Origin of the sequence: Rhodococcus sp. NPDC057297, assembly GCF_042667435.1 — a bacterium.
Taxonomy (GTDB): Bacteria; Actinomycetota; Actinomycetes; order Mycobacteriales; family Mycobacteriaceae; genus Rhodococcoides.
In genome coordinates this window covers 398,862-629,547 of sequence record NZ_JBHUZE010000002.1, presented here as the reverse complement: position 1 = coordinate 629,547, position 230,686 = coordinate 398,862, and the positions used below count along the sequence as shown (strand labels likewise).

220 protein-coding genes and 3 pseudogenes (2 of these 223 only partly in view) are annotated in these 230,686 nt (G+C 63.2%); 115 read left to right on the top strand and 108 right to left on the bottom strand.

Annotated features, from left to right (window positions below; all coding sequences use genetic code 11):
- Positions 1–1,290 carry the 3' portion of a glycosyltransferase gene (locus ACFULT_RS08925; protein ID WP_378481261.1) on the top strand. The gene continues 6 nt to the left of window position 1, outside the view, so the window shows 1,290 of its 1,296 coding nt (coding positions 7–1,296); the start codon falls outside the window, past its left edge; the stop codon is at positions 1,288–1,290.
- Between the two features lie 43 nt (positions 1,291–1,333).
- On the opposite strand, the gene ACFULT_RS08920 is transcribed toward ACFULT_RS08925, so the two are convergent.
- Entirely contained in the window at positions 1,334–1,897 is a 564-nt protein-coding gene (locus ACFULT_RS08920; protein WP_094719216.1) for a TetR family transcriptional regulator, read from the bottom strand.
- Positions 1,898–2,006: 109 nt separating this feature from the next.
- Between ACFULT_RS08920 and ACFULT_RS08915 the strand changes: the two genes are divergently transcribed.
- Both ACFULT_RS08915 and ACFULT_RS08910 read left to right on the top strand, forming a co-directional pair.
- Positions 2,007–2,480 carry a DUF4334 domain-containing protein gene (locus ACFULT_RS08915; protein ID WP_037113595.1) on the top strand — a complete coding sequence of 158 codons (474 nt, stop codon included), beginning with the start codon at positions 2,007–2,009 and terminating at the stop codon, positions 2,478–2,480.
- Positions 2,477–3,571, top strand: coding sequence for an NAD(P)-dependent alcohol dehydrogenase (locus tag ACFULT_RS08910; RefSeq protein ID WP_378481260.1), 1,095 nt, complete (start codon positions 2,477–2,479; stop codon positions 3,569–3,571). Before ACFULT_RS08915 ends, ACFULT_RS08910 begins: the two co-directional genes overlap by 4 nt.
- Here the strand turns inward: ACFULT_RS08910 and ACFULT_RS08905 are convergent.
- The gene (locus ACFULT_RS08905; protein WP_378481259.1) at positions 3,529–4,884 is read right to left on the bottom strand and encodes an MFS transporter; all 1,356 of its coding nucleotides are present in this window, start codon (positions 4,882–4,884) and stop codon (positions 3,529–3,531) included. The genes ACFULT_RS08910 and ACFULT_RS08905 overlap by 43 nt on opposite strands.
- 222 nt (positions 4,885–5,106) lie before the next feature.
- On the opposite strand from ACFULT_RS08905, the gene ACFULT_RS08900 reads away from it, so the two are divergent.
- Genes ACFULT_RS08900 through ACFULT_RS08890 form a run of 3 tightly spaced genes read left to right on the top strand, consistent with a single transcriptional unit; the run spans position 5,107 to position 9,155 of the window.
- Positions 5,107–6,786, top strand: coding sequence for an AMP-binding protein (locus tag ACFULT_RS08900; protein WP_378481258.1), 1,680 nt, complete (start codon positions 5,107–5,109; stop codon positions 6,784–6,786).
- Positions 6,787–6,820: 34 nt separating this feature from the next.
- Entirely contained in the window at positions 6,821–7,870 is a 1,050-nt protein-coding gene (locus ACFULT_RS08895; protein ID WP_094719218.1) for a phosphotransferase family protein, read from the top strand.
- Positions 7,871–7,889: 19 nt separating this feature from the next.
- Positions 7,890–9,155, top strand: a complete 1,266-nt coding sequence (locus tag ACFULT_RS08890; RefSeq protein ID WP_378481257.1) for an acyl-CoA dehydrogenase family protein — start codon at positions 7,890–7,892, stop codon at positions 9,153–9,155.
- On the opposite strand, the gene ACFULT_RS08885 is transcribed toward ACFULT_RS08890, so the two are convergent.
- Together ACFULT_RS08885 and ACFULT_RS08880 are read right to left on the bottom strand one after the other, a co-directional pair.
- Positions 9,146–9,736, bottom strand: a complete 591-nt coding sequence (locus tag ACFULT_RS08885) for a 3,4-dihydroxy-2-butanone-4-phosphate synthase (RefSeq protein WP_378481256.1) — start codon at positions 9,734–9,736, stop codon at positions 9,146–9,148. The two genes, ACFULT_RS08890 and ACFULT_RS08885, sit on opposite strands and share 10 nt — an antisense overlap.
- A gap of 1 nt (position 9,737) precedes the next feature.
- On the bottom strand, positions 9,738–10,133 hold the full coding sequence (locus ACFULT_RS08880) for a nuclear transport factor 2 family protein (protein WP_037113624.1): 396 nt from the start codon (positions 10,131–10,133) through the stop codon (positions 9,738–9,740).
- A 277-nt stretch (positions 10,134–10,410) separates the two neighbouring features.
- On the opposite strand from ACFULT_RS08880, the gene ACFULT_RS08875 reads away from it, so the two are divergent.
- The gene (locus ACFULT_RS08875) at positions 10,411–13,029 is read left to right on the top strand and encodes a LuxR C-terminal-related transcriptional regulator (RefSeq protein WP_094719229.1); all 2,619 of its coding nucleotides are present in this window, start codon (positions 10,411–10,413) and stop codon (positions 13,027–13,029) included.
- Between the two features lie 37 nt (positions 13,030–13,066).
- On the opposite strand, the gene ACFULT_RS08870 is transcribed toward ACFULT_RS08875, so the two are convergent.
- Both ACFULT_RS08870 and ACFULT_RS08865 read right to left on the bottom strand, forming a co-directional pair.
- Positions 13,067–13,903: a mycofactocin-coupled SDR family oxidoreductase gene (locus ACFULT_RS08870; protein WP_037113626.1), complete on the bottom strand. Its 837-nt coding sequence runs from the start codon at positions 13,901–13,903 to the stop codon at positions 13,067–13,069.
- A 27-nt stretch (positions 13,904–13,930) separates the two neighbouring features.
- Positions 13,931–15,124, bottom strand: coding sequence for an acyl-CoA dehydrogenase family protein (locus ACFULT_RS08865; protein WP_378481255.1), 1,194 nt, complete (start codon positions 15,122–15,124; stop codon positions 13,931–13,933).
- A gap of 153 nt (positions 15,125–15,277) precedes the next feature.
- Here ACFULT_RS08865 and ACFULT_RS08860 point away from each other — a divergent pair, with 153 nt between their 5' ends.
- The 5 genes from ACFULT_RS08860 to ACFULT_RS08840 all read left to right on the top strand — a co-directional run bounded on the left by ACFULT_RS08860 (position 15,278) and on the right by ACFULT_RS08840 (position 18,562).
- On the top strand, positions 15,278–16,057 hold the full coding sequence (locus ACFULT_RS08860) for a response regulator transcription factor (protein ID WP_378481254.1): 780 nt from the start codon (positions 15,278–15,280) through the stop codon (positions 16,055–16,057).
- An 86-nt stretch (positions 16,058–16,143) separates the two neighbouring features.
- Positions 16,144–17,310: an LLM class flavin-dependent oxidoreductase gene (locus tag ACFULT_RS08855; protein ID WP_037113869.1), complete on the top strand. Its 1,167-nt coding sequence runs from the start codon at positions 16,144–16,146 to the stop codon at positions 17,308–17,310.
- A 6-nt stretch (positions 17,311–17,316) separates the two neighbouring features.
- On the top strand, positions 17,317–17,733 hold the full coding sequence (locus ACFULT_RS08850; protein WP_037113632.1) for an SRPBCC family protein: 417 nt from the start codon (positions 17,317–17,319) through the stop codon (positions 17,731–17,733).
- Positions 17,730–18,065 (top strand): hypothetical protein, encoded by a 336-nt coding sequence (locus ACFULT_RS08845; protein WP_378481253.1) that lies wholly within the window; start codon positions 17,730–17,732, stop codon positions 18,063–18,065. Before ACFULT_RS08850 ends, ACFULT_RS08845 begins: the two co-directional genes overlap by 4 nt.
- A gap of 8 nt (positions 18,066–18,073) precedes the next feature.
- Positions 18,074–18,562, top strand: coding sequence for a flavin reductase family protein (locus ACFULT_RS08840; RefSeq protein ID WP_378481252.1), 489 nt, complete (start codon positions 18,074–18,076; stop codon positions 18,560–18,562).
- A 57-nt stretch (positions 18,563–18,619) separates the two neighbouring features.
- Here the strand turns inward: ACFULT_RS08840 and ACFULT_RS08835 are convergent, their stop codons facing one another.
- From ACFULT_RS08835 to ACFULT_RS08820, 4 genes are read right to left on the bottom strand one after another with little or no spacing between them, the layout of a single operon-like run.
- A complete protein-coding gene (locus ACFULT_RS08835) occupies positions 18,620–18,943 on the bottom strand; it encodes a putative quinol monooxygenase (RefSeq protein ID WP_037113637.1) in 324 nt (107 codons plus the stop codon).
- Between the two features lie 24 nt (positions 18,944–18,967).
- Positions 18,968–19,993 carry an NAD(P)-dependent alcohol dehydrogenase gene (locus tag ACFULT_RS08830; protein WP_378481362.1) on the bottom strand — a complete coding sequence of 342 codons (1,026 nt, stop codon included), beginning with the start codon at positions 19,991–19,993 and terminating at the stop codon, positions 18,968–18,970.
- A gap of 30 nt (positions 19,994–20,023) precedes the next feature.
- On the bottom strand, positions 20,024–20,731 hold the full coding sequence (locus ACFULT_RS08825; RefSeq protein ID WP_378481251.1) for an iron-sulfur cluster assembly protein: 708 nt from the start codon (positions 20,729–20,731) through the stop codon (positions 20,024–20,026).
- A gap of 2 nt (positions 20,732–20,733) precedes the next feature.
- On the bottom strand, positions 20,734–21,786 hold the full coding sequence (locus tag ACFULT_RS08820; RefSeq protein WP_378481250.1) for an amidohydrolase family protein: 1,053 nt from the start codon (positions 21,784–21,786) through the stop codon (positions 20,734–20,736).
- Between the two features lie 177 nt (positions 21,787–21,963).
- On the opposite strand from ACFULT_RS08820, the gene ACFULT_RS08815 reads away from it, so the two are divergent.
- The gene (locus tag ACFULT_RS08815; RefSeq protein WP_094719234.1) at positions 21,964–23,418 is read left to right on the top strand and encodes a GAF domain-containing protein; all 1,455 of its coding nucleotides are present in this window, start codon (positions 21,964–21,966) and stop codon (positions 23,416–23,418) included.
- A 19-nt stretch (positions 23,419–23,437) separates the two neighbouring features.
- On the opposite strand, the gene ACFULT_RS08810 is transcribed toward ACFULT_RS08815, so the two are convergent.
- The 4 genes from ACFULT_RS08810 to ACFULT_RS08795 all read right to left on the bottom strand — a co-directional run bounded on the left by ACFULT_RS08810 (position 23,438) and on the right by ACFULT_RS08795 (position 27,367).
- A complete protein-coding gene (locus ACFULT_RS08810) occupies positions 23,438–24,613 on the bottom strand; it encodes a 4-hydroxybenzoate 3-monooxygenase (RefSeq protein ID WP_378481249.1) in 1,176 nt (391 codons plus the stop codon).
- A gap of 59 nt (positions 24,614–24,672) precedes the next feature.
- Positions 24,673–25,425 (bottom strand): IclR family transcriptional regulator, encoded by a 753-nt coding sequence (locus ACFULT_RS08805; RefSeq protein WP_378481248.1) that lies wholly within the window; start codon positions 25,423–25,425, stop codon positions 24,673–24,675.
- 128 nt (positions 25,426–25,553) lie between these two features.
- Positions 25,554–26,612 carry an FUSC family protein gene (locus ACFULT_RS08800; protein WP_378481247.1) on the bottom strand — a complete coding sequence of 353 codons (1,059 nt, stop codon included), beginning with the start codon at positions 26,610–26,612 and terminating at the stop codon, positions 25,554–25,556.
- A gap of 17 nt (positions 26,613–26,629) precedes the next feature.
- Complete coding sequence (locus ACFULT_RS08795) at positions 26,630–27,367, bottom strand: GntR family transcriptional regulator (RefSeq protein WP_378481246.1); 738 nt, start codon at positions 27,365–27,367, stop codon at positions 26,630–26,632.
- A 95-nt stretch (positions 27,368–27,462) separates the two neighbouring features.
- Here ACFULT_RS08795 and ACFULT_RS08790 point away from each other — a divergent pair, with 95 nt between their 5' ends.
- Entirely contained in the window at positions 27,463–28,254 is a 792-nt protein-coding gene (locus tag ACFULT_RS08790) for a sugar phosphate isomerase/epimerase family protein (protein ID WP_378481245.1), read from the top strand.
- Between the two features lie 166 nt (positions 28,255–28,420).
- On the top strand, positions 28,421–29,593 hold the full coding sequence (locus ACFULT_RS08785; protein ID WP_037113684.1) for a diguanylate cyclase: 1,173 nt from the start codon (positions 28,421–28,423) through the stop codon (positions 29,591–29,593).
- Positions 29,594–29,607: 14 nt separating this feature from the next.
- Here ACFULT_RS08785 and ACFULT_RS08780 read toward each other — a convergent pair whose 3' ends face one another.
- Positions 29,608–30,414 carry a hypothetical protein gene (locus ACFULT_RS08780; RefSeq protein ID WP_378481244.1) on the bottom strand — a complete coding sequence of 269 codons (807 nt, stop codon included), beginning with the start codon at positions 30,412–30,414 and terminating at the stop codon, positions 29,608–29,610.
- Positions 30,415–30,674: 260 nt separating this feature from the next.
- Here ACFULT_RS08780 and ACFULT_RS08775 point away from each other — a divergent pair, with 260 nt between their 5' ends.
- A complete protein-coding gene (locus ACFULT_RS08775; protein ID WP_378481243.1) occupies positions 30,675–31,757 on the top strand; it encodes an Rv1355c family protein in 1,083 nt (360 codons plus the stop codon).
- A gap of 11 nt (positions 31,758–31,768) precedes the next feature.
- Here the strand turns inward: ACFULT_RS08775 and thiD are convergent, their stop codons facing one another.
- Positions 31,769–32,560 (bottom strand): bifunctional hydroxymethylpyrimidine kinase/phosphomethylpyrimidine kinase, encoded by a 792-nt coding sequence (gene thiD, locus ACFULT_RS08770; RefSeq protein WP_037113686.1) that lies wholly within the window; start codon positions 32,558–32,560, stop codon positions 31,769–31,771.
- A gap of 97 nt (positions 32,561–32,657) precedes the next feature.
- Here thiD and ACFULT_RS08765 point away from each other — a divergent pair, with 97 nt between their 5' ends.
- A complete protein-coding gene (locus ACFULT_RS08765) occupies positions 32,658–33,341 on the top strand; it encodes a DedA family protein (RefSeq protein WP_094719258.1) in 684 nt (227 codons plus the stop codon).
- Between the two features lie 4 nt (positions 33,342–33,345).
- On the opposite strand, the gene dapA is transcribed toward ACFULT_RS08765, so the two are convergent.
- Positions 33,346–34,224 (bottom strand): 4-hydroxy-tetrahydrodipicolinate synthase, encoded by an 879-nt coding sequence (gene dapA, locus ACFULT_RS08760; protein ID WP_206539380.1) that lies wholly within the window; start codon positions 34,222–34,224, stop codon positions 33,346–33,348.
- 103 nt (positions 34,225–34,327) lie between these two features.
- Here dapA and glsA point away from each other — a divergent pair, with 103 nt between their 5' ends.
- Positions 34,328–35,518: a glutaminase A gene (glsA, locus tag ACFULT_RS08755; protein ID WP_378481242.1), complete on the top strand. Its 1,191-nt coding sequence runs from the start codon at positions 34,328–34,330 to the stop codon at positions 35,516–35,518.
- Between the two features lies 1 nt (position 35,519).
- Here glsA and ACFULT_RS08750 read toward each other — a convergent pair whose 3' ends face one another.
- From ACFULT_RS08750 to ACFULT_RS08735, 4 genes are all read right to left on the bottom strand, one after another.
- Positions 35,520–36,455, bottom strand: a complete 936-nt coding sequence (locus ACFULT_RS08750) for a sensor domain-containing diguanylate cyclase (RefSeq protein ID WP_037113692.1) — start codon at positions 36,453–36,455, stop codon at positions 35,520–35,522.
- Positions 36,456–36,550: 95 nt separating this feature from the next.
- Entirely contained in the window at positions 36,551–37,162 is a 612-nt protein-coding gene (locus tag ACFULT_RS08745; protein WP_037113694.1) for a CoA pyrophosphatase, read from the bottom strand.
- Between the two features lie 9 nt (positions 37,163–37,171).
- A complete protein-coding gene (locus ACFULT_RS08740; protein WP_037113696.1) occupies positions 37,172–38,143 on the bottom strand; it encodes an arabinofuranosidase in 972 nt (323 codons plus the stop codon).
- Positions 38,144–38,279: 136 nt separating this feature from the next.
- Positions 38,280–38,417 carry a hypothetical protein gene (locus ACFULT_RS08735; protein WP_170945137.1) on the bottom strand — a complete coding sequence of 46 codons (138 nt, stop codon included), beginning with the start codon at positions 38,415–38,417 and terminating at the stop codon, positions 38,280–38,282.
- A 128-nt stretch (positions 38,418–38,545) separates the two neighbouring features.
- Here ACFULT_RS08735 and ACFULT_RS08730 point away from each other — a divergent pair, with 128 nt between their 5' ends.
- Positions 38,546–39,322 (top strand): SDR family NAD(P)-dependent oxidoreductase, encoded by a 777-nt coding sequence (locus tag ACFULT_RS08730; protein ID WP_378481241.1) that lies wholly within the window; start codon positions 38,546–38,548, stop codon positions 39,320–39,322.
- Between the two features lie 17 nt (positions 39,323–39,339).
- Here ACFULT_RS08730 and ACFULT_RS08725 read toward each other — a convergent pair whose 3' ends face one another.
- Entirely contained in the window at positions 39,340–39,915 is a 576-nt protein-coding gene (locus ACFULT_RS08725) for a dihydrofolate reductase family protein (protein ID WP_378481240.1), read from the bottom strand.
- Positions 39,916–40,159: 244 nt separating this feature from the next.
- Between ACFULT_RS08725 and ACFULT_RS08720 the strand changes: the two genes are divergently transcribed.
- From ACFULT_RS08720 to ACFULT_RS08700, 5 genes are all read left to right on the top strand, one after another.
- The gene (locus ACFULT_RS08720; RefSeq protein WP_378481239.1) at positions 40,160–40,795 is read left to right on the top strand and encodes a hypothetical protein; all 636 of its coding nucleotides are present in this window, start codon (positions 40,160–40,162) and stop codon (positions 40,793–40,795) included.
- A gap of 149 nt (positions 40,796–40,944) precedes the next feature.
- On the top strand, positions 40,945–41,955 hold the full coding sequence (locus tag ACFULT_RS08715) for an intradiol ring-cleavage dioxygenase (RefSeq protein WP_378481238.1): 1,011 nt from the start codon (positions 40,945–40,947) through the stop codon (positions 41,953–41,955).
- Between the two features lie 31 nt (positions 41,956–41,986).
- Positions 41,987–42,205, top strand: coding sequence for a twin-arginine translocase TatA/TatE family subunit (locus ACFULT_RS08710; protein WP_094719263.1), 219 nt, complete (start codon positions 41,987–41,989; stop codon positions 42,203–42,205).
- Positions 42,202–42,984, top strand: coding sequence for a twin-arginine translocase subunit TatC (gene tatC, locus ACFULT_RS08705; protein ID WP_094719264.1), 783 nt, complete (start codon positions 42,202–42,204; stop codon positions 42,982–42,984). Before ACFULT_RS08710 ends, tatC begins: the two co-directional genes overlap by 4 nt.
- A gap of 16 nt (positions 42,985–43,000) precedes the next feature.
- Entirely contained in the window at positions 43,001–43,462 is a 462-nt protein-coding gene (locus tag ACFULT_RS08700) for a preprotein translocase (protein WP_037113706.1), read from the top strand.
- 3 nt (positions 43,463–43,465) lie between these two features.
- Here the strand turns inward: ACFULT_RS08700 and ACFULT_RS08695 are convergent, their stop codons facing one another.
- Positions 43,466–43,615, bottom strand: a complete 150-nt coding sequence (locus ACFULT_RS08695; protein ID WP_170945138.1) for a hypothetical protein — start codon at positions 43,613–43,615, stop codon at positions 43,466–43,468.
- 93 nt (positions 43,616–43,708) lie between these two features.
- Positions 43,709–44,125, bottom strand: coding sequence for a hypothetical protein (locus ACFULT_RS08690; protein ID WP_037113707.1), 417 nt, complete (start codon positions 44,123–44,125; stop codon positions 43,709–43,711).
- 113 nt (positions 44,126–44,238) lie between these two features.
- Between ACFULT_RS08690 and ACFULT_RS08685 the strand changes: the two genes are divergently transcribed.
- The 7 genes from ACFULT_RS08685 to ACFULT_RS08655 all read left to right on the top strand — a co-directional run bounded on the left by ACFULT_RS08685 (position 44,239) and on the right by ACFULT_RS08655 (position 50,106).
- On the top strand, positions 44,239–45,525 hold the full coding sequence (locus ACFULT_RS08685) for a competence/damage-inducible protein A (RefSeq protein ID WP_037113709.1): 1,287 nt from the start codon (positions 44,239–44,241) through the stop codon (positions 45,523–45,525).
- A gap of 67 nt (positions 45,526–45,592) precedes the next feature.
- Complete coding sequence (locus ACFULT_RS08680) at positions 45,593–45,982, top strand: ArsR/SmtB family transcription factor (protein ID WP_378481237.1); 390 nt, start codon at positions 45,593–45,595, stop codon at positions 45,980–45,982.
- 2 nt (positions 45,983–45,984) lie between these two features.
- Positions 45,985–46,146 (top strand): hypothetical protein, encoded by a 162-nt coding sequence (locus tag ACFULT_RS08675; RefSeq protein ID WP_378481236.1) that lies wholly within the window; start codon positions 45,985–45,987, stop codon positions 46,144–46,146.
- A gap of 9 nt (positions 46,147–46,155) precedes the next feature.
- Positions 46,156–46,629, top strand: coding sequence for an SRPBCC domain-containing protein (locus ACFULT_RS08670; RefSeq protein WP_378481235.1), 474 nt, complete (start codon positions 46,156–46,158; stop codon positions 46,627–46,629).
- An 83-nt stretch (positions 46,630–46,712) separates the two neighbouring features.
- Entirely contained in the window at positions 46,713–47,867 is a 1,155-nt protein-coding gene (locus ACFULT_RS08665) for a TIGR03364 family FAD-dependent oxidoreductase (RefSeq protein ID WP_378481234.1), read from the top strand.
- On the top strand, positions 47,864–48,562 hold the full coding sequence (locus ACFULT_RS08660) for a phosphonatase-like hydrolase (RefSeq protein ID WP_037113714.1): 699 nt from the start codon (positions 47,864–47,866) through the stop codon (positions 48,560–48,562). The genes ACFULT_RS08665 and ACFULT_RS08660 overlap by 4 nt, the downstream gene beginning before the upstream one ends.
- Before the next feature lie 230 nt (positions 48,563–48,792).
- Positions 48,793–50,106, top strand: coding sequence for an MFS transporter (locus ACFULT_RS08655; RefSeq protein ID WP_094719270.1), 1,314 nt, complete (start codon positions 48,793–48,795; stop codon positions 50,104–50,106).
- 1 nt (position 50,107) lies between these two features.
- Here ACFULT_RS08655 and ACFULT_RS08650 read toward each other — a convergent pair whose 3' ends face one another.
- Entirely contained in the window at positions 50,108–50,857 is a 750-nt protein-coding gene (locus ACFULT_RS08650) for a GntR family transcriptional regulator (RefSeq protein ID WP_037113717.1), read from the bottom strand.
- Between the two features lie 179 nt (positions 50,858–51,036).
- Here ACFULT_RS08650 and ACFULT_RS08645 point away from each other — a divergent pair, with 179 nt between their 5' ends.
- Positions 51,037–52,287 carry a diguanylate cyclase gene (locus ACFULT_RS08645; protein ID WP_094719271.1) on the top strand — a complete coding sequence of 417 codons (1,251 nt, stop codon included), beginning with the start codon at positions 51,037–51,039 and terminating at the stop codon, positions 52,285–52,287.
- Positions 52,288–52,407: 120 nt separating this feature from the next.
- Positions 52,408–52,686, top strand: coding sequence for a hypothetical protein (locus ACFULT_RS08640; RefSeq protein ID WP_241483943.1), 279 nt, complete (start codon positions 52,408–52,410; stop codon positions 52,684–52,686).
- A gap of 41 nt (positions 52,687–52,727) precedes the next feature.
- Here ACFULT_RS08640 and ACFULT_RS08635 read toward each other — a convergent pair whose 3' ends face one another.
- Positions 52,728–54,020, bottom strand: coding sequence for an NtaA/DmoA family FMN-dependent monooxygenase (locus tag ACFULT_RS08635; RefSeq protein ID WP_378481233.1), 1,293 nt, complete (start codon positions 54,018–54,020; stop codon positions 52,728–52,730).
- 385 nt (positions 54,021–54,405) lie between these two features.
- On the opposite strand from ACFULT_RS08635, the gene ACFULT_RS08630 reads away from it, so the two are divergent.
- The 12 genes from ACFULT_RS08630 to ACFULT_RS08575 all read left to right on the top strand — a co-directional run bounded on the left by ACFULT_RS08630 (position 54,406) and on the right by ACFULT_RS08575 (position 69,933).
- Positions 54,406–55,233 (top strand): ABC transporter ATP-binding protein, encoded by an 828-nt coding sequence (locus tag ACFULT_RS08630; RefSeq protein WP_378481232.1) that lies wholly within the window; start codon positions 54,406–54,408, stop codon positions 55,231–55,233.
- Positions 55,230–56,282: an ABC transporter permease gene (locus ACFULT_RS08625; protein WP_378481231.1), complete on the top strand. Its 1,053-nt coding sequence runs from the start codon at positions 55,230–55,232 to the stop codon at positions 56,280–56,282. Before ACFULT_RS08630 ends, ACFULT_RS08625 begins: the two co-directional genes overlap by 4 nt.
- Positions 56,283–57,146: an ABC transporter permease gene (locus ACFULT_RS08620; protein WP_037113733.1), complete on the top strand. Its 864-nt coding sequence runs from the start codon at positions 56,283–56,285 to the stop codon at positions 57,144–57,146.
- A 223-nt stretch (positions 57,147–57,369) separates the two neighbouring features.
- A complete protein-coding gene (locus ACFULT_RS08615) occupies positions 57,370–59,028 on the top strand; it encodes an ABC transporter substrate-binding protein (RefSeq protein ID WP_378481230.1) in 1,659 nt (552 codons plus the stop codon).
- Positions 59,029–59,187: 159 nt separating this feature from the next.
- Positions 59,188–60,495 (top strand): NtaA/DmoA family FMN-dependent monooxygenase, encoded by a 1,308-nt coding sequence (locus ACFULT_RS08610; protein ID WP_037113735.1) that lies wholly within the window; start codon positions 59,188–59,190, stop codon positions 60,493–60,495.
- A gap of 30 nt (positions 60,496–60,525) precedes the next feature.
- Positions 60,526–61,839: an NtaA/DmoA family FMN-dependent monooxygenase gene (locus ACFULT_RS08605; RefSeq protein ID WP_037113738.1), complete on the top strand. Its 1,314-nt coding sequence runs from the start codon at positions 60,526–60,528 to the stop codon at positions 61,837–61,839.
- A 32-nt stretch (positions 61,840–61,871) separates the two neighbouring features.
- A complete protein-coding gene (locus ACFULT_RS08600; RefSeq protein WP_378481229.1) occupies positions 61,872–63,161 on the top strand; it encodes an NtaA/DmoA family FMN-dependent monooxygenase in 1,290 nt (429 codons plus the stop codon).
- 26 nt (positions 63,162–63,187) lie between these two features.
- Positions 63,188–64,699 (top strand): MFS transporter, encoded by a 1,512-nt coding sequence (locus ACFULT_RS08595; protein WP_378481228.1) that lies wholly within the window; start codon positions 63,188–63,190, stop codon positions 64,697–64,699.
- On the top strand, positions 64,696–65,985 hold the full coding sequence (locus ACFULT_RS08590; RefSeq protein WP_378481227.1) for an NtaA/DmoA family FMN-dependent monooxygenase: 1,290 nt from the start codon (positions 64,696–64,698) through the stop codon (positions 65,983–65,985). The genes ACFULT_RS08595 and ACFULT_RS08590 overlap by 4 nt, the downstream gene beginning before the upstream one ends.
- Complete coding sequence (locus tag ACFULT_RS08585) at positions 65,985–67,448, top strand: MFS transporter (RefSeq protein WP_378481226.1); 1,464 nt, start codon at positions 65,985–65,987, stop codon at positions 67,446–67,448. Before ACFULT_RS08590 ends, ACFULT_RS08585 begins: the two co-directional genes overlap by 1 nt.
- Positions 67,412–68,608, top strand: a complete 1,197-nt coding sequence (locus ACFULT_RS08580; RefSeq protein WP_378481361.1) for an NtaA/DmoA family FMN-dependent monooxygenase — start codon at positions 67,412–67,414, stop codon at positions 68,606–68,608. Before ACFULT_RS08585 ends, ACFULT_RS08580 begins: the two co-directional genes overlap by 37 nt.
- Positions 68,605–69,933, top strand: a complete 1,329-nt coding sequence (locus ACFULT_RS08575) for an NtaA/DmoA family FMN-dependent monooxygenase (protein ID WP_378481225.1) — start codon at positions 68,605–68,607, stop codon at positions 69,931–69,933. Before ACFULT_RS08580 ends, ACFULT_RS08575 begins: the two co-directional genes overlap by 4 nt.
- 73 nt (positions 69,934–70,006) lie before the next feature.
- Here ACFULT_RS08575 and ACFULT_RS08570 read toward each other — a convergent pair whose 3' ends face one another.
- Complete coding sequence (locus ACFULT_RS08570; protein WP_052059579.1) at positions 70,007–70,858, bottom strand: GntR family transcriptional regulator; 852 nt, start codon at positions 70,856–70,858, stop codon at positions 70,007–70,009.
- A gap of 415 nt (positions 70,859–71,273) precedes the next feature.
- On the opposite strand from ACFULT_RS08570, the gene ACFULT_RS08565 reads away from it, so the two are divergent.
- A complete protein-coding gene (locus tag ACFULT_RS08565; RefSeq protein ID WP_241483944.1) occupies positions 71,274–72,080 on the top strand; it encodes an ABC transporter ATP-binding protein in 807 nt (268 codons plus the stop codon).
- Between the two features lie 45 nt (positions 72,081–72,125).
- Here ACFULT_RS08565 and ACFULT_RS08560 read toward each other — a convergent pair whose 3' ends face one another.
- The 9 genes from ACFULT_RS08560 to ACFULT_RS08520 form a co-directional block, all read right to left on the bottom strand.
- Positions 72,126–72,788, bottom strand: coding sequence for a DNA alkylation repair protein (locus ACFULT_RS08560; protein ID WP_378481224.1), 663 nt, complete (start codon positions 72,786–72,788; stop codon positions 72,126–72,128).
- A gap of 95 nt (positions 72,789–72,883) precedes the next feature.
- Positions 72,884–73,657 (bottom strand): TauD/TfdA dioxygenase family protein, encoded by a 774-nt coding sequence (locus ACFULT_RS08555; RefSeq protein ID WP_378481223.1) that lies wholly within the window; start codon positions 73,655–73,657, stop codon positions 72,884–72,886.
- A complete protein-coding gene (locus ACFULT_RS08550; protein ID WP_378481222.1) occupies positions 73,654–74,679 on the bottom strand; it encodes a D-alanine--D-alanine ligase in 1,026 nt (341 codons plus the stop codon). Before ACFULT_RS08550 ends, ACFULT_RS08555 begins: the two co-directional genes overlap by 4 nt.
- A complete protein-coding gene (locus ACFULT_RS08545; protein ID WP_378481221.1) occupies positions 74,679–75,971 on the bottom strand; it encodes an ATP-grasp enzyme in 1,293 nt (430 codons plus the stop codon). The genes ACFULT_RS08550 and ACFULT_RS08545 overlap by 1 nt, the downstream gene beginning before the upstream one ends.
- Positions 75,972–75,977: 6 nt before the next feature.
- Complete coding sequence (locus ACFULT_RS08540; protein ID WP_378481220.1) at positions 75,978–76,808, bottom strand: O-methyltransferase; 831 nt, start codon at positions 76,806–76,808, stop codon at positions 75,978–75,980.
- Positions 76,801–78,015, bottom strand: a complete 1,215-nt coding sequence (locus ACFULT_RS08535; RefSeq protein WP_378481219.1) for a sedoheptulose 7-phosphate cyclase — start codon at positions 78,013–78,015, stop codon at positions 76,801–76,803. The genes ACFULT_RS08540 and ACFULT_RS08535 overlap by 8 nt, the downstream gene beginning before the upstream one ends.
- A gap of 31 nt (positions 78,016–78,046) precedes the next feature.
- Positions 78,047–78,715, bottom strand: a complete 669-nt coding sequence (locus ACFULT_RS08530) for an HAD family phosphatase (protein ID WP_037113766.1) — start codon at positions 78,713–78,715, stop codon at positions 78,047–78,049.
- 324 nt (positions 78,716–79,039) lie between these two features.
- Positions 79,040–79,405 carry an STAS domain-containing protein gene (locus ACFULT_RS08525; protein ID WP_037113768.1) on the bottom strand — a complete coding sequence of 122 codons (366 nt, stop codon included), beginning with the start codon at positions 79,403–79,405 and terminating at the stop codon, positions 79,040–79,042.
- A gap of 95 nt (positions 79,406–79,500) precedes the next feature.
- A complete protein-coding gene (locus ACFULT_RS08520; protein ID WP_094719285.1) occupies positions 79,501–79,872 on the bottom strand; it encodes an STAS domain-containing protein in 372 nt (123 codons plus the stop codon).
- A 130-nt stretch (positions 79,873–80,002) separates the two neighbouring features.
- On the opposite strand from ACFULT_RS08520, the gene ACFULT_RS08515 reads away from it, so the two are divergent.
- Positions 80,003–80,416 carry an ATP-binding protein gene (locus ACFULT_RS08515; protein ID WP_378481218.1) on the top strand — a complete coding sequence of 138 codons (414 nt, stop codon included), beginning with the start codon at positions 80,003–80,005 and terminating at the stop codon, positions 80,414–80,416.
- A gap of 128 nt (positions 80,417–80,544) precedes the next feature.
- Positions 80,545–81,783: a PP2C family protein-serine/threonine phosphatase gene (locus ACFULT_RS08510; protein WP_378481217.1), complete on the top strand. Its 1,239-nt coding sequence runs from the start codon at positions 80,545–80,547 to the stop codon at positions 81,781–81,783.
- 10 nt (positions 81,784–81,793) lie between these two features.
- Here the strand turns inward: ACFULT_RS08510 and ACFULT_RS08505 are convergent, their stop codons facing one another.
- Entirely contained in the window at positions 81,794–82,228 is a 435-nt protein-coding gene (locus tag ACFULT_RS08505; protein WP_080733114.1) for a Rid family hydrolase, read from the bottom strand.
- A gap of 108 nt (positions 82,229–82,336) precedes the next feature.
- On the opposite strand from ACFULT_RS08505, the gene ACFULT_RS08500 reads away from it, so the two are divergent.
- Positions 82,337–82,834, top strand: a complete 498-nt coding sequence (locus tag ACFULT_RS08500) for a MarR family winged helix-turn-helix transcriptional regulator (protein WP_037113778.1) — start codon at positions 82,337–82,339, stop codon at positions 82,832–82,834.
- Here the strand turns inward: ACFULT_RS08500 and ACFULT_RS08495 are convergent.
- Positions 82,812–83,912, bottom strand: a complete 1,101-nt coding sequence (locus ACFULT_RS08495; protein ID WP_378481216.1) for an aldo/keto reductase — start codon at positions 83,910–83,912, stop codon at positions 82,812–82,814. The two genes, ACFULT_RS08500 and ACFULT_RS08495, sit on opposite strands and share 23 nt — an antisense overlap.
- A 108-nt stretch (positions 83,913–84,020) precedes the next feature.
- Here ACFULT_RS08495 and ACFULT_RS08490 point away from each other — a divergent pair, with 108 nt between their 5' ends.
- Positions 84,021–84,647: a TetR/AcrR family transcriptional regulator C-terminal ligand-binding domain-containing protein gene (locus tag ACFULT_RS08490; RefSeq protein ID WP_378481215.1), complete on the top strand. Its 627-nt coding sequence runs from the start codon at positions 84,021–84,023 to the stop codon at positions 84,645–84,647.
- 8 nt (positions 84,648–84,655) lie between these two features.
- On the top strand, positions 84,656–85,498 hold the full coding sequence (locus tag ACFULT_RS08485; RefSeq protein ID WP_037113783.1) for an alpha/beta fold hydrolase: 843 nt from the start codon (positions 84,656–84,658) through the stop codon (positions 85,496–85,498).
- 12 nt (positions 85,499–85,510) lie between these two features.
- On the opposite strand, the gene ACFULT_RS08480 is transcribed toward ACFULT_RS08485, so the two are convergent.
- The 3 genes from ACFULT_RS08480 to ACFULT_RS08470 all read right to left on the bottom strand — a co-directional run bounded on the left by ACFULT_RS08480 (position 85,511) and on the right by ACFULT_RS08470 (position 88,229).
- Positions 85,511–86,086 (bottom strand): hypothetical protein, encoded by a 576-nt coding sequence (locus ACFULT_RS08480; protein WP_378481214.1) that lies wholly within the window; start codon positions 86,084–86,086, stop codon positions 85,511–85,513.
- Positions 86,087–86,191: 105 nt separating this feature from the next.
- Positions 86,192–87,490 carry a GGDEF domain-containing protein gene (locus ACFULT_RS08475; RefSeq protein WP_052059582.1) on the bottom strand — a complete coding sequence of 433 codons (1,299 nt, stop codon included), beginning with the start codon at positions 87,488–87,490 and terminating at the stop codon, positions 86,192–86,194.
- 136 nt (positions 87,491–87,626) lie between these two features.
- The gene (locus tag ACFULT_RS08470; protein ID WP_378481213.1) at positions 87,627–88,229 is read right to left on the bottom strand and encodes a hypothetical protein; all 603 of its coding nucleotides are present in this window, start codon (positions 88,227–88,229) and stop codon (positions 87,627–87,629) included.
- A 157-nt stretch (positions 88,230–88,386) separates the two neighbouring features.
- Between ACFULT_RS08470 and ACFULT_RS08465 the strand changes: the two genes are divergently transcribed.
- The 3 genes from ACFULT_RS08465 (at position 88,387) to ACFULT_RS08455 (ending at position 90,754) form a co-directional block, all read left to right on the top strand.
- Positions 88,387–89,052 (top strand): BON domain-containing protein, encoded by a 666-nt coding sequence (locus ACFULT_RS08465; RefSeq protein WP_170945234.1) that lies wholly within the window; start codon positions 88,387–88,389, stop codon positions 89,050–89,052.
- 71 nt (positions 89,053–89,123) lie between these two features.
- On the top strand, positions 89,124–89,642 hold the full coding sequence (locus ACFULT_RS08460; RefSeq protein WP_378481212.1) for a flavodoxin domain-containing protein: 519 nt from the start codon (positions 89,124–89,126) through the stop codon (positions 89,640–89,642).
- 206 nt (positions 89,643–89,848) lie between these two features.
- Complete coding sequence (locus tag ACFULT_RS08455; RefSeq protein WP_378481211.1) at positions 89,849–90,754, top strand: universal stress protein; 906 nt, start codon at positions 89,849–89,851, stop codon at positions 90,752–90,754.
- A 68-nt stretch (positions 90,755–90,822) separates the two neighbouring features.
- Here the strand turns inward: ACFULT_RS08455 and ACFULT_RS08450 are convergent, their stop codons facing one another.
- Both ACFULT_RS08450 and ACFULT_RS08445 read right to left on the bottom strand, forming a co-directional pair.
- Positions 90,823–91,713, bottom strand: a complete 891-nt coding sequence (locus ACFULT_RS08450; RefSeq protein WP_378481210.1) for a universal stress protein — start codon at positions 91,711–91,713, stop codon at positions 90,823–90,825.
- 169 nt (positions 91,714–91,882) lie between these two features.
- Positions 91,883–92,902: an Acg family FMN-binding oxidoreductase gene (locus ACFULT_RS08445; RefSeq protein WP_052059584.1), complete on the bottom strand. Its 1,020-nt coding sequence runs from the start codon at positions 92,900–92,902 to the stop codon at positions 91,883–91,885.
- 184 nt (positions 92,903–93,086) lie between these two features.
- On the opposite strand from ACFULT_RS08445, the gene ACFULT_RS08440 reads away from it, so the two are divergent.
- Both ACFULT_RS08440 and ACFULT_RS08435 read left to right on the top strand, forming a co-directional pair.
- Positions 93,087–93,722: a response regulator transcription factor gene (locus tag ACFULT_RS08440; RefSeq protein ID WP_037113915.1), complete on the top strand. Its 636-nt coding sequence runs from the start codon at positions 93,087–93,089 to the stop codon at positions 93,720–93,722.
- A gap of 45 nt (positions 93,723–93,767) precedes the next feature.
- Entirely contained in the window at positions 93,768–95,507 is a 1,740-nt protein-coding gene (locus tag ACFULT_RS08435) for a GAF domain-containing protein (RefSeq protein WP_378481209.1), read from the top strand.
- 95 nt (positions 95,508–95,602) lie between these two features.
- Here the strand turns inward: ACFULT_RS08435 and ACFULT_RS08430 are convergent, their stop codons facing one another.
- The 8 genes from ACFULT_RS08430 to ACFULT_RS08395 form a co-directional block, all read right to left on the bottom strand.
- A complete protein-coding gene (locus ACFULT_RS08430; RefSeq protein WP_378481208.1) occupies positions 95,603–96,532 on the bottom strand; it encodes a LysR substrate-binding domain-containing protein in 930 nt (309 codons plus the stop codon).
- 83 nt (positions 96,533–96,615) lie between these two features.
- Complete coding sequence (locus ACFULT_RS08425) at positions 96,616–98,322, bottom strand: CocE/NonD family hydrolase (protein WP_378481207.1); 1,707 nt, start codon at positions 98,320–98,322, stop codon at positions 96,616–96,618.
- Between the two features lie 50 nt (positions 98,323–98,372).
- Complete coding sequence (locus ACFULT_RS08420; protein ID WP_378481206.1) at positions 98,373–99,239, bottom strand: EthD domain-containing protein; 867 nt, start codon at positions 99,237–99,239, stop codon at positions 98,373–98,375.
- Positions 99,240–99,654: 415 nt separating this feature from the next.
- A complete protein-coding gene (locus tag ACFULT_RS08415; RefSeq protein WP_052059587.1) occupies positions 99,655–100,524 on the bottom strand; it encodes an NAD(P)-dependent oxidoreductase in 870 nt (289 codons plus the stop codon).
- Positions 100,521–102,233 (bottom strand): dihydroxy-acid dehydratase, encoded by a 1,713-nt coding sequence (locus tag ACFULT_RS08410; protein WP_378481205.1) that lies wholly within the window; start codon positions 102,231–102,233, stop codon positions 100,521–100,523. Before ACFULT_RS08410 ends, ACFULT_RS08415 begins: the two co-directional genes overlap by 4 nt.
- 103 nt (positions 102,234–102,336) lie before the next feature.
- Positions 102,337–103,740 (bottom strand): MFS transporter, encoded by a 1,404-nt coding sequence (locus tag ACFULT_RS08405; protein ID WP_378481204.1) that lies wholly within the window; start codon positions 103,738–103,740, stop codon positions 102,337–102,339.
- A gap of 31 nt (positions 103,741–103,771) precedes the next feature.
- Positions 103,772–104,542 carry a hydroxypyruvate isomerase family protein gene (locus tag ACFULT_RS08400; RefSeq protein ID WP_378481203.1) on the bottom strand — a complete coding sequence of 257 codons (771 nt, stop codon included), beginning with the start codon at positions 104,540–104,542 and terminating at the stop codon, positions 103,772–103,774.
- A gap of 74 nt (positions 104,543–104,616) precedes the next feature.
- Positions 104,617–105,330 (bottom strand): SDR family NAD(P)-dependent oxidoreductase, encoded by a 714-nt coding sequence (locus ACFULT_RS08395; protein ID WP_378481202.1) that lies wholly within the window; start codon positions 105,328–105,330, stop codon positions 104,617–104,619.
- Between the two features lie 295 nt (positions 105,331–105,625).
- Here ACFULT_RS08395 and ACFULT_RS08390 point away from each other — a divergent pair, with 295 nt between their 5' ends.
- Positions 105,626–106,312: a GntR family transcriptional regulator gene (locus tag ACFULT_RS08390; protein ID WP_080733119.1), complete on the top strand. Its 687-nt coding sequence runs from the start codon at positions 105,626–105,628 to the stop codon at positions 106,310–106,312.
- Between the two features lie 146 nt (positions 106,313–106,458).
- Here ACFULT_RS08390 and ACFULT_RS08385 read toward each other — a convergent pair whose 3' ends face one another.
- Complete coding sequence (locus ACFULT_RS08385) at positions 106,459–107,508, bottom strand: aldo/keto reductase (protein ID WP_378481201.1); 1,050 nt, start codon at positions 107,506–107,508, stop codon at positions 106,459–106,461.
- Positions 107,509–107,605: 97 nt separating this feature from the next.
- Here ACFULT_RS08385 and ACFULT_RS08380 point away from each other — a divergent pair, with 97 nt between their 5' ends.
- From ACFULT_RS08380 to ACFULT_RS08360, 5 genes are all read left to right on the top strand, one after another.
- Complete coding sequence (locus ACFULT_RS08380; protein WP_378481200.1) at positions 107,606–108,199, top strand: TetR/AcrR family transcriptional regulator; 594 nt, start codon at positions 107,606–107,608, stop codon at positions 108,197–108,199.
- 65 nt (positions 108,200–108,264) lie between these two features.
- Complete coding sequence (locus ACFULT_RS08375) at positions 108,265–108,669, top strand: VOC family protein (RefSeq protein ID WP_037113806.1); 405 nt, start codon at positions 108,265–108,267, stop codon at positions 108,667–108,669.
- The gene (locus ACFULT_RS08370) at positions 108,666–108,944 is read left to right on the top strand and encodes a helix-turn-helix domain-containing protein (RefSeq protein WP_037113808.1); all 279 of its coding nucleotides are present in this window, start codon (positions 108,666–108,668) and stop codon (positions 108,942–108,944) included. Before ACFULT_RS08375 ends, ACFULT_RS08370 begins: the two co-directional genes overlap by 4 nt.
- 161 nt (positions 108,945–109,105) lie before the next feature.
- The gene (locus ACFULT_RS08365; RefSeq protein ID WP_037113809.1) at positions 109,106–110,011 is read left to right on the top strand and encodes an alpha/beta hydrolase; all 906 of its coding nucleotides are present in this window, start codon (positions 109,106–109,108) and stop codon (positions 110,009–110,011) included.
- Between the two features lie 93 nt (positions 110,012–110,104).
- The gene (locus ACFULT_RS08360) at positions 110,105–110,920 is read left to right on the top strand and encodes an SDR family NAD(P)-dependent oxidoreductase (protein WP_378481199.1); all 816 of its coding nucleotides are present in this window, start codon (positions 110,105–110,107) and stop codon (positions 110,918–110,920) included.
- A 101-nt stretch (positions 110,921–111,021) separates the two neighbouring features.
- On the opposite strand, the gene ACFULT_RS08355 is transcribed toward ACFULT_RS08360, so the two are convergent.
- The 9 genes from ACFULT_RS08355 to ACFULT_RS08315 all read right to left on the bottom strand — a co-directional run bounded on the left by ACFULT_RS08355 (position 111,022) and on the right by ACFULT_RS08315 (position 121,271).
- Positions 111,022–111,996 carry a helix-turn-helix domain-containing protein gene (locus ACFULT_RS08355; RefSeq protein WP_037113815.1) on the bottom strand — a complete coding sequence of 325 codons (975 nt, stop codon included), beginning with the start codon at positions 111,994–111,996 and terminating at the stop codon, positions 111,022–111,024.
- A 249-nt stretch (positions 111,997–112,245) separates the two neighbouring features.
- Entirely contained in the window at positions 112,246–113,058 is an 813-nt protein-coding gene (locus ACFULT_RS08350; RefSeq protein WP_094721600.1) for an ATP-binding cassette domain-containing protein, read from the bottom strand.
- A 6-nt stretch (positions 113,059–113,064) separates the two neighbouring features.
- Complete coding sequence (locus tag ACFULT_RS08345) at positions 113,065–114,123, bottom strand: ABC transporter permease (RefSeq protein ID WP_378481198.1); 1,059 nt, start codon at positions 114,121–114,123, stop codon at positions 113,065–113,067.
- Positions 114,120–114,425 carry a GntR family transcriptional regulator gene (locus ACFULT_RS08340; protein ID WP_378481197.1) on the bottom strand — a complete coding sequence of 102 codons (306 nt, stop codon included), beginning with the start codon at positions 114,423–114,425 and terminating at the stop codon, positions 114,120–114,122. The genes ACFULT_RS08345 and ACFULT_RS08340 overlap by 4 nt, the downstream gene beginning before the upstream one ends.
- Positions 114,426–114,468: 43 nt before the next feature.
- Positions 114,469–115,407, bottom strand: a complete 939-nt coding sequence (locus ACFULT_RS08335; protein WP_052059301.1) for a sugar ABC transporter substrate-binding protein — start codon at positions 115,405–115,407, stop codon at positions 114,469–114,471.
- Between the two features lie 665 nt (positions 115,408–116,072).
- Positions 116,073–117,146: an alkene reductase gene (locus ACFULT_RS08330; protein WP_378481196.1), complete on the bottom strand. Its 1,074-nt coding sequence runs from the start codon at positions 117,144–117,146 to the stop codon at positions 116,073–116,075.
- A gap of 122 nt (positions 117,147–117,268) precedes the next feature.
- Positions 117,269–118,489: a low temperature requirement protein A gene (locus ACFULT_RS08325; protein ID WP_378481195.1), complete on the bottom strand. Its 1,221-nt coding sequence runs from the start codon at positions 118,487–118,489 to the stop codon at positions 117,269–117,271.
- A gap of 110 nt (positions 118,490–118,599) precedes the next feature.
- On the bottom strand, positions 118,600–119,601 hold the full coding sequence (locus ACFULT_RS08320) for an NAD(P)/FAD-dependent oxidoreductase (RefSeq protein WP_378481194.1): 1,002 nt from the start codon (positions 119,599–119,601) through the stop codon (positions 118,600–118,602).
- Positions 119,602–119,636: 35 nt separating this feature from the next.
- The gene (locus tag ACFULT_RS08315) at positions 119,637–121,271 is read right to left on the bottom strand and encodes an MFS transporter (RefSeq protein ID WP_378481193.1); all 1,635 of its coding nucleotides are present in this window, start codon (positions 121,269–121,271) and stop codon (positions 119,637–119,639) included.
- Positions 121,272–121,509: 238 nt separating this feature from the next.
- Here ACFULT_RS08315 and ACFULT_RS08310 point away from each other — a divergent pair, with 238 nt between their 5' ends.
- The gene (locus ACFULT_RS08310) at positions 121,510–122,133 is read left to right on the top strand and encodes a TetR/AcrR family transcriptional regulator (RefSeq protein WP_378481192.1); all 624 of its coding nucleotides are present in this window, start codon (positions 121,510–121,512) and stop codon (positions 122,131–122,133) included.
- 50 nt (positions 122,134–122,183) lie between these two features.
- Here the strand turns inward: ACFULT_RS08310 and ACFULT_RS08305 are convergent, their stop codons facing one another.
- Positions 122,184–122,810, bottom strand: coding sequence for a TetR/AcrR family transcriptional regulator (locus tag ACFULT_RS08305; RefSeq protein WP_378481360.1), 627 nt, complete (start codon positions 122,808–122,810; stop codon positions 122,184–122,186).
- A gap of 73 nt (positions 122,811–122,883) precedes the next feature.
- Between ACFULT_RS08305 and ACFULT_RS08300 the strand changes: the two genes are divergently transcribed.
- The gene (locus tag ACFULT_RS08300; RefSeq protein WP_378481191.1) at positions 122,884–123,822 is read left to right on the top strand and encodes an alpha/beta hydrolase; all 939 of its coding nucleotides are present in this window, start codon (positions 122,884–122,886) and stop codon (positions 123,820–123,822) included.
- Complete coding sequence (locus ACFULT_RS08295) at positions 123,819–124,661, top strand: SDR family NAD(P)-dependent oxidoreductase (protein ID WP_378481190.1); 843 nt, start codon at positions 123,819–123,821, stop codon at positions 124,659–124,661. The genes ACFULT_RS08300 and ACFULT_RS08295 overlap by 4 nt, the downstream gene beginning before the upstream one ends.
- Positions 124,662–124,809: 148 nt before the next feature.
- On the opposite strand, the gene ACFULT_RS08290 is transcribed toward ACFULT_RS08295, so the two are convergent.
- Positions 124,810–125,463, bottom strand: coding sequence for a winged helix-turn-helix transcriptional regulator (locus ACFULT_RS08290; protein ID WP_378481189.1), 654 nt, complete (start codon positions 125,461–125,463; stop codon positions 124,810–124,812).
- A gap of 52 nt (positions 125,464–125,515) precedes the next feature.
- On the opposite strand from ACFULT_RS08290, the gene ACFULT_RS08285 reads away from it, so the two are divergent.
- From ACFULT_RS08285 to ACFULT_RS08245, 9 genes are all read left to right on the top strand, one after another.
- A complete protein-coding gene (locus ACFULT_RS08285; RefSeq protein WP_378481188.1) occupies positions 125,516–127,045 on the top strand; it encodes an MFS transporter in 1,530 nt (509 codons plus the stop codon).
- A 1,187-nt stretch (positions 127,046–128,232) separates the two neighbouring features.
- Positions 128,233–129,600, top strand: coding sequence for an MFS transporter (locus ACFULT_RS08280; RefSeq protein ID WP_378481187.1), 1,368 nt, complete (start codon positions 128,233–128,235; stop codon positions 129,598–129,600).
- 52 nt (positions 129,601–129,652) lie between these two features.
- Entirely contained in the window at positions 129,653–130,576 is a 924-nt protein-coding gene (locus ACFULT_RS08275) for an SMP-30/gluconolactonase/LRE family protein (protein ID WP_378481186.1), read from the top strand.
- Between the two features lie 57 nt (positions 130,577–130,633).
- On the top strand, positions 130,634–132,580 hold the full coding sequence (locus ACFULT_RS08270; protein ID WP_378481185.1) for a helix-turn-helix domain-containing protein: 1,947 nt from the start codon (positions 130,634–130,636) through the stop codon (positions 132,578–132,580).
- Positions 132,581–132,759: 179 nt separating this feature from the next.
- Positions 132,760–134,040 (top strand): hydroxymethylglutaryl-CoA reductase, degradative, encoded by a 1,281-nt coding sequence (locus ACFULT_RS08265; RefSeq protein ID WP_378481184.1) that lies wholly within the window; start codon positions 132,760–132,762, stop codon positions 134,038–134,040.
- Positions 134,037–134,999, top strand: a complete 963-nt coding sequence (locus ACFULT_RS08260; protein WP_378481183.1) for a hydroxymethylglutaryl-CoA lyase — start codon at positions 134,037–134,039, stop codon at positions 134,997–134,999. Before ACFULT_RS08265 ends, ACFULT_RS08260 begins: the two co-directional genes overlap by 4 nt.
- 47 nt (positions 135,000–135,046) lie before the next feature.
- Complete coding sequence (locus ACFULT_RS08255) at positions 135,047–135,556, top strand: hypothetical protein (protein ID WP_378481182.1); 510 nt, start codon at positions 135,047–135,049, stop codon at positions 135,554–135,556.
- Positions 135,553–136,932: a tripartite tricarboxylate transporter permease gene (locus ACFULT_RS08250; protein ID WP_378481181.1), complete on the top strand. Its 1,380-nt coding sequence runs from the start codon at positions 135,553–135,555 to the stop codon at positions 136,930–136,932. Before ACFULT_RS08255 ends, ACFULT_RS08250 begins: the two co-directional genes overlap by 4 nt.
- Before the next feature lie 33 nt (positions 136,933–136,965).
- On the top strand, positions 136,966–137,388 hold the full coding sequence (locus tag ACFULT_RS08245; RefSeq protein WP_378481180.1) for a carboxymuconolactone decarboxylase family protein: 423 nt from the start codon (positions 136,966–136,968) through the stop codon (positions 137,386–137,388).
- 283 nt (positions 137,389–137,671) lie between these two features.
- On the opposite strand, the gene ACFULT_RS08240 is transcribed toward ACFULT_RS08245, so the two are convergent.
- The 3 genes from ACFULT_RS08240 to ACFULT_RS08230 form a co-directional block, all read right to left on the bottom strand.
- A complete protein-coding gene (locus ACFULT_RS08240) occupies positions 137,672–138,772 on the bottom strand; it encodes an NAD(P)-dependent alcohol dehydrogenase (RefSeq protein ID WP_378481179.1) in 1,101 nt (366 codons plus the stop codon).
- Positions 138,773–138,950: 178 nt separating this feature from the next.
- Complete coding sequence (locus tag ACFULT_RS08235) at positions 138,951–139,595, bottom strand: CoA transferase subunit B (protein ID WP_378481178.1); 645 nt, start codon at positions 139,593–139,595, stop codon at positions 138,951–138,953.
- Positions 139,592–140,338: a CoA transferase subunit A gene (locus ACFULT_RS08230; protein ID WP_378481359.1), complete on the bottom strand. Its 747-nt coding sequence runs from the start codon at positions 140,336–140,338 to the stop codon at positions 139,592–139,594. Before ACFULT_RS08230 ends, ACFULT_RS08235 begins: the two co-directional genes overlap by 4 nt.
- A 78-nt stretch (positions 140,339–140,416) precedes the next feature.
- Between ACFULT_RS08230 and pcaD the strand changes: the two genes are divergently transcribed.
- The 3 genes from pcaD to ACFULT_RS08215 are packed head-to-tail and all read left to right on the top strand — an operon-like array spanning position 140,417 to position 143,212.
- A complete protein-coding gene (gene pcaD / locus ACFULT_RS08225; protein ID WP_378481177.1) occupies positions 140,417–141,190 on the top strand; it encodes a 3-oxoadipate enol-lactonase in 774 nt (257 codons plus the stop codon).
- Positions 141,187–142,008, top strand: coding sequence for an IclR family transcriptional regulator C-terminal domain-containing protein (locus tag ACFULT_RS08220; protein WP_378481176.1), 822 nt, complete (start codon positions 141,187–141,189; stop codon positions 142,006–142,008). Before pcaD ends, ACFULT_RS08220 begins: the two co-directional genes overlap by 4 nt.
- On the top strand, positions 142,001–143,212 hold the full coding sequence (locus ACFULT_RS08215; RefSeq protein ID WP_378481175.1) for an acetyl-CoA C-acetyltransferase: 1,212 nt from the start codon (positions 142,001–142,003) through the stop codon (positions 143,210–143,212). Before ACFULT_RS08220 ends, ACFULT_RS08215 begins: the two co-directional genes overlap by 8 nt.
- Positions 143,213–143,589: 377 nt before the next feature.
- Here ACFULT_RS08215 and ACFULT_RS08210 read toward each other — a convergent pair whose 3' ends face one another.
- The gene (locus tag ACFULT_RS08210) at positions 143,590–143,715 is read right to left on the bottom strand and encodes a hypothetical protein (protein WP_378481174.1); all 126 of its coding nucleotides are present in this window, start codon (positions 143,713–143,715) and stop codon (positions 143,590–143,592) included.
- A gap of 798 nt (positions 143,716–144,513) precedes the next feature.
- Here ACFULT_RS08210 and ACFULT_RS08205 point away from each other — a divergent pair.
- The 7 genes from ACFULT_RS08205 (at position 144,514) to ACFULT_RS08175 (ending at position 153,390) form a co-directional block, all read left to right on the top strand.
- The gene (locus ACFULT_RS08205) at positions 144,514–145,272 is read left to right on the top strand and encodes an IclR family transcriptional regulator (protein ID WP_378481173.1); all 759 of its coding nucleotides are present in this window, start codon (positions 144,514–144,516) and stop codon (positions 145,270–145,272) included.
- Between the two features lie 38 nt (positions 145,273–145,310).
- Positions 145,311–147,344 carry a hydantoinase/oxoprolinase family protein gene (locus ACFULT_RS08200; protein WP_378481172.1) on the top strand — a complete coding sequence of 678 codons (2,034 nt, stop codon included), beginning with the start codon at positions 145,311–145,313 and terminating at the stop codon, positions 147,342–147,344.
- Positions 147,341–148,996, top strand: a complete 1,656-nt coding sequence (locus ACFULT_RS08195; protein ID WP_378481171.1) for a hydantoinase B/oxoprolinase family protein — start codon at positions 147,341–147,343, stop codon at positions 148,994–148,996. The genes ACFULT_RS08200 and ACFULT_RS08195 overlap by 4 nt, the downstream gene beginning before the upstream one ends.
- A gap of 33 nt (positions 148,997–149,029) precedes the next feature.
- Entirely contained in the window at positions 149,030–150,373 is a 1,344-nt protein-coding gene (locus ACFULT_RS08190) for an MFS transporter (RefSeq protein ID WP_378481170.1), read from the top strand.
- A gap of 217 nt (positions 150,374–150,590) precedes the next feature.
- Positions 150,591–151,775: an aspartate aminotransferase family protein gene (locus ACFULT_RS08185; RefSeq protein ID WP_378481169.1), complete on the top strand. Its 1,185-nt coding sequence runs from the start codon at positions 150,591–150,593 to the stop codon at positions 151,773–151,775.
- Positions 151,772–152,200, top strand: a complete 429-nt coding sequence (locus tag ACFULT_RS08180) for a RidA family protein (protein WP_378481168.1) — start codon at positions 151,772–151,774, stop codon at positions 152,198–152,200. The genes ACFULT_RS08185 and ACFULT_RS08180 overlap by 4 nt, the downstream gene beginning before the upstream one ends.
- The gene (locus ACFULT_RS08175) at positions 152,197–153,390 is read left to right on the top strand and encodes an aspartate aminotransferase family protein (RefSeq protein WP_378481167.1); all 1,194 of its coding nucleotides are present in this window, start codon (positions 152,197–152,199) and stop codon (positions 153,388–153,390) included. Before ACFULT_RS08180 ends, ACFULT_RS08175 begins: the two co-directional genes overlap by 4 nt.
- A 116-nt stretch (positions 153,391–153,506) precedes the next feature.
- On the opposite strand, the gene hisD is transcribed toward ACFULT_RS08175, so the two are convergent.
- From hisD to ACFULT_RS08135, 8 genes are all read right to left on the bottom strand, one after another.
- The gene (hisD, locus tag ACFULT_RS08170) at positions 153,507–154,868 is read right to left on the bottom strand and encodes a histidinol dehydrogenase (protein ID WP_378481166.1); all 1,362 of its coding nucleotides are present in this window, start codon (positions 154,866–154,868) and stop codon (positions 153,507–153,509) included.
- Between the two features lie 64 nt (positions 154,869–154,932).
- The gene (locus ACFULT_RS08165; protein ID WP_378481165.1) at positions 154,933–156,159 is read right to left on the bottom strand and encodes an ROK family protein; all 1,227 of its coding nucleotides are present in this window, start codon (positions 156,157–156,159) and stop codon (positions 154,933–154,935) included.
- Positions 156,159–157,367: an MFS transporter gene (locus ACFULT_RS08160; protein WP_378481164.1), complete on the bottom strand. Its 1,209-nt coding sequence runs from the start codon at positions 157,365–157,367 to the stop codon at positions 156,159–156,161. The genes ACFULT_RS08165 and ACFULT_RS08160 overlap by 1 nt, the downstream gene beginning before the upstream one ends.
- A gap of 112 nt (positions 157,368–157,479) precedes the next feature.
- Positions 157,480–158,004 carry a VOC family protein gene (locus ACFULT_RS08155; RefSeq protein WP_378481163.1) on the bottom strand — a complete coding sequence of 175 codons (525 nt, stop codon included), beginning with the start codon at positions 158,002–158,004 and terminating at the stop codon, positions 157,480–157,482.
- A 125-nt stretch (positions 158,005–158,129) separates the two neighbouring features.
- Positions 158,130–158,831, bottom strand: a complete 702-nt coding sequence (locus ACFULT_RS08150; RefSeq protein WP_378481162.1) for a TetR/AcrR family transcriptional regulator — start codon at positions 158,829–158,831, stop codon at positions 158,130–158,132.
- 109 nt (positions 158,832–158,940) lie between these two features.
- Positions 158,941–160,470, bottom strand: a complete 1,530-nt coding sequence (locus tag ACFULT_RS08145) for an NAD-dependent succinate-semialdehyde dehydrogenase (RefSeq protein ID WP_378481161.1) — start codon at positions 160,468–160,470, stop codon at positions 158,941–158,943.
- Positions 160,471–160,605: 135 nt separating this feature from the next.
- Positions 160,606–162,264 (bottom strand): cytochrome P450, encoded by a 1,659-nt coding sequence (locus tag ACFULT_RS08140; protein WP_378481160.1) that lies wholly within the window; start codon positions 162,262–162,264, stop codon positions 160,606–160,608.
- A 64-nt stretch (positions 162,265–162,328) separates the two neighbouring features.
- Positions 162,329–163,636: an FAD-dependent oxidoreductase gene (locus ACFULT_RS08135; protein ID WP_378481159.1), complete on the bottom strand. Its 1,308-nt coding sequence runs from the start codon at positions 163,634–163,636 to the stop codon at positions 162,329–162,331.
- 212 nt (positions 163,637–163,848) lie between these two features.
- Between ACFULT_RS08135 and ACFULT_RS08130 the strand changes: the two genes are divergently transcribed.
- From ACFULT_RS08130 to ACFULT_RS08070, 13 genes are all read left to right on the top strand, one after another.
- Positions 163,849–165,360, top strand: coding sequence for an APC family permease (locus ACFULT_RS08130; RefSeq protein ID WP_378481158.1), 1,512 nt, complete (start codon positions 163,849–163,851; stop codon positions 165,358–165,360).
- 82 nt (positions 165,361–165,442) lie between these two features.
- Positions 165,443–166,318 carry a Gfo/Idh/MocA family protein gene (locus tag ACFULT_RS08125; protein WP_378481157.1) on the top strand — a complete coding sequence of 292 codons (876 nt, stop codon included), beginning with the start codon at positions 165,443–165,445 and terminating at the stop codon, positions 166,316–166,318.
- Between the two features lie 104 nt (positions 166,319–166,422).
- On the top strand, positions 166,423–167,406 hold the full coding sequence (locus ACFULT_RS08120; RefSeq protein ID WP_378481156.1) for a cyclase family protein: 984 nt from the start codon (positions 166,423–166,425) through the stop codon (positions 167,404–167,406).
- The gene (locus ACFULT_RS08115; RefSeq protein WP_378481155.1) at positions 167,403–168,296 is read left to right on the top strand and encodes a hypothetical protein; all 894 of its coding nucleotides are present in this window, start codon (positions 167,403–167,405) and stop codon (positions 168,294–168,296) included. Before ACFULT_RS08120 ends, ACFULT_RS08115 begins: the two co-directional genes overlap by 4 nt.
- Positions 168,293–169,300, top strand: a complete 1,008-nt coding sequence (gene iolC, locus ACFULT_RS08110; RefSeq protein WP_378481154.1) for a 5-dehydro-2-deoxygluconokinase — start codon at positions 168,293–168,295, stop codon at positions 169,298–169,300. The genes ACFULT_RS08115 and iolC overlap by 4 nt, the downstream gene beginning before the upstream one ends.
- A 69-nt stretch (positions 169,301–169,369) precedes the next feature.
- Entirely contained in the window at positions 169,370–170,509 is a 1,140-nt protein-coding gene (locus ACFULT_RS08105; RefSeq protein ID WP_378481153.1) for a Gfo/Idh/MocA family protein, read from the top strand.
- Positions 170,506–171,510, top strand: a complete 1,005-nt coding sequence (locus ACFULT_RS08100) for a sugar phosphate isomerase/epimerase family protein (RefSeq protein WP_378481152.1) — start codon at positions 170,506–170,508, stop codon at positions 171,508–171,510. The genes ACFULT_RS08105 and ACFULT_RS08100 overlap by 4 nt, the downstream gene beginning before the upstream one ends.
- A 78-nt stretch (positions 171,511–171,588) precedes the next feature.
- Positions 171,589–171,801 carry a hypothetical protein gene (locus tag ACFULT_RS08095; protein WP_378481151.1) on the top strand — a complete coding sequence of 71 codons (213 nt, stop codon included), beginning with the start codon at positions 171,589–171,591 and terminating at the stop codon, positions 171,799–171,801.
- A 157-nt stretch (positions 171,802–171,958) separates the two neighbouring features.
- Positions 171,959–173,050 (top strand): Re/Si-specific NAD(P)(+) transhydrogenase subunit alpha, encoded by a 1,092-nt coding sequence (locus tag ACFULT_RS08090; RefSeq protein WP_378481358.1) that lies wholly within the window; start codon positions 171,959–171,961, stop codon positions 173,048–173,050.
- Entirely contained in the window at positions 173,050–173,379 is a 330-nt protein-coding gene (locus ACFULT_RS08085) for an NAD(P) transhydrogenase subunit alpha (protein WP_378481150.1), read from the top strand. Before ACFULT_RS08090 ends, ACFULT_RS08085 begins: the two co-directional genes overlap by 1 nt.
- A complete protein-coding gene (locus ACFULT_RS08080) occupies positions 173,379–174,821 on the top strand; it encodes an NAD(P)(+) transhydrogenase (Re/Si-specific) subunit beta (RefSeq protein ID WP_378481149.1) in 1,443 nt (480 codons plus the stop codon). The genes ACFULT_RS08085 and ACFULT_RS08080 overlap by 1 nt, the downstream gene beginning before the upstream one ends.
- A gap of 24 nt (positions 174,822–174,845) precedes the next feature.
- Positions 174,846–176,024, top strand: a complete 1,179-nt coding sequence (locus ACFULT_RS08075; protein WP_378481148.1) for an NADP-dependent malic enzyme — start codon at positions 174,846–174,848, stop codon at positions 176,022–176,024.
- A gap of 376 nt (positions 176,025–176,400) precedes the next feature.
- Positions 176,401–177,690, top strand: a complete 1,290-nt coding sequence (locus tag ACFULT_RS08070) for an MFS transporter (protein WP_378481147.1) — start codon at positions 176,401–176,403, stop codon at positions 177,688–177,690.
- Between the two features lie 255 nt (positions 177,691–177,945).
- On the opposite strand, the gene ACFULT_RS08065 is transcribed toward ACFULT_RS08070, so the two are convergent.
- The 6 genes from ACFULT_RS08065 to ACFULT_RS08040 all read right to left on the bottom strand — a co-directional run bounded on the left by ACFULT_RS08065 (position 177,946) and on the right by ACFULT_RS08040 (position 187,890).
- The gene (locus tag ACFULT_RS08065; RefSeq protein ID WP_378481357.1) at positions 177,946–179,445 is read right to left on the bottom strand and encodes a N,N-dimethylformamidase beta subunit family domain-containing protein; all 1,500 of its coding nucleotides are present in this window, start codon (positions 179,443–179,445) and stop codon (positions 177,946–177,948) included.
- Between the two features lie 187 nt (positions 179,446–179,632).
- On the bottom strand, positions 179,633–181,459 hold the full coding sequence (locus ACFULT_RS08060) for an ATP-binding cassette domain-containing protein (protein ID WP_378481146.1): 1,827 nt from the start codon (positions 181,457–181,459) through the stop codon (positions 179,633–179,635).
- 17 nt (positions 181,460–181,476) lie between these two features.
- Complete coding sequence (locus tag ACFULT_RS08055; protein ID WP_378481145.1) at positions 181,477–182,667, bottom strand: sugar ABC transporter substrate-binding protein; 1,191 nt, start codon at positions 182,665–182,667, stop codon at positions 181,477–181,479.
- 114 nt (positions 182,668–182,781) lie between these two features.
- Complete coding sequence (locus ACFULT_RS08050) at positions 182,782–183,561, bottom strand: SDR family NAD(P)-dependent oxidoreductase (RefSeq protein WP_378481144.1); 780 nt, start codon at positions 183,559–183,561, stop codon at positions 182,782–182,784.
- Positions 183,562–184,200: 639 nt separating this feature from the next.
- Positions 184,201–185,418, bottom strand: coding sequence for a type IV toxin-antitoxin system AbiEi family antitoxin domain-containing protein (locus ACFULT_RS08045; RefSeq protein WP_378481143.1), 1,218 nt, complete (start codon positions 185,416–185,418; stop codon positions 184,201–184,203).
- Between the two features lie 1,086 nt (positions 185,419–186,504).
- Positions 186,505–187,890 carry a DUF4041 domain-containing protein gene (locus ACFULT_RS08040; protein ID WP_378481142.1) on the bottom strand — a complete coding sequence of 462 codons (1,386 nt, stop codon included), beginning with the start codon at positions 187,888–187,890 and terminating at the stop codon, positions 186,505–186,507.
- A gap of 283 nt (positions 187,891–188,173) precedes the next feature.
- Here ACFULT_RS08040 and ACFULT_RS08035 point away from each other — a divergent pair, with 283 nt between their 5' ends.
- The 4 genes from ACFULT_RS08035 (at position 188,174) to ACFULT_RS08020 (ending at position 191,387) form a co-directional block, all read left to right on the top strand.
- A complete protein-coding gene (locus ACFULT_RS08035; protein ID WP_378481141.1) occupies positions 188,174–188,470 on the top strand; it encodes a hypothetical protein in 297 nt (98 codons plus the stop codon).
- A 646-nt stretch (positions 188,471–189,116) separates the two neighbouring features.
- Positions 189,117–189,296 carry a hypothetical protein gene (locus ACFULT_RS08030; RefSeq protein ID WP_378481140.1) on the top strand — a complete coding sequence of 60 codons (180 nt, stop codon included), beginning with the start codon at positions 189,117–189,119 and terminating at the stop codon, positions 189,294–189,296.
- 19 nt (positions 189,297–189,315) lie between these two features.
- Entirely contained in the window at positions 189,316–190,578 is a 1,263-nt protein-coding gene (locus ACFULT_RS08025) for a GGDEF domain-containing protein (protein ID WP_378481139.1), read from the top strand.
- Positions 190,575–191,387, top strand: coding sequence for a TetR/AcrR family transcriptional regulator (locus ACFULT_RS08020; protein ID WP_378481138.1), 813 nt, complete (start codon positions 190,575–190,577; stop codon positions 191,385–191,387). The genes ACFULT_RS08025 and ACFULT_RS08020 overlap by 4 nt, the downstream gene beginning before the upstream one ends.
- Before the next feature lie 59 nt (positions 191,388–191,446).
- Here ACFULT_RS08020 and ACFULT_RS08015 read toward each other — a convergent pair whose 3' ends face one another.
- Positions 191,447–192,112 (bottom strand): TetR family transcriptional regulator, encoded by a 666-nt coding sequence (locus ACFULT_RS08015; protein ID WP_378481137.1) that lies wholly within the window; start codon positions 192,110–192,112, stop codon positions 191,447–191,449.
- A 507-nt stretch (positions 192,113–192,619) separates the two neighbouring features.
- Here ACFULT_RS08015 and ACFULT_RS08010 point away from each other — a divergent pair.
- Positions 192,620–193,711 carry a glutamate--cysteine ligase gene (locus ACFULT_RS08010; protein WP_378481136.1) on the top strand — a complete coding sequence of 364 codons (1,092 nt, stop codon included), beginning with the start codon at positions 192,620–192,622 and terminating at the stop codon, positions 193,709–193,711.
- 207 nt (positions 193,712–193,918) lie between these two features.
- On the opposite strand, the pseudogene ACFULT_RS08005 reads toward ACFULT_RS08010, so the two are convergent.
- From ACFULT_RS08005 to ACFULT_RS07990, 4 genes and pseudogenes are all read right to left on the bottom strand, one after another.
- A pseudogene (locus ACFULT_RS08005) lies at positions 193,919–194,020 on the bottom strand (2-keto-myo-inositol dehydratase); the annotation flags it as partial.
- Between the two features lie 294 nt (positions 194,021–194,314).
- On the bottom strand, positions 194,315–195,070 hold the full coding sequence (gene istB / locus ACFULT_RS08000) for an IS21-like element helper ATPase IstB (RefSeq protein WP_378481135.1): 756 nt from the start codon (positions 195,068–195,070) through the stop codon (positions 194,315–194,317).
- Between the two features lie 58 nt (positions 195,071–195,128).
- On the bottom strand, positions 195,129–196,673 hold the full coding sequence (gene istA, locus ACFULT_RS07995; RefSeq protein WP_378481134.1) for an IS21 family transposase: 1,545 nt from the start codon (positions 196,671–196,673) through the stop codon (positions 195,129–195,131).
- A gap of 193 nt (positions 196,674–196,866) precedes the next feature.
- Positions 196,867–197,784: pseudogene (locus ACFULT_RS07990) on the bottom strand (DUF3500 domain-containing protein).
- A gap of 402 nt (positions 197,785–198,186) precedes the next feature.
- On the opposite strand from ACFULT_RS07990, the pseudogene ACFULT_RS07985 reads away from it, so the two are divergent.
- The 5 genes and pseudogenes from ACFULT_RS07985 to ACFULT_RS07965 all read left to right on the top strand — a co-directional run.
- Positions 198,187–198,543: pseudogene (locus tag ACFULT_RS07985) on the top strand (acetyl-CoA carboxylase biotin carboxyl carrier protein subunit); the annotation flags it as partial.
- Positions 198,544–198,656: 113 nt separating this feature from the next.
- Positions 198,657–199,106 carry a MarR family winged helix-turn-helix transcriptional regulator gene (locus ACFULT_RS07980; RefSeq protein ID WP_378481133.1) on the top strand — a complete coding sequence of 150 codons (450 nt, stop codon included), beginning with the start codon at positions 198,657–198,659 and terminating at the stop codon, positions 199,104–199,106.
- A gap of 44 nt (positions 199,107–199,150) precedes the next feature.
- Positions 199,151–200,329: an acetyl-CoA C-acyltransferase gene (locus ACFULT_RS07975; protein ID WP_378481132.1), complete on the top strand. Its 1,179-nt coding sequence runs from the start codon at positions 199,151–199,153 to the stop codon at positions 200,327–200,329.
- The gene (locus ACFULT_RS07970; protein ID WP_378481131.1) at positions 200,326–200,643 is read left to right on the top strand and encodes a WhiB family transcriptional regulator; all 318 of its coding nucleotides are present in this window, start codon (positions 200,326–200,328) and stop codon (positions 200,641–200,643) included. Before ACFULT_RS07975 ends, ACFULT_RS07970 begins: the two co-directional genes overlap by 4 nt.
- A 258-nt stretch (positions 200,644–200,901) precedes the next feature.
- Positions 200,902–201,042 carry a hypothetical protein gene (locus ACFULT_RS07965; RefSeq protein WP_378481130.1) on the top strand — a complete coding sequence of 47 codons (141 nt, stop codon included), beginning with the start codon at positions 200,902–200,904 and terminating at the stop codon, positions 201,040–201,042.
- 67 nt (positions 201,043–201,109) lie between these two features.
- On the opposite strand, the gene ACFULT_RS07960 is transcribed toward ACFULT_RS07965, so the two are convergent.
- From ACFULT_RS07960 to dctP, 3 genes are read right to left on the bottom strand one after another with little or no spacing between them, the layout of a single operon-like run.
- Positions 201,110–202,387, bottom strand: coding sequence for a TRAP transporter large permease (locus tag ACFULT_RS07960; RefSeq protein WP_378481129.1), 1,278 nt, complete (start codon positions 202,385–202,387; stop codon positions 201,110–201,112).
- On the bottom strand, positions 202,384–203,025 hold the full coding sequence (locus tag ACFULT_RS07955) for a TRAP transporter small permease (protein ID WP_378481128.1): 642 nt from the start codon (positions 203,023–203,025) through the stop codon (positions 202,384–202,386). The genes ACFULT_RS07960 and ACFULT_RS07955 overlap by 4 nt, the downstream gene beginning before the upstream one ends.
- Positions 203,018–204,097 (bottom strand): TRAP transporter substrate-binding protein DctP, encoded by a 1,080-nt coding sequence (gene dctP, locus ACFULT_RS07950; RefSeq protein ID WP_378481127.1) that lies wholly within the window; start codon positions 204,095–204,097, stop codon positions 203,018–203,020. Before dctP ends, ACFULT_RS07955 begins: the two co-directional genes overlap by 8 nt.
- Before the next feature lie 225 nt (positions 204,098–204,322).
- On the opposite strand from dctP, the gene ACFULT_RS07945 reads away from it, so the two are divergent.
- Both ACFULT_RS07945 and ACFULT_RS07940 read left to right on the top strand, forming a co-directional pair.
- A complete protein-coding gene (locus ACFULT_RS07945; RefSeq protein ID WP_378481126.1) occupies positions 204,323–205,597 on the top strand; it encodes a CaiB/BaiF CoA transferase family protein in 1,275 nt (424 codons plus the stop codon).
- A 50-nt stretch (positions 205,598–205,647) separates the two neighbouring features.
- Entirely contained in the window at positions 205,648–206,373 is a 726-nt protein-coding gene (locus tag ACFULT_RS07940) for an IclR family transcriptional regulator (protein ID WP_378481125.1), read from the top strand.
- Between the two features lie 32 nt (positions 206,374–206,405).
- Here the strand turns inward: ACFULT_RS07940 and ACFULT_RS07935 are convergent, their stop codons facing one another.
- Complete coding sequence (locus tag ACFULT_RS07935) at positions 206,406–207,692, bottom strand: MFS transporter (RefSeq protein WP_378481124.1); 1,287 nt, start codon at positions 207,690–207,692, stop codon at positions 206,406–206,408.
- Positions 207,693–207,933: 241 nt separating this feature from the next.
- On the opposite strand from ACFULT_RS07935, the gene ACFULT_RS07930 reads away from it, so the two are divergent.
- Genes ACFULT_RS07930 through ACFULT_RS07920 form a run of 3 tightly spaced genes read left to right on the top strand, consistent with a single transcriptional unit; the run spans position 207,934 to position 210,804 of the window.
- Entirely contained in the window at positions 207,934–208,728 is a 795-nt protein-coding gene (locus ACFULT_RS07930; protein ID WP_378481123.1) for an enoyl-CoA hydratase-related protein, read from the top strand.
- Positions 208,729–209,865 (top strand): acyl-CoA dehydrogenase family protein, encoded by a 1,137-nt coding sequence (locus ACFULT_RS07925; protein WP_378481122.1) that lies wholly within the window; start codon positions 208,729–208,731, stop codon positions 209,863–209,865. It begins immediately after the preceding gene.
- A gap of 39 nt (positions 209,866–209,904) precedes the next feature.
- On the top strand, positions 209,905–210,804 hold the full coding sequence (locus ACFULT_RS07920) for an SDR family oxidoreductase (protein ID WP_378481121.1): 900 nt from the start codon (positions 209,905–209,907) through the stop codon (positions 210,802–210,804).
- A gap of 76 nt (positions 210,805–210,880) precedes the next feature.
- Here the strand turns inward: ACFULT_RS07920 and ACFULT_RS07915 are convergent, their stop codons facing one another.
- The 5 genes from ACFULT_RS07915 to ACFULT_RS07895 all read right to left on the bottom strand — a co-directional run bounded on the left by ACFULT_RS07915 (position 210,881) and on the right by ACFULT_RS07895 (position 215,431).
- Positions 210,881–211,909: a hypothetical protein gene (locus ACFULT_RS07915; RefSeq protein WP_378481120.1), complete on the bottom strand. Its 1,029-nt coding sequence runs from the start codon at positions 211,907–211,909 to the stop codon at positions 210,881–210,883.
- A gap of 14 nt (positions 211,910–211,923) precedes the next feature.
- Positions 211,924–212,955: a phosphotransferase family protein gene (locus ACFULT_RS07910; protein ID WP_378481119.1), complete on the bottom strand. Its 1,032-nt coding sequence runs from the start codon at positions 212,953–212,955 to the stop codon at positions 211,924–211,926.
- Positions 212,956–212,960: 5 nt separating this feature from the next.
- Positions 212,961–213,773 carry an enoyl-CoA hydratase/isomerase family protein gene (locus ACFULT_RS07905; RefSeq protein ID WP_378481118.1) on the bottom strand — a complete coding sequence of 271 codons (813 nt, stop codon included), beginning with the start codon at positions 213,771–213,773 and terminating at the stop codon, positions 212,961–212,963.
- 2 nt (positions 213,774–213,775) lie between these two features.
- A complete protein-coding gene (locus tag ACFULT_RS07900) occupies positions 213,776–214,582 on the bottom strand; it encodes an enoyl-CoA hydratase/isomerase family protein (protein WP_378481117.1) in 807 nt (268 codons plus the stop codon).
- Between the two features lie 66 nt (positions 214,583–214,648).
- A complete protein-coding gene (locus ACFULT_RS07895) occupies positions 214,649–215,431 on the bottom strand; it encodes an enoyl-CoA hydratase/isomerase family protein (RefSeq protein WP_378481116.1) in 783 nt (260 codons plus the stop codon).
- A gap of 194 nt (positions 215,432–215,625) precedes the next feature.
- On the opposite strand from ACFULT_RS07895, the gene ACFULT_RS07890 reads away from it, so the two are divergent.
- Entirely contained in the window at positions 215,626–216,399 is a 774-nt protein-coding gene (locus ACFULT_RS07890) for a FadR/GntR family transcriptional regulator (protein WP_378481115.1), read from the top strand.
- Positions 216,400–216,427: 28 nt separating this feature from the next.
- Here the strand turns inward: ACFULT_RS07890 and ACFULT_RS07885 are convergent, their stop codons facing one another.
- From ACFULT_RS07885 to ACFULT_RS07845, 9 genes are all read right to left on the bottom strand, one after another.
- Positions 216,428–217,474, bottom strand: coding sequence for an LLM class flavin-dependent oxidoreductase (locus ACFULT_RS07885; protein ID WP_378481114.1), 1,047 nt, complete (start codon positions 217,472–217,474; stop codon positions 216,428–216,430).
- 18 nt (positions 217,475–217,492) lie between these two features.
- Positions 217,493–218,335: a 1,4-dihydroxy-2-naphthoyl-CoA synthase gene (gene menB / locus ACFULT_RS07880; protein WP_378481113.1), complete on the bottom strand. Its 843-nt coding sequence runs from the start codon at positions 218,333–218,335 to the stop codon at positions 217,493–217,495.
- Positions 218,336–218,343: 8 nt separating this feature from the next.
- Positions 218,344–219,102: an SDR family NAD(P)-dependent oxidoreductase gene (locus tag ACFULT_RS07875; protein WP_378481112.1), complete on the bottom strand. Its 759-nt coding sequence runs from the start codon at positions 219,100–219,102 to the stop codon at positions 218,344–218,346.
- Between the two features lie 33 nt (positions 219,103–219,135).
- Positions 219,136–220,365, bottom strand: coding sequence for an acetyl-CoA hydrolase/transferase family protein (locus tag ACFULT_RS07870; RefSeq protein ID WP_378481111.1), 1,230 nt, complete (start codon positions 220,363–220,365; stop codon positions 219,136–219,138).
- Positions 220,365–221,561 carry a thiolase family protein gene (locus ACFULT_RS07865; protein ID WP_378481110.1) on the bottom strand — a complete coding sequence of 399 codons (1,197 nt, stop codon included), beginning with the start codon at positions 221,559–221,561 and terminating at the stop codon, positions 220,365–220,367. Before ACFULT_RS07865 ends, ACFULT_RS07870 begins: the two co-directional genes overlap by 1 nt.
- Before the next feature lies 1 nt (position 221,562).
- A complete protein-coding gene (locus tag ACFULT_RS07860; protein ID WP_378481109.1) occupies positions 221,563–222,339 on the bottom strand; it encodes an SDR family NAD(P)-dependent oxidoreductase in 777 nt (258 codons plus the stop codon).
- Complete coding sequence (locus ACFULT_RS07855) at positions 222,339–223,505, bottom strand: acyl-CoA dehydrogenase family protein (RefSeq protein ID WP_378481108.1); 1,167 nt, start codon at positions 223,503–223,505, stop codon at positions 222,339–222,341. Before ACFULT_RS07855 ends, ACFULT_RS07860 begins: the two co-directional genes overlap by 1 nt.
- A 64-nt stretch (positions 223,506–223,569) precedes the next feature.
- Positions 223,570–224,625 carry an acyl-CoA dehydrogenase family protein gene (locus ACFULT_RS07850; RefSeq protein WP_378481107.1) on the bottom strand — a complete coding sequence of 352 codons (1,056 nt, stop codon included), beginning with the start codon at positions 224,623–224,625 and terminating at the stop codon, positions 223,570–223,572.
- A gap of 16 nt (positions 224,626–224,641) precedes the next feature.
- Positions 224,642–225,820, bottom strand: a complete 1,179-nt coding sequence (locus tag ACFULT_RS07845; protein WP_378481106.1) for an acyl-CoA dehydrogenase family protein — start codon at positions 225,818–225,820, stop codon at positions 224,642–224,644.
- A 63-nt stretch (positions 225,821–225,883) separates the two neighbouring features.
- Here ACFULT_RS07845 and ACFULT_RS07840 point away from each other — a divergent pair, with 63 nt between their 5' ends.
- Together ACFULT_RS07840 and ACFULT_RS07835 are read left to right on the top strand one after the other, a co-directional pair.
- A complete protein-coding gene (locus ACFULT_RS07840; RefSeq protein WP_378481105.1) occupies positions 225,884–226,351 on the top strand; it encodes a MaoC family dehydratase N-terminal domain-containing protein in 468 nt (155 codons plus the stop codon).
- Complete coding sequence (locus ACFULT_RS07835) at positions 226,348–226,746, top strand: MaoC family dehydratase (RefSeq protein WP_378481104.1); 399 nt, start codon at positions 226,348–226,350, stop codon at positions 226,744–226,746. The genes ACFULT_RS07840 and ACFULT_RS07835 overlap by 4 nt, the downstream gene beginning before the upstream one ends.
- A 29-nt stretch (positions 226,747–226,775) precedes the next feature.
- On the opposite strand, the gene ACFULT_RS07830 is transcribed toward ACFULT_RS07835, so the two are convergent.
- From ACFULT_RS07830 to ACFULT_RS07815, 4 genes are all read right to left on the bottom strand, one after another.
- Entirely contained in the window at positions 226,776–227,762 is a 987-nt protein-coding gene (locus tag ACFULT_RS07830) for a zinc-binding alcohol dehydrogenase family protein (protein ID WP_378481103.1), read from the bottom strand.
- A gap of 8 nt (positions 227,763–227,770) precedes the next feature.
- On the bottom strand, positions 227,771–228,571 hold the full coding sequence (locus ACFULT_RS07825; RefSeq protein WP_378481102.1) for a hotdog domain-containing protein: 801 nt from the start codon (positions 228,569–228,571) through the stop codon (positions 227,771–227,773).
- A 2-nt stretch (positions 228,572–228,573) separates the two neighbouring features.
- Positions 228,574–230,268 (bottom strand): AMP-binding protein, encoded by a 1,695-nt coding sequence (locus ACFULT_RS07820; RefSeq protein ID WP_378481101.1) that lies wholly within the window; start codon positions 230,266–230,268, stop codon positions 228,574–228,576.
- Between the two features lie 151 nt (positions 230,269–230,419).
- On the bottom strand, positions 230,420–230,686 hold the 3' portion of the coding sequence (locus ACFULT_RS07815; RefSeq protein WP_378481100.1) for an HpcH/HpaI aldolase/citrate lyase family protein. It continues 636 nt past the right edge of the window; 267 of the gene's 903 nt are visible here — the last part of the coding sequence; the start codon falls outside the window, past its right edge; it ends in the stop codon at positions 230,420–230,422.

The following is a 230,686-nucleotide window of genomic DNA, read 5'->3' as shown; positions in this document are numbered from 1 at the left end:
TCCACCGCACCCACGCTGATCTTCATGGCCGGCGCGTCGATGGAGTCGGCGACCGACGACGCGGCACTTGCGGAGGCACTCGCCGAGTTCGCGCACGTCGTCTGGGTCGAGCCGGTCGAGTTGGACAGGTCAGGTTCGACCTCGGAGTCCAAGCACGTGCCGCGTCGTCGACGCAGAACCGCGAGGTCGGAACTCGTCCGCGTGTCACCACGCTTCTCCCGGGTCAGGACGTTCGTACGTCGACAGCCCCGGTCCGTCCTGACGCGCACTCTGGCTCGGCGTGCGACGGATCGGGCGATCGGGTCGGCACTGACCGAGCTCGGGACCACGTCGGATGCCGTCGTTCTGACCGATCCCGTCGGCAGATTTCCCGTCGGCGTGGGTGGACACCGCTTGCTGTACGTCACCGACGACTGGGTGAGCTCGGCGCCGAGCCGCGGCCTGTCACGGCGCGCTGTCCTGGGGTCCATCGAGGTCAACTGCAGCCGCGCCGACACCGTCGCCGCGGTCTCTCAGACACTGGCGCTGAGGCTGCACCTGTACTCCAAGACCTTCGACGCGGTGCGCGTCGTGCACGCAGGGTGCACGCTCCCGGAGACGGGCTTCGAGACGGGGACGGACACACCGAGCAGTGGTTCCGACGCATCGCGTCGTACCTGTCCGGCAGTGTTCGTCGGCGACCTCGACGACAGGATCGATTACGACATGCTCGACGCGGTAGCCGCCACATCGGTGAACATCGCAGTGATCGGTGACCGCTCACCTCGGCTGTCCTCGGCGGGATCCGCGCGTGTCGACGCGTTGTTGTCCAGGCCGAACGTCCAGTGGCTCGGCTCCCGCACCGATGCATCGACGGACGGCTACCCGGTTGCGAAGCACGAAGCGGCGACGTACATAGCGGCAGCCGCAGTCGGGCTCGCTCCGCACACCCTCGACGCGGGCACGCGGGCGCGGTTCCCGACGCACACCCTCGACTACTTGGCTGCCGGTCTACCGGTCGTCACCACCGAACTACCGTCGACGCGGTGGTTGGACTCCGAGCACGTCACCGTTGCGCACACTCCGGAAGAGTTCGCTGCTGCGGTCTCGGCACTGGCATGCGCCACCGCCGACCCTGAGGCTGTGGCCTCCCGCCGCGAACTCGCGTCGCTCCACACCTGGTCCGCGCGAGCGACCCTCATCCTCCGACTCATGTCTTTGTATCGCGAACGCCTCACCGGTGCAACCACTTTCGACGCCGAACGACAGCCGGACCGAGCCTGGGCGCCGCACGTCCGCCGCCGTCGGTGATGTCAACCCGTTCGGTTCGCCGCTCTCGGTAACCGTCGCACGTTCAACTGTGCGGGGCTGCGAGTCTGCGCACGGCCTCCACCGCAGCCGCGCGGCGTGCCGTGTCCGGTCTGCGACGGTCCCCCGCGCCGTAGTGCCCGACGGCGAACGACATCACCACATCCGTCACGACCATGAGCAGTTCGACGCTGTCCCAGGAGTCGTCGATGTGTCCGTCCCGCTGACCGGCACGGATGTGACCGATCTTCGCGGAGATCGCCGCGGCGCGAGAATCACCCCTCGGCCGGTGCGACTCCTCGAGGTCGGCCCATCTCTGAAGACGCACATGCTCAGGAAACGCCACGAACTCGTCGAACAGTCGACCCGCATAGCCCGGCAGGTCGTCGCCGCGAAGGGCCGTGTGAGCGGTCGTCGCCGCGACCCATCTCTCCGACACCGCGGCGAAGAGTTCTTCCTTGCCGGCGAAGTACGCGTACAACCGCTCCTTGCTGGCCTTCGCCTCGGCAGCGATGCGATTGATCCGCGCACCGGCGATGCCGTGACGGGCGAACTCCGCCTGTGCCGCATCGAGAATGCGTTCGCGAGTGGCTTCGCCTGCTGACCTCACACCGTGATCCTAATTCCTGCTGCACCCTTGTCAGGTCGGACAACCTTGCCGAACCAATCGGTTCGGCGTAAGTTCCGAACCAAATGGTTCGGCAACTGGAAGGAGACCCGTGGATATCGCCGAGGCACGCTCGAGGTTCACCGAGCTCACGCAGAAGACGGACGGTGTGCTTCCCGCCGACCTCGACGCAGTGTGGTCTGCACTCGAGCCCGTCCGCGCGGAGGATGTACTCGGCGCATGGAAGGGATCGCAGTTCCTCACCGGACATCGCCTGTGCCGCAAGCTCACCGCAAGCAACTGGCATGGCAAGAACTTCGAATCTCTCGAGCGGGCTCAACCTCTGATATGCAGAAACGACAACGGTGAGCTGTATTCGGACGTCGAGACCGGAGGGGGCGAGGCGAGCCTGTGGAACATCGAGTTCCGCGGCGAGGTGACGGCCACCATGGTCTACGACGGCGCGCCCATCTTCGATCATTTCAAGCGCGTCGACTCGAACACGTTGATGGGCATCATGAACGGTAAACCCGCGCTCGTACTCGACGGCGGCCACCACTACTACTTCGCCCTCGAACGCGAATGACCACGAGCATGTCAGCTGCCGTGTCGCGAGGACCGAACACTTCGTTCGCGCTCGAGCAGGTGGACATCGACGATCCCCGCCCGGACGAGATACTGGTACGTATCGCCGCAACCGGACTGTGCCACACGGACCTGTTCACCAAAGCAGCAACGCCCGCGAAGTCCGGGCCCGCGATCCTCGGCCACGAAGGCGCGGGAGTGGTCGTGGAGGTCGGGCGCGAGATCGAGGGTGTTGCACCGGGCGACCACGTCGTACTGACCTACCGGCATTGTGGTCGGTGCGACCGATGTCTACGGGGCAACCCCGCCTACTGTCTGCGTTCGTACTCCCTCAACCGGCTCGGGCCGAGGCCGGACGGCACCCATGTGGTGGCGTCCGACGGAACTGGAGTGAACACCCGGTTCTTCGGTCAGTCGAGTTTCGCCGAGTACGCGATCGCGTACGCAGACAACGTGGTGGTGGTCGACCACACCCTGGACTTGAATGTAATTGCCCCGCTGGGGTGTGGATTTCAAACCGGCGCCGGTGCGATTCTCAATGTCCTTCGACCCGAATCGGATTCGTCGGTCGTGGTGTTCGGTGCAGGCAGCGTCGGATTCTCAGCGATGCTCGCGGCGAGATCGGCCGGTGTCCAGGCGATCGTCGCAGTGGATCCACACGACACCCGTCGTGATCTTGCGCGGTCGTTCGGGTTCGAGGCAGTCGATTCCGCTGCCGGAAACGTCGTGGAACAGGTCCGCGACTTCACCGGAGGCGGCGCGACGCACGGGCTCGACACCACCGGCATTCCCGCCGTCGTACTCACCGCTCTGTCGACCCTACGAGCTCGCGGGGACCTCGTCGTTCTCGGACTCGGCGACCGCGAGCTGACCATCGACGTTCAGGATCTGATGCTGAGCGGCAAGAGCATCAGAGGGTGCATCGAAGGTGACTCGGTCGCGAGGGAGTTCATTCCACAGCTGGCGAACCTGTACGCCCGTGGCGACTTCCCGGTGGACCGCCTGACGACCGAGTACCCCTTCTCGGACCTGGAACGCGCCATTGCCGATCAGCGTGCGGGCGCCGTGGTCAAACCCGTACTCGTATGGTGACGAGCCCTGACCGTCGCCAGCGCAACGAGCCCGGCCACAGCGAGCACCATCACGAAGAACGCAGGTGACAGATTGTTTCCGGTCTGCTCGACCAACCACACCGCGACGAACGGGGCTGTGCCACCGGCGATGATTACTCCCAAGTTCCATCCCATCGCGACTCCGGTGTAGCGCGAGCGCTTGTCGAAGAACTGCGGAATGATCGTGTAGACACCCACCTGCGTGGCCGTGCTGTTGAGCATGATGACGACGAACGCGAGTGTCGCGACGACGATGCCGTGGTGCATCAGACCCATCATCGGATAGGTCAGCGCCACGAATCCGACGAAACCGATGGTCATCAGCCTGACGGTGCCGATCCGGTCTCCCAGCACACCAGCGAGAGGCATTGCCAGAGCGGCGATTCCGATCGCGAGTGTTGCAACCCAGAACACCGAGGTGGAATCGTAACCGAGTTGCTTCGTGAGGTGGATGGCCATGTAGGTCAGTCCGATGTACGCGGTTCCGTTCACTGCAGCACTCAAGGCCGTCGCCTGAGCAAGTGCGCGAGGCTGTTTCAGGAACACTGCGCTGAGCGGGGCGCTCGACTCGTGAGTGTCGGAGGCTCCGGCCGTCGACGTGCCCGGCCCTCCGTCTGCGTCGTGCGTCTCCTCGACGCGGGTGCGAATCCACAGGCAGAAGACCGTCAACGGAAGGGCCAGCAAGAATGGGACTCTCCACCCCCAACTGTCCATCGATGCGTCCGTCGTCAGCGCCGACACGGCGCCCGCGACGGCAGCAGCCAGTGCGAACCCGCCGGTCGATCCCATCGGGGTGAACGCGCCGTACGTGGCTTTCAGATGCGAGGGCGCCGATTCCGAGATGAACGTGGCCGATCCCCCGACCTCACCACCTGCTGAGAATCCCTGCAGCAACCGTACGAGGACGAGCAGGACCGTCGCCCACACCCCGATCTGCGCGGGCGTGGGAAGAAGACCCATCGCTGTGCTGCCGACACCCATGCACACGAGAGTGGCCATCAATGCTTTCTTACGTCCCAACCGGTCACCGACATGGCCGAACACGATGCCGCCCAGCGGGCGGACCAAGTACGCGGTCCCGAAGACCGCCAAGGCGGACAGCAGCGACACGACAGGCTCGTCGCTCGGGAAATAGATCGGCGCGATCACCACCGCCAGGTAGCCGTACAGGCTGAAGTCGTAGTACTCGATCAGGGTGCCCACGCCACCTGCCAACGCAGCCCGGCGCGCTGTTTTCCGCTTGGCCGGTGTCCACGAGCCCGCGGTCGTCGAACTGAGATTCTGTGCGGTCATATATATCGACTTTCTCGTCATGAATGTGACCTGCGTCATTCGAAATGATGGTTCCCGAACGATCGATTGTCAACCACTGAACAGTCGAAATCTCCGTTCAAGTGCGTCGATACCCATTTTCGAACGTGGAGCAAGAAACTTGACAAGCGATCGCTCGGCCCGAACGATGGTGAGAAATCGATCACTGCACGGCGATCGCAGGACCTAGGACGAGGCGGAACAGTGAAGCAACTCGACGACACCCTCCGAACCGACGATCGCCCGTGGGCCGGCATGTACCCGAGCACCGCGACGCCTGACGCGGCGTCGGCTTTTCCGACCCTGCTGGATGCGTGGGACGCACACGTGTCGGCGACGCCCGACGGTCCTTCGGTGCACTATTTCGGTGCCACCCTCACGTTCGCGGAGGTCGACGCCGCTGCCGACGCGCTCGCGCAGACGGTGCACGATGCGGGTATCGCGCCGAAAGATCGCATCGCGGTGTACCTGCAGAACGATCCGCAATGGCTCGTCGCCGTCCTCGCCGCCTGGAAGATCGGCGCGATTCCGGTGGCCGTCAACCCGATGCTGCGGGCAGGGGAGCTCGAACATCACCTCGTCGACTGCGGCGCTACGGCGCTGATCTGCCTGGACAGCCTGTACACCGAGTCCGTCGCCCCGATTCGGGTGAAGACGGCACTCGACATCGTCGTCACCACGCATCCGCTGGACATGACCCCCGACGCGTCGGTGCCGGCGTCGGTGCGTGCGCACATCCCTGCGCCACAGTCGTTCTCGGACACCACGGCTTGGACGACAGCGGTCGCCGGACGCGGTGTGCCGTCGACCCACCCGGCGGGTGCCGACGACATCGGCATTCTCACCTACACGTCGGGTACGACAGGCCGTTCCAAAGGAGCGATGAACCTGCACGGTTCGCTCGTGCACAATTCCACCGTCTACACCCATTGGTGGGACCTGCGCGCAGATCGTGACGTGATCATCGGCGTCGCACCCGTCTTCCACATCACCGGCATCGTCGCGTGCCTCGGAATACACATCTTCAGCGGTGCGCCACTGGTTCTGATGCACCGCTTCGACGCCGAAGAGACACTCCGAGCGATCAGTCGATGGCGCGGCACGTTCATGATCGGGGCGAGCACGTTGTTCATTGCCCTGAGCAACCATCCAGCCAAGGACGAACTGAATCTCGGTTCGCTCACCAAGACCCCGTCCGGCGGGGCGCCCGTGTCGCCCGCGCTCGTGGATCGCGTCCGAGACGCGACGGGATGGGTGTTACGCGGCGCGTACGGAATGACCGAAACGACGTCGCCGACACACCTCGGGCCACCCGAGATCGATCCGCCGGTCGATCCCGACAGCGGCGCGCTGTCCGTGGGAATCCCGGTGCCGAAGGCGAATGTTCGCATCGTCGACTTGAGCGACGGACATGACCTCGGGCCCGGCGAGGTCGGGGAAATCGTCGTGTCGGGCCCGATGGTGGTGCCCGGGTACTGGCAGATGCCGGAGGAATCCGCTCACGCGATTCGCGATGGTTGGCTGCACACCGGCGATGTCGGCAAGGTCACCGACAACGGCTGGCTCTTCGTCGTGGACCGACTGAAGGACATGATCAACGCAGGCGGCTACAAGGTGTTTCCCCGCGATGTCGAAGACGTGCTGTATCAGCATCCAGCGGTGCGCGAAGCCTCCGTCGTCGGAGTCCCCGACGAATATCGAGGCGAGACCGTCAAAGCGTTCGTCTCGCTGACGGCCGGCTCGTCGGTCACCCCCGAGGAGCTCATCGAATTCTGCAAAACCCGAATGGCGGCCTACAAGTACCCCCGGGAACTGGTTGTGATGGAGGAACTTCCGAAGACCACGAGCGGCAAATTGCTTCGCCGTGAACTTCGCAATTCCTGACGACGCTGTTCGAAACCTTCGAAAGGGACCGATAATGGACACCACGACGGTGGACGAGCTGGACGTGGTTGCCGTGCGCGAGTGGTTGGCACACGTGGAGTCCTCGCCCGTGAACGATCTGACCGCTCGCCTCATCGCGGGAGGGCGTTCCAATCCGACCTACGAACTGGGCGATGGCAGCAAGAACTGGATTCTGCGTCGCCCTCCCCGCGGACACGTCCTTCCGACAGCCCACGACATGGGCCGAGAGTACCGAGCTCTGACGGCACTGAGAGACAGCGCAGTACCCGTGCCGAGAACGGTCGGGATCTGCGAGGACACGACGGTGATCGGTACGACCTTCTACGTGATGGACAGGCTCGACGGCGTCACCCTCCGCACCCAGGAGGACACCGCGACGCTCAGCGAGTCGCAACGCCGCGGGCTCGCGGATTCGATGTCCACCGTCCTCGCTGATCTGCACTCCATCGACCCCGCCGAGGTGGGCCTGGCGAACTGGGGCAAGCCCGACGGGTTCCTGGAGCGGCAACTCGGCCGGTGGCTTCGGCAGTGGGACGCATCCGCCACCGCCGAACGGCCCGAGGTCGCCGAACTGCACCGCCGACTACGCTCTGCCCTTCCGCCGCGGAGCTATCCGGGAATCGTGCACGGCGACTTCAAGATCGACAACATGATGGTCGACCGTTCCGACCCGACGACAATTCTGGGTGTGCTCGACTGGGAGATGTCCACGCTCGGAGACACCCTCACGGACCTCGGAATACTGTGCTCGTTCTGGGACAACGCCGGTGAGTTCTACAACCCGATCACTGCAGGTGCCACCGCGCTGCCCGGGTTCCCGACCCGCGACGAGATGGTGCAGCGTTACCTCGCGACGCGCGGCATCGACGTGCCCGACATCGACTGGTACCTCGTGTTCGCCGATTTCAAGATAGCGGTCATCCTCGAAGGTATTCACGCGCGGTACGCCCAGGGGCACACCGACGGTGAGGACTTCTCACGCGTCGGCGACATGGTCGGGCCGCTGCTCGGGCGCGCGCTCGACCGCGCATCTGCTTCTTCCGTCACCGGCCTCGCCGGCTGAACAGTCAAAGGACCTCCTCATGACGCACGCCGTGAACACTCCCGCCATGCCCGCTACCGTCGACGTCGCATCTCTGGATCTTCGTCCGTCCGAGACAGCGCTTCGTTTGCGCGAGAGCCTGGTCGAGTTCATGCACACGCACGTCTTTCCCGCCGAGGCCGAGTACGAGCGCTACCGAGCCTCGGTAGGTCCGGAGGACAGCTCGCTCCCTCCTGTCGTCGAGACGTTGAAGAAGGAAGCGCGCGCACGCGGTCTCTGGAATTTGTTTCTCCCTGCCTATTCCGGGATCAGCCAACTCGACTATGCAGGGCTCGCCGAGATCACCGGGTGGAGTTTGCATCTGGCGCCCGAGGCCACCAACGGCCAGGCTCCGGACACCGGCAACATGGAACTGCTGCATCTGTTCGGCACGGAGGAACAGCAGCAGCAGTGGCTGGAGCCGTTGAAGGAAGGTGAAATTCGGTCCGCGTTCTCCATGACCGAGGTCGAGGTTGCAAGTTCCGACGCCACCAACATCCAGACCCGAATCGTCCGAGACGGCGACCACTACGTGATCAACGGTCGAAAGTGGTGGACCAGCGGCGCATCCGACCCGCGGTGCCGGTTGCTCATCGTCATGGGCAAGACCGACCCCGACGCTCCGACGCATCGTCAACAGTCGATGGTGCTCGTACCGATCGACACTCCAGGTGTGACCGTCGTACGCGATGTTCCGGTGTTCGGCCGGCTGGATCAACACGGGCACTGCGAGGTGGTCTACGACGACGTCCGAGTACCCGTCACCAACATTCTCGGCGAGGAGGGCGCCGGCTTCGCGATCGCGCAGGCACGCCTCGGCCCCGGTCGTATCCACCACTGCATGCGCGCACTCGGCGCATCCGAACGAGCGCTGTCGCTGATGGTGTCGCGGGCACAGTCCCGCGTCGCGTTCGGCAAGCCGCTCGCCGAACAGGGTGTGGTGCAGGCCCAGATCGCCGAGTCGCGGATCGCGATCGATCAAGCACGCCTGCTGTGCCAGTACGCATCGAAGATCACGGACGTACATGGCAACAAAGCTGCGGCACCGTACGTCTCGGCTGCCAAGGTCTCCGTCCCCCGGGTGGCGCTCGACGTCATCGATCGCGCCATCCAGGTTCACGGCGGCGCAGGCGTCAGCGACGACGTGCCACTCGCCGCGATGTACGGCTGGCATCGAGCCATGCGCATCTTCGACGGCCCGGACGAAGTCCACGTACGTACCATCGCGAAATCCGAGCTGCGCCGTGGGTCCTGCAGTCAGAAGTAGGCGTACTCGGACATTCGGATGACCGGCATTACCCGGCTGCCCTGCCGAAACGCTGTCGTGTCGTCACGAATGGACGTTTCCAACGCGGTGAAGACCGCCGATCCTTCGACCAGTTCTGCGATCAGGTCGGGTCTGGTGGGACGCTCACCCGACGCAAGCACGGGAACGAGGTGCCCTGGTCGGGTGAAGTCCGACGCCACCGCCTCCCGGCGCGAAAGGGCGCGTGCGGTGGCGGCGCGGTCGGCACCGGAGATTCCCGTGGTGGTGCCTGCCACGACATCCACGGACACCCGAGGTGAGCCAAGGTAGAACGAGCTTCGCTGAGACCAGGCGACCGGTGGTAGATCGAGCCGTCGGCATGTCTCGTCGTCGACGGTGATGCAGACGAATCCCGACCCGAAGCGAATCAGATGGGCTGTCACGGAAACGTCGACGTTCTTTGCTGCGACAACAAGATCACTCCCAGTTCCCCGAAGATCGTCGACGACGACGATGGGTGCACCCTGCGACAGGGCCATTCGGGCACGTCGGCGTGCGGACCAGGACCGGGCGGGTACGTAATGCCGCGTGGCTGAGGTCATCTCACACCGTGATCCCGACACGCGACCAGAAGGCCTCGAAGCTGGACGGCACCATGTCGGTGCCGCGGACGACCTTTCCGTCTACGAAGCGATGCGTCATCACCATCGTGATGTCGAGTTCGTCGTCGCCGAGCTTGCGGAACGCGCGAATGTTGGCTGTCACCAACTCGTCTCCGATCACCTCGACGCCGAGAACTTCGTTGGCCGAGGCGTCGAGTTTCGCAAGCACACCGAACGCTTCGAGAAACTCTCCTTTGGTGTAGAGCCGGAGGTCTCCCTCGAGTGTGAATCCAGCCCACGTCAGGTCATCGGAGTACAGCGCGACGAGGGGTCCGGGGTCGCCCGCGTCCGCCGCCGCGAATGCCGACTTCAGTGCTTCTGCATTCTGCTGACTCATGGGTATCGAACCTCCGTGTCGTGATGGTGGAGCCCGCGCGGGCTCTGTGTCCTGGATCGCGGACTCTGTGTCCTGGATCACTCTGCCCGGGCGGGAACACCGGGAGAACCGTCCTACTACGTGGTTCGCTACGGGCGACAATTCGCGCTGGTCACCGAGCCACGGCTCGAACCCGATCGGTACGTGTGACCGAACTTGACCCCCGCGCGTTGACAACCACCTGTTCGGTCAACAAGAGTGATTCCGATCTCACCCGCTGACGTGCCGAGGAGGCCGAATGAATGCCGACGAATGGCGCGAGATCCATACGCTGCGTTCGTCGGGAGTCCCCATCAAGGGCATAGCACAGAGATTGTCCATGTCTCGCAACACCGTTCGACGCGCCCTCTCTCTCGACGCGCCGCCGGACGATCGTCGCAGCATTCGCCGATCCGCCGACGACAGCGTCGACGCCTCTATTCGTGATGTCATCGCCGCCGCACCGGGGATCGGTGTCGGCGAGATCGGTCGACGCGTCGGGTGGGACGGGGCGCGAACGACGCTGGTGCGTCGAGTCGACACCGCGCGCAGACAATTGTCCGAGCTCGCCGAATCTCCTCCCGACTGCGAGTCCACACCGTCGCTGCCCAACTACGCGACACCGTTCGTCGGCCGGGATTCAGAGTTGCGCACACTGCAGTTGCTCGTCGGCACCGAACGTCTCATCACGATCAACGGTCCCGGCGGAATGGGTAAGACGCGATTGGCCGTCCACGCCGCCAGCCGATTCCGTCGTGCGTTCGCCGACGGCGTCCGCGTCGTCGAACTTGCGTCGCTCCACATGCCCGAACTGTTGCCGCAGGCCGTCGCCGATGCCCTCGGACTGTCGAATCGCGGCCTGCAGAGCACGGCGACTCAGAACACGCTGATCGAATACCTCGGCAACCGGCGAATGTTGTTGGTACTGGACAACTGCGAGCATCTACTCGATGCCAGCGCGGGGCTCATCTCCGCTCTCCTGCGCGGTACCACCCAGGTACACATCATCGCGACGTCACGCGAGGTTCTGGGCATTCCGGAGGAGCACCGGCTGGCCTTGCAGCCCATGCACACCACATCGGGAGTGGAGCGTGCCGCTCCCGGTGCGGTGGAACTGTTCGCATCCAGGGCGTCGGCGATCCTTCCTGCATTCTCGATCACGCCGTCCAACCGTGACGCGGTCGAGCGGGTCTGCGCACGTCTGGACGGCATGCCACTCGCCATCGAACTGGCGTGCTCGAGATTGAGTGTGCTGTCGATCGATCAGCTCGCGGCACGGCTCGACCATCGCCTCGACCTTCTCACCGAAGGTAACCGCACCGGGCCGACGAGGCATCGAAGCCTCCAGGCCACCGTGGACTGGAGCTACGAGCTGTGCACCAGGGAACAGCAATTGCTGTGGGCGCGCACGTCGGTGTTCGTCGGCGGATTCGACCTCGACATGGCCGAGCAGGTGTGTTCGGGCCGCGGTATCTCCAGCCACGGCATCCTCGACGGCGTGTTCGCCCTGGTGGCCAAGTCGATCCTGCAGCGCATCGAGGAGAACGGTCAGGTCCGATTCCGAATGCTCGAGACCCTGCGCGAGTACGGGTTCGCGCAGTTGACACCGGAGGAGGCAGAGGCGCTGCGGAACCGTCACTTCACCTGGTGTGCCGATGTGCTGCACCGCGCCTCCGACAGCTGGTTCGGTCCGGACCAGGCGATCACCAGTTCGTGTGTGCACGACAACCGCGCGGACATCAGGTACGCGCTCGAACGTGCACTACGCTCCCCTGATTCCGAGCAGGCACGTCGCGGTGCGAACCTCATCGCCGATGTCTGGTTCCTGTGGGCGTGCGGGATCTCGGTCCCCGAGCATCGACTGTGGCTGGACCGGGTGCTCGGACAGCCGGAGTTCGCCGACATCAGAGACAGGGCTTCGGCGACGGCCGGTCTGGTGATGACGCTCCAGGGAGACCGTGTGGCTGCAGACGAGGTACTGCGACGGGCGATCGAATCGAGTGGCGACGACCCACTCGTACGTGCGTTCTCGACGCACGTTCTGGGTCTGAACGAGTTCTTCGACGGCCGATTCGACTCGGCGATCGGCTTCTTGACCACCTCACGCGAGCTCTACAACTCCATCCCCGACCGTGTGGACCTACTGTGCACCATGAAAATCCACCTGGGAATGGTGTACAGCTTCACCGGTAACCTCGACGAGGCACTCGAGGCGTTCGATTCGGTCCGGGTTCTCGCCGAGAAGACCGGTGAAATCTGGCTTCGTTCGTATGCCGTCTACGGCCTCGGTCTGGTCGCACTCGTAGCCGAACGATTCTCCGAAGCAGCCGACTTCGCGGTGACTGCGCTCGATCTGCATCGGGCGTTCGACGACGTCGTGGGAACCACGTTGATGACCGATCTCCTCGCCTGGGCCGAGGCGGAATCCGGATCCGCCGACCGCGCAGCGGTATTGCTCGGTGCGGCGTCGGCGATGTGGGGTTCGTTCGGCGAACAGCTGTACGGTTCGGAGCACTGGATCGACAAGCGCGAGACGTTCGAGCAACGTGCGCGTGCTGCGCTGGGCGCGAAGGAGTTCGAGGAACACCGCGCGTCGGGTTCGACGATGTCGGTATCCGAACTCACTCGCTATGCGCTCGGTGAGACTGCTCTGACGAGTCCGACCAAGACCACGTCCGCCGCAGCCTCACCCGCGGTCGCACTTTCGCCCCGAGAACGCGAGGTCGCCGAGATGCTCGCGGACGGGATGTCCAACAAGGACATCGCCGCCAAACTCGTGCTCTCACCGCGCACCATCGAGGGTCACGTCGAACGTGTCCTGCAGAAGTTGGGGATGAGCCGCAGACAGGAAGTCGCCGGGTACTTCGCAGCGGTCTGATCGGCGCGGCCCGATGAACCGGACCGCGCCGAGGGGACTAGACCTTGCTGAGCGCGCCTGCGTCGATCGGCAACGCGATGCCGGTGACGTATCGTGCCGCGTCCGACGCCAACCAGACGACGCCGTTGCTGATGTCCACCGCGTCGACCCACGGAACTGGCAACGTGTTCATCGCCCCCTGGCATGCCTCCCGGAAATCGTCCTGGGTCGGATGTTCCAGATCGGGACGGAACAACTTGTACATCGGCTCGTTGTCGATCATGTCGGTCAACACCGATGTGGGGTGGATCGAGTTGCATCGAATGCGGTACTGGCCCAGTTCGTTCGATGCAGTTCTCGCAAGTCCGGTTACTCCGTGTTTCGCGGCGACGTAATGCGCGAAGTTCGGGAATCCCTGAATTCCACCGGTCGACGAGATCAAGATGATCGAACCTCCCTCGCCCTGCGCGATGAGGTGGGGCACGGTCGCTCGCATCGTCTTCCACACGCCCGAGAGATTGATGTCGATCATCTCGTCCCACTGCTCTTCGCTCAGCTCGTGCAGCGGCGCCGACGAGAAGATTCCGGCATTGGCGACGACGGTGTCGAGGCGACCGAGTTCTGCGATGCCCTCGGACACCGCTGCTTCCAATTGCCCGAGCTCACGCACGTCGGCAACGACAGCGTGCGCCCGCCGGTCGTACTTCTCGATTTCCCGCACCGTGAGATCGAGATCCTCGCGAGAGGATCCTTTGTACTTCGTCGTCTCCGGCTTGCTGCAGAGGTCAACGACGATGACGTCGGCTCCTTCCTCGGCGAGCCTGACCGCGTGCGAACGCCCCTGTCCGCGAGCGGCTCCGGTGACCAGTGCTACTTTTCCTTCGAGCTGTCCCACTGTGTTCTTCCTTTCTGTCGACGGAGGTCAGGACCGGTGGTCGTAACCGGGCACGATCGCCTTGGCGGCCTCGACCAGACTGATCTGATCGACCAGCATGTGCTGTGTGGCAACCGCGATATCGCGGCTGCAGCGACCGAGCGCACTGGGGTTACGGATCGCCTGGCTTCCTGCCCATCGGTGCGCGAACTGCACGATCTCACCGGCCACTTCCTGCACCCAGGTGGTCACCTGACGCAATCGCGCGCGCTGCTCGTCGGTGATGTCCTCACCGCGGCGTGCGCTGTCCTCGGCATCGCCGTGCGCCTGGTAGACGTACGCGCGAGCGGCCTGAAGCAGAGCCTCGTTCTTCGCGAAGTCGCGAAGGAAAAGCTGCGATTCCCCGACGGCACCGTCATAGCCGGGGCGATTCTTCTTGGATGCGATTCGGACGACTTCCTCGAGTGCACGGGTGGCAATACCGAGCGCCACCGGTGCGTGACCGCCGACACCGATGCCGAGAAGACCCAGTTTGTAGACAGGTTCCGGTCGGACGGGCACTGTGGAGAAGGTTTCCATCGTGAACCTGTCCGGGACGAAGACGTCGTCGACGAGATAGTCGTAGCTTCCGGTTCCGACCATGCCCATCACGTCCCAGTTTCCGAGAAACTCCACGTCGGTACGGGGAAGGAAGCCGATTCGGCAGTCCGGACCACCGTTGGCGTCGAGCACGGGGTTGCCTGCATCGTCGTGCACGACGAATCCTGCACCGATCCACGATGCGTGCGCCGATCCGCTGCCGAACTGGAACTTGCCGGTGACCCGATATCCACCGTCGACACGCACTGCCTTACCGGTGGGCATGATCATGCCTGCGGTGATGCCGCGGGCCGGGCCGTCGAACATTTCGCGGGCTCCGACATCGTTCATGAACCCGACTGCGACTCCGGTGGAGAACGCATTGGCCATCAGCGCCCAGCCGGTGGACCCGTCGGCGCGTGAGATCTCCTCGATCACCTTCAGCGCTTCGACAATTCCCTTTCCGCCGCCGCCGAATTCGGTAGGGACCAGCAGCCAGAAGAGCTCCTGCTCGACGAGAGCGTCGTAGACGGCCGACGTGATGGTGGCGTCGGATTCGATGGTGTTCGCTTCGCGTTCGACGACACGGGCAACCGTTCGAGCCCGTTCGGTGTAGTCGGGCGACAAGCTGGTGGCGACGGGAGCGTCGATGGTGCTGGTCATGTGCTGTACGACCTTTCGTTCGAGCACGGCTTCGGTATGACTCACATCACAATGCTCTGCGCAGCCCCCGGCCGGACGCGCAGAACTACGTGATCCACTACGTGCTTGGGAGAACTCGACCGGGAGCAGGGGAAATATAGATAGCATTCGGTCATGCAGTCGCAGGTGGAGCACACGCGGTCGTGGCAGGACGTGTTGTCCGCCGAGCACATGCGTCGAATCCTGGAAGTCCTGGAAGTTGCGCGCTCGTCGGCAGGTGGGACTCGATACAAGGAAGCTTTGGTGGATGCCATCGCGACGGTGTTCGACGTCCGCGACGTGACGTTCTTCTTCGGCACGACTTACCCGACGTTGTTCGCCGATCCCGCGCCCCTGCTCACCGGTGCAGCCGAGCCGTTGCTAGGCGAGTACCAGGAGAGGTGGCGAGACAAGGACGTGTTCGCGCTCCCCCAGGCACGACGCGTACTCACCGACGACGGCTTCGCAACACTCGACGATCTGGCGAGACTTCCCGTGCCCCAGCGTTCCTACGTCGAGGATTATCTTGCGCCGCATGGAATGGGCACGGCATCGGCGATCCATCTGCGGTTCGCCGACGGTGAGGCGCTGGTGGGCATGTTCGACCGCGAACGGTACTGGGATCGGAGCGACATCACCGCGATGAAGTTCCTGGCCGGTCATCTGCGTGCGAGCGCGAGATCCGTCGCCATCTGCGAAGCGCCACCCGAGACGGACCCGCTCGTCGGGCTCAGCCCACGGCAGTGGGATGTCGCGGAGCTGATCGGAGACGGTCTGACCAACGCGGAGATCGCGGTCGAGCTGAACTTGACGGAGATGACAGTCAAGAAATACGTCAGCCGCATCTTCGACACGACCGGTTTCCGCAATCGCTCTGCCCTCGCGGCGTCCGTGTCTCGGCGGGGCACACCGTAACTGTCCTCTTTCGAGGACTGTTTCGTGGTGTGTCGTGGGTCATACGGTGATTGGGACAATGTCGCCCGTCACACAGGGAGAATCACATGACGCGCCTGAAGTTCGGAACGTTCCTCGCCCCGATCCACACACCCGGGCAGAATCCGACGCTGCTTCTGCAGCGCGACCTCGAGCTCGTGGAGTACCTGGAGAAACTGGGGTACGACGAGGCGTGGTTCGGCGAGCACCACTCGGCGGGCGCCGAGATCTATGCCTCTCCCGAGATCATGATCGCAGCGGCGGGTGAGCGTACGAGCCGCATCAAGCTGGGCACCGGCGTTACGTCCGTGAGCTACCACAACCCACTGTGGGCGGCCGAGCGGATGGTGATGCTCGATCACCTCACGCACGGCCGTGTCCTGTTCGGGCTCGGACCGGGCTCGCTTCCCACCGACGCCGCGATGCTGGGTCTGTCCCAGATCGACACAAGAGAACTGCTCGCCGAGAACGCCGACATCATCATGCGTCTGCTGCGCGGGGAGACCGTCACCGCCAAGACTCGGACCCATGAACTGTTCGACGCCAAGATTCAGATGGCGCCGTACTCCGACCCGCTGTTCGACGTCGTCGTCGCGGCCATCGCGTCGCCCACCGGTGCTCGCCTGGCCGGGAAGCACGGCATCGGATTGCTGTCCATCGCAGCAACTCTCACGCCCGACGGGTTCAGCGCGCTGCAGCATCACTGGGGGATGCTCGAAGAATTCGCCGAGCAGGCAGGCCGCGCCGACGAGGTGGACCGTTCGACGTGGCGTCTCGTCGGACCGTTCCACATTGCCGAGACCGTCGAGCAGGCCTACGAGGACGTCGAACACGGAATCGAGTACTGGTTCAACTACCTTCAACATGTTGCCGCGTTCCCGCAGATGGATGTTCGCGGTACCAACAAGAAGGAAATGATCGACTTCATCAACACCTCCGGCATCGGCGTCATCGGTACCGCCGAGCAGGCCCGCGCTCAAGTACAGCGCCTTGTCGATCAGTCGGGCGGGTTCGGGACTTTGCTGGTACAGGGCCACGACTGGGCGAATCCGCAGGCTACCAAGCGTTCCTACGAACTGTTCGCCCAGGACGTCATGCCGTACTTCCAGGGCCAGGCGCAGCCGATGCTCGACGCCGCCGAGCGTGCGCAAGCCGTCCGAGAAGGGCAGGCCGACGAGCACCGCAAGGCCGTCGACCACATGACCAAGAAGTACAACGCAGAACTCGGGCGGTGATCGGACATGGCATCGGTGTCTGTGCGCCAGGAGTACTCGCAGTCCGCGGAATCGGTGTGGGCTGTGGTCGGTGACCCGGCCGGCGCCGCGAACTGGATACCGTCGCTCGAGACCTCGCGTCTGGAGGACGACGTACGCCACGTCGTCTTCACCGACGGTAATCCCGCCCGGGAGCGGATCGTGTCCCACGACGACGAGAACCGCACGTACACCTACGAATACATCGACGGGCCACTTCCGCTCGCGAAGTACACCTCCACCATCCGCGTCGACGCCACCGCGACGGGATCCGTCATCTCGTGGGACGCCGAGTTCACCGCTGCCGGTGACGATCCGGCTGCCCTCGAATCGCAGCTCGAGACCGGAATCGGCGAGATCTACCAGGGCGCACTGGACGAAGTCGCTCGCGTGGCCGCACCGTGAGCGAATCGTTGACGAATCTGTTCGAGAAGGTCACGGTGATGCACTCGGCCGATCACTGGGCAGACGCTCACCGCGACCTGACCGACATCTTCGGCGCGGCCTCGTTCTCCGACGGCGCTGCGTGGGCGGTGTTTCCTGGACTCAGTCTGTCCGACGAGCAGGGGCCTCCGTGGTCCCTGCTCGCCAAGACCGCCGATCTCGACGCCGTTGCACGGGAGGCGGCACGTCTGGGGTGGACGGTCGGCGAACCCGCGGTCGGCGGGCACGAGACACGCCTTCCGTTGACCACGCCCGCGGGCCTCACCGTCGTCGCATATTCCCCTACCAGGTAAGGACTTCTATGAACGACACCGCTGTCGACCCGGCCCACTTCCGCACGGTGCTCGGCGAATTCACCACGGGGGTAGTGGTCGTGACTTCACTCGATTCCGAGGGCACTCCCATCGGGCTGGCCGTCGGATCGTTCGCGTCGGTGTCGTTGGAACCACCACTGGTGGCATTCTTCGTCGCGCACACCTCGACGACTTTCCCGAGAATCGCTGCTGCCGGACGATTCTGCGCGAACATTCTCTCGCACGATCAAGTCGATGTGTGCCGGGGGTTCTCGCGTTCCGGAGGCAACAAGTTCGACGGCGTCGCGTGGGAACCGTCGCCGAGTGGAAGTCCCGTTCTCGACGGGGTACACGGATGGATCGACTGCACGATCACCTCGGTGCAGCGGCTGGGCGATCATGATCTGGTGGTCGGAGAGGTTCACCAGCTCGACGCAGCGGCCGGTGATCGCTCGCCGTTGGTGTTCTATCGCTCCGGGTTTCACGCGCTGCGCTGATCCGGTACCACCGGGACCCTCGGTGGTGCGCGTCCGTGCGCACCACCGAGGGTTCGGTCAGCCGACCTTCATTTCCCCCATCTCGCCCCAGCCGGTGGCGTCGATGGTCTCGCTGATGATCTTCGGAGTGGAGGCGAGTCCCTTCGGCAGTTCTTCGACGGCCTTCTTGAAGTGATCGCTATTCACGTGCGCTCCACCTGCGTCACCGTCGCGGAATGCCTCGACGAGGACGTAGACGTTCGGCTCTTCCAGGCTGCGTGACCATTCGAACCACAGATTGCCTTCCTCGGCGCGTGTTGCTGCGGTGAACTCGGCCACGTGCTCCGGCCAGCGCTCGGTCCAGTCGGGCTTGGTCTCGAACTTGACGACGATGAAGATCATGAAAGCTCCTATACGGTGACGAGATCAGGGTGTGAGGATCGCACGGCCGCGGATGGCCCCGGCATCGAGATCGTCGATGGCACTTTGGAAGTCGTCGAGCGCGTACTTCGCGGTGTGCAACACCACCGATCCCCGAGCAGCCAAGGCCATCAGGTCGCACAGGTCGTTGTAGGACCCCACCAGGTTACCGATGATGTTGATCTCGGAGGACACGATGTCGATGGTGGGGACGTCGATGTTCTCGCCGTATCCGACGACGTAGTAGTTGCCGGCGCCGCGCAGCATCTCCACGCCTTCCTTCGTCGCGCCGCCTTCGCCGACGAAATCGATGACGGCTTCTCCGCCGTTGCCGTTCGTGAGTTCCAGTACCTGGTCGATGTGGGTGCCGTCGGCGACGATGCCGTGATCGGCCCCGATGGACGTGGCCAGTTCGACTGCCGCCTTGTTGCGGTCGACGACGACAATTTCCGCGGCCGTCAGCGATTTCAGTACCTGAATACCGATGTGTCCCAGGCCTCCCGCACCGATGACGACCACCTTGTCACGTGGTGTCAGGTGCTTCGACGCCTTGGCTGCCGCGTGATACGCCGTCAGGCCTGCGTCGGCGAGGGCCGCGACGTCGGCGGGTTCGAGCGCGTCGTCGATCTTGACGACGCTTCGCGCGGACGTCTTCAGGTACTCGGCGTATCCACCGTTGGTGTCGATGCCGGGGAACTGATTGAACTCGCAGTGCACGTCGTCCCCGGATCGGCAGGCGCGGCACAGTCCGCACGTGATCAGCGGGTGGACGATCACCTTGTCGCCTTCGGCGACGTTGGTGACGGCGGACCCGACCGCGTGCACCCATCCCGCGTTCTCGTGACCGATCGTGTACGGCAGCTGTACGTTCGATTTCTCTGCCCACTGCCCTTCCAGGATGTGCAGGTCGGTTCGGCACACCCCGGCGCCGCCGATCTTCACGATGACGTCGAAAGGTCCTGTGGGCGTTGGAATCGGGAGCTCGGTCATCCTCAGTTTGTCGTGGTATCCCACAACCTGTACAGCTCTCATCGTGCTCATGTTCTCGTCCTTAACGGGGTTTCAAGCGTTGACAGTGGTGCGATCGGGGTCGTCGTAGCGGGTCCGAAGCAACCCTCGGCAGAAGTGCGCGTTGCCGTCGATCGAGATGCGCGTCGACCGTGCACGTCGCAATGCAAGCGGTACGTCGATCTGGGCATAGTCGTTTCCCTCGTGATCGACCATCACAATGCTGTCCGGAGTCGTCGGCAGTCCGATGGTGCTTCGTCGCCGCAGCAGTGCGTGTGTCGTCTCGTCGTCGGGCAGCTCACCCAGCAGCACAGTGCCCATCTCACGCATGTCTCGTGACGGATCCCTCCGCAGAAGCGCCGTCAAGCACCGCTCCATCGCCGCGACGTGGGCCTTCCGCTGGAAGGTCGTCCGGAGCTCGTCCAGATCGTCTTCTGCTTCATGCGCGAACGTACCGCGGTAGCCCGCATCGGCGGCGAGCCCGGCGTTGATGATCGCCGAATCGTGGTGATCGTCGAGTTCGACGGTCACCTGCGCGGTCCACTCGAGCGTCGTCAGAACATCTTTCGCATCCGATGCCATCAGATACGCGAAGTTGGGCGCGCAGAACGACGTCGGAAGCCGCAAGTGCACCACTACGTCACCCTCGCCCGACACGGTGACCGACTGTACGAAATCGAGATCGGTGATGGGCTGGTCGAGCTCGGGATCGACGACCGCCCCAAGCGCCTCCAGCGCCGCGGCTTCTCTGATGTCCGGCACGGTTACGCACCAACCAGGTGCTCGTCGGCGGCCTGTTCTGCGCCGCGAGGTCCGGTCTCCGTCTCGTCGGCATCGGCAAGACGGAGATCCTCCGGGACCGGAATGTCGTACATCTTCGCGGCGTTCAGGCCGAGGATCTTCTTCTTCTGGTCCAGGGTGATCTGTGGATACTCGCTCAACTCGTCGGGGATCTGGAAGTCGACGAATGTCTCGATCAGCCACCTCGGAGTCCACAGGGCGTAGTCGGAGGAGAACTGGATGCGATCTTCGCCGAGCCAGTACAGAAGTTCTCCGATGATCTGAGCGAAGTACTTCGGCCTGGTGTGCATGAAGGGCATGGCGACGGCGAGTCCGGCATGCACGTTCGGTTCCTGGGTGGCGATCCAGCAGAAGTCTTCGAGGCGAGGCAGTCCGCAGTGTTCGACGACGAAGTTCAGATCGGTGAAGTCGGTCGCGATGTGGTCGACATCGGCGACGTCGAAGGCGTCGCGGTCGAGCGGCCTGATCGTCGGGCCCTTGTGGACGTGGATATTGGTGATCCCGAGTTCACGGCATACCTCGAGGTAGCGGCGAGTCCAGTCGTCGTCGAGCTTGTATCCGCGGGAATCACCGTTCCACTCGGCGGTGTAGAGCTTCACGCCTTTCAAGCCGAATCGCTCGGCATCGGCCCGCAGCTGATCGAGGCCCGCCTCGCCGTTGCGAGGGTCGAAATTGTGGTTGTACGTCAAGATGTCGGAATGCTTCTGGGTCAGCGCCCACGCTTCTTCGGTCTGACCGAATCCGTTCACGTAGAACTCGCCGAGATGAGCCGGCTGAAAAATCGCGTGGTCGACGTAACCGTCGATGAACAGGTCTTTGATCAGGCGTTCGCCGCCCTGGTAGAGGTACTCGTCGTACGTCCAGAGCTCGGATTCCGGTGACAGGTTGCGGTGGTAGTCGTAGAAGCAGTCGATGAACTGCTTGCCGTGGATGTTGCGCTGGTTCTCCCTGCGCGCATCCCACAACGCCACGTGCGCGTCGACGATGAAGAAGCTGTCGTCACCCTTTTTGTACATGTCGAATTCCTTCCGTCGTGTGACTGGCGCCACAGTTCGTAGTTCGACGGTAGGTCCGATCGCCCCGGCTGCCGAGGCCCTGGCTGTCTCAATCTGAGACGTCGCATCGCCGTTCTCTTATGTAATCTGGATCACACGCATCGGAGACGGTGCGCACTCCCGACCACGAGGACTTCGGTGATCGACGACCACCCCGCCCTGAACCGCCGCGACGACGTACCGGACACCCTGGTGCCCGTTCGTCTACGTGCGTCGTGGTTGCGTAGTGAGCGGTACGGCATCTCGATCGACGCCGTGGAGCCGGTGTTCGCGGGCACCGAAACGCCGGAATCCCTGTTCCACGAGTGCGGCAACGAGGTACTCGTCGATCTGCACCGAACGTTGTCCAGCGAACCCGTCGGCATGATGCTGACGGACGCCGACGGTGTTGTCCTGAGCAGGGTCAGCGGCGATCATGCTCTGCTGCGTGCACTCGACGCGGTGCATCTTGCTCCCGGCTTCGGTTACTCCGAGCGGGAGGTGGGCACCAACGGTCTCGGTCTGGCGCTCGCCGACATCGCACCCACCCTCGTCAGAGCCGAGCAGCACTACTCGCACAGTCTGACCGGTTTCACCTGTGCCGCTGCACCGGTCGTCGACCCTGCCACGGGCAGGCTGGAAGGCGCAGTGAACCTGACGACATGGGCGCGAACGTCGAGTGATCTGCTGCTGACGCTCGCCAGGTCGGCGGCCAGCACCATCCGCACGTCGATGCTGGCACGCGGTACGGGGAACACGCCGCGTCCGACGACGCGGCGCGGCCTCTTCAGGGTCGTGCACGCCGCGGGCCGCGCCGTCGCAGACCTCGGTTCCGAGTGGACGACGGCACTGGCCGAGGCACGATCCGCGATGGACGACGGCATGGCCGTCGCCGCGATCGGCAGGGCGAGCAGCGGACGTTCGACGCTGCTCGAACAATCCGCTCGAGCAGCGTTTCCTCGGCACCGCATCCTCGTCGCATCCGCACCGGAACCGGACGATCTGCAGACCTGGCTCGACCTGTGGTCGTTCGAAGCCGGTCGACCGGACACCGCAATCGTCGTCCGGGACGTCGACGCCCTGCCCGCATACGCCGCCGAGCATCTCGACGGCCTGCTGTTCGCATCCGACGTACTGCGCATGCCTGTTTCGATGACGGCCGAACGGCTCGAGTCGGTGCCGACGGCTCTCCGCAGGCGCGTCCGATCGGTCGTCTCCGTCGCGGCCCTTCAGGACCGTCCCGACGACGTCCTCCCCCTCGCCCGGCACTTCGCCCGCGAGATGCGCGGCCGCGACGTTCAGTTCACGGACGCAGCGGAACGCGCTTTACGTAACTACGACTGGCCGCACGACGTCGCCGAACTGAAGTCGACGATCACTCGGGCGGTCGGGCGTTCCGATGTTGTCGACACACACGTACTACCCACCGAAATCCTGGCCGGCCCCATACGTCGACTGTCCAGCATCGAGGCCTTCGAGCGCGGCGAAATCGTGCGCCTTCTCTCCACCGGCCCGATGACGATGCAGCAGGCCGCCGAACGCCTCGGAATGAGCAGGGCAACTCTGTATCGCAAAATCGCCTACTACAAAATCGACGTGAAAAGTTCTCGCTGATCGGCATTCGTTGTCGTCGTCAGAACCCTATGGGCAGTCCGGCGTAGTTCTCCGCCAGGCCGGTGGCGCCTGCTTCGCTCGACGCCACCCAGCGCAGCTGGGACAGTTGCAGTTGGGCGTCGAACGGGTCCTCGCTGGTGTGCAGCATCGTCGTCATCCACCAGGAGAAGTGGGTGCAGCGCCAGACTCTGCGTAAGGCATTGTCGCTGTATGCCGCTGCTGCCTCTTCGTTGTTCTTGCGCAACAGGGCCACGAGCGCCGGTGCGAGCAGTGCGACGTCGGCGACGGCAAGGTTGAGACCTTTGGCACCGGTCGGTGGGACGATGTGCGCCGCATCGCCGGCGAGGAAGAGATTTCCGTGCCGCATCGGAGTCTGAACGTAACTGCGCATCGGCAGGACGCTCTTCTCGGTGATGGGCCCTGGCTTCAGCTCCCATCCGTTCTGGCCGTGACCGAGCCTGGTGGCCAACGAATCCCATATCCGCTCGTCGGACCAGGTGTTCACGTCGGTTCCATTGGGAACCTGCAGGTACAACCGGCTGACGGTGTCCGAGCGCATCGAGTGCATCGCGAATCCGTCCCGGTGCCAGGCGTAGATCAGTTCGTCGGTCGACGGGGCCACGTCGGCCAGGACGCCGAGCCATGAATAGGGGTACGTCCGTTCCCAGGTCTGCCGAACCAGGTCTGGCATCGCCGCCCGACTCGGGCCGAACGACCCGTCGCATCCGGCGATCACCGCCGCGTCGACGCGCACCTCCGTCCCGGAAGCATCGGTGAATGTGACGTACGGAGAGTCGGATTCGACGTCGTGCAGCGCGGTGTCGGATACTTCGTAGTAGATCTGCTGACCCGCTGCTTCGCGGGCAGCGACCAGATCCTTCGTCACCTCGGTCTGGCCGTACACCCAGACGCTGCGGCCCACGAGGTCGGTGAAGTCCATGTGGTGACGCTCCTCCGGCCACTGGAGGTAGATGCCCCGGTGTTCCTGCCCTTCGGCATGCAACCGGGCGCCGAGGCCGATGTCGTCGAGCAGTCGAACCGTCGAGTGCTCGAGAATTCCGGCGCGGATACGCGAGAGTACGTATTTCTGACTCCGCGTCTCCACGATGACCGACTCGACGCCCTGCTCGGCGAGCAGGTGGGACAAGAGCAGACCGGCCGGGCCTGCACCGATGATGGCTACCTCTGTACGCATGCCGATCAGTAGACATCGTGATCGATACCACAACAAGCATTGTTTTCCGCTGAGTGAAATCAGTCCGGGAAGCTTCGTCGAATACCCTGCGCAGCCACCTGAAGAGCCGCAACCAATTTCGTCCGGTCTCGGCCCAGATCGGGAACCACGATGCCCAGCGCGGCGATCACGTCGCCGTCGACGCGCTGGACCGGGACTGCTACCGAGCACGCGCCGAGCGTCATTTCCTCCACGGTGCGGGCGAACCCGTCGCGGCGCACTCGCCGCAACTCCCCTCGAAGCGTGCCGGGCTGCGTCACCGTGTATGGCGTTGCCCTGGTCAATGACGCCAGGACGCGATCCTGCACCTCCTCGGGCGCGTAGGCGAGCAGCACTTTTCCGACGCCGGTGGTGTGCAACGGAAGCCGAGCACCGATCCGACTCACAGCAGGCACCGACGCGTGCCCGGCGAGCCGATCGAGGTACAGCACCTGATCACCGTCGCGGACGGCGAGGTGGACCGTCGCCAGGGTTGCTCCGTAGATGTCGTGCAGAAACGGCGACGCGATCTCACGAAGATCGGCTTGCACGGGGGCGCGCATGCCCAACTTCCACAAGCGTTGCCCAACGACGTACCGACCCTTTTCGGTACGCACCAGTGCACCCCAGTCGACCAGCTCGCCGACGAGGCGGTGCGCAGTCGCAGGTGCCAACCCCGTTGCGGCGGCGATGTCGGTGAGCGTGAGGGCTGCTCGATCTCCTTCGAAGGCTGCGAGAACCGCGAGAAGGCGGGCAGACACGGATTGCCCAGGATTTCTCGTGTTGCCCGCCACCCCGCACCTCCGTCGACGACTCTGTCGCGGTGTAGGAACCGCTGCCGATCTCGTCGAGAAGTGTAGCTTTTTCAGGCTTCCACCCCAGGACCGATCGAGCGCCCGAGTCCCCCGGTGGCGGGAGACCCTCACTGCTCACCGAGTCGATACAGCGTGGCGTCGATGGCATCGACGGCGACGACGATGGTCGATATCGCGGCTGTGTCGGCGCCTGCATCGGAAAGACCCTGGTGCACAACCTCACTCAACCGCATGGCCTCAGGCAGATGTTTTCCGAGCATGCGCGAGTACGGACTGTGGTGACGCGCCGGGTCGTTGCCCAGTTCGTCCAACGCGTCGGCGACGATGTCGAGTAGGTCCGCGACATCATCTCGCAGCCCGTCGCTGGAGTCCTCGAACCTGCTGGACAGTCCTTCCACTCCGACGACGACCGCCGCCAGCGAGATCAGCGTTCGGTCGAGTGTGCTCGCCGCGGGCCGATAGATGCGATCGCCGCCGACCCGGCTCCACGCGCGGCGGCGCACGTTGCCACGCAAACTGTCCCTGCCTCGATCGAGCGCTGCCGTGACTCCCGAGGCTTTGAACAATTCCCACAGCTCGGTCCGGAGTTCGCGGTGTACTCGAGCCCCGTCCCGCACCGCGAGTGCCAGGTTCCGCAGCAGCTCGGCCTGGCCTCTGGATCGTACGACGATGAGGTCACGTGCCTCGGAAAGGAATTCGGGGGGCACGACGACGGCGTTGACCGCGAGACCGACGATGGCACCGAGCGCGACGTCACCGATGCGGTACAGCACCATCACTTCGTCTGTCGCCGTTCCGTACAGGAGAACCAGGAGAGCGGTGATGGCGACCCACATGCCATCCGGCGCAAACACTCTCATCCTGCCGACGACCGTTCCGACGGCCACCGCTGCAGCCAGAGCGGCCACCGTCGGGAGTACGCTCCCGGCCGCCGCCGCGATCGCGACGCCGACGGTGACGACCGCTACTTGGCGGACGGCCGCAGTCCCACTTGCCCGCACGGTCACACCGATCATGAACAGCGCGGTGTACGGCGCGAGGAAGCTTTGCGGACTCCCGATGACGCGATCGGCCAACCACCACGCTGCGATCGCTGCGATCGTCGACTTCGTGGCCGCGACGATCCACGGCCGCCCTACGGAACGGAAAATTGCTGTACCCGACACAGTCGGGTGCTACCCCGCTACGCGGGGCCCCGAAACTCCGCTGCCCACGCCTGCGCAGACGGCGAGCCGTCGGCGAGTTCAGTCTCGATCGTTCGAACGAAACTGCGCGAGTTCTCGTCGTGCATCACGCGCAGGACAGCTTCTGGATCACCGGCGACGACGAGATCGAACAGTCGTCGGTGCCGTTCCGCTCGTTCGACGAGCGTCTCGTCGGCCGCCCGCGCCGAGCGGTTCATGCTCATGCACAGTTGCAACTGGATGGACAAAGACCGATAGGACTCGTCCAGGCGACGATGACCTGCGAGTGCCACCAGCGCAGCGTGAAACCGGTAGGAATCCTCGACGGCCACATCTTCTCGGCCCGAGGCCGCGTGCGTCGTCATGATTTCGAGCGTCTCGCGCAACGCAGCGAGTGCGGATTCCGAATTCACGGGAACGCCCAGACGTACGGCCATCGCCTCCAAATTCTCTCGCAGAGTGACGATTTCGTAGACGTCCTGCATAGTGAGGGGAGTCACCACTGCACCCACGCGCGGAGTCTGGACCAGCAGCCCCTCCTGCTCCAGGATGCGCATCGCTTCCCGAAGCGGTGGCCGACTGACTCCGAGTTCGCCCGTCAATCTGTTCTCGACGACGCGATCGCCCGGACGGAGCTCGCCGCGGAGAATCTTCGACCGAAGTGCGTCGGCAGCCAGTGCGGTGAGGCTGGGCGGGTCCGAGACGAGCCGGCCTGCGCGCGGAAGTGGTTTGCTCATATGAGGCGTTACGGTACCGCGCTCGCGACACGACCCGGTTCCACACACTTGATTAGGTTAACCTCTCATTGTCTACAGAAATCGGAGGTCGATCGATGATCGCGCTGTCCACCGGACGCGGACCACTCGAACCTGGTTTCGAGTTCGCGGCCGCCGCAGGTGTCTTCGCCTTGGAACTCGCGTGCCAGGAGCCCGAGAACAAGCCGCGCACTTTCGACGACACGCGCATCGCGACCGTCCGCGGACTCGTCGAGTCCTTCGGCATGAGATGTGTCGTGCACTCCGCGTCGGCGGTCAACTCCGCAGAAACCGATCCAACCGTCCGGCCCGCCGTCGTCGCCCACTTGCTCGAGTACATCGATCTCACCGACCGCCTCGGGCTCGACACCTTGATCGTGCACGCCGGCTATCACTTCGGACTCGGTCTCGACGAGCCGCTCGACGCCCTGGCGCTAACTCTCGGCGAGGTCGCCGGCCGGGCGCACGACCGCGGAATCACGATGGTCCTCGAGAACATGAACGTTCTTCCGTTCGAGGCCGAGATTCGCTACCTGGGATGCACGGCCGAGGAAGTTCTGGCAATTCTCGACTCCGTCGATTCGCCTGCACTGAAGGCATGCCTCGATGTGGGTCACGCCCATCTGCTCCCGGGCGGTGTCTCCCAGTTCGTCGACGTACTCGGGCCGCGCGTCGCCTACGTTCAGCTCACCGACAACGACGGCGTCGTCGACGATCACCTGGCGCTCGGACGGGGCACCCTGGACGTTGTCGGCACGTTCGACCTCCTCGACCGCGCCGGCTACGACGGGCTGATCGGCATCGAACTGCACGATCCCACCGAGCGGATGGACAGCCTCCACCACCTCAGGTCGCTCGGCCTGATGTAGCTCCTGCAAACGACGGGCAAACGGACTCACGCTCACGAAAGATCGTTCGACCACAAGATTTCCGACCAGAAGGTCGGTTCTGGCGTACTTCGGGATCGTCTACATCCGTGATCATGGGCGCTATGCTGGCCGGGACCTGTCCCTTTCCGACCCGAGGCACTGACCTATGAGCGTGTTGACGCGCCGAGCCGGTGTAGAGCCGCAGCGCTTGACCGCGCGGTTCGACACGCGCACGGCGATGGTGATCGCCAGCGCTACCGGCGCGCTGCCTCTCCTCGCCATCGCAATGATCTCGCCCACGTTCCTGAAGCCAGGGGCATTCCCGCTCCTGTGCGCGATCGTGGGCTTCACGGCGCTCACCGTTGTCGTTGCGCTGAAGATCGGTCGCCTGACCGATGTTCAGTTCGCGATACTCGGCAGTGGTGGCATGGTCGGAGTCGCGATCTCCGCGTACCTCATCGCCGATCCGTCGGGCACTCGGGCAGTGACGTCGATGTTGGCGGTCGTCCCCGCCATCGCCGCTGCCGGGTCACCGCCGAAGATCACCGCCGCGGTCACCGCCGGATCAGTTGTTCTCGCGACGTGGCTGTCGTCGATCACACTGTCCGATTCCGGAGTGGCCGTCACCGTCGTCGCCGTCGGAGCTGCCGCGACGACCGTTCTTGTCCCTGTCGTACTGATCGCCGCTCTACGGCGCTCGCTCCTGGCAGTCAACGGTCGCCTGAGCGTGCTGGCGAACACCGACCCGCTGACCCGCCTGTTGAACCGCCGGGGAATGCTGTCGCAGGTCGAGGCCCTCCTGGACAAGGCATGCACCAGCCGCGGTCGGATATGGGCCTACGTCGTGGACATCGACCACTTCAAATCCGTCAACGACACACTCGGCCACGCCGCCGGAGATCGGGTTCTCGTCACCATCGCCGAAGCGCTTCGCCACGCGACCGCTCGAACCGGCTCGCAGGAGGCCATCGTCTCGCGCATCGGTGGTGAGGAATTTCTGATCCTCACCGAACTGCAACCACGTACGCCGCTCGAAAGCGCGATCCTCGACAGCGTTCGCGCGGAATGCGAGGTCACAGTCAGCGTGGGCTCGGTGACGGTGGACGTGCGTGCCGCCCTCGATCCCCGGCTCAATTTCGGTGCCACGAGCGAGAGCTCGCACGTCGAACACGTCGTGGACACCATCATGCACGCCGCGGACAACGCGCTGTACGACGCGAAGTCCAGCGGGCGTGACCAATCCGCACATGCAGGTGCTGTCCTGGTCACCTGGGAAGCGCACACTCCCGAACAACGAAGTGACCTGGCAGCCGAGGTCGCACGACGCGCGATGCCGTGACAAGAAGCGAGTATTCAGGCCACAGCCGACGACTCGAGCGGGCCGCACAGAGCGTGCGCGTCCCGGACCATGTCCTCCCACACCGCCGGCTGAGCTTCACGCGAGAACGTCTCGCGGTCCCACCACATCAGGCGGGTCCGGTACTGCTCGCTCGGGTACGCCGCCGCAGGCACGTCGACGTCGATGCGGCCACCCGACGACTCCCACTGACGAAGAACATGGTCGGCCGCGCTGGCGAACAAGTAGCGACTTCCGGTCAACTCGATGGTCGGCAGTGCCGTGCGCGCGAGCAAGGCAGAGACCTCTCGCCCCGGACTGCCCTTGCCCACCCAGGCGCTTTTCATCTCGACGATTCCGTAGGGCAGCCGAGTCCGGAGTTGCCCGGCGACAACGTCGAGTCCGGGCGAGTTCTCCCATTCGACGAGCACGTGCGACTGTTCGATGAGGGTGTACGGTCCTTGCGCGCGCACTCCGCCGAGCATGTCACCGGACGAGTCGAGGACGACGTAGAAGAGTGTGGTCGTCGCGCCGGACGCGACCTCATCGATGTCCAGCGCCCGGGTCACCCCGTGCCGCGAGTACGACGACCAGGCGCCGTCGACGTATCGGTCCCACAGTTCGGGCGCGGCCGCAGGAGTTGCGACCACCAGTTCCATCGTGCCGTCGCTCGTCACGCTCGATCGCGGTCCGAAGGACGACCCGAGCATGGTGTTTGCCGTTGTCAGGCGGGGCCTGATGCCGCGGATGTCTCGGCCCTTGTACTGAACGGCCGAGTGGTGGACGGCGGATGTGCGTGCAGATCCTGTCGTGTGTGCAACCACGTCTTAACTCCTTGAGAACGGTCCAGATCCCCGAATGGAACCGGACGAGGGCACTGCCGGACGGCAGTCCACTCATTCTTCCTGGTAGTTGGGGTCGTTTGCCCAGCTAGTAACTCCGATGACCTGCAGAAAGCCCGCAGGTGATGAGATCGCACACACGCGAGCAGGCCGCTTTCCAGATTTGCGGTTGAATCTTTGTGTCAGGTCACGACCACGATCGATGCCGCTCGCCACAGCGTCCGGGGCGGTGTTCCGCTACCTTGACGGCAGCGGCAGGACTTCCGGCCGCATCGGACGAAACATCGAAGAACGAGGGTGACGTGGCAGAGCACGTTGTGTTGAATGTGGCCGAAACGAGCGGCCGCGAAGCGTACGAAGAGATTGCCACGCAGAGCGGAATCCATGTCTTCGACACCAGTGTCACACAACGTAAATCGCTCGGCGAGCTTCGTCCGACACCGGGGGCGGACGTGCTCGAGGAACCTCTGTGGTGGGTGCACTACCCGTGGCGTCACGCGCTGGTTCGGGTCCTCGGTCCCGCTGCATTCCGGTTGCTCCGGTTGGATCGGAACCGAAACAAGATCACAGCGTCGGAGCAGAACGCTCTGTCCGAACTGCGGGTGGGTGTGGTCGGACTGAGCGTCGGTCACGCCGTCGCGCACACCCTTGCCATCGAAGGCCTGTGCGGTGAACTACGTCTCGCGGACTTCGACGAACTCGACCTGTCCAACCTCAACCGAGTCCCGGCGTCGCTCTTCGATTTGGACGTCAACAAGAGTGTCGTCGCATCCCGTCGAATCGCAGAGCTCGACCCGTACCTGTCGGTGGTCGAGTTCCAGGACGGATTGACGCCCGAGACGATCGACTCGTTCCTGGACGGCCTCGACATCGTCATCGACGAATGCGATTCTCTCGACGCGAAATTGACGCTTCGCGAGAACGCGCGTCGCCGAGGCATACCGGTGATCATGGAGACCAGCGACGGCGGGATACTCGATGTCGAGAGGTTCGACGTCGAGCCGGATCGTCCCCTGCTCCACGGCTTGCTGGGCGACCTCGACGCTTCTGCTCTCCGCGACATCACACCGGAGCAGAAGGCACCGCTGGCAGCACGAATCCTCGATCCCGCCAAGCTCACTCCGCGGATGCTCGCGTCGGTGCCTGAGATCGGCAAGACGTTGTCGACGTGGCCTCAGCTCGGGAGCGACGTCGCGCTCGGTGGAGCGTCCGTTGCGGCCGTCGTCCGATCCTTCGGCCTCGGAAACCCACCGAGCTCGGGCCGAGTCCGCATCAACCTCGATGCGCACATCGCGGCGATCGAGGACCTACGCACCGAGGCGTGAGAGGGCGCCCCTCAGCTGTGCCAGTCCACGGCGGTGAACGGCGCCTCGGTGGTGATTCGGCCTGCGATGCCCGCATGAGCGAACTCCTTGGCCGCGGACACTGCGTCGGCGACGTCGGTGCCCTTGGCGAGTTCCGCGGTGATGGCGGCGGCGAACACGCATCCAGCGCCGGACACCCGCTCGTTACCGATCTTCGGCGCTCGTAGCACCGTGATGTCGGTTCCGTCGAAGAACACGTCGACGGCCTCGTCACCGGGCAGACCGGCGCCGCCCTTGACCGCGACGTAGCGCGGGCCGAGATCGGCAATACGTCGAGCTGCCTCCGCGAGGTCGTCGACCGTCTCCAGCGACTCCATTCCGGACAGCGTCTGCGCTTCGAAGAGGTTGGGGGTGACGACGGTGGCGAGCGGGAGAATTTCGCTGCGCAGCGCGTTGTCGGTGTCCAAAGCAGCGCCCGGCTCCTGGCCCTTGCAGATCAGCACCGGGTCGACGACGACGTGCCGCCACGGCTGCTGCTTCAGCGATGACGCGACGGTCGCCACGGTTTCCGGAGTCCCGAGCATTCCGATCTTCACGACATCGAGAGCATGTGCGGACGTGGCCGCCTCGATCTGGTCGGCGATGACCTGGCCGGCGATCGGGACGAATCGGTGGCCCCACCCTGCCTTGGGATCGAAGGACACGATGCATGTGATCGTCCCGACACCGTAGACACCCAGTTTTTCGAACGTCTTGAGGTCGGCTTGCAGTCCGGCACCTCCGGTCGCTTCCGAGCCTGCGATGACGTACGCGATCTTCGACATGCGGCCATTATTGCGGAGGACCCGATGCCCACTCGAATCGGACGTGGGCCGTCGCCGTCGCCGCCGGCCTTTTGTCCGATTCGATACAGTCGATGCAATGAACGACGCGTACCTTGCCGCAACCAGCACCGATCTCGGCGGAATCGCCGGGTGGGCAGTCGGCTTGATGGAGACCATCGGCGGACCGGGGGCAGGCATCGCCGTCGCCGCGGAGAACTTCTTCCCACCGTTGCCCAGCGAGATCATCCTTCCGCTGGCCGGCTTCACCGCGTCACGCGGCGGAATGTCCCTTGTCGAAGCTCTGTTCTGGACCACCGCGGGATCCGTCGTGGGCGCACTGGTTCTGTACTGGCTGGGTATGAAGCTGGGCCGGGATCGGATGTACTCGATCGTCGATCGGATTCCGTTCGTCGACACCGGTGACCTCGCCAAGGCCGAGGACTGGTTCACACGACACGGCCGCTCGGCGGTGTTCTTCGGCCGGATGATTCCCGTCGTTCGATCCGGCATCTCCATACCCGCGGGCGTGTCCCGAATGCCGTTGGCCCAGTTCACCCTCTACACGACGCTCGGAAGCCTGCTCTGGAACTCGATCTTCGTCCTCGCCGGATTCTTCCTCGGCGAGAACTGGCACTACGTCGAGACCTACGCGTCGATTTTCCAGTACGTCGCCATCGGCGCCGCAGTCCTCCTCGTCGGATGGTTCGTGACGAAGAAGATCCGGGCACGAAGGTCCACCGAGCAATCGACCGGTACGGTCACCGATCGACCCGAAGGGTGAGCGCTCAGTCCAGCAGTTCGGCGGTGCGCAGCGCCGCGCGCACGTCCTCGTGATGCCACTCGTCGAGCTCGACGAGCGGCAGGCGGATACCTCCGGCCATCAGACCCATTTCTGCCAGCGCCCACTTGACTGGAATCGGGTTGGGCTCGGCGAAGAGGGCGCTGTGCAGCCCCGCGAGCGTCGCGTCGATCTCCGACGCCAACTCCGCGTCCCCGGCCAACGCGGCGGCACACATGCGGGCCATCGCAGCAGGGGCGACGTTGGCAGTGACGGAGATGTTGCCGTGGAAGCCTGCGAGCATGCTGGCGCGGGCAGTGCCGTCGTCGCCGGAGTAGAGCGCAAAGTCGTCCAGCTCGAGCGCGACGAGGTCACGAACACGATCGAGATCTCCGGCAGCTTCCTTCAATCCCACGATGTTCGGAACCTCGGCGAGCCGGGCAACCGTCGACGGCAGCATGTCGCAACCGGTCCGGGACGGGACGTTGTAGAGGTACTGCGGGATGTCGACGGCCTCGGCGATCGCGCGGAAGTGCCGGTACAGGCCCTCCTGCGGCGGCTTGACGTAGTAGGGCGTCACCAGCAGTGCACCGTCGGCACCCGCTGCGAGCGCGGACTTGGTCAGGTGGATGGCCTCGGACGTCGAGTTGGCCCCGGTACCCGCGATGACGGGCACACGACCGGCCACGACGCCGATGGTCCGCCGAATCACCTCGGTGTGCTCGGACACCGACAACGTCGATGCCTCGCCACTGGTTCCGACCGACACGATCGCGGACGTGCCCTCCGCCACCTGCCGTTCCACCAGGGCGTCGAGCGCGGAGAAGTCGACTTCGCCCGAGGTCTTCATCGGGGTGACAATTGCTACGACGCTGCCGGTGATCACGCTTCTGACGCCTTCCGTCATGTGTTCGAATTCCGCTCGGAATCGTAGACGAACATGGTGAATGGCCGAGAACAGGCACGCTGATGGTCGTCTACGGTGAGGTGTGGAATCTCCGATCTCGAACTATCTCCGCACCGTTCTCGACGAGTGTCGCGGATCCGACGGTGGATCGATCCCGCAGGGCAACGCGGAACTCGCGCGGGCGGACACCGAATTGTTCGGCATCGCACTCGCCACCGTCGGCGGCTCGGTCTACACCGCCGGTGACGCGGAGTACGAGTTCTCGGTCCAGTCGATCGCGAAGACGCTCGCTTATGCTCTTGCCCTCGACGACCGTGGTCGTGACGCGATGGCCGAGATCGTGGACACCGAACCGTCCGGTGACTCGTTCAACGAGATCTCGCTGGAACCCGAGACGGGCAGGCCACGCAATGCGTTGATCAACGCTGGCGCACTTGCGGTTCATTCGATGATCGAGGGGACGTCCTCGGAGGATCGAGCCGAACGAGTCCGGTTGCTGCACAGCCGACTTGCCGGCCGAGAGCTCACAATCGACGCCGCGGTGCACGAAGCAGAGTTGGCGGCCGACGATCGCAACACCGGAATCGCGCACCTGTTGAAAGCAGTAGGAGTCCTCGGGGCCGACCCTGCCGAGGTGGTCGACGGATATGCCCGCCAGTGCGCGATCTCCGTCAATTGCCGTGACCTGGCTACGATCGCGGCGGTCATGGCAAACGGCGGAATCAGCCCCGAGACCGGAGAACGACTGCTCGACACCCGGCACAACCGGCACGTGCTGTCGGTGATGGCGACGTGCGGAATGTACGACGGCACCGGAAGTTGGATATCGACGGTCGGGATCCCGGCGAAGAGCGGGGTGGCAGGCGCGATCATCGGAGTCCTCCCCGGGCAGGTCGGTATCGCTGTCGTGTCACCGAACCTGAACGAGCACGGCAACAGCGTGCGCGGAGTGGCGGTGTTCGAACGACTGTCGCGGGATCTCGAACTGCACATGATGCACGTCTCTCCGACCGGCGACTCGGCTGTCCGGACCACTGCCGACGGTGACGACGAGGCGACCGTCGAGTTGCAGGGCGACCTCCGCTTCGCCGGAGCCGAGTCGATTCTGGTCGCACTCTCTCGGACGACAGCGCGTGCACTGGTACTCGACTTCGAACACGTCCGGGCAATCGACGATGCAGCCCGGTCACTTCTGCAGCATGCCGTGGACCGACTGCGCGAGGAGAACCGTGACGTGACGGTCAGAGATCCGCAGAGTCTGATGTCGGCCTGATCTATTTGGGACGGCTTTTGGTCTTGGCCGCGTACATCTGCTGATCCGCCCTCGCCACGAGGGCCGCGCAGTCCTCGTCGGCAAGACGTTCGACGGCGCCGACGCTGACCGCCAGGGTCAACAACCTGCCGTTCCACGCGACGGGCTCACCCGTCAGCGTGCGGTCGAGCACAACGCAGAGGGCAGCGAGCGACGGTTCGGGTGAGGACTGCGGAAGCGCGACGACGAACTCGTCCCCTGCGAATCGGCCCGCGACAGCCCCGCTGGGCAACCACTCTCGCAATCGAAGCGCGACGGCTTCCAGGAGGCTGTCACCGGCACTGTGACCGTGCGTGTCGTTGACGATCTTGAGGTTGTCGACGTCGATGAACGCCAAGGTCACCGCTCGATCGTCAGCAATCCAACTGCTGAGGTGATCGAGAAACACTGCGCGCCTGGACAGTCCGGTCAAGTCGTCTCTCTCGGCTCGACTCCGCCACACGTGGGCGTCGTGCACCACCGGGTTGACCAGATCCATGCACACGATGAAGACCTTGTGCCCTGCCAGCACGCCGACTCCCACATGCATCCAGCAGGAGACGATCACGCCGTCTTTACGACGCAGTTGCCGCAGGGCCCTTCTCGGTTCGGTGCGTCCGTTGACGTCCACCGCCGACGACACGATGTCCAGCGCCATTCGGCGGGCCGACACCCGCTCGGAATCCGGAATGAAGTCGGTGACGGGCGCGCCGGTGAGGTCGCCGGCGTCGTACCCGAGCAGCTCACGACATTCACCGTTCGCGGCGACGATCACCGAATCCAGACTGTGCACCACGACGGCGATAGGGAGCTGAGCGACCACTGCTTCTATCGCGACGACCTCGTCCTCGGTAAAGCCTCGGACGTCCGACCGACGGGTCGGTGCACCACCGAGTCCCGCCCCGCTCGTACCGCCCATCGAAACCCGCCCCGCCGCCGTGTCCAGTGAACAGCCGTCAACACTACAGAGCGAACCGGTCCACGGCAGACGAACAGCACGCTTGGATGACGCCGTCACCGCCAAGCGAACACGGGTTGCTCGAAGTCCACGACCCGGGTGTGCCGGCGGTGCAGGACGACTTCTCTGAACTGATGCACGATGGCACCCGTCGGCGCATGGACCAGCGAAGTGCGGAACGGCCACTGGACCACGGGCCTGTCGGATTCCTCGATGGACACGAATCGTGGGTCCACATCGATCTCGGCGGCATCGACCTCGTAGACGGTGGCAACTTCACCCGGGTCGGCCGTCATCGTCGACAACGTGTCTCCGACCCACACCACGAACGGAGTGATGACGTATCCGGACCGGGTGCCGTAATCGTCGAGGCGTCCGAGGATGTCCGACGGTTCGGCCGACAATCCGACTTCCTCGGCCAACTCCCGCAGACACGCCTGCGGCGCGGTCTCATCCGGGTCGAGGCTGCCGCCGGGCAGCGCGAACTGCCCTGGGTGCGCACGGAGCTTCGAGGGCCTCTTCGTCAGAATCATCCGGCGGTCGCCTGCCTGGCCGCCGATCGCGACAGCCACGGCCGCTCGCCTACCGTCGACGCGCAGTTCCCGAGGTTCGAAGTCTGCGAGTGCGGCCTCCATGGCGTCGCGTTCGAGTCTCGATTCTTCGGCCATCGATGAAGCCTAGCCAGGTTCGGTCAGCACACCGACGTGACGTACCGTGCCGGACAGCCCTGGTACTTCCTGCCTGGGACTCCACGTCAGAAGTCCGTCCGCGCTGTCGGAGTAGTAGTACTTCCCCTCGGTATAGGCGTCGAAGTAGATTCGCCAGTGTCCGTTCGGCAGCTGGACGACGGCGGGGCCTTCGACCAGTGCACCCCAGTCCCCCGGCGGAACGAACGTATACGGCCCGGCGAGAGTAGGCGCTACCGCGTGTTCGAGCACCTTGTCGGTCTCGTTCTTCGTGAACGCGTGATAGACCCCTCCTAGTTCGACCACGGTCGTATCGATGCGATCGGCACCCAGGCCTGCGATGGGAAGCGGAAAGCTCCACTGCGTCAACGACTGATCGAGCGCGGTCATCAGGTACGGGACGAATCCGCCTCCTGTCGACAGGGAGACGATGAGGTTGACCCGGTCCCCGTCGACGAACCACTCCGGTGCCCACGCCTTCGTGGTGAACGGCGAGAGGGAAGGTCCGTCCGAAGACCCGGCAGACCCCGTCAGTCCGGGAGGACCTGCCGAGCCCGTGCCGTCTCCGGTGCCCGGCAGGAACGCGCAACACAACGGGACGGGATAGTTGCCCATGGGCGTCCAGTCGACGCGATTGCCACTGCGCGCGAAGCCGATGTTCGCTCCGCCTCCCGTCGTGTATGCGACGTAGTACTGGCCGTCGGAATGCCGGAAGATGCTGGGGTCACGGATCAGCCCGGACGGCGGCCGAAACGCGCCTTCACGAACTGTCCTGAAGGTGCTGCCGTCCGTGGACTCGTACACATCCATGTCGCGGTCGCTGGATGCACTGAAGCCGACGACGGTGTATCGAAGACCGCCTGGCTGCGCACCACCGATGCCCGCCCCGGCCACCGTCAGACCCAGGACCAGACAGAGGACTGTCCACAGAGCGGCAGGACGTACACGCGCAGTCGGCTTCACCGTCAGGAGTATCCACGTAGTCGTGCGTCGGGGAGCCAGTTCTGCACGGACCTTGTCGATCGTTACAACAAAAAAGTGCGTTTACAACGACTGTTGCCGTTGTAAACGCACCGAAAGCGTTGTGAGGAGCGGGCGGTTACACCGTCACCGGGACGTCGTCGAACGCGTCCAGAAGATCTGCCCGTACCAGGAACGAATACGCACCCGCGCCCGACGGTTCGTTCTGAACCAGCACCAATCCGTCGTCTCGAACGTCGCCGATGGTCACGACCACCGTGCTCTCCCCCGCTGTGAACTTAGCTCTGTCTCCAATTTGCACGAGGACCTAGGTACCCGCTCGCAGTACGTCCAAACCCCACCGTGAACTCGAAAGTCGAGGCCGACGCTCGATACAGTGCACCCATGCGCACACCTGCCTATACGAACGTCCTGGTCACCGGCGCGTCCGGAGGAATCGGCAGGGCCACGGCGCGAGCTTTCGCGGCAGCTGGACATCGGGTGGCCGTGCACTGTTCGACGGCAGTCGACGCTGCGGCGCACACCGTCGAACTCCTCGACGGCACCGGACACGTCACCGTCACGGGTGATCTCTCCTCGCCGACGGGTGGGCCGGGGATCGTCGACGAGGCAATCGACCGTCTCGGAAGTGTGGACGTGCTGATCAACAACGCCGCCGTCGGGCCGACCGAAACGAACCGGCACCCCATCACCGAGGGGTCGTTCGAGGAGTGGGAGTCGGCCTGGCGAGCGATAATGCAGGTCAACCTCATCGGTGCAGCCCATACGACATGGGCCTTTGCCCGCCACCTCATCGACAGGGGCACACCAGGTGCACTCGTCTCGGTCGGTTCCCGGGGCGCGCTCAAAGGCGAGCCGGACTACCCGGCGTACGGTGCAAGCAAGGCCGGACTGCATGCGTTCAGCCAATCGATGGCGGTAGCGCTTGCACCGCACGCTATCTCGGTCACCGCCGTCGCGCCCGGGTTCGTGTCCAGCGAACGCCAGGCGGCCAAACTGGCCGGAGAACTCGGCGACGACATCCGTCGCCAGAGCCCGTTCGGTCGAGTGGGCACACCGGAGGAGATAGCGTCGACGATCGTCTTCCTCGCGTCACCCGAAGCCGCCTGGTGCAGTGGCACGGTGGTCGACGTCAACGGCGCGTCGTACCTACATCCGTGAGTGCACGGATGGAATGGTCATCGCACCACGTCGTAGACGACCTTGACGACGCCGTTGGAGTACGCCGCGGATTCGCGGAGAACGAGACGCTGCTCCGGGCGTGAGTCGTGGCCGAAAAGATTTTTGCCGGACCCGAGGACGACGGGGAACACCAGCAGGTTGTAGCGGTCGATGAGTCCGGCGTCCGCCAGGCTGCGGGCGAGTTCGCCGCTGCCGTGGATGAAGATGGCTCCCCCGTCGGATTCCTTGAGAGCCGCGACGTCCTCGGCCGATCGCAGGATGGTCGTCTCGCCCCAGCCGTCGACCAGAGCTGTGTCGTCGAGGGTCGTCGACACGACGTACTTGGGTAGGTCCTTGTAGCTCGCGTGGTCCTCGGACCCGACCCAGACCGGCGCGAAGACCTCGTAGCTGCGGCGGCCGAACATCAGCGCCGTCGTCTCCTGCAGTTCCTCGCCCTTCAGCGAGAACGCCTCGGGGACGAATTCGGTGCGCATCACCCAACCGCCGCTGTGGTGTCCTTCCGCTTCGCCGCCAGGCGAATCCAGCACGCCGTCGACCGACATGAAACCCGTCCACACCAATTCACGTGCCATCCGATTTCCCCAGTTCTCGTTCGTCGTGTGTTCTTCCGCGAGGCACCCTGTCACTCCCCGCCGGATCACTGTACAAACCGGACACCCATTCCAGAAGTGCCGAGTGGAACGTGAACGGCAGAAAAATCTACGCGTCGTGACCGATGTTCCGCAGCGTGTCCCTCGCGCATGATCGTGTTCGAACACCCTGCACACCCTGCCGAAAACCGCAACGGCACCCTCACACCGGAGAGCGAGAATCCACATGTCCGAGCCGAAGAACCTCAATCCGCTCTCCATTTTCACCGGCTTCATTCCCTGGATCGCGTTCACCCTGGTCGCGCAGAGAATGGCGGCAAACGGCGTCGCCTGGAGCGCACTGCTGGCCGCGGCCATCGGTCTGGTGTTCGTCGTCCGAGGCCGGCGCACGGGCAACCCCACGATGATGGACATGTACTCGCTGGTCCTCTTCTCGCTGATCGCCGTCGTCGGCTTCGTCGGCGGCGAGAACGTCGACAACTGGCTCTTCGAGTGGGGCCGGCCGCTCGTCGGCGTCGTACTCGGCCTCATCCTGCTGGCCACGGCGTCCACGCGCCCATTCACCGCCGAGTACGCGAAACGGTCTACTCCGCAGGAGTACTGGACCTCGCCGCTGTTCCGGCGCATCAACTTCGTCCTGTCCGCCACCTGGGGCGTAGCGATCACCGTGATGGGCGCCGCGTCCGTACTCGTCACCGCTCTCGACGCGCACGCCACCGGAACCGACAGCCCGTATCTGATCGACTTCTTCCTCAACTGGGCAGTACCGATCGTCTTGATCGTCATCATGGTGCACGTGACCAACACATACCCGGACAAAGCAAGCGCCCAGGCCGCCGCCAGCCTCGGCGACGCCGCCTGAGCGACGGGAACGTGAAGACCCGATGCCGTGACGGCACCGGGTCTTCCTCGTTCACAGGAACCTTCCAGCCGAGAGCCAGGGTCCTCACCGGATCGACGCCCACTATTGAACCTACTGAGCCACCGAGTGCCACAGAGGAGCAATAGGAAATGACCCGAGTACCCGAACCCACCGATACACCCGACGGCCCGGCTTACGAAGGGCGCCTTCTCGATCGGCCCACCGAGGAGGTAGTCGATCAGGGTGCCCGCTTCGACATGACCACGCTGGTGACTCGTCGTCGAATTCTCAGTGTCGTCGGTGCCGGGGCAGGCGCGCTGGCGTTGGCAGCGTGTTCCAGCTCGTCCGACGCAGGCAGTACAGCCTCGTCGACGACGACATCCACCGGTTCGACGACGGCCGCCACCGATGAAATACCCGAGGAGACAAACGGCCCTTATCCGGCCGACGGCACCAACGGTGTCAACGTCCTCGAGGAGTCCGGGATCGTGCGCAGTGATGTGACGTCCAGCCTCGACGGCGGCACCAGCGTGTCGGGAGTGCCCCTGTCCCTGACCTTCTCGGTCACGAACCTGGCGAACGGCAACGATCCGTACGACGGTGTAGCCGTCTACATGTGGCAGTGCGATGCCGATGGCCTGTATTCGATGTACTCCGAGGGCGTCGAGGACGAGACGTATCTTCGCGGAATCCAGGTCACCGACGCCGATGGCAACGCCACCTTCCAGACCATCGTTCCTGGTTGCTACAGCGGACGCTGGACGCACATCCACTTCGAGGTCTATCCGGACGCGGCCTCCGCAACGACTGCCGAGAATGCAATCGCCACATCGCAAATCGCCTTCCCTCAGGACATGCTCGACACGATCTACACGCTCGACACCTACCCCGGTTCCGCCGAGAATCTCGCCCAGCTCGGCAGCCTGGACAACGACAACGTGTTCGGCGACGGCTACGAGCTGCAGATGGGCACGTTCTCCGGTGACGCAGGCTCCGGTTACGTCGGATCGTTGTCAGTTGCAGTCGATGCCACCACCGAAGCCACGATGAGTACCCCTCCCGGGGGCGGCGGTCCGGGTGGTGGTGGCCAGCCCCCGATGGGCGACGGCGCGCCGCCCGCAGGCGGACCGCCGAACGCCGGCCCCACAAGCTCCAACTGACCCACTCCACTTCGAAAATTAGGGAAACACCATGTTGCACAATCTGACCGGCTGGCACGCACTGATCGTCCTCGCGATCCTCCTGCTCGTGTTCGGCTCCACCAAACTCCCGTCGCTCGCCAAGGGCGTCGGACAATCCCTGCGAATCCTCAAAGACGAGGTGCGTGAGGAGACAGCCGGCTCGTCGACTCGCGACCGCATCGGTGCCGAGAACGACACCACGACGGTTCCGTACCGACACGCATCATGACCGCAGCGACCACCACCGTGCGCGGCACGATGCCGCTGGCCGGTCACCTTCGCGAGGCTCGACGCCGAGCGACGCGCGCGGCGGTGTCGCTGCTGATCGGCATCGTGATCGGATTTCTCCTGTCCGATCCGATTCTCGATGTTCTGCGCACCCCCGTCGAAGAGTTGGCCGCGACCCGGGCCGCCAGTTTGAACTACGACACGGTGACCGGTGCGTTCGATCTCCAACTGAGAATTGCGTTGTTCGCGGGAATCATCGTGTCGAGCCCGATTTGGCTGCGCGAGCTGTTCGCCTATCTCGCACCGGGCTTGAACGAACGCGAGAAGAAATACGTCGTCGGATTCTCGGTAGCGGCCGCGCCGCTCTTCGCCGCTGGTTGCGCCTTCGGGTTCCTGCTCTTTCCCCGCATGGTCAGCGTTCTGGCCGGCTTCTCGTCCGACCAGGACAGCACCATCCTGAACGCGTCCTACTACGTGGACTTCGTCATGAAAATCGTCCTCGCGACCGGAATTGCTTTCGTACTTCCCGCGTTTCTGGTCATGCTGAATTGCCTGGGGATCGTATCGGCACACGCCCTGCGGCGCAGCTGGCGCGTAATGGTCGTCGTCATAGCACTTTTCAGCGCGCTGGTCACACCGGCGGCCGACGTTCTGTCCATGTTCCTCGTCGCGCTCCCGATGTCGGTGCTGTTCGGCGCAGCCCTCGTAATCACGGCGGTGCACGACAAGAGAGCCGCCCGACGTGCCCTCCACGACACATCACTGTCCATGAATCCCTGAAACCCGGAGCCCCTCCATGTTCGGATTGACCTTCGAAAAACTCTTCCTGGTCGCTGTCATCGCCGGATTCCTCCTCGGCCCCTCGCGCCTACCCGGCTATGCCCGCAAGCTGGCTCACGGGGTCCGCTCGATTCGTGACTTCGTCGACACCACGCGCGCCGAGGCAGAGCAAGAAATGGGAGTCACGTTGCGACGCAGCGAATGGGAATCGATCGATCTCCGGCAGTACGACCCCCGGCGAATCGTCCGGGATGCGTTGAACGAGACGATCACGCCGAACTCGGCGGCACCACCAGCGGACGCACTGCTCACCGAAGCGAGCGCGGTGCGCCCGGGGCAGAAGTACCTCGTGACGGGAACGTCCTCGCACCCGAGGCGAATCCTCATCGCGTCACTCCCCGAGGACGACCCACGGCGTATCGCTGCCGAGGTGGACAGCGTGCCGCGCGAACCCGTCGGAACGGTCGAGATCGCGTAAGACCTACCCCTCCGCTTGCTCGTCTTCCTCGGGTTCGAAGGACGACTGGTCGGTATGACCGACGGCAACTCCGTCGTCGGTGTCCGGGATGGACCCGTCCTTGCCCAATCCGTCGTCTGTGTTCTTGTCGGCGGGTGTGTCGGTGGTACTCATCGTCGAACTCCTTGTTGTCGGTGGTGCTGTTGTCGGTGGTGCTGTTATCGATAGTGCTGCTTACCTCCCCCGCACCGCATCAAACCTCGACAGTCAGGCCTGATCGCCCGCCTGCGCGGGCACGAGCAACAGCATCGAGCACAGCAGGACGACAACGAGAGACACTGCGTTGAGGATCGCGTCGCGAGTGCCGTACATGTGCAACATGGTTGCGTGGTAGGTGAAGTGCAGCAGGTTGAACGCGGAGTACGACAACGCTGCAACGAGAACCAGTGTCCTGTTACCGATTCGGACGAATGCGCATGCGCTGAGTATCGCCAGAGCCAGATACAGCGCTCCAACGTCCTTGGCGAAATGCTCGTTGTAGGGACCGAGCACCGGCAACCACTGCATGCCGAAGCCCGGAAAATTGTCGTACCAATGGAGTGGCGCCGCGTACGCCCACACGCCGACGAAGGCACCGGCGAGCACGAGGACCAGAAGACACACGCGGTGCACAAAAGGGTTCATGCCGATATCGACGATGCAGTGGGAACGATAGTGAGGTGCGCGGGACCGCGTCCTCGCAGCCAGGCGGAAAGGCACACCCTCGGTTGATGCAACCTGGGCAGTATGGTCGACGAATGACTGTGCGAGCGGGTGTGGTGGTCACCGGAACCGAAGTCCTGTCCGGTCGGGTGACCGACAGGAACGGGCCGTGGGTAGCGCAACAGCTGCTGGAGATGGGCGTGGACGTCGCGCACATCACGATCTGCGGTGACCGGCCTGCCGATCTGACCGCCCAAGTGCAGTTCCTGGCCGACCAACGTGTCGATTTGATCATCACGACCGGCGGCTTGGGTCCAACGGCGGACGATCTGACCGTGGCGACGGTCGCCGCACTGTACGGCCGCGAATTGCGTCTCGATCCGGAACTCGAGCAGCACATCCACGCGATCATCGAGAGATGGCGGAGCCGGATGAGTTCCGCGATCGACTCCGAGCCGTTGCAGGCAGGTATCCGGAAGCAAGCACTGGTTCCGGTTGGCGCACTGTCCATTCCGCCGACCGGAACCGCACCGGGTGTCGTCGTGCCGGCAGACGACGCCGGGCGCTTACCCACTGTGCTGATCCTGCCAGGGCCTCCTCGTGAACTCCAGGAAATGTGGCCCGCTGCGCTCGCGAGCGAACCGGTCGCCGCGGTTCTGGCCCGTCGCACGCAGGTCCGTCAGAGCACCATCCGGGCATACACCTTGTCCGAGGCGGATCTCGCTGCCACGCTACGAACCGCAGAACTCCGGATCGCGGGATTCGGTGATCTCGAGATCACCACCTGCTTGCGACTGGGCGAACTCGAGATCGTGACCCGGTATGCGGAGAGTGCGAGCTCGTCGTACGCGGAGCTCGTGACGCTGATCGACGAACACCACGGTGCACAGGTCTTTTCCATCGACGGGTCCACGATCGACGACATGGTGGCCGACCGGTTGGCCGGCCGCCGTATCGGCACCGCAGAATCGTGCACAGGTGGAATGATCGCCGCCCGCCTCACCGATCGAGCGGGCTCGTCGGCCTACGTCGTCGGCGCGGTCGTGTCTTACGCGAACGAGACCAAGATCGGTCTTCTCGACGTCCCTGCCGAGATGATCGACGAGCACGGCGCCGTCAGCGAACCGGTGGCGGCCGCGATGGCGGAAGGCGCTTTGAGACGAGTCGGCGTCGACATCGCGGTCTCCACCAGCGGGATCGCGGGACCCGGCGGTGGCACCGACCTCAAGCCGGTAGGCACCGTCTGCTTCGCCATCGCGGAAACCGGTCGACCGACCCGCACCCGCACTCTTCGACTCCCGGGCGACCGGGCGACCGTTCGTGCACTGTCGACGACCGCGGCCATGCACATGATCGCCGACGCACTGGCGCCCGCCCGGTGAGTCAGCGCGAAAGAACCTGCAAAATTAACCCTTTACTTATATAAGCAGCAATTGATACTCTGCGTCGGTGCACGCTTTCGACATTCTGGGCGACCCGGTGCGCCGAAGGGTTCTGGAGTTGCTCGCGGACGGCGAGCAGACCTCCGGAGCCCTCGCAAAAGTGATTCGAGCCGAATTCGCAATCTCCCAGCCTGCCGTCTCTCAACACCTACGCGTGTTGCGCGACAACGGGTTCACTTCCGTGCGGGCCGAGGGCGTGCGCCGGTACTACGCAGTGGAACCAGGACCGCTGAGCGAGGTCGACCTGTGGCTGAATCGTTTTCGCCGATTCTGGAATCAACGCCTCGATGCACTGGGGACCGAGTTGGCACGCGGCAGACGAGCAGCCAACTCGACAGTTCTACCGAAGTTCGACACCGACGACGATCATGCCGATCGAACAGCGAAGGAGATTTGAACGTGAGGGACGTACTGAACGAGTTGGCCGCCGCGCGCAGGGCAGTGGGAACGAGCAGTCTCCCCGCAGGCGATGCGTACACCATCGAGATCCGCCGTCGGTACGACGCGGGGATCGACGACGTGTGGGGTGCCCTTACCGACCCCGACCGCGTCGCGCGTTGACTCGCGGCAGTGTCGGGCGACCTACGCCTCGGAGGAAAGTTCACGCTGGGCAGTGGTGAGCACGGCGAGATCCTGGCATGCGATGCACCGCATCTGTTGAAAGTCACCTGGATGTTCGGGCCGGAAGCCGATGCGTGGCCAGGCACCAGCGAGGTGCAGATCCAATTGACCCCAGGGCAGAACGGCGATACCGAATTCGAACTGGTCCACACAGCGGTGCTGGCAGAGCCCCTTTTTCCGACCTACGGCCCCGGTGCGGGCGGCGTCGGCTGGGATCTGCATGTTCTCGCCCTCTCCGCCTTCCTCGACGGCGGTGACACCGTCGATCACGATGCGCTGCGGGCTTCCTCGGAAGGCCGCGAGTTCATCCGTCGGAGCGCCGCGGGATGGGGAGCGGCGCATCTGGCTTCGGGCGGCGACGCTGATCACGTCGCATCCGCGGTCGAGGCCACTACCAAGTTCTATGCGCCCGATCCGGCCTGACCCTGATCAACCGTTATATATACAAGAAGTAAATTTTCGTAACCTGTATTGACAAGTGACCCGGCAGGGTCGACAGTCGATGCATGCACACTCAACGGAACTACGACGTCGTGATCGTCGGCTCGGGCATCGTCGGCCTCGCTCACGCCTATCACGCGCATCGGCGAGGGTTGACGGTCGCCGTCGTCGATCATGCAGACGCCATTGTCGGGGCCTCGGTCCAGAACTTCGGACATGCCTGCATCACAGCCCAATCGGGCGAGGCGCTCGAGTATGCCCGAGCAGGACGCACACACTGGCTCGACCTGGCCACGAGCTCCGGCTTCTGGGCTCGCGAATCGGGAACGCACTGCGTCGCCCGGCACGACGACGAGCTCGAGGTGCTGGCCCAGTTCGCAGCCGTTCGCGGCCCCGAAGAGGCGCAGCTTCTCGACCGCGACCAGATCCTGGGGCGCCTACCCATTGCGGCCGACGGTGTGACCGGTGGCCTGTACATGCCTCTGGACCTTCAGGTCGATCCTCGTCGAGCCGCACCGGCGATCGCCGCATGGCTCGAGTCGTCCGGCGTTGACTTCCACTGGCGAACCGCTGCAACGTCGTTCGATCCCGGCGTAGTCCACACTTCGCGGGGAGATCTTCATGCCGACACCATCTTCGTGACGGTGAACTACGACATCGATCGGCTGTTCCCCGAGTACGCAGAGCGCGGCGGCCTTCTGCGGTGCCGCCTCCACATGATGCGCGCTCGCGTCGAACTGCCCACGCCGCTACCCACTCCCCTGTTCACCGGATGGTCACTGCTTCGTTACTCCGGTTTCGAGGGATTACCCGCGGTTGTCGACGTTGCCGGCCGACTCGGCGCAGAGTTCCCGGAGTACCTCGCACTCGACCTCCATCAGATGTACACCCCACAACCGGACGGCTCGATCCTCATCGGCGACACGCACATTCGCGAGATCTCGTCGTCGCCCTTCCAGAGCGAAGCCGGGTTCGACGCCTTGATCACCGAAACGAAGGCGATGTTCGGCATCGACCGTGTCGAGGTGACCGAACGCTGGCAGGGGGTCTACAGCTCGGCCCCGGAATCCGAATTCCTTCTCGTAGAACCGATTCCGGGAGTACACGTCGTCACGGTGACGACCGGAATCGGCATGACCACCAGCATGGGCCTCGCCCAATCCAGTCTGGCCCGCGCACTCGAACCACTCGCTACTACCCCGATAGGAATCGACGCATGACCACCGTGGACAATCACCCGATCAGCCTCGTCGTGTTCGACATGGCCGGAACGACAGTCGAAGACAGCGGATTGGTCCAGCAATCGTTCGCCGCGGCGGACGAGCATGCTGGACTGTCCCGCGACTCCGAGGACAAGGCTCGCATGCTGACCTATGTCACCGACACGATGGGTCAATCGAAGATCGACGTCTTCCGACATCTCAGTGGCGGAAACGAAGAACAAGCCCAGTCCGCCAACAAGGCGTTCGAACGTTGCTACGGTCAACTCGTCCGCGACGGACACTGCAGTGCCATCCCTGGTGCAGAGGAGCTTCTGAAGTCGCTGCGATCGGCCGGTGTCACCACGGCGCTGACGACGGGCTTCGCATCCGAAACCCAGCAGGCAATCCTCTCGGCTCTCGGCTGGCAGGACATAGCCGACGTCGTTCTGTGCCCGGGTGACGGTGTACGCGGACGGCCGTTCCCGGACATGCCGCTCACTGCGCTCCTGCGTACCGGCACTCCGTCGGTGCAGTCGATGCTCGTGGTCGGTGATACAACCTCCGATGTCACCAGCGGACTTCGATCGGGCGCACGAGCAGTGGTCGGCGTTCTGACCGGTGCGCACGACGCCGACCGACTTCGAGCCGCAGGCGCTACACATGTACTCGACAGCGTGGCAGATCTACCGTCGTTGTTGGGCGCACTGCGCTGACGACACAGCGTCACCCTGATCGACCTCGGCATACGCGGCCCGGGCGTTCACCCGCCCGTCCCGCGGTGTCGATACGGCTCCACCCCTCCCACCGAACCACCGGCCCGTCGGCGTGCCGCAGGGTTCCTCCCCCGCTTGTCGCTTCTACGCGACCGGGGAACCACTTTCTTCTACGCTCTTATCGCACGACGTTGCGGGAGCTCTCGCACGTCCGAACCAAGGTGCACACGATGACGAAAGCCCTGAGCTCGACCCACGAGAAGATCGCCCGGTACGAACGTTGGCGGTTCCAGATCTTTGCGATCACCTGGATCGCCTACGCCGGTTTCTACTTCACCAGACAGGCGTTCTCGGTTGCCAAGCTGGGCATCCTCGAGGACCCGGTCCTGTCCGTTACCCTCACCAAGTCCACCCTCGCCAACCTCGACGCCGTGTACCTCGCTGCGTATGCGGCCGGCCAGTTCGTGTGGGGATCGGTCTCCGACCGGTACGGGCCGAGAATCGTCGTGCTCGGAGGTCTGGCCATCTCCGCTGTCGCCACGTTGTTCATGGGTCTGCTTCCCGCTCTGGTGTTCTTGCTGCCGCTCATGATCGTTCAAGGCCTGTCGCAATCCACGGGATGGTCAGGAACCTTGAAGAACATGTCGCAGTTCTTCTCCATCTCCGAACGTGGCCGCGTCCTGGGCTTGTGGAGCACCAACTATGCATTCGGCGGCCTCGTCGCCGCACCGGTCCTGGGATGGTTCGCCTACAGCCTCTTCGACAGCTGGCGAGTGGCGTTCACGACGGGTGCCGTCATAGTCGCCGCCGTCTTCGTGCTCGTGTTGGTGTTCCAACGAAACAGTCCGAGAGATGTGGGGCTGCCACCGATCGAGGACTATCACCCCAGTGCGGATATTGCCCCACTCGAGGCTGAATCCGCTGTTGCCGAACCCACGCGGTCCGTTCGTGAAACCTTCGCCGTGGTGATCAAGGACCGTATGGTGATGACGCTCGGCGCGGCCTACTTCCTGCTCAAACCCGCCCGCTACGCAATCCTGCTGTGGGGTCCGGTCATCGTCGCCGAACGCCTGCAGGGTGCGGACAACTTCGTCGCCATCACCGTACCGATCGCATTCGGCATCGCAGGCGTACTCGCACCCATTCTGATCGGCAGAATCTCCGACAAGGTCTTCAAAGCTCGCCGTATACCTGCGTGCGTTCTGAGTCTCGTTGCCCTGACCGTGGTCCTGGCCCTGTTCACACCACTGACCGCCACGGGCAACGTCTGGATCATGGTGGCTGTGCTCGCAGTCATCGGATTGACCATCTACGGTGCCGACGCCATGATCTCGTGCGTGTCCGCGGTGGACTTCGGGACCTCGAAACATGCTGGTGCAGCGGCAGGCATCATCAACGGGTGCGGATCCATCGGTGCGATCTTCGGTGGGCTCCTGCCCGGTTACCTGGATACGACAACACTGTTCTACGGCTTCGCCGGCGCAGCGTTCTTGGCGATGCTGCTCCTGCTGCCGCACTGGAATCGCATGCCTGCGGCCGACTGAGTCAGCTACCGGAACTGTCGGGAGCGATCATCCGCGGGTCCACAGTCCGCGAGTTGACGATGCTGAACACCACTTGATCCGACCGATACCGATCGTCCGCGTACTCGAAAGCGATCCCGTGCTGGTCACGCGAGGTCCGACGCTCTCGGAGCAACGGACTACCCTCGGCGATCCCGAGGCTGTCGGCATCGACCGAATCGGCCGAGACCGCGTCGAGCACATGTGACATCGACTCGAAACGCACTCCCCGACCGGTGAGGTAATCGGTGATCGAGCCCGAGTCGGTCTCGAATTCGAACAGCAGTGAGCCGACGGCGTCGACGAAGACGCTTCTCTCGATCATCGTCGGTTCGCCGTCCAGGTACCGGACACGGACCACCTCGACGACGAAATCGTCGGGCTCGATTCCCAGCGCCGTGACGGCCGATGGAGATGCCCGACGACGCGACACTTCCAGGGTTTTGCTTCCCGCCTCGCGCCCCGTTCTCCTGGCCCATTGGGAGAACGGGGTGAAGGTGTCCAGGGTCTGTGCCGCATCGCTGGACCGCACCACCGCGGGACGACCTTGCGACAGTTGCACGAGGCCTTCGGCCGACAACGACGCCAATGCCTGACGAACCGGTCCTCGGGAGACCTCGTACTGGGCGCACAGTGCACTCTCGCTCGGTAAGGAATCTCCGACCGCGTATTCGCCGCTGGTGATGGCCGAACGGAGTTGCCGAGCAACGAACTCGTGCCGTGCCTCGGCCACGTCCGATCACCTCCCACAATGCTCGACCCGGTCCTCATCGTAATCTGCGCCCGGGCCGCACCGGTACCCACACCGAAGCCGTCGATGTCGAACGCTGGGTGCTCTTGTTTCGCCGTGCAGGAGGGCAGGTGTGGTGCAGACTTCGTACCGGGTCGGTGAGGTGAAGGAGGGTACGCATCGTGGACGAGTCACGTCGGGAATTTTCTGGCCTGGGGCCGCGCGTATCCGATATCGACACCCACACCGCCTCGATCGGGATCACTCGTTTTCGGATCGCGGACGGACTCCTCGAGTGGGACGCCCGCGCCGGCGACATCTTCGCTGCGGGAGCCGATCCCCGGCCTCCGATCGACATCTGGCGCGATCGGGTACACCCCGACGATGCCCAACTACTGGTCGATCTGTACGGCGACGCCAGCAAGAACATCGGTGCCGAGTGCATCTACCGGATCGTTCTTCCCGACGGGAGTATCGGGCACGTCCTGACCCGCAGCGTGTCCATCGAGTACACGCCCGACGGCACTCCGGAGGTGCTGACCGGCGTGGTGTCGAGAGTGCACCCACACGAATCCACCCACCAGCTCAGCGCCGCCTTGGACAGCGTGTCGCTCGGTTTCGCGATCTTCGACACCGACCTGATCATCCGGTACGTGAACGCGCAGACAGAACACCACCTCGGTGCCCACCGGTCCGAGCTGCTGGGTCGACATCTACACGAGGCACTGCCCACGACGAGAGGCTCTTACTTCGACGACCTTCACCGCGACGCAGTCCGAACACGCGGAGAAGTCAAGGTCGAAGTGCCCTCACTGTTCATTCCCGGCACCATCATGGAGGTCACGGCCAATTACGTCGACGGAGTCGTCGCCGTCAGCTTTCGGGACATCACCGCCGCGACCGTCACGATGGACCACCTGCTCGGCGCCTACCGAGAGTTGCTGAGTGCGTCTCGACTGGACGACCTCACCGGCGTCCTCAACAGGGCCGCTCTGTTCGAGCGGATCGATCGCATCAGCACCGAGATCGGCGCCCCCGCAGCCGTGCTGTTCATCGACGTCGACGACTTCAAGACGATCAACGACACACACGGCCACCTCATCGGCGACCAGGTTCTGAGGATCACCGCAGCCCGACTCTCCGAGCACTGTGGCACCAACATCGTCCTGGGTCGAATAGGCGGCGACGAATTCGTCGTCGCGCTGTTCCCGGACACGGAACTCGGCAGCCACATCGACCCGGCCGACATCGCGGACTGCCTCCGCATCGCAGCGCGGGCACCGATTCAACTCATGAAGTGCACCATCACCATCGAACTGAGCATCGGCATCGCCCGCAACACCGGCCTCTCCACCCTCGAAGACCTGCTCACCCGAGCGGACATCGCGCTGTACGAAGCAAAAGCCGGAATACGCCACATCGACCGGCAGTGAATGCTCGCGATCATCGAACGGCCGGCTGTCCGAAAAGCGCGTATCTTCGAGATCGCCGAGGGTGCCGAAAGGACCCACTCGGCGGCAACGCACGACTCGGTGCAACCCGTTGGAGGAGCTGTGGGCAAGAAACCGGTTGCACGGTCCCTCTACCGTGACGGAGCCGGAAGCGTCGCGCTGATTGCAGGCATCGTTGCAGTTGTCTGCGCATTCGTCCCCTTCATCGGCGACTATCTCGCGATCCCCGCAGGCCTGGTAGCCGTCGTGTGCGGATGGGTCGGCCTCAGCCGCGCCGTCGACGGAACGGCCACCAACGGCCGCGAGGCAATGATCGGCGCCGCACTCGGCGGAACGGCGTTGTTCGTGGTGTTTCTGATGTTCGCAGCCTCGTACATGTAGCCGATCCACCAGCGCGGAGCCCTCCGAGCGGTCGGTGCCGGCTAGAACGCTGCGAGATTCTCTCGAAAGGTCGGCTTCGAATAACCGTCTCGGATCGCACCGCGGCGCCGGAGAGCGGGCGCGAGCCCGTCGCTGATCTCGGCGATCACCTTGCGAGTGACCGGAGACGCGATGAGGAATCCGTCGCCGCCCACGTAGTCCATCGCCTCGTCCATCTGTGCTGCAACGGATTCGGTGGTGCCCACGAGCTCGATCGACTCCACCGTCGGGTAGTTGGCGATGATCTCGCGTAGCGTCTTGCCTGATTTCGCCATGTCTTCGAGGGTGCTCTTGTGCCCGTTGTACTTCGTCAGATCCGGTACCGGCGCGTCGATGTCGAATTGCGAGAAGTCGGTGCTCGAGAGGTAGGACATCGCAGCGAGCACTCCGTCGATGTTGTTCTTCTGGACCTCGCGCATCCTGTCCCGTTTGACTGCCGCTTCCTCGTCGGTGTCGGCCATGATCGGGCTGACCAGAAACAGCACCTTGACGTCGTCCGGTTTGCGACCGTAGTCGACGAGCCGCTTGCTGATGTCCTCGCGGTATTCACGCATCGCGTCGAGCCCACGCACGTTGGCGATGATCGTGTCTGCATGCTTGGCACCGAACGCGCGACCCGCAGGCGAACCGCCCGCCTGGCAGATGACCGGCCGCCCCTGAGGCCCACGAGGAACGTTCAGGGGACCGCGCGAGGCATAGTACTTCCCTTCGAATCCCACCTTGTGAATCTTCTCGTGGTCGGCGAAGACCCCGGATTCGGCGTCGAGCACCAGGGCGTCCTCCTCCCACGAATCCCACAGCTGAGACACCACATCGATCCATTCGTCGGCCATCTCGTATCGAAGACCGTGTTCGATCTGCTTCGGCAAGCCGTAGTTCTGGGCAGCGCCGTCGGCACTTGCCGTCACCAGGTTGATGCCGATTCGGCCCTTGGTCACGTGATCCAGCGTCGCCATCAAGCGCGCAGCGAGAAAAGGCGGATAGAACGTCGTCGCGACGGTGGCAATGATTCCGATTCGCTCGGTTGCCTGAGCCATCAGAGGCACGAGCGGCATCGGATCGAATCGCACGGTGGTACCGCGCCGCACCGAACTCTCGAACGTTCCGCGATACACGTCGGACAGAACCGAGGAGTCCTCCAGCATGATGTAGTCGAAGCCCGCCCGTTCGAGACTGCGCGCCGCGTCGACGAACAGATCCGGTCGCCCGACGTCGGCAGCGACGTTGCCGGACCATGGTTGATTCCAGCCGTAGACACCGAATCCGGTTGTGAAGAACCACCCGAGATGCATCATGCGCCTGCTCCTCTTGTCGGTTCCTGTACGGGTTCGGTGTGATCGCGGGGCACAAGCACGTTCATCGAAGTCCTCTCGGGTTTCACGGACAGCGGTAACGCTGCGTGCGCACCAGCTTGATGGAATCGAATTAACGAACATGGCACAGGCGTAACTCACCGATTACGCCGTGCACTCGGCCTGCTCGGGGCCGTTGCGGACGCCGATAACGCCACAGAGAGGTAGATCACAATGGCGTTTAGAGGCTTCCGCAACGCTGTGACCAGGCGTTTCACCTGGCGTAATACTTCGGTTACGCCTCGGGTCGCTTTCAGTAACGAGTCTGAAGAAAGCTCTGCGGTCAAGGCAGTAGATCTGCTGACGACGAACGGGTTGGAGGATCGTGATGAGTGGCACTGTGCGCGGTGCATACGCCGAGATCGACGCCCGGCACCTCGGCAAGAGTTTCCGTCGCCGTGGGTCCGGCAAGGCTGCTGTGAACGACATCAGCATGAAAGTCACGTCTGCCTCGGCCATAGGAATCGTCGGTGAGTCCGGGTCGGGCAAGTCGACATTGGTCCGGATGATGTGCGGGCTGCTGGAACCTACCGATGGCAGTGTGGCGTACAACGGCGCAGCACTACCGGGCGTTCTGTCGACCCGAGGCGGGCGCCGCGAATTCCGTTCTCGCATACAGTACGTCGCTCAGGACACGACGTCGTCGTTCGATCCGAGACGAACGCTTCGCGACGCGGTGCGTTTACCTGCGCAGCGTTTGCTCGGTATGGACGCCACGGCGGCGAACGCGCGCGTCGACGAGACACTCGCGTCTCTCGAACTGGACCCGTCGATGGCAGATCGGTACCCCACCGAAGTCTCGGGAGGTCAGCGACAACGCTTCTCGATTGCCCGCGCCCTCGTGGTGAAACCGCGAATTCTGTTGTGCGACGAAGTGGTCTCCGCGCTCGACGTATCGGTCCAGGGAGCCATACTGAACATGCTCAAAAGTTATTGTGCAGCCGAGGACTGCGGACTCGTGTTCGTGTCGCATGGTTTGCCCGCCACAGCCTTCATCGCCGACGACATCGTCGTCATGCGCAGTGGCGTCATCGTCGAACAGGGCACTACCGACGACGTGGTCGAGCGGCCGCAGGATCCGTACACCGAGCAGTTGCTCGAGGCGTACCGAGGACTCGACGAAGTCGAGCAACTTGCCGTGGCAGCAGCCCGATGAACGCGCTGCAGAGTTTCGTCGGCCGCCAGCGTTGGTGGCTGGGGCGTGTGGCGGTGCTACCACTTCACCTGCTGGTGTTCGCAGTTGCAGCCTTCTTCCTGGTGCGAGCGATCCCCGGCGACCCTGCTCGTGAAGTTGTCGGACCTGAGGCCACCGAAGCGGACTATCTGGCAACCAAGGCCGAGTTGGGACTCGACGGAAGTCTGTGGAGCCAACTCATGTCCTATCTGGGTGACCTGCTGCACTTCGATCTCGGAAACGCCATCATGACGGGTAGACCGGTGACCACCGACATCGCTGATCGCTTACCCGGCACGCTCGAACTGGCCGGCATCGCGTTCACTTTTCTCGTCGCGGTCACTCTGCTCTTGTCAGCCATTGTCGTGGCGTGGCCCGGGTCTCTCGCATCGCGCGCTGTGCGCGGGTACGCCCAGGCAGCGGGCGCGGTGCCCGAGTTCGTCGTGGGCGTCGTCGGAATCTTCCTGTTCTATGCGACGCTTCAGGTCGTCCCGGCCCCCTCGGGGCGGGTGCGACCCGGGCTGACCGAACCCGAGCCGATCACTTCGCTTCCCCTGCTCGACGCCGTCCTACGCGGCGACACCGTGGTGGTGTCCTCGATGGCCTCACACCTGTTGTTACCCATCTCGGTTCTCGTGGTGTCGGTTACGCCGATTCTTCTCAAACAGCTTCTGACTGCCTTGGATTCGAGCCTGACTGCGGGCCCGACGTTGTTCAAGGTCGCCACTGGATCGGCGCGCAAGTACATCTACCTCAGTGCCTACCGACGGGCTCTCCCTCCGACGGTGTCGCTGTTCGGCATGGTCTTCGGTTCACTGCTGGGTGGTGCCGTGATTCTCGAGACGCTCTTCGGCCTCGGCGGAATGGGCACCTATGCCGTGGAGGCCGTTGCTGCAACGGATCTCATTGCTCTCCAGGGCTTCTTGTTGGTGGTAGCCGCGATCTCACTGATCGTGTTCCTGTGTGTAGACCTGATCAACATGCTGCTCGATCCTCGGCGCAAGCCGGGTCGACAAGGAGGTGGTTCCTAGATGGCAAGCGTCACGACTTCCGTACTCGAGACCCGAAAGACGAGGCGCGTCTCCCCCAAGACCCTCCTCCTGTTCGTGCCCGTCGCGCTCGTGCTTCTGGTAGCGCTGGTCGGACCGTGGATCGTTCCGTTCGATCCGACGAAAGTTGTCGGTGCACCGTCGCTTTCACCGAACTCGGAGTTTCTTCTCGGCACCGATTCCACGGGGCTCGACGTGTTCTCCCGCACCATCGCCGGAGCACGGATCGACGTCACCATTGCACTGTTCGTCACGATCGCATCGACGGTAGGTGGGATTCTCATCGGCCTCACGATCGGAATGAACGAGTCCGGCCATGGACTCGGCGGGTTCCTGGCGCGCGGGGCGGCCCGGTTCCTGGACCTCCTCGAAGCAGTACCCACCGTGATCGTCGCACTCGTCGTCGTCTCGTTCTTCGGCACTTCTTCGTTGACGATGATCTTCACCTTGTCGGTGATTCTCGCGCCGATTCAGGCAAGGCTGGTACGCACCGAGGTATTGCGCGTGCGAGGAGACGCGTACCTGGACGCAGCCAGGCAAGCCGGCTTGAGCGAGACCCAACTCGTCTTCCGGCACGTGCTTCCCAACTCGTCCGTCCCCGCGCTGCAGAACGCCTCCGTCGTCTTCGGTTTGACGATCATCCTCACCGCAGCTCTCGGCTTCCTCGGAGTCGGTCTCGCACCTCCCACACCGGAATGGGGATCGATGATCACTCGTGGCGCCGGCGATGCTGCCATCGGAAAGCTCTGGGCCGCGGGCGCACCCGCGTTCGCACTGTGCGCCACCGTCGCTTCCGTCGCCATCGTCGGCCGCCATCTCACGAAGGACGTCCGCCGCTCCCATTGACACGGCGGGAGCGCAGCCGGCGGAGTGACCAATTCACACGGCGGGAGCGCAGCCGGCGGAGTGACCCACCAACACACGGCGGGAGCGTAGCCGGCGGAGTGACCCACCAACACACGGACAGCGCTGTCCGAGCATGTGCACACCTCACCCTTTTTCACGGGCGTCGACGACTCGACACGGCACCCGTCGATCCCCCATGCATCGACCAAGGAGAACACCCGTAGTGAAACACTCCAATCGCCTCCCCATCGGGCTCAGGTGGTCCATCCCGCTTCTCGCCGGCGCACTCGCGCTGAGTGCATGTTCCGACGGTGGATCCGCGGGGTCCGACGCAGCGAGCACCGGCGAGATCATCGTCGTGACCCCTGACCAGGCGTCGAACGTCGTTCGTGACTACGCGTACACGGCGGGGACGGACAACCAGGACGTCACGAACAACATGCATGCGCAGCTCATCCGCAAACCGTACGTGGAAGAGGACGGCTCGGATGCTCTCGTGCAGGACTACTACAACTTCGAGCCGTACCTGGCCGAGAGTTACGACGTCAGCGAGGATCAACTCGTCTACACGTTCAAACTGAAGCGAGGTGTGTCGAGCCAGCAAGGCAACGAACTCGACGCCGACGACGTGCTGTGGTCCTTCGAGCGCAAGTTCGCTACCCCAGGCGGCGGTATGGCCGGTTACTTCAAGCCGATGCTGACCGACCCGGTCACTCAGATTCAGAAGGTCGACGACTACACGGTCAGTTTCACCGTGGAGAAAGCAGGCTACGGTCTGACGTTGCTGGCGAACCTCGCCGAGAACATCGGATCGATCTACGACAGCAACTACCTCATCGAGAACGCCACTCCCGACGATCCTTACGCCGTGCAGTGGGGTGCCGAGGACATGATGCGTGGCAATTTCGGCTACGGCGCTTACATGTTGGAGTCGGTGACGCCGGGCCAGGAAATCGTCATGAAGGCCAACCCGGACTTCGTACTCGGCGAGCCCGAGGTGAAACGGATGATTCGACGTGTGGTGGCCGATCCGGCGACCCGCGCCAACATGGTCACGCGCGGTGACGCGGACGTCGCACTCGCGCTGCGGTCCTCCGATCAGGCGTCCCTGGAGGAGAACGACGCAGTCACGGTGCCCACGACCACCTCGAACCAGTACCTGCTGTACGCGATGAACACCACTACCGCACCGTTCGACGACGTACGGGTGCGCCAGGCCATGGCCTACGCGATCCCGTACGACAAGATCATGTCCGACGTGTTCTTCGACCGCGCGTACAAGTACACCCACGTGCTCGACGACAAAGCACCCAACTGGGACGGATCCGGTCTACCGCAGTACGAGGGTGATCCGGAACGCGCGAAGCAGATGCTCGCCGACGCCGGCATGCCGGACGGTTTCGCGTTCACGCTCAGCGTCAACAACCAGCTGCCCGCGGCGCAGGACACTGCAATCCAGATCCAGTCGTACGCCGCCGAAGCAGGAATCGATGTCACCATCTCCGAAGTTCCTGCGGCGCAGCTGAACGCAGAACAGCTCGATGGGAAGATCCAGGCCAGCCTCTCCATCGGCGCGTCGGTGACCATGACCCCGCCGTACTCGCTGCAATTGCTCACTCAGCCGGGTGGTGGTTCGAACACCGCGCTGTGGAACGATCCCGAATTCCTCGGTCTCGTCGATCAGGGACTGAATGCAGGCGATGCCTTGAGTCCGGAAGCCGGGGAGTACTGGAACGCAGCAGAGCTCCGTATGACGGAACAGGCACCGTACATCTTCATCGCTCGCGTGCGTCCGTCCGTGGCGCTCGAGGCCGGTATCGACGGCTTCGTTCAACGTACCGATTTCCGTATCGACTACTCGAACCTGAAGTTCTCCCAGTAATTTCACGCGTTCGGTCGGTGGTCATATACCGCTCACCGACCGAACTGCGTGCGAGAACGCAGAAGACGAACGGCGAAATCAGGCGGCTATCAACCGCGCGGTCTCTCGAAACATCCCCGCGGTGAAGTCGACTCACACACCGGAAGAAACGAACGGACTATGACAGACAACAGATTTCATCTCGGCTGGTTCGGCAGCTTCGTCCCGGCCGCCTGGAACACCGCCTTCGAAGGCACCGACAGCGAAGACTGGTTGAATGGAGACTTCTACGTCGATTTCGCCCGGACGCTCGAGCGAGCGTGTTTCGATTTCCTTCTGCTCGAGGACTCGTCGATGGTGTCGGACACCTACGGCGGTAGTTCGGAGGCAACGCTCCGCACGGGCGGCTGGGCACCGAAGGGTGACCCCATGGCTCTCGCGCCGCTTCTGACGCGGGCAACAGAGCGATTGGGAATTTCGATCACGGCGTCCACCTCCTTCTATCCGCCCTACCTCCTGGCTCGGTCGATCGCATCGCTCGATCACCTGTCTTCGGGGCGAATTGCATGGAATGTCGTCACCTCCAGCGAGGATCGCGCCGCACAGAACTTCGGGATGGAGACGCTTCCCCCACACGACGAGCGGTACGCCCGGGCAGACGAATACGTCGGACTCGTCGAGAAACTCTGGGATTCCTGGGACGCCGACGCGGTGGTGATGGACCGCGCGACGTCCACCTACGTGGACCACACGAAGGTCCACACCGTCGACTTCAAGGGCAAGTACTACTCGTCCCGCGGCCCCCTCAACACGCTCCCGTCCCCTCAGGGCCGTCCGGTGATCACGCAGGCAGGCGGGTCCCCCGCCGGTCGCGATTTCGCGGCCAAGCACGCCGACATGATCATGGCCCTGCCGAAAGGGGTTCCGGCGATGAAGGAATATCGCGCCGACATCCGGAGGCGGATGGCCGAGTACGGACGCGACCCGGATTCGGCCAAAGTGATGTACGTCGTCTCGCCGATACTCGGCGAGACGCACCAGGACGCACTCGATCGCAAGGAACGCAAGGCCGAGGCGGTACGTGCCAATCCGATGGGTCCGCTCATCGGCTGGTCGGCGAGCATGGAGATCGACTTCTCCACATTCGATCTCGACAAGCCACTTCCGGACGACGTCCACACCAACGGACATCAGTCGACGCTGGAGAACTTCCGTAAGTGGGCAGATGGACGCACACTCCGTGAAGCGTGCGTCGCATACCGCACCGAATCCATGGAGCTGGTCGGCACTCCCGACGAGGTAGCCGAACAGATGGGCCAGGCCATGGACGAGATCGGCGGTGACGGATTCCTCATCTGGAGCCAGCCTCACAACCGGCGCTACATCGGCGAAATAGCCGACGGCCTGGTCCCTGCCCTGCAACGCAGAGGACTCATGCGTACCGAGTACGCAGGCGAGCACCTTCGCGATCATCTTCTCGAATTCTGACCCGACACGTCTCGATCACTGGAGAACAACATGACTGCCGACAAATTTCACCTGGGTTGGTTCCTCGGAGCCGGGTTCGGTGTCCAATCCTGGAACCAGCCGTGGTCCGGTACCGGTGCCACCGACTGGATGATGCCCGATCAGTACGTCGACCTTGCGCACTCGCTCGAACGCGCGTGTTTCGACTTCCTGATCATGGAAGATTCCGTACAGGTCTCCGACACCTACAAGGGGTCGATGGAGTACTACCTCGCGACGGCATCGGCTGCGCCCAAACATGATCCCGCTGCGCTTGCTGCGATCCTGTCGTACACCACCAAGCACCTCGGGATCGTACCGACGCTCACCACGACGTTCTACCACCCCTATACCGTCGCTCGATTGATGTCGACGCTCGATCACATCGCGGAAGGCCGAATCGGCTGGAACATCGTGACCGGCAGCAACACCCGTGCAGCCCAGAACTACGGCTTCGACATGCCCGAGCACGATCTTCGTTACGACATGGCCGACGAGTTCGTCGAACTGACTCGCAAGCTGTGGGACTCGTGGCAGGAGGGCGCCGTGGTGGCCGACACCGCGCCAGGTGGCATCTACGCCGACCACGAGAAAGTGAACCGGATCGACTTCGAGGGCAAGTTCTACAAGTCCCGAGGACCGCTCAACACCGTTCCCAGTCCGCAGCGACGCCCGGTGTTCCTGCAAGCCGGAGGCTCGGACAAGGGCAAGGAGTTCGCCGCCAAACACGCCGATGCCATCATCTCCAACCCTCACGGGACCGACAAGATGCGCCGCTACCGCGAGGACATTCGCCAAGGCGCCGCCGAAGCCGGGCGCAACCCCGACGACGTCAAGGTCATGTACCTGATCTCACCGATCCTGGGTGAGACGACTGCCGAGGCCAAGGCCAAGCAGCAGCGACGGCAGGACGCAGCATCGCGCAACATCGATGGCCTGCTGGCCGGCCGCTCGCATCTGTCCGGTATCGACCTCAGCCAGTTCGACCTCGATGCACCGTTACCTGCAGACCTCGAAAGCAACGGCCACCGAAGCAGTTTCGCCGAGTTCAAGGGAGACGGGACACAAACCCTGCGTGAGCGGATCACGAGCCACAGTGCAATCGACACGCTCGAATTCGTCGGCACCCCGGACGATGTCGCCGACATGATGGACGGCGTCATGCAGGAGGTCGGTGGCGACGGGTTCCTCATCGCCGGGGCGCCGATGAACCGCAGATACGTCGCCGAGATCACCGACGGGCTCGTCCCCGCACTCAAGCGTCGCGGGTTGACCCGTACCTCCTATGAGCACAAGCACTTCCGCGACAACCTTCGCGCATTCTGATCCGTCGATCCCGCAACGTAGAAAGAGGAAAAATGTTCCACTTGGGTTGGTTTCTGAGCTGGCAGGTGCAGTCGTGGAACCAGATGTGGTCGGGTGAAGGCGGTACCGAATGGAACCATCCCGAACTCTACATCGACATGACGCAGGCCCTCGAACGTGCAGGATTCGACTACATCATGTTCGAGGACGGCTCGTTCGTGCCGGACTCGTTCGGCGGGAACGCAAAGTGGTGGTTGGCCAACGCACGGTCGGTCCCGAAGCAAGATCCCCACTCCCTGCTCCCCATCCTGAGCCAGTTCACCGAGCACCTGGGACTCATCGGCACGATGACCACGTCGTTCCATCCGCCCTACATGGCAGCTCGCACGGCTGCGACGCTCGATCACCTCAGCCACGGCCGAGCAGGCATCAACCTCGTCACCTCGCACAACGTGCGCACCGCGCAGAATTTCGGGTTCGAGGAGATGTTCGAGCACGACCACCGGTACGAGATGGCGAACGAGTGGATCGATCTCGTCAAACAGCTGTGGGCGTCGTGGGAACCGGACTCGGTGCGCCTCGACCGCGAAGCCGGCGTGTTCGCAGATTTCGAGAAAGTCCACGCCATCGACTTCAAAGGCACGTATCACTCGTCTCGCGGACCACTGAACACCACACCGACGCCACAGGGCCGTCCGGTGATCTGCCAAGCCGGTGGCTCACCGGCGGGACGCGGATTCGCGGCCAAGCACGCCGAGACCATCTTGGCGCAGGTCGAGAGCGTCGAGGCGATGAAGACCTACCGTGACGACGTTCGCGCACGGATGGTCGCCGAGGGCAGAGATCCGGACTCGTGCAAGATCATGTTCATCGTCAGTCCGGTACTCGGTGAGACTCGACGTGAGGCCGAGGACAAGCACGAACGCATTCTCGCCGGATTCCGCAACGACATCGACGTCAACCTTGCCTCCATGTCCTATGCCAGCGGAATCGACTTCTCGAAGTTCGATCTGGACGCGCCGATCCCTTCGGTGGAGACCAACGCGGGTCGCGGCACGATGGCGTTGATCGGGGCCAACACCACCGGAATGACTCTGCGTGAGGCCGCCAGCTCGGACATCCGCAAATCGGTCGACCTGATCGGGACGGCCGACGCGGTGGCAGAGCAGATGGGTGAGATCGCAGCGGAAGTCGGCGGAGACGGATTCCTGATTGCCGGCAGTGTGCACCGCAGGTACATCAGCGAGATCACCGACGGTTTGGCGCCGGAGCTACGCAAACGAGGTTTGATCCGCGACGGGTACGCGCACGAATTGTTCCGCGACAACCTGATGGACTTCTGATCGACGCTGCAGGGGCGTACACGCCGGTGGATGCGCGGCCACCGTCGCGGCCCGACAACTATCCGTGGCGAGTACTGTCCGTCACCGGGCTGGGTATGAGCATCACCTTCGTCTCGGTGAGCATGCTTCCAGTGGCCCTGCCCGACATGAGTGCAGGCTTGAACGCCTCTGCAGCACAGACCGATTGGTTCATGCTCGCGTATCTCTTGACGACCGCCGTCTTCATTCTGGTTCTCGGCAAGGTAGCCGACATCCTCGGCCGAAGGCCGGTCTATCTGGCAGGCCTCGCGCTGCTGACGGTCAGCGGTGCGGTGATCTCGCTGTCGAGCGATCCAGCACTGGTGATCGGGCTACGGGTCGTGCAGGGTGTCGGCGCTGCCGCGGTGATCACCAACACCACCGCGCTGCTGGTCGAGGCCTTCGCACCTGCGCAGCTCGCGATCGGAATCGGCTGGAATATCACGATCATGTCGCTCGCTGTTTCGATCGGCCCGCTTCTCGGCGGTGTTCTGACCGAAACAACAGGGTGGCGCGGCGTCTTCGGAGTCGTTGTGCCCCTCGGTGTGCTCGGGACGGCCTGGGCCGCGATCACGTTGCGCCGGACCGATCGGCCTCCTCGCGCAGCGAGGTTCGACTACGTCGGTGCGATGGGGTCGATGATTGTGCTCGGATGCCTCGTCTACGGGGTGAACCGTGGTGGCAGCGTCGGTTTCGGTTCGGTCCACGCGTTGTTTCCCTTGGCCGTGGTCGTCCTGGGGCTTCCCCTGTTCTGGTGGTGGGAACGACGCACCGTCGACCCGATCGTCGACCCCTCGTTGCTGACCAGCCGCTTCCGCGGCTGCGCCTACAGCGCGTCGTTTCTCGTCACCATCGCCGAAGGTGCGGTGGCAGTGACGATGTCCCTGTACCTCCAGAGCGTCGAAGGACGCAGTCCGATCGAGGCCGGACTGCAGATCACGGCACTGGCCGTCGGCACCACGATGATGTCGCCGATCGCCGGTCGGCTGGCGACACGCGTACGGACGCGAGTGCTGACCACGGCCTCCACCCTCGGCACGGCCACCGTCCTCACGGTGCTGGCTCTGCACATCGGCGGACCGGCAGCGGATGTGCCCGTCGTCGTCATACTCTTCGCGCTCGGACTGACCGGCGCGATTTTCAAGACCGCGAATGCTGCTGCAATCAACGTCGGCGTACCGCCCGATCGATCCGGCATGGCGAACGGGCTCCGTGTATCGCTGGACAACACTGCGGTGACGGTCAGCACTGCGCTTGCGTTGGTCCTGGCCGTGTCGGCATTGCCTCCTGCGCTCCGCGAACTCGTCTACTCCGGGGACGCCCTCATGCTGCCGGCCTCGGAAACAAGCTCCCTGACAACAGGGTTCGTCGTGGCAATCGCCATGATGGCAGCCAGCGCCCTCGCCGCCAGTGTTCCGTCGACACTGCGCGGAGTCCGAGACGACGAACCGTCGGAAATCCGGAGAGTCCGTCGCCTTTCATCCGAACGACAATCGAGAACAAGGAGTACACGGCAATGACCAAATTTCATCTGGGGTGGTTCACCAACTTCTCCAATCCGCCGTGGAACACCACGTGGGCCGGCGACGAGGGCAAGACGTGGGCGAACGGTGAGCTGCACGTCGACTTCGCGCGAGCACTCGAGCGGGCCTGCTTCGACTACATCATGCTCGAGGATTCGTCGATGGTCTCGGATGCTTTCGAGAACTCGTCCCGCGTCGACCTGAAGTACGGCCTCTACGCCCCCAAACACGATCCGGTCACGCTGGTGCCGGTGCTGACGGCCGCGACCGAGCACATCGGAGTCATCGCAACCTGCTCCACATCCTTCTACCCACCGTGGCTGCTCGCCCGCCGCTTCTCGACGCTCGACCACGTCAGCAAGGGCCGTGTCGGCTGGAACGTCGTCACCTCCAGCGAAGATCGTGCTGCGCAGAACTACGGTATGGACAAGCTGGCCGAGCACGACCAACGATACGAACGCGCAGACGAATTCGTCGATCTGGTCAAGCAACTCTGGGCATCGTGGGAAGACGACGCGATGGTTCTCGACCGCGAGAGCGGCACCTACGTCGATCACACCAAGGTGCACGTCACCGATTTCCGTGGCAAGTTCCACGCCTCGCGCGGCCCCCTGAACCTTCCGAAGTCCCCGCAGGGTGAACCGGTGATCTGCCAAGCCGGCGGTTCACCCCGCGGCCGGGAGTTCGCCGCGCGCAACGCCGAGACCATTCTGAGCGCAGCCAAGGATCCCGTCGCGATGAAGGCGTTCCGCGACGACATCCGGATGCGAATGGAGAAGGCAGGACGCGATCCCGACAGCTGCAAGATCATGTTCATCACCCAACCCGTGCTCGCCGATACCGACGCCGACGCGAGGGCGAAGGTCGAACGAATGACTGCGGACGTCGACTCACGTATCGAATCCGCACTCGGTCACATCTCAGCCCTCACCGAAATCGACCTCTCGAGTTACGAACTGGACGAGGAATTCCCTGAACTGACCACCAACGGACATCGAACGACTCTGGGCGACTTCCTCTCCTACGGAAACACGCCGCGCAAGGCCGCTCTCGGCTGGTCGATGAAGAACGTGCACTACGTGGGAACGCCCGACTCGGTCGCCGAGCAGATGGGCGAGACGATGGACTTCGTCGGAGGCGACGGATTCCTCGTCACCGGCAGTATCGGTCGACGCTACGTCGGCGAGATCACCGAGGGGTTGGTGCCTGCACTGCAGCGACGCGGCCTCGTACGCACGAAGTACGAGCACGCGCACTTCCGTGACAATCTCCTGTCGTTCTGATGCGCTTCCCTCGACGCGATTCGGTCGTGCCAGGGCCGGTGTACGCGTTGGCGTTCGTCAACGTGTGCATCGGGCTCGGGTACGGCGTCGTCGCACCGGTCATCCCGGTGTTCGCACGGGATTTCGGTGTCAGCGACCTCGCAGCGTCGTCCGTGGTCAGCATCTACGCGTTCACTCGCGTGCTGGCCTCGTTCGGTGCGAGCCGCATACTGCTCCGCTTCGACGAGCGGACGGTCCTCACTGTCGGACTGCTCCTCGCCGCGGCGTCGTCACTGGCCGCAGCTTTCGCGCCGACGTTTCTGGCGTTGCTGGTGCTCCGAGCGGTCGGGGGAATCGGCACGGCGATGTTCACCGTATCGGGGCAACAACTCCTCTTCAGGTACAGCACAGCGGCGAGTGGAGGACGCACCGCGTCGGTGTTCCAGTCGGGTTTCCTGATCGGTGGGGTACTCGGCCCGGTGATCGGCGGCGCCGTCGCCCTGGTGTCGCTGCGAGCGCCCTTCCTGACGCACGCGATCACTCTGATCGTCGGCGTTGCGGTGGTGTGGCTGGCGTTCCGATCCAGCGACCGTAAGGACGCGGCAGCCGGCGTCGAGCACGACCTGTCGACGCGGCCCGAGCAGATGAGTCTGCTGGACGCGCTTCGTCATCCAGGCTTCCGCGCGGCGATCTCGTCCAACTTCGCCAACGGGTGGATAGGGAACGGCGTTCGCTTCACTCTCGTTCCACTGTTCGTCGCAACAGTCATCGGTGGGAGCCCGCTCGTCTCGGGGTTGGTCCTGGTCGTCGGCGCGATCGTACAGATCGTCGTCGTCAAACCCGCCGGCATCCTCGTCGACCGGTGGGGACGTCGGCCGATGCTGGCGGCAGGATCGGCCTTGATCTTGTTCGGGATCGTTCTCCTCGCTGTGTTCCCGACCCTGCTGGTGCTGGTCTTCACCATGATCCTGTGGGGTGTCGGCGGAACGTTCGCGATGGTCTCGAGTGCGGCCACGGTGGGAGACGTGCTGCATGGCAGGGGAGGAACGCCGATCGCCGTGTACCAGGTGACCTTCGACGTCGGAACCATGCTCGGCCCACTCGTCGCCGGTGCTGTGGCCGCACAGGCCTCCTACTCCCTGGCATTCACCGCAAGTGTTCCCGTGGCGGCACTGGCCGTCCTGCTCGCGCTCAGGCCGTGGCGAACCAACGGAACGGCGACCCCGGATTCCAAGGTGGTCGTCACCGACGAATCCGCGACCTCGGCGTCGTCCATCAGATCTTTACCGACCAAGGAACAACGCGAGCACCGCTCGAGAAATGAGGAGAGATGTCAACACCGTTCACCCTCGGCTGGTTCACCAACTATCTCGTCCCGGACTGGACGGGCCCGTGGGCAGGAACCGGCGGAACGGACTGGGCAGACGGATCTTTCGCTGTCGACATCGTGCGCAAGTTCGAGCGAGCGGGAATCGACTTCGTGATGCTCGAGGACTCGACCGCGCTCACCGACATCTACGGGGGCACGTTCGAATCCGAACTCAAGTGGACACCGAGGGCTCCCAAGCATGATCCGATGGCTCTGGCATCGAGACTCGCGTACGAGACCGAGAAGATCGGCATCGTCGTCACCGCATCGACCAGTTTCTATCCCCCGTTTCTGCTGACACGGTTGCTCTCCACCCTCGATCACCTCAGCCACGGCCGAATCGGATGGAACATCGTCACCTCGACCGGCGATCGAGCGGCTCAGAACTTCGGCCACGACACCCTCCCTGTCCACGACGAACGCTACGAGATCGCCGAGGAGTTCGTCGACGTGGCCAACGCCCTGTGGGCGTCCTGGGACGTCGACGCCGCGTCGCCGATTCACCCTGGCCTGGAGTCCTACGTCGATCACACCAAAGTTCGCACCATCGACCACGCCGGTAAGCACTTCAAGGTTCGCGGCCCGCTGAACACACTGCCGAGTCCTCAGGGCAAACCCGTCATCTGTCAGGCGGGAGCGTCCGCGTCGGGCATCGATCTGGCTGCCCGTGTAGCCGATCTCGTGGTGTCCGCGCCGAAGGGCCGCGCTGCGATGCGTACGTATCGAGACACGATTCGTTCGCGCGCAGCGGGTTTCGGCCGAAACCCGGACGATGTCAAGGTTCTGTACATGGTGACGCCCATCCTGGGTGAGACCGAGAAGGACGCACGCCGTCGCGCGGAGCGATACTACGAGCCCACCGACGCCGCCATCGCGCGGCGTCTGATCATGCTGTCCGGCGACATCGACTTCTCTCGGTTCGACGTCGACAAGCCGATTCCGGACGATCTGCACACCGAGGGGAGCACCAGCATCTTGGAGAATCTACGTACCTGGGCGGCAGGACGGACCATCCGCGAGACTGTCGCGGCGGAACGAACAGAGTCTCTCAGGCTCGTCGGTACGCCTGCTTCGGTAGCCGACGAAATGGAAAGCGTCATCGAAGAAGTCGGTGGTGACGGGTTCCTGTTCTTCGGCGGTGGTGGCGGTGTGCTGAACCGGCGATACGTCGACGACGTGTGCGACGGATTGATGCCAGAGCTTCGTCGCCGCGGCGTCGCGGGCACCGGGTTCCGAGGCCAGAGCCTCCGCGAGCACCTGGCAGGTGCGCGATGAGCACGCCGCGGATGCACCTCGGTTGGTTCACCAGTTTCCGTCCCCCGGTGTGGACATCGCACTGGACCGGGTCCGACGCCGATTCCTGGGCGGACGGACGGTTCCATGTGGAGATGGCGCGGGCTCTCGAACGCGCGGGCTTCGATTACCTGATGTTGGAGGACTCGTCGATGGTGTCCGACATCTACGGTGGGACAACCGAGTTCGACCTCGCCAAGGCTCAGTACGCGCCCAAACACGATCCGGTCGCCCTCGTTCCGATGCTCGCTGCCGCGACCTCCCGACTCGGGATCGTCGCGACGATGTCGACAAGTTTCTATCCCCCGTATCTGCTCGCGCGCACCGTCTCGACGCTGGATCACATGTCGCACGGACGAGTCGGGTGGAACGTGGTGACCTCCAGCGAGGATCGCGCTGCGCAGAACTTCGGAATGGACGCCCTGCCACCGCACGACGAACGATACGAGCGCGCGGAGGAGTTCGTCGAAGCAGTCGACGCGTTGTGGAAGTCGTGGGAACCGGACGCGGTGGTACTGGACCGCAAGTCGGGTACGTACGCGGACCACACCAAGGTCCACGATGCGAACTACGTCGGAAAGTTCCATCGCACGCGGGGGCCGCTGAACACGCTTCCGATGCCACAGGGGCGTCCGGTGATATGCCAGGCAGGCGGTTCACCCCGTGGACGCGCGTTCGCGGCACGCAACGCGGACACCATCATCTGTCAGGCTCAAGGCATCGAGGCGATGAAGGCCTACCGCGACGACGTACGGACGATGGCATCCGACGCCGGTCGCGATCCCGACTCGATCAAGATCATGTACATCGTTTCTCCGGTCTTGGGTGAAACCGATGCCGAGGCAGCCGAGCTCGATGCTCGGTCCAGGGAAGCGACCGACGGCCGAGTGCATGCGGCATTGGCGCACCTGTCGGCTGTGACGGGCAACGACCTGTCGACGTTGGACATCGACGCTCCCCCACCGCCGTTGTCCACCAACGGGCACCGCACCACGCTGGCGGACTTCCTCGCCGGATCCGGGGGCAGCAAGTTCAACGAGGACGGCTCCGAGAAGACGCTCCGACAACTCGCGGCGACCTGGTCGATCACGTCGGTCCCACTGGTCGGAACACCGGAAACGGTGGCCGATCGGATGGAAGAGGTCATCGACGCTGTCGGTGGCGACGGTTTCCTGATGACCGGAAGGCTCGGTCGGCGTTACTACACCGAAGTCACCGACGGTCTCGTGCCGGCGCTGCGGCGTCGAGGATTGGTGCGTGACGGCTACGCGCACAGCCAATTCCGCAACAACTTGTTGGACTTCTGACCCACGCCTCGAAAGCCGCTGTCCTGCTGGACAGCAACGGAGCCGGTACCAGTGCCGGCTCCGTTGCTGTCGATCACAGGTGCGGAGACATTCCGTGATGGTCTGCGGATCCGATGATCGCCACGCGATCGGCGCGGAAGTGTGTGAAGCTCAGCTCTGCCGGGCGACCCTCGGAGTCTCTGGTGATCAATTCCCGCAACAGCACCGGCGCACCGACCTGCATGTCCAGCAGATCCGCCGCACGTTCCTGGCACGAGATCGCTTCCACAACCGAACTGCTGCCGCCGTAGACGGTGCCGAAAATCCGATTGTGCGCCACAGCTATCGGCGGGTACTCGGAATGGTTGCTCTCGATACGGGTGACGAATTCGTCGATCTCGAAATCGGTGATGCAGTATCCGACGCGGAGATACAACGGCTTGCCCCCCATCCGCCCCACCTGCTCGAGCAACACGACGGTGTCCACCTCGGTGCCGATGAAGTTCTGCAGTACCGCAGGCGCGGCAATCCTGCGGCATTCGAGTGTATCCACGGTCAATCGGCCTTCATCCGGCATTCCAGCCCAGGCACGCGGGCCGACCTCGCCATCGCGGACCGCAACGATGTCGTGGGCGACAGACGTTCCAGCGCGTCGGGCACGGAGCACCACGCCGTCGTCCGCGAGCATCTGCAACGCTTTACGCACAGCATTTCGGGTCGCGCCGAGGGTATCGATCAAATGCTGCTCCGACAGTGTCTCGTCGTGCGGCATCGTCCCGCGCCGAATTCCGGATCGAATCAGTTCGTAGACGCGCCGCGGCGACGTGACGAACTTTTCCTGACGTGCAGCTTGGGCACGCAGATACCTCGCACGCTGCTCGTCCGCTTGGCGACGGCGATGCGCTGCTACGGTGCCGGACTCGTTGTCGAAGAAGGGGCGGGTCATACTGTCGAGGCCTTTCGGTGGTACACGTTCGCACGCGAGCTCGAACGACAGGGAGACGGGTTGCCGCGACGATGAGATCAACCGGTTTGCCGAGTCTATAGGAATCCCGCCCGTTTCCCGCTGTGTGATCGAACGGCACATTCACGCTCGACGGACCGTGAACCCGCAGGTCAACGCTACGACACGCAACCGGTCCGGTCCGCGTAATACGTTGTTTACCAACGGGATCGGTTCGGGAAACACCCCTGATGAAGCATTACGGACGTAATCGAACTCTTCGGACGCCTCGGTGGGAGCATGAATGACGACAACAGCGGAACGCTCGATTTCTTCGAACACGCTGCAGGACAGACCAATCGACCAGGTCGACACATCCACGTCCGTCGATTCTGTACTCAGCGTCAAGAATCTCTCTGTGACATACGGCACGGGCTTATCGGCCGTGACGGCCGTGAAGGACGTCTCGTTCGACATCGCTCCAGGTGAGCGCGTTGCCCTCGTCGGCGAGTCGGGTTCGGGTAAATCGACACTGGCCATGACCATCGCCGGGCTGATCGGCGCATCGAGTGGCGCGTCCGTGGTGTCGGACACCCTCGAATTCGAGGGCGTTCCTCAGCAACCGACCACGAAGCGCAGTGTTCCGAGCCGGACCGACGGTATCGCCATGGTGTTCCAGGATGCGATGACCGCTCTCGATCCTGTGTGGACCATCGGCGGCCAATTCAGCCACGTTCTCGCCGGGGCAGGTGTCACCGGTCGCCGCGCTCGAGCCGATATCACGGCCCACTGGCTCGACAAAGTCGGTCTGCACGACGCCCGACGAGTGATGGGCAGTCGGCCGTACGAGCTCTCCGGAGGAATGCGACAGAGGGTCATGACGGCACTGGCACTGTGCGGGTCACCCCGGCTCCTCATCGCCGACGAACCGACCAGCGCGCTCGACGCGTCACTTGCGCGCGGAACGATGGAATTACTACAGAATCTCACCCGCGAAGAGGGGACGGCACTCCTGGTCGTCAGTCACGACATCAAACTCTGCTTGGAATTCTCCGACACCATGCTCGTGATGTACCGAGGAGAACTCGTCGAGCAGAAACCGTCGACCACCATCGTGTCGGGCGCCACACACCCCTACACGAAGGGACTTCTCGGGTGCGTGCCGACGTTGGCGAACCGGTCGGCATCACGGTTACCCGTACTCGGGGACTTCGTCACCAACTGATCGACGCCCTGGCCTCGTGCCGAGAACACAACGCCGACGGACAGGTCAAGTACGGCCGACTTTCATGGCACGCCGGGCTGTCGGGTGCAGTCTGCTGCCGTGTCGCCGGTGGAACTCGGCCGCCCGTGCCGGGTCTGCACGCTTGACTTCCCTCAGCGCAGTTCCGAGTGCGGTCTGGACGAACACTTCCGGATCGTCGATCAGGGCTTCCAGAATGCGTACCGGATCGTCGAGCTCGCCGTTTCGGATCAGCCAGTAGCAGGCGACGATCGAGGTCCGCCGTTCCCACAGGTTGGCCGAGCCGGCGAGAATGTGCAGAGGCTCCTTCGGCCTGTCGAGCAGATACTGTCCGATTACGCGCGGCGCAGCTCGATCCACCAGATCCCAGGTATCGATGTGCGCGTGCTCGTCCAGGTACAGCTCGTACAAGTCGGTCCGCACTGCATCGGCCGCACTGCCCTTCCGTGCACGTGCGTCGAGAATGCTGACCCCGACCATGCGAACTTCGAACCAGTCGGACTGCACGAGTTCTCGGACCGTGCCCAAGTCCAGCCGCCAGTTCGCCTTCGCCAGACCGAAGACCGATCCCATGCGAACTCCGATGATCTGGTTCCGATCGACTCGACGGGCAATCAGGTCCACCTGGTCCGGACTCGACAGAGCACGAAGCTCCTGTTCGATCTTCTCGACGTCACCCATTACGTTCATTCCCTCCAGCGTGCAGCACCTTGTCCCGTGCTGATACCGACCGGCACCGACGGCAAAAATCGTCGGTGAACGAGGAAGTGCTCGTGTTGCTTGGATCAGCGCGGGCGTGCCAGACGGTCGCCGGCCATGCCGCGGTGCATGACTCGGTTCCCGGTGACGCCGGTGTGATCGGCTTTGTGCATGACGCATCGGTTGTCCCAGATGACGACGTCGTCGGGGGACCAGGAATGCCGCAGGACGTTGTCCTCACGGGTCGAGTGGTCGACGAGGCGCCTGATGAGGTGCGACGCTTCGTCTGCCGTCGTCCCGGATACGGCCGTACAGCGCGCGGGGGCGGTGAGGTACAACGCTGTGCGGCCTGTCACCGGGTGCTCGAGGACCAGTGGATGCTCGGCGGATCCTTCGATGCCGTCGAGTCCGGTGACGGTGTGGGTGACGGTCGCGTGTTCGACAAGTTTCTTGTCCTCGACTGTGAGTGTCTCGTAGGCGCGATACTGGTTGCTGAACAGTGTCTGCCCGCCGTCCCTGGGTACTTCGACTGCTCGGAGAGCGGTGTACGCAGGTGGGACAGGGATGTAGGTGGTGTCGACGTGGAAGGTGGATTTCGGCGGGGTTGTTCGCGCGACGTTGGTGATGACGTTGAGATCCGGGTATCCCTCGACGGGCGTCTCGCCTTCGGTGAACATCAAGTCCCCGAGGCTTTCGAGGAACGCCGTGAATTCGTCGTTACCGACGTGCTGGCCCGGCAGTACGGCGACGCCGTGCTCGGCGAGCAGGTGTCGCAGTACATCGACGTCCGAGGTCCCGAGTCGGCCGACCGCGACGCCGGTGACGCGCACTCCCAGAGGGTTCAGAGCTTCGCTGTTCACGTTCGGACCCTTTCTCTGTCGAGTTCGCGCAGCGACAGCGCGAACAGTTCGGTCACCGAGATCCCTACTGCGCGAGCCATGACCGCAACGACACTGCCCGGCGAGTAGGAGCAGTACAGGCCGGCTTCGAGAAACCAGGGGTTGCCGTCGGGATCGATGCGGAAATCGAACAATCCGTAGTGTCGACAACCGAGAGCGCGGTAGGCGATACGGGCTGCCGCCCATACCTTCTCGGTGATTGGGTCGTCGATATCGACGATCCAGGCCTTGCGCGAATCCTTGGCCACCAGGTACAGGTCACCCTCGTCGGAACGGTTCAGCTTGTCCGCGGAGCCTCGGATCGGGTTCGACTCACCGACTGCGTACTCCTCCAGCGGCAGACACATCAGTTCGCCGTCACGAGAGAGGATTCCACAGCGAACCTCCCGACCGAGCGGGACGTACGTTTCCACCAGAGCACCGTCCGAGTGACTCAGCGCAGCACGAACGGCTTCATCGAGACCTTCGGCATCCCTGACCAACTCGACACCGACCGAGTTGTCGGCGTCCACCGGTTTGACGACCACCGGGAACGGCATCGTGGTGCTCCCGGCCGACCGGAGGACTTCACCGCGCGGTACCGCAACGCCTGCCGCCTCCACGATCGCTCGCGCGATGTCCTTGTCCGCGGTCATGGCCATTGTCTCCGGTCGATTGCCGAGAACTGGGATCGACAGCAGGTCGAACATCGCTCGGTAGCTGGTCATTCCGGGTCGGCAGAACATCTGTGGAACGACGACGTCGATGCCTGCGGTGTTCACCCACTCCATTGCTTGCCCGACGGTCCTCACCTCGGACTGATTCAGCGCGTCGAAACGATCGACGATCTGCCAGTGACCGCCTGGAGTCACGACGGCGATGTGAACACGGTAGTCGGGATTACCGTCGATCGCGTTCAGAAATCCCTGGGCGTAGACCGTGGAGAGATCGACGTGGAACTGGTCGACGGGCGAGCCTGCCAGTACGAGCACCGTCGTCGGCATCAGTCTCCTCCCTGCTCGACGAGTTTTCCGATGTTGAAGTCGATTCGCGACCAACTGCGTCCGGACACTGCGTTCTTCACCAGCAGGATCGGAATCTGTAGGTGGTGAACGAGCAGGTACGGGAGTGGATCCCACCGCGCGAAGATGGCGTCGGTTCCCTGCACGATGACACGAAGTCGGTGTCGGCGATTCGGCTCGGTCAGCAACCGCCACAGCTCGTGGTAGGTCCAGAACGTCGGCTTGGACTCGTGCGTCGGGAGCACTGCCGACTCGACTCGTCCCAGATATCCCTGAGCCAACAAGTCCTGGTCGTAGAACATCGTGATCGCGGAGTGCGTGCGCGGGTTGCACTCGATCGCGTACACCCGGCCGTCCGCGGCCTGGATGAAATCGAAGGACAGCTGCCCGGTCACACCGAGCTCGCCGACGAATGTCTCGACCCAGGAACGAATGTCAGGCACGTCGATCATCTCGTAATTCACTTGGAACGCGGACGATCTACAGCACGCGTACACGGTGAGATGCCCGTCGCGGGCCGTACCGTGGGTGCAGTACTCCTGCCCCGATATGAATTCCTGCAGGATCCACGGGTTGCTCTCGGTCATGTCCAGGCTGCGTGCGAACTCGAGGTTTCGCTGCGGCGTCGCGCTCGACAGCCGCGTCAGATCCATTCTGCCGACGGGGTTGTACGCGATCTGTTTCAAGATGTATTCACGCCCGGGGGGAAAGTCGAACGAGGCGATGTCGCCGACCGACGTGATGCGTCGCCAGTCCGGCACCGACAGACCCATCGACGCGGCCGCCTCCGAGAACGTCGACTTGTCGTCCAGCATGCGCACGGTCTCGGGGTCGGCGTGCACCACCTCGCAGAGATCGTCGAGCAGCGATGCGGCGTCGGCGTCCGGCACGCTGGAGGCAGGGCTCGCGACCGGAACGAAGACGTCGACTTGTTCACGAAGCACCACATCTCGCAGCGCATGCGCGTACCCGGGGTCCGTCGGTTCGGGAACACAGTGGAACGCGTCGACCGCCCGAGAGAATCGATGGCCGGTGAATCGGTACTTCGACGACTCGACAAGGACGACGCGATGACCTGCACGGTGGAATGCGCGCGCCAAACTCAAAGCCTTGGTCATCTTTCCACCGCTCACCATGACCGTGCGTCCCGACGGAGGGGCCGCGACGCGACGCTGATCGAGCAATGCGAACGCCACGACGACCAGATCGATGGGGAGGGTGACGGTCAGCGCACCGAGCGCACCGACCGTGCGAGTCAACGCCCTGAACTGCATGGTGGGCTAAGCCTCCACTCGTCGGATCAACGTGACACCATCGCGTAGCGGAAGTAGAACCTGCTCGACGCGCGCGTCCTCGGTCACGAAGGAATTGAATGCGTCGACGGCGTCACCATTGACGGTCCGGTATGCCGGCTCCGCGTAGGGAGCGCCCTGGAGCAGGGTGTTGTCGACGGCGATCACCGCCCCCGGCGCCAACAGATCGGTGTCCAGGAGCCGACGGTAGTACCCGAGGTAACCGGTCTTGTCCGCGTCGATGAACACCAGGTCGAACTGCACCGACTCCCCCGCGAGTCTGTCGAGAGTATCGATTGCCGGTCCCACCTCGACTGAAATTCGGTGACCGACCGGCGACGACGCGAAGCACTCGCGTGCGAAGTCCGCAACGAACTCGTCGACCTCGCAGGCGACCACTGTGCCGCCGTCGGGCAGCGCCTCGGCCATGGCCAGTGCGGAATAGCCGGTGAACATACCGATCTCCAGTACCCGTCGCGCACCGGTCATGTGCGCCAGGAACTTGAGCACCTGACCTTCGACGTGTCCGGACAGCATCTCCTGCTCCAACGGACCGGATCCGGACACCACCGTCCGGGAATCCCAGTCCATTCCCTGCGTTCGCCGGGAAAGCTCCTGCAGCGCCGACGATTCAGGGGTGGTATGCGCGTCGAGATACGGATCGAGACCGTCGGCAAGGTCCCGTGCGCGGCGCAATCGCCGCGCGAAGTCCTCACCGACCTCGCCGTTGTCGTAGGCCTCGACGAGTTCGCGCAGCTCCTTGCCCAGGATCGTCGTCGGTGTCACCGGTCGTGAGGTACGCAGGACCCCATCATTCATCGGATCCACCGGTGAACATGGCGATTCCCGCTCCCCCACGGTCGAAGTCGAGGCAGACCTTCTTGTGCAAGGCCAAGGCGTCCGCCAACTCGTCGGTGGTGAGATCGTTGAGGAATCGACACGAGCCGATGGGATCGGGAACTGCGGCGCGCAGGATGCCGTCCCGGGTCTTCAGGATCGACGCGGTCGCCGAGGTGAGCAGCTCGGGCGTCAGGTGATCGCTGTCCAAGGCGAGACCGAGCCGGTTCATGACTCCCAGGATGCGATCCCTGTCGGCGGTCGAGATCAGACCTCGCTGCTCGGCAACGGTGGTGGACAACGCCATGTCGATGTTGATCGCATGCCCGTGGAAGAAGGGCTGGGAAGGCGTCAGTTCGAGCGTCGGACTCCAGGTGTGGCCGAAGGCGATGACACGGTCGAGTTCGATCTCGTGCAGGTTCGGCGCCTCGAGCTCGAGCATCGTCTCGATCGCCTGATAGGTCAGGCGATGTGCGATGTCGCGCATCTCCGGCGTACCGCCCGAGTGCCCGAACTTCGTCGCCAACAATTCGGGTCCGTGCTCGTCGAGCATGTCGAAGATGTTCTCGTTGCCGACCACCGAAATCTTGATCAATTCGGCCATGCCGTTGCGGATTTGGTCCTCGGGCAAGGTCGCGAGGAACGAGAAATCCAGCAGGACCTTTTGCGACGCATGGTAAGCGCCGAGGCGGTTCTTGTGCTTGTTGTAGTTGACGGCGACCTTGATGGACACGCTCGCGTCGATCAGGCCGATCAGCGTGGTGGGAATGCGGATGTACGGGGTGTTGCGCCGGTAGCTGGCGCACGCGAAGCCGGCAACGTCGGTGGTGAGTCCGCCTCCGACCACGAGCACAGGTTCGGTGCGAACGAGACCGAACGCGTCGAACTCGCCCACGATGCGCTCGAAGGTGTCGAGCGACTTGGCGGTTTCCGCGATGGTGACCGGTACGACGGTCAGCGCGATGCCATGGTGATCGAAGTAGGCCTGGGCACGGTCACCGTACAAGGAGTGAACCGCCTCGTCCACGACCATCAGGCAACGACCGTAGGGCCGATAGCTTTCTGCCAGTTCAGTATTGGCTACGTCGAACACGCCGTCGACGTACACCAGATCGTATTCGATCCGCTCGTACCCTTCGACGTGAAATGCCCGGTCGGATGCAGTTACGCGTGCTTGCATATTGCTCATCGAAATGTCCTTTCGTTCTCGCGTCGAGCGTTTACGCGCCGCCCTTGGCCCATCGGGCGAGCTGGTCGGGATCGAGCCGATCGACAGTCTTCAGCGCTGCCGAGAAGTCGCCGCCGACGGTATTCGCGTTGGGGAAAGCGATGCATCGGATCGACGCCGCAGTTGCCGACTCGACTCCACCGACGTTGTCTTCTATGGCAATACAATCTTCAGCCTTCTCGCCGAGGCCGTCGATGGCGAACCGGTACACCTCCGGATCGGGCTTGACCTCGGACACGGAGGTCTTGTCCACGACGATGTCGAACGACTCGGTACCGAGTTTCTCGAATGCATCCAGGAGCGCGCTCACGTTCTCTGACGATGTCGTCGTGACGAGACCCAGCTTGTACCCGTGTTCGCGGGCACTGGCGACGGTGTCGAGGACACCCGGGCGGGGCTCGATACCTTCGGTTGCCAGAAGTCGTTGAAAGATCTCGGATTTGGTCGCGTGGACGGCGTCGGAATCGACCTGCTCACCGCGAGACGAGGCGAACTGGGCGATTCGGCCGGCGCCGCCGTTGCTGGTCAACATCGCTGCGTAGTCCTCGCGCGACCAGTTCCAGTCGAGGCCGTGCGAGGCGAATGCCTCGTTGAAGGCTCGGCGCTGAAGTTCCGATGTATCGGCGAGCGTGCTGATGGATCCGAAGAGAACTGCAGTCATGTAAAGCTCCTAGCGAGATTCTATGTGCCGTAGGCGGTCTCGTTTCCCGTACGGGCACGGGGCGTTCGGGTGATGCCGGCATCGGACATTTCTCGATCACCGACCAACTTCGTTCTTCTCCCCAACTGTGTCGACGCGGCATGTCGGACTCGTCCCCACGAAAGTCACAGATGCATAACGAAAAGTAACGGAACGATAACGCCCGTCGGAGATGGGCATGCCACGTCAGCGGCGGGTGGCCGCGATGATGTGGTCGCGCAGCGTGCGGCCGGGATCAGGCGGAATAAATCCCGGAGTGGTGAGCCGGAGTGGCGAGCCGAAGTGTCAGCCGGCCGCGACAGCAGCGAGCGCGTCCTCGCGCGTCGCGTGAATGGCCATCACGGACCCCAGCCCGAGCAGTTCGAGAGGGCGACGAGTGGCGGAACCGTCGGCGACGACGGCAATGGCAGTGAGCTCGCCCATCCGGTCGTGCGCTGCGGCCAGAACGGTCATTGCGCTCGATCCGAGGAATCCCACGCCGGTGAGATCGACGATCAGTGCCGCTGGTGTGGGCGTCAGCGCGGAATCGATCTCCGACGCGAAAGACGGTGCGGTACCCAGGTCGATGTCGCCGGTGACGGCGACGATGACGGCGTTGCCGACGACCTCGCGTCCGATGTCGAAGCGAGCTGTGCTGTCTCGAGCGGGCACGTGTACTCCCTTGGGGCGATGAAGCGTGTCGGGTCTGTCAATGCGGGCACCGGGCTAGACCTCGCGGAAGCAAGCCTACAAGGAGGCGCCGACGTCTACGCGCGGGTGGCAGCGATCGCCGCGAACGCCGCGGGGCGGTCGGCGACCGTCGTGATCACGCGATCCAGACCACTGAGCATGATGGGTCGCTGCACTACCGAGTGCGGGGCCACCAGTACGCCCATCGCACCGGGAGGCAGCGAATCGACGGCACGAACTAGCACACTCACTCCACTGGACGAGAGGAATTGGACCCCGGTGAGATCGATCACGAGACCGTATACAGCCTGAGCAGCCGCCGGATAAGCACAGTCCGCCAACCTCGGAGCACCGACGAGGTCGAGTTCTCCCGAAACGACGAGCACCGTGACACCGTCCTGCTCGGACGATTCGACGGCCAATGCCTCGCCCGCAGGCTCGTTCACCATGACTCGACGCTACGCGTAGCGAGTTTCTGCACACGCCCTCCGGATTGCTGACGCGGTCGATGCGTCGAATATCGACTTTCGGGTAACCGGGCGTCATGGCTTCTTTTCGAACATCTCCGTCCGGCCCCGTGTGATTGTCGAACCACCCGAGCCCACGTCGGCTCGGTGGACCCACAGTGACCCCGCGACCGCCGACCTCGCCGCCCAGCTGCGGCGCAATCTCCATGCCTGGCTCGACGCGCGACAGCTCTCCGACATTGCCCCTGACGTGGTACTCGCTTCGTACGAGGTGATGGCCAACAGCGTCGAACATGCATACCGAGACGAGTCTTCACCTGGCCCGCTCACGCTCACCGCCGTGCACGAGAACTTGGTGCTCACGGTGACGGTGTCCGACGCAGGCACCTGGAAACGGGCCGAGCCGACACCGCACCGCGGACGCGGTCTGGTACTCGCGGACGCGATTACCGATCACATGGCCGTCGATCACGGATCCGGCACCGAAACCACTCTGACCTGGGACCTCGATCACTCCGAGCGTTAGCGCCTTGCCGGTCGGCTGCTGACACGTAAGCCGATCTGATAGAACAAATGTGTGAACGCGTATCGAATTCGTGCGCTCGGCACCAGCGGGCGTAGCCAACGCTGTCAATACAGACGTGCATCACTGTGATGCCCGCAGACACGCCACGCTTTCTGGATACTGCTCCGGCCGGCTACCTGGCGATACGGGCGAGCAGCCAGTGCGTCGTGTACGCCAATGCGACGGTGTGCCGGACGATCGGCCGAGCACCGTCCGACGTCGTCGGGCGCCGCGTTCACGATCTTTTCGCGGACTCCAGTGCAGATACCGTGACGGCCCTGCTCACCGCGAGCCCTGACGCCGGCACCGAGACTCCCATCGGCGCCACCGCGGATCTGCTCACCGGTCCGGATTCGGTCCTGTCCATGTTGGTCATGGCCAATCGAGACATCCAGGATGACGACAGCACCATCAGATTCACTTTGCACAGTGCGACCTCGCACCGAATTCGAGAACAGACCCTCATCGAGGCCCGCGACGGGGCGCTTACCGCGCAGGCCACCACCGCCGACGCGTTGACTCGGTCGCAGGATGCGCTCGAAGCTGCAGAGGACGCGCGCAAGGTCGCCGAGGCCGAACGCACGCAGATACAGATTCTCGCTACGACCCTGCAGCGCACCCTTCTACCTCCGGTGCTGAGTTCCCCGCCCGGAACCGACGTTGCGGCCTACTACCACCACGCGGTCATCGAGGAAGTCGGCGGCGACTTCTACGACGTCTTCCCTCTCGACGAGTCCACGTGGGGATTTTTCCTCGGTGACGTGAGCGGCAAAGGCCCGGGGGCGGCAGCGGTGACATCGTTGACCCGCTACACGCTGCGGGCGGCGGCTGTGTTCGACCGCGACCCGATCACTGTTCTTCAGAACCTCAATACCGTTCTCTACCACGAGTTTCGCGGGGACGACCCACGCTTCTGCACAGTGCTTTTCGGCACCATCACCCCAGCAGTCGACGAAAAGACGACAACCATCCGGCTCGCGAGCGGCGGTCATCCCCCGGCATTGCACCTGCGCGCCGACGGCAGTGCCGAGTACATCGACACCATCGGTGGGCAACTCGTCGGAGCGCTTCGAACAGCGCAATTCAGGGCCGCCGACGTGATCCTGAAAGCTGGAGACGTGCTTCTGCTCTACACCGATGGCCTCACCGAGGCGCACGTCGGACCGGGGAAAGCGCGCTACGACGACGCCGGAGCCCTCGAAACATTCGCGAACGACGCGGCCCCGACGACCGCCGCGAGAATCGTCGACGACCTGGTGGGATTGCTGAACAGTTTCGGGTCCGGGCTTCAAGACGACGTCGCAGTGCTCGCCCTCGGCGCACCCTGAGAACGGCCGATCAGCTCACGACGGCGGAGTCCTCTTCGAGGATTGCGGCCACACGGATTTCTACGCGCATTCCATAGGCACCCAGGGCCTGAACGCCGATTTCGGTCCAGATCGGTGCACGGTCGCCCATACGCGACCGCATCTGTTCCACCATCACCCGTCCATGGGTCTCGCCGATGTATCCCGCCACCTCGGGCACATGGAACGAGTCGACCGACACGACGTCGCGCCACGTGGCGCCTGCCTGCCGAAGTGTGCGTTCGACGTTGTCGAATGCCGCGACGATCTCTTCCTCCAGGTCGGTGGGAAAGTTGAACTCGTCGTCCCACCCGCCCTGCCCCGAGATCTCCACCCGGTTGCCGATACGGACGGCCTGGTTGTAATGCATGTTCGTCAGCTGGGTGTCGCCGTAACCCGGGGTGGTGAAGAAACGAGGAGTACTCATGATCCAACCTTTCATCGATTGACTTCAATCTTGAAGTCATTTTCTACGGTGCATCACTTCACGCTTGAAGTCAAGCGGTCGACGCGGCCCGATCGGTAAGGTGATTCCATGACGAAGACGGAGGGTTCAGCCGAGGGCGACGACGACCTCCAGTCGCTGTGGCTGAACGCATCCGAGAAGGACGCGTGGACCGGGCTCGTGTCGTTGGTACTACTCATGCCCGGACGGCTCGAGGCACCACTCCAGCAGGAAGCGGGCCTGACTCTCTTCGACTACCTGACCCTCAGCCACATCTCCGAGGCGCAGGACCGAAGAATTCGAATGAGCGAACTCGCGTATCTGGCCAATGGTTCTCTGTCACGACTGTCGAACGTGGTCAAACGATTCGAGCAGAAGGGATGGGTCGAACGCTCACCCGATCCGGACGACGGCCGCTACACCACGGCCACGCTGACCCAGGAAGGCTACGACGTCGTCGTCGCCGCTGCCCCGACACACGTCGCTGCCGTCCGACAGTTCGTGCTGGACCCTCTGACAGACGAGGATCAGCAAGCCCTGGCACGCATTTCGGAAAAACTGAAAATCAGGCCCGAGGACTTGGCCTGACCGAGTGGCCGTCGACAACGGCAAAGTGGTTGGATCCAGCTGTTGGATAGAGCGGTGGATTCAGACGCGCGAAACCGTCCTGCCGGTAGTACGGGAAGTAGGGGTACGGCGCGTCGGCGTCGGAGACACTGTCGAGCAACTCGCGATGCGGAGCACTCAGCGACCATCCGGCGGCTCCGAGGTTCTCGTTGAGCTGTTCCCGGTTGCGCGCGCCGATGATCACGCTGGAGACGCTATGACGATCGCTCAACCAGTTCAGGGCTACTTGCGCAACGGTTTTGGCGGTGTCGTGCGCAACGCGATCCAGCGCGTCGACGACGCGGTAGAGGCGCTCGTCGTCGACCGGCGGTCCGGCAGAGGCGGTGGCGTGCAGCCTGCTGGACGACGGGAGCGGGACACCACGGCGGACACGTCCGGTCATTCGACCCCACCCCAATGGGCTCCATACGATCGCCCCGACTCCCTCTTCGACCGCGAGCGGCATCAGTTCCCACTCGTAGTCCCGCCCGATCAGCGAGTAGTACACCTGGTGGGCCACCGGCCGTGCAGCTCGACGCTCGTCGGCGGTCGACAACATCTTCATCAGTTGCCATCCCGAGAAGTTCGACACCCCCGTGTACAGAATCTTGCCGCTCCGGACCAGCTCGTCGAGTACGTCGACGACTTCCTCCATCGGCGTCGAGGCGTCGTAGGCGTGGAGCTGGAACAAGTCGATACGGTCGGTTCCCAGTCGGCGTAGCGCCGATTCCACTGCGTGGACGAGTCGCCGACGCGAGGTGCCGTAATCGCCGGGACCGTCCCCGGTCGGGAGCGCTGCCTCGGTGGATATCACGACCCTGTCCCGTCGTCCACGAAGCGCGGCACCGAGAACTTCCTCGGAAGCACCGTCGGAGTAGACGTCCGCGGTGTCGAACAGGTTCACGCCGGCGTCGAGACACTGATCGATCAGTTCACGTGCGGCGTCGACGTCGGTTGTCCCCCATGCTCCGAAGAAATCACCGCGTCCACCGAACGTAGCGGCGCCGAAACCGTACTCGGACACCACCAAACCGGACCTTCCAACTCGTCGATACCTCATACCGCACCTTTCTAACGGGACTGCATTACCGTTAAGACGGTACATCGGTTCGCACCGAAACGGAACTGCCGCCCCGTTAGGACCGCCCATGCCGTACGATCGACCATCATGGGGGCTGCGACGAGAGGCAAGAACGCAACCTCGACAGCGCGCCCGGGCGGCCGCACCGCCCTTGTACGCCGCGCAGTGCTCGCCGCCACCGAGGATGCGCTGATTGCGCACGGGTTCGCCGGGATCGAGCTCCCCGCCGTCGCCGACGCCGCGAAGGTAGGCAAGACGACTGTGTATCGGCGGTGGGGATCCCCCCAAGCGTTGGTATCGGATCTACTCGACGACATGGCTGCTCGATCAGTCGATGCGACGCGGACGGGCGACCTTATTGCCGACCTCTCGGCAAACGCCCAACTGGTCGTGAAAACCCTGAACGATCCCCGTACCGGCAGGCTCTTCTCCGCGCTCATCGCCGCCTCGACGCACGACGCTGACACCAAGCGTGCCTTGGCGGATTTCTACCGAACACGAGTATCGGTGTGGGCGGCCGCGGTGACCGACGCCGTCGAACGTGGAGACCTACCTTCCGACACCGACGCCGACGAAGTGATTCGACACCTGTCGGCTCCGCTGTACTACCAGTTCATGACCACCACAACGCCACTCGTCACAGCCGATGCCGACCGAGCAGTGCGAGCCACAGCAGTAGCGGCACGCGCGGGCATATTCGGCGGAGGAGGATAGGACAGACCATGGGCATTCCCGACAGCAGGTTGCCGGAACCCGAGACAGTCGACATGGACGGAGTCTCGATCGCAACATACGTTCTCGAACCTCGAACCGACGCTGTGGGCGATGTGGTCATCTGTCACGGAACGCCGTGGTCTGCAGCAGTGTGGGCAGGCGTCGCCCACCACCTGAGCCGGGATCATCGGGTTCACCTCTGGGACATGCCCGGCTACGGCCGGTCCGGAACCCTGGACGCAGCAGTCGATCTCGACACCCAGATGTCGAGATTGGCTCGGCTGCTGGCACTGTGGGGAGTGAACCGTCCGCACGTCATCGCCCACGACATCGGCGGCGCGGTCGCACTCGGTGCACATGTACTGCATGGCATCGACTACGCATCCTTGTTCTTGTGGGACATCGTCACACTGGACCCCTGGGGGTCGCCGTTCTTCAAGCTCGTCGCCGAGCACACCGACGTGTTCGCCGCGCTTCCCGCAGCATTGCACGCTGCGCTCGTGCGCGAGTACATCGCCGGTGCTGCCCGGCGCCCGCTGAGTTCCGAGTGGCTCGACACATTGACCGGACCATGGCTCGGCGAGGTCGGACAGCCCGGCTTCTACCGCCAGATCGCCGCACTGTTACCCGAACACACCCAGCCCGTGGTCCGTCGACTGGCGGAGGTTCGTTGTCGGACGCGAATCGGGTGGGGCATCGATGATCCGTGGATACCTGTAGAACAAGCATCTCGACTTCAGCAATCCTTACCAGGTGAACCGGCCGTGATAACACTCGACGGCGTCGGACACCTGGCGCCGATCGAGTCCAAGACAGCCGTATGCACGGCGGTCGACAAATGGATCCGATGAAGTGCGTGCCTTCTATCCGGCGTCGCTGAGGGCGGCGGCTTCGGTCGCGCGGGCCTTGGCGTAATTGGCGATGCTCTGGGCATAGTGCGGGGTTTCGAGTTCGCAGTGCTGTCCGGATGCCTTCTGCCGCGCTGCTGCGGCGTCTTCGAAGCTCTGTCCGCCTGCGGTGATGAATTCGAGAAATTCTTCGGTGGGGTGCGAGGTCACGGTGTTGATGTACCGCAGGTTGTCGCCGTCGAGTTGTTCGATGCCAAGTTCCCAGATGACCTGCGTGGTGGTCCAACCTGCGGCACTGAAGACATCGGAGGTCGAGACCATCTTGCAGTAGTGCTTGCCGGCGACCTCGAAGCGGTACTGCTGGATCACCAGCCCGCTGCCGATCATTTCGACATTGATCGACATCGGGGTGCCGTCGTCGTCGACTGTGTAGCCGGCAGCCTTGTGATCCCCGGGTGCGCATCGCTGATACTCGTGCGTCGGAAGGGTTTTGAGCCACTGCTCGATATCGACGAAATCGAACGGCGCGGTGACGTCGGCGGTGACCACTGCATGCGAGAGCTGAAGATCGGGACGAGGAGTTGCGCTCATGACAGTTCTTCTTTCGAGTTGAGCCGGTCATCCGGCGACTTGTTCGACAAGAAGAACTTTGGTGCACGTCGGAGGCGAAACATTGAAGGTCTCGTTACTCGTCCACTACCGGCTGCCCGGTATCCCGTCTTTCGAACCACCCGCACGCTTCTCCGGTGACCGTTTGAGCCGGTACATCGTCCGATCCGCATCGCTGAGCAAACGATCGCTGTCCGGCTCGGCGCTCCAACTGAAACCGACACTGACACTGACGTCGACTTCTCCTGATGGGAGATGGTAGGCACCACGGAGAAGCTGGTCGACTCGTTCGGCGAGCGCCGCGACGTCGTCGTAGGTGTCCGCGCTGAGAACCACGACGACGAATTCGTCACCGCCGACTCGGCACGCAACGTCCGACGCACGCACGTTGTCCTGCAGACGATGTGCGAGTTCGATCAGGACGCGGTCACCCGCAGAGTGACCGAGGGTGTCGTTGATGAGCTTGAAGTCGTCCACATCGATGTAGAGAATTCCGATCGACCCCTCCTGCGCTGTCTGCGCTGCGGCGTCGTTCAACACGGACATCAAGTGTCGGCGATTCCCCAGTCCGGTGAGATCGTCGGTGACGGCTTGCCGTGCCAAGTTCCACTCGGCAGCCTTTCGAGCTGTGATGTCCTGAATTTGCGCGATGATGACGTCTTCGCTTCCGGTGTCGCGAACGATCGTCGCATTGCGCTGTACCCAGATGACCGTCCCGTCCTTGCGGATGTACCGCTTCTCGGAGGCGACTTGCACCGCCGTGCCGCCGACCAGAGCAGCCAGATCTGCATCGGCAGACGCGAGATCGTCCGGGTGCGTGATGTCTCGAAACGATCTGGCATACAGCTCGTCCGGGCTGTACCCGGTCAGTTCACACAGAGCCCTGTTAACTTGCAACCATCGGCCCTCGACATTCACCACAGCTTTCCCGATCGGGGCGTTCTCCATCGAGATGCGAAACATGCGTACTGCCTCGTCGCGTTCTCTCTCTGCTCTCACGCGTCCACTCACGTCGACCACCAACGCGGTGAACCCGCGGACTTCACCGTCGACGTAGTCCGGAACATACGTTGCTTGCGTCGTGCGCTCGTTGCCGGCCATGTCGATCAAGGTTCGCTCGAACTGCTGCACCACCCCGCTCAACGCACCGGTGATGTACGGCAAATTCAGCGCGTACACAGCGGAGCCCAGCACGTCCTCGATGTGCATTCCTCGCATGTTCTCCGGAGTGATGCCGAAGATCTCGGTGTAGACACGGTTGGCGAAGACATTGCGTTGATCGAGGTCCCAACAGCCGATCATCGACGGGAGTTGATCGACGGCGCGCAGGACGATGCCTTCGACGTCCTCTGTCGGTTCCGCATCGCGACTGTGAACATCAGCCACTGGTCACCTCGTCTGTACATGTCAGTGCCCCCGTGCCGTGACGCTACCTGAACAGGTACGCGATCCGCTCCGACTACCCCTCCCTCTGATAGGTCTGGACAAGTGTCGTCGCACACCGCACGCATCCCATGCTCGATCACCGGGCGAGCGCGAACACCTCCTGATCGTCGACGTCGCGGCGGGTACCATCGCCGAGTAACTCGACATAGAACGCCTCGTAGTTTCGAGGATCGGCGCCGCTGTCCCCGGTCGATCGACGTTCGAACACCCGAGCCTGTGGCCATCGGCCGAGTACCGACGATCGCAGCCCGCTTCCCTCGGGTGCTGTGCCCCCGGATGGGCCGTATTCCCCGACGATCACAGTGACCACCACACCGCTTCGGGTCACGGTGGTGACCGGGAATACGACGGCCGACGCACTGTCGGGTAGAGCGAGCGTGATGGAATCGGTGTCGAGGCGGCCAGGTTCGTTCCCCTTCGTCGTCGACTCGTCTTGCGTAGGTTCCTTCGTCTTCACCGCATTCCGGGTACGGCCCCGACCTGCTCTGAAGGTCAGGGCGGCCGAGACCAGCGCAGCCACTGCGGCTCCACCCGCGACGGCACCCCAGCCCGTCCGTCCTGCGGCCGATACGGTCAGGGATAGGCCGACAGCAGCGACGCCCGTCAGCAAAAGCGCCTCGGCTGCAGCATCTTTCAGAAATTCGACTCCCGTGCGCCGAACAGTGTCGTGGGTATCCACGTATGCCTCCCTTGCGTCGATATGCACAGCTCGTAGACTGCTCCGTGCCGGCGGCCGCGGCGAGGGTCGAAAGCTTCTCGACAGCAGGGCCGACGAGAGGACCGACAGAGGACCAACGACTCTGTGTAACCGCACGTCGGTGCTCGATGCTGACTCCATGACCACAACAAGGACGAGCGACGCCGAGCTCGAGGATCGTATACAGCTGGAACTCAAGTGGGCGCCCGGCCTGGACAAAACACTCATCGAGATCGCTGTCGCCGACGGCAGTGTCACGCTCACCGGTAGCGTTGTGGACTTCTCTCAGATCGGAATTGCCGAACACGCGACCTGGAAAGTGCCGGGGGTGGTTGCGGTGGCACAGGACATCGGAATCATGAACGACAGCATTCCGGTCAGCGATACCGACATCGCGCACAATCTGGCGGTAGCGCTCGGCAAAGTCCAGGAAATCCCCGCCGGTGCAGTGCACTCCACCGTCACGCGCGGATGCGTGTTCCTCGGTGGCGTCGTCGCATGGGACTTTCAGTCCGCCGCGGCAGAACGCGCGGCAGCATCCGTGCCCGGTGTACGGCGGGTGCGCAACTCCATCGAGGTGAGTCCGTCGGCAGCGGCGGAGCACATCGGTCGCCACATCGAAGCAGAGCTCGAGCACGACATGGCCGACGAGATGCACCGCATCTCTATCTCGGCCGACGGCGCGGGTCATGTCGTGCTCGCGGGAACAGCTCGGTCCGTCGCCGAATGCAACGCAATCGGACGCGCGGCGCGGCGCGCAGCCGGCGTCGAGACAGTCCGAAACCTCGTTCGAGTGGTGACTTGAACCGCTCGGCTTCGATCACGCCCGGAACCGTCCGTCCATGCACACCCTTTCGAAGAAAGCAGCACACCGACATGCGAATCTTGATTGCCACCGCGAGCCGCCATGGATCCACTCGACAGATCGCCCAATGGATCTCGTTGTCGTTGACGAAGGCGCTCGCCCGGTCCGACCTGGAAACTGACATCGATGTGCGTGATGTCGCCGACGTCGACAGCATCGCAGAATACGATGCCGTGATCATCGGCAGCGCGGTCTACATGGGGCGATGGTTGCGAAACGCGCGCAAGCTGGTCGCCCGCGAGCAGGCCGAGCTCGAGACGAGACCCGTCTGGTTGTTTTCGAGTGGTCCGATCGGCGCACGCGGGTCCTCCGAGCCACACTCATCATGGGACGAGGCGTCCTGGGCCGAGGAGCACCGAGTGTTCGGGGGAAAGCTCGACCTGTCGACGCTCTCGGTCCGCGAGCGTCTCGTCGTCCGGCTCATCCGCGCACGCGACGGCGACGACCGCTCGCGCGACGATGTCGAGGCCTGGGCCCGCGAAATCGGTGCACGACTTGCCGCCTCGACCCCTACGGCAACAGTCACGTGAAGGCTACGCCGCACGATGGTGTGCGGGTGGTGCTGGAGGTTCGGCTCCGGGGTGGGCCGCCGGCATCGTCGCGGCACTTGCGAGGAGCCGGGTCACCCTGACGGCAGGCACAGGGCCGAAAGTCCTCTGCAAACGGGACATTCACCGACCACTCGTGCGCAGAAGAGCCCTGTCGACGAGTCCGGGTCGGCGCAAAGATCGAACCCATGACGCAACCGGAAACCACACACCCGAACACGATCGTCGTCGGAGTCGACGACTCGGCTTCATCCCGGGTCGCGGTCAGATGGGCCGCCGCCTACGCCGATGCAAGTGGGAGCACGCTGGTCTTGATGCACGCCGGGGTGGCATCGGGGACCTCGCTTTCCGATGCGGTCAATCTTCGCAGCGGGCGTACGTCGAGCGCGCGAGCGCACGCTCGATCGACCCTGGCCACGGCCAGAGTCGTCGCGCAGTCGGTTGCTCACACGTCTCTCGAGATCGACACGGTGCTCGAAGCCGACCGTCCGGCTCAGGCCCTGGCCGAACTGGCGTCGACAGTGCGAATGATCGTGCTGGGTTCCCACACCCGAGGTCTCTTCGCGCGGGCGGTGTTCGGTTCGGTCAGTGCAGCTGTCGCCTCGACCGCACGGTGCCCGATCGTGGTAGTTCCCGAACGCTTCACACCGAGCGACAGTGCGGGCGGAGCATCGGTCGTCGTCGGAGTCGACCATTCGCCACACGATGATGCGGTGCTCGAGGCCGCGTTCGATCAAGCTGCGTGCCTGCACACCAGAGTCCATGTCGTGCACGCGTGCGACGGGCCGGATGCCGGCGCGGTGTTCAGCGAAATTGTCGAGCGCGCACCACATCACGATCCCATCACGGCCGCCAAGAGATGGCTCGACGAACGCGTCGAGCCCTGGGCTCGGAGATACCCGCCTGTGCAGGTGTCGACGTCCGTGGTCGAGGACATTCCGTCGCATGCCTTGCTCGGTTGCGCCGGACACGCCCAGTTGATCGTGGTCGGGGCCCGAAACCGGGGAGTTTTACCTCCCCTGGTGATGGGCTCGACGAGCCGCGCCGTCCTCCATCATTCGGTGATCCCGACGATGATAGTGCCCGCTACCTGACGCCGCGAGCCGACGGACGCGCCCCTTGGCGCGCGCGTCGGCTCGTCCGAATGGTTCAGGTGCGGTGACTACTCACCGGTCCGGCAAATCAGAACCGGACACCGCCCGTGGTGTGTGAGATTGCTGCTTGTCGACCCCAGCACGAGTCGTGCAACACCGCGCCGTCCGTGACTACCGACTACGACCAGCTGACACGTCGCGGACAGATCGGTCAATACCCGAGCAGCGCCGCCTTGCCGAACCACGTGTTCGACCACTACGTCGGGATACTTGTCCGACCACCCGGCAAGGCTCTCGGCCAGAACGGCTCGTTCTTCCAGTTCCATTGCGGGCCAGTCGATCAGACCGGGAAGCGTGACGCCCCCAGTACGGGACACTGCATCCCAGGCGTGCACAGCGACCAGTGGCACACCGAGGTGGGATGCGAAGTCGAAGGCGAACTCGACGGCAACTTCGCTGGTTGCGCTGCCGTCGACCCCGACCGCTACGGGTTGTTCGGATCGGTCACCGGTGTCGGAATCGCGCCACACCACAACAGGACAATGGGACTCGTCTGCAACGACTCTCGCTGTGCTCCCCAGCAAGATCGACGTCAACAATCCGGATCCGGAACTGCCGACCACGATCAAACGCGACGTATGTGAGAGGGCAACGAGCATGTCGGCAGCCGGCGCCGTGTCGACTCCGGTACTGACGGCCAAGTCCGGATAACTCTCTCCGATGGCTGCAGCCAAGGCGGCCACGGTGCCCTCGGCTGTGCGCCGCTGCTGCTGCCACACATCGGCTGGAATCACCACCGCGGAGTCGGCCATGTAGAACGTCGGGTCCTGGACGGCGCTGACAATGTGGAGTGGCGAGTTCAGGTGCACGGCCGCGGTCGCCGCCCACTGCGCGGCGCGCGTACTGTGTGCCGAGCCGTCCACTCCCACGACTACTCGCTGGTGATTGGCAAGAATCATGAACACTCCTCGTGTCGAGTGCGGGGAGAGGCTCGTCTGTCCCTGAGCCTTGCCCGCTCCGAATCGCATCCCGGCTTGGGTGCGGGTTCCATTCCACGTCGACAACGCCGTTGCTGCACAGAGCACTTGGTCCTCGGCGGCAGGGGCTCTGGTCCCGCGCCGACAGGGATCACCTCGACGCGGGCCGATCGCGACCGGACGGGTACGCGTTCTCTGTGGTCAGAATGGCGGACAGTTGCAATCGCGGAGTAGGTCTCGGTGCATGCCCCGCAGGTGCTGCACCGAGTCGAACGAGTACCTGCGGAACCCCGCTGTCCGGAGCCAATGACTCGACCAGAGCACGACTACCGGACTGTTCGGTCATGTGAGTGAGGGGGCAGGTAGCCAACCCGCCGACCGTCGCTTCCAACAGAATCGACGACAGCACCTGCCCGCAGTGCATCCAATCGAGCAGATGATCTGTTGGAGTACTGAGTAGGACAACGGTCGATTCATCGAGTACATCAGCCCCGGGTGCCCGATTCCGGACGTCGTGCGGCGCCGGAAAGCTACGACCGACAGCCACATTCGTCGTTTCCGATCGATCGGCCAATGCACGGTCCGGGATACCTGTACCGGCGAACGAATGGCCCGCCCACCAACGAAGTTCGGCCTGGTAGGTGGCGTCGTACCTCCGCACTCCTGCGCTGGACATCGACGCCTCGGCAAGGGTTCGGCGTGACTGTGGCGTCAGGACGGAAACCGTCGTTCCGCGCTGGGAGGCGTCGGCGCGTGCGGCCGCACCGATGACCAGGCTGTCGGATGCTCGAGTGAACGGTCGTCGATCGGAATGCCGCCTGTTGATGGCACTCAACAGGTCGAACTCGTGCGATTGTGGATGCGCGCCGTGCACGAATCGAATGCGGGCGAGGTGATCAGGTCGACCAGGGATCGGAAGCTCGAGAACGTCCGCGGACCAGCGAAAGGTGACCGCAGCTTTCCGGAGATGGTCGAGCGCCGCTCCGCAACTGATCACAAGTTGCCGTCCGGTGGGATCGATCGTGTCGAGCAATCTGGATCGGTCCGTATGAAGGTCGAGGTAGCCGTCCCGGTAACTCCACTTCCAGGGTTGACTGTTGTGTACCGAGGGCGCCCGGCAGGCCAGCTCCACCATCATCTGCACCACCGACGAATCCGGATGAGAGAACATCGAAATACCCCTTGTCTGCGGACCCCACAGTGCGCGTGGCCGTCAACGCTGTCGAGGCTCAGTCTCGGCGTTCGGCGGAGCGATTCGGCAGTGCCGATCGTCCTCGAATCGAGGGGCTTTGTGCCACGCGGTCCACCAGTTGTCGACAGTAAGCTTGCGGGACCGAGCACAGGAAGGAGCCGTCGTGATCACTGTTTTCCTTGTCGACGACCACGAAATAGTACGACGCGGCCTCATCGACCTCATCGACTCCGACCCGGAGTTGACCGTCGTCGGCGAAGCAGGAACTGTCAGCAACGCGTTGGCACGTATCCCGGCTCTCCGACCGGACGTCGCTGTGCTCGACGTGCAATTGCCGGACGGTAACGGGATCGAGCTCTGCCGCGAACTGACATCGGTCGTACCCGAGCTTCGTTCTTTGATGCTCACGTCCTACACCGAGGACCAGGCGATGCTCGACGCCATCCTGGCCGGCGCCAGCGGGTACATCGTCAAAGACATCAAGGGAATGGACCTGACGGCTGCCATCAAGGACGTCGGTCACGGGAAGTCCCTACTCGACAATCGCGCGGCAGCAGTACTGATGGACAAATTGCGCGCATCGCAGGAGGTGGCGTTACCTGGCCCGCTTGCGGCGTTGACCGACCAGGAACGGGCGCTGCTCGCTCTGCTCGGCGAGGGTCTGACCAACCGTCAGATCGCCGCGCGAATGTTCCTGGCGGAGAAGACCGTCAAGAATTATGTCTCCCGCCTTCTCGCCAAACTCGGGATGGAGCGACGTACACAGGCGGCGGTGTACGCGTCCAAACTGGACACATAGCGGCATGAAGCGACATCCGAGGGTCGTGACGCGCATACTGTCCGCGTGGTCGGAAACCCGTACGACACCGGGCACAATTACACCGGTGAATTGAAAGGCACGCTGTCGCAGCTGCGCCTGCGCGAGTTGCTGGGCGAAGTTCAGGAGCGCATAGGCAAAATCGTCGACGCCCGAGAACAACTCGACGGCCTGCTGCATGCAATGCTCGTCGTCTCCAAAGGGCTCGATCTGGAACATACGTTGCGGACGATCGTCGTGGCGGCAACCGAACTCGTCGATGCCCGGTACGGAGCATTGGGGGTACGTGGCCACAATCATGAACTGAGTGCCTTCATCTTTCATGGAATCGACGAGGAAAGCGCCGCCCGTATCGGTCCGCTGCCCACCGGCGGTGGTGTTCTCGGCCTGCTCATCGACGAACCCCGCGCAATCCGTCTCGACCACCTCTCCGATCACCCGTCCTCGATCGGTTTTCCTCCCGGCCACCCACCGATGAACTCGTTTCTCGGCGCCCCGATTCGTGTGCGCAACGAAGTGTTCGGCAACATCTACCTCACAGAGAAGAACAACGGGCACTCGTTCACCGACGACGACGAGGCAGTCATCCAGGCCCTGGCGTCCGCGGCGGGCGTCGCCATCGAGAACGCGCGTCTGTACGACGAGGCTCGCACCCGTCAATCGTGGCTCGAAGCCACCCGCGACATCGCCACCGAACTACTCGGCGGTACCGACGCCGACGTGGGCCTGCAAACCGTCGCAGACAAAGCCCGGGAGCTGACGGACGCCGACCTCGCCTTCATCGCGACACCCAGCGACCCGGACGCGTCCCCGGAGAACGTCACCGAACTCTTGATCGGGATCGCCTCCGGTCCCCCGGCGGATCACCCGGACAACATCCTGGGCAGCACGCTGCCGGTCTACGGATCGACATCGGGTACGGCGTTCCGCAGCCGTGCACCCCTGCGAGTCGACCGACTCGAGTACAACGCCACAGCAGCCACGCAGGCCGCGTACGGCCCCGCACTCATCTCGCCTCTGCAGGCGTCGCATCGAGTCGCCGGAGTGCTGGTCGTACTGCGCCGGTCCAACCGAATCCCCTTCGACGACGATCAACTCGATTTGGTCTCTGCGTTCGCAGATCAAGCCGCGGTCGCTGTTCGGATGGCCACCGACGCACGGAGGTTGCGCGAACTGGACGTTTTGGCCGAACGCGACCGCATCGCCCGAGACCTTCACGATCGGGTCATCCAGAGAATTTTCGCCGCCGGACTGTCACTGCAGAGCACCGTGCAACGGACAACCGACCCCGAACTTCGGACACGCCTGTCCACGACGATCGACGATCTGCAGGACACGGTCCACGACATCCGGTCGGCCATTTTCGACCTTCAGACCCCAGACGCCACTCTGGGGTTGCGGCGGCAGATCAACGACGTCGTCGAGGAAATGACAGCCGGCACCGACCTGCGAACATCGGTACGCGTCACCGGCCCACTTTCCGCCGTCGACTCGACCCTCGCCACACACGCGCTGGCCGTCCTACGCGAGGCCATCAGCAACTGCGTCCGTCACGCCGACGCCCGAAATCTCGTCATCGCATTCGACGTCGCGGACGACCTCAGAATGGAGATCACCGACGACGGTGTCGGCATCCCGGACGGAGCAGCGACGAGCGGTCTGAAGAACATGCTGTCACGCGCAGTCGACAACGACGGCAGCATGACGACCGGACCCGCGAATGCAGCGGGCGGAACGAAACTCAGATGGTCAGTGCCGCTGCCCTGATCAGGTGCGAATCGCCGTCAGGGCACTCAGTTGCCGCCGCTGACCCATGATGAAGTGGTAGCCACCGTGACTGGTGTGAGAACTGGACAGCCATCTCAGTCCGCCTCTCCTCCGGTCCCGGTAATACGAAGCCGCTTCGCGATGGTCCCCGCGGTATCGACGAACTCCGAAATCAGAGTCGTCGCTCCACGATCGGCAGACCAGCACATGATGAATGGGCACGTGGGAATGTCGTGTACCACGATCGTGGCGACACCGGTGTGAGTGATCGAGTGAGCAACTGTTGCAGGGATAAGGTAGACCCCACGCGAGTTGGCGACCGCGGCCAGTGCCTCGTCGATGTCTCGAACCTTCTGTCCGACTTTGGGTACTACGCCATCCGGCCGAGGATCCACGATTGCCCAACGAGCGAATTCACGGTCTCGGGTCATGGGCTGAAGGAAGGTTTGGTCAGCGCACTGCCTGATCGAGATCCTCGATTCCGCAGATTCAGCAGCGACGGCGAGGGGGTTTGCGCTGTGCACCAGTAGTTCTCGCTCGTCCTGCCAGAGTGTCTCGGTGTCGATCCCGGTCTCGGCGAACGGGCCCCAGACGAAAGCGATGTCCACCTCACCGTCGGTCAGGCTGCTGTTCACCGAGTCTCGATCGATGTGGTGAAATTCGACGTCGCTGTCCTTGATTCGCCGGGCCACCTCGGTGAGGATCGGGCCCATGACCTCGGGGGGTGCGATGTTGACGAAGCCGATCCGAAGTACGTTGCGCGCACTGGTCTTTGCCCATGCCGAGATTCGATTGTGGACGGTGATGGCCTGACGTGCCATCACCAACAACTCGGCGCCCTTCGGCGTCAAACGAACGGTACGAGAGGTCCGTGTGAACAGCTCCAGATGCAGCTGCTTCTCCAACCGACCGATCTGCCTGCTCAGCGCCGGGGCCGAGGTGTACAACCGATCGGCTGCTCGGCCGAAATGAAGTTCTTCGGCGAGGACGATGAAGCTGCGCAACGCCGACACGCTGGGTTCCATTTCCACTCCCCGATCGGTTGACTGGTCGGAAACGATACCCGTTCCCGACCAGTCGACTACCGGGCCGGTCGACGCGTGACCTGCTAGCCGGTCACGACCGGAATGAGCAGGTGGCTGTCGAAGTCACCGCCACTGTGGAGAATGTGATTACCCACGTTGTTCAGTGGGCCGAAAACGATTTCGAACGGCCCACTGTACGAGCGGATAGCGCTACCTTTGACGATAACTCTCAATGTCTCACCCGGTTCGAACAGGACGCTGTTGGGCCAGATCTCGACGTCGACAGGCACGATCTCGTTCAGCGAGAGCCACTTCCTGGTCTCGTGCTTGTGCACAGGCCGTGACTCGGTCGACTTCGTCTCGTCGAGTTCTCGATGCGACACACGAAGCCAGCCGAACCCCAGTGGGCCGTCGTCGTACATCTGTGAGTAGGTGTACGGGATTCGTGTCCCGGAGGCATCCAGCTTCTCGACTCCGACGAAGAGGTCCAGGTCGTTCGTTGCGTCCGAAGACACCCACAACCGCAGCTTGGCATTGCCGGTGATCTCGGTCTTGGTGTCGAAGGTGAAATCGAAGCACGCGGCCTTCTCGACGTCGGTCGAGTCGTAACTCACCGAACTCACGGCATCGGAGCGCTCGGGGGAAAGCGATTGGTTGTCCGTATCGATCCACAGCTTCCGGTATTCGGTCGCAGCGGGAGGCCATTGATCGTCCTCGACGAACGTCCAGTCGGTACCGCGAGTGCGCAGCGCACGACGGACCCGAGGCCACGACGATACGTCGTTCTCGATGCCCTTCAGGAATCGATCGAAGAACGACTTCTGCTTGGCGACCGACTCTTCCTCGTAGAATCCCTGCCATTCTTTGTCACCGCGCAGTTCGAGGAACTTGTCCGTCGACGAAATACCCTGCCACGCTTCGATGACCCCGCGCGAGTGCAGATTGTTGGTGAACTCCGACACCGTGTAAGTCGGCACCTCGACCTTTGCCCAGTCCGCTACGCGGACCTTCCAGTAATCGTCGAATGTCGGGTGATCCCTGATGCCTGCTTCCATATCTTCGACCACGCCTGTTCCGGATCCGGTGAGGATCATCCAGTTGTGGATGAACGGCATCGCAGGTATCCCGCCTTTGAGATAGGCCTCGCGGTAGCAATCGGAGGACGCATCCCAGGGGAGGATCGCGGCGAGGTGCGGAGGCTGAGTCGCCGCGACGGACCACGCAGTCATCGCGTAGTAGGAGACTCCTCCCCAACCGATCTTGCCATTGGACCAGTCGCGATCGGCGAACCATTCGACAATGTCGTGACCGACCAGAGCCTCTTCCGGTGTGAAGAACGTGGCTTTGCCCTCGGAATACCAATTCCCCTTGGCGTCGACGAGGGCGATCGCGTACCCGTAGCCCGTCCAGCGGAGCGGATCGAACTGTTCGAACGTGGTGAATTCGGACAGGGTCTCGAACGGGATATCACTGCCTGCGAAGGCTTCTCGAAGCGGAATGTGCGGATGCTTTCCGAATGGTGCGTACCCGATGACGACGGGAACGTCGACGGCACCCTTGGGCCGGAAGACATCGGCGTACACGGTCAGCCCGCCGCGGACGGGAATGGCGACGTTGCGCTCGATGAGCATGTCGGGGTGGTCCTCGACATGCGTTTCCGGGCCGGGGTGGGGGACGAAACCGGGAGGCTGGAAGTCGACCGGATGGATGGCGGGCCGGAACACGCGTCCCAGTTGCTTGTCCACCTCCGAATTCGGCGCGGTGTCGGTGTCGATCTGAATGTCGGTCATGCATGGCTTTCTTGTTCGGCGCGCACTGGTGCGAAATACAGGTGGCTTGTCTATCGACGCGGGGCGGCAGCCTTGACTGTCCGCCACTGATCGTTGGGTGGTTCGGCCGCGACAAGTCGCGATTCGAAACTCGCTGGGTCGAGGATCGAGGGCACCGGTGCCCCGGGAAGGGTCTGGTCCCAGACGACTCGTTCGGTGACAACCATGGCAAAACTCTTGTCGCGGTCGATGTATCCCTCGCCGTACCCGAGCACTTCTTCACGAAGGCTGTCGTCGCGGGACAGCGTCGCAAGTGAATCGAGATCGTCGAACCAGAGTTCTTCGATGCCCGCGTATGTCTGTACGCCGCCTGCTTCGAACAGTGATCCTGCGAACAACGATGCATCGAGAGGCAGCTGCGGGTTCTGGACGTATCGACGGACCAGATCGCGGTCTTTCGTAGTGGCTGTCAGGAGTTTCGACGCATAATCGTCGCGCCAGAAGCGAACGAAATCCTCCTGGCTCACCTCGTCGCGCTTGTACACGAAGTTCACCAATTTGACGCCGCCTCGTCCGGTGAACGGGTCGGGCTGATCGTGGAGAATCTCACCGGAAGTAAGTTCGATGACGAACGTCGTGTCCCCGAACGCGTGCCCGAACATGCGGCGCGGATAGTCCTCGCCTGCGAAAATCTCGGTGAGGCTTTCGATGCTGTCCACCCAGTGGTCCGAGAGTGCTTCCCTGTCGGGCGAAATTCGGTAGATCGACATGTCCGCAGTGGTGTTCTCGATTACGCGGTGCTGGATGTACCGCTTGAACTTTTCCATCACGACGGGCGTGGTGACCATCAGAGACGGGTGGATGACCCCCCACTCGTAGTCGAATTGCTCGGAGGTCATGCCGAGCCGCGGCCGCGCAGCAAGCCAGAATTTGATCACTGTTGCCAATCTTTCGTCGGGAGAGTGGATGCGTCGTGGAGTGAGCCTTCAAGGCTGGGTTCGGTCGCGACGGCATGTGATCCAAGTCTCTTGGACAAGGTGCGCGTTGTCCATGCCTGTTTCGGCCCGGATCGTTTACATCGTGTAAACGATCCGGAGGGCCCGCAGTCTGAGGCGCCAGGGACAGTCACTACCGGAGACCGGAGGGCGAAGCCGTGCCGCCGAGTCCGTCGGCCACTGCATGCACGAGTCCTGCCAGATGGACAGGCCGGTGAAAGCCGCGGTGTCCAACACCCGGAAATTCGCGGTAGCGCTATGGTGCCGTCTACAAGTGGCGCTCGTCGAAACAGAGCCGGTGCGCAGCGGGCAGCGTATGCACGCGTCTTCGATCGGCTCCCACGTCTTGAAGATCGGTTCAGGACTCTGCGACGAGCTCGACCATCGCCGCTGGATCGCGCAGCTCGTACCCAGCATCCTTCGCATGATCGAACCGACCTCGGGCAGCCTTGTACGTGTGGGGATCGAGGTGTTGCCCCCGCAACATCGCAGCGATGACCGATTGGACTTCGATCATTCCCTGAATGGTCACGCCGGTGTCGGTCGTATCGTTGTCGGCGAGTTGCGTCAAACCGCGCACCAGCATCGTGCTGCTGGCCCATCCGCTACTCAACACCGACAGGCTTTCCTCCATCGGCATTTTCAGCTTCCTCAACAGTGCTGCGGCTTCGGCGGCCGCGGCCATGTGTGTCGTCACCAGAAGTTGATTGACGAGCTTGAGATGCAGGCCCCGCCCGCTCGTGCCGACATGATGTATCGATCCGAGATAGCTTCGCATCACGGGATCGACGACGGCCAACGCGTCGAGATTGCCGCCTGCCATGCCGGTCAGCGACCCGGCCATTGCACCTGCGGGCCCTCCCGTTACCGGCACATCGAGGAACTCGCACGAAGACTTCTTCGCAATGGTCGATACTTGCTCGGCCAGCGACGGATCGAAGGTTCCATGCTCGACGAATGTCGAACCTGCCGAGGCATGATCGAGCAGTCCGCCGGGACCGAGGTACGTGTCTTCTACCGCTCTCGTGTCTCGAAGGCAGCTGAAAACCAGGCTGCAGGACGATGCGACCTCTTCGAGACTTTCCGCCCAGCAGCCTCCAGCGTCGAGCGACGTCTGGGCGTTCGCTTTCGTCCGGTTGTGTACGACGACTCGGTGACCGCATTCGAGCAGCCTGTCGATCATCGCGGTACCCATCGCGCCCGTACCGACGAAACCTACCTGTGTCATCGCTCGATCTCCGAATCGTCTGAGAAGTCTCCACGCAAGAAGTCGAAGTCACAGCCTGAATCCGGCTGCAGAGCGTGCTTTTCGAACATCCACCCATATCCCCGGGTTGCGCGGCTGCGATGAATTTCCGGTGTCCGTCGATTGAACAGAGACTCGTCCACGAGGACGTCGATCCTCTGGTTCGGAATATCGAGTTCGATCAGATCTCCGTCCCGTAGGTACGCGAGAGGGCCACCGATCGCCGACTCCGGCGCAACATGGAGTACGACGCACCCCGTTGCCGTTCCACTCATACGCGCATCCGTGATGCGCAGCATGTCTGTCACGCCCTGCCGGGCAAGTTTGGCAGGAATGGGGATATGTCCCACCTCGGGCATTCCTGGCGCGCCGATGATTCCGACCCCTCGCAGCACCAGTGCGCTGTCGGCATCGACGTCGAGATCGTCGGAATCGATACGTTCGTTGAGGTCTGCTACGCCCTCGAAAATTACCACCTTCCTGCGCATCACCGAGCCGTCCAAGTCGTCGGATACCTTCAGAACCGCCCCTGCAGGAGCGAGGTTTCCACTCAGAATGCGGAGGGCGCCTTTCGGTTTCGTACCTGCTTCCGGCCTCGACAGAGCCCCGTTCTTCTCTCCGATTTCACTGGAATCGATGTGCTCACGCCAGGATCGGCCCGTCACCGTCGGAGTTGTCAGGTCCACGACATCGGCTATCGTCCGCATGACTGCGGGAACGCCTCCGGCCTTGTCCAAATCGGACAGGAGATGAGGTCCCAGCGGCCGGACGCGTGCGACGTTCGGTGTGGTGTTGGCCCACCTCTGCAGCGCATCGACGCCCAGCGTGATTCCGGCCCGCCCTGCGATCGCTTCCAGATGAATCACGGCGTTTGCCGAACCCCCGAGTGCACACACCATTCGAAAACAGTTCTCGAGCGCGCTTCTGGTAATCAAACTTCTGGGCCGAACACCACGTGCAACCACATCGACGATGGTTCGGCCAGTGCTTTCGGCGAGCGCAAGTCGTTCCACAGAGGTTGCGCCAGGCAATGCGCTGCCAGGCAATGCGAATCCGAGGACCTCGGCGATCGCAGCCATCGTGATCGCAGTCCCCAGCACATTGCAGGTACCTACACTGACGCTGAACGCGCCTTCCAGCTGTTTCCACTCGGCATCGGTGACCTCCCCGAGTCGCCTCCGGTCGATCGCATCCCATACATCATCGGTCGTCAGAGGTGCCTTCTTCCAGCACGACACTTCCCGCGGTCCAGCCGTGACCATGGCGGCCGGCTTGTCCGCGCTGACTGCTCCCATGATTTGCGCTGGGACCGTCTTGTCGCATCCGCCCAGCAAGACCACGCCATCGATCGGGGCCGTGGCGATTGCTTCTTCGACGTCCATCGACATCAAGTTGCGGAGGTACATCGAGGTCGGTCGCGTGTAGGGCTCGGAGATCGAGATCGTAGGAAACTCCAGGGCCAATCCCCCGGACGCCTCGATTCCACGTTTCACCGCAGCCGAGATGTCACGCAGACCGGCGTTGCATGGATTCAGCTCGCTCCAACTGGAACAGATGCCGATCACCGGGTTCCGCCGCACATCGCCTTCGCTCAACCCGCGCCCCCTTTGAAATGCTCTGTGCAAGAACCCGTCCGGTCCTTCATCGGAGAAGAGCGCTCCACCTGCCTGCTTCAGATCCCGCTGCGACATACTGCCCGAACCATCCTTACCCGTGTGTTTGCGCACCGAGACCCACGAGTGCACCCAGTGCGACAGAAATGCCCCGTCGCCGAATTACCGCCGTACTTCACGATCAACGATCGGCGACAGGATCCGAAGCAGTCGGGGCTGCATCCGTCACCTCGACTCCGCGAACGAATGCGTCGTTCTCCGCCTCGGATTTCTGGACGAGTGCCAGCGCAGCGATCAACGTCAATACGCACGAGAGGAACATGTAGCCGGATACAGCCAGCGAAGTACCGGTTTCCCTGACCAACCATGCTGCAATCAGCGGCGCGAACCCACCGCCCAGAACAGCACCGATCGAGTACGCCAGCGATGCACCGCTGTACCTGATGGCGACTGGAAACATCTCCGCGTAGGCGGCTGCCTGGGGCGCATACGTCAATCCCAGGCCCACCGACAGACCGGCGACGGCCAGGATCATGAGTCCGACGTTCGCAGTGTCGAGGAGGAAGAAGAACGGAAACGACCACACTCCGAGCGCTATGGCTCCGACGATGTAGGTCTTGCGTCGACCGACCCTGTCGGAGAACTTGGCGCCGACCACGGTGGAAATTCCCCACACGACGGCACCCACGATGCCGATGGACAGCATGGTCGTACTCGCGAGACCGAGCGTCTTGGTTCCGTAGGAGTTGATGAAGCCGATCAGAATGTACCCGTTCATGTTGCAAGCAATGAAGAGGCCGACTCCGATGACGAGTTCACGTCGGTGCGTGCGAAGCAAGACCGAAAGAGGTGCTTTCGTATCGCTCTTACGCTTCTTCATCTCGGCGAAGACCGGGCTTTCCGATACACGTGACCGGACGTAGAACCCGATGACGATCAATACCGAGCTGAGAAGGAAAGGAATACGCCAGCCCCAGTCCTCGAACTGTTCATCGGTGGTGAAGGCCGAGATGATCAGGAACACTCCGGTAGCAAGCACCAGGCCCAAGGGAGTTCCCAACTGCGGTGCGGATCCGTAGTAACCCCGTTTTCCCGCAGGCGCATGCTCCACGGCCATCAGTGCCGCTCCGCCCCATTCTCCGCCTGCGGACAGCCCCTGAAGCAATCGCAGGACGACTAGTAGAATCGGGGCGGTTATACCGATGCTTGCGTACGTCGGCAGCAAGCCGACGCCGATCGTGGAAACGCCCATCAGCAACAGGGTGATGACCAGCATCGCCTTGCGCCCCACGCGATCTCCGAGGTGTCCGGCGGCGATGCCACCGAGCGGCCGTGCAAGGAAGCTCACGCCGATCGTCGCGAGAGACGCGAGCACTGCTGTCGATGAACTCAACCCGCTGAAGAACAGGTCGCCGAAGACCAACCCTGCGGCTGACGCATAAATGAAGAAGTCGTACCACTCGACTGTTGTGCCGATCAAACTTGCGCGGGCCGCGCGGACCAACTCGGTGTTCTCGGTGGAACCGTGCGCCAGCGCCGCTCGGGATCTATCGCCGGCAAGCTCGCTCGATGAAGTGTCGGACACGATGTGCTCCTGTTCTCGGATTGCGTAAGGGTCAGGATTTCCACGCTTGATCGAAACGATCGAGCGCATCCTCGGTGGTCGTGGAGGGACTGAATTCGAGACCGATCCAGCCCGTATAAGTAGAATTGTCGATCGCTCGGCGGCACTCGCTCCAAGCAATCGTGCCGCTACCGGGTTCGTGCCTTCCTGGAAAGTCGGCAAGTTGGACATGTTTGGTCATCGACTGCGCGTCGACGAAGACTCGCTCGATCGAATCCTCCTCCGTCTGCGCCAAATGGTAGAAGTCGAAGAGGAGATGGAGAGATTCCGGACTGCCCGCAGCCTGCATGAGTGTTCGCGCATCCCTGACCGTTCTCGTGAGATAAGTCGGCCGATCTTCACTGAGGGGTTCGATCACCATATCGACACCCGACCCGTCGATACGCTCGGCAGCTTCGGCGAGATTGCGTGCTGCAGTTTCGAGCTGTCGGGCTTGGGAATAGGCCGCGAGACGATTACCGACAAGCGTATTTATGGTGGTACAGCCGACCCTGCGAGCAAACTCGACAGCTGTGTCCAGTTTGTTCTGCCACCATTCTGTCGCGTCAGGATTTGCTAACTGGCCGTGAGCACCCGCCGGCCCAGGATCGACATTGAGGATCGAAACATGCAGTCCGAGTTCCTCTACTTTAGTCGCGACTACGGCGTGATCTTCCCACGGCCAGAACTCGATTGCCTCGAATCCACGGTCTCGCGCCGCGTGAAAACGCTCAGCGAAGGGCAGTTCCTGCCACAGCAAGGATAGATTCGGACTTGTTTTCATCGAGCTTGTCTCCGTGGTTCGAGAAAAGAGAGTTTTCTTTCGCGTAGATCGAAATTCGTTGCCCCGCCGAGGCCTTACAACAGCTGAAGGCCGCCGGCCACAGGAATAATCGCTCCCGTTACATAACTCATCTTCAACAAGCCGATTACCGCGTCTGCAACATCACTCGGCTGCCCCAATCTCCCAGCCGGCGACTGCTCCACCACGTATTTGCGAAGGTCCTCCCAGTCGTGGGTGAGGGGTGTGTCGATGTAGCCAGGGGCGACTGCGTTCACGCGAACTGCCGGCCCGAACGCCTTTGCGAGCAACTTGGTGAGATGGACTACCCCAGCCTTGCTGACGGCGTAAGGGATGGAACTGCCCATCGGTTCGACACCTGCCAACGATGCGTTGTTCACTATCTGACCGGATGATCGTTGAAGGTGCGGAATAGCAGCCTTGCAAACATTCCACACACCCGTCAGGTTGACGTTCAGGCGCTGCCAGAGTTCGTCGGTCACGCTGTCGAGATCGTCGTGCGCGACCGGCACCGCTATGCCTGCATTGTTGACGACAAGGTCTATCGAACCGAACTGCGCCTCCGCGACATCGATCAACCCGGCCGCCTGGGCAAAATCGCTCAAATCGGCGTCGTGGTAGATCGAACCGGGAAGGTTGGCTGCGAGCGCACTGCCCGCGTCGGTCGACTCGAAGCCGTTCAGCACCACATTCCAGTCGTCACCGTGAAGCCTGGTCGCGATCTCCGCGCCGATACCGCTCGAGGAACCCGTGACTATCGCGGTTTGCATCTCCTGCGCACCTCTTTCTCTCGGCCGACATGTGGACGACGAGCAGCCGGCAAGCGGGCGGAACCATCACTGCCCTTCGAGGAGCCCTGATGAACCCAACCCCAGCTCGAGGCCTTCGACGCCCTGCGGTCCGCGCATCTGAGCCGACCGCCTCATGAGCAATATCTGTAAGATATCAGCGATATATGATGAGGGCAAGATCACTTTTCAGCGCGGTTGAGATGCTTCACACCACGGCTGACGACGGCCGGTTCGCAGCCAGTGACTGATATGGTCACGCCATCGAAGGAGGGACATGGGCAACCCAAAAGTGCTGCCAGGACCACGTCTGCAGGCGTCGGCACGGGCCACGTCGCTGACAGACCAGGTGTACCTGCACCTGAAAGAAGAGATCCTGTTGGCCACCCGTGCGCCGGACACCCTGCTCATAGAGACCGAACTCGCCGAGTCGTACGGAGTCTCGAAGACTCCGATACGCGAGGCACTTCGTCTACTCGTCCGCGATGGGCTCGTTACCGTGTTGCCGCGAAAGGGCTATCTCGTTCGAGCCGTCAAACTCGGTGATACGAGGGAAATTTTCAGTTTGCGGTCGATGATCGAGCCCCGCCTCGCAGCCGACGCCACTCGCAACGCCGGCACCCGAGAGTTGGACGGACTTGCGCAGCTTCTCGACACCCAGCGGACGGAACGTAACCTGGAGGAGTCACTGACGGCCGCACGTCGCTTCCACCTCGAGATAGCCGATATGGCGAGAAACCGCCGGGCAGAATTGATCCTCCACGGACTGCTGGACGAAGTCAGAAGATTGCACCATCTGATGCCCAACATCGAAAGCCACATCTGGTCGGACGAGGAAATCGACGCCCACGAAGCAATACTCGGCGCAATGCGCGCATCGGACGCCGATCTCGCCTACTCGCTGATGGAGAAACACCTCGACGAGGTACACCACACCATGATGTCCTCGCTGAGCGCTACCTGAACCGACCACTGCGTCGTCGGCTCCGAACATCGGTCGTCACCGCACCCGACGCAATCGAACCCTCGATGCACCTGTGGCACATACCATCTGCGAGCGGCGCCGCAGAATGCATCGATGCCGGGGACCGCAAGCGTCCCGCGGCCGACCTATCGAGCAGTGGCGAATTGAGGGAGGCGATCCATGATCGCTTGCATCTCAGCGTCGTCGGACACGCCCTGGAAATCGTGACGGGGAGTGTAATGCGCTTGTAGACGGGCAATGTCGTCCCCGGTAAGTTCTATATCCAGTGAGGCGACCGCGTCGTCGATCTGCTCGATCCTGCTCGCTCCGACGATCGGAGCGGTGACCACCGGTTGGTGATGGAGCCACGAGAGGGCTATCTGGGCCCGCGAAACGCTCTGGCGGTCGGCAAGAACACCGACGGCATCGATGGTCGCCCGGTCCGAGTTCGACGTCGTCTCCGAGTACAGAACATCCGCGAATCCGTCGCTCTCGGCGCGAGCCGTGGCCTTGGCATCGTCGAACGGCCGTGCGAGCCGACCTCGCGCCAGCGGGCTCCACACGATCGTCCCGACGCCCTCGTCGAGGCACAGTGGGATCATCTCCCGCTCCTCTTCTCGCGCAATGAGGTTGTAGTGGTCCTGCATCGACACGAAGCGCGCCCAGCCGTGCGCACGCTGCATGTGCAAGGCTTTGGAGAACTCCCAGGCCGGCATCGACGACGCCCCGAGATATCTGACCTTCCCGCTTTTGACGAGATCATGCAGAGCCTCCAGGGTTTCTTCCAGAGGCGTCGAATGGTCGTTTCGATGTATCTGGTAGAGGTCGATATAGTCCACGCCGAGGCGCGTCAGGGAATGATCGACCTCGGCGAAGATGGCTTTGCGCGACAGCCCCTTGCCATTCGGGCCGGATCGCATGGGATGGCGAAGTTTGGTTGCGATCACCACGTCGTCGCGGTCGGCGAAGTCCCGAAGCGCCCGACCGAGGATTTCTTCGCTGGACCCCTGGGAGTACATGTTCGCCGTGTCGAAGAAGTTGATTCCCACTTCGACCGCATGCCGAATGAGCGGTCGCGCAGCTTCCTCGTCGAGCGACCAGACCGGATGACCTCGATGAGGTTCGCCGTAGGTCATGGCGCCGATCGCCAATTTCGAGACCTCGAGTCCTGTCCGACCGAGTTTGACGTACTGCATGGCTTGCTCCTGCTAGTTTGACTGTAGCGGAGAGTTCTCCGCTTGACATGAAGTTAGCGGAGAGTTCTCCGCTTCGCAAGAGCTGGGAGGCAGATCCATGGACGACGTGACCGCAGCAGGCCCCGCCAAGCAAGCGCGGCGCAGAGACGCCGCGCGAAACCGTGTCGCCATCCTCGAGGTCGCGCACGCGCTGCTCTCCGAGTCTCCGACAGTCTCGATGAACGAAATCGGCAAGAAGGCCGGAGTCGGCGCCGGCACGCTCTACCGGCACTTCCCCACCCGCGAGGATCTGATCCTGGCCGTGTATCGACACGACATTCGACGCCTCGTGGATTCCGTCGACGCCATGCTCGTCGAGCACGCTCCGATCGATGCGTTCAAGTACTGGTTCGACACACTGGCCGACTACATACGCGTCAAACATGGCCTCGGAGAGGCTCTTCACAGCGCCGCCATTCAGAATGCGATCGACGAGACCTATGCTCCGGTGGTCGATGCCGTTCGACTTCTGCTCGACGCCTGCGCGTCCTCGGGCGAATTTCGGCCAGACCTCGATCCAGCAGACGTTCTGCTCTTGATGGGGTTCCTGTGGCGGGTCGGTCCCACCGCAGATGGTCGCGACCAAGGCAGGCGTGTCACCGAAATGGTGCTGACGGGACTACGCGTCGGACCTGACAACGGAAACAAGTAGATATCGACAGAGCACCTTGACAGAGCACCTTGACAGGGCACTTGCATTTTGCAAGCGTTACTCGTATGAGCCTGTTCATCACATGCCCCGTCGACGATGTCGAGCGCGCCACCACCTTCTACACCGCCCTTGGCTGGACTCTCAACGCAGAGATGTCCGACCACAACGTCTCGTGCTTCGCGATCGCACCCGACCAATACGTCATGCTCGGCAGCCGCGAGATGTACGCGAGCGTCGGTGGAACCGAAGAGTTGATCGGAGGGCCCAGCACTCCTTCCAAAGTCACGGTCTCGTTCGACCTCGGCAGCCGCGAGGCGGTCGACGAACTCGTGGAGAAAGCTGCTGGAGCGGGTGGACGGATCGGTGACACCGACGACTATCCCTTCATGTACCAGCGCCAGTTCGACGACCCGGACGGCTATCATTACTCACCGTTCTGGATGAAGCCGGACATAGACACCCCTGCGTGAGCGACCTCGCCGCAGCCCTCGACGTCGTCGGAGCACGGTGGGCGCTGCTGATCGTGGAGCGATTGCTCGACGGGCCTCAGCGCTACGGCGATCTCCAACGCGAACTCGGGGCGCCCACGAACATGCTCGCAACCCGCCTACGCGAACTCGAAACAGCCGGAGTACTGACTCGACTACCCCTGCGCCACAACACACGTGCGTACGCTCTCACCGACCGCGGACATGCACTCCGCGAGGCGATCGTTGCGCTCGGACGATGGGCCGCCGACGAATAGGCGCTACATTTCTGCAGATCCGTGGTCATTCAGATGGTCCGCAAAACCGATCACGAACACTGGCATTCCGGTGCCAGTAGTTGGCGCTGTGACACAGGCCTTCGGCGACTGATTCCCTAGAAGATCTGGGAGTCAGATACTTTCAGGCCGAGGAGGATCACGTGGATCGTGAAGACATCGAATTCACAGCGCAGGGGACGACCCTGAGAGGCTGGTTCTATCCAGCCGCCGGTACCGGTGAAGGCCCGTGCGTGGTTTTGCAGCATGGGTTTGCTGCCGTAAAAGAGATGTGGCTCGACAAATACGCTGAAGTATTTCAACTCGCCGGGCTCAACGCGCTTGTTTACGACCACCCTGGATTCGGAGCTAGCGACGCCGTTGCGGGCACCCCGCGGCAGGAGGTCGATCCCTGGCAACAGATTCGGGGAGCCCAACATGCCATCACGTATGCGCAATCGCGAGACGAGGTCGACCCTGACCGCGTCGGCATCTGGGGATCGAGCTACGGAGGAGCTCACGCGATGGTGGTCTCCGCGATCGACCGTCGCGTTCGCGCTGTCGTAGCGCAAGTTCCGGCGATCTCGGGCTCCGAGACTTTTCGCCATCTGGTACGAATCGACAACTGGTCTTCGATGGAGACTGCTTTCGACGCCGAGCGGCGGGCCCGCTTCGATGGCGCCGAGGCGACCCTGATCCCTGTCGTCGACAAAGATCCGACGGCCATGTCGGCACTTCCCACCCCTGATTCGTACGAATGGTTCCAGGGAACAGCCGACTTGCGAGCCTCCGCGTGGCGCAACGAGATCACGCTGACATCGATGGAGTATTTCCGTGGATACGAACCAGCACTGTATATCCCGATGATCTCACCAACCCCACTGCTGATGATCGTGGCACCTCTGGACCGACTGGCAAGTGGGCAACTCGCGACCGAGGCGTACGAGAAGGCCTCGGCGCCGAAGAAGCTGACGCTCGTATCGGGCGGCCACTTCGACGCCTACACAGGACCTGGATTCGACACCACCGCGTTCGCCGCACGTGACTGGTTCGTCGAACACCTTTCCTGAACCCGACACACACATCGATTGTTCAGCGCTGGAGTGCAATTCGTCCAGACAAGCGATCGGCATACCGGTGCTGGACACAACCCAAGGAGAAGTATGTCTTCACGTTTAGCAGGCCTGGTCGCCGTTGTGACCGGATCCAGTTCGGGCAACGGACGGGCAATAGCGCTGGCCATGGCAGGCGAGGGCGCTACGGTCGTATGTAGCGATCGATCCAAATCGGCCCGCCCAGGCGGTTATGAGGTCGACATCGAGGTCGACACCGACGACCTCATCCGTTCGTCCGGCGGTACAGCCTCGTTCTACACGTGTGACGTCGTGCATGCGGATCAAGTCGAGGGTCTGGTCAACGCAGCTGTGTCGGAATTCGGCCGGCTGGACATCTTCGTGAACAACGCCGGCACCTTCACAGAATTGCACACGATAATCGACGAGACCGAAGAACAGTTCGATTCGACGATGGCAGTGAACGCCAAAGGCGTTTGGCTTGGGTGTAAATACGCGATTACCCAAATGGTGAAGCAAGAGCCGTTGCCTGGCGGTGTGCGCGGGAAGGTCATCAACGTCGCGTCGGCAGGAGGGATCACAGGGCTCCCCGCCGAACCTGCTTACTGCGCATCCAAGGGCGCGGTCGTCAACCTCACTCGCCAGCTTGCGTTGGATTTCGGAACGTCCCGGATCGCGGTGAACGCAATCTGCCCCGGCCTGATAGAAACGGGAATGGTCCGCGATTGGCTCGACAATCCGGAGCTCGAAAAGGCATACGACGGCGCCTATCCCTGGGCAGATCGCGGCAAACCGAACGATGTCGCGAAAGCTGTTGTCTACCTCGCATCGGAGGAGTCGTCGTACGTGCACGGCGCTATAATCTCGGTCGACGGTGGCATGACGTCCGGACTCTTCAGCTCCTGATCACGGACCAACCGGCTTGAAAGTCAGTCGTCGGTGACCCCTGGCCGATCGCACTCCCTCGACGGCCCACAGCCTCCTGGCGGGCCGTCGAGGGTCGACCGCTAGCTCACCGCCTGCTGAGCCGCCGGTTCGGCGCGATACAGAGTGGGGGTGACTCCATAGTGCTCACGGAACACTCGCGCGAAGTGGCTGGGATCGCAGAAGCCCCACCGCCGTGCGATAGCTGAAATCGGATCGTTCGTGGACATCAGTTCGGCGCGAGCCCGTGCCAGTTTCCTGGATCGAACAAACGCTCCGACGGTCTCGCCGCTTTCTTCGAAGACGCGATGCACGGACCGAATCGACAAGTTGTGGGCTGCAGCAATGGACGAGGGTGTGAGATCAACGTGCTCGAGGTTCTTCTCGATCCATTGGCCGACCAGCGCTCGCAACGCTGGTCGGCTCGTGCTGGATGCTTCTCCGGCCATTCTCGGCTGAAGTGCGGCGCTGACAAGATCGAGGGTGGCATTGCGGGCCGCGGCCACCGCCGGTGGAGACAATCTGTCGACAGTGCGGGCTAGGAGGTCGAGATACCCGGTCAGGAGTTCGGTAGCGGGGAGGGCACCGTCCAGAACTGCTCCGGCGATTCCCAATCCCCTCGTCCCGACCTCTTCCAGCGCCGTGCGTGGGACGAAGAGGCTTCGCTTCGAAATAGGCTCCCATACCCGAAAACGAACTGGCCGGTTGCTATCCCAGACGATAGCGTCCCCTGGACGCATTTCGGTCTCGGCATCGTCCTGTGCCACCGACTCACGACCACCTCTGTTGATCAAGATGACTACGTATTCGTTGTCAGCGTCCTTTATCCTCGACGATCCACGGGATCCGCTACATGGATCGCATTCAGCATCCACGAGTGCGAGGTCATCGATCCACAACTTCCGTACGGTCGCCCGAAATGGCCTGCGAGGGCGGTCGGGCGACACCCGAACTGCCAGATCGACATGAGTCGAGGAAAGAACTTCTGCCCAACGCTCTTCCCGCTCCGACTCGGGCACTCCTTCCAGATCGAAGTGCTCGGTGACGACGTTTTTCATCAGTGCTCTCCCGTCCGATGCTACCGAGATCCGACTGCTGGAATCCGATCCCGGTCGCTTGACGACAGTCAAGCAAACTTTCGGTCTTCCACACCACGAAATCGGCATGTTCTCGGCACCTACAGCGTGACCACCGGCAGGCGGCCGCCCGGGCGCCCGTCAAAGTCTTACGACTCGACATGCAGAAGACCAGTACGACAGCGCCACATCCTGGTACAGGCGTGCCAGGTCGCTGGCGATCGACACGAGCTACCTGCGTAGTTCGTGGGTGAGGGTTTCGAGTTCGTCGCCGCCTGCCATTTCCTTGGTGAGATCGTCGAGGCTGATCTCGTCGTAGGTGCAGTCGAGTTTCTGGCGTCCACGGTTGAGGAGCACGAAGTGATCCCCGACCATGTACGCGTGATGCGGATTGTGGGTGATGAACACAACCCCGAAGCCTTGTTCCTTGGCAGCGGAGATGTATCGCAGAACCATGCCGGACTGCTTGACGCCCAACGCCGCGGTCGGCTCGTCGAGGATGAGTACGCGTGCGCCGAAGAAGATAGCTCGGGCGATCGCCACACACTGACGCTGGCCGCCGGACAGCGATCCGATGGGTGCGTCCACGTCGGGCAGATCGATACCCATCTTGTGCAGCTCTTCGATGGTCGTCGCACGCATCGCGGTGGCATCGAGTGTCCGGAACGGGCCTTTGCGTAGTTCCTGGCCGAGGAAGAAGTTACGCCACACCGGCATCAAGGACACCACCGCGAGGTCCTGGTAGACCGTCGCGATGCCCTTGCCCAGTGCGTCCTTCGGGGAACTGAACGTGGTGTCGACACCGTCGACGAGCAGTTCACCTTCGCTCTGCTGATGCAAACCGGCCATGATCTTGATCAAGGTGGACTTGCCGGCGCCGTTGTCACCGAGCACACCGGTGACCTCGCCGGCGCCGACGCGCAGGTTGATGTCTTTGAGGGCGATGATGTTGCCGTAGGACTTACCGACGCCTTTGAGCTCGATGAGCGGTGTCTTGCCGCCCGAGGGGGCGTTCTCGATCGGGGTTTGTGCGTGTGTGGTCATGACCGGTCACCTTTTTGCTGCGTAGTTGCGGAAGGAGTTGTTCGCGATGACCGCGAACAGCAGCATCGCGCCGAGGAAGAACTTGAACCAGTCCGGGTTCCATCCGGCGTAGACGATGCCCTGGTTGGCCATGCCGAAGATGAACGCGCCGATCATCGCGCCGATGGTCGTACCGAAACCACCGGTCAACAGGCAGCCACCGATGACGGCGGCGATGATGTAGAGAAATTCGTTGCCCACGCCCTGACCGGACTGGACGGTGTTGAACGCGAACAGCAGGTGCATGCCGACGAACCAGGCGCAGAATCCGACGAACATGAACAGCCCGATCTTGACCTTCGTCACCGGAACACCGATGGCGCGAGCCGAGTCCTGGTTGCCGCCGACGGCGAAGATCCAGTTGCCGATCCGGGTCTTCATCAGCACGTAGGTGGAGATGGCGGTGAACAGCAGCCACCAGATCACGGTGATGCGAATCGAGATGTCCCCGATCTGGAAGGACGAGGCGAAGACCTTCTTCGCCGAGTCGAAACCGGCCATGTCCGAGATCGACGGGGTCGCGACCTGCCCGGTGACGAGCTTGGTGACCGCGAGGTTGATACCGGTCAACATCAGAAAGCTCGACAGGGTGATCAGGAACGAAGGAATCTTCGTCTTCATCACCAGATAGCCGTTGAGGAATCCGACCCCGAGGGCGAGGACGAGCGCCAGCAACGATCCCAGCCAGACGTTCAGGTGCAGGTTGTAGGCGATCATCGAGGCCATGATCGAGGAGAACGTCACCGCGACACCGGTGGAAAGGTCGAACTCCCCACCGATCATCAACAACGACACGCCGATCGCCATGATCCCGATCGTCGACGAGGCATAAAGAACGGTGGCGAGAGCTTCCGGAGACCGGAACGGTGGAGCGACGACACAAAAGAAAACGAAGATCACGATCGCGCCGAACAACGCCCCGATCTCCGGACGAACCAGCAACCGCTGCAACGGCTTCTGCTTCTTCACCCGCTCATCGGTGACAACAGTATGCTTCGACAGATCCAAATCGGCCTGTGTGCTCATGACAAATCCTTGCAAGTGGTGGCTCCCAAGGAGCCTGATGTGGGTGGCGCTACGACCTTGAATGTCGAACGTGAATTGCGTTCGACGATGCCGCGTTGTTCGAGATGCCGGAATGCACGACGAACCGTTCCAGGAGCCATGTTCAACCGATCATGAAGAACAGCCACTGTTTCGAGCGTGTCGTCGATTCCGATACGCCGCTCGTGGATTGCTTCTTCGATGGCGAGAGCGAGGCTGTAGTACAGGGGCACCGCACGGGAGGGATGCAGTCGCAGTTGCGGCCCCACCACACTGGTGCTCATCATTCTCTCCCCGGTCGAGGTGCGGCGCCCCACGGCCTGAGTACTACCGGGTGCCCGCGGCCGCTAGATCTGCGATCGCGTCGATGTTGGAGTTGTCGATGAACGACGGTCCTGTCAAGACAGCCTGGCCTCCGCCGATGGTGTTCTTGTTGTTCAAGTACAGCCACAGCGAGTCGACTGCGAGGTAACCCTGCAGGTAGGGCTGCTGGTCGATGGCCCACGCGACGTCACCGGATTTGATGGCGTCGACCAGCGCAGCATTGGTGTCGAATGTCGAGATCGTTGCGTTCGAACCGCTGGCCGACACGGACTCCACTGCAGTCAGGGCAATAGGTGCGCCGAGGGTGATGATCGAATCGATGCTCGGATCCTGCTGCAGCTTGGCCTGAATCGTCGACTGCACCGACGGCAGGTCTTGGCCGTTCACGTTCAGGTTCTCGATCCTGCCACCGAAGCCCTCCGCGATACCGGCACACCGAGCCTCGAGCTGAACTGCGCCCTGCTCCTGAATCACACAGATCGCGTTGGTGGCGCCGTCCGCCTTCATCCGCTCCCCCGCGGCGATGCCGGCAATGCGCTCGTCCTGGCCGAAGTATCCCTGGAGACCGAAGTCCTGCCAGTTGTCGTAACCGGAGTTGAACGCTACGACCGGAATACCCTCTGCAACTGCAGTTTCGACGTTCGGCTTCATCGCGTCGGGTTTGGCCAGCGTCACAGCCATGCCGTCGACACCGGAGTCGATGGCATTCTGGACGAGATTGGCCTGATTGGGTGCATCGACGTCTCCCGTGTACTGGAGCTCGATGTTGTCTTTGGCCGCCGCCGCCTCGGCACCCTTCCTGATCAGATCCCAGAAGGTGTCACCGGGAGGAGCATGGGTGATCATGGCAACCGTTGCGCGGGGAGTGTCCGCCGTGCCGGCGTTGGATCCGGAGTCCGAGGACTCGGGTGCACCGCCCGTGCTGCTGCAAGCAGACAGCATCACTGCCGATGCAATCAGTGTGACTGCTACGCGACGAGACGAAATCACGTTTTCCCTCTTTCGGACGAGTTGGTTAGACCCATCTATTTGACCGGTCTAGTAGCTAGACTATGAAGCACGTCACACATGCTGTCAAGGGTCATTAGAACTCGAGCACACGGTTCGGCCGCAGAAGGGGAAATTGATCTGCTGTCTGCCACGGTTTGGGGTGCATTCCAGAAAGTTGCTGGTCGAGTGCACCGCCGGCTACACCGCGGTGATCGTTCCGTTAAGTGGTCGGTTCGGATCGACGGCATCTGCCGTGGTATAACCGCGGCCTTCTGCTCCGCAACACGATTGTCGAACGCAGCAGCGACAGGGTCCTCTCCAACGCGCAGGTACCGGAGTGGACACATTCCGGTCAGCGCTCTCCGAGTACAACGCAACAACGGTCGGGACGGGCCCCGGAGCATTTCCAGTAGACCGATCCCGACCGGTGATCATGCGTATCTCGGACAAGGTCGTGGCGTGATTCGTTGTAACGAGCCCATCAGGGTTCGCACACGTGTTCTAGCACAAATGACTTGGCGAATTTGTGCCGTGCTGCCGACACCCTGCTCGCCGCGTACGTAGATAATTGATCGACGAGAGCTCGTTGTTCTACGAAATCGCCGACCCAGTCACCCTCAGTGCTGTAGTGCCGGGTAGTCCGTGTAGCCCTCCGCACCGTCCGAGTAGAAGGTGCTCTGGTCCGGAGTGTTCAGTGGAAGGTCTTCCTTCCATCGGCGGGCCAGATCCGGGTTCGCGATGGCGGGACGGCCGACCACGACGGCGTCGCCGAATCCGTCGTCGACCAGGGACAGAGCTTCGTCCCTGCTGGTGATTTCGCCGAATCCACTGTTGACCAGAACCGGGCCGCCGAAGGCGCGGCGTAGATCCTGAACGAGATCACCCGACGGATCCTTGTGCAGCACGCTCAGGAACGCCAGACCCAGCGGGGCGAGCCCGTTCACCAGGGCGGTGTAGGTCGCGTGTACGTCGTCGCGGTCGGTCTCGAGCGCATCCTGGATGTTGTGCTCGGGTGAGATTCGGATTCCGACGCGGTCGGCTCCGATGGCGTCGGCCACCGCGTGCGCGACCTCCACGACGAACCTTGCGCGCTTCTCGGGTGTGCCGCCGTAGGCATCGTCACGCTGATTCGATGCAGGCGAAAGAAACTCGTGCAGCAGGTAACCGTTGGCGGAGTGAATCTCGACGCCGTCCAATCCTGCAGCGATCGCGTTCTTGGCTCCTTGGACGAATTCCTCGATCACCGAAGGAAGTTCATCGGTTGTCAGCGCACGAGGCACTGGATAGGGCTTCTTCCCGTCGTAGGTACGCGTCTCACCGTCGATTGCTATCGCGCTCGGAGCGACGACCTCGTAACCGCCCGTCGTCGCCTCGTGGGTGACACGGCCTGCGTGCATCACCTGAGCGACGATCAGACCACCCTCGGCGTGCACTGCGTCGGCGACATTTTTCCAACCCTCGATCTGCTCGGGAGTCACGAGACCTGGTTGACCTGGAAATCCCTGACCCGCGTGCGACGGATACGTACCTTCGGTGACGATGAGACCGAGCGAGGAACGCTGACGGTAGTGCTCGACCACCAGCGGGCCGGGGACCCCGTCGCGCCCGGACCGCACCCGCGTGAGCGGAGCCATCACAAGCCTGTTCTCGAGATCGAGGGCACCTAGCGTCAACGGAGAAAACAACTTCACGGATTCCACTCTTTCCAAACCGGGACGATACTTACATCGGCTAACCGTCGATGGCCAGTCGCGCATTCCGGTCAGAGACGATCGTCACCATCGAGTGGACGTCCCGCGTCGGCACTGGCGCGTCAGGTTTCCGTTGTTTCGATCGGACTTCGCTGACGCCGGACGATCCCCGTGACGACGGCAACGATGGCACCGACAGCCAGCACGACGGCCGATGCGAACGGGAGTGCGTTGTCCACGGCACCCACCGCCAGGACGGCAGGGATCGCCAGCCCCGGCCACGGCATCACAGTCTTCCAATCACCCGAGCTCCACCCGAGGATGGAACAGATCCCGACGATGAACAGGACGACTCCGCCGCACAGTATCCAGCGGCCCGCGTCGGTGAGTTCTCCGACGGGATGCAGGACATACTGCTGAATCCCCACACCGAGCAGAGCGACCCCCAGAACGACGGGAAGGTGCCCGTAGACATACCCGTCGGCGCGGCCGCTTTCCACCGCCCGATCGTCGTCCTGGATTTCGAACTTGGCTTCCGCACCGGCGATGTCGAAGTACATCCACCACACGGCAGCCGCAATGGTGAACCCCAACGCTGCCACCGACAAAGACGACCAGGCCCACGAAGTGTCGCGCATGCCGAGCACGACGGCCGACACCGATTCACCCAGGACGAGAATGACGAAGAGTCCGAAGCGTTCCGGAAGGTGATCTAGATGTAGCGGCACATTTTGACCCCACCGAGTCGCCGCGAACGGAGCCGCCGCCTCGACGGCGATGCCCACGGCCCACAGGACGTAGGTGAGCGGCGACGGGACGAACAGCGAAATCGTCCAGAGCACGATGCTGATGACCGTCGCCGCGAGATAGAGATCGATGGTGGTCCGTACGTCGGCGATATGGCGCCACGCACGGAAGTAGAGCCCGGCGAGAAGCACTCGGGTCGCGATGTATCCGATGCCGAACGCGACAGTGCCGCTACCACCGACGGCCGTCGTCGCACTCGCCGCCATCACCGCGACCGCGAACGTCGCGGCGAGTTTGAGTACCCGATAGAGAACGTCGTTCGTGTCGAATCGGTTGGCATACAACGTAGTTGTCACCCACGACCACCACGTGACCGCGAACAGTCCGGTGAACACCGCTACCCCGTGCCATCCCAGATCGTCCTTCAAGCCGATCGCGAGCTGATGGACAACCAGCACATAAGCGAGATCGAAGAACAGCTCCAGCCGCGTTGCGGCACGATCGTCCTTGGTTCGGAGTCGAGGCGGCTGGAACACCGGGGTGGATTGATCGGCCCCGGAATCACCGTCCGCATGTGTATCGGGGGAATCGTCCATGCCGACACATACCCCGCCCGAGCCAACTCAACCTCGGCTGGAGTTCACGCGAATCCCGGCTCAACTGCGTCGAACTGTGCCGTGAGTAGCTGTAGACAGCGTGCGAGTCGTCAAGCTTCCCGGCGTTTCTCGTGCAGGGCAGCATCGGTGTCGGCGATGGCCAACATTCTGTTGATGTCCGCGCCGGCCAGTGCACCGGCCGCTGCCGAGGGGCCGACCTGGGCAGTCAGGTCGGTGGCGTTCCCGGCCACCCACACACCCGGCACTTCGGTAACGCCGGCGATGCCGGAGGCGAAACCGAGACCTATGTTCGGCGGTTCATGCATCGGCAGGCCCAGACCATCCAGTCCCTGGGTGCGGGCTCGAAGTTGTGCGAGTACGGCCACCACACTCCGGGCCACGATCTGTCCGTCGGCCAGTCGCAGCCCGGCGAGCGCACCGTTGTCGTCGTCGACGATCTCGGTGACAGGAGTGTCGACGATGCGAACACCGCGGGCTGCGAAACGATTACGGTCTTCGTCGTCGAGGTCGGTGCCCTGGGTGAAATAAATCAGGTCCTCGGTCAGCTGGCGGAACAGGAACGTGTGAACGATCGATACCGGGCCGGTGGCGAGGATGCCGATGGGCAAGTCGCGCACCTCCCAGCCGTGGCAGTACGGACAATGCAGCACACTGTCGCCCCAGTGTTCGGCCAGCCCGGGCAATTCCGGCAACACGTCGGTGAGTCCGGTGGCGATCAGAATGCGGCGAGCAGTGATGGTTCGACCGTCGGTGAGAGTCACAGTGAAACGCAGGTCCCCGTCCGCGGACGGGAGCGCAGGCTCGGCTACCACCACCTCTCCGTGGACGACGAGGCCGCCGTACTGGCGCACCTGCTCTCGGCCCCGGCGGAGAATCTCCTGCGGCGCCATTCCGTCCAGGACGATGAACCCGTGCATCGACAGTGCAGGTGCATTGCGCGGGGATCCGCTGTCGATCACGACGACCGAGCGCCGGGAACGAGCGAGGATCAGTGCTCCGTTGAGCCCCGCGGCGCCACCGCCGATCACCACCACGTCGACGATTTCCTCGGCAACGGCATCACTGTTGTCACTCGGTGTCGTAGCGGTCATGGTTTCCTGCTTTCGGTTGTTCGACATATCCAGGGTCACCCTCTGTCTGGTGTGGTGGGCGTCAAGTCGGTTGGGCGAGCGGTCGCAGTGCTCTCGGTACGAGCCCCGACGCTCGTGGGCGTGAAGGGCCGTCGGCCCGGTAGAGCAGCGAGGACGAGCACGGTTCCGGTGGCCATGACGATTCCACCGATGAGGCTGGTGTGGGAGACGGCGTACGCGAAGGACTGTTGGACGGCCTCGACGATTGCTCGGGCGGTCTCGGGTCCGGCAGCGGAACTCTGTGCGACCTGCTCTGCGACCGCCAATCCACCACCGACCGAGTCCTTGGCGATCTCCATCGCGTCGGCAGGAAGCCGATCTGCCGCCAGGTCGGTCAGTTCGTCGCGGTATGCGGTCCCCAGCACCGATCCCAGCACTGCGATGCCCAGCGCCCCGCCCAGTTCGAGCGCGGTGTCGTTGGCACCTCCTGCGACGCCCAGTTCGGATTCGGGGAAAGTCCCCATAATCGTGTCGGTCGCCGGCGCGATGCTCACGCCGAGGGCCAAGCCCAGCATCAGCAACGGCGTGAGGAAGTGGATGTACGTCGAGCCCTCGTCGACCCTGGTGAGCAGGAACATCCCTGCTGTGCCGATGATCAATCCGCCCACGACCATTGCCCTGACCCCCAACTGAGGGGTGAACTTCCCGGTGATCGCGGATCCCAGAAAAACAGCGGCACCCAACGGCAGCAGCCGTACGCCCGTAGCCAGAGCGTCGTACCCGAGGACGAACTGCAGAAATTGCGTCGAATAGTAGAGCACCGCGAACATTCCGAAGAAGAAGACCAGCACCGCGAGCATCGAACCTGTGAACGGCCGCAGCGCGAATTTTCGGACGTTCAGCATCGGGTGCGGATGACGCAGTTCCCAGGCAACGAACGCGGCCAGACCGACACCGGCCACGACGATGGCCGCGACGGGGCCTGCGCCCCAACCCGAATGCGGACCCTCGATGGCGCCGTAGATCAAGGAGCCGAGGGTGACGATGGACAGCAGACCACCCACGTAGTCGATGCGGCCCATGTTCTCGGCCTTCGACGGCGGAACCAGGACGAGCGCTGCAACGATGGCGAGGACGGCGATCGGGACGTTGATCAAGAACGTCGAACCCCAACCGTGGTCCTCCAGCAACCAGCCCGAGACCAGGGGTCCGGCAGCGACCGCCACCCCGGATGTTGCGGCCCATGCGGTGACGGCCTTGCCTCGTTCGTCGCGGGGGAACGTCGCAACCAGCAGTGACAGCGTGGCCGGCATCACGACGGCGGCTCCGATGCCCATGATCGCCCGGGCTGCGATCAGCATCGTGGTCTCGTCGACCATGCTGCCGATCACCGAACCACCGGCGAACACCGACAGCCCCAGCACCAGCGCGCCACGCCGACTGTATTTGTCCCCGATCGAGCCCAGCACCAGCATGAGCGCTGCGTACGGAACGGTGTACCCATCGACGACCCACTGCAGATCGCTACTGCTCAGGCCCAGATCTGCGGTCAGATCGGGGGCAGCGACGATCAGCGACGTGTTCGCCATGACGGTAATCAGCAGGCTCAGACACAGCACCAGCAGAGCCCACCACCGCCGCGGGTAGGGCGCCGACATATCCGTGACGGGTGTTTTCGCAAGTAAGGGCATCAGTAGCTCCTGAGGTCGAGGGGTCCGAATCTGCGGGCCGGTCGGTTGAGAGTGCGTATCGGGCGGTCGAAAACACGTGAAGTCGCGAATCGGTACAGAGGCCGATGCGGTCAGCCAGCGCGTGGACCGTGCCACGTCCTGGCCCGGCCCCCGCAATTGGTTATGTACTCAATGTTCCATAACGTAAGACGTTCTGTACTGATTTGTCAATTACTCGGGCGCGGCCTACCTTCGAGGTATGGCACGACCACGAACGTTCGACCGAGAACACGTCCTCAATGCCGCGGAGCGCCAGTTCCGCATCACTGGCTACAACGGCACGAGTGTCGACGACATCAGCGCCGCTACCGGCCTGGGCCGCGGCAGCTTGTACGCCGCGTTCGACGGCAAGCATGGCGTGTTGCTCCACGCCATGTCCGGATACTCCGCTCGGCTGGCGCATTTCGTCCCCAAGGCGCTCGCCGGCCCGGACGACGGCGCCCTGGAACGGCTGCATCAATTCCTGTTGCGCGCCGTCAACGGTGTCCCCCTTGCTGCCGACGTTCCGCCCGCGCCCGACCGAGCAGCGGCGGCGTGCTTTGCCGCCAAAATGGCCCTCGAGCTGGGCAGCTCCGACCCCGAACTGGAACGCGTTGCCAGCGCCTGCTTCTCGACGATGGTGACCGCTGTATCCGAATGTGTGCGAGCCGCCCAACGCCACGGCGACATCGACGCCGACGCGGACCCCGACGACCTCGCCTACCTTCTGATCAGCATCGTCCGCGGACTCGATGTGGTTGGCGCGCATGGCCACAGCCCCGCCCGGATGACATCGATCGCCGAAAATGCGTTCGCGCTACTGCCCCGCCCTCGACACCGGTAGGGCGCGCACGTACGCCGCAGCCGCCGCAATGGATCGTGCGCCGGGAGTTTCTAGCTCGGGTCGTGATCCCGTAGCCCGTCGCGAACGGCCATGAGGTAGACGGCGAGGAGCCTGTCGATCGTCGTCGGATCGGCTCCCAGGTTTCCCGGTCGCCAAGCGAGCGAGAGCAGACCGTTCAACGCCGCCCACAGAGTGGTGGCGAGGTCGTCCGGATCCAAGTCGGCTCTGATCGATCCGGAGCGGGCGCCCTCTCGGAGGACCCCGGCGAGGCGGGCGTTCTGAGCCTGGGTGAGCGCTGCGATCCGCTCGACAGCGTCGGATTCATCGGGCGGTTCGACCAGAATCCGGAATTCGTGAGGACGTTCTCGCGCGAACCGTGCGTAGGCGGCGGCGACAAGCAGGAGGCGTTCCTCGACCGTCCCTTCCGATTCGTACGCAGCGTCCATGTAGACGCGACTTTCGTCGAGCGCCTCCTCCGCCACTGCGGTGAGTAGCGCCGAACGGCCCCCGACACGGTTGTAGATGGTCTGTACGGCAACATCCGCCTGCTCGGCTACCGCCTCGAGTGTGAGCGCGCCGACGCCATGAGCAGCGATGATGCCGCGTGCGGCCTCCAGCACCGACCGGCGGTTGGCAGCTGCGCGCCGTTGAGTGCGCGTCGTTCCTGTTTCGGCCATCACCGCGTAACTGTAGCCCATTCAATTCATGGAACTACTTCCATTTTTGGAACCACTTACATATTGTGTGCCTATGACACGCACCGACCACCGATTTCCGTCCGGCGACGGCCAGTGCGCCGCCTGGTTGTACACACCGACCGACGAACCCCACCAAGGCGGCAGCAGCCGTCCGATCATCGTGATGGGCCACGGCCTCGGGGGAATCAAGGAGATGGGACTCGACGCCTTCGCTCGACGGTTCACCGCCATGGGCTACCTGTGCCTCGTTTTCGACTACCGCCACTTCGGTGAAAGCACCGGCGAGCCACGTCAACTTCTCGACATCGAAATGCAACTGAGCGATTGGGACGCTGCAATCGCCCGTGCGCGCACCCTGGACACCGTCGACCCCGCCCGCATCGTGTTGTGGGGAACCTCCTTCGGCGGCGGACACGTCATCGTCACCGCAGCACGGAACCCCGATGTCGCGGCAGTGATCACTCAGTGCCCGTTCACCGACGGCCTCGCCGCAGCACGAGCCATCCCCCTCCCCGTCGCCGCGAAAGTGACCGGTCGCGCGGTGCGTGATGCCGTCGGAGCCAAGTTCGGCCGACCGCCGGTGATGATCGACACCTACGGCCCTCCTGGGTCGACCGCGCTCATGACCAGTCCGGACAGCGCTGCCGGTATCACTGCGCTGATCCCACCGGGCCTGGACGTACGCCGAGACGTCGCAGCTCGATTCGGACTCGACATCGTCCGCCATTTCCCGGGACGCAGTGCGAGCAAGGTGAAGTGCCCGATCTTCTACGCCATCTGCGAGCGCGACAGCGTTGCACCGCCGATCCCGACCCAGCGGTACGCCGCACGCTCTTCGCGCGCGGAGATAAAGCTCTACGACGCCGGCCACTTCGACATCTACGTCGGTGCCGATTTCGAGCGCAACATCGCCGACCAGCTCGACTTCCTGGGTCGACACGTTCCCGTCACCGCAACGAATGACACCGACATGAAAGGCACACGAGCGTGATCGACTACAACCTGGCCGGCCGCACCGTCGTCATCACAGGATCGACCGGCGGACTCGGTTCCGCCCTGGCGACAACACTGCGCTCCCGCGGCGCCAATCTGGCCCTTCTCGACCTGGACGGCGACGCGGCAGCCCTACAAGCTCGCACTCTCGGCCCGGCGGCCGTTGCCCGGGGGTGGGCCGTGGACGTCACCGACCTCGACAGCATCCAGTCGGCGATCGGCTCGGCGGCCCGACATTTCGGGCGAATCGATGTTGTGATCGCCAACGCGGGCATCGCCGCTGTGCAACCGCTCGAATCGATGGACCCTGCCCTGTGGGAACGAATCATCGACGTCAACCTCAGTGGAGTCTGGCGAACGTTCAAAGCATCGCTGCCCCATGTCGTCGAGCGGCGCGGATATCTACTGGCAATCTCCTCGATGGCCGCCTTCGTCCACTCGCCACTGAACGGCCCGTACGTCGCAAGCAAAGCGGGCGTCTGGGCGCTGTGCGACGCGACTCGGCTCGAACTGCGTCACCACGGCGTCGGGGTCGGAAGCCTTCACCCGACGTTCTTCCAGACACCGATGATGGACGCCGTGCAAACGGATCCAGTCGCCACCACATTATGGGGCGGCAACCGCGCGGGCCTGTTCAAGATGATCCCGCTGGACACCGTCGTCGCCGCCGCGGTGACGGGAATCGAGAATCGATCCGACATGATCGTCCCCACCCGCTCGAACGCCCTCGCCGCCCGCATACCCGGACTCATCCGTCCCATCACCGACCGAATCGGGTTTCGCCACAACGTGATCCCACGAGCAGTAGAACTCGCTTCGCACGCATCACCGTCATGAAGTCCGGCACAACGCGCCGAGATCAGGCTCGAGTGACCGACCCGCACTCACCGCGCGAGTCCATGCAGGACAACGTCTTCCGCTCGCTCGACGACATGCTCGCCACGCTATCGGACTCGTCGCGCGAGACGCGACGCGGTGACGCAGGCTATGCCGTCAGAGCGAGCGCCGTCAGCTGACGTAGCAGTCCGACTTTGATTTCCGGTCCAGACACCACAGCCTGCGAGCGCCGCGCGGTCGAACCCGACAGCGTCGCGAAAACCTGTTCCGACGTTCCGGTCACGGTGACATCAGCGGGCGCACCAGAACAGGTGACAGTCGCGTTCACTCCCGACACGTCCGACGTCACAAGCACGCTTTCACCATCCGCGTCGATGCGCGCAGTGACCGTCGGAAACCGCTTCTTCGCAGGGAGGGCATCGGGCTTGGGAAACAGCGCCATGACCGAGAACACAAGCCACCGACCGCGGCTGTGGTCCGCGCCCGCACCCGCGGACATGAGCGGCGACGCCCACCTGGCGAGTTCGACCAACGGCGCCTGCAAACCTCGACCCCATTCGGTCAACGAGTAGACCCGCGACGACACCGGCGCCGCCTCCTCGGTGGACACCACAACTCCCGCTTCTTCCAAACTGCGAAGCCGCTGAACCAGCAGATTCGTGGCAATACCAGGCAGGGACCGATGCAAGTCCGAATATCTGCTCGGCCCGATCAGCAACTCCCGCACCACCAACATCGTCCATCGATCACCCACTACATCGAGACCGCGAGCGAGTGCACAGAATTCACCGTAGGACTTCACGATCGAAGCTTACACTTGACTTTCTGAACCTTGTACTTGAAATAATCAAGCGGTGACCTCCCCACTGCAACTGCGAGCCCCCTCCCGCCTACCGGTACTGATCGTGCTGTGCTCGGCGACGCTGGCCATCAGCCTCGCCACAACCGCCATCAACGTCGCGCTCCCCTCTCTGGCACTCGAACTGCGCGCCGACAACCGACAGCTCCAATGGATCGTCGATGCCTACAATCTCCTGTTCGCGACTTTCGTCCTCGCATTCGGCAGCCTCAGTGACCGCTACGGCCGCAAAGGCGCCCTCATCCTCGGCCTGTCGATCTTCGGCGGCGGAGCAGTAGGGGCCTCGTTCGCCGACAGCGCGGCGCAGTTGATCGCCTGGCAAGCCCTGATGGGCCTCGGAGCCGCATTCGTGTACCCCACGACTCTGTCCATCCTCTCGAACGTCTTCACCGAACGAGCAGCCAAAGCGAAAGCGATCGGAATTTGGGGCGCAACAACCGGGGTCGGCGTCGCAGGTGGACCGATCCTCGGCGGCTGGCTACTCGAACACTACTGGTGGGGCAGCGTCTTCCTGGCACTAGCCGTCGCAGCCCTGGGAGCCATCACCGCAGTGCTCGTCATCGTGACGACCTCTCGTGACCCGAGCACACCGCGCATCGACGTCGGCGGCCTCGTCCTGTCCGTGCTCGCCGTCGGCACCCTCGTCTACACCGTCATCGAAGCCCCCGAACACGGCTGGGCCAGTATCGCCTCATTGGCAGGATTCGCCCTCGCAGCCGCGTTCTTCGTCGCTCTCGTGTTGTGGGAACGCAATCACAACGACCCGATGATCGACGTCACCCTATTCGCCAATATGCGATTCACCGCCGCAAGCGCGTCGGTCACCTTCGCCTACTTCGCACTGTTCGGCTTCATATTCCTCATATCGCAGTACTTCCAACTCGTACGCGGATACGGTCCATTGGAGACAGGCCTCAAGTTCATACCCGTCGCAGCATCGATCGCTGTCGGCTCCGTCCTCGGCACCGTCCTGGCAGTGCGCATCGGCAACAAGATCGTCGTCTCCGTCGGCCTGATCCTGTTCACCTCGGCTTTCGCATGGATCTCCACGCTCAGCACCGCCACCAGCTACCTCGAAATCGCCGGTCAGATGATTCCCCTCGGACTCGGACTAGGCCTGACATCGGCACCGGCGACCGAAGCCATCATGGGCGCCGTCCCGAAAGAGAAAGCAGGCATCGGCTCCGGCATGAACGACGCCACCCGAGAAGTGGGCGGCACCCTCGGCGTCGCGGTCATCGGCAGCGTCTACGCCTCGCTGTACACCTCCGGCCTGACCTCCTCCGACACAACATCGAACCTGCCCGACGACGCCACATCCGCCGTACAAGACTCCATAGGCGTCGCCGTCATCGCCTCCGAACAGATACGCGCAGCGGGCGATTCATCCACAGCGGACGCAATCACCACCGCTGCCAACACCGCATTTCTCGACGGCCTCACCGCAGGCTCCTACGTCGCAGCAACAGTCACAGCAGTCGGCGCCGTCATCGCAGCAGTATTCCTGCCATCGCGCCCCCAATAGCCTTGGCGCATCCACGTGCACTTCAGAAACAGTGGCGGAGAATCACTGCTGCGGCAGTCGAGTGTCCACCAACCCTCGGAGCGAGAGTGCCCGAGTGGAGGCTTCGAACCCACGCCGTGATCACAATGCACGTTCCTGAACACCCGAGAACGACGTAGAAAGCGGCACGCGAAAACTACTGTCTCGGTCGAGAAATCTGGATCTATACGGACTCCAGTGCCCCCAGTCGGACTCGAACCGACACTGTGCGGATTTTAAGTCCCTAGAAGTGGATCCAAGCGCACGCACATGGACGCATCTTTTCGTTGCATTGCAACGCTTTTCGTTCATCTTCGGCCAATGCCGTCCAGGGACGAATGTACCCACTTGTGACACCCTCGTGACACCGAACTTCGCGGACAGCGAGCGCCTCGGACTGTGCTGAACGAACACGGACCGCGATGGCTTCGGACGGACAAGCGGTCGAAATAGCAAGCAGAACGGCGGCGGATCCTGTGACACCGACACCCGCCACCATCACCTTTTCTGTTCCGTCGTGTATCCCGGGTATTGCGCAATGATTTCCTCCCGCAAGCTGAAGTACAACTCCCTTGGCCCGTCGTTCCTGAAGTGACCATTGGCAACCTTCCGCCCCATTCTCTGACCTCAAGCGACGAATGAGCCGTAACTTTGATGGCGACCGAGAACGACGCTGTTTTTATAGATACTCACCAAATAATGCCCTCGGTCAGCGAGTGCAGACCCGCGAGCGAGGCGAAGAGGGCGTCGAGGAAGCCTTCGGGAACCTCGTTGCCGTCAGTGCCCAGGATGGCATCGGAAGTCATCAGGTGACCGACATTGCGCACAAACAGCAGCGAACGTCCGTGCAGCGTCAGTTCGCTGCCGTCGCTGAACGACGCTGCCGTCTATGGCGGTGCGGGCCCGGTCCTCGTTCGAAGAACCTGTACCCCTGGAACCTGGCAGGCAATTCCCGCCCGCGGCAGCACATAGCGTCGGCCGGTGGGACCAAGCGCTGATGGCGCATACCGCACCGTTAGGCACTACCCGAAGCGAACCGAAATATGTAAACATCTAGTAAATCAATATGGTGACAACACATTTTGCCGGCCCAATAGCATGCTGTCACACTGTGTTTTCAGTCTCACGCTGCAAATACTCTGATCTGCGCACACCCGCAGTGGGTGGTCGTGCGACACAGCAATCGCGCTCCTCAGGGCAACCAGTGGGACGCCGCACCAGAAGAAGGCCCCGAGATGGACAAGGATCTACTTATCACCACCGCGCACTCGACTGAGAGCGTCCCTCCTGTAGACAAACCCGGATTCCTGATACGTGGTGTGAATCGCCGCGCGTGGCAGGTGACTCTGCTGTCGCTGGGCGGGTGGCTGTTGGTCAACATGGATGGCAGCTTGTTCAACTTGAATTACCCCTTGATCCAGGCGGATCTGGGACTGTCGGACGATGACATCGGTAATCTGTACGCCATTATCTATGCCGTCGGCGCCATCTCGACTATATTGTCGGGGCCGTTCATGGACCGCTTCGGACGCAAGCCGATTTTCCAGCTCTGCATGTTCGCTGCAGCGGCAGGCAGCTTGATCACCGCCGGTGCAGGCGGATTCCTCATCCTTCTGTTCGCCCGTGGTATCACCCAGGCAGGTGCCACCACCGAATGGATGGCGGGGCAGGTCATGGTTGCCGAAGAGGCGCCTGCCAAAGCCCGTGGCCGATTGATCGGTTTGGCGCAAATTGGTTATCCTCTAGGCTTTTTCGCGGGATCGCTCCTTTCCTTCCTGATTGTCCCCCACTTCGGGTGGCGCCTGCTCTTCGTCATCGGTGTGATTCCCGTGTTCTTGATGTTGTGGGCGCGGCGCAGCGTCGACGAGACCGAACGCTTCCGCGCCGAGGCCGCGGCGGAAAAGGCTGCGCCCCAACAGCGCCGCATCCGATTCGTACAGCTGCTGGCCCCCGATCTACGTCGCTCGGCCATCCTCGCCGCGATCTGGCACCTCGTGTACGCCTTCGGTGTTGCCGGAATTCTCAGCTACCTGCCGTCGGTGTACAGCCACTTCGGAGTATCTCTGGAGCACACCTACATCTCGTCGGCCGTAGCGACCGGTCTGGCGGCAGTGGGCTACTACCTCTGCGCCTACGTCGGTGACCGGATCGGTCGCCGAGAAGCTGCAGCATTGTGGCTGACTCTCGGCGCGGTGGCCGGCGGACTGCTGGCGTTCCAAGGAACCAATGTCGTGCTGCTGACCATCTTCTACTCGGGCGTCTATTTCTTCACCATCGGCCACATCACGGCCGCAGCAGGATTCGCTGCCGAAGTCTTTCCGACCCGTGTCAGGGCGACGGGGGCCAATCTTGTCGCAGGAATGGAATGGGTCGGTTTCGTTGCCGCTGCACTGGCCGGACCGCGCCTGTTTGCCGGAATCGGCTACACTGCAACACTTCTCATCTGGCTGGTGATCTGCCCACTGGTCGCAGCTGCCTGCGCAATGGGTATGCGCAGAGTTGCACCCGGAGCGAGTCTGGAAGCAATCGCCCAATGAGGACAGGCAACATCGAGTGCGACACTTAACGAATGAACGGGACGTGAACGACATGAGCGCGACAACTACACACAGGTCGACGACAACGGTCCTGACTGGACTACACTTCGCCGAGTCGCCGTCCATCGGACCGGACGGACACCTGTACATCTCCGACTTCTACGCCCATAAGCTCTTGCGGGTTGATCCGTCGACCTGGACGACCACTGTCGCGGCCGACGTCACTGGCCAACCTTCGGGTATGGGATGGCTCCCTGACGGAACCATGCTTGTCGTCTCCATGCGAGACGCGCGTCTCCTGGCGGTCGATCCGGATGGGCGGACCCGTGTCCATGCCGACCTGTCCCCTATTGCCCGCGGGGCAGCCAACGACATGCTCGTCGATTCGAGCGGACGTGCGTGGGTCGGCTCGTTCGGGTTCGACTTCTACGCCGAACTGGCCGCTGATCCCGACGCCGACCCCCTCTTCGGCCCGAACGCCGACCCTCCCACCGCTGACCTGGCCAGAGTCGATCCCGATGGGAGTGTCCACCTCGCCGCTACAGGACTGCGTTTCCCGAACGGCACTGTGCAACTGAGTGATGGCACCCTGGTGATCGCCGAGACCGTAGGTGCGTGCCTGACCGCGTTCACCATCACGGACGACGGCACCCTTACCGACCAGCGCACTCTGGTGGACATGTCGTCCCTCGGAATCGACGGACCGATTCTGCCCGACGGCATCTGCATCGACAGTTCAGACGGAATCTGGGTGTCCGACCCAGTCAATTCTCGTGTCGTCCGGATCGACGTCCTCACCGGTATCGTCACCGACATCGTCACCACATCACAGCCGTGCTTCGCCGTCGGATTGATCGGCGACGAACGGCGAACATTACTGTGCTGCACGGCCGCCAGCTCCAACCCCAACGTCGCCGGTGCCGTTCGAACCGGAGCACTCGAGATCGCCGATCTGCACGTCGGGGGTGCCCGCTGACCGGCAAGCATCGGGTTGGGTACTTGTTCGAACTCGTCAGAGGGCAGTCTGTAGGGCATGAAGGCTGAGGACGCGGCGCAGACCATAGGGGCGGTACTGGACGCGGCTTCGGCGAGCCGCGGCGTGAACGACATCGACGTCCGGGACGGGCTGGCAGACCTCGGGGTTATCGGAGCCCAACAGCTCGACATCATGAACCGAGTCCGGCGCAGCCGCGACGAGATATCGCGGCTGCGGCGACGAGAACACGAACTCGCCGCCCTGTTCTCGAGCGCCCGCGAGCTCGCCGAAGTGCGCGACATCGACGCGCTCCTCACGCGTCTGGTGAACCGAGCGCACGACATGATGGGCACCGACGTCACCTACTTGTCCGAGTTCGACACCTCCACCCGAAATCTGCGTGTACGCCAGACAGTTGGATCCGTCACCCCGGAGTTTCAGAACCTGCTCGTTCCGGCAGGTATGGGTCTGGCAAGCCGTATCGCTGATTCACGAGCTGCACAGTGGGTTCCGATCTACAGCGAGTACATAGAGGGCATACACGAACACAACATCGATGACGCGGTGTCTGCGGAGGGAATCATCTCCATCCTTGGAGTTCCGATGTTGTCGGACGGGCGGGTATTGGGCGTTCTCTTCGCGGCGACCCGACAGCAGCATGAGTTCTCGCCGGAAGAAACAGCCCTCCTGTCCGCGTTGGCAGATCATGCATCGGTCATCTTGCAGACTGCGAATACGTTGACGCAGCTACGCAGGTCCGAGGACGAGGCACGGCGCGCACTCGAAGATCTGACTGCATATCTCGAAGTCAGAGACCGGTCGAACATCGTTCACCAAGAACTCGTCCACGCCGTTCTCCTCGGCGGCGGATTTCCACAAGTCGCCGAGACACTGTCCACCGCACTTGCCCGGACCGTCACCATCATCGACGCGGAGGCATTTCCGGTCGCATCGTCCTCGGCGACGCCGAGCGGAATCGACAGCATGCACCTGTCCCCCGCAGTGCAGTCGGCGATCTCCACCAGCCGCTCCACCGGGCATTGTTGCCACGTCAGCGACTCGGCGTCGTCGACCATCGAAGTGGTCGCCGCAATCACCGCCGGCGAATTGTTCTTCGGCGCCGTCTTGCTGAGCACCGGGGAGCTGGAACTGGGGCCGGTCGACGACCGCACGATCGAACGCGCCGCCCAGGTCGCCGCACTGTTGGTTCTGCAACAGAACGCGGTTGCCGACGCCAACCGAAGAGTGCGCGGGGAGCTGATCGGAGACCTCTTCGACCCCGCACCGGAACGCCGCCGCGACCTCGACCGCCGCGCTCGAAGCCACCAGATCGTCCTGGCCCAACTCGACACAGTGCTGATCATCGTGGTCTCCCCCGATCAGCGCACAGCCACCGAGAAATCCGTCGCTGGGTACTTCGACGGCGCCGGCTTGGTGGGTGAGCACCTCGGCGTCATCGCCGCCGTCATCGCCAGTGCCGAACCGCTGCGTTCGGCTCGAGAGCTCAAGACCCACCTCGAAGCATCCGTAGCCTCTCCGATTCTGGTCGTGGCAACACCTGCAGTCCGGACCATCGACGACTTCGCAGTGCGGTTCGAAACAGGCCAACGCACAGCAACTCTGCTCGATGCCCTCGGCGTCGCCGACGCTGCCGTCACCACGCAGTCCTACGCGCCTTACATGGCCATGTTCGGATCCAATCCCGAGGCGCTCCACGATTTCATCGATGACACCATCGGTGCCGTGATCGAGTACGACCGGTCACATCGCAGCGATCTCGTCGCGACGCTGCGCGCATTCGTGCGCAACGAAGCAAGCCCCACCAAGACCGCACGGGCAATGAGCTACCACACCAACACCATCCTGCAGCGCCTCGATCGACTCAAAGTACTTCTCGGGGAAGACTGGAGACAGGACGAGCACCTGTTTCGGATCTCGACCGCAGTGCGGCTCGACGAACTTCGATATCTTTCGCGGCGCACGTTCCGCCCTCCCGAGGAGTAAGCCGACCAGCTGTAGAGAGGGTTCAACATCCCGTGAGATGTGTGAATCACACATCATTCGGTCACAATGACATGATTTTTATACATGTCGTGGGTTACATCATCTGCGTAGCGTGATGGCTCGCACACGAAATCGCCGTCCTGCTACGCGCGGGCGGCCAGCACCACGCGGAGGACACAGTGACCGACAACAGCCGAATCCCCGGACTCAAGGACTCCACAGTCCAGGATCGTCGGGCCGTGGTCGCCGAGCGCACAGGCCTCGAGCCCGAGGCATTCGAGGTGCTAGAGCCGGGTAACGGCCTCGACGTCGAGCACGCCGACCACATGATCGAAAACGTCATCGGCGTGATGGGTATCCCCGTCGGTATCGCCACCAACTTCACCGTCAACGGCCGCGACTATCTCGTGCCCATGGCCACCGAAGAACCGTCCGTCGTCGCTGCAGCGAGTAATGCCGCGCGCATGGCCCGAGGCCACGGAGGGTTCTTCACCTCCGACACCGGCTCGGTCATGCAAGCCCAGATTCAGCTTCTGAACACCCCCGACCCGGAAGCTGCCCGGTTCCGAGTTCTCGAGGCCCGTAGCGAAATCATCGATCTGGCCAACACCCAGGATCCGACGCTGGTCAAGTTCGGTGGAGGCGCGCTCGATCTCGCCGTCCGTGTCCTTCCGACGCGCACCGGAACACACGTCATCGTGCACCTAGTCGTCGATGTCAGGGATGCCATGGGCGCCAATGCGGTCAACACCATGGCCGAAGCCATAGCCCCTCGCCTCGCAGAGATCGCCGGCGGACGTTCACTGCTGCGCATCCTCACCAACAAGGCCGACCATCGCATCGTGCGTGTGCGAGCTGTGTTCGACAAGGATCTACTCGGCGGCGACGAGGTCGTCGACAACATCGTGCACGCTTCCGCGTTCGCCGAGGCCGATCCCTACCGCGCCGCCACGCACAACAAAGGCATCATGAACGGCATCACCGCTGCCGTACTCGCCACCGGAAACGACACGTGCGCAGTCGAAGCCGGCTGCCACTCGCACGCAGTCGGCTCAGACGGGCGGTACACCGCGCTCTCGCACTTCGAGAAGACTGCAGACGGACACCTCTCCGGCACTCTGGAAGTACCCATGGCAGTCGGCCTAGTCGGCGGCGCCACGAAAGTCCACCCCGCTGCACAGACTGCTGTGAAGATCCTCGGCGTGACCACCGCCGGCGAACTCGCCCAAGTCATCGCCGCCGTCGGCCTCGCGCAGAACCTCGGCGCCTGCCGCGCCCTGGCCGCTGAAGGCATCCAGCGCGGGCATATGAGCTTGCACGCCCGCACGGTCGCCGCGACTGCGGGCGCTACCAGCGGAGAACTGGACCTCGTAGTCAAGCGGCTGATCGACGACCGGACCATTCGTGTCGAGCACGCGGAAAAGGTGCTCTCGGAAATCCGCGGCGGCAACCGAGCATGACGTCCAACACTGACAAGCTCTGGGCGCCGGCACCCTTCCCGGTCGCCGCGGCCGGTCTCCCGTCGGAAGTTCGCATCTACGAGGTCGGACCGCGCGATGGATTGCAAGCGGAAACGGAACTCGTCCCCACCGACGTCAAGGCCGAGTTCTGCCGACGCCTCGTCGCAGCCGGGGTTTCCACCATCGAATTGACGAGCTTCGTATCACCGAAATGGATCCCACAGCTCGCCGACGCCGAGCAACTCATGGCAGACGTCTCGCTACCCGCCGATGTGCGCCAGGTCGTTCTGGCACCGAATCAACGCGGATTGGATCGAGCGCTCGCCGCCGGCGCCCGCGAGGTTGCGGTCTTCGTCAGCGCAACCGAGACCTTTGCCTCGAAGAACCTCAACACCACCATCGACGGTGCACTCGCGGCAGCCGAGCCGGTCGTCCGCGGTGCCCTCGCCGCGGGACTACCCGTCCGCGGATACATCTCCATGGTGTTCGGAGACCCCTGGGAAGGCCAGGTCTCCTCTTCCCAAGTCGCCGCAGTGGCCGAACGTCTGATTCGGATGGGGGTGAGCACGCTGTCGCTGGGGGACACCATCGGTGTCGCAACCCCGGGCCACGTGCACGACATGCTTGCCTCCGTCCTGGCCACCGGCATCGATGTTTCGGTGCTGTCCATGCACTTCCACGACACCTACGGCCAAGCCCTCACGAACGTCTACGCCTCTCTACAAGCCGGTATCACCGAATTCGACAGCGCCGCAGGCGGTCTCGGGCGCTGCCCCTACGCAAGGGGTGCGACCGGCAACCTGGCCACCGAGGACCTGCTCTGGATGCTGCACGGGCTCGGCATCACGACCGGTATCGATCTCGACGCCTTGACTGACACGTCGATCTGGATGACCCAGCAAATCGGACACCCCACCGCATCGCGCGTCGTGACTGCACTGGCTGCCGCGGGATCGTGACCGCCCACCCCACTTCGTTCCCACATCGATGACCCTGGAGTACAGCTATGCCAACCAACCGGCACGACCTACCGAAATCGGCCGCATGGACCGACGAATCACCATCTGACGGCGATGAGGAAGGCGCCCCCCCTGAGTACTTGGAAGTGTGGGGCGACACGGTCGTGGGCCGTCATCTGGCAATTTCGGTACTCGTGGGCGGTGTCCTCAGTGTCGCAGCGCTACTCGTTGCCACCGCACTGTTCACCCCCTACGTCGACAACCGATCTCTCGCCGAGGCCTACGCTCTACTGGTCGGCATCGCGTTCTGCATCATCTCCGGCGTCATCTGCGGAAGGCTGTTCCGACCCAAACGGATCATCGCGACCGACGCCTCCGAAGGAGACGCAGTCGGTGACGTCATTCGAATACTGAAGGAAGAACGGCAGGGATTAGGAACGGTCACGGACCTCCCCGCCACGACCGTCAGAGAGCTCGAGGAACTCGACCTCTACGATCGATTCGTCGCAGCTGAAGGCGGCCCCGCCGCTGCCGCCAGGGAAGCAGGCCTCCGATGAGTTCGATCTTCACCAACGACGTCCTGATCGCCATTGTTCTCGGCATCATCGGCGCGGTAGTTTTCTCCCTCATCGGTCTGGTGTCGGGAACCGACGAGACGGCAACCATCGCACCGCTGACCTTGCTGGTCATCCTTCTCGGTGCACCCCCGGCGGCGGTGTTCACCTTCTTCCTCGCCGGCGCCGTGGCCAAGCACATGACGCATGCCGTCCCCACGACACTGCTCGGGATTCCCGGCGACACGATGGCTGTACCGCTCATGCGTGAAGCACGCCTGCTTCGCGCACTCGGAGTTCCACACATCGCCCTTCGCAAGGCCATTTCCGGTGGACTGATCGCCGCGTTCATCGCGGTCCCCGTGGCAGTCCTGTTCGCAACGCTGTTGGCGCCGTTCGCCGATACCGTGCAATCGGTCGCACCTTGGTTGTTCCTCGTCGCAGCGATCGGCATCGCCTACTCCTCTCCCGGGCGCTGGGCCGGCGTCGTCGCGCTACTTCCATTCGTCGTACTGATTCTCGGACTCAAAGCACTGACGACGAACTACGACATCTCACTGAACATCAGTTACTTCCTCGGCATTGCAATCGGCCCGCTGATCGCTGACCTCTTCCTCGTCCTCGGCGCTCCGGGACGAAAAGAGATGGGCAGAAGGACCCCCGCAACCGTCTGGCTCGCTCCCGATGTCAAGGGCTGGAACGGCTATTTCCCCAACCCGTTCCGGATGCTCGACCGCAGGCAAGCCGGATACGTCGCAGCAACCGCCACAGCATCGAGCGCCACGTTCGTCTTCAGCCCCGTCGCCATGACCGTGCTGATGGGTGAACTTGTTGGATCCCGTGTGAGACACGGTTATCACCGCCTCACCTCGGTGATTTCCTCCCGCAACGGCACGACCGAATCTACGTACATCGCCGAAGCTCTGATCCCACTGATCGCCTTCGGACTACCCCTGAGCCCCGTGGCTGCCGGGCCCGCTGCTCCCCTGTTCAACGCTCCGCCAATCTTTACCACCGACGACGGCAACGGCAACGTCGACAACGTTTCCACTGCGTTGACCAACTGGGAGTTCCTGCTCTACGGGCTCGCTGCGGTCGCCATCGCTGGAGTTATCGCTTACCCGTTCGCCATGAATTTCGCGCACCGCGCAGCGTCTCTGGTCGTTCGGTTCGTGAGCCACGAAGCCATCATTGCGACCTTCGCAGGGCTCGTCGTCGTGATCAGCGTCTGGGAGGGTGGAGTTCTGGGTCTCGCAGTGACACTGACTGTGGGACTGGTTGGCGGGCTGCTCTCACGTGCCTTCAAAATTCACGCCGGTGTGCTGTTCATGGGCTACTACGTTGCGGTGCTCACCGTCCCGGCAATCATCGCTCTCTGACAACTCGACTCCCACGATCGGACGGGACCAGCAATGACTACCGAGGAACAGGGCACACGTTCCCGCTTCGCGGACGGGCTCGAGGTCCGACGGCATGTGATGGGCGAAGAGTACGTACAAAGAGCGTTCGCTAACGCAGCGGGGACGGATTCCGCTGCGTTGCAAACATTCGTCACGGACACTGTGTGGGGAGGAGTATGGACCCGATCCGGACTCGATTATCGCAGTAGAAGCCTGCTCAATCTCGGAATCCTGATCGCCCTACGCGCCCACGATGAGCTCGCCGGCCATGTCCGCGGTGCGCTGCGCAATGGACTCTCTCGTCACGAAATCTCGGAAACGGTCATCCACACCGCCGGCTACTGCGGCGCTCCAGCAGCTTTGGCCGCCATGCGAATCGTGCAGAAGGTGTTCGACGACGCACTCGGTCCGCCCGAATCGGTCTCCGATAACTGACAGGTTGCGAGCCGATCACAAATGTGGATGCTGCGGTTGTTCGGAATGTTCTTGCGCAGCACAAGCGGCCCCTTGTTCACGAATGTGAACAAGGGGCCGCACGTGTCGCTCGACGTGGGTCGACCTCTGGCGATCTGCGCCTCTCGAGTGTCGAAAAGAACTGACGATCGCAGTGCTGCCGGAGCCGTTGCGGATGCCTTTGGTGACGAACCCGATGCAGAGGGAGTGGCAGCGAAGTTTGTTAGGGATGGTGGGATGGGGCCGGCGTCTTCGGGGCGCAGGCCTAGAACACCAGGATCGGCTTGATGACCTCTCCACTCGAAGACGCGTCGAAAGCTTCGTTGATTTCGGAGAAAGCAAACGACTTCGTCAGCTTTTCGATAGGGAACTTTCCTTGCTTCCACAACTCGATGAGCTGCGGGATGAAAACCTGAGGTACGGAGTCGCCCTCGATGATGGTGCGGAAGCGCCACCCCTTCAAAAGCGAACCACCGACTTCGAACGACACCTCCGTACCCGGGGCTGGGGCGCCTATGAGGGCCACCGTGCCACCGGTGCCCAACACGTCGGCGGCGGTACGAAGCACAGAGGGAACGCCCGTCGTATCCAGGGTGTAGTCGAGACCCCGTCCACCGGTGATGCGCTCGATCTCTTCTGCGACATCTGCTGTGCGACTGTTGATCACATGGGTGGCGCCCAGCTCGGTGGCCGTCGCGAGCCGGGAGTCGACGAGGTCGATGGCGACGATCGTCGTGGCGCCGACTGCCGCGGCGGCCATCAGCGCTGCGCATCCGACGGCGCCCGTGCCGAACACGGCGATGCTGGCTCCGGCCCGTACATCCAGGGAATTGATGACCGCACCGGCACCGGTCTGTAGGCCACAACCCAACGGCCCCAACAGCTCGAGGGACAACTCCTTGTCGACCTTCACGACGCTGCGCGCAGCCACGTTCGCGTATGTTGCGAACGAAGACTGGCCGAAGAAGTGCGAGGACACGTTGGTCCCATCCGACGCAAGTGAGGTAGACCCGTCCGGCCTCGTGCCGGCGAAATTTCGACCGAAAAAGTTGCTGCAGTACGCGGGCCGTCCGGTGAAGCACTGTTCGCATTCACCGCAGGAGTTCGCGGATAGCACTACCGAGTCGCCTACCTCGACGGACGTGACCAACGCTCCCACCGCCTCGATCACTCCAGCGCCCTCGTGACCCAGTACAGCAGGTAGGGGCGTCGGATACACCTGGTCACGGACAATGGCGTCGGTGTGACACACGCCGGTCGCGACCAACCGCACGCGCACTTCGTCCGGAGCCAAGTCGTCGAGGTCCACCTCGCGAAACTCGAACGGCGTCTTGGGTGCCGTGGCGACGGCTGCTTGGATCTTCATAGCGCGGTTACTCCCGAGTAGATGGTCGACGGTGCGGCTTTCGTCCGCAGCATGTGAATTCGAGCGAATTCCGCTGCGTCAGTGACGAAGCACACTCCATGCAGTATTGCGCACGTGGCGTTGTCAGAGCTTGGACAAATACGCCGAACTCTTGCGGGATCACGCCATGCGGACAGGATCACACAGCCAAAGAAGCGCCGGTGGCGGCTCGAACCTGGTCTTCGGTGATTCCGGGGGCGGTTTCGACGAGCCGGAGTCCGTTGTCGGTGACGTCCAGGACGGCCATGTCGGTGATGATCCGCTGCACACATCCCTTGCCCGTCAACGGAAGTGAGCACTTTTCGAGGATCTTCGGCTCACCCTTTCTCGAGACGTGTTCCATCATGACGATGACGCGGCGGGCACCGTGAACAAGATCCATCGCCCCGCCCATACCCCTGACCATGTGGCCGGGGATCATCCAGTTCGCCAGATCCCCGGTCTGGCTGACCTGCATGGCACCCAGGACGGCGACGTCGACCTGGCCGCCGCGGATCATGCCGAACGAGGCCGCCGAATCGAAGTACGACGCACCCGATAGAACGGTGATCGTCTCCTTGCCCGCGTTGATGACCTCGGGGTCGAGTTCGCCCTCGGTCGGGTACGGTCCCACGCCGAGAACGCCGTTCTCCGAATGCAATACGACGGTGATGCCGGCCGGTAGATAGTTCGGCACGAGCGTCGGCATCCCGATGCCGAGGTTCACGTATTCGCCGTCATGCAATTCCTGCGCGACGCGTGCAGCCATCTGCTCGCGGGTGAGTTTCGTGATCGTCTCGCTCATGCTCGTACCGTCCGCTGCTCGATTCCTACGGTGACCTTGCCGACGTGCACCACACGCTGCACGTGGATTCCCGGCGTGTGAATGTCGTCGGGGCCGATCTCACCGGGCTCGACGAGTTCTTCGACCTGCGCGATCGTGATGCGTCCCGACGCAGCTGCGGGCGGGTTGAAGTTGCGGGCGCTGGCATGGAACACGAGGTTGCCGTGTCGGTCTCCTTTCCAGGCGTGGACGAGGGCGTAGTCGGCGACGATGCCGCGTTCCATCACGTAGGTGACGCCGTCGAATTCGCGGGTCTCTTTCGGAGGGCTTGCCACCGCGATGCCGCCGCTGCCGTCGTAACGCAGCGGGAGCCCGCCGTCGGCGACCTGTGTTCCGACGCCCGCGGGGGTGAAGAACGCCGGGATCCCTGCCCCGCCCGCCCGTAGTCGCTCGGCGAGTGTGCCCTGCGGCGTCAGCTCGACCTCGAGTTCACCGGCGAGATACTGGCGCGCGAACTCCTTGTTCGACCCGACGTAGGAGGAAATCGTGCGACGGATACGACGCTTCTCCAGCAGCACACCGAGCCCGAAACCATCTGTGCCGCAGTTGTTGCTCACGATCTCCAGATCCGATGCCCCTTGATCGAGGACGGCACCGATCAACACCTCGGGAACCCCGACGAGCCCGAAACCACCCACGGCGATCGACGCTCCATCCGGCAGATCGGCCACCGCGTCGGCGGCGCTCGCTACGACTTTGTCCATCATGCGGTCGACCATACATTGCGATGTGCGTTCTGTGAACATGTCGCCATTATGCGAACACAGGGCTACGATCGTCACATGACCGTCGAACTGTCCTACGATCTCGCGCACGCATCCGACAGCTCGAGTTCGCGTACCGCGATCTTCATCGGCTCCCTCGGGTCGACCCGTTCCATGTGGGACCCGCAGGTGCGGACGCTGTCCGACATAGCCGACGTCGTAGCCGTGGATCTGCGGGGCCATGGGGCGTCGCCGACTCCCGAAGGCCCGTACACGGTCGCCGACCTCGCCGGCGACGTTCTCGCGGTGGCCGACCGGCTCGGACGCCGCGAGTTCCACGTCGTCGGCCTGTCACTCGGAGGCGCTGTGGCACAGTGGATCGCGGTGCACCATCCGCAACGCGTTGCGTCACTGACCCTTCTGTGCACGTCGGCCCGGTTCGGTGAACCGCAGGGCTGGACGGACCGTGCCGCCACCGTGCGCGCATCGGGCACCGAGTCGATTGCCGACGCCGTGCTGTCCCGTTGGTTCACAGCGGAATTCGACGCAGACCGGACGGGCTACCGAGACATGATCGTGTCGACTCCCGACGAGGGGTACGCGGCCTGCTGCGAAGCACTGGCAGAGTGGGACAACCGCGCCGAACTCGCCGGCATCGCCGCGCCGACCCTCGTGATAGCCGGACAGGAAGACCCCGCGACGACACCCGACGACCTGCGTGTCATCGCCGACGGAGTTCCCCACTCGAGCTTCCACGTCCTCTCCCCTGCCGCTCACCTCGCGAATGTCGAACAGGCAGACACTGTTTCAGGTTTGATCGTGGTTCACGTGTCGGCGGCAGAAAAATCATGACGGACGACAGACTGGCCGCGCCGTCGTCGGATTACGTGCAGTCCCTCGGGCGTGGACTGGCCGTCATCAAAGCGTTCGACGGAGCGAATCCGCGACGCACGCTGACCGAGGTCGCCAAGACGACCGAACTCACGCGCGCCACCGCTCGACGATTCCTGCTGACCCTCGTCGAACTCGGGTACGTTCGCACCGACGGCTCGCTGTTCTGGCTCACTCCCCGGGTACTGGAACTCGGCTACAGCTACCTGTCGTCGCTGACACTGCCCGACGTCGCCGGGCCCCACCTCGAAACACTCTCCCAGCGGGTGCACGAATCGTCGTCGGTGTCCATCCTCGACGGCGACGACGTCGTCTACGTCGCCCGCGTCCAGGTCTCCCGCATCATGACCGTCGCGATCACCATCGGCACCCGCTTCCCCGCCTACGCCACCTCGATGGGCCGAGTCCTGTTGGCAGGACTGTCATCCGACGAACTCGACGCCTACCTGTCACGACTGGACCCGACGCCGCTGACCGGTAAGACCATCACCGACATCGCATCCCTCCGCGCCGAACTCGAATCCGTTCGCACCCAGGGCTATTGCCTGATCGACCAAGAACTCGAAGCAGGCCTGCGCTCGATCGCCGCACCGATCCACGACACCACCGGCACCGTCATCGCCGCAGCCAACGTCTCCACCCCCGCTGCCCGGCACTCCGCTGACGCCGCCCGCGAACACCTCCTCCCCGCCCTCCTGGCCGCCGCTCGAGCAATCGACACCGACCTACGCCGCCTGGACACGAACTCCACCGACACACAAGGACATCGACATGCCTGACGCCGTCATCTGCGAACCCCTCCGCACCCCCGTCGGGCGCTTCGGCGGCGTGTTCTCCGGCATCGCACCCGAAACTCTTGCCGCTGCCGTGATCACCGAACTCGCCTCGCGCACCGGCATATCCGGATCCGACATCGACGACGTCATCCTCGGCCAAGCATCACCGAACGGGGAAGCACCCGCACTCGGCCGCGTCGCCGCCCTCGACGCAGGCCTCGGCATCGACGTCCCCGGCCAACAGATCGACCGCCGCTGCGGATCCGGCCTCCAAGCTGTCCTACAGGCCTGCATGCACGTCCAGACCGGCGCCAGTGACCTCGTCCTCGCCGGCGGCGCGGAAAGCATGAGCCAGGCCGAGTTCTACACCACCGGAATGCGCTGGGGCGTCAAAGCCGACACCGTCGCACTGTCGGACCGCCTCGCCCGCGCCCGCGTCACCGCAGGCGGCAAGAACTACCCCGTCCCCGGCGGCATGATCGAAACCGCCGAAAACCTGCGCGCGGAATTCTCCATCAGCCGCGAAGACCAGGACGCCCTCGCCGCCGCCTCCCACCACAAAGCCGTCGCCGCGCAGAACAACGGTGTCTTCGCCGAGGAGATCGTCGGAGTCTCCGTCCCGCAACGCAAGGGAAATTCCGTCGTCGTCGACACCGACGAACACCCCCGCGCCGACACCACCATCGAATCCCTCGCGAAGTTACGGCCGATCCGTTCGAAGATCGACCCCGACTCCACCGTCACCGCAGGCAACGCCAGCGGCCAGAACGACGGCGCCGCCCTCGCCATCGTCACCACCCCCGAGAAGGCAGCCCAGCTCGGTCTGCGACCGATAGCCAAGCTCGTGTCCTGGGCAGTCGCCGGAGTGCCGCCGGCCACCATGGGTATCGGACCGGTCCCCGCCACCGAGAAGGCCCTCGGCAGAGCCGGACTCACCTTGGACGACATGGGCGTCATCGAACTCAACGAAGCCTTCGCCGCTCAAACCCTCGCCGTCCTGCGCACCTGGAACATCGAACCCGACGACCCACGCCTGAACCCCCACGGCTCCGGCATCTCCCTCGGACACCCCGTCGGCGCCACCGGCGCACGCATCCTCGCCACACTCCTCCGCGAAATGCGCCGCCGCGACACCCGCTACGGCCTCGAAACCATGTGCATCGGCGGCGGACAGGGCCTCGCCGCGGTATTCGAATCCCTGTCGTAACAGGGTGGCCGTCACGGGAAGCACGCCTGTCCCATCATCATTCCCCGGACGAACGACGGCCCGGCGTGGGTGGACTTCTCCGAGGATCCGTCACGCCGGCCCACCGTTCAATCTTCATCGAGTGGGTCTACCGCTTGACGCCAGCGCAATCGCCCGTATGTGAGGCACCCGGCCTCGACGCACGGGGCCACCTACGCTGCACTTCCGACGGATCGGGTGGTGGCCGGGGTGGAATTGGAAGACTTAGATTTTGGTAACCCACGAGCTGTTGAGCGCAGATCGATTCGAGCACGGCTGACAACACGGCGTCGAGATTGTCGATCGCCTTTTCCATGGTCGCTGCTGGTCGCCCCCGGCGACTCTGATTCGCACACGCACTAGCCACTGGATCCGTCGAGCACATCGTCGGCTATACGTGCCGTTTGGACTTCGGTCGCATAGGTCCGAATTCCCCAGTGCGGAAACACACCCAACTGTTGCGCTCCGGTGTGCAAGGTGTCCACGATAGTGGCTCCGTTAGGGCTTTGAGTGATGCCGTGAATACTCTCGATTGCGCTGTGCAACAGCAGATTCAGGTAGAGCTCCGAAGTAATCGGCCGACCCGAGTCAGTCGTGCATGGTCAGTAGGTTGCTCGTCCGCCAGTGACGCCGAAGCCGAATCTCGTGGTGAATGTGCATTGAGGCGCGACGAACCATGTGACAAGGTTCGCGATCTCATCGAGGTGCAGAGTTCGATCCACCGGAATCTTGGCGCGAACGGTCACAATACGTTCGAGAGTCGTCTGCTCGAAGAGGTCGGTTTCGGTCAACGCGAGCGCGTTGACGAGCGCCCCTGAGGTGGCCAGTTCGCGTGCAACGGATTTTGTATCGCCGATGACTAGGCTTTCGCCGCAGAATACGCGCAGATGGCTGCGTTACCTTCTCTGCCGGCGAACTAGACGATGTTGACCACGCGGCCGTAGCCTCTCCTGCGCATCTCTTTGGTGCAGCGCGAGTTCAGTGGAACACCCCGTTTGAGATTTGTAGCCATCACTGGTCTCTACGCGTCGTCCGACTACTCCCACGGGTCGACGACCGGGCCGTTGATACCCACGTTGTTGACGAGTTTCCGGTGGGCCGAGGAGGGTGCCCGTGTTCTCTTACGTTTGATTCACCCCCGCTGAGTCGGAGGTGTCAACGGGTTCGCGGCGCAGGTCAGACGACACGCATTCTCGGGCATTCACAAAATGCACCCAAGCCATTGACAGCCAGTGAACTGCGCCACTACCGTTGTGTTCGCATCTTACGAAAGGCGTTCGCATATGTCAAACGCACCGAGAACGTCGAGTACAGTCTCGAACGCGCTCCGATTGCTTCGCGTCCTGGCCGCTCACCCGAACGGGCTGGGTGTCAGCGATGTCGCAAAAGAGCTGGGCCTGCCGAAGAGCGGCACGCACATGCTGCTCGCTACACTCGTCCAACAGGAGTTCGCGATCCAGAACGACGCGAGCTTGTACTTTTTGGGCCTCACCGCATTCGAGGTCGGCTCTGCCGTACCCGACGCGGCACGTTTCGGTGGCGAATTGCTCGTTCCCGCACGCAATCTCGCGGACGTGTCGGGCGAGGCGGTCTCCGTCGCAGTGTTCCGCAATCGCGAGGCAGTGATGGTGCAGCGGTTCGAGACGCAGCACGTCTTGCGAGCCGATATCGGCGTCGGAACGCGAATGCCATTGACAGACTGCGCATCTGGCAAGATATTCTTGGCCACACTGTCAGACGAGGAGTTCGAGAGTCTACTCCCGGACGAAACCCTCACAGCGGCACCGGGTGGACGTGCACGCAGCAGGACACATCTGCGGGAAGAACTGTCCGAAGTACGTACTCGCCGTTACGCAATGACCGTCGGCGAGTACGCAGAAGGTGTCACCGGTGTCGCCGCCGGGGTCTACGACAAACACGGCTCGCTCGTGGCAGCGCTCAGCGTTGCAGGACCGAGCACACGTTTCGATGTCGACAAATGGGTCTCGCCGCTCCTCACGGGCGCAGACGACATGACGGCTCTGATGGCCGCGCGCCACTGACAGTCATCCACAAAACTCACACGAGGTGAAGGAAACCGATGGACTACATTGCAGGAATCGACGTGGGCGGCACATTCACCGATGTGCTGCTCTGCGACCGGTCGACCGGGAATCTTCGTATAGCGAAGGTCTTTTCGACACCAGGGCGGCAGGCCGAAGGACTGCTGGCAGGTCTCAGGCAACTCGAAACCCCGTTCGAGAACCTGTCAGCGGTAGTGCACGGCACGACGGTCGCGACGAATGCCGTACTCGAGCGCAAGGGCGATCGATGCGCCCTCGTCACCACACGCGGGTTCCGTGACATGCTCGAACTCCGGCGTCGTGATCGGCCGACCACCTACGGATTGACCGCTGGATACACCCCGATCGTGCCGCGCAGCCGCTCGTTCGAAATCAACGAACGCATCGACGCGCACGGACGCGTTGTGACGCCGTTAGCCGATGATGACATTCGTGCCCTTGCAACAACTCTCGCCGAATCACGTATCGAAAGCGTCGCGATCTGTCTGCTCAACAGCTATCGAAATCCCGTCCACGAACAGCAGCTCGCGAAGACGCTGAGCGAGCTCCTCGATGGGGTTCCCGTCAGCACCTCTCACGAATTGTGCCCGGAGGTGGGCGAGTTCGAACGTGCGAGCACCACCGCCGCGAATGCGTTCGTCCGCGCAACCATGAGCAACTACCTCGAAAGCGTTCAAGAATCTCTCGAGTCCGACGGGTTCACGCACGAGGTGCAGGTCATGCAGTCCAACGGCGGCCTGATTCCTGCCCGTCGCGCAGGCGAAAAGGCAGTTCGCACACTGCTTTCCGGTCCAGCAGCTGGCACGGTCGGCGCCGCAGCGTTCGGCGCGGCCGCAGGACTACCCGACGTCATCTCGTGCGATATGGGCGGCACCAGCTTCGACGTCGCACTGATCCCCGGGGGCCAACCGGCACTGACGGACGAGAAGAACATCGACTACGGCGTGCCCATCAAGGTCCCCATGATCGACATCACCACAGTTGCTGCCGGAGGCGGTTCGATCGCATCTCTCGATCGAACCGGCATCTTGCAGGTCGGACCGGAAAGCGCCGGTTCGGATCCGGGACCGGCGTGTTACGGCCGCGGAGGAACCCTCCCCACCGTCACCGATGCGAACATCGTGCTGGGACGAATCGCCGCCGAGCAACAGTTGGGAACCGAGTCCGGATTCGTCCTCGACGTCGAGGCAGCCAAGACCGCGATCCGCACAACGATCGCCGAACCACTCGGCCTGAGCGTCACCGACGCGGCACTCGCGATCATCCGCATCGCCAACGAAACCATGGCCGCGGCAATCCGCACCGTCAGTATCGACCGCGGACACGATCCACGTGCTTTCACACTGGTCGGGTTCGGGGGCGCCGGACCGATGCACATCGTCGAACTCGCTGCCACCGTGGGTGCACGCACCGTCCTCATCCCTCCGCATCCCGGCGCATTGAGTGCCTACGGCTGCCTCATCGCCGACGCCAAATACGACTACGTCTTCCCGGTGAACGTCGCCGTCGACGAACCCGACATCCAGAACGCAGTCGAAAGCGCTTTGAGCAGTCACCGAAGCGCCGGCGTCGCCTTGCTCGAGGCCGATGGATTCAGTGGTTCCAGCATTTCCGTCGAGCACATCGCGGAGATGAGCTTCATGAAGCAGCGATACTCCATTCGCGTCCCCCTCAACGGCGACGAAAAGGCCTGGACCACCGATGCTTTGACTGAAGCGTTCTACAGCCACTACGCGACGTCGTTCACGGGGCGCCCACCCGCACGCAACATCAAACTCATCAACCTACGTACCACCGTGACAGGCGCCCGACCCCTGTCGACCGCGATCTCCCCTGCGCAGTCCACCACCGCAAGATCGGCGTTCCGAGAGATCGTCTTCGACGACCTGACGACATCGGTTGAAATCGTCACCCGCGACACCCTGGTACCAGGCCAGCAACTGGAGGGCCCACTCGTGATCGAACAGACAGACACCACCATAGTGCTACCGCCGAAATCATCGGCGACCGTCGCCGATAACCATTCCCTCATCGTGGAGGTGAACCGATGACCACCGTCGACCCCCTGACTCTCGCCGTTGTCCGCGGACGTCTCGAACAGATCGCAGACGAGATGGACACCGTCTTCGAACGCATGGCATTTTCTCCCGTCATCTCCGACGCATGGGACCGCGCAGACGGAATCTATTCGGCCACAGACGGTTCGGTGATCGTTCAGGGCGAACGCGGACTACCGATCTTCGTCGGCACCATGCAGTTCACCGTCGCAAGCGTGCTCGCCTCCGTCAGCGACATCGCCCAGGGCGACACTTACCTGGTCAACGATCCCTTCGCGGGCGGCACCCACATCATGGACACCAAGATGGTCCGGCCGTTCTTCTACCGCGGAGAACTCTTCGCGATGCTCGCCAACACCGGGCACTGGACCGACCTCGGAGGCCGAGTCCCAGGCGGGTTCGGAGCGCAGGCAAGCGATTGCTATCAAGAGGGACTTCGGATCCCGCCCGTGCGATTGTTCACCGATGACACCCTCAACACCGACATTCTCGCGATTCTGCAGACCAATTCACGCCTCCCGGACGACGTGATGGGCGATGTCGACGCTCAAGCGAGTGCCCTGCGTGCGGGCGAAGATCGGCTCACCGAGCTGCTCGACGAATACGGAACCGACGTGGTGCGAGATGTCATCGACACCCTGCGTCGACGATCGGCCGATCAGATGCGTGCGCAGATCCGCGACATCGCCGACGGGTCCTATCGTTTCACCGAAGTCATGGACAACGACGGTATCACCGACCGCGAACTCGAAGTCGCCGTCGAGATCACCGTCGTCGGCGACAAGATGACCGTCGACTTCAGCAGATCGTCGGCGCCGTGCGAAGGTCCAATGAACTCCGTGCATGCCGCAACGGTCTCGAGCTCCGTCGTCGCGATCAAACACATCTTCCCCGACATCCCGATCAACTCCGGCATCTTCGAACCCCTCGAATTCATCATCCCGGAGACGGTGTTCCTCAACGCCAAACCGCCGCGGCCCGTCGCCGGATGCGCGGCAGAGACCAGCCAGCGAATCATCACCGCGGTCATGGGCGCACTCGCCGAAGCTGTGCCCCGTCGAAGCCAAGCCGGCTCCTCCGCGACATCCAACAACCTGTCCATCGGCGGTGTCGACCAAGACGGCGAACCGTTCGTGATGTACGTCTTTCTCGGAGGTGGCTACGGCGCACACCCCGCTGGCGACGGGCTGTCCAACGGCTGCTCGCTCATGAGCATCGGCCTCGTCCAATCGATCGAAATACTCGAACAGCGCTACCCCGTGCAGTTCAACCAATACTCGCTGCGTGACGACTCCTTCGGAACCGGGCAATTCCGCGGAGGACTGGGCGTTCACTTCGAATTCGAATACACGGGTGAGACGGGGCGCATGAGCCTGCTCGGCGACCAAGCCAAGACCGCCCCTGTCGGTCGCGCCGGCGGCAGCAACGGCTCGACGTCAGCACCCTGGTTCCGACTCGACGGACAGACCTCGACACTCCCGATGATCAGCAAGGGCGAAGCCGTCTCCATTCGCAAGGGCGACGTCATCTGCATGCAGACCCCCGGCGGCGGCGGATACGGCGACCCGCACGACAGGCACCCCGATCACGTCACCGCCGACCACGAGAACGGTTACACCTCGCTCGTCGCTCCCGCACCCCGCTAAGGCGATGCCCACACACCCGAAAAGAGACATGCGATGTCCACACCTCACCACGACACGGCTCCTGCCGTGCAGATGCGTCGCGCAGTAACCGGAAGTCTGATCGGTAGCTCGCTGGAGTGGTACGACTACTTCCTCTACGGCGCAGCCTCCGCCCTGGTCTTCAACAAGATCTTCTTCCCATCGTTCGATCCCCTCACCGGAACGCTCCTCGCCTTTCTCACTTTCTCGGTCGGCTTCATCGTCCGGCCCATCGGCGCCGCTGTGGCCGGGCATTTCGGTGACCGCATCGGACGCAAGAAAGTCATGCTTGTCACCATCGTCGCGATGGGCACCTCCACCGTCCTGATCGGTTTGCTGCCCACGTACGCGACAATCGGCGTTGCAGCACCTCTCATGCTTGTACTGATTCGAATCGTTCAGGGACTGGCTCTCGGCGGCGAATGGGGCGGCGGCGCACTGATGATCGCAGAACGCGCACCCGCGCACCGACGCGGATTCCTCACCAGCTTCGTCCAGGTCGGCGCATCCATCGGCAACCTCCTGAGCACCGGCATGTTGTTCGTACTCTCCTCCCTGCTCACCCAGGACGCCTTCCTCAGCTGGGGATGGCGCATTCCCTTCTTGTTCTCGGCAGTGGTGGTATTGGTCGGGCTCTACGTCCGGCTGAAGATGAGCGAGACACCCGCGTTCCACAAACTCGAAGAACACGGCAAGGCCAGCAGCAACCCCGTTCGCGACGTAATCCGCGAACAGCCCTTGGATCTGTTGCGCGTCATGGGAATTCGCGCCGGCGCCGACATCATGTACTACGTCCTGATCACCTTCCTTCTCACCTATATCGCCGACGAGCTCGGCCTGCCCCGCACTGTGGGCCTGCTGGCAGCGATGATCGGTGCCACGATGCAGCTGTTCACCTATCCCCTGTTTGCAGCGATCAGCGACCGATTCGGTCGGCGCCGACTCACCATCATCGGCGCGATCGGTGCCATCGTATGGATGCCGTTCCTGTTTCCCCTCGTCGACACCGGCTCGACTGTCGTCATCATCTTCGCTGTTCTTGCCGGACTCGTGTGGCACTCGGCCATGTACGGCGTGCAGGCTGCATGGATCTGTGAACTCTTCGACGCCAAACACCGCTACAGCGGCGCATCACTGGGATACCAACTTGCGGGCATCGTCGGTGGCAGCCTGGCACCGACGATCGCGATCGGATTGCTCTCCCTTTCCGATTCCACCGTCCCGGTCACGATTTACGTCTGTATCGCACTGGCCATCGTCGCGATCACTGCAATGCTCACGCGAGAAACACGCGGAATCGATCTCAACCCGTCGGTCGACTCGGTGCCGGACGAACTGAACGGCTCCCCCGCGTCCTGACCAACGCGTTCAGACCCGTCCGATATCCGATCATTGTCCGGTTCGGATATCGGACGGCCACTACAAGAGGAATTCAATGTCTGAGTACACCGAAACGCATGAGTTGAAGGCCGAGTGGCTCTCGGTCTACAACGAACGCACACCACGTTCGCGTGCAGCCAATGATGCTGCTGCACAATTTATCCCAACGACGCAACGCAGCCGTTTCAATTCGGCTATGCCCCACCCCATCTACATCGAGCACGGCACTGGCGCACATTTCACCGACATCGACGGCAATACCTTTCTCGACTGCAATGCCGGGTGGAACGCAGCGTTCCTGGGCCGGGCGCACCCGGCGATCACCTCCGCGGTCCACGACGCCATGACCACCCTGGGCGCACCGGGTGGCTCGATGCACCCGTCTCCGAAACGAGACGAATTCGCCAGACTCCTGTGTGCCAGAGTGCCGGGCGCAGAAAAAATGGTGTTCGCGCCGTCTGGATCCGAAGCCAACACCTACGCACTGCGACTCGCCCGGTCCTACACCGGCAAACAGACCGTGATCAGAATGGCCGGCGGATACCACGGCCAACACGACGCACTCCTCGGCGAGCAATCATCGAAAACAGGCACCGCCCCCGCCGCTCAGAACAACATCGTCACAGTCCCGTTCAACGACCTCACCGCCGCGCGCGCTGCGCTCGAGGCACACCACGACACCGTGGCCGCCTTGATCGTCGAACCGATGATGACCATTCCGGGAGCCATACATCAACGAGGTCACTACCTGAAGGATCTACGCACCCTGACAACCGAATTCGACGTCCTGCTGATCTTGGACGAAGTCATCACGGGCTGCCGGTTCGCACAGGGCGGCGCAAGCGAGTACTACGGCTTCGATCCCGCCGACCTCGTCGTGATGGGCAAGATGCTCGGCGGGGGCCTGCCCACCGCCGCCGTGGTCGGGCGAGGTGCAATCCTCGAACAACCCATCAGCGCATCGAACACACACGCACAGAACCCGGTCACCCTCGCCGCCGCGGTCGCCGCTCTGGAACTATCCACCGCCGACGAGTATCGGCGGGTCGCGTCCATGGGTGAGCGACTGCGATCCGGTCTACGAGCGTGCACCGAATCACTGCCGATCCCGGTGCAGATCACGGGTGACGGACCCTGCGCCGGAATACATTTCACCTCTGACGACGTACACGACTACGCCAGCGCAGACGCAGCGAACGATGATCTATGGCGGCTGATGTGCGTCGGTATCACCAACCGCGGTCTCGGTTTGACCAGCCGCACCTTCGGCCCCACGATCGCCTGGACCGACACCGACGTGGACCACGCGCTGGACGTGTTCTCCTCCACTATCGTCGACATCTCGCACGCGGCATCCGCGACGGAGGTCAGCACACGATGACCGACACGAACCGACGCGAGATCAATGCCCCCGACATTCCAGCACCGCGTGGCCACTTCGCGCATGCGGTATCCGTCGAGGGCGCCGGGCCGCCGATCTACATCTCGGGACTGCTCGCACTCGACTCGGACGGCCTGATCGTCGGGCCGAATGATGCAGAGATGCAAACGACCCGGATACTCGACTCGCTGGAATCGATCCTCGCCGCGGCCGGGACCAGTGTCGACCGACTCGTCAAGCTCACCGTCTACGTCACAGACATCGACGATCGCGCCGCCATCAGTGCTCTCCGCCGCACCCGATGGCCGAACATCAAGCCCGCCAGCACCCTCGTCGAAGTCAGCGGACTCGCCGCCGACGGCGCAGTCGTCGAGATCGACGCCATCGCAGCCAGCCCTCAATCGACACCGGAGGCCGTGCGATGACACACGTGCTCCCAGACGGACTGCCCGGCATCGAGTCGACGTTGGCACGCCGCGCCCACCACGTCCTGCCGGGCGGCGTCACCCGGTCCACCGTGTTCGTGCCCCCGCATCCTCCCTATGCCGTCTCCGGGACGGGAGCCGTACTGACAGACAACCTCGGCAACGAACTCATCGACTGCAACAACAACTACACCTCACTGATCCACGGACACAGCCGCCCAGAAGTCGAGACCGCTGCCATCGACGCGATCCGAAACGGATCCGCCTTCGGTTTACCCACCGAAGGCGAAGTGATCTTCGCTGAAACCTTGTTCGAGCGCACGGGATTCGAGAAGTGGCGGTTCTGCAACTCAGGAACCGAAGCAAATCTCATGCTCGCCCGCGCCGCCCGCGCATACACCGGACGGCAGAAGATCGTCCGGTTCACGGGCAGCTACCACGGAACCGGTGACGAATTCGCCAGTACCACGACAGCTGGAATTCCACAGTCGGTATCGAATTCGGTGATCGAGCTTCCCCAAGGCGATATCAATGCTCTCCGTGGGGCTTTCGAACGCCACGGCGACGACATCGCAGTAGTTCTCATCGACCTCATGCCGAACCGAGCGGGACTGACCCCGGCCGACCCCGACTACGTTCGCGATCTCCAGACTGCTGCGCGGAACGCGGGCTCTTTGGTAGCCGTCGACGAAGTGATCAGCTTCAGGCTCGGCTACAGAGGGCTGCATGCGACATATCCGATCGAGCCGGACCTGATGTCTCTGGGCAAGCTCATCGGTGGAGGGTTCCCGGTCGGAGCAATCGGCGGACGCCGGGGTGTCCTCGAATGCTTCGATCCCCGACGAACGAAATCGGTTCTGTGGGGCGGTACGTTCACCGCCAACCCCGTCACCGTGGCGGCAGGTTTGGCCACTCTCGACCTCTACGACGAAGCAGCCGTCTCCGAACTCAATGCACGCGGCGACAAGCTGCGCACCGAGCTGCTCGAAGCAGGTGTGCGCGTCAGAGGGCAAGGCTCACTGATCAGGATCCTCCACGACGACACGGCGGCACTGTGGTGGTCACTCTACGAACGCGGCGTTCTCGCCGGCTCGAACGGGCTCCTATCCCTGTCGACTGCAATAACTGAGCGTCAGCTCGAACACGTCAGAAGTGCAGTCGTGCAGTCATTTTCGATAGATCAAGAGTAAGTCACTCCGAAGCGGTCCGCGAGATGAGATGGCACCGCGGCAGACCACCACGACGCCGCGGTGCCATCGATCGCGTCCAACCGATCTGGTCACAGCAGAGCGGCACGGAACACGTCTTACTCGGCGGACGGGTCAGCCGACAGCTTTGCAGGGTCGAATCGCAGGCGAACGGCTTCACCGTGAGCGGGCAGGTCTTCGGCGTTCGCGAGGGCGATCACGTGACCGGCGACATCTTTCAGCGCAGCTTCGGAGTAGTCGACGACGTGGATGCCGCGCAGGAACGTCTGCACGCTCAGACCGGACGAGTGACGTGCGCAGCCGGCCGTCGGCAACACGTGATTGGATCCGGCACAGTAGTCGCCGAGGCTCACCGGGGACCAGGCGCCTACGAACACCGCACCGGCACTGCGCACCCGCGCAGCCACAGCAGACGCGTCCTCGGTCTGGATCTCGAGGTGCTCGGCCGCGTACGCGTCGACGACGCGCAGACCCTGGTCGATGTCGTCGACCAGCACGATGCCCGACTGCGCACCGGAGAGCGCCGTCGTCACACGCTCGGCGTGCTTGGTGTATTCCAGCTGGGCCGTCAACGCCGCGTCGACCGCGTCCGCGAGTTCGGTGCTCGTGGTCACCAGCACGCTCGCCGCCATCACGTCGTGCTCGGCCTGGCTGATCATGTCGGCCGCTACGTGCACCGCATCGGCCGACGCGTCGGCCAGGATGGCTATTTCGGTCGGGCCGGCCTCGGCGTCGATTCCGACGAGGCCACGGCACAGCCGCTTCGCGGCGGTGACGTAGATGTTGCCCGGACCGGTGATCAGATCGACCGGGGAGAGCTCGCCGCCGTCGGTGTCGGTTCCGCCGTAGGTCAACAGCGCAACACCCTGACCACCGCCGACAGCCCACACCTCGTCCACGCCGAGCAGCTGCGCTGCAGCCAGGATCGTCGGGTGCGGCAGACCACCGAACTCCGCCTGCGGAGGCGATGCGACGACGAGCGAACCCACACCTGCGGTCTGCGCGGGCACGACGTTCATGACGACCGACGACGGGTAGACGGCGTTACCGCCGGGCACATACAGCCCGACACGCTCGACCGGCACCCACCGCTCGGTCACGGTTCCACCGGGAACGACCTCGGTCGTGGTATCCGTGCGACGCTGATCCGCGTGCACTTTCCGCGTGCGTTCGATGGCCACCTCCAGCGCGTCGCGCACCGCCGGATCGAGCTCGTCGAGCGCCTTCACCAGCGCCTCGCCCGGCACACGCACCAGATCGGGGCGGATACCGTCGAACTGCTCGCTGTACTCGAGCGCTGCCGCGACACCACGGTCACGGACCGCGTCGACGACCGGGCGAACATGATGCAGCACCGCATCGACATCCACTCCGCCTCGTGGGAGAGCGCCGCGTAGTTCGGCGGTGGATGGAGTTCGGCCGCGAAGATCCACGCGGGCGAGCTCGAGACGTTCGTTCATCGTGGTGTCCTTTTCGAAGTCGAAGGAAGTGCTCGGAAGTGGCAGCGGTCTCGGAAGATGTTTCCTAGCGATCGGTGAGTTGGCTGCTGGCGGGTCTGCACCATGCTTCCAACGCTTCTGGGGTGCGTAGGTGTGCAAGTGCCACATCGGCTGCCCCGAACAGTGCGCTCTGCGATCCTCGGCTGGCCTCTACGACGGGCACGACCACTGGGTCCCTTCTGATCGTCATGAGACCGTCGCTGTACGCCTGGGTGAACACTTCCGGGCATGTTCGGGTCAGAACTGGTGCCGTCCCGCCCAGTGTCACGACGGCGGGATTGTGCAGGTTGACCAGTGCAGCAACGGATTTCCCTAGAATGGTCGTCACAGACTCGAACGCGGCGCGCTTCGCGTCGACTCGGTGTCGTCGCGAAACCAGAGAGGCCGCAATGTAGTTCACGTATTCGTCGGGTTGCGCCGGTACAGAGTCCCCGCAGAGTTCGGCCAGAGCATATCCGTCGACGGAACTGCCCCAGCATCCGTGTGCGCCGCACTGACACAGGTGGTCGGATCTGCCGAAGGGAAGGTGTCCGTATCCACTGGGGTCGTTTGCGTCGATCACTTCGCCATCGCGGACGAGCGCACCGGTCGCTCCGTCGGCAACGACAAGGTGAAGCACAGTGCCTACGCCTCCTGTGGCCACGCTGCGTGCTTCCGCACGTGCTTCGAGCTCTGTTCTGTTGCAGACGATCAGCGAAAAGTCCTCTTGGACAGCCCTGAAAGGCCCGTTATCCGATCGGATCCAGTCGATGATCGACCGAACTTCAGTACCGGCCGTCGGCCCTGAACGTCGATCGTTGCAGAGTACGACGATCCGGATGCGAGGTCCGTATGTTTGCGCAGCCGCGGTCAGTGCGCCAGCTACTTTGGGCAGGGAGATTTCGAACCTGCTGTCGCCGTCGCCGAATGGATTGTGGAGTGCGCCCTCGATATTCGCGATCGCTATTCTGCATCCGCGTGGTTGCAGGTCGAGCAGTACCGCGACGGGTCCGTTCGGATGGGCGCGCAGTTCGGCTGTCGGACGTCCTCGCCGTCCCTGGGCGACCGGAATCTCAGCCAGCAGCCGCGCCGCGCGCATAGTTGCCAGGAGGTCCGTTGCCGCTCCAGTCGTCAACCCCAGATTTTTGGTCGCGGACGCGCGTGTGGTGCCCGGTGTGCCATGAATGAGGTTCAGCAGTGCGGCGGCAGTGTTCCATCGCGTCGTGGACCGGCGTGGCGCGTGGCCGGCGCCCTGGTCCGACATGTCGGTCATCACCGTCGAGCAGTGGGACTGTTCGCTGCTGCCAGTACGTTCGCGGCGCCGAGGCAGATCGCCATGGCGATGATCGGAAGAACGAAGGCGTTGTTGAGCCCGACGATGTCGGCCAGCCACCCGACGACAGCAGGCCCGGCGAGCACCGCGAGATATCCGGCGCCGACAACTCGGGAGAGGTCCTTTGCGGAGGCGCCGGGAAGGTTGCCGGTAGCGGTGAATACCTGTGGGACACAGCCGGACAGGCCGAGGCCGAGCAGCACCCATCCAGTACATGTGAGCGCCAGAACCGGGGACAGAACGACAACCGCGAGCCCGGCCATGGCGAGCACCGATCCACCGCGAAGCACTACGACAGGACCGACTCTTGCGGCGACCCGATCGACGGTGAATCTGCCGACCGTCATCGCCGAGACGAAACACGCCAACGCCAGGGCGCCTGCGCTGGAGGTCCCCCCGAGATGTTGTTGGGCATGCAGGCTGCTCCAATCCATCGCAGACCCCTCGGTCAGCAGTAGCAGAAACGCCAACGTTCCCAGGAGAATGAGCCGCCACCGCTGGCGCGGTGAACGGTCGGTGTCGCCCAGTGCAGGTACATCGTCGTCGCCATCGGACAGCACCGGGGCGTTGCGTCGGCGAGACAGGGTCCGAGCTGCCGCGACCGTAAGCCCGAGGGAGAGTGCAGCAACGACTACTGCAGTCGCGGTCACTCCGATGTTCAGAGCGAACGCTCCCGCGCCGAGGAGTGCGCCGATCACATTTCCGACCGAGAACATTCCGTGGAACGAGGCCATGATGGGCCGCTGGTAGTCGCGTTCGACCTCGACCGCAGCAGCATTCATACCGACTTCACTGATGCCCACGGCGAAACCGAGCACGAGAGCAGCAACTGCCACGGTCAGCCATGTCGTCAGAACGAGCGGAGGTATCACGGCCACGGACATGACTGCGGCGCCGATCACCGCGACGGGTCCGCTGCCGTAGCGGTCGACCGCATATCCCGTCACTTGCATGCCGAGAACTGCGCCGACACCGAGAACGAGCAGGATGACTCCCATGCTCGACGACGAGGCTCCGATCGTGCCCTTGACCGACGGTAGGTGGGCCGCCCATGTACCGAGTACGAGGCCGAAGGACACGAACACACCGAACACCGCTGTTCGCTCGCGTACAAGTTGTCGCCTGTGCGGGGCAAGCGCAGTTCCCATGACATGGTTCCTTTGTGGTGTGGTGTTCGACGTCGTACCCGGGGAGGACGGAGACACTTCGAGGAGAGTTCCGGTCATCGCGTCGTAGCCGATGGCCGAGTTCAGGGCTCTATCAGGCTGGTGCCCAGCGAGGCAACGCCATGCGGTGCGGGGTTCCCTTCTCGTACGGCATCCCCGGTGCCCACTGGATCAATTCGAGGACGAGGCCCCAATCGGTGCGGAAGTACGCCCACTTGAGTCCGTCCATGTCGTCCTGTTCGCGGATGACGGGCGAGATCGACTCGGTGTCGGCCCGCGCGGTCAGTTCGGCACTGGCAGCATCGATGTCGTCGACATGCATGCACAGGTGCCAACCACCCGGGTCCGCGGGCCTGGGTGCCGCGTTGGGTAGCTCGGCTGAACGGTTGGTGTATTCGAGTAGCTCGAGGTTGAACGAATCTCCGAGAACCAGGTTCGCTTGGCGCAGTGTGCCGGGTTCTGGCCCGGTGTCCCCTGGCCAGATGTAGCCGAAGTCGTCGTAGGGTCCTGCGGTGATGACGACGTCGAAACCGAGTGCGTCGACGAAGAAGTCGACGGCTTGCTCGAGGTTCGGTACCGCCATTCCCAGATGGTCGAACGCTCTCTTGGCTTTGATCATGTTTCCTCCTGATGTGTTGGTGTCGTAATTCAGCGGCAGCAGAGTCAGGTGTAGCTTACGAACGATCGTTAGCTAGAGGTGGGTACGCGCCACGTCACAAACGTCTTGTGCGTGGCAGTGGGTGGTTAAGTTACTGGCGAGGAGAGGATCTGCCGGCTGATCAATAGGGCTTGCTCAGCGCCCGTTTCAACGGAGTCGGCGCTGGTATCGAGGTCGAACCAGCGAGTCGCGCCTTCGAGCAGCGTCATGACCATTTTGACGCGTCGACCGGCGTTCTCGACTCCGAGGTCGTGAGCTGCAGCAATGTACAGCGATTCGTACAACTCCACCCAGTAGTTCACGCGCTCACTAAGCTCTGTGGGAAGTACGTGCGCGGTCCGGTCGGTCGCCACGATGAGATCCCACAGGTTGCTCTCGGGGAGTTCGACCTGACGGATGAAGTGAAAGCGCACCATCGCGTCCCAGAATTCGGATGCGTCGCCCGTCTCGAGGACTGCGTCGACGAGACCACTGCTGAATTGAAGAAAGTGCCACCGCAGTGATTCGGTGATGATTTCGTCCCGCCCACCGGGAAAGTGCGTGTAGATGCTGGGCGCTTTGATGTCGAGTTCTTTGGCGAGCGTGCGCATGCTGACCGATTCCATACCGTGGCGCACACAGAGGTTCAGGAATGCTTCCAGTACACGCCGCTTGGCCGGCGACATCCCATCACGCAGCGTCGGATCGAATTGGCGGCTGAACTCGTCGAGCGCGCGTGCGCGAAAAGACTCCTCGCCCCCAGTAGGCGACGAGACTTCCGGGTAGATGGATGCCTTCTGAACGCTCATCATGCTCATGGTATCGGGCGCACTGCAGGATCGGTCGATGGGGAGCGCACGCAGGTCGAGCGCCCAAGCAACGGACGGTCGGCACACTCCACTCGATTCCGAGTTGCGGTCACCGCGACGTCACCGCAGTGACCTGTGGATCGATCCCGACATATTTGGTTTCGACGTATTCGTCGATTCCTTCATACCCGCCCTCGCGGCCGAATCCAGAATGCTTCATTCCTCCGAAAGGTGCTGCAGCGTTCGAGATAATGCCTTGGTTGATGCCGATCATGCCGAAATCGAGTGCTTCGCTGACCCGGATGGTGCGGCTCGTGCTCGAGGTGTAGGCGTATGCGGCGAGACCGTATTCGGTGTCGTTGGCGCGTGCGATTGCTTCGTCTTCGTTGGTGAACGTGGCGATCGGTGCGACCGGTCCGAAAATTTCTTCTCGCAGCACCGCGCTACCGGGTTGCACATTGGTCAGAACGGTCGGGGTGTAGAAGTAACCAGGCCCATCGACGACCGTGCCGCCGGTAGCGATGTCGGCGCCGCGAGAGGTGGCGTCATCGACGAGTTCGGCGACCTTGCCGCGTTGTTTTGCGTCGATGAGCGGTCCGACTGTGACGCCGTCGTCGATGCCGGGTCCGAGCACCTCCTTGCTCATACGGTCTGCGAGCAGGCGTGCGAACTCCGTTGCGACCGATTCGTGGACGAAGAATCTGTTCGCGGCGGTGCATGCTTCGCCCATGTTGCGCATCTTGGCGAGCATGGCGCCGTCGACGGCGGCATCGAGGTCGGCGTCATCGAACACCAGGAACGGCGCGTTGCCTCCGAGTTCCATGGACACTCGCAGGACCTGGTCTGCGGACTGCCGAATCAGATTCTTCCCCACCGGTGTCGACCCGGTGAAGGTGAGCTTCCGCAGCCGGGGATCGGTGATCAACGGTGTCATGACCGCGCCGCTGGTCTTGGTGGGGATCACGTTCAGCACACCCGCGGGGACGCCTGCTTCACGAAGTAGGTCGGCGAGAGCGAGCATGGTCAGGGGTGTCTGGGAGGCAGGCTTGATGACCATGGTGCATCCGGCTGCGATCGCGGGGCCGATCTTGCGGGTTCCCATCGCGAGCGGGAAATTCCACGGCGTGATCATCAGAGTGGGACCGACCGGCTGGCGCATGGTCAGCAGACGCGTCCGGCCGTCGGGAGCTACGGCCCAACGGCCGTCGATGCGCACCGCCTCCTCGGAGAACCAGCGGAAGAATTCGGCACCATAGGTGACCTCTCCTCGGGCCTGGGCGAGAGGTTTGCCCATCTCGAGAGAGATGAGGGTGGCGAAGTCCTCGGCGCGTTCGGTGAGAAGTTCGAATGCTCGGCGCAGGATTTCTGCCCGTGTGCGTGGAGCGGTGCGTGCCCAACCGCGGGCGGCGGCGGTGGCTGCGTCGAGCGCGAGTGCGCCATCGCGCGCAGTGGCAGAGGCGATGTCGACCAACGTCCGGCCAGTAGCGGGATTTTCCACCGCGAGGGTGCTGGCATCGGAAGAGTCTCGCCAGATTCCACCGACGAAGACTCCGGTGGGAACGCGCCGCAACAATTGCTCGACATCGAGTCCTGCCTGCTGATGTGACGGGTTCGGAGATTCTTGGGTATAGAGGGGCATGGAAATCCTTCGCTGGGCATACCGGGTAATGCTGCAGTCAGGTCGATGAGGGTGGAAACCAGAAGCTCCGAAGTCGCGCTCGGAGAACTGATGTGGGCTGGGCTGTCGTAAATCCGCCCAGCCCACATCGATCGATCAGCTGAGTGTGATCGGCATCTTGTCGTACGCGACGAGACGGTCGGTGATCACTCTCTTCGGCTCTTCAGCCAACGTGACGGTGGAGAACCGTTCGGCGATCATCGTGAAGATGACGTCGATCTCGGCGCGGGCGATCAATTGCCCTGCGCAACTGTGCGTTCCAAGCCCGAAGGTCAAGTTGCGACTTGTCTCGATCGGGCGGTGGTAGTCGAACTCGTGGGGATTGGCGAACACGGCCGGATCGCGGTTGACCGCGCCGATCGGGAACTTGACCATCGAGGTCGCCGGGATGATCGTGCCCGCGATTTCGACATCCTCGGTCGGGAAACGGGTCAGCAGGAGCTCGACTGGGTTCAAACGTGCGATCTCGTTGACGATGCGTTCGCGGGTGTCGGGCTTGTCGCGGAAATCGCGGAGCACGTCGGGGCGTTCGGCGAAGATCTCGAAGCCGGCGCCGACGAGGTAGGCAGGGTTAGGTGCGCCGGACATGTAGAACAGCACCATGTTCTCCAGCACCTCGCGGTCGGTGACCTCACCGCGTGCGGCGGCGGCGAGCATCTCGTCCGCGAGACCGTTGCCGGGGTTGGCTTTCTTTTCCTCGAGCAACGCTGCGGTGGTGTTGAACATGTAGTCGAGGTTTTCGATGGACTTCTCGCGGATGCCCGGTGCCGGGTCCGTTGCTTGGATGAGCATGGCATTCCACAGCGCCCAGAACAGCGGCTCGACCTCGCCGTCGGGGAACCCGAGGACCTGCGCCATCGTGGTGTGCGTCGGCAGCACGCCAAGGTCGTAATGCGCGTCGATGGTCTGTCCCGCTTCGTAGCCGGCGAGGATGTCGTTCATCGATGTGCGGGTAGCTTCGACCCACTGCTTGATCAACTTGGGGGTGAACCACTTAGAGAACAGGCGGCGAGCACGCGTGTGCTCCGGCGGATCGAGCGAGAGCACGGTGTGCCCGAATGCCAACCACGGGTTTTCCTCGACCCAGCCCGGTTCGCGGATGCTCATGTTCGGGGCCTTGACGAACTTCATCGCCTCCTCGTAGCCGAGGACGACGAAGGTACGCTCGTCGGTCTGGTGGACCGGGCCTAGTTCGCGGGCCTTGTCGTACCACGGGTGGGGGTTCTTCTGAAATTCTTTGTCAGCCCACGGGAAGAGGTCGGCTCGGAATTCGGTGGTGGTGGTCGCCGCGCGCTCCGATGTAGGGATGAGGATCGGGAGGGCGTCGTTGTCGGCCCATTCGCGGGCGACCGTCACCGGATCCAGCCCGGTGGTGGCGTCGTGCTTGCCGGTGTTGCCGATCTGTGTTGCGCCGAGTTCGACGAGCAGCGACGAGAGCGTTTTGATGGCGTTGTTGTAGTTGTCGTAGCTACTGTCGCCGAGGCCGAATGCGGCGAAACGCAGTCCGCTCAGATCGGGCCGTTCGGTGTCGAGGGTCTCGTAGAACGGCTCGGAGCCGGCCGGTAGTCCGCCCTCGCCGTAGGTGGAGGTGATGACGACGGCGAGGCGGGTGTCGGCGACGTCACTGGCCTCGAGGTCGCTGAGTTCGCTCAGCTGCGCGTCGACGGCGGCGCTCTTGAGTGCGTCGACGATTTCGTCGCCGACCATTTCGGCGTTACCGGATTCGGTGCCGTACCAAACGTGAACCAGAGTCACGGCGGTGTCCTTTCTTCGGTGGGTTTGTTGTCTCGAGAGTGGTTGCCGGTTCGACAACCGATGACTAGGTGGAACGGGCGAGGTGGTCGGTCATGTCCGACCAGGCTGTGAACTTGCGGCGTACGCGGCCGGGACGTGCGCGTTCGATCTCAGCGCGATCGATCTGCGTCCAGTCGTCGAAAGTGATCGCTGTAGTAGGCAGATCGTCTCGGATGCCTTCCCACCCGTCACGAGAGTCGTTGGTCTGATCCAGGCGCGAAATAACTTGTTGTGCAGCAACCTTGGCCAGCGCGCGGTTCTCGGCGAGGTTTCCCAGAGCTCCGCTCTCGCACCCGCCGACCTTCACCACACGGTCGTGGGCATCATGGTCGAAGTCGCTGGCTGCGTCGACGAAACCCATGGCAGTAACCACTGTGTCGACGTGACGGGTGAACGTCTCCCCCAGCCGATCCGGTTCCGAGGCGGCGGGGTCGTCGTTGAATCGGGTGCGCACGATCGTGCCCTGCCCGTCGGCGTCGATGGCTGTCGGGATCTCTTTGAACCGCACATCGACTCGTACAGTGCGGTCGGTGGGCTGATCCGTCGGCGCGGATCGTGGTTCTAGTTCTCCGTCGAGGTAGACGGTGACTCCGGGTAGGGCGCACAGCTCGGTGAACATCGACGCATCCCATCGCACTCGTTCCTTCGGGCCGCGTGAGAGGAGAGTCAGGTGTTCGATAGCGTCGATTGCCAGCGCTTGTCGCGCGTCGTCGTCGACGTCCGAGCCGTCGAATCCTTCGTCGGATTTGCACAACAGTCGTGCGACATCCATGGCGACGTTCCCGGTTCCGACGATCAAGACCTCGGATCCGAGCGGTGATGGGGTCGTATCGCGTAGGACGCTGTCGGGGTCGCCGTTGAGGAGCCTGAGCAACTGGCCGGCACCGACGACGTTCGCCCCGGCATCGGTCGGCGCGGCAAGCGGGCGGTCGACAGCCAATCCGGTCGCCACCACGACTGCATCGAAATGCTCTTCCAGGGTTGCGAACGGCAGATCCTGTCCCACCCGGACGTTGCCGACGAAACGTACGTTTTCGGCGCCGAACAACCGATCGAATTGCCGGCTGACGTTCTTCATACCCTGGTGATCGGGTGCCACCCCATACCGGAGCAATCCGAACGGCGTCGGACGCACGTCGAAAATCGTGACGTGCACATCCGGTAATGATCGCCGCAGGGCAAGAGCGGTGTAGCACCCGGACGGTCCACAGCCGACGATAGCGACATGACGGGCACCGGGATGCTGGGGGCGAGGTTCGACAGGGTGGTGGCGGTCGAACCGTGGTCGAGCGACATGGCAGTCTCCTGGACAGCGGAGGAATGGCGGCTGCACTGCTAGCAGTGCGATGTGACGCACACTACCCTAACTATCGTTAGTAAGCCAGGTGTGATTCACTGAGTCGCGTAAACAACATGTGACAGAAATCCCGATTGCTCTTCCATAGCTTACGAACGTTAGGTAGCGTGTGTCCATCGCTTAGTGACCTGCGCAACAATCGACAGAACTAGCGAGAGACTCATTCCCCTCCATCTAAGGGATTTACCGTGACCAAAGCTTCCAACCTCCCCCCGGCGGCCGCCGACGGTTCGACCGGGTCGTCCACGCGCCTGTCGGGCAACCTCGGCGCCACGTCGCTGGTCTTGAGCGTGCTCGCGTTCTCGGCGCCAATCGTCACCGTCTCCGGCTACATCGCGTTCGCGATCGGCTTCGTCGGAGAATCTGCTCCCCTCGCCTGGGTCGCCGCCACAATCGGTCTGGCGATCTTCGCAGTCGGTTACACCACCATGACCAGGCACATCAAAAGGCCTGGTGCGTTCTACGCCTACATGAGCGTCGGCTTGGGCAAGACCTTCGGGGTCGGCGGCGCATACCTGGCCACCGTCTCGTACATGATGCTCAACGTCGGCATCTACACCTTCGCCGGCGTCATGATCTCCTCGTCGGTCGAGGGACTAGGTGGCCCGTCGATTCCGTGGTGGGCGTGTACCGCTGCGGGTTGGGTGTTGATCACGGTGCTTGGTCACTTCCAGATCGAGCTGTCGGCTAAGTTCCTCGGCGCAGTCATGGTCCTGGAAGTCATCCTCGTCGCAATCTTCAACGTCTTCGTTCTCGCCAAGGGCGGCGACAGCGGCCTGTCCGCCGCACCGCTGGACCCCACAAACTTCTTCAACAGCGGCACCGGACTCGCTCTGCTGTTCGCCTTCGGCAACTTCGTCGGCTTCGAGGCCACTGCGCTGTACCGCGACGAGGTCCGTGACCCCAGCAGGACTGTTCCGCGCGCTACGTACTTGGCCGTGATCTTGATCGGTGGCTTCTACGCCCTTTCGGCTTACTCGCTCATCATCGCCTACGGTCCCGGCGCCGCAGATCGTGCGAACTCCGAACCGACGTCGATGTTCGACACAGCCTTGGCCACCTACGTCAGCCCCAGCTTGGCCAATATCACCCTGGTGCTCGTCGCGACCTCAGCTCTGGCAGCTGTACTGTCCACCCACAACGTCGTGGCCCGCTACCTACAGAATTTGGGCGCCGACCAAGCGCTTCCCCCATTCCTCGCCGCCGTGCACCCCCAGCACAAGTCGCCGTACCGCGCCTCGGCCGTGAACGCCACCATCGTCGGCATCCTGCTGATCCTGGCCGCCGTGACCATTCCCGACGAGAACCAGATCATCGGCGGCGGCAGCGGCATCGGCACCGCAGGCGTTCTCACCTTGATGGCTCTGGTGAGCTTCGCAGTGTTCCGCTACTTCGCCCGCACCGGCCGTCCCGCGGGGGAAAGCCTGTGGCGCGTCGCGATCGCACCCCTGATCGCCCTGGTCATCCTCGGCACCGTGGTTATCTTCGCAGTCGTCCGCTTCGACCTGCTCGTCGGCGGGGAGCCGGGCCAGAACCTGTGGATGCTGCTCGTCCTCGTCGCCTTCCTCGCCGTCGGATGTGTTGTCGCGCAGTACATCAAGCGCAATCGTCCGCAGGTGTACGCGCGCCTGGGCCGCGCCGAAGGCGACAACCCGACAACCGACCCCACAGGCGAAGCCCAAGCCGAGCAGCTGCATTGAGTCCGCGGACGTCCGGGGCCACCCGGTCGGTCCATTTCAGTGAGAGAGCGTCACCGCAACACGAGAAAGAGGTATTACCATCATGTCAGCAGTACGAGTAGGCCTGGTCGGCGCGGGCCCGTGGGCAAAGATCTTCCACGCACCGATGATCACCGGCGGCCCAGAGACCGAACTGACCGCCACGTGGGCACGCCGACCTGAAGCGGCACAGGAAATCGCCGACGAATTCGGCGGCGCCGTCGCTTCATCGTTCGAGAACCTCCTCGACTCCGTCGACGCGCTGGTGTTCGCAGTCCCCCCGTTCATTCAGGCCGATCTCGCCGCGCAGGCCGCTGCCGCCGGTAAGCCGATGCTGTTGGAGAAGCCCCTCGGTGTCGACCTAGCGGAGGCCGAAAAGCTGGTACAGGCAATCGACGAAGCCGGCGTACCTACCCAGGTCATGTTCACCAACCGATACAGCCCGAAAATTCGTGAATTCTTGGACAAGGCTCGCGAGCAGACTCCGATCGGAGCAATCGGTTACTACATCAACCAGGCAGCACTGCCTGGCGGGACTTTCGCAACGCCGTGGCGACTCGAGAAAGGAAACTTGCTCGATCTCGGTCCACACGTTCTCGACACTCTCGACGCCGCAGTCGGTCCGATCGTCGAGGTCCGCGGCGAGGGTGACCTGAAGCGTTGGTACATCCTCACCGCCACCCACGAGGGCGGCGTGATCAGCCAAGCGCAACTGTCACTGACCAGCCCTGTGGTCGAGGATGTCGCCGGAGTCAAGGTCTACACCGAGCAGGGCGAGCTCTCTTGTGAATTCGTCGGCAAGGACGGAGATCCCGAGGCGCCGAACGTCATTCGACGGGAGTTCGCCGAGGTCGTCAAGTCCGGCAAGTCGCACGACGTGGACGTTCATCGCGCTCTCTACATTCAGCGGTTGCTCGAGCAAGCCGCACCGAAGAACTAGCCCGGCCACCCCTCTGGTTGCGGCGCTCGCAGTCGAGCGCCGCGACCGGGGTGAGATGAGTACACATCAATACCGTTGTCTCGCAGCATGAAAGGACGAGGATCGTGTCGGATCAACCCGAGTTGGACCAGCCGGTCGCAACGACGATCGAAGCATTGCTGGGCCCCGACAGCCCGAAGAACTGGGGCAAGTGGGGTCCGGCCGACGAGGTGGGCAGCCTGAACTATCTCGACGCTGCACAAGTGCTGCGAGGTGTGGCTGCGGTCAGCAGTGGCGAAGTGTTCACTTTGCAGGTTCCTATCGGCGATCCGGAGCGACCCGATCCGGTCTGGCCGGGCCGCGAACCGGCGGTGCGTACCCCCGTCATGGACGAAGGTTTCTTCGCCCGCGGCGAGGAACCGGAACCGAGCGACGGTCATCACTGGGCGGACGACAAGATCGAAATGTTCACCCAAGGCTCGACCCAGTACGACGCGCTCGCCCACTACTGGTACGGCGACCAGGTCTGGAACGGATACCCCGCCGACACCACCGTCGGCGAACTCGAGAAGGCATCGGTGCTCCCGATCGCCGAACGCGGCGTGGTCGGGCGCGGTGTGCTCATCGACATCGCCCGCGCGCGCGGCAAAGAGGTCCTCGACAGCGGCGAACCGATCACACTCGACGATCTGCTCGCGGCCGCGCAGGCACAGAACACGACGATCGAACCACGCGACGTGCTGATCATTCGCACCGGCTGGATCGGCTCCTACTATCGCAGCTCCGGCGACGATTTCTACCGCGACTGGAACGAACCAGGCCTGGTCTACAGCCGTGAGCTCGTCGACTGGTTCCAACGGATGGAAATTCCGAACCTCGTCACCGACACCATCGCCAACGAACTCAGCTTCTACCCCGGTGGACTACAACTGCCGCTGCATTGCGCGCTGATGCGCAATCTCGGCGTCACGTTCACCGAGCTCTGCCAACTCGATGCACTCGCCGACGCCTGTGCAGCCGACAAGCGGTGGAGTTTTCTCTACACCGCAGCCCCCCTGAAGATTTCCGGCGCCAGCGGCGCCCCTGTCAACCCGGTGGTAATTCGATGAACAGCCCAACCCCGACCACTTCCACGACCAGCTCCGCCAACCCCATCGACGTCTTCCGCGACTCACGCGGCCTGTTCACCATGGTCGCCGTCGACCAGCGCGGATCACTGCGGCACATGCTCAGCACCGGCCGCGGCAACGCGGTCGTCACCGACGACGACCTGACCGCATTCAAAGCACAGGTCATCGGCGCAGTCGGCGACGCCGCCAGCGGTGTGCTCCTCGACAGCGACTTCGGCCTCGCCGCCGCGCAGAGCTCACGCTGCCCGGTCATCCTCGCTGCCGACATCCTGTCCTCGAGCGAAGTCGGCGGCCCCGTCGACATCGCCGTCCTCGACGACGCCGTGACCGCCGAGACCGTCGAGCAGTTCGGAGCCAAGGCTCTGAAGTTCCTACTGCCCTGGCACCCTGCGCGCCGCAGCGAAGCCGTCGATCTCGCGCACGCCTTCATGACCCGTTGCCGCGAACTCGGACTGCCCGGTGTCCTCGAAGGAGTCGTCCGCCCCCGCGAAGGCGACACCGTCTCGCCGCAGGGATTCGCCGACGCCCTGATTACCGCAGCGGCCGATCTCGCTGAGACGCATCCCGACCTCTACAAGACCGAGGTCGTCTACGCCGGCGAACACGACCGCGAGCTCGCCACGTCCACCGCGCACGCGATCTCCGAACAGCTGTACTGCCCGTGGGTCGTGCTGTCCTCCGGCGTGAGCGGAGAAAACTTCCCCGACGCCGCGGCTGCTGCCGTCACTGGCGGAGCCAGCGGCTTCCTCGCCGGCCGCGCAGTGTGGAGCGAAGCCACGACAGCGCCGCAGCCAGGCGAGTACCTGAACGCGCATGCCGCGAAAAATCTGCAGAAAATCACCGACCGAGTCTGGGCGACCCAAGCATGAACGCACCGAACAACACCATCCCCGACGTCGTCGCCGTCGGGCGCGTGTGCATCGACATCTACCCCGAGCAGTTCGGCGTCGGTCTCGCCGATATCGAAAGCTTCAGCAAGTCCATCGGAGGAAGCGCCACCAATGTCGCCGTCGCTGTTGCCCAACTGGGCAATTCGGTGCGGTTGGTGACACGTACGGGGGACGATCCTTTCGGGGAGTACGCGCGCGCCGAGATCGGACGCCTCGGCGTCGACAACACCGGAATAAAGCCGGTCCCAGGCTTGCAGTCGGTGATCACGTTCTGCGAAGTCTTCCCACCCGACGACTTCCCGCTCTACATCTACCGCAAGCCCACCGCCCCCGACATGTATGTCGAGGACAGTGACTTGCCCCTCGATCTGATCGAGCAGTCGCCGATCTTCTGGGCAACCGCGACCGGCTTGTCGCGCGAACCCAGCCGCTCGGCGCACTACACCGCATGGCAAGCACGGGGACGCCGGTCGAACACCGTCCTCGACCTCGACTACCGGCCGATGTTCTGGGACAACGAAGACCACGCCCACACCGCCGTATCCGAAGCGCTCGACCACGTCACCATCACGGTCGGCAACCTCGAAGAATGCCGCGTCGCTGTCGGCGAATCCGAACCAGACCGCGCAGCAGACGCACTGCTCGACCGCGGCGTCGAACTCGCAATCGTCAAAATGGGGCCACGCGGCGTCATGGCCCGCACGCGCACCGAACGCGTTGTCTCCGAACCGATCTCGGTCGACGTCGTGAACGGTCTGGGTGCCGGCGACGCGTTCGGCGGCGCGCTGTGCCACGGCCTGATTCACGGCCTGTCGTTGCAGGAAACCTTGGATCTAGCGAATGCAGCCGGTGCGCTGGTAGCGACCCGGCCCCAGTGTTCATTGGCCATGCCGACGCTGGCAGACCTGAACGAATTCGCCTCCCGCACCAAAAAATCGCACCACGAAGAGACCGCGACGGCCGCACACGCGACCACCTCGTAGAACCAATCCGACTTGATTCAAACCTGCCCACGCCCGACCGGGCAGATGCACGTGAAGGAGAACATCGACATGACCGAACTCAAGGTCGCCATCATCGGCGGCGGCGGCTTCATGGGCTACGCCCACAGCCTCGGATGGGCGCTGGCACCGATCACCGCAGACACAGGCGCCACCATTCGTAAAGCTGTTCTCGTCGAAGCCGACGAAGACCGCGCGAAAACGGCTGCGCAACGCCTCAATTGGGAGGACTGGTCCACGGACTGGCGTGAGGTCATCGCCCGCGACGACATCGACATCATCGACATCGTCACTCCCCCAGCCGTTCACGCCGAAATTGCCATCGCCGCACTCGCCGCCGGCAAGCACGTCTTCGTCGAGAAACCCATCAGCAACGACCTCGCCGAAGCGGACCTCATGCAGGCCGCCGCCGAGACCAGCACCGGCGTCAGCCAGGTCGGGTTCAACTACCGCCACGCCGCAGCGATGACGTTCGTCAAGCGCATGCTCGACGACGGCACCCTGGGGCACCCCTTGCAGTTCCGCGCTCACTACACGCAGGACGTCGGTGCACTCGGCCGGGTCCTGAGCGGGTGGCGTGCGAAGAAAGGTGCGGGCGGTTCCGGTGTTACCGGCGACATCGGCTCGCACATCATCGATCTCGCGTCGTACCTCGTCGGGGACATCGATTCCGTCACCGCAATTATCGGCGCCAAGGACCCTGCCGAGAACACCGCGTGGCTGCCCGACGACGAACGCCTTCAGGGCGAGTACCTCGACGATGCCGCCCTGTGGATGGCCAAGTTCAATAACGGCGCCATCGGTTCGTTCGCCTGTACCGTCTATGCCTCCGGACGGAAGAACCGTATGTTCTTCGAGCTCGAATGCACCGGAGGTACGGTCGAATTCGACTGGAACCACTCCGATCACATCAAGCTCAGCCTGGTCAGCGATAACCCCGACCAGCAGGGCTTCCGCACTATCACGTTGAACGAGAACCACGAGGACTACCGCTACCCACTCGGCGGCATGGGTTCGGGCTACGTCGACGACGCGGCGCTGCAATTGCAGAAGTTCGTGCGTGCGATCGTCGACAAGCAGGCCGGGTCCCCCAGCTTCGCCGACGCCACCCGCACCCAGCGCGTCATCTCCGCGGTCATGCAGTCCGCCGACAGCCACCAGTGGGTCACGATCGACGAGGTGACCGCATGAGCCTGAACTTGCGGTGGAGCACCGATATCGTCACCTTCTTCAACCCCACCTACTGGGATCTGCCGGCCGATCTCCCTTACCCCGAGTGGGAGAAGCGCGTCGACGTCGACCCGAAACCCTTTTTCGAGCGCATGCTCGACGGTGCCGCCGCCGCCGGCCTGAGCGGTATCGAACTCGCCCCGGCCCCCGGTGGTTGGGTGAACGCGCTGAACTCCTACGGATCCGCGGCAGCATTCAAGAAAGAGCTCGACGCCCGCAACCTCGTACTCTCGTCGAGCTACGCACTGCCCGTCCACCTCAAAGCTGTCCTGGACGCACCAGACGAGGCAGCCAAACAAGCTGCCCGCCAACAGCTTCACGACGACACTGCCGGGCACGCCGAGTTCCTTCGAGAGGTGGGCTGCCCGACGCTGATCACCAGCACGATCCCCCGCGCCGAATTCTCCGAAATCGAAGGCGTCGACGCACCAGCGGCAGATTTCGACGCACCCACCGACCCAGAACTGATGGGCGAGGTCGCTGAAGAACTGAACGGCATCGGAAACGTCGTATCGCGGTCCGGGCTGCATCTCGCTATCCACACCGATGCGTACTCACTTGCCTCGCGCACCGCCGACATCGATGCCCTGATGGCGCAGACCGATTCCGAGCGGGTCAAGCTGTGCATCGACGCCGGGCACATTGCTCTCGATGGCGGCGACCCGCTGGCTGTCGCGCGCGGACACGCAGACCGTGCTCCGGTCCTGCACTGGAAGGACTGCTCCGTTCACCTCCCACCCCACACGCTCAGCGGACCGCCGATGGTGCGGCACGACGAGATGATCAAGTACTTCCGCGTGATGGGATCTGGCGGTGTCGTCGACTGGCACGAATGGACCCGAATCCTGAAGTCCAAGCAGTGGAGCGGATGGGGCGTCGCCGAAATCGACATGTCTGTGGACCCTCTTCGGGAAATCCGCGAAGGCATCGAATACTACGACAACGAACTTTCGAGTCTCTGAAACCGTTCTATCTCAGGCAGTTTCGATACCGCCGCTGCTGTGGAACTTGTGCCGAACACCGGGGAAAGGTCGACCTCGATGGCGTACGAAGACATCATCATCAACAGGCTGATGCGAGCCTTGGAAGCAAAGGATGCAGCCGAGCGCACAGTTACACGTGCTGAGGGACTCACATCCTGCTCGGACAGCAGCGACGACGACATTCGTCTACTCGAATCGTGGCTCGCGCTGGAGTGCCCACATCCGCGGACGAAACGAAAGCTGTGGCGAATCTTCGGAACTCGCCACTGAAACCAAACCCGGCATCAGCCCGTGGGCTGGACCGAGTCGAGTGCGCGACCACCTGTTAAAGACGATGTGGTCGCGCACTCAGTCGTATCCACAGCCGGACCCCTGTCGAGGCGGGCCGGCATACGAACATCCACAGAAGGATTTGCATGTGAAGGATATGCACGAGACATCCGTCGTCGGTGTGGTCCGTGAGACCGGGGACGGTGAGCGTCGGGTGGCGCTGGTTCCGAAGGTCGTGGCGTCGCTGGTCGGCAAGGGCGTGCACGTGGTGGTCGAGTCGGGCGCCGGTGTTCAGGCCCTGATTCCGGACGAGTTGTACGCGGCGGCAGGCGCGGAGATCGGGGATGCGTGGTCGGCGGATGTCGTGGTCAAGGTCGCACCTCCTACCGATGCGGAGATCGCCAAGTTGTCGTCGGGTTCGACGTTGATCGGATTCTTGGCACCGCGAAACGCGGACAACAAGATCGGCGCGTTGGGCGACGCGGGTGTGCAGGCGTTCGCAGTGGAGGCCATTCCGCGTATTTCGCGTGCCCAGGTGATGGACGCGTTGTCCTCGCAGGCCAACGTTGCCGGCTACAAGGCCGTGTTGGTGGCCGCGTCGGAGTCCACGCGTTTCTTCCCGATGCTCACCACCGCCGCAGGCACGGTCAAGCCGGCAACGGTGCTGATCCTCGGTGTCGGTGTCGCCGGTCTGCAGGCGTTGGCGACGGCGAAGCGTCTCGGCGGCCGCCCGACCGGGTACGACGTGCGTCCCGAGGTGGCCGACCAGGTCCGCTCCGTCGGTGCGCAATGGCTCGATCTCGGTATCGACGCCGCCGGTGAGGGCGGGTACGCCCGTGAACTCACCGACGACGAGCGCGCGCAGCAGCAGCAAGCGCTCGAAGAAGCGATCAAGGGCTTCGACGTCGTCATCACCACCGCGTTGGTGCCGGGACGTCCGGCTCCGCGTCTGGTGACCGCGGCTGCGGTGGAGGGCATGAAGCCCGGCAGTGTCGTGGTCGACCTGGCCGGTGAGACCGGCGGTAACTGCGAGTTGACCGAGCCGGGTCAGACCGTCGTCAAGCACGACGTGACCATCTGCTCGCCGCTGAATCTGCCGGCCACGATGCCCGAGCACGCCAGCGAGCTGTACTCGAAGAACGTTTCCGCCCTGCTCGAGTTGATGCTCGACGAGAACGGCGCGGTCGCGCCGGACTTCTCCGACGAGGTCCTTGCGCAGTCCTGCGTGACAAGGAAGGCAGACGCCTGATGTACACCGCTCTTCTCGCGAACATCGCGATTGTTGTTCTGGCCGGCTTCGTCGGCTTCGCTGTCATCTCGAAGGTTCCGAACACGCTGCACACGCCGCTGATGTCGGGTACCAACGCCATCCACGGCATCGTTGTGTTGGGTGCGTTGATCGTGCTCGGCCGTCTGCCGGAGGATGCGTCGTGGGGTGTGCGGATCATCGCGTTCGTCGCGTTGATCTTCGGCACGCTCAACGTCGTCGGCGGGTTCCTGGTCACCGACCGCATGCTCGGAATGTTCAAGTCCAAGAAGGCACCTGCTGCTGTGGCTGAGAAGGGTGCTGATTCCTGATGAACAACCTGGTCAACATTCTTTACATCGTCGCTTTTGCGATGTTCATCTACGGTCTGATGGGCTTGACGGGTCCGAAGACCGCGGTGCGCGGTAACTGGATCGCCGCTACCGGTATGGGTATTGCCGTCGTCGCGACCCTGATCGAGGTGCGCGATGCGGCTGCGATCAACTGGATTCTGATCGCCGGTGGTCTGCTGATCGGTGTCGTTCTGGGTGTTCCGCCGGCGAAGCGGACGAAGATGACGGCGATGCCGCAGCTGGTGGCTCTGTTCAACGGTGTCGGTGGTGGCACGGTCGCCCTGATTGCGTGGGCGGAGTTCATCGAGACCGACGGTTTCTCGGCGTTCCATCATGGCGAGGAGCCGACGGTGCACATCGTCGTCGGATCGCTGTTCGCCGCGGTGATCGGTTCGGTGTCGTTCTGGGGCTCGTTGGTGGCGTTCGCGAAGCTGCAGGAACTGCTGAACAAGAACGTGGAGAAGGCGTTCGTGAAGAACGCGAAGGCGTTCCAGCTGGCGAACATCGTGTTGCTGGTCGTGGCGGTCGCCATCTCGATCTACATCGGTGTCAATGCCACCCCGGGTGGCGGCACGGCGTGGTGGACGATCGTCGCAGTGTTGATCGCAGCTGGTCTGATGGGTCTGTTCGTGGTGTTTCCGATCGGCGGTGCGGACATGCCCGTCGTCATCTCCCTGCTCAATGCGTTGACCGGTTTGTCGGCGGCGGCTGCTGGTTTGGCGCTCAACAACACGGCGATGATCGTGGCGGGCATGATCGTCGGTGCGTCGGGCACGATTCTGACGAACTTGATGGCGACGGCGATGAACCGCTCGATTCCGGCGATCGTGTTCGGTTCGTTCGGAGGCGGCGGATCCGATGCGGGACCGGGTGCGGATGCGTCCGGTGGCACGGTCAAGTCGACCTCGGCTGCGGATGCGGCGATTCAGATGGCGTACGCGTCGCAGGTCATCGTCGTTCCCGGTTACGGTCTTGCGGTCGCGCAGGCGCAGCACGCGGTCAAGGACATGGCGTCGATCCTCGAGTCCAAGGGTGTCGAGGTCAAGTACGCGATTCACCCTGTTGCCGGTCGTATGCCGGGTCACATGAACGTGCTGTTGGCCGAGGCCGACGTCGAGTACGACGCGATGAAGGAAATGGACGACATCAACGGCGAGTTTGGTCGCACCGATGTCACCATCGTCATCGGCGCCAACGACGTCACCAACCCGGCAGCGCGCAACGATCCGTCGAGCCCGATTCACGGTATGCCGATTCTCAACGTCGACGAATCCCGCTCGGTCATCGTGCTCAAACGCTCGATGTCCTCGGGCTACGCAGGTATCGACAACCCGCTGTTCACCGCGGACCGCACCTCGATGCTGTTCGGCGACGCCAAGAAGTCCGTCAACTCGGTCATCGAAGAACTCAAAGCACTCTAACCACAACGAAGCAAGGAAACCCGTATGACAATCACGACGGCCTCCGTCGCTGACATCCCTGACAGCGAGATCTTCTTCAGCCATCTCGGTGGGAAGCTCTCCGTCGAGCTCGCCGCCCCGCTCGAGACTCAGCGCGATCTGTCCATCGCCTACACACCCGGTGTCGCGCAGGTGTCCCGCGCCATCGCGCAGGACGATGCGCTGGCCAAGCAGTACACCTGGACCGACCGTCTCGTCGCCGTCGTCACCGACGGGTCCGCCGTCCTCGGCCTCGGCGACATCGGCCCGCGCGCATCCCTTCCCGTCATGGAAGGCAAGGCAGCGCTGTTCAAGAACTTCGCCGGACTCAATTCCATCCCGATCGTCCTCGACACAGGCGACGTCGACGAGATCGTCGAGACCATCGTGCGTCTGCGCCACAGCTTCGGCGCGGTCAACCTCGAGGACATCTCGGCCCCGCGCTGCTTCGAGATCGAGCGACGCGTCATCGAGGCACTCGACTGCCCGGTCATGCACGACGATCAGCACGGCACCGCCATCGTCGTCCTTGCCGCGCTCAACGGTGCAGCGAAGGTCCAAGGCCGCGGCACCGCAGGACTGAAGGTCGTCATCTCCGGTGCAGGCGCTGCAGGTGTTGCGTGCGCCAACATTCTTCTCGCTGCCGGAATCTCGGATGTGGTGGTTCTCGATTCGAAGGGCATCGTCTCCTCCGATCGCGGTGACCTGAATACGGTGAAGACCGAACTCGCCGCGCGCACCAACCCGCGCGGCGTCACCGGAACAGCGGCTGATGCGCTCGCCGGAGCCGACGTGTTCCTCGGCGTCTCGGCAGGTCAGATCGACGAAAGTTACATCGCGTCGATGGCGCCGAACTCGATCGTCTTCGCCCTCTCCAACCCGGACCCGGAAATCCACCCGGACCGCGCCGCGCAGTACGCGGCGATCGTCGCGACCGGACGCAGTGACTTCCCGAACCAGATCAACAATGTGCTCGCCTTCCCCGGCGTGTTCAAGGGCGCTCTCGACGCCGGTGCACGCCGCATCACCGAAGGCATGAAGCTCGCCGCTGCCGAGGCTATCCTCTCGGTTCTCGGCGACGAGTTGGCGACGGACAAAATTGTCCCGAGCCCACTCGACCCGCGTGTCGCCCCGGCCGTTGCGGACGCAGTTGCGGCAGCAGCGCGAGCAGAAGGCGTCGCGTAACGAGGACGAATTGAATTGGGTTGCAGCGAGGTCGGAGCGTGCCGGATGCCGTCACACGCTTTGGCCTTGCCGCAACCTACTTCTCGTGTCGTCCCCGTAATTCGCACTAGAAGGCGAGCGTCAGCTTGTGAATCCGGGAGGCGTGATTCCGCCTGGCTTCCGGTGAACACATACTGCGCCCAGACGAATCCGAGCCTGCACGAACGAAATTCGGGTTTTCAAGCTTGAAACGTCTGCGAAACAGATCCTCGATAGGCTAACGTCCGTTCGTAAGCGTGAATTGTCCGAATCGGGCCCACGCGCGTCTCGCTGACGCAACGCATTCCGGGGTTGTGCACCGTCGCGCAACCGACTTCCCAACTATCGAGGATGAACTGTGAGAAAAACCAGAAGCACGCACCCTGCGGTCTCCCGCCGACTCAAATGGTCGCGTCTAGCAACATTTTTCGGGTTCTTTCAATTGGGCGCCGTCATCGTCATGTGGTCGACGAGCACCACGTCGCTTCGGTTCAGCCTCGGTTGGGAAGGCGATGACGGTGACGCGAGCTTCGGCTCACTCGCGTTCGCACTCGGACTGGGCTTCGCTATCGGTTGCGCGATATCGGGGCCGCTGATCGACCGTTGGGGATGCCGCAACGTCGCGATTCCGTCGTTGACGATCTACCCTCTTCTGTACCTGCCCCTGGCATTTCTCGACGGCATGGTTGTACTCCTCGCGTTCGGGTTGCTCGCAGGCACACTGCGCGGATTCGTCGACATCGTCATTAACGTCAACGGGGTTCAGCTCGAGCGCCACTACGGTCGACCAATAATCTCGTCCTTCCACGCCGCCTACCCCGCTGGCGGTTTCCTCTTCGGCTTCGTCGGCAGCGCCTTCGCCCGATCCTTCACCGAGAGCGCAGTAGTCCCCTTCCTGGCTATGGGACTGACGATGTCCATTCTCGGCTACGTATTCGGACGAATGTATCTTCGCCAAGACGAAGAAATCGACGTTCCGGTCGTCGACGCACGTCAGGAAGTCGCCGATCCGGAACCCGCATCCAAGCCGTCTGTCACCAAATACGTAGGCATCTCCGTCATGGTCGGATTCGGTCTCTTGGCCTTCGTCTCCTACCTCGCCGAGAACGCAACCTACGACTGGGGCCAAGAGTTCGTTCGCCGAACCCTCGACACCACCGCCGGGACCGCCGCAATAGCCGTCACGGTGTTCTCCGGCGCACAATTCGTCGGGCGCATGATGGGCGACAGGCTCACCGAACGATTTGGCCAAAAGGGGGTCATGGGTGGCAGCGGGGTCATGGGTGCACTCGGTGCTGCGTGCATGATGACCGCAACCTCCCCGGTGCAAGCACTGGTGGGATTCGGTCTAGTGGGACTCGGGGTATCGTGCATCGTCCCTATCATGCTGTCTGCTGCCGGTCGTATGGACCCACAGAACTCCGGCCGAAACATCGGTCTGGTCAACGCGATCGGCGTGTCAGGAATGTTCGTCGGTCCAGCAGCTATAACCGCTGTCGTGGACACCATGGGTATCGCCTGGATGCCTCTCCTTCCGCTGGTTCTGCTGACGTTCATCGCGATCATCGGTCCTGTTCTTGTTCGCAAAGCACCCCGCTTCACGGCATTCGAAACGCCCGAACAGGCCAAAGAAGCTATCGACAAGTGACTTCGCGTCTCTAGCGAGTACGACGCCGGGATTGGCCGGTGATGCCGGAAGGTGTTCTGTACAGCAAACTCTGGTCGGGAACCGTCGTCGGATGGTCGATTGTTTTCTTGTCCTTCGCACCGTGATCGCAGTATCGGCGATCACGGTGCGATTTTGCTGGTGTTCGAACGCCACCGGGACCTTCAGTCACTGTCAGGTTCTCCGCCGGCGACCTGCGCGGTGTGAACGTGCACTCACACCGCGCAGGTGGATCGGTCACTTCGTGGCGAAGTCGTGGGAAGGGGCTACTCCTCCGAACTTCTCCAGCACATTCCGGGTGATTCTGCGGGCTTCGGGGGATGCGGGGTTCACCGGTCGCGGGGTGGTGTAGATCTCGGTGTAGTCGTTCAAGTCGATGAGCGTGTGCGCCCAATCCGTCACCGGTGCATTGAAAATCTGGCCCTGGCCGCGCTGAGCATGAATCATCGTCACGAATCCGCCCGCCGACGCGACGATGTCGCGGCCTTTGACGCCGGGCGGCATAGACTCCAGGTCGTCGGCGGTGATTTCCCAGTCGCTGCAATCGGCGTAAGCAAGGATGGTCGTGTCGGTGGCCACGTCCGGGCGCAACGGCACCGGCACATCGTGATCGAGCCATTCGACGTCGAGACCGTCGCATTCGAATCCGACGATTTTTTGCCTCTCGCCGAAAACCTGGCCTTTCTCCAGCCCGGTGCCTGCCAAAGCCCAGTGCTCGGGAACACTGACGGTGAAGCCTTTCGGAGGTCTGGGTGGACCATAGAAATTTTCCCACCACCACGCTGCACCGACGGTCGGGACGCGAGCACCGTCCCTGTCGGTGGCGAAGGCCCTCATCTCGGTGCCGATCGTGCTGATGGGTGATCGATTGATCGGGTCGGTCCAGAATTCGACGGTCACGCCGCTGTTGTCGTACCCGGGGTTCTCGTCCGGCGACCGATAAATCGGGTCGAGCGGCTCTCCTCCAGAGAGGTGCGTGGAACGTTTGTAGCATTCGTAGCTGGCGAGGTCATCGGCGTAGCGGATCTGCCAAAAGCACAAGTTGCCACCGAAATATGCTGCATTGCCACCGCGTGCCAGGAACGCATCGACGGCATCGCGCTGAGGACCTGACCAATACTCGTCGTGTCCTACTGTCAGCAGAAGATCGTAGTTCGATAAGTCGACGGCGCCGGAGTGAATATCGATGCCAGTGCAGTAGTCGATGTCGATATTTTCTTGTCGCAGAAATTCGATGAACGGCACCGTGTACTGGAACGCGATCGGCGGGAAAGTATGAATCCGACTACGCCCGGACAACCCAATCCCGGGACGTTGAAACGAGACGATCGGTGTGCGCAGTTCGTAGCTGTCCTCACCGTAGATGTCACCGACGTCGCCCATGTACAGGTTTTGATCGTTCCAGAGATGGTACGCATTCCACGTAGCCACACCCAGCTGAAGCAAAACGCGGTGCTTGTGGTGGCCACCGCGAACGACGAACAAGGCGCATGCGCCTCCGGGCCCACCGGCCGCACGCGGGTTCGGCGACTGCATTGGAAAGGTCCGAGCCGGCTCCGCTTCTGTGGTCATTCGTGCCAGATACAGTCCCGATTTCCAGTCGTGCGCGACAGCGTCACGCACGCGCTCTCCCGGCCATCCACAACCGTGAGAATCGGCGCCGCCCACCGTCGGCGGGCCGGGCTGAGAGGAGGAGTAACGGACGGGGTTTATCGGAGCTCGAGCCTGCCATTGCATGCGGGGATAAAAGCTGGTCCCCTCGTTTCCGACTATCCGATAAATGTCCAGATGCCACGTGTCGTGGCCTCGCGCCGCGGAATGGACAGTAAGTGGTTCACCGGGGGCAACGCTCATCGAGCTGAAGTAGCACGCCGCCCGTTCGTAATCATCGGTCACAGCAAATCCTTTCTTGAATGCGTCGTAGTCAGTTGTGTGCCCGTGGCCGTCCGGACATGAGATCGATCAATTCGTGCTCGGTCAGCGCGTCGACCGGGCCGTCGTGGACTTTCTGACCTCGGGCAAGGACGACGACGCGGTGGCAGATCTTTTTCACAGAAGCCACGTCGTGAGTGACCATCAGAACTGCGGCGCCTTGCCTGGCAGTGGCTTGCGCGAGTCGCAGGACGTTTTCGGTCTGTGTCACCCCCAGTGCGGCGGTCGGTTCGTCGAAGCACACGAGCCGCACGTTGTCACCGATTGCGCGCGCGATCGCCACGGCTTGGCGTTGACCTCCGGACAGGGCATCGACCTGCGTGAGCGGGGAGAACGACCGAGTTGCCAATTTGCTGAGCTTGGCTGCCGTCTCGTTGGTGGCCTGCCGATCATCTCGTATCCTGACTCCGAGCCACCGTCTCGTCGCCTCCTTACCCAGTGCCATGTTGTGGACGATGTTCAGATTGGGGCACAGCGCCAGGTCTTGATAGACCGTCTCGATGCCGACCCGACGGGCGTCGGCGGGTTCGGTGAACTCGACCGGCTTGCCGTCGAGCACAAGCGAGCCCCCACTAGGCTGCACGGCTCCGGAAATGATCTTGGTCAGCGTGCTCTTGCCCGCGCCGTTGTCGCCGAGAAGCGCAACGACCTCCCCCTTGCGAAGGGACATCGAGAGGGGCTCCAATGCCTGCATAGCGCCGTAGCTCTTGCAAACGTCCTTTACCTCGAAGGCGACCTCGCCAGGAGCTTGCGAGTCGGGAGTCAACGGTGCGGAGGCTGCTGCAGTGGTCTTGGTGTTCTGGCCTCCAGCGACTGATGAGGAACTTGGTACCGGCCCACGTGCGGACTTGCGAGCTCGGTGAGCCGTGCTCGCCTGATCTGCTGCCAGTGCCAGTAGGAGAATGGAACCCTTGGCCACTTCCTGCCACCAGTACTGCAAGCCTTCGAACACCAAGCCCGCGTTGAGAACACCGATGGTCAGGACTCCGATGACGATGCCGATCGGTCGTCCGGACCCGCCGTCGAACGCGACGCCGCCCAGAATCACTGCGGTGAGAACGTCGAACGAGAAGTTCGCACCCAGCGCAGGTGATGAGCTGCCCAGCTGTGCGGTGGTAAGAATCGAAGCCAGGCCGATCAGGAGCCCGTTCGCTGTGTAGACCGCCAGGACTGTCCGTCCGACCCGAACGCCGGAACGCTGGGCAGCCAACTTGTCGCCGCCGACTGCGTACAGGCGCATTCCGCCGACCGTGCGGGTGAGGTAGAAGCCGACCAGGATCACGGTCACGACAGCAACGATCGTGGGAATGGGTACCGAGGCCAGACTGCCGCGCCCGATTGCCAAGAACCCGTCGCTGAATCCGAAGATGGACTGGCTGCTCACCACGTACGCGGCGCCCCCATACACGGACATCAGGCCGATCGTCACGATCAACGGACTGATTTTCAGCAGACGAACCAAGGCACCGTTGGTGAAACCAAGGCAGGCACCCACGAGTAGTCCCGCCAGTACGGCTGCGGTCATTCCGGCGTGTACTGCAACGAACGCGACCACCATCGAGATCAGCGCGTACATGCCGCCGATCGATAAATCGATGTGACCGCTGATCAACAGCATCGCCGAACCCATGGCGGCGATGGCGATGCTGGTGATGTTCAACAGAGTCGTTTGTGCATTGTCGAGTGTCAGGAACGAGCTGTGGCGAATGCTGAACAGCACCACGAGTAGTGCGACGACGACGAGAAGCCCGAGTCGTCGTGTATTCGGGCCGGGTGCAATCGTCGAGGGTGTCGTCCGGGCAAGGGAGAGAGCGTTCATGTTCGTTGACCTCTCGTCTACTGGTCGCTGCACGTGGTGGGTGTCCAGGTGTCGGTGAACCACTGATCTCGGGTCTCGTAGGAGATGGAACCGAGGAACGTCAGGTATTTCGAGAGTCGTTCGGGATTTTCGTACGTGCCTTTGAGGTCATTCATGTCGTTCTCGAAGGCGGTGACCGCGGCAGGGGAATCGAGTACCAACGGAACGATGCACATGCCCTGAGGAATTGCCTTGCCGTCGACCCAGTCGGCGGCGTGGCGTGCCATCGAGTACGCCATGATCGCGGGTGATGTACTCACCACAGCTCGGTATGCCGTTCCCTTGGCAATGTTGTCCCGTGGTTCGTTCGACGCGTTCGTTCCGCCGATGAACACCTTGCTCAGATCGCGTCCGCTGGCTTGCATAGCGGCCAAGGCGCCGACTCCGAAATAGTCTTCGCCCAGTACGACGTCGATCTGTGGATCCTTCTGCAGCAAAGTCGCCGTAGTTTCGTACCCTGCCTGACTGTCCTGTGTTGCAGGCTCTACGTCTCCGACGATGTTCGCACCGGGGATATCACCGAGAACGTCTCGAATTGCCTGGTAGCGCGGCCGAACAGATTCCACAGAGTCGATGTTGAGAATTGCTACTGTCGCTTTGCCATTGAGTGAGGTTTCGATGAAATCGCGGGCAGCCAGCGCAAGTGCCTTTCCGATTTCGTATTGAGGTGCGTTGGCTGTCGACGTCGATGGACCCATGACCACTGTCTGGACCGCCATGCCTTGTTCGATGGCCGCGAGCAGACCAGGTTCTTGCGCAGCCGGATCGAGGACGCTCGTCACGATCGAGCCGACACCGGAGGTCCGGAACTGGTCGGTTATCTGCGTATGTCGCTGGGGATCGCCATCGCTTACCGCTGCCTGGAGTTCCATCCCTGTGTCGGCGGCCCCAGCTCGTAGACCGGCGGCGATGTCGTTGTCGTATTCGTTCGTGGTGGACTGCGGAAAGCCAATGCTGCGAGGTAAGCTGGTCGGTTGCCCCTCATCGGCCGATGAGACGAACGGTGGGAGGGTGGATGGCGCCGAAATACCCTCTCCTGAAGCAGAATCGGATGTCGTCCCGGTGCTACACGCCGCCGTCACGAGAATTGCTGCGGTCAGCGAAGCCCATAGCACTCTTCTACCGGTCTTGGTGAGCTCGCCCGGTCGGCGAGTGGATGAATTGTCCATTGTCTGTAGCCCTTCTCTTACGAATGTCTGCCGTCTCGACCGTCCGACAGCGGTGTTTTTCACCCGAAGTGGGTTGTTCGTAGCGGGTGGTGGAGTTTCGTATCTCGTGCGATTTCAGAGCACTTCGAGGCCGCGCTCGGCAGTTGCGGCAGTGAGCCCACCGTCGACGGTCCACACCGCTCCATTGGCGAATGCTGCGAGGTCGCTGGAGAGGAATGCAATGACCTGGGCTATTTCCGTGGGTAGCCCGATTCGCCCCATCGGGTAAATGGCGGACAGTCGTGACTCCACCATGTCCTCGCTGTGGTGGCCGATCCACGATGCCAGACCCATTTCGGTTCGAATGGACCCTGGGCATACAGCGTTGACTCGAATCCTGCCCCCGTATTCCAGTGCGGCGAGTCGGGTCAGATTCGCGACAGCGGCTTTCGACACTGCGTACACACCGGTTCCGAGTTCGGCGCCGAAGCTCATGATCGAACCGAGATTGACAATCGCTCCTTCATACCCCCGCGAGGCGAATTCTTGCGTGAAGAACAGCGGCGCAAACACATTGACTTCGAAGACCTGCCGTGACTCGTCAGGTGTGGTGTCCGAAAGGGTCCGCTGAAGTGCAATTCCAGCGTTGTTGACGAGGATGGCGTCTTTCGGTGCTGATGCCAAGAAATCCAGTGCCCGACTTCGCACCGCGATGTCGGTGACGTCGCCCTCGACGAATGCGTCGGCCGATGTCGAGGTAGGGGTTGTGAGATCGACTCCCACGACTGTTGCACCAGCAGCTTTGAGAACATCGACCGTGGCTGCGCCGATGCCGGACGCGGCGCCGGTCACCAACGCATGCCGTCCCTCGAGGTTGATGATGGTTCGCGAATCTTGTTGAGCAACAGTGCTCATCGATGTCTTCCTTTCTGAGGAGCAGGCTCGGGGCCTACTTCGATCTGTGGTTCGAGTGCATTGGTCAGCGCGTCAATAAACTGGGACCCTGTGGCCGGAAGCTCTTGTCGCCGTCGATGCCGGCTGAAGAGGAATCCAGTCGTCGTACGGAGTCGAGGATTCGCGACCGGGACCTGTGGCGTGATCGTGGTGTGAGAATGTGCTGCAACCGGAGACAGCAGCGTATTCGAGCAGACCTGGAGGTCAGCCAATACGAGATGCGTGGCACTCCGCGTAGCGGAAGATCGAGTATTTGCCTACGTTTCTTAGGTGGACGGGGATTGAGGTGAAATCAAATTCGATCCATTCTGGACGTTATGAGCCGCGCTCGGTCAAGTTGTCCCCTGGCGGGGTTGTTTCACTGAGCCCCACCAGCTCGGTCGACGGCGTCCGCTGGGGTTCTGGTAGTTCAGAACTTAGCACCGAATGAAACGGTATGGGCTAATTTTCGTTAGCTTTTTACGGCCGCGTAACGAGCGGTGCACGAGCCAGCCGTCGCCGGAACCGAACGAGATGTGGCACGACGCCGCCATGAGCAGGGAAGCAGCGCGATCCTGGCTTCGTCCGCGGGGCTTGCAAGTCGGGGCACAGGAAAGCCAGTTACTCGGCGCTGCGACGTTCCTCTGCAGTCGAGTGCGCTGCAAGTACCGCTCGGACGGTAGTCAACGCGGCATCGGCGACGGCGTCGTCTGTCATGCCAGGGCTATTACGCGTCCAGGAACTCACCCCGTCCAGCACCGTGATCGCGATGTCCCCCACGAGAGCGACCTCACCGACGAAGCCGATATCCCGGATGGCGGCGAACAACGTACGGCGGTAGACGTCCGACAGGTCGAGTACTTCATCGCGGATGTTCTCGGGAAGGGTAGTTCCCGTGATCCTGTCGGACGCAACGATGAGGTCGAAGATGTCATTCTGAACCAGTGCGAACTGCTGCAGTGCATGGTTGCGCACCAGTGCATCGAAGAACTCGTCCGGATCGTTGACGCCGTCCACCGCTTGCACCGCGCTCTGGGCGAATGCGAAGCAGTTCCATCGCAGTGCTTCGGCGGCGATTTGGTCACGGCCTCCGGGAAAGTGGCTGTACAGGCTTGGCGCTTTCATGTTCAGAGCTCCCGCCAAGCTACGCATCGTCACCCCGCTGTAGCCGTCGACCACAGCGAGCCGCATGAACGAGCTGAGCACGGCCAACCGGGACGGTGACATCGGAGTTGTCGCATCCACGGATTGAATTCGGAGCCGCGCGAGAGCGGCGGATCGAAGATTCGCCGGCTCTGGCCAGCGAATACCTCTCAGCTCTTGGGCAGTCTTGCGATCGAGCAGACCGACCGAGACTGCCTTATCTATCGCGCCCGTCAAGCAGTCAATGTCCATGCCGTCGGCAGCGCAATCACGCAGAGTGCGTTCGATGGTCGTGACTGCAATGCCGACATGTTCGGTGACGTCGGATGTGTTGAGGTCTCTGCGGCGGATACGGTAGCGGTCCGATCCTGCTGATCTTGGGTAGTTGTCCCGCGGAACGGTGATGCAGATTGGGGTAGGGCGCTCCTCGAGCAGTCCGTACAGGTGCAGCGCGGACGCGTGGGATACGACACCACGTCCGAGCGACCACGCGACCGCTTCTGCCATATCGTCGTGAGCTGCGGTTGGCGTTGAAAGAACGCGGTAGACCCCGCGTGCATGGTGCTCGAGTTGGCCCCGAGCCGTCAGCAACCTGAGCTGAGTCGGGTCGATGCCAATATGCCTCGCCTGGCGTGTGGTGATATATCCGCGGCGGTCCGCCGTGAATTCGACGATCCGATCGAGGATGGTTGCCATGCGTCGAAAAGTATCATATTGATACGATTTTGCACACACGGTGATGCGTCCTTGTCGGGCGGCGTGAATTTCCCGTGCCCGGAGGCATGATCAAACATCCGAGAACCTCCGCGCCGAGACGACTCCCATCCGTGACCTATTCATTCGTTCGAACAACTGACATAGCTGGTTCGTCATCCGAATGAATGTCGGCGCAGACGGGCGGTGGATGGCAACCCGGCGGGGTATGAAACCCTGGCCGTTCATCGGGCTCTTACGCCACGATAGGCACAGTTACCAGGCCAACCCACCCGTCAGCCAAATCAGCACTCGCGTCTTACCTCAGCCAGGATCTCGTAAGACCGATTTGAGTTGCGGCGCAGACCCTTTCGTGGCCGATCCCCAGATTGGGAAACCAAGTTCATATGAGTTGTGACGGCGTCGTGACACTGAACCTCATCAACGAAGACCACACAGCTGTGACCTGCGGGAATGCAATCGGTGGGATGGCGAAACCAAGCGCTGTTCGGATTTCGAATCCGCTGCCTCGCTTGTCCATTCAGATACAGCACAGTCTACCGCAGTCCACGACTCTTGCCGAAAAGCCCTGTTCAAGAGCAAAATTGCGGATCCATATGGACTCAGGTGCCCCCAGTCGGACTCGAACCGACACTTGGCGGATTTAAGTCCCTCAAAGTGGATCCAGGCACACTTGCTTGGACTCCATAACTTGTTACTCTGCAATGGTTTTCGTCCATTTCGAGCCGTTGCGATACATAGATGAATGTACCGACTTGTGACACCCTCGTGACACCGAACTACACACACTGTGAGCGCCTCGGACCGCACTGAACGATAGCGGACCGCGGTGGAGTGCGACGGACAAGCGGTCGAACTACCAAGGAGAGCGGCAGCGGATCCTGTGACACCGACACCCGCCACCAGCACCTCTCCTGTTCCGCCAGATATCCCCGTTTTGCGCACGATTCTTCTACCGCGAGCTGATGCAAAACCGTTTTGGTCCGTCGTTCCGGAAGCCATCATCGACAACCTCCCGCACCTTCCTCCGAACTCGGACGACGAATAAGCCGTAGCTTCCCTGGCGACTCAGAACGACGCTGACCTCTTACCGATACTTACCAGGTACTCCTCGGCTTTTGGCTCCTCGGTGAAGGAGATGACTTCGCCGACATTGCGACGCAAAGCTTCGAGCACCTCGGCCGGAGTCGCGTAGAAGAACTCGCGCCGTTGATTGACCTGATTTACCCGGCGATCCGCAAAGACCCGGTGCAACTCCGCTTCCACGGATACTGCATCGTCTGCGAAGAACAATGCGTGCACATCGAACCGGAACGGCACCGATGCATCCCCCAGCTCGCGCACCCGGTCCATTGGCTCCAGCCGGCGCGTCATTCCGATCTTGACCATGTTGATCCCGAACGCCCCCATGTTCGAGATCACGTACACATGGCCCGCCCGAATATTTGCAGCCCGATACTCGACATCGTCGAGCGCGCGCTGCGCGTCAGCGAGCTTGATCCGCAACCGTTCCGCACCCGCGACATCCCCACTCGCGACGAGGGCAGCGACGGCGTTACTGTAGTGCGCGAGTTCCTTCTCGATCTTCGCCCGCGCCGCGTGCAGCTCTTGCTGAACCTTGCGTTGCTCGCGTAGTTCCTCGCGGCGCTCTCGCTCGGCGGCTTTCTCCTCCTGCACCTTCATATGCACATCTGCCGCCAGTTCCAGCTCGCGGAGCCGAAGTCGGTGGTATCCGTCGGTGACCCGGAGATCGATCATCTGCCCCTGCTTCGCGATCTGCTCTGCAGCCTTAGTCAGGCGCTGACTCGCGGCCGCAAGGTTGCCGGCTTTGACGGTCTTCACGCAGTTCTCGGCTTCGGCGTTGTAGGCGCGCAACATGATTCGTGACATCTCGGTCACGAACTTCCGGCCCTGTGCGGTGGAGTTGTTGAACGTGAAGTTCGTCGTAGCCCAGATCGCGGCCTTCGTTCTGATCCGTTCCTTGATTTCGGACTGCACCCGTTCGAGCTCGTTCTTGAGTTGAATCGAGGTCTCCGCCGGATGGTGGTACGCGTAGTAGCCGACGGACTGCTGGTCCTGTTGCGCCTTCGTCTCGACGAGTTCGTTACGGGCAGCGCGGATTTGATCGGCCAACACCGTGCGCTCACCGCGGAGCGCTGCCACTTCCTTCTGGATACGAGCCAGTTCGGCCTCGGCGTTGACGACCCCGCCGAGTCCTGCCCGTTCCACCACCGCGGACAGGCGATCGACCTGCTCCTGCAGTTCCTGCGCTCGCCGCTTTCCATTGAACAACGACACCGGCCTACGAGCGGAGCCGTCGGAGGGACCAGTGGCCGGAGGGACCGGCGGGGTGGAACTGGTCGCCTGGGTCGCCGATGTCCACTGGAATCCGTCCCACCAACGATGCTCAGGCTGACCTGCTGGATCCGGGTACCACCCCGCGGGAGTCGTCATCGCACATATCTACCAGACCGATGGGACTGTTTCGCGCAGGCCCCGCGCTCTGATGCTTAGAGATCGGCACCCATCGTGCGCTGGTCGTCTGAGCGCAGTCGACGATCACCGGGAAAGGAAATTGGCCAAAGTCTCTGGGGGCCCGGCCGGCGGGCCATGCCGATTACGGAAGTCGGACTCGGACATCAGAACGCGCATACGACGGCGGGAGGTAGCACCTCCTCATGCGGTGTTCGACTGGGCGATGTCCTGTGCAGGTGGGACCATCTGTTTCACTGACGCGGTGAACGATTCGAGAGATGTCACCACACCGACCTTCTCAGTTGGTGACCTCGTACAACTACGACGCGGCCGCGGCGCCACGGTTACGGGCCGGCTCGTCGAGGATTTCGGGCGCTATCTGGTGCCGGCGGACCGGCTCGGGCGGGACTGGGCCTCGCCGCAACGGTGGGCGATCGCCGCCGAGGACGGAACGTTGATCTTCGCCGACGACGACGATCTCACCGCCGTCCCCACCACCGGCATCGCCCCAGCCGACACCCCCACGGCGGGCGGTTCCGTAGTCACCGACAGGTCGTGACCAAAGTGCCCAACCGCCCGCCGGCCGACATTCCATTGCCGAGCCCGTGAGTTCGGAGGTGCGGGTTCTCGTCGACACGCCATCGGTACGGAACGCGCTCGATGCGGCCGCCGCGGTGTCATTGTTTGTCGTGCTCGGAGCAATCGCCGGTAGCCGCGACGCCGCACTCGTCACCGCGGCCGCCACCTCCGTGGTGCTGACATCACGCGTTCGCCGCCGGGCCGCGGCACATCGGCCGCGGTACCCGATGCGTGGTCCGCTCCCACCGACCCACACCCCCACGACACCAGCAGCACATGTCACGGCGGCCGGTCGAGCCGATCACAGGTGCACCGACGACCTACACCCTGATCGACCGCATACGTAGTAAATGCACCGCGGGTAGAGACGCACTTGCCACAGGGGGACACTGAACGCCGCTGCTTCCTGCGTTCGCAGGTATACGAGTGGCCGGAGCGCGTTGGGATCGTACTCGGCAGCGCCGACACCCGTGACAAATCGAGATCTGCTGTAATGCACAAATGAACTGTTCGTGTCCGGTCACAACAACCGAGACCATCGACAGTGACAACACCCGGACCAGGATCGGGCGCGCTGGACGACAGCCACTACCCGGCCAACGAGTCACGCAGACAAGGGGTGCCTCGTGTACTCGGTTCTGATTCCCGTTCTCGTCACCGCGCTGCTGGTTCTGGTGGTGTCACTGGCCGGGCTCGCCGCCTTCGCCGTCGGCGCAGTCGTGCAGGTGATGCGGACACGATCGACGCACACGCGGAGTACACGTAAGACGGCCGAACGAACTATGCGGGACCGGTCTCGTCAATGACCAGGTACGGCAATGCCTCATGGATAGCCGCGGTGTGTTGGGTGATCGTGTGGTGAACGCGGCGACCGTGCCGTCCCCTATCTCTCGCTGGGACATGCGCACGAAGATGGTCATTGTCAGCGCTTCCGGGGCCCTCCCGATGCTGATCATCGCCGTGATCTCCCCGACGTTCCTCGAACCCGGCGCCCTACCGGTGCTGACCGTGATCACCGGCTTCACTGCGGTGACGGTGCTCATCGCGGCCCGGGTGGGACGGCTCACCGATCGACAGTTCACCGTTCTCGGCGCCGGCGGGATGGCCGGCGTCGCCGTCTCGGCCTACGTGATCGCCGACCCGGCAGCCACCCGCTCGGTCACCGCGATGCTCGCCATCGTGCCCGCCATCGCAGCATCGGGCTCCCCTCCGCGGATCACCACCACACTGACGGTCCTCTCGGTCGTCATGGCCACCATCGTCACCGCCACCGACCTCGCCGCAACCGGAGCGGTAGTGTCTCTCATCGCCATCGGTGCCGCTGTGACCACGGTCCTGATACCAGTACTGGTGATCAACGGCCTCGCCCGCTCACTACGAACCGTCAACGCCGAACTGCAGGCCCTCGCCGACACCGATCCCCTCACCGGGCTGCTGAACCGGCGCGGCATGCTCGAACCCACCCGGGCGTTGCTCGACAGCGTCCATCGCCGCGGAACCGGAATCCGCGCCGCGGTAATCGACATCGATCACTTCAAACAAGTCAACGACACCCTCGGTCACACCGGAGGCGACCGAGCCCTGATCGCCGTGGCGAACACCATCACCGCAGTCCTGAACAACTATGCCCCGGCGGATTCCGTGCTCGCCCGCATCGGCGGCGAAGAGTTCCTCCTCCTGACCCCCGCCGACCTCGACCCCAGGCTCGCACACCGCATCCTCGACCGTGTCCGCGCCAACACCGGCGTCACAGTCAGTATCGGAACCGTCACCGCCGCACCGAACCCCACAGCCGACTGGTCGATGCAGCAGCTGCCGGGCCCCGCCGTCGATTCGCAGCCCGACGTACGCACCTCGCATCCGAGCGAAAGCCCTCTCGACACCGTGGAGACTGTCATCGACAACGTCGGCCGCGCCGCCGACAACGCGCTCTACCACGCCAAAATCGCTGGCCGCGACCGCATACACGACGCAGACCCGATATCGGTCACCAGACCGTCCACACCTACACTCCCACCGCCGGGCGCGATCACACCCCGACCAGACCGCGACGACGGCCACGCCCGAACCGATCGACTACGACCATGACCAGAACACATCAGCAGCGGCAGACAACAGCGCCGCACCGTCCCACCGGCGCCGACCGTGCACAGCGCCCCCACGAACGCACCCGAATCATTCACGCATGCGCCGACGCTGTGATCACCCACGGCTACGGCGCGGTCACCATGAACCTGGTGCAGCAGAAAAGCGGGCTTGCCCGCGATCAGCTGTATCGGTTGTTCCGCAACAAGAACGAACTCCTCGCCGAGGTCTACCGACGCGGGCACCACCGCGCCAGCGCACCGTGCAGTCCGACATCACACACAACAACCCCACGCGCGACGGCGCCACGCTCGACGGCTGGGCGATCGAGCACACTGCGGGAAACCGATCCGGCATCCGAACCCGGAACGCCCGCGGTGTCGTCAACCGGTTCCGCCATCGATGGCGTCCGTGCGTTCGCGCACGCTGCCATCGACCTAGCAGCATCGGATCCGGTAGTCCAGGCCATGCATGCTCTCGAGATGTCCCCGGTCGCGACGACGACCGGCCTGCGCAGCATCTACCGGGTCTGGCAACACTGGCTGGTCGAGGTTCTCGGCGCCGACCCACCCCGGGCGAACGCACTCCCCTCCGCGGTAGAAGGTGCGGACCGCGCGTGCGCGGCGGAGGCGTCGGGCATCGCCGGTGCGGTGGTCGATGCGCTCGCGGGCACCATCGCACGAGGACGACGCAATGGCCTCGGCGGCACCGAAACAGCTACTCACAGCGTCGATCTGATGCTGCAATCACTGACACCTCCCCTTCACCCGCAGCATGTGCCGGAAAATCAGCGAGCACCCGCAACACCATGAGCGTGAACCTCCGAACGACCACAGACCGATCGGTGCAGGTGCGGATACGTGACCGCGCATCACTCGATGGATGCGTCCCGGAACGCTCGGGATCGGTAGCGTGCCGCGGCGTCCGACGTGGTCATCGCGGCCACGACCGCGTCCGTCGCTTCGTCGAACCGTCCCCGTAGTGCGATCGGGTCGTCGGTGATGTCAGCCATCACCCCACAGCCGGCGAGCATGCTCGCCATCGCCGCAACGAACCGTATGGGACCGAACGGTGCGGTGAAACAACCCGCTCGCTCGGCTGACACGACGAGTTCGAGGGCCACGGCCTCCCAGCCCTGGCTTGCGCGGGTAGCGTCGAAAGGGAAGTCCGGATCGATACCGAGCCGCAGTTCTGCACGCAAGACACGCTCGTCCACGATGGCGGCGGTGACCTCGCCGATCAGCCCGGCGAGCGCAGTCACAGGATCCTCCGGTGCGGTACGCCACGGTTCGGCGATGGCCGAGTAGCGGCGCGCAGCAGCATCGACAACAGCAACAGCCAGGTCGTGCTTGGACTGGAAGTGGAAATACATCGCGCCTTTGGTGCGGCCGCTTGCGCCGAGGATCGCGTTCACCGATGCACCACCGAAACCGCGCCGCGAGAACTCCGCTGCCGCAGATTCCACGATCGCATCTCGGGTGACGCGGGCGCGCTGCTGTTGTGGAGCGCGGATGCCGACGTGCGCGTCTGTCCTCATGGTCCCCATCCTGCCCGCTCGTCACCGTCAGGCACCAGGCTACCGAGATCGAAGGTGAGCGCGCACCGGGCTCGAGCCGATCCTCTACGTCGCAGTAGGGGCAGGTCGAGGCGTCACCCAGCCTTTCGACAAGGCCGGTGGAACTGTGGCTTCACAGGTTTGCGCCGGGAGTGGCCGACCCCGCGCTCACGCTACGTCGCTAGTCCGCAGTCACCCCGCCACCACCGCCGATGCGATGACCGTTTCAACACCGGTTCTAACCCTCACTCGCATTACTCGGTGGTCCTCACGTCCCTGTCACTTTCAGCTGGAAAGCTCGAACGGTATTGGGGCCGATGACCGTTGTTCGCCATGTCGCGCGGCCGGTCCGCTGTTTCGCCCTCGATTCGCGGGCAGACGCCCTCTGTCCTGCGCAACGGATTGGGCTAAGGCCGGTCGGTCGTGATGGAGTGAGGGTCGCTCGCCGAAACAATGAGCGCGAAAAAATCGTCATCGGGGATGTGTGGCGTGGATGGCTGGGTGGTGCCCCCGTTCGGGGTCGAAGAAGAACTGCTGCTCGTCGACGTCGACAGCGGCATTCCTGCGATGGTCAACACAACTGTCGCCGCCCACGCGGAGACGGAAGGGTTGTCTACTCAGTTGGAGTTGACGCCGTGTCAGATCGAGACTGCGACCCCGGTCCTGCATACGGCCACCGACATGGTCGACACCGTGCTGTCGTCCCGCCGCATCCTCGCTGCCGCAGCGGCACGCGAGGGCGCTCGGGTGATTGCGACGGGTGTGCCGATGCTGCTGCCCTGCAGTGGCCCGATCACCGACACCGTTCGGTACCGGCGTATCGCCGACGAATACGGCATCCTCGCGGCCGAGCAAGGGGTGTGCGGGGCACACGTACACATCGAAGTTCCCGATCGCGGCACCGCAATTGCGGTCGGTAACCATCTGCGGCCCTGGCTTCCGCTCCTGCTGGCGCTGACTGCGAATTCGGCGTTCTACGACGGCGCCGACACCGGGTACGCCTCGTGGCGGTCGGTGTTGTGGTCGCGGTGGCCGAGCGCCGGACCACCACCGATGCTTGCGTCGGAGATGCAGTACGACGAGGTGGTGGCGCAGATGCGTGGAGTCGGGGCGATTCTCGACGACGGCATGGTCTACTGGGATGTTCGCCCCGCCCAGAACTATCCGACCGTCGAGGTGCGGGTCAGCGATGTTCCCGCGACCGTCGACGGCACCGTGTTGCTGGCCGTGCTGGTGCGCGCAATGGTGATGACCGCCGTCCGAGATATCGGTGCCGGTAGCCCGGCACCGGCCTTGCCCGAGCACGCGTTGCGGTGGGCGTACTGGCGGGCTGCGCGCGACGGATTGACCGGCTCGCTCGTTCATCCGGTCACCGGAAAACTCGTCACCGCCGGGGCCGCAGCGTCTGCATTGACCACCCACGTCGGGGAGGCGTTGGACGCTGCAGGTGACCGAGGCCGGGTCGAACTCGACATCCGCCGAAAACTTTTGCGAGGCAACGGGACAACGATGCAACGCCGCGCCGTACACGAGGCGGGATCGGTCGCCGCCGCGATCCGAAACATCGCATATCAATCCTGATCGACGAATACGACGTGCGACGCAGTTTATAATTCCTTCGTGTCGTAAGCACTCTTGGCGACGACCCGATCGGTGAATATGCGCGCTCTATCGATGCCAGACATTTCTGATACTCCACGCAGCTAGCATCGGTCAGCAAGCCACGGACCGCATTCAGGTCGCAGACCGTACGAACGTTGGCCTACGCCGATCCTCGGGGATCGGTCTCTAAGCGAAGGTGACGGCCGGTATTCCGCAGGAGCCGAGGTACTTTTGGGTGCGCTGTGCAATGGGCGACGGTACTTCAGGCGCACAGGGGTATATGTCCTGCGCCCGTCCAGCCCAATTCCGATCTATCATCAGCTCGTTCTGCAACTAGGCTCTCTGCGCGCCGTAGGCACAATCGAAAGCGGCGAAACCTTGCTCGGCACGCCACAATCGCACTCAACCTGGGGGTATCACCAGGAACCATGAGGAAAGCTATACGCGCACTTCTAGCGTCGAAGGTTTTGACCCGACACGGCAAAAATGTCGACGGTCGCGTAATTCCCCAGGGGTAGTTGTCGCGTAATTCCCCATGTGCGGGTGCTGCTGTGGTGAGGATATCGGTGACGGGCTTGGTTGTCAGGTGGTCTTGGATCCGGGTCGTTTGCGGGGTCTGTAGGACGGTCCGTCCATGAGAACTTGATGGCTGGTGTTGATCAGCCGGTCGAGGAGCGATTCGGCGACGACGGGGTTCGGAAACAGTGGATACCAGTCTTTCGGGGCCCTGTTGCTCGTGAGGATCAGAGGTTTGCCGGCGATGGCGCGGTCGGAGACCAGATCGTAGAGGTCATCGGATTGGGTGGTGGTGTGTTCGCGCATCGCGAAGTCGTCGATGATGAGCACGTGTGGTCGGGTGTATTCGCGCATGCGTTGGCCGATGGTGCGGTCGGCGTGGCCGCCGGCGAGGTCGGCGAGCATGCGGGAGCATTTGACGAAGCGCACGTCACCTCCTCTCCGCGCGACTTGATGACCGAGCGCTTGTGCCACATGAGTTTTCCCGACTCCGACCGGTCCGTAGAGGATGACCGATTCACCGGAATCGAGCCACCGCAACGCGGCAAGGTCACGCAGCATCGCCGCGGGTAGTTTCGGGCTGACGGTGAAGTCGAAGTCCTCGAAGGTGTTGGCCTGCTCGAATTTTGCGCGACGTACCCGTCTGGTCAGGGCTGCGGATTCACGGCGGGCGATTTCGTCTTCGCAGAGCACTTGCAGGAATTCCAGGTGCCCGAGTTGCCCGTCACGGGTTTGCGCGAGCCTGGCATCGAGAGTATCGAGCATCCCGGTCAATTTGAGGGTCTTGAGGGCACTACGCAGCGATGGATCGTGAATGGTCACGGCAGGGTCCTTGTCATCGAATACGGTTGCAGCACTGCGGAATCAGATCTGCCGATGCTCATGCTGATCGTTCGGTGTCGAAGGCATCAGGACCGCGGAGCATCGCCGGCGGCGGTGGGGTCCCTGGCTGTTCGAGCGACCTATCTCCTTGCTCGGTTCCGGCGACGAGCATGCCTTTGATGGTGCGGTACTGGACATCGTCGAGGGCCAGTGCCCGCGCACACGCAGCATCGAGACGGGCGTCGTCGAATTTCTCGCGTAGCCGGATGATGGCTTGCATGGCTCGCAGTCGGTGGATGGCGTTGACCGAAGACAAGTCGTCGACGACAGCGACCGCGCCGGGGCCGATCTGTTCGGCTTGGGCACGGCACCAGGTGACACTGCGCAGCGTGTGGGCAACTTTCTTCGGCGGGTAGTGCTCGAAGTTCGTCGACCGCCCGGTCAGGTGCAGGACGTGTGTCGCGACAACAGCGTCTTCGTGGAAGACCTGCACGACGTCCCCGGCGGCGCGGACACTGACTTTCTGCCCGAGTAGCCGCCACGGCACCGAGTAGAACGCTTTGCCTGCTTTGACGTGGCAGTCCGGTGCGACCTTGCCGACCGAATACCGCACCGCCTCGAAGGACCGTGCCGGAAGCGGCGCGAGAGCGGACTGTTCGACCGCCTCGAACACAGCTGATGGTGTGGTTCCGTCGAGCCCGCGATGCTGATGCCGTCCGTAAACCTCTGTCGCCCAATGCAATGCAGCGTTCTGCATCTGTTCGAGCGAGGTGAATTCGCGGCCCGCCCAGAACGAGTCACGGATGTACGGCATGGGGCGTTCGACGCGGGGTTTGTCTTTGGGTTTACGGGCCCTCGCGGGGTCGATGAGAGTTCCGTAGAAACTCGCGAGCTCCTGGTAGGCGGGGTTGATCTTCGGGTCGTAGAGATCGGGCCGTTCGACACCGGTCTTGAGGTTGTCGCACACCAATCGTGCCGGGACCCCGCCGAAATACTCGAACGCCGCGACGTGGGAGGCATTCCACGATGACTGGTCCATTCGGAAGACCGGTTGGACGAACATCTTGCGCGAGCACGCCAAGACCATGACGAATGCCCACACGGCGACTCTGCGCCCGAGTCGTGGATCGAACCACATGCCGAGCTTGCCGTAGTCGATCTGTGCTTCGCTGCCCGGTTCGACGTCACCGCGCGGGACAGGGACTTTCTCTTCCAGTCTCTGCTCCGCGAATGTTGTTGCAATGTAACGACGTACCGTCGATTCGGAGACGTCGACGTGGTGATCGTCGCGCAAACGCTGAGCGATGGTGGCGACCGTGACCGGGACATCGAGTTGCGCGGTGATCCAATCACGGTGTGGTGCGATCTGATCCCACGTCACCGCGCGAGCAGCGGGGTCCGACAGCGCGGGAAACCACGAGTCGATGCGCTCGCGCCAGAGTTGCTCGTCGAACTGTTCATCCGGTGCCGGTTCGATTCCGTCGCCGACCGCGGGTTGGAGGTACTTGCGGATGGTCTTGCGGTCGATCCCCAGCGCCTGGTGAATCTCCACTTGGGATCGGCCGGCGTTCCAGTGGCGGAACATTTCGATCAGATCGTTCACGGTGAATGACTTCCTTGCTACCTCAGGCCCCTTCCACGAGCCCATGGCAGGACCCATGTCAGGAGCGAACCTGAGCAGCACCCGAACCCCGCACCGACACGCCCCAGGCTGGGGAATTGCGTGACAGCGGGTGAGGAATTACGTGACGGACAACCCCTCACACCTGAGGAATTACGTGACCGCTGACAAAAAACTACGCTTTTGCTGAATGTTCGCCCGCATCGCGACAGCGCTTACTAGCCGGCGGTGCGAAACTGAGTCGCTGATCGGCGGCTCGGGCTCTACCGAGACAGATCTGCGACACCATTCGACATTCGGTGATGACGGACGCAACTCCGCTGCCGCGTAGACGGGGTCCGATGCGCTGTTGGAAGACAGTCGCTGACGGACCCCAACTGTCCACAAAAACAGGCCCATGACGCAATCGCCCGGTGCGTGGCGGCTCGACTGGCATCTCCCCCTTCTCCCGGCGACTGCTGTTCGTTCGGCCGGCTCGATGGGCAGGCGCCGGTTTAGTACCGGCCGAACCCTGCTGGGCCGTGAACTCGACGCACACGTCGGGTCCTGATACTGGGAAGTAGATGCCGGTGCCCTGGCTCATGTCGTACGACGTTGCGCCTGAACAGTTCACGTAGGTGGTGTCGAGCGTCGCCTCGATTGTGTCCAGCGCTTCGGACGTCGTTTCGCAGTCGGCCAGACCGGCCCAGTTGGCGATGACGCCGAGAAGGAGTTGTTTCTGCTCGTCGGTGAGACTGTAGATGTTGTCGAAGGGCTGCACCTCGTTGCCGTCAGCGTCGGTGTAGACGGCAGGCTGAATTTCCAGGTGAGTCGGCGCGAACGTGATCGCGTGCGCAGCTCTGTCGAGAGTGGCGTTGATGCCGAGATGATGGCCGCCGAACTGCACCTCCCACGCATCCGAATTGGACGGGTCGCCGAAGAACGCAATCGAGTACTTGCCCATCGACTCCTCGGTCGAGCTGCTGTTCTCGTGCAGTTATTCGTCACCGCCCATGATCCCGTCGACCGTCTCGTACCCCTCGTCACTGAGCAACGCATCGAGAACCTTCATAACGGCGACCTTCTGCTCATCCGTCAGATCTGCAAGGTTGATCCCGGCACGATCGACAAACGTGGCCGGAAAGTTCGACCACCGCGTGGCCGTAGGTTGAAGGCCACCGGTGAGGACCGTTGAGCCATCAGGGTCCCACCCCGTCGGATGATCGGTCGCTGTCGAGATGGATGCGGGTCACCGCGCGATTGGTAAGCGTCCTTCTTGGCACGATACAAGACGCCGTCGGCACGAGGCAGGCGTCCGCGCCTCCACGATCAATGCGTTCCTTCAGCGATCCGTTGCATCGGAGGTATGCGCTGCCTCTCACAGGTAGATCGACGACCCTGTCAAAGCCAAGAGTGAGTGAAGTTTTTCACAATTACTCAACCGCCCAATAGTTGGCCATCCTAGGATCTAGGATTGTTAAATGACCAGCGTCCAGAATTCGACTGCGATGCAGTGGATAAGGACGAGGTTCTACTGCGTCGGGCTGTCGTCGTCGAGGTCGGTTGGCCGACGCGTCGAGGTGCGCCTGCCCGGCCAGTTCTCCCTCGGCGGGGGCGGAGCTACCGGCAGTGCAAATGCGAGCGGTGCGATCCGACGTAGCCCGAGCCCCGCACATGCGGCGGCGCAGGAGCAGGAGCTGCCTCCGGTACCGCCGCCACGGCACCCATGCGGGGCACCGTCGTCAAGGTCGCCGTCGAAGAAGGCCAACAAGTCGCCGAAGGCGATTTCATCGCCGTCCTCGAAGCCATGGAAATGGAAACCCCCGTCGCCGCCCACAAAGCAGGCGTCGTCACCGGCCTCACCGTCCAACCACCCCCTCCGGCGGGGACGGGCTGTCCGTCGTTCTACCCAAGACCCCCATGCAGGATCCGCCATCACCCAGGGCGCCATCCTCACAGAACTGAGACGAAGCAACGAGCATGCACATGACACTGGCATCCGAGCCGCGCACCGACAGCAGTCCCCCTCCGGCACTGACAATATCGGTGGCACTAGTGCGTCTCGCCGACACCGTACGAGCAGAATTGGAGCAGGCGCTGAATGGTTCAGGTGTCAGCTGGGCCAGATACGAGATACTGAGCTGCCTCACGCGCCTCGGAGCACTGACGTACTCGGACCTGGCCCACGCACTCGTCCGCCACCGCACCAGCATCGCAGCCACGGTCGGATTCCTCGAGACGGCCGGGCTTGTCGTACGCGAGGCAAACCCAGACAAGCCACAGCAACATCTGGTTCGCCTGACCACGCGCGGTGACACGGTCAGGCTCAAAGCGGAACGTGTACTCGCGCGGCGATTCTCTGCAGGTTCCGACAACACACGCCAGGCACTCGACGCACTACGCGCACTCGAACAACGCATGACCGCATTGCGCTGATCGAACCAAGCGCGCTCCGACCCCAACCCCGAGAGGCCACACACATGACACAGACAGTTCTTGTCGCAGGCGCACGGACGCCCATCGGCAAACTCGCCGGCGCACTTGCTTCGCTCAGCGCCCCCGAGCTCGGCGCGCACGCCATCCGCGGTGCACTGAGCAAAGCCGGCGTCGACGCCGACAACGTTGACGCCGTCATCCTGGGCAACGTCGTGCAGGCCGGTGTCGGACCAAACCCGGCACGCCAGGCAGCCGCAGCTGCAGGAATTCCCCTGACCACACCCGCAATCACCATCAACAACCTCTGCCTGTCCGGACTCCAAGCCATCATCGACGCCGACCGGCTGATCAAGTCCGGTGACGCCGACATCGTCGTCGCCGGAGGCATGGAATCAATGACCAACGCACCGCACCTCGCACGCGGTGCGCGCACCGGGTACCGCTACGGGCCAGCAGCACTCGACGACGCACTCGACCGTGACGCCCTCACCTGCGCGTTCGACAACATCTCCATGGGCGAGGCCACCGACCGCTACGTCCAAAGCACCGATTTGGACCGCGCAACCCAGGATGCGTTCGCGGCACGATCGCACCGACTAGCTGCTGCCGCAACGGCGGACGGGCATCTCGCAGACGAGATCGTGCCCGTCGAGATCACGAGTCGCCGGGGAACCACGATCGTGACCGTTGACGAAGGTATTCGCGCCGGAACAACAGAGGAAAGCCTCGGCGTACTACGCCCCGCGTTCCGTCAGGACGGCACCATCACGGCAGGATCGGCGTCACAATTGTCCGACGGCGCAGCCGCTGTGGTTCTGATGCGCAGAACCACAGCCGAGAATCTCGGCCTGACCTGGTTGGCGGAACTCGGTGCCTCGGCGTTCGTCGCAGGACCGGACACCTCGCTCCTTCAGCAGCCTGCCAACGCAATCGCGAAAGCACTCGAGAGAGACGGCGACCTGAAAATCGACGACCTCGACCTCGTCGAGATCAACGAAGCGTTCGCTGGTGTGGCGCTTGCATCGATCACCCAGCTCGGTGTCGACGCCGACAAAGTCAACATCCACGGCGGCGCAATCGCATTGGGACATCCCGTAGGAATGTCCGGCGCCAGGCTCGCACTGGCGCTCGCACACGCATTGACACGACGCGGCGGAGGCGTCGGCGCGGCAGCCCTGTGCGGTGGCGGCGGGCAAGGAAACGCGTTGGTCCTACGCGCATGACGATCGAACCCAACCGAGATGCTTGGCATGTCCGCCATAGAAACGGTGCTTGGGATTGGCGGGTAGAGGGGCTGTGCCGAAATCAGGATCCGACGTCGTTTTTCGGTCCACCGGACTCCGACGCTCCGAGCCCGACAGACGTCGACATCGCAAAGGCGCTCTGTGCTCGATGCGCGGTTCGATCCGAATGCCGGGAATACGCCCTCAACAACCAGGAACCCTTCGGCATCTGGGGCGGACTGACCGAACGAGAACGACGACAGTACAAATGGTTTCACCTCCGGCCCAGCACGCACCCCACTCCGCTCATCTAGGCGGCATCGACGATCACACTTGATAAAAGCCGGAGCCGTCTGCCGGCGCCCTGAGCTATAGGAAACGACGTGCCATTGGCGCAGTCGACCGACTAACAGCGCAGCACTCCCACTGCTCCCCCGGGCGTCGGCAATGCTGTGTTCATCGAGAGGGCTCGCCGACGATCACGAGATCAGTGCTGCAGCGCCAGACACTGCTACTCTCCCTGCGTCCGAGCGGAACTGGGCCGTCAAGGCGTCTCCGCAGAGCATCGCTAGTTGGCGCAGAGGGAGTTGGACATCCCGTCGATGTTCTTCGAAGGCGCAGTCGTCGATGCGTCTTTCTACGAGGACGAGGTAGTCGAGAGCCGCCTGACCGCCATGCTCGAGAACATCGACATTTGTCGCAGCCGGGTCTGATCGCTCGTGGCCGGGGACGTCTTGGCAAGTCGACCCGGTGCCGGCATCGGCAGAACGCACATCGTGATCACTGGACCACCCAGAGAACGATGTCCGGCCAGATGCAGAAGCCCACGGCCAATAAGAGCATGGCGACGACGTACGGGAACGCTCCCCGGAACACCTCTTCCACCGGACGGCCCGACGATCGGGAGACGACGAAAACGTTGAGCCCGAGAGGTGGTGTCACCAAACCGATCTCGGCCAACAGAACCATGAGGATTCCGAACCAGATCGGATCGTAGCCCAGCGTCTCGACGATCGGAACGACGATGGGAACTGTGAGCGCGATGATGGCGATCTGATCCATGAAGAATCCGAGCACCACGTAGAACAACCCGATGACGAGCACGAGTCCGAGTGCAGGAATGGTCAGGGTTTCCACCCAATTCGCGAATGCGGGCGCCACTCGTGTTTCCGTGATGAAGTGACCGAACACGTGTGCCGAGACGATGATAGCGAGGATCATCGCGGTGGATTTGACGGTACCGGTCACGGCGCCGATCAAGCCTTCGAGGGTGGCGCGCCGGTAGACGATCGCCAGGCCGAACGCCGCGAGGCACCCTACGGCAGCGGCCTCGGTCGGTGTGGCGACACCGAAGTAGATCGACCCCACCACGGCGCCGAACAGAATCAGAATCGGCGATGCCTTGGCTATGGACACGGCCTTGTCGGACATCGTCGACGCGGTGCCGCGAGGCACGGAATCGACGTTCCGCAATATGGTGACGTACATAGTCAGCACGATGGCGAGGGCGACGAGAAGGCCTGGAAAGAAGCCCGCGATGAGTTGGTCGCCCACACTGGTGCCCGCGGTGATCGCGTAGAAGACGAGCGCGATACTCGGGGGAATCATCGCCGCCAACGTTCCGACGACGGCGATCATCCCGGACGCGGTACGAGGGTGATAGCCCTCCTCGATCATCTTCCCGGTCGAGGTGTACGCGAGTGTCGCGGCCGACGCCGTCGACGAACCGGACACCGCAGCGAACGCCGTTCCCGCACCCACGGCCGCCATGCCGGTTCCTCCCCGGACCCGTCCGACAACCGACCGAGCTGCGTCGAAGAGCGAGTCGAGCAGTCCGGAGAGCAACACCAGCTGGGCCATCAGAATGAACAGCGGGATGGCGGTCAGTGTGAAACTGGTGACGGACGCGGCGGGCAGAGTTTCCATCACACCGTCGATGATGTTCCCCCGGCCGATCACGACCAGACCGACCAACCCGGCTGCCATGATCGCGAACGTCACCGGTATGCCGGCGAGAATCAGCACGATCAGCAATCCCGCCAGAGCCAATGCAGTCATCTCGATTCCTCCACCGTTCGATCTTCGTGGTCGTACTCGGTCGCGACGGTCGACCACGGCGCAGTCACTTCGCGATAGAGGTCCACTGCCACGATCGCCAGAGCCATGATGGAACCGGCGGGAACGAACGAACGCCACATCCACTCCGGGATACGAAGTTCGGTGGCCCCGACCGGAGGCACCTCGTGCAAGTCCGCGGAGACGATCGCCGCCCGAAGCCCGAACCAGAACAACAATCCGAAGACGACGGCGACCACGATCAGCGTGATCAGACGCAAAGGTTTACGCAGCGCCACCGTCAAGCGTTCGACGAGTCCGGTGACCGCGACGTGCGATCCCGTGCGGTACGCCGTGACAGTGCCGAAGAACGATGTTCCCACCATCAGGTAGCGCTCCGTGAACGACACGTTCCAACCCAGTGGTCTATCGAATGCCAGCCTTGAGAACACCTCGTAGCAGGTGAGGACGGCCATCACGACCACGCACGTTCCGGCGAGCACCGCGGCCACGGCCGAGACCGCATTCTGAAATCGATCCAGTCTCGGGTGGGAATCCGTGATGTACCCGAACGTCGTGGACCGGATACTGCCCTCAGCGACAGTCTGTGAGACAACGGATTTCGTTCGAGGTTCATTCACGAGCGCGCTCCTGTTCGAGTGCTGCTTCCCATTCGGCGAGCACGGCAGAGGCCGGCAAACCCATGGAATCGAGATCGGTTCTCCAGTTGTTGCGCGCCGGTATCGTCACCTCGTCCGACCACCGCAACTTCTCTTCCGGAGTGAGTCGGTGGAGGGTGGTTCCCTCTTGTTCCATCTGGGCGGTCGACTCGGGTAGTAATCTGTTCAAAGCCGCGCACAGGGATTGCTGCGCAGCGGATCCAGCGTTCGTGACGACGGCCTTCTGGCGGTCGTCGAGCCGATCCCACTTGGCGTCGGACATCGAATAGATGACACCGACGCTTCCCAGTTCGGATCCGACCGTGCTGTTGCGCAGAACCTCCGCCAGACCGTACGGAGCCATGCTCGTGGGACTCGCAACGGTGCCCTCGGCCGTTCCGCGTGAGACTGCCTCGTACAGGTCGCTCAACGGCATCGACACCCCCGCGGCGCCCATTTCCTCCACGACGCGATCCACGGCGCCACCGGGTGATCTCAGAATGTCGCCACCCTGTCCGCGAGGGTCTGTGACCGGTTCACTGGTCATGAGCTCGTATCCGGTCAAGAACGCGGTGTAGAGCGGTCGAACGTCGAACTTGTCGATTTCTTCCGTTCGCAGAGTCGACCCCTCCTCGAGTGTCCTGGACATCGCCCGCGCCCCGGTACACGCATCTTCCGCGTAACCCGGAAGGTCGAAGACGCTGGACATGGGAGCGGTGGCCGACAAGTACGCCGGAACGATCGGAGAGAGATCGGAAATACCCGACGTCAGCATGGTCGGCATGTCATCGAATGCGCCGAGCTGCGCAGACGGGAACGATTCGACGGCAAGTCCTACGCCCGGGCCGTTCCGTTCGAGCTCGTCGACGAACACCGACGTCCCGTACTCGTAGAACGGGTGGGACGTCGAGAACCCGTCGGCGACGATGACGACGGGTTGGTCATCGGCGCGCGAGGAGCACGCACTTGCGGCCAGCGCGACGGCAATTCCGATGGACACCACCCGCACACTCGGCGCGGCGCGGCCGCCATGGTTACGACGACGTGTTTTCACTCGCGCTCCTGTTCGACATTCGTGCTCGGATCCGTGTTGGCTTCGTGGTCAGTTCCGTGGTCCGCAGCGAGGGCTTTCCCGGCCCGGCCACGTCGCGCCTCATCGTATATACGACATATTTGACGTAGTTGCGATACCGTTTGACGGTAGCGAGTGGTACAGGTCACGTCAACAGGCCCGAGCGGCTTGACGACACCAACAAGATCGGCAACTGTTATCTCCCAGATGAAACAGACTGTTCGCATATACGACACGATCGGAGATCTCATGGACGGGTCGACTCCCCCCGGCGGAAGCTTGGACGGCGTTCGCGTCCTCGATCTGTCCCGAGTGTTGGCCGGCCCGCTCTGTACTCAGATGCTCGGAGATCATGGTGCCTCGGTCGTCAAGGTCGAGCCCCCCGCCGGGGACGACACTCGGGCATGGGGACCTCCGTTCGTCGCCCCCGACACCAGCGCCTATTACGGTGCGATCAATCGCAACAAGGACAACGTCTGCCTCGACCTGCGGACCGAGGACGGTCAACGCATTCTCGGCGACCTGCTCGCATCGGCCGACGTCGTCGTCGAGAACTTCAAGACGGGAACACTCGAACGCTGGGGGTACAGCGATTCAGTTCTGGCCGAAAGGTTTCCGAGACTGATCGTGTGTCGCATCACGGGTTTCGGTACGGATGGTCCGATGGGTGGCAAACCGGGGTACGACGCCGTCGCCCAAGCGTACGGCGGGCTCATGAGCATCAACGGCGAACCCGATGGGCCGGCACTGCGCGTGGGCGTTCCGATCGTCGACATGGTCACCGGAATCTATGCCTTCAGCGGAATACTCCTTGCACTTCGGCATCGTGAGCTCACAGGGCTCGGCCAGGTCGTGGACTGCACACTCCTCGACACAGCTGTCTCGCTGCTCCACCCGCATTCGGCGTCTCACCTCGCCGACGGGCGGGTGCCTCGCCGCACAGGCTCCGCCCATCCGACGGTCGCACCGTACGACACGTTCGATGCTGCGGACGGCCCCTTGTTCATCGGTGTCGGAAACGACAGGCAGTTTCGCGAACTGACGCGCATTCTCGACATCCCCGACGTCGGCGCAGCGCCGGAGTTCGCAACGAATTCCGTCCGCTTGCACAATCTTCCGAGGCTTCGCGGCCTGCTGGCACACGAGATCGCCCGGTTCGAACGGCGTGATCTCGCGGACCGGTTGATCACGCGAGGGGTACCGGCCGCAGCGGTCCGCGATGTCGGCGAAGTCCTGCGTGACCGCCACGTGCTCCACCGAGACATGGTGGTCGAGAAGGACGGATACCGCGGCATCGGATCCCCGATCAAACTCAGTCGAGCGGAGGTCGGCGTGCGGACGCCGCCGAGACCGCGGGGATCGGACACCCGGCGCATCCTGTCCAGTCTCGGATACTTGAGCAGCGAGATCGATGCGTTGATCGAGGCCGACGTGGCACACCACACCGAGGATCAGGTCGGCGCCGAAAACTTCCGGCGATAATGGCTCACGCGTGCCATCACTAGTCGATCGAATGGGGGAGGATCACCCGCATGAGCGAAAGCGCTTCGCGCGAGCACCGGACGGTGTCGCGCGTGACAGGCATCCTGGAGTACGTCGCGCAGCATGAGAACGGCGTGCGGATGGCCGACATTGTCGCCCACCTCGACGCACCGCGATCGTCGATCCACGGTTTGGTGCACGGGCTTGTCTCGAACGGTTACCTTCGGATGCACGACGCCGGGTTGTTCGTCATCGGGCCCGCTGTCAACGCGCTGCACCCACCCCGGTCGTCGATCGAGCGGTCGGCCCGGGCCGCCATGGTTACGCTGCACGAAGAATTCGACGAAACCGTCACGCTGGTCATGCTGTCCGGCGAGTCGGTCGTGTACACCGAGGCGATCGAATCAACCAGGGCCATTCGCTACACACCCCCGATCGGCGTCCGTCGACCGCTGTATCCGACCAGTGCCGGAAAGTGCTTCTTGGCCAACAGTTCTGAGGACTTCCGGGAACGCTATCTGGTGTCCGCGTTCTCCGACACTGCAACTCGCAACCGCGTACGAGGCGAACTGGCCTCGATCGCCGACCGCGGTGTCGCCCTCAATGAGGGCGACACCTTGCCCGACCTCCATGCCGTGTCGGCACCCGTTTTCTCACGCGGGGCGGTGGCTGCGGTGATCACGGTGGCCGGACCGAGCACTCGCATGGTCGATCACATGAAATCGATCATCGCGGCAGTCAAGACGGCGACCCAACTCGCTTCTAGCAGGCGATGAGCGAGGACGAGCTTTTAGTCGGCCCGGTCTCTCTACATTGCTGCGCTCGAGTCGCGCTGCGGCTCGTGCGCGTCGGTCTCGTGGTGGTCGAGCGAATATCGGTACTTACCCATGAACAACAGACAGACGATCGAAGCGACGACCATGCCGACGATCGGTGCGACTCCGGCCGTGTAGGAACCGGTGGCCGAGTACACCTGCCCCAGAAGGAAGATCCCGAACGCCGATCCCATTGCGTATAGGAAGTACACGACGCCGAGGACTCGGCCGTACGAGTGCTTGGGGAAGTATCGACTGGCCATGTAGGCAGCGACGTCGCCTTCTGCACCGAGCGCGAAGCCGACGAGGACGGCGCCCACCATCAGAACGGGGAGCGATGCCGACGAAATCAGCAGCCCAACGCCCACTGCGCACAATGCGAAGATGACCGAGCCGACGATTGGGGCGAACAAACGGTCGAGTAGGAACCCCACGACGAGGCGTGCACCGACCGACGACAGACTCAACACCGACAGAACGACAACGGCGGTTTCACGTGCGATGCCCTTGTCCGTGGCCATCGGGATCACCTGCGACATCAAACCGAACGTTGCAGACGACACCAGGAAAATCGCGAGCGCGAGCAACCAGAACTGGCGGTAGTTGCGCGCAATCGACGCGAGGGATTCACCGGCGACACTGCCCGCGTCACGCGCCTGCTGCCGTTCTGCGTCGTGCTCGGCCGGCATGCGGGTAACAAACGCATAGACACTTGCGGGGATGATTGTGCACAGCAATCCGACGACGAAGAACACGGTTCGCCAATTGGATGCACTCAGTACCCAGTTCGCGAGGTAGGGCATGAGAACACCGCAGGCGCCCATACCTGCCATAAGAACGCCGAGGGCGAGTCCTCGGCTGTCGCGGAACCAGGCGCTGACCACGGTGGCGTGCGACACGGGGTTCAACGCTCCCGCTCCGGCACCGATGACGATGCACAGCATGTAGAACACGAACTGGCTGTTGGGGAGAGCAGCCATCGCCATCAGGCCGCCGCCGAACAACAGCACCATAGGCAGAGCGGGCTTGCTGGGGCCGTACCGGTCGACCATCAGGCCGAGCACGACGATGCTGAAACCCACGAAGATGGTCTCGACCGACAAGCCGTTGGTGATGACGCTGCGATCCCAGCCGAACTCATCGGAGATCGACTTGCCGACGACGTTGAAAAGTACGTTGACGGTACTCGACCCGAACAGGAGCGTCAGGAAACCTGTTGCGGCGTACCACCATCGATTGGTCATTCGGCCACCCGTGGCCATCGATCGTCCTGTGCTCATGCTGCGTCCTTCTGTTCGGTGGATTCGAACCGGTCCACGTCATTGGCCCTAGTGTCCGGCGTCACACATGAGACCATAAGGACTGACCAAAGTAAATATAAAACCTTTTCCGCATTTGGACGATCACCCCTTGCTCCATACCAACCAATCCGTCTAGTGTTGTGCAAATGGTCAGTCCAAAGACTGGCATTCACAGAATGGGCTCGTCAAAGCTCATCACGCGAAAGGACACCGAAGTCTGATGGCCGAGTTCACCGACATCACCTACGAGGTCGACAACGGCCTCGCGTGGATCACCATCAACCGTCCGGAGCGCTACAACGCTTTTCGTGCGCAGACGGTCGACGAACTGATCCTTGCTTTCAAGCGCGCGTGGGCCAGCAGCGAGGTCGGTGTCGTCGCACTCACCGGCGCCGGCGACAAGGCATTCTGCGCAGGCGGTGACCAAAAGCAGCGCATGGAAACCGGCGACTACGGCCCCTCTGTCACCGGGTTGTTCGAGGTCGAGTCTCTTCACCGCGTCATCCGTGACACGCCCAAGCCCGTCATCGCCGCAGTCAACGGCCTCGCCATCGGCGGCGGACACGTTCTGCACGTTTTGGCCGATCTCACCATCGCCGCCGATACCGCCCAGTTCGGACAGAACGGCCCCCGCGTCGGTTCGTTCGACGCCGGACTCGGCTCGGGCTACCTCGCACGCGTCGTCGGCGAGAAGCGAGCGCGCGAAATTTGGTTCATGCTTCGCCGCCTGTCGGCCGAGGAAGCACTCGACTGGGGTCTGGTCAACAAGGTCGTCCCGGCAGCAGATCTCAAGGCCGAGGTCCGTGCCTGGGCGGATCAGATGCTGGACTTCTCCCCCACCGCGCTGAAGGTACTCAAGCAGTCGATGAACACCGACACCGAACACTTCGTGAGCATCGGCAGCATGGCGTACTCCACGCTCGAGATCTTCGGTGAGACCCCCGAGGCACGCGAAGGCATCACGGCGTTCAACGAGAAGCGCAAGCCCGATTTCGGTCAGTACCGGGGCAAGTAGGTGCGGTTCACACCGGAACAGCGCGAATTCGCGGCGGCAGTGCGTCAATACTGCCGCCGCGAGCTGGCGTCCGTCGCTCAGCGTGACGCGGCCACCGACGGCGGTACGCTCTCGAACAGCCCGAAGGTGTTGGCAGACATGGCCGCCAATGGCTGGCTCGGCGTCTCGCTGCCGGAAGAATTCGGCGGAGGCGGTGCCGGATTCGTCGACGAATGCATCTTTCTCGAAGAGGCGGCTCGCGGTCTCGCACCGATCACCGGCTACTCCACGGGTTTGACTGCCGCGCAGACCTACCTTCGCTGGGGTAGCGGCGAGCAGAAGACGACCATCGTCGCCAATCTGACGGCGGGCAAGCTCGAAGCGATCGCTCTCAGCGAGCCCGGTGCGGGCTCGGACCTCGCCGGTCTTCGGGTATCTGCCCGGCTCGACGGCGACAGGTATCTGATCAACGGCCAGAAGACCTGGATCTCGGCGGCGCACGTGGCCGAGCACATTCTCGTTCTCGCCCGCGAGGATTCGAGCGGAACCAAGCACCAGGGCCTGACCTTGTTGATGGTGCCCACCGACGCGCCGGGCCTCACTGTCCGTGCGATCCAGACGATGGAACCGCACACCTGCAACGACGTCTTCTTCACCGATGTCGAGGTAACGGTTTCGGCTGTGGTCGGGACCGCGCGAGGGGCGTGGAAACAATTGATGCGCGGCCTGAGCATCGAACGACTCATCATCGCCGCCATGAGTATCGGCGGAGCGCAACGGGCACTCGACGACGTCATCGCGTACTCCCGCGAACGCGAACAGTTCGGACAGCCTATCGCCAACTTCCAGGCCTTGCGTCACCGCATGGCCGACCTGGCCACCGACATCGAGATGGCCCGCGTCTTCGTCTACGACGTCGCCGACAGCATCGACGCCGGCTTCGAGGACGACCTGTCTCGTGAGAGCGCCATGGCGAAAATGCGGTGCACCGAGGTTGCGAAGAACACCACCCTCGAAGCCATGCAGATGATGGGCGGATACGGCTACGCACGCGAGTACGGCATGGAAGGGCAGGTCCGCCGCGCCCTCGCGCCGCCGATCTACGGCGGTACAAACGAGATTCAGCGCGAAATCATCGCGAAAACCATCGGCTTGTAACCGGCGCACGGTGCAGACCACGACACGACGAGGTGCTCGATGACCGACGGAACAACTTTCTCCCCCGACTTCCTGGCGGGTAAACGCATTCTGATCACCGGTGGCGGCACCGGGCTCGGACGCGGCGTGGCCAAGCACATGGTCGACCATGGCGCCGAGGTGCACCTGTGGGGCCGGCGCGAAGCCGTGCTGCAGGAAGCCGCCGAGGAAGCGTCGGCATCGCGGCCCGGCTCGGTGCATTTCCACTCGGTCGACGTGCGGGATTACGACAACGTGGACCAGACCATGGAGCGCATCTGGAACGACCACGGCCCGCTCAACAGCGTCGTCAACAATGCCGCCGCAAACTTCATCGCTCAGACGAAAGACCTGAGTCCCCGAGCATTTCAGGCCATTACGAGCACGGTGATGAACGGCTCGTTCCACACCACCCACGCAGCGGGCAAGCGGTGGATTGCCGACGAAACGCCCGGCAGCGTGTTGTCGACGCTCACCACGTGGGTATGGACGGGATCGGCATACGTCGTGCCCTCGGCGATGGCCAAAGCTGCGGTGCACTCGATGACGATGTCGCTGGCCGTCGAGTGGGCGAAGTACAACATTCGGCTCAACGCACTGGCTCCCGGACCGATCCCCACCGACTACGCGTGGGAGATGCTCAACCCCACCGACAAGAGCGCGGTCGGAGCTACTCAAGCCGATCAGATACCCGCCGGCCGCACCGGAACGATCGAAGAGCTGGCCAACCTGACCATGTTCGTTCTGTCCGACGCGTGCAAGTACCTCACCGGTCAGACCATCGCCATGGACGGTGGACAGATGCTCGCGGGCCCCGGCACATTCGCCGGTCTCACCAGCCTGACCGACGCCGACTGGGACCAGATCAAGGAAACGAGCAAGGCCGCATCCGCATCAAGCAAGGCGCAGCGCACGGTGTGAACACCCGAACCGAGAAAGGCCCGCACACCGGAAGGTGTGCGGGCCTTTCTCGTACGGAGATCCGTTGCGCGAGAATCTAGAGTGACGGGCGGTACGCGTACGACTTGCTGCGACTCAGCGCGAACTCGAAGATGCCGACGCCCGGTTGCCCGTCCAACGTGAACGCACACAGCCGATCCGTGAGCGATGAATCCAGAGTCGTCGGGCCGACGGTGCCGTCCAGGGTGTACCGGTCCGACTCCACGTGATCGATTCCGCGCGCAACGCCGTGGTGGCCGCCGTACCCGGCGCCGGCCATGAAGCCACCGCCGGCGGACGCATCGGCCTGCACGCGGTAACGCTCACCGCGCGCGGTCGACACCTCCACCACTCCGCCGATCAGGTCCAGACCCGGAGTGAAATCGAGCGCGTGACCCACATCGGTGATGGCGTCGAGGGTGCCGTTCTCATGCATCACCGCGCCCCTCAACAACATTCGTTCCTGCGCGCGAGTTTCGACGAGCAGGAAGCCGATGGCGAAGTCCGCGAACTGAGCTTGGTACCAGATGTGCAGTCCCTGCCCACCGGACATGGTGCGCACGCCGCGCGAACGGTCGCGCTGGCCGTACCAACCGTCGACCGAGCGCTGGTCACCGTCGATGCTGACCGTGCCTTCGTATCGCCCGGACTGGAACAGGTGGTCGAAAGACGTGCGAGTGTCGGACGCGGTGTTCTCCACCGCGATCTCACCGAACCACGCGGGCGTGCGTGCACGCCATGTCACGTCGAATTCGACGCCGATGTCGTTGCCGGAGAGTCGAAGACGCCACTGCTCGTTCGGGACGACACAGTCGACCGCGAAGGGGCCACAACTCTTGCGATCCGTGGCATCGAGCTCGGACGCGAAACGGAGATTACGCTGCTCTCCGGCCACACTCAGAACGACGAATCCGTCCACCGAGTTCTTCGGCGGGTAGATGCCGAGGCCGGTGATCAACGACGGAGCGGTGGAATCGGCCGGGTGCATGTTGAACATCAAACGGTCGAAGAACCCTGTGGGCAGATCGACGACGTCGGGCCCTACCAGCGGGTCCACGAACGAGGTGCCGTGCTCGGCTGTGGTCATAAGAATTCCTTCTCTCAGAGCGACTGATGTGATCCCGAGGCGCGCCGTGCGTCGGCGAGGAACCGCTGAACCAGATCCGGGTCTGCGTAGTACGGATCACCGATCCCGTGGTCGACCCGGCGCCGGCTGTATTCGTACAGGACGGCAAGCTTCCACAAAGCGAACGTGGTGTACCAGTCGAGATTCGAGACGTCACGGCCCGTCCGGTGCGCATAGCGGGCGGTCAACTCGTCTCGCGTCGGGTAACCCTCTTCCAACAACGCCGCACTCAATTCCGAGGTAGGGTTCATCGGTTCACCGAGAACCGGAATCGTCGCGAGGAGATAACCGACGTCGATCAGCGGGTCACCGAGCGTCGCGAGCTCCCAATCGAGAACGGCCGCGATGCGGCCCGGCGCATCGGAAGCAAGCATCACGTTTCCGATGCGGTAGTCGCAGTGAATGATGGTGGCTCCCGATTCGGTGGGAACGTTCGCCTGCAGCCACGCGTCGACATCGACGAAATCGGCGGGCAGGGCGCCACCGGAATCGGCGATGAGCCGTCTCATCCGATTCAGGTGTCGCGCGTTGAATCCTTCGGGCCGGCCCATCTTCTCGAGACCGGCGCCGCGCCAATCGACCGCGTGCAAATCTGCCAATGTGTCGATCAGCGAGTGTCCGACGGACAGTCGCTGGTCTGGGAGATCGAGGGGCGGAGGGGTCCGCTGTGTGACCACGTGCCCCGCCGCGAAACTCATGACGTAGAACGGCACGTCGAGGATGTCGTCGGCCTGCGCGATCGCCAACACTTCGGGAACCGGCACGGCTGTGCCGTGCAGCGCGGACAACAGAGCGGCCTCGCGCAACATGTCGTGGGCGCCCGCCGGAATGGGCGGCGGTGGTGGCCGACGCACCACGACGCTGCGCGTTCCGTCGCTCACCAGGAACGTCAGGTTCGAGTGTCCGTCACCGATTGCTCGTGTGGTCAGTGAGCCGTCGGTGATGCCTCGCTCCCCCAGGAACGCTTCGAGCCGCCCGAGTGAGTCCGGTGTCCAATCCCATGCCACGCTGGTCACTTCCCCGTGAAAATCGGTTGCCGCTTTTCCTTGAACGCAGCCAGCGCCTCAGGCATGTCATCGGTACGGGTCAGGAGGGCCTGACCCCTGTTCTCGAGTTCGAGAGCGGCTTCGTACGAACCGATCTCACCGTTGCGGTGAATGGCCCTCTTAGACATGCGGACACCGCCGGGAGAGTTTTGGGCGATCTGGCGAGCCATCGCCATCGCCTCGGTCATCAGGTCCTCGGTCGGAAACACCTGGTTGACCAAGCCAATGCTGAGCGCCTCGTCGGCCTTCACGATGCGCCCGGTGTAGCCGATCTCTGCAGCCTTCGCAGGACCGACCAGCCGGGGAAGGGTGAACGAGGTACCGAGTTCGCCGACCGACAGACCGACTTTGACGAACGCTGCACTGATTTTCGCAGTCGGGGCGGCGAGACGGATGTCCGCGGCGAGCGCCAGGGCCATCCCTCCGCCGGTCGCCGCACCGTGGATGGCTGCAATGACCGGGAAGGGGAGAAAACGAATGGATTGGATACCGCCGGTAGCGGTTTCCTGGAACTTCAGGAACTCGCGCACACCCATGGTTCCGATCACCGATATCTCGTCGAGGTCGAAGCCAGCACAGAAAGCGCAGTCACCCGTTCCGGTGACGATCAGGGTGCGTAAACCACTGTCGCGCAGAGCACGACCCGCGATTCGGTACTCGTGAAACATTTTCACGGTCTGCGAGTTCATGCGGTCCGGACGGTTCATCCGCAGGATGCCGATACCCGGCTCGGGCTCTTCGAATGTGAGCGTTTCGAGGTCGGGAAATACGAATGTCATGGTCATCGCCCCTGGAAGATGGGTGCGCGCTTCTCCTTGAACGCGGCCAGCGCTTCGGCCATGTCCGGGCTGCGGGTCAGCAGTGCCTGCCCACGGTTCTCGAGCTCGAGAGCTGCGGCGTACGAACCGGTTTCGAGGTTTGCCTGCAGCGCGCGTTTGGACAACTGAACTCCACCGGGTGAATTGGCGACGATGGCGTCGGCGAGTACGATCGCCTCTGCGACGACGTCGTCGGACACGGAGTTGACCAAACCCAGTTCCGCAGCCTCCGTCGCCTCGACGACGCGGCCGGTGAAGCAGATCTCACTGGTTTTCGCCGGCCCGATGAGGCGGGTCAACAACCACGAGGTTCCGAGATCACCAGCCGAGAGCCCGATGCGCACGAAAGCCGCGTTGAACTTCGCGGTTGGTCCGGCGATCCGGATGTCCGCGGCGAGCGCCAAGGCCAAACCGCCGCCGGCAGCGGGCCCGTTGACCGCAGCGATCACGGGCACCCTTAGCCCGCGAATCGCGGACAGTGCCCGCGCAGCGCGCTCTTGCTGATCGAGCATTCCGAGCGCACCGAGGCTGGGAAGCTCGTCGGCGTCGGCGAGGTCGTAGCCGGCGCAGAACGCCCTGCCACGTCCGGTGAGGACGACGACCCGGCATTCGTCCTCGGTTTCGAGTCCCCACGCCAGACGTTCCATCTCGAGGAACATGGTGTTGGTCATCGCGTTGTAGCGGTCCGGCCGATCGAGAGTGACCACGACGACGCCGGGCTTCACCTCGTCGACGGTCATTGTTTCGAACGTCTCGTCCAGAGTCTTCATGATGCTCCTCGATACGGGGTCTGGCTCGGTGGCCACAGGGATCGAAAGGTCGGCGGACCGATACGGTCAGCGAAAGTCGGGGCGACGCTTCTCGACGAAGGCGGTGATCCCCTCGGCTGCTTCGCCGTCCTCGAACAGCGACTGCTCCTGCGCTACTTCGTACGCGGCGCCGTCGGCGAACGGCTGATCGAACGCAGCGTCGACCGTACGAACCACGGCCAGTTGTGCGGGCAGCGACGCTCCTCGCATCTCGTCGGCGAACGCCAACGCGGCATCGACGGCATCACCGTCGGTGAGTCGGTCGACGAGACCGATCGACAGTGCCTCGTCCGCGGGGACTTGCCGCGCGGTCAGCATGATGTCGAGGGCGCGGCCACGGCCGACCAGACGGGGCAGTCGCTGCGTTCCGCCCGCGCCGGGGATGAGGCCGATCTTCACCTCGGGCAGACCGAATTTCCCTCCGGGACCCGATACACGCAGCGTGCACGCCATCGCCAATTCGAGTCCGCCACCGAGAGCGAGACCGTCGACGGCCGCGATGGAGATGTAGGGCGCGGACGCGAGGCGGTCGTTTACTCGACGCATCTCGTCGCCGTAAGCGGTGAAGGATTCCGCGTCGATGGACGACAGGTGTTTGATGTCGGCGCCGGCAGCGAAGAACCCCGGGATTGCCGATGCGATGATCATGATCTTGACGTCGCCCGCCTTCTCGGCGGCGTCCATCGCGGCGTGCATACCGTCGAGAAGAGGGATCCCCAGCGCGTTGGCGGGTGGGCGCTCCGCCGTCACGACGGTGACACCGGGCTTGACTGTCTTCCACGTGACTACATTGCCGGCCTCGTCTGCCATGACGTCCTCACTGTCGTCTTGTCGCGCGCACGGCGCCCGTTGGGTTCTGAAACTATCCTCGACCATGCTTACAAGTCAACCATTACTAAGGTCTGACCATTGTTCGACACATAAACGAACCCGCCCGGTGGTCGGACAATGCGTGTCCGTGCTGCTAACTTAGGTATGACCAAAAGCATTACGAGGGGGAATCGATGGCCCAGCCGACGCCGAACGGCGCAGTCGAACGTCATCCCGTGCAGCTGCAACCCATGCAGGTCCCGAAGGCATCGGACGTCCTGGCGAACGATCTGCGCGAACGTATTCTGCGCGGTGAGTACCCGTCGGGGACCGCCCTGCCTCCGGAACGCGAACTGGTGAGCCAGACGCGGATGAGTCGCACCACCGTGCGTGAGGCGCTCCGAATCCTCGAGGTGCAGGGCCTGGTCAGCATCAAGACCGGCCGCTCGGGTGGCGCGTTCGTCCAGCAACCGGGCGGGGACTCGCTCGCCACCTCGGTCAGTCTGCTGATTCGCGGTCAGCAACTCCGGTTGACCGCACTGCTCGAGACACGTGAAGCTATCGAACCCGCGTGCGCGAGCCTCGCCGCCAAGTACCGCACCGACGACGACCTCGAAGTCCTCGACGCAGCCAATCGCGCTGTCGGCGATCTCGAACTGCCGCTCGACGCGTTCCTGCGCGCGAACGTCGACTGGCACGTCGGAGTGGCCGCAGCGAGCCACAACGAGTTGCTGATGGGGTTCATGTCGGCGCTGTCGAAGGCGATCTACAGTTCGACCGAAAACAAGGCCTTCGTCGACGACTCGGTACGGACTACGACGCACAAAGCGCACAAGACGATCACCGACGCCATCCGGACGGGCGATTCCGCAGCGGCAGTGCGTCGGATGACCAAGCACGTACACGGTTACGCCGAAGCGGTCGTGCAGGTGGAGGAGCGTACGAAGATCGACCTCGCGGAAGCGTGACAGTGGGCACCTGACGCGGTGGCCACCGTCAGGTCGACCGCTTCCGAAGGTGGTCGCTCAACCCCGTCAGAATGTGATCGTTGGTGCGCGCGGTCTGCTCTCCGGTCAGTCCCCACGGCGGAGCGATCAGATCGAGATGGTCGAAATCGTCCGGGAGAGCAGCGAGCCGATCCGCGAATTCGTCCGGCCGACACGCGATGGTGATGGCGTCAATCATGTCGTCGGTCACGGCAGCGACCAGCGCCTCGGTGTCTCGGCTGCGTGCTGCGTCGCGAATTCGGACTTGGTCGGCGGACCACCCGTGCAGCTCGAACAGCTTGTCGTAGACCTTCGACGCCGCATACTGGCCGATCGCGAAGGCGGCCTGCCCACGCGCCACGTCGACGTCGTCGTCGAGCGCGCACATGCGAATACCCATGACGGTCACATCCGAGGCCGAGCGTCCTGCCTTGTCCGCGCCGACGGCCAGCTGCTCGGCAACCGGGCCACGCACGTACTCGGCCGTGTACATCGGATGCCCCACCAGTCCGTCGGCCAATTCGCCTGCAGTGCGCAGCATCACCGGGTTCACCCCGGCGATCCACATTGGGATTTCCGACCGAATCGGCTCGGGCACGTCGGCCGTGGGTGAGACATGGACGTGATAGAAGCGCCCGTCGTGATCGACGGGGCCTTCGTGCAATCGCCACAGCTTCTTCAGAACGGTCAGCAATTCGGCCATCCGCGCGGCCGGTGCACTGCCGTCGACACCGTGCCACGCTTCCATCATCTTGGCGGTACCGTTGCCCAGCCCTAGAATCATTCGGCCGCCGGACAATTCGTCGAGATCGCGCGCTTCGGCCGCCCAGATGAGCGGGCTGCGGCCCACCCCGTACGCGATGTTGGAACCGATCGCGATCGAGGTGGTGCCGGCGGCGAGCGCTGCCATCGGCACCGTCGCGGACCGGCTGTAGAGCTCGCTCACCCATACCGCCGAACACCCGATGCCCTCGGCACGCTTCGCCGTGTCGACCATCGACGTGAACCGGGCAGGACCCCGCCCGGTTCCGAATGCGTTGACTCCGAACGTCGTCACGGCGTCGCTTCCTTCCTATCACGGACGGCGGGGGAACCGACCGAAGTCGGGCGCCCGCTTCGCTTTGAACGCCTCGCGGCCTTCTTTGGCCTCGTCGCTCGCGTAGAACAACAAGTTGGTGTCGTGCGCAAGTTGCTGGATGCCGGCCAGACCATCTTCGGCCGCGTGGAAACTCGCCTTCATCAGGCGCAATGCCATGGGCGACAGTTGGAGCATCTCGCGGCACCACTGCACGGTCTCGGACTCCAGATCGGCCAGCGGCACGACGGTATTGACCAAGCCCATGTCCAGCGCCTGATGCGCGTCGTACTGCCGACACAGGAACCAGATCTCCTTGGCCTTGCGCTGACCGACCAAGTCGGCCAGTAGGCCCGCCCCGAAACCGCCGTCGAACGACCCCACGCGTGGCCCCACCTGGCCGAGCCGCGCGTTGTCCGCCGCGATCGTCAGATCGCACACGATCTGCAGGACGTGCCCGCCGCCGATCGCATACCCGGCGACCATCGCCACCACCGGCTTGGGCAGCCGGCGGATCTGCACCTGCAGGTCTGTCACGTGGAACCGGCCCACCTGATCAGGCCGGTCAGGATCCGTCAGATATCCGGTGTCACCACGCACGCGCTGATCGCCGCCGGAGCAGAAAGCGTTGTCGCCCTGCCCGGTCAGGACGATGACACCGATGGACGAGTCCTCGCGCGCACGGGTTAACGCGTCGGAAATCTCCGTGAGAGTCTGCGGTCGAAAGGCATTGTGCACCTCCGGCCTACAGATCGTGATCTTGGCGATTCCGTCGGCCGTGCGGGCGTACTCGACGTCCTCGTAGCGTTCGACGACCGACCATTCCACAACTTCGGCAGGCATCGAGTCGCCTACGCCATTGTCAATCCGCCGCTGACCGACAGCGTCTGGCCGGTGATGTATCCGGTGTCGTCGCCGGCGAAGAAGGCCACGGCGGCGGCGATGTCGGCTGCCGACGCGAGCCGCTTCATCGGCACCGCGCGCGTCATTCCGCCGAGCACCTTGTCTGCATCCTGACCGGACGCATCGGCGAACTTGCGCAGAGCCGGTGTGTCGGTGGGTCCGGGGCACACGGTATTGGCGGTGACACCCTTGGTGGCGACCTCGCGGGCGAGGGTCTTGGTGAAGGCGATGGTACCGCCCTTGGCGCCGGAGTAGACGGCCTCGAGGGAAGATCCGACGCGGCCGGCGTCGGAACCGATGTTGACGACGCGGCCGAATCCGCGCTCGATCATGCCCGGCACGACTGCGTGGTTGACGCGAAGTGCGCCCTTGAAGTTGATGTCGAGGATCTTGTTCCAGAAGTCTTCGTTCGTGTCCAGGAACTTCATGAAGTCGTCCCAGCCGGCGTTGTTCACGGCGATCTCGACGGGGCCGAGCTCCTGACCGATGCGCTCGATCGCGGCATTGACCGAGGCGGTGTCGGTCACGTCCATCGGTACCGCGATCGCTTCGCCGCCGCCTGCGACGATGTCCTTGGCGGTCTGCTCGGCCACCTCGAGGTTGAGGTCGGCGATGGCGACACGGAACCCGTCCGCGGCCAGTCGACGTGAAATTCCCTCGCCGATTCCCTGTGCGCCGCCGGTGACCAGTGCAACTCGATTGCTCATGTGAACTCCTTGTTCGAATTTAAGTGTTGTTGTCTACGAACCGATAGTGGCTGCGCGCCGCAGCTCGTCGCGGAACCCCGGCGCGGCGATCGCGATCAGACGCTTCACGCGCTCGGCCAGCGGCTGCCCCCGAAGATGCGCGACGCCGTGCTCGGTGACCACGCAATCCACGTCGGCGCGGGCGGTGCTCACAACGCCCTCCTCGAGTTCGAACTTGATCGAGGAACGTCCGCGCATCGTGGACCGCAACGCCACGATGGACCGTTTCCCGGTCGACGACGCCGCCCGGGCGAAGTCGACTTGACCACCGACGGCGCCCAGGTACGCTCCACGACTCATCTCTGCACCCACCTGTCCGGTGAGGTCCACCTCGATGGCGAAGTTCACCGCCACCAGTGTGCTCAACTGGGCGAGCACCCCGGGCGCGTGGGTGTAGCTGGTCGGGCGGAACTGAATGGGGACATCGGCGACCCGGCCGTACAACTTCGACGACCCGAGTGCGGTGCCGGCGATGCTCGTACCCGGGTCCACCTGCTTACGAGCGCCGGTGACGACGCCCGCGTCGATCAGATCGAGCACACCGTCCGTGACCATGCCGGTGTGGACACCGATGTTGCGGTGGCCGGACAGCGCATCGAAGACCGCGGCGCCCGCCGTGCCGACGCCCACCTGAACGGTGTCCCCGTCGTCGATCAATTCGGCGACTCGGCGCGCGATGATGCGTTCGGTCTCGCTGGGCTCGCGGCGCGGCTCCTCCTGCAGAGGCCGGTCGGTCTCGACCGTGGCCGCGAAGCGTGACAACGGAATTCGAGGTGAGCCGGGGACGTACGGCATTTGCTGGTTCACCTCGGCGAACAACAGCGGCGTGTGCAGGAGCGCATCGGCCATATAGTCGACACCGATTCCGAGCGAAACCATTCCGTCGGGGTCCGGTGGCGAGACCTGTACGAGACCGATGTCGCGGGGGAACCACCCTTCCGCGAACATCCGCGGAAACGACGAGTAGTGACACGGGACCACGTCGAGACGGTCAGCCTCGCCCAATTCGCGGAGCGCCCCGAGACCACCGTAGGACACGACGGTGTCCGACGGGGAGACTGAGCGAGCCAACTTCTCGTTCCAGCTCAATCCGGTGAACAACCGCAACGGGCCCAGCTCGGGCTCACGTGCCAGCAACATGTCGACGAGAGGCCGCGGTTCGGAGGCTGCCTGCCCCCACCACACGCCCATCCCCGGTCGTAGCCACTGGCCGAAGTCGTCCATCAGTTTTCGCGCTCGAGCAATGTGCCGGTACCGAGACCGCCACCGCAACACATGGTCACAAGGCCCAGTTGGCTGTCGCGACGTTCCATCTCCGAAACGATGGTCGCGATCAACCGCGCACCGGTCGCACCGACCGCGTGGCCGAGGGCGATCGCGCCACCGTTGACGTTGACGCGCTCCATATTCGGCTTCAGTTCGCGCTCCCATGCGAGGACCACGGACGAAAATGCTTCGTTGACCTCGAATAGATCGATGTCGTCGACAGTCAGCGTATTGCGCTCGAGCAACTTATGCGTCGCCGGAATAGGCCCCGTCAGCATGATGATCGGGTCGACACCGACGGTGGTCTGGTCGGCAATGCGCGCGCGGATTCGCAGTCCGTGACGTTCGGCGGCCTCTCGCGTACACAGCAACACGGCAGCGGCACTGTCACAGATGGGGCTCGATGTGCCCGCGGTGATGCGCCCATTCTCCGGGCGGAACACGGTCTTCAGCCCGCTGAGCGTGTCGAGCGTCGTGGAGGGGCGTACGGTCTGGTCATTAAGGCGGACCTGACCGTCCAGTTCCATCCGGACCATCTCGTCGTCGAAGCGACCGGCCTCGATGGCGGCGGTGGCGAGCGCGTGTGAGCGAACGGCGAACTCGTCTATCTCGGTCCGCGAGATGTCCCAGTGTTCGGCGATCAGCTCGGCGCTCTCGCCCTGAGTGACGAAGTCGTACTGCGCCCACATCTCGGGCGTCCACGGATCTCCGTACAGCTCACTAATTTTCGCCGGCGAGTTCATCGGGACGTGGCCCATGTGCTCGACGCCGCCGGCGATGACGATGTTGTGCACACCGGACGCGATGAGCGACGCCGCGAAGTTCACGGCGGTCTGCGCCGATCCGCATCGACGGTCGAGCGTCGTCGCCGGCACCTCGGGCGGGTAGCCCGCCTGCAGCCATGCGTTGCGTCCGATGTTGCGTGACTGCTCACCGAACGGTGCGGTACAGCCGATCACCAGATCCTCGACGACGGACGGCGCGATTCCCGAGCGGTTGATTAGATCCGTATAGCACGCTGCAAGCATCGCGTTGGGATGCGTGTCGCGAAACCACCCTTTCTCGGGATGCGATTTGCCGATCGGAGTGCGTACCGCTTCGGCGATGACCACTTCACGCCCGGAGGTGACGAAGGGCCCGGATACTCGTCCCATGTCAGATCACCGTCCCGCCGTCGACCGGCAATACCTGACCGGTGATGTACGCCGCCGCATCCGATGCGAGAAACACGAACGACGGGGCGATTTCGTCGGGATATGCCCAGCGGCTCAACGGAATACGGGCCAGGGTCTTGGCGGCGAGCTTCTCGTTGGCGCGGATGTTCGCGGTCATGGCCGTCGCCGCGAGGGGCGCGACCGCGTTGACGGTGATCGACTTCTTCGCGAGCTCGCGTGCGAGCGACATCGTCAAACCCACGATCGCGGCCTTCGCGGCGCCGTAGTTGGCCTGGCCGATCGTGCCGGTGAGACCGGCCGCGGACGTCACGTTGATGATGCGGCCTGTTCCGTTGTCCGGAAGATACTGCAGCGCAGCATGACTGCAGTGGTAGCTCCCCATCAGGTGGGTGTCGAGGACCTTGCGGAACTTGGCCTCGTCCATGTCCGGGAACATCGCCGGAGCGATCACACCGGCATTGTTGACGACGATGTGGAGCGTGCCGTCGCCGAGTCGCGCAGCAGTGGCGGCCGCCTCGCGGGCCTTGGCGCCGTCGCACACGTCGAGCGCGAACGGTTCGGCCACTCCCCCCGTTTCACGGATCTTCTCGCTTACCCGCGTGGCAGCGTCGAGGTCGATGTCCGTCACCAGGACGGAGGCGCCCGCTGCGGCGAACGCGGCGGACACCGCTTCACCGACGCCGCCACCGGCGCCGGTGACCAGCGCGGTCCGGCCGGTGAGGCCGAACACCTTCAAACTGTCGGGTACAACGGTCATCAGTAGCTCCTGGGCATGCCGAGGACGTGGGATCCGAGGTAGTTGAGGACCATTTCCTGGCTGATGGGGGCGATGCGGGTCAGGCGGGCTTCACGGAAGTACCGTGAGACGTTGTATTCCTCGGAGTAGCCCATGCCTCCGTGGGTTTGCAGTGCGCGGTCGGCGGCATCGAATCCGGCGTCGGCGCACAGATACTTGGCCATGTTCGCTTCCTTGGCACACGGCATTCCGTTGTCGTAGAGCCAGGTCGCCTTCCGCAGCACCAACTCCGCGGCGTCGAGCCGGGCGAGGGAGTCCGCGAGTGGGAATTGGATTCCCTGGTTCTTGCCGATCGGGCGACCGAAGACTTCCCGGTCGTTGCCGTAGCGCACACCCGCGCGCAGCGCGGCGCGGCCGATGCCGAGCGCCTCGGCGGCGACGAGCATGCGTTCGGGGTTGAGGCCGTCGAGGATGTACTTGAACCCCTGGCCTTCTTCACCCACCCGGTCCTCGACCGGGATTTTCAGCCCGTCGATGAACAACTCGTTCGACGTGACGGCGTTGCGGCCCATCTTCTTGATGGGGCGGATGTCGACCTTGCTGCGGTCGAGATCGGTCAGGAACAGGGTCATGCCGTCGGTCTTCTTCAGCGACTCGTCGAACTTCGAGGTTCGGGTAAGCAGCAGGATCTTCTCCGACTCCATCGCCTTGGAGATCCACACCTTGCGACCGTTGACCACGTACTTGTCACCGTCGCGCTTGGCGAACGTAGTGATCTTAGTGGTGTCCAGGCCCGCGCCGGGCTCGGTCACACCGAAGCACACATGCAGATCGCCGGTGACGATGCGCGGCAACGTACGCTTCTTGAGCTCGTCGGAGCCGTGCACGATCACCGGGTGCATCCCGAAGATGGACAGATGCATCGAGCTGGCGCCGTTCATACCCGCTCCGGACGCGGCCACCTGTTCTAGCAGGATCGACGCCTCGGTGATGCCGTATCCGTGGCCGCCGTACTCCTCGGGTGTGGTGATCCCCAGCCATCCGCCATCGGCGAAGGCGTTGTAGAACTCGGTGGGGAACTCGTGCTTCTCGTCCTTCTCGCCCCAGTACTGGTCGTCGAACTTGCGACACAGCTCCGCGACGGAATCACGGATGGTGACTTGATCGTCTGTCAGTGCGAAATCCACGTCGATCCTCCAAAACTTGGTTTAGCCGACCATATCAATGGACTGACCAAATAGACAATAGGGTTCAGTGGTCGTCCAGGAGCGCTGACGCAACTCGTTCGTTCCACGACGACGGGGAACCGAACAGCGCCCTGTCCAATTTCGCCCGCTTGTAGAACAGGTGCAGATCGTGCTCCCAGGTGTATCCGATCGCGCCGTGCACCGTCAGCGCGGAATCCGCTAGGTCGGCAACCCCTGCGGTCACTTGAGCCTTGGCGACTGCGGCGACGGTCGACGCGTCGTCGATACCCTCTTCGATTGCGGCAGCCGCATACAGCGCGATGGAGAAGGACGCCTCGACGGTCACGAGCATTTGTGCCGCAGCGTGCTTCACCGCCTGAAACGAACCGATGAATTGTCCGAACTGCTTGCGCTGCTTGCTGTATTCGACTGCCAGTTCCAACATCCGCTCGGCGCTGCCGAGCGCATCGGCCGCGGTCAAAGCCGCTGTTAGATCACGACTGCGGCTCAGTGCGCTGTCGTCGATGTCCACGATCTCCAGGATTCCCGCATCGGAGAACTCGATGGACCCGCTCGATCGAGAGCGATCGAGCAGTGGATCGGCCGTCGTTCGCGCATCGCCGGCGTCGACGCGGGCGAGCTGGATCGCGCCGGGTTCACCGATCGGAACCAAGAACGTGCCGGCCTCGGCCGCGCCGAGAACGTGTGGCACCGAACCGGTGACGGACTCGCCGTTCCAGTCGAGCGGTACCAACGTCGGAACCCGGTCGCTTCGTACGGCCAGAGCGAATACGGTCTCACCGCTCGTTTGCGCTTCGAGCTCGGAGTCGGTGAGCAGCGGACTCGCGAGGGCCGCGGCGAACCACGCCGAGCTAGGTACGGCACTGCGGCCGAATTCTCGTGCGGCCAGCGCGACCTCCAGAACGCCGCCCCCTTGACCGCCGCTATTGTCGGGATACCCGACGCCCCACCACCCCTCTTCGACGAGTGCCGACGTGAACGCGCTCGCATCGCCGCTGTCCTGCATGCGCCGTACCGTGTCGGTGCCGAATTTCGCTGCGGTCCACTCGCGCAACGACGTCGAGAACATTTCCTGCTCGTCCGACAGTTCCCAATGCATGGTGTGTCTCCTCAGCTCAGCTTCGCGGCATTCCGAGCACACGCTCAGCAGTGATGTTGCGTTGAATGAAGGTGGAACCGCCGGCGATCGCCGTACCGCGTGCTTGGTATGCCAAACGAAGCCACCGTTGCTGGACCGGATCGTCTGCGTCGTCGAGGCCGAACTGTCCACCGAAATCGCACAATTCGAGCCCGAAGTCCGCGATGTCCTCGACGAGCGGGCAGAAGTAGAGTTTGCCGATCGACGTCACTGGGCCGGGCGGCTCCCCCGTCGCCGCGCCCGTGATCACACGCTGACCGATCAGGTAGTGGGTGAGCGCGCGACCGTAGAGATCGGCGAGCTTCAGTCGCACCTCCGGTCGGGACGTGACGGGCTGCCCATCCTCGTCGACGGTGCCCTGCGCCTGCTCGACGAGGTCGCCGACGGCGCGCGTGGTGTTGACGCGTCCGGTCGCGATACCGACGCGTTCGAACGCGAGCGTGCCCATGGCGACTTTCCAGCCACCGTCCACGTCACCGAGCACCGCGGAATCCGGCACGAAGACGTCGTCGAGAAACACCTCGTTGAACTCGGCTTCACCGAGCATGTGTTCGAGCGGCCGAACGGTGATGCCCTCGGACGACATCGGCAGCAGGAAGTACGTGATTCCCTTATGCCGATCACCACCGCCTGTGCGCGCGAGCAGGATTGCGTTGTCTGCGATCTGCGCGCGGGAGGTCCAGATTTTCTGACCCTGGATTCGGAACCCGCCGTCGACCCTGGTCGCCTTGGTCCGTAGCGACGCGAGGTCCGACCCGGACTCGGGTTCGGAGAACAGCTGGCACCACACCTCGTCACCCTTCAAAATGGGTTCGAGGTAGCGCTTCTTCTGCTCGTCGTTGCCGAAGGCCACAATGGTGGGGCCCGCGAAGTCCTCGCCGATGATGTTCAGTCGCTCGGGTGCTCCGGCACGGTCGAGTTCCTCGTTGAACACCGCCTTGGTCTTGGCATCCGTTCCGGCGCCGCCGAACTCCGTCGGCCACGACAATCCGGCGTACCCGGCGTCGAACAGCATTCGCTGCCATTTCGACCAGTACTTCCGTTTGTCGTCCATGCGCGTGGGTTCGCGTGGCGGCAGCGACGGCACGGCAGTCGACAACCACTCACGAACATTGCTGCGAAAATCTGCCTCGACGGCCGAATCCTTCAGATCCATGGCACCTCCAGCCTCTCTAGGTCCAACGGTACAATAGGTCTGACCAAAAAATAAAGGAGCGTGATGGATCCGATCAGCGCCACATCACAGTCATCAGAACACCGCGTTCTCGATTCCGTGACCATCGAGGTGGAAACGGGCAAGATCCGCGAATTCGCGCGTGCTACCGGGGCGACCGACCGCGTACACACCGACGACTCAGCAGCCACCGCCGCCGGTTTCGATTCCCTACCCGCGACACCGACCCATGTGGTGGTGGCCGGCCATCACCGCAACCAGCAAGAATTCGTCCGGTCTCTCGGCCTTGCCATCGAGCGCATCGTCGTCGGCAGCGTCGAGTGGGAGTACGCACGTCCCCTCGTCGCCGGTGATCGCATCACCGGAACCAGACGCGTCGTCGACGACACCACCAAGGAGGGCAAGCGCGGCGGATCGATGCGCTTGGTGACCCTGGAGACGGACTGGGTGGACGACAGCGGTCGCACCGTCGTGACACAGCGCGAAGTTCTGATCGAAAGGGGCGGCAAGTGAACCGCACAACTACCCTCGCCGAGGGACAGACGTTGCCCACCAGCTCGTTCGGGCCGGTAACGCAAACGGACATCGTCCGATTCGCCGGCGCCGGAGGCGATTTCAACCCGCTGCATCACGACGCCGACTACGCACAGCGGGCCGGTCTCCCCGGCGTGATCGCGATGGGCCAAATGCAGGCCGGGATCCTCGCAGCGTGGCTCTCGGACGCAGTTCACATCGAGAACGTGCTCGCATACTCGGTCCGGTTCGCGTCACCGCTCGCGATCGGCGAAATCCTCGAACTCAGCGGGACAGTGGAGTCCGTCGTCGACGGCGCCGCGACGCTGGTCCTACTCGCGAGCGTGGGCGACCGTGCTGTCGTGCACGGCAAGGCGACGGTTCGAACCGATTGATCGCTCGGGTGCGGGGCGATCCGTGAACGTCAGACGCCGCCCATGGTGAGCACGATCTTCCCGAAGTGGCGTCCCGCTTCGAGCGCACGATGAGCCTCGGCCGCGCGCTCGAGCGGGAATGCCTCGGCGATCGCGGGTGGGCGCATGCGGCCCTGCGACACCAGATCGAGGAGGCCCCGGAAGTCGTCGGGACTGCCCATCGTGGTGCCGAGCAGGCTGTACTGGCCGAAGAAAAACGATCGAACGTCCATTGTCGACTGTTCGGCGACGTTCGCGCCCAGCCCCACCAAGCGTCCGCCCGGTCGCAGAGCGCCGACGGACCTGTCCCACAACCCCACTGGGTCGAGGACCACGTCGAAACCCGTTCCCCCGGGGGAGAGCGCTTTCGCTTGCGCGGACCAGTCGTCGGCAGTGTGGAGAGTGCCGGCGATGGCACCGTCGGCACATGCTCGCTCGATCTTGGCATCCGATGACCCCGTGACGAACGGCGCTGCGCCGAGTGCAGTGGCGATCGTGACGGCAACGGTGGAGATGCCACCGCCGGCACCGACCACCAGCAGGGACTCCCCCGGTTTCAAGCCGGCGCGAGTGACCAGCGCGCGGTACGCCGTGACGCCGGCGAGGGTCAGACTGGCAGCCTCTTCCATGTTCCATCCCGACGGAGCGGGAGCGACGCATTCGGCGGGCACGGCAACGCTCTGCGCGTAGGTGCCGGGAATTCGATCACCCAGGATCTGGAAATCCGGTGACGGTGCGTCGGCCGAGTCCCCCCAGAACAGCGACGGCAGGATGACCACCGCTTCGCCTGTGTCCGTTCGAATTCCGGCACCGTCGGCGCCCGGGATGTGCGGCAACGGTGAGCCGTAGTTGCCGCGCCGCACCAAGACGTCGTGCCAGTTCAGCGCCGCGGCGTGCAGATCGACGCGAACCCAGCCCGGGCGTGCGGCCGGCACGTCGACATCGCGGACGACTAGCTCGGACGGATCGCCGAACTGTTGTAGAACAACGGCTTTCATGGTCTCCCTCACTCGGTGGCGACAGCTTGCAAAGTGACGGTGGCGATGGAGCACGGCTTGCCGGCCGCATTGCGGGCGGTCACACGCACCACCGCGACAGTGCGACCGCGGTGGACGACCTCGGCATGGAACGGCGTCTCCGCGCTGCCGTCACCGGGACGCACGAACGCGATGTCGATACTGGTGGTACGGAATGTCCCGCCGCTGTCCACCACGTCGTGCGCTGCGAGTTCCGACCCCAAGATCAGGACACCCCCGTGGACGTTGCCCATGCCGTTGGCGGAGAACGGCGTCGGCGACATCACAAGCACATCCGTCGACTCGGGGTGAGCCATCCGTAACCGATCCCGCAGGGTCATGGTGCCGCGGAAGAACTCGTCCGACACCGCGTGCGTGTTGAACGGCCCGTCGAACGGAACCAGATGCGAGCGCTGGGTGACGAGCGCGACCGGTGTGCCGCCGGCATCGGTCACACACCCACGCGTCGTACCGCTGTTGGCGTTGCGGTGAACGAGGTCGCCGGTCACAACGAGGGGCGATCCGTCCACGGGCGGGTCGGCCAGAAAATCCAGCCGAATTCCCAGACTCACCGGCCACAACCCCGCCGGCGCGCCTCGTGCCACCACGTACCCGGTCACGTCGTCCAAGGCCACGCCCAACGGTGAACGCGTCACTCCCGCAACGGGATCGAGAAGCCACGGGCCTGTAGCCATCGTGAGTTGTCCGTGCTCGGCGGAGAAGTCGACCGGTTCGATTCCGAGAAGTTGCTCGGCACCGGCCGCGACGAACGGCTGCGCCGAGTGATCCATGCTCAGCTCGGCCCTGCTGAACTCATCGCGCCCAGCTCGTCCGCAATGCGCTTGCGCAGCACGTGCTTCTGAATCTTTCCGGTCGCGGTCATCGGCAGGGCGTCGACGACGACCACCTTTTCGGGGGTCTTCTGAACGGCGACACCCCGGTCGGTGAGGTAGGTACGCAGTTCGTCGACGGTGGGAGCCTTGTCGGGGTCACGCGGAACGATGTAGCAGCACACCTTTTCTCCGAGGCGCTCGTCCGGCATTCCGACCACGGCGAGGGCGTCCACATCCGGGTGACCGGCCAGCTTGTCTTCCACTTCGCGCACACTGATGTTCATACCACCACGGATCACGATGTCCTTGGTGCGTCCCGTGACGCGCACGAACCCGTCGGCATCCATGACACCGAGATCGCCCGAACGCGAGAACCCCTCGGGGGTGAACAGTTCCTCGGTGTCCTCAGGGCGATTCAGGTATTCGATCATGTGCGACGGTCCGCGGTAGGCGACGTCTCCTTCGGTGCCACGCGGCGCCTCGGCTCCGTCGATATCGACGATCTTGATCTCGGCGCCCGAGAGCGCAGCACCGTCGGAGGTGATGGCGCGGCGCGGGTCGTCGTCGATTCGGCACGTGGTGGTGGTCAGATTCTCACTTCGCCCGTACAACGACAGGATCGACGCCGCAGGCAGTTGCGCCTTCGCGTTCTCGACCACCGACGCCGGAATCGGCGAGCCGGCGCACGTCCACACTCGTAGCGACGACAAGTCCGCTTCGGGGCGCTTGGCCATCGCCGACATCAGCGTCTGCAGAAAGGTGGTGGCCGTGACCGCGGCGGTGCACTTGTACTTCTCGATCTCGACGAGCCCGCGTTCGGGGTTCCACTCGGCCATGATGTGCGTCGCCGCCCCAGCGATAAGGGGAATGAGAACGCTGGTGACCAACCCGGTGGTGTGCGTGATGGGGGACGGTCCGAACTGAACGTCGTTTTCGGTGTGGCCGAACGCGATGGTCAACGAACGCGCGCCGGAGGCGTACGTGTTGAACGTGTGCAAGCAGCCCTTGGGACGCGACGTGGTGCCGGAGGTGTAGACGATCACGAACGGATCGTCAGGGTGTACCCGGAAGTCGATCTCGGCGTCGATCGCGTCGTTGTCCACACCCGTGATGGCGAACCGATCCAGAACGTCGATGTTCCGCGCCGCCAGGGCGTCGGCAGAACCGTCGGCGGGCCGCGCCACGAGAATGGTGGTCAAGGTGTCCGACTCGGCTCGAACGGCTTCGTACATCGCGGCGTAGTCGAAACCCTTGAAGGTCTCGGGTGTGATCGCGGCCTTGATGGACGCATCGGTTACCACGTGTGCGACCTCGTCGGCGCGGTAGATCGGCATGACCGGCACCATGACTGCACCGATACGCGCCAATGACGCTGCGACGACGACGAACTCGACCCAGTTGGGCAGCTGCACGGCTACGCGATCACCGGCGCGAAGTCCCTTCCGGTGAAAGCCGAGGGCAAGCCGCTGCGACGTGTCGAACAGCTCGGCGAACGTCAGCGACTTGGTGCCGTCGGTGGCGAAGGTTCTGCCTGGATTCCGTTCGGCACGCGAACGGACCAGATCGGTGAAGTTTTCTTCGGTCCACATACCGGTCGAGTAGAACTCGTCGACTTGTTGCGGAGTGTAACGGCCGAAGTTTCGCTGGTTCGTCATTGGATCCATCCTTCGTAGCACTGCCCCATATGTATGAAGGTTAGAATGGTAAGACCGAATAGCGCAAGAGTTTCGGGAGCCTTTACCCCCTGTTCGCACATGGTGGCGAATCACTATCACTCCCATTGCCGACGCAGTTCATCCGAAGGGGTCAGACCGCAGTCCGCGGGTCAGACGCCCGAACAGCCCCCGCCAGAGCCAACACCCGACGCGCGGCGGTCAGATGGGGTAAGTCCAGCATCCTGCCGTCGAGTGCAACGGTTCCGACGTCCCCGGAGAACGCTTCGACGACACGAGAGGCGAAATCGACCTCTTCGGCCGTCGGTGTGAATGCGGCATTGATGGTGTCCACCTGGCCGGGATGGATCGCGATGCGTCCGCTGAACCCCTCGGCGCGTGCACGCCTCGACGACACGGC

What these genes read in the sequence shown, in the direction of transcription:
- ACFULT_RS08175 (WP_378481167.1), top strand. Translation starts at nt 152,197, where the DNA reads ATGACACACGTGCTCCCAGACGGACTGCCCGGCATCGAGTCGACGTTG.
- ACFULT_RS08340 (WP_378481197.1), bottom strand. Translation starts at nt 114,425, where the DNA reads ATGAGCACCAGTGTGGTGGGGCCGCAACTGCGACTGCATCCCTCCCGT.
- ACFULT_RS07825 (WP_378481102.1), bottom strand. Translation starts at nt 228,571, where the DNA reads ATGGATCACTCGGCGCAGCCGTTCGTCGCGGCCGGTGCCGAGCAACTT.
- ACFULT_RS08350 (WP_094721600.1), bottom strand. Translation starts at nt 113,058, where the DNA reads ATGACCACACACGCACAAACCCCGATCGAGAACGCCCCCTCGGGCGGC.
- ACFULT_RS08385 (WP_378481201.1), bottom strand. Translation starts at nt 107,508, where the DNA reads ATGCAGTACGTCAAACTCGGTCGGACAGGACTCGAGGTCTCGAAATTG.
- ACFULT_RS07860 (WP_378481109.1), bottom strand. Translation starts at nt 222,339, where the DNA reads ATGACCGTTGTACCCGACAGTTTGAAGGTGTTCGGCCTCACCGGCCGG.
- ACFULT_RS08100 (WP_378481152.1), top strand. Translation starts at nt 170,506, where the DNA reads ATGAGCCTGAACTTGCGGTGGAGCACCGATATCGTCACCTTCTTCAAC.
- ACFULT_RS08320 (WP_378481194.1), bottom strand. Translation starts at nt 119,601, where the DNA reads ATGACCGCTACGACACCGAGTGACAACAGTGATGCCGTTGCCGAGGAA.
- ACFULT_RS07975 (WP_378481132.1), top strand. Translation starts at nt 199,151, where the DNA reads ATGACACAGACAGTTCTTGTCGCAGGCGCACGGACGCCCATCGGCAAA.
- ACFULT_RS08785 (WP_037113684.1), top strand. Translation starts at nt 28,421, where the DNA reads ATGAGCGTGTTGACGCGCCGAGCCGGTGTAGAGCCGCAGCGCTTGACC.
- ACFULT_RS08610 (WP_037113735.1), top strand. Translation starts at nt 59,188, where the DNA reads ATGACAGACAACAGATTTCATCTCGGCTGGTTCGGCAGCTTCGTCCCG.
- ACFULT_RS08880 (WP_037113624.1), bottom strand. Translation starts at nt 10,133, where the DNA reads ATGAGTCAGCAGAATGCAGAAGCACTGAAGTCGGCATTCGCGGCGGCG.
- ACFULT_RS08195 (WP_378481171.1), top strand. Translation starts at nt 147,341, where the DNA reads ATGACCACCGTCGACCCCCTGACTCTCGCCGTTGTCCGCGGACGTCTC.
- ACFULT_RS07850 (WP_378481107.1), bottom strand. Translation starts at nt 224,625, where the DNA reads ATGCATTGGGAACTGTCGGACGAGCAGGAAATGTTCTCGACGTCGTTG.
- ACFULT_RS07905 (WP_378481118.1), bottom strand. Translation starts at nt 213,773, where the DNA reads ATGACATTCGTATTTCCCGACCTCGAAACGCTCACATTCGAAGAGCCC.
- ACFULT_RS08765 (WP_094719258.1), top strand. Translation starts at nt 32,658, where the DNA reads ATGAACGACGCGTACCTTGCCGCAACCAGCACCGATCTCGGCGGAATC.
- ACFULT_RS08655 (WP_094719270.1), top strand. Translation starts at nt 48,793, where the DNA reads ATGACGAAAGCCCTGAGCTCGACCCACGAGAAGATCGCCCGGTACGAA.
- ACFULT_RS08730 (WP_378481241.1), top strand. Translation starts at nt 38,546, where the DNA reads ATGCGCACACCTGCCTATACGAACGTCCTGGTCACCGGCGCGTCCGGA.
- ACFULT_RS08380 (WP_378481200.1), top strand. Translation starts at nt 107,606, where the DNA reads ATGGACGACGTGACCGCAGCAGGCCCCGCCAAGCAAGCGCGGCGCAGA.
- ACFULT_RS08720 (WP_378481239.1), top strand. Translation starts at nt 40,160, where the DNA reads ATGTCCGAGCCGAAGAACCTCAATCCGCTCTCCATTTTCACCGGCTTC.
- ACFULT_RS08660 (WP_037113714.1), top strand. Translation starts at nt 47,864, where the DNA reads ATGACCACCGTGGACAATCACCCGATCAGCCTCGTCGTGTTCGACATG.
- ACFULT_RS08270 (WP_378481185.1), top strand. Translation starts at nt 130,634, where the DNA reads ATGAAGGCTGAGGACGCGGCGCAGACCATAGGGGCGGTACTGGACGCG.
- ACFULT_RS07980 (WP_378481133.1), top strand. Translation starts at nt 198,657, where the DNA reads ATGACACTGGCATCCGAGCCGCGCACCGACAGCAGTCCCCCTCCGGCA.
- ACFULT_RS08315 (WP_378481193.1), bottom strand. Translation starts at nt 121,271, where the DNA reads ATGCCCTTACTTGCGAAAACACCCGTCACGGATATGTCGGCGCCCTAC.
- ACFULT_RS08060 (WP_378481146.1), bottom strand. Translation starts at nt 181,459, where the DNA reads ATGAACGCTCTCTCCCTTGCCCGGACGACACCCTCGACGATTGCACCC.
- ACFULT_RS08235 (WP_378481178.1), bottom strand. Translation starts at nt 139,595, where the DNA reads ATGAGCGAGACGATCACGAAACTCACCCGCGAGCAGATGGCTGCACGC.
- ACFULT_RS08635 (WP_378481233.1), bottom strand. Translation starts at nt 54,020, where the DNA reads ATGATGCATCTCGGGTGGTTCTTCACAACCGGATTCGGTGTCTACGGC.
- ACFULT_RS08745 (WP_037113694.1), bottom strand. Translation starts at nt 37,162, where the DNA reads ATGGCCGAAGAATCGAGACTCGAACGCGACGCCATGGAGGCCGCACTC.
- ACFULT_RS08585 (WP_378481226.1), top strand. Translation starts at nt 65,985, where the DNA reads ATGCGCTTCCCTCGACGCGATTCGGTCGTGCCAGGGCCGGTGTACGCG.
- ACFULT_RS08335 (WP_052059301.1), bottom strand. Translation starts at nt 115,407, where the DNA reads ATGCTGTCTGCTTGCAGCAGCACGGGCGGTGCACCCGAGTCCTCGGAC.
- ACFULT_RS08445 (WP_052059584.1), bottom strand. Translation starts at nt 92,902, where the DNA reads ATGTTCTCTCATCCGGATTCGTCGGTGGTGCAGATGATGGTGGAGCTG.
- ACFULT_RS08230 (WP_378481359.1), bottom strand. Translation starts at nt 140,338, where the DNA reads ATGGACAAAGTCGTAGCGAGCGCCGCCGACGCGGTGGCCGATCTGCCG.
- ACFULT_RS08600 (WP_378481229.1), top strand. Translation starts at nt 61,872, where the DNA reads ATGTTCCACTTGGGTTGGTTTCTGAGCTGGCAGGTGCAGTCGTGGAAC.
- ACFULT_RS08455 (WP_378481211.1), top strand. Translation starts at nt 89,849, where the DNA reads ATGACGCAACCGGAAACCACACACCCGAACACGATCGTCGTCGGAGTC.
- ACFULT_RS08190 (WP_378481170.1), top strand. Translation starts at nt 149,030, where the DNA reads ATGTCCACACCTCACCACGACACGGCTCCTGCCGTGCAGATGCGTCGC.
- ACFULT_RS08240 (WP_378481179.1), bottom strand. Translation starts at nt 138,772, where the DNA reads ATGAAGATCCAAGCAGCCGTCGCCACGGCACCCAAGACGCCGTTCGAG.
- ACFULT_RS08860 (WP_378481254.1), top strand. Translation starts at nt 15,278, where the DNA reads ATGCAGTCGCAGGTGGAGCACACGCGGTCGTGGCAGGACGTGTTGTCC.
- ACFULT_RS08415 (WP_052059587.1), bottom strand. Translation starts at nt 100,524, where the DNA reads ATGACACAGGTAGGTTTCGTCGGTACGGGCGCGATGGGTACCGCGATG.
- ACFULT_RS08665 (WP_378481234.1), top strand. Translation starts at nt 46,713, where the DNA reads ATGCACACTCAACGGAACTACGACGTCGTGATCGTCGGCTCGGGCATC.
- ACFULT_RS08590 (WP_378481227.1), top strand. Translation starts at nt 64,696, where the DNA reads ATGACCAAATTTCATCTGGGGTGGTTCACCAACTTCTCCAATCCGCCG.
- ACFULT_RS08255 (WP_378481182.1), top strand. Translation starts at nt 135,047, where the DNA reads ATGCCAACCAACCGGCACGACCTACCGAAATCGGCCGCATGGACCGAC.
- ACFULT_RS07870 (WP_378481111.1), bottom strand. Translation starts at nt 220,365, where the DNA reads ATGGACGACTTCGGCCAGTGGCTACGACCGGGGATGGGCGTGTGGTGG.
- ACFULT_RS08830 (WP_378481362.1), bottom strand. Translation starts at nt 19,993, where the DNA reads ATGAGAGCTGTACAGGTTGTGGGATACCACGACAAACTGAGGATGACC.
- ACFULT_RS08065 (WP_378481357.1), bottom strand. Translation starts at nt 179,445, where the DNA reads ATGCAATGGCAGGCTCGAGCTCCGATAAACCCCGTCCGTTACTCCTCC.
- ACFULT_RS08245 (WP_378481180.1), top strand. Translation starts at nt 136,966, where the DNA reads ATGACTACCGAGGAACAGGGCACACGTTCCCGCTTCGCGGACGGGCTC.
- ACFULT_RS08530 (WP_037113766.1), bottom strand. Translation starts at nt 78,715, where the DNA reads ATGACTGCAGTTCTCTTCGGATCCATCAGCACGCTCGCCGATACATCG.
- ACFULT_RS08025 (WP_378481139.1), top strand. Translation starts at nt 189,316, where the DNA reads ATGGATAGCCGCGGTGTGTTGGGTGATCGTGTGGTGAACGCGGCGACC.
- ACFULT_RS07940 (WP_378481125.1), top strand. Translation starts at nt 205,648, where the DNA reads ATGAGCGAAAGCGCTTCGCGCGAGCACCGGACGGTGTCGCGCGTGACA.
- ACFULT_RS08105 (WP_378481153.1), top strand. Translation starts at nt 169,370, where the DNA reads ATGACCGAACTCAAGGTCGCCATCATCGGCGGCGGCGGCTTCATGGGC.
- ACFULT_RS08020 (WP_378481138.1), top strand. Translation starts at nt 190,575, where the DNA reads ATGACCAGAACACATCAGCAGCGGCAGACAACAGCGCCGCACCGTCCC.
- ACFULT_RS08875 (WP_094719229.1), top strand. Translation starts at nt 10,411, where the DNA reads ATGAATGCCGACGAATGGCGCGAGATCCATACGCTGCGTTCGTCGGGA.
- ACFULT_RS08410 (WP_378481205.1), bottom strand. Translation starts at nt 102,233, where the DNA reads ATGTCGCAGCGGGATCTGAAGCAGGCAGGTGGAGCGCTCTTCTCCGAT.
- ACFULT_RS07945 (WP_378481126.1), top strand. Translation starts at nt 204,323, where the DNA reads ATGAAACAGACTGTTCGCATATACGACACGATCGGAGATCTCATGGAC.
- ACFULT_RS08620 (WP_037113733.1), top strand. Translation starts at nt 56,283, where the DNA reads ATGGCAAGCGTCACGACTTCCGTACTCGAGACCCGAAAGACGAGGCGC.
- ACFULT_RS08715 (WP_378481238.1), top strand. Translation starts at nt 40,945, where the DNA reads ATGACCCGAGTACCCGAACCCACCGATACACCCGACGGCCCGGCTTAC.
- ACFULT_RS08835 (WP_037113637.1), bottom strand. Translation starts at nt 18,943, where the DNA reads ATGATCTTCATCGTCGTCAAGTTCGAGACCAAGCCCGACTGGACCGAG.
- ACFULT_RS08750 (WP_037113692.1), bottom strand. Translation starts at nt 36,455, where the DNA reads ATGGGCGGTACGAGCGGGGCGGGACTCGGTGGTGCACCGACCCGTCGG.
- ACFULT_RS08485 (WP_037113783.1), top strand. Translation starts at nt 84,656, where the DNA reads ATGGGCATTCCCGACAGCAGGTTGCCGGAACCCGAGACAGTCGACATG.
- ACFULT_RS07960 (WP_378481129.1), bottom strand. Translation starts at nt 202,387, where the DNA reads ATGACTGCATTGGCTCTGGCGGGATTGCTGATCGTGCTGATTCTCGCC.
- ACFULT_RS08075 (WP_378481148.1), top strand. Translation starts at nt 174,846, where the DNA reads ATGACAATCACGACGGCCTCCGTCGCTGACATCCCTGACAGCGAGATC.
- ACFULT_RS08180 (WP_378481168.1), top strand. Translation starts at nt 151,772, where the DNA reads ATGACCGACACGAACCGACGCGAGATCAATGCCCCCGACATTCCAGCA.
- ACFULT_RS08885 (WP_378481256.1), bottom strand. Translation starts at nt 9,736, where the DNA reads ATGACCTCAGCCACGCGGCATTACGTACCCGCCCGGTCCTGGTCCGCA.
- ACFULT_RS08360 (WP_378481199.1), top strand. Translation starts at nt 110,105, where the DNA reads ATGTCTTCACGTTTAGCAGGCCTGGTCGCCGTTGTGACCGGATCCAGT.
- ACFULT_RS08300 (WP_378481191.1), top strand. Translation starts at nt 122,884, where the DNA reads ATGACACGCACCGACCACCGATTTCCGTCCGGCGACGGCCAGTGCGCC.
- ACFULT_RS08220 (WP_378481176.1), top strand. Translation starts at nt 141,187, where the DNA reads ATGACGGACGACAGACTGGCCGCGCCGTCGTCGGATTACGTGCAGTCC.
- ACFULT_RS08355 (WP_037113815.1), bottom strand. Translation starts at nt 111,996, where the DNA reads ATGAAAAACGTCGTCACCGAGCACTTCGATCTGGAAGGAGTGCCCGAG.
- ACFULT_RS07875 (WP_378481112.1), bottom strand. Translation starts at nt 219,102, where the DNA reads ATGAGCAATCGAGTTGCACTGGTCACCGGCGGCGCACAGGGAATCGGC.
- ACFULT_RS08570 (WP_052059579.1), bottom strand. Translation starts at nt 70,858, where the DNA reads ATGACCCGCCCCTTCTTCGACAACGAGTCCGGCACCGTAGCAGCGCAT.
- ACFULT_RS08160 (WP_378481164.1), bottom strand. Translation starts at nt 157,367, where the DNA reads ATGGGAACTGCGCTTGCCCCGCACAGGCGACAACTTGTACGCGAGCGA.
- ACFULT_RS08810 (WP_378481249.1), bottom strand. Translation starts at nt 24,613, where the DNA reads ATGCGTACAGAGGTAGCCATCATCGGTGCAGGCCCGGCCGGTCTGCTC.
- ACFULT_RS08430 (WP_378481208.1), bottom strand. Translation starts at nt 96,532, where the DNA reads ATGGAACCCAGCGTGTCGGCGTTGCGCAGCTTCATCGTCCTCGCCGAA.
- ACFULT_RS08700 (WP_037113706.1), top strand. Translation starts at nt 43,001, where the DNA reads ATGTTCGGATTGACCTTCGAAAAACTCTTCCTGGTCGCTGTCATCGCC.
- ACFULT_RS08605 (WP_037113738.1), top strand. Translation starts at nt 60,526, where the DNA reads ATGACTGCCGACAAATTTCACCTGGGTTGGTTCCTCGGAGCCGGGTTC.
- ACFULT_RS08250 (WP_378481181.1), top strand. Translation starts at nt 135,553, where the DNA reads ATGAGTTCGATCTTCACCAACGACGTCCTGATCGCCATTGTTCTCGGC.
- ACFULT_RS08520 (WP_094719285.1), bottom strand. Translation starts at nt 79,872, where the DNA reads ATGGTGAACGAGCCTGCGGGCGAGGCATTGGCCGTCGAATCGTCCGAG.
- ACFULT_RS08820 (WP_378481250.1), bottom strand. Translation starts at nt 21,786, where the DNA reads ATGTACAAAAAGGGTGACGACAGCTTCTTCATCGTCGACGCGCACGTG.
- ACFULT_RS08200 (WP_378481172.1), top strand. Translation starts at nt 145,311, where the DNA reads ATGGACTACATTGCAGGAATCGACGTGGGCGGCACATTCACCGATGTG.
- ACFULT_RS08080 (WP_378481149.1), top strand. Translation starts at nt 173,379, where the DNA reads ATGAACAACCTGGTCAACATTCTTTACATCGTCGCTTTTGCGATGTTC.
- ACFULT_RS08055 (WP_378481145.1), bottom strand. Translation starts at nt 182,667, where the DNA reads ATGGACAATTCATCCACTCGCCGACCGGGCGAGCTCACCAAGACCGGT.
- ACFULT_RS07865 (WP_378481110.1), bottom strand. Translation starts at nt 221,561, where the DNA reads ATGGGACGAGTATCCGGGCCCTTCGTCACCTCCGGGCGTGAAGTGGTC.
- ACFULT_RS08850 (WP_037113632.1), top strand. Translation starts at nt 17,317, where the DNA reads ATGGCATCGGTGTCTGTGCGCCAGGAGTACTCGCAGTCCGCGGAATCG.
- ACFULT_RS08630 (WP_378481232.1), top strand. Translation starts at nt 54,406, where the DNA reads ATGAGTGGCACTGTGCGCGGTGCATACGCCGAGATCGACGCCCGGCAC.
- ACFULT_RS07840 (WP_378481105.1), top strand. Translation starts at nt 225,884, where the DNA reads ATGGATCCGATCAGCGCCACATCACAGTCATCAGAACACCGCGTTCTC.
- ACFULT_RS08150 (WP_378481162.1), bottom strand. Translation starts at nt 158,831, where the DNA reads ATGAGCGTTCAGAAGGCATCCATCTACCCGGAAGTCTCGTCGCCTACT.
- ACFULT_RS08090 (WP_378481358.1), top strand. Translation starts at nt 171,959, where the DNA reads ATGCACGAGACATCCGTCGTCGGTGTGGTCCGTGAGACCGGGGACGGT.
- ACFULT_RS08015 (WP_378481137.1), bottom strand. Translation starts at nt 192,112, where the DNA reads ATGAGGACAGACGCGCACGTCGGCATCCGCGCTCCACAACAGCAGCGC.
- ACFULT_RS08095 (WP_378481151.1), top strand. Translation starts at nt 171,589, where the DNA reads ATGGCGTACGAAGACATCATCATCAACAGGCTGATGCGAGCCTTGGAA.
- ACFULT_RS08400 (WP_378481203.1), bottom strand. Translation starts at nt 104,542, where the DNA reads ATGAAAACAAGTCCGAATCTATCCTTGCTGTGGCAGGAACTGCCCTTC.
- ACFULT_RS08495 (WP_378481216.1), bottom strand. Translation starts at nt 83,912, where the DNA reads ATGAGGTATCGACGAGTTGGAAGGTCCGGTTTGGTGGTGTCCGAGTAC.
- hisD (WP_378481166.1), bottom strand. Translation starts at nt 154,868, where the DNA reads ATGAACGAACGTCTCGAGCTCGCCCGCGTGGATCTTCGCGGCCGAACT.
- tatC (WP_094719264.1), top strand. Translation starts at nt 42,202, where the DNA reads ATGACCGCAGCGACCACCACCGTGCGCGGCACGATGCCGCTGGCCGGT.
- ACFULT_RS08795 (WP_378481246.1), bottom strand. Translation starts at nt 27,367, where the DNA reads ATGAGCAAACCACTTCCGCGCGCAGGCCGGCTCGTCTCGGACCCGCCC.
- ACFULT_RS08535 (WP_378481219.1), bottom strand. Translation starts at nt 78,015, where the DNA reads ATGAGCAATATGCAAGCACGCGTAACTGCATCCGACCGGGCATTTCAC.
- ACFULT_RS08840 (WP_378481252.1), top strand. Translation starts at nt 18,074, where the DNA reads ATGAACGACACCGCTGTCGACCCGGCCCACTTCCGCACGGTGCTCGGC.
- ACFULT_RS08500 (WP_037113778.1), top strand. Translation starts at nt 82,337, where the DNA reads ATGACGAAGACGGAGGGTTCAGCCGAGGGCGACGACGACCTCCAGTCG.
- ACFULT_RS08725 (WP_378481240.1), bottom strand. Translation starts at nt 39,915, where the DNA reads ATGGCACGTGAATTGGTGTGGACGGGTTTCATGTCGGTCGACGGCGTG.
- ACFULT_RS07970 (WP_378481131.1), top strand. Translation starts at nt 200,326, where the DNA reads ATGACGATCGAACCCAACCGAGATGCTTGGCATGTCCGCCATAGAAAC.
- menB (WP_378481113.1), bottom strand. Translation starts at nt 218,335, where the DNA reads ATGCCTGCCGAAGTTGTGGAATGGTCGGTCGTCGAACGCTACGAGGAC.
- ACFULT_RS08425 (WP_378481207.1), bottom strand. Translation starts at nt 98,322, where the DNA reads ATGACCGACATTCAGATCGACACCGACACCGCGCCGAATTCGGAGGTG.
- ACFULT_RS08040 (WP_378481142.1), bottom strand. Translation starts at nt 187,890, where the DNA reads ATGACGACTCCCGCGGGGTGGTACCCGGATCCAGCAGGTCAGCCTGAG.
- ACFULT_RS08325 (WP_378481195.1), bottom strand. Translation starts at nt 118,489, where the DNA reads ATGGACGATTCCCCCGATACACATGCGGACGGTGATTCCGGGGCCGAT.
- ACFULT_RS08390 (WP_080733119.1), top strand. Translation starts at nt 105,626, where the DNA reads ATGGGCAACCCAAAAGTGCTGCCAGGACCACGTCTGCAGGCGTCGGCA.
- ACFULT_RS08545 (WP_378481221.1), bottom strand. Translation starts at nt 75,971, where the DNA reads ATGCAGTTCAGGGCGTTGACTCGCACGGTCGGTGCGCTCGGTGCGCTG.
- ACFULT_RS08155 (WP_378481163.1), bottom strand. Translation starts at nt 158,004, where the DNA reads ATGATCAAAGCCAAGAGAGCGTTCGACCATCTGGGAATGGCGGTACCG.
- ACFULT_RS08145 (WP_378481161.1), bottom strand. Translation starts at nt 160,470, where the DNA reads ATGCCCCTCTATACCCAAGAATCTCCGAACCCGTCACATCAGCAGGCA.
- ACFULT_RS08540 (WP_378481220.1), bottom strand. Translation starts at nt 76,808, where the DNA reads ATGAATGATGGGGTCCTGCGTACCTCACGACCGGTGACACCGACGACG.
- ACFULT_RS07920 (WP_378481121.1), top strand. Translation starts at nt 209,905, where the DNA reads ATGACCGACGGAACAACTTTCTCCCCCGACTTCCTGGCGGGTAAACGC.
- thiD (WP_037113686.1), bottom strand. Translation starts at nt 32,560, where the DNA reads ATGTCGAAGATCGCGTACGTCATCGCAGGCTCGGAAGCGACCGGAGGT.
- ACFULT_RS08050 (WP_378481144.1), bottom strand. Translation starts at nt 183,561, where the DNA reads ATGAGCACTGTTGCTCAACAAGATTCGCGAACCATCATCAACCTCGAG.
- ACFULT_RS08790 (WP_378481245.1), top strand. Translation starts at nt 27,463, where the DNA reads ATGATCGCGCTGTCCACCGGACGCGGACCACTCGAACCTGGTTTCGAG.
- ACFULT_RS08465 (WP_170945234.1), top strand. Translation starts at nt 88,387, where the DNA reads ATGACCACAACAAGGACGAGCGACGCCGAGCTCGAGGATCGTATACAG.
- ACFULT_RS08685 (WP_037113709.1), top strand. Translation starts at nt 44,239, where the DNA reads ATGACTGTGCGAGCGGGTGTGGTGGTCACCGGAACCGAAGTCCTGTCC.
- ACFULT_RS08115 (WP_378481155.1), top strand. Translation starts at nt 167,403, where the DNA reads ATGAACAGCCCAACCCCGACCACTTCCACGACCAGCTCCGCCAACCCC.
- ACFULT_RS08550 (WP_378481222.1), bottom strand. Translation starts at nt 74,679, where the DNA reads ATGCCGACGACGGTGCTCGTACTGGCAGGCTCGCCCGTCGACCAGTTC.
- ACFULT_RS08625 (WP_378481231.1), top strand. Translation starts at nt 55,230, where the DNA reads ATGAACGCGCTGCAGAGTTTCGTCGGCCGCCAGCGTTGGTGGCTGGGG.
- ACFULT_RS08690 (WP_037113707.1), bottom strand. Translation starts at nt 44,125, where the DNA reads ATGAACCCTTTTGTGCACCGCGTGTGTCTTCTGGTCCTCGTGCTCGCC.
- ACFULT_RS08275 (WP_378481186.1), top strand. Translation starts at nt 129,653, where the DNA reads ATGAGCGCGACAACTACACACAGGTCGACGACAACGGTCCTGACTGGA.
- ACFULT_RS07930 (WP_378481123.1), top strand. Translation starts at nt 207,934, where the DNA reads ATGGCCGAGTTCACCGACATCACCTACGAGGTCGACAACGGCCTCGCG.
- ACFULT_RS07830 (WP_378481103.1), bottom strand. Translation starts at nt 227,762, where the DNA reads ATGAAAGCCGTTGTTCTACAACAGTTCGGCGATCCGTCCGAGCTAGTC.
- ACFULT_RS08185 (WP_378481169.1), top strand. Translation starts at nt 150,591, where the DNA reads ATGCCCCACCCCATCTACATCGAGCACGGCACTGGCGCACATTTCACC.
- ACFULT_RS08855 (WP_037113869.1), top strand. Translation starts at nt 16,144, where the DNA reads ATGACGCGCCTGAAGTTCGGAACGTTCCTCGCCCCGATCCACACACCC.
- ACFULT_RS07935 (WP_378481124.1), bottom strand. Translation starts at nt 207,692, where the DNA reads ATGAGCACAGGACGATCGATGGCCACGGGTGGCCGAATGACCAATCGA.
- ACFULT_RS08215 (WP_378481175.1), top strand. Translation starts at nt 142,001, where the DNA reads ATGCCTGACGCCGTCATCTGCGAACCCCTCCGCACCCCCGTCGGGCGC.
- ACFULT_RS08125 (WP_378481157.1), top strand. Translation starts at nt 165,443, where the DNA reads ATGTCAGCAGTACGAGTAGGCCTGGTCGGCGCGGGCCCGTGGGCAAAG.
- ACFULT_RS08480 (WP_378481214.1), bottom strand. Translation starts at nt 86,086, where the DNA reads ATGAGCGCAACTCCTCGTCCCGATCTTCAGCTCTCGCATGCAGTGGTC.
- ACFULT_RS08165 (WP_378481165.1), bottom strand. Translation starts at nt 156,159, where the DNA reads ATGACCGACATGTCGGACCAGGGCGCCGGCCACGCGCCACGCCGGTCC.
- iolC (WP_378481154.1), top strand. Translation starts at nt 168,293, where the DNA reads ATGAACGCACCGAACAACACCATCCCCGACGTCGTCGCCGTCGGGCGC.
- ACFULT_RS08865 (WP_378481255.1), bottom strand. Translation starts at nt 15,124, where the DNA reads ATGACCAGCACCATCGACGCTCCCGTCGCCACCAGCTTGTCGCCCGAC.
- ACFULT_RS08085 (WP_378481150.1), top strand. Translation starts at nt 173,050, where the DNA reads ATGTACACCGCTCTTCTCGCGAACATCGCGATTGTTGTTCTGGCCGGC.
- ACFULT_RS08395 (WP_378481202.1), bottom strand. Translation starts at nt 105,330, where the DNA reads ATGCAAACCGCGATAGTCACGGGTTCCTCGAGCGGTATCGGCGCGGAG.
- ACFULT_RS07890 (WP_378481115.1), top strand. Translation starts at nt 215,626, where the DNA reads ATGGCCCAGCCGACGCCGAACGGCGCAGTCGAACGTCATCCCGTGCAG.
- ACFULT_RS08305 (WP_378481360.1), bottom strand. Translation starts at nt 122,810, where the DNA reads ATGGCCGAAACAGGAACGACGCGCACTCAACGGCGCGCAGCTGCCAAC.
- ACFULT_RS08260 (WP_378481183.1), top strand. Translation starts at nt 134,037, where the DNA reads ATGACGTCCAACACTGACAAGCTCTGGGCGCCGGCACCCTTCCCGGTC.
- ACFULT_RS08490 (WP_378481215.1), top strand. Translation starts at nt 84,021, where the DNA reads ATGGGGGCTGCGACGAGAGGCAAGAACGCAACCTCGACAGCGCGCCCG.
- ACFULT_RS07915 (WP_378481120.1), bottom strand. Translation starts at nt 211,909, where the DNA reads ATGACCACAGCCGAGCACGGCACCTCGTTCGTGGACCCGCTGGTAGGG.
- ACFULT_RS08890 (WP_378481257.1), top strand. Translation starts at nt 7,890, where the DNA reads ATGACGCACGCCGTGAACACTCCCGCCATGCCCGCTACCGTCGACGTC.
- ACFULT_RS08560 (WP_378481224.1), bottom strand. Translation starts at nt 72,788, where the DNA reads ATGAACGTAATGGGTGACGTCGAGAAGATCGAACAGGAGCTTCGTGCT.
- ACFULT_RS08205 (WP_378481173.1), top strand. Translation starts at nt 144,514, where the DNA reads ATGTCAAACGCACCGAGAACGTCGAGTACAGTCTCGAACGCGCTCCGA.
- ACFULT_RS08460 (WP_378481212.1), top strand. Translation starts at nt 89,124, where the DNA reads ATGCGAATCTTGATTGCCACCGCGAGCCGCCATGGATCCACTCGACAG.
- ACFULT_RS08450 (WP_378481210.1), bottom strand. Translation starts at nt 91,713, where the DNA reads ATGATTCTTGCCAATCACCAGCGAGTAGTCGTGGGAGTGGACGGCTCG.
- ACFULT_RS08310 (WP_378481192.1), top strand. Translation starts at nt 121,510, where the DNA reads ATGGCACGACCACGAACGTTCGACCGAGAACACGTCCTCAATGCCGCG.
- ACFULT_RS08895 (WP_094719218.1), top strand. Translation starts at nt 6,821, where the DNA reads ATGGACACCACGACGGTGGACGAGCTGGACGTGGTTGCCGTGCGCGAG.
- ACFULT_RS08375 (WP_037113806.1), top strand. Translation starts at nt 108,265, where the DNA reads ATGAGCCTGTTCATCACATGCCCCGTCGACGATGTCGAGCGCGCCACC.
- ACFULT_RS07900 (WP_378481117.1), bottom strand. Translation starts at nt 214,582, where the DNA reads ATGAAGACTCTGGACGAGACGTTCGAAACAATGACCGTCGACGAGGTG.
- ACFULT_RS08575 (WP_378481225.1), top strand. Translation starts at nt 68,605, where the DNA reads ATGAGCACGCCGCGGATGCACCTCGGTTGGTTCACCAGTTTCCGTCCC.
- ACFULT_RS07895 (WP_378481116.1), bottom strand. Translation starts at nt 215,431, where the DNA reads ATGGCAGACGAGGCCGGCAATGTAGTCACGTGGAAGACAGTCAAGCCC.
- ACFULT_RS07820 (WP_378481101.1), bottom strand. Translation starts at nt 230,268, where the DNA reads ATGACGAACCAGCGAAACTTCGGCCGTTACACTCCGCAACAAGTCGAC.
- ACFULT_RS08910 (WP_378481260.1), top strand. Translation starts at nt 2,477, where the DNA reads ATGACCACGAGCATGTCAGCTGCCGTGTCGCGAGGACCGAACACTTCG.
- ACFULT_RS08695 (WP_170945138.1), bottom strand. Translation starts at nt 43,615, where the DNA reads ATGAGTACCACCGACACACCCGCCGACAAGAACACAGACGACGGATTG.
- pcaD (WP_378481177.1), top strand. Translation starts at nt 140,417, where the DNA reads ATGACCGTCGAACTGTCCTACGATCTCGCGCACGCATCCGACAGCTCG.
- ACFULT_RS08345 (WP_378481198.1), bottom strand. Translation starts at nt 114,123, where the DNA reads ATGAGCACACAGGCCGATTTGGATCTGTCGAAGCATACTGTTGTCACC.
- ACFULT_RS08045 (WP_378481143.1), bottom strand. Translation starts at nt 185,418, where the DNA reads ATGGCAACCATCCTCGATCGGATCGTCGAATTCACGGCGGACCGCCGC.
- ACFULT_RS08905 (WP_378481259.1), bottom strand. Translation starts at nt 4,884, where the DNA reads ATGACCGCACAGAATCTCAGTTCGACGACCGCGGGCTCGTGGACACCG.
- ACFULT_RS08710 (WP_094719263.1), top strand. Translation starts at nt 41,987, where the DNA reads ATGTTGCACAATCTGACCGGCTGGCACGCACTGATCGTCCTCGCGATC.
- ACFULT_RS08510 (WP_378481217.1), top strand. Translation starts at nt 80,545, where the DNA reads ATGCCCGCAGACACGCCACGCTTTCTGGATACTGCTCCGGCCGGCTAC.
- ACFULT_RS07845 (WP_378481106.1), bottom strand. Translation starts at nt 225,820, where the DNA reads ATGGATCTGAAGGATTCGGCCGTCGAGGCAGATTTTCGCAGCAATGTT.
- ACFULT_RS08505 (WP_080733114.1), bottom strand. Translation starts at nt 82,228, where the DNA reads ATGAGTACTCCTCGTTTCTTCACCACCCCGGGTTACGGCGACACCCAG.